Below are 230,686 nucleotides of genomic sequence, written 5' to 3' on the forward strand. Positions count from 1 at the left end.
AGCAGCGCTGCGTCGTTACTTAATTGATAGTTTTATATTCTTCGCAATGTTCGCAATCCCGCTTACAGGAATAATCATGTACTTTGAAAAGTATTACATCATGTGGGCTTTACTACCACTCGCTATCCTTATCTTTACACTTGGATACGCAACATTTAAAACAAGCGGTTATGGTGTAACCGGAGAGCAAATTACAATGGTACATCGTAGTATTGGGAAACATACAGGACTTGTAAGAAGAAGACACGTCCAATCAATTGAAAAAACACAATCATATTTCCAGCGCCGAGCGGATTTATGTACGTATACGTTTTCTAGTGCATCATCGAATTATAAACTAGAGCATACGAGAGTAGAAGATGCGGAGAGAATGCAGGATTGGTATAAGAAGAGAATAAGTGAGAATTAATTTGAAAAGGCTTGCCTAGTATGAAAGGCAGGCTTTTTTGTTATAGAAAAATGAATAGTTTGCAATTGGACTAGGTTTTCTTTAGTGTAATTCATATATTGGTGCAAATACAGCGCACATTTCTCAATACGTATCAGAAAAAAAGGTAGTACCTTCTATTTCAGGGGAATTCGTGAAATTTTCGATATAAATGGTATACTAATATAGAAATAATAGTAGGAGGTTATATATGATAAGTCAGTTGAAAAGAGAAGCACTTGATGCATTAAAAGGAAAATGGGGATTAGCGGTAGGTGCAACCCTATTACTTGGAATCCTTATTGGAGCTGTTGAACTTCTAATCACAGGTGTTTTCTCGATGTTTTGGGGTTGGAAAGAAGCAAGTGATTCGCTTACAGTAAGTATTATTGCAATGCTTGTTATCGGTCCGTTAACAATAGGCGCCTATTATCTTGTTTTAAATGCAATCCGTGGGACTAGTGTTCGCATCGGTCATATATTTAGATGGTTTAGCGATGGAAGTAAGCTTATGAAGTCGTTTTTAACATATTTATTAATGTATGTATACTTGATTCTATGGACATTACTTCTTATTATTCCGGGTATTATTAAATCATTTTCTTATTCTATGACTTATTTTATTTTGAATGATCATCCAGAATACACAGCGAATCAAGCAATTACCGAAAGTCGCCGTATGATGAATGGACATAAAATGGATTACTTTTTACTATGCTTAAGTTTCCTTGGCTGGTTCATTTTAAGTATTCTTACGTTTGGAATCGGTTTCTTATGGTTAGCACCTTATTTCTACGCGACATCGGCAGCATTTTATGAAGAGATTTCAAAAGAATATTATAAAAAAGAAGGTACTACCTTCTAATAAACCACCTAAACCACTTATCCCCTAAAGAATATAGGGAACAGATGGTTTAGGTGTTTTGATATGTGTTCTGTTTTCGGGTTCACTTCAGGACAAGGTATAGGTTTTTATATAGAAATTCTTCCCTCTATGTTTTATCATAGAGGGTTATTTTTTTATGTAAAAATGATAGAAAATAATGAATAATATATGTAAAGGAAAAAGTGAGGTGAATGAGATTGAGCAAATTTTTAATTCCGTATTCATTTTCTATATTAAGTTTATTTATTTCATTAACGGTACTTGATTTATATGATAGGATGGAAAGATTTAATGAGGAGACTTCGACCATACTTGGAAATGTAATTCAAGCTACTGCGCAAATGGGAGTCCTTACATTGTATTTCGGAGTACCTATTATTTTAGGTGGATGTCTTCTTGGAGAGTTATTATTTAGAGGTATCATTTTACGATTTAAATTAAGCTATATTATATCTTTATTATTATATCTACTTTTAGCTTTTAGTATTGTTTTTATCTTTTTGTCTGTAATGGTAGGAGTTCCAGCTGCATATGAAGAAGTTCGTACTCTTCAAATGATGTATTTCATAGGGATAACTATGATTTGCGCTGTTACATTCTTTGTGAACCGGAATATATGGGAGAAAAAACAAGTTAATAATAGAGTGACAAAATGAAAAAATACACGTGTCCATGCTGCGGATATAAAACATTAGAAGAAGAACCACCAGGCACATATGAAATTTGTAACATATGTTATTGGGAAGATGATCCTGTTCAGTTTAACGATCATGACTATGAAGGCGGAGCAAATAAGGCCTCGTTAAGGCAAGCGCAGAAAAATTTCATTGCGTTTGATGCTTGTGAGGAATGTTGTGTGGGATTAGTTAGAAAACCGACTAGTGAAGATGTGAAGGATGCTAGTTGGAGAGAAATTTGTTAAGTGGTTTATAAAAAAAATGATATAAAAAAAGCATCTAGCAAAAGTACTAGATGCAAATAAAAACACAAGGGAAGATAAATGTCTTCCCTTTTCCCGTAAGTAATTATATCAAAAAAATTATAAAAAACTAGCTTTATTTTTAATATAATGAATGTGTGAAGCTATGAAAGTAAAAAGATTACACTATTTTCGTAGTGTTTTATTAAGAAAAGGAGTTGTATAAATGATTAATTTCAAACCAGAAAATTTAAACCAACTATTAAAAGTGATGCTGATTAGTGCGAATAAGTCTTATGACGCGATTAAAGATTATGAATTTACGGGAGAAGCGGTAGCATTCCGTATAGATTTTGAGTATATAGATGTTGCTCTTATGGTTACAGATATGTTAGGAAGATCTGCTTCTAAATTTAACATTTTGCCATATGCTCGTCCTAATACGAATGAACTAGATTATATTCAGTTTCAGGTGTATTCAATTAATGAAGGGAATTTTAAAGAAATGCTCGACACGATGTAAGGAACTATAATTTTACAAAACTGTATATAACAACTAATATGTAATTAATAAATTCATATAATTGGAGTGATGAGATGCAGCCGTTAGAAAAGGAGATTCATTCTAATATGCTGAAAGTGTGGAGGATTCACGCTTTAATTGGGGCGGCGGTTATACTAGCAGTCGTAATAGCGTATTTCTTTTTTATGATTAATTTTAATTGGTGGGGCTGGTTGTTTGGATTGTTAGTGACAGGAGCAGTTATATACATACCACTTGATTATTTTGTATTTCCAAATTTACGTCAACGTTATTATAGTTACGGATTAAATGAAGAAGAGATTGAGATTCAAAAGGGAATGTTCGTTGTAAAACGCGTGCTTATTCCGATGATTCGTGTGCAGCACGTAACGATTGAGCAAGGACCGATTATGAGAAAGTATAATTTAGCAGAATTACATATTTCAACAGCGGCAATTTCTCATAGTATTCCAGGCTTAACGAAAGAAGAAGCAGAGCAGTTGAAAAGACAAATTGGAGAGCTTGCGAAAGTGAGTGATGAGGATGTATAAGAGGCAACATCCAATCACGATATTATTAGGTATTCGAATTGCGACTTTGTTGCCTTTTATTTTTCTTGTTCTATTTCGTTCAGATGGTGAAGTAGAGCCTTGGTATTTCTTACATCTTGTTCTTTTAGCTATATTATTCATTATGGCTATTTTTTCAGCTGTAAAATGGTATTTCAAAGTGTACTGGATTGAGAATAATATTTTACATATAAAACACGGTGTTTTTGTGAAGAAGGAAAGTTATTTAAATAAAGACCGTGTGCAAAACATTAGTACATCTTCTAATATCATTTATCAAATGCTTGGACTTACGAAATTAAATATAGAAGTAGCGGGCGGCGGTAGTGAGCCAGAAGTGATGTTAGCTGGTATTAGAGAAGATGAAGCGAAGGAACTGATTGCTTTATTACATAAAGAGAGCAGCGTTGTGAGTGAAGAGACGCTCGCAGAAGAAGAAAGCAAGACAGTTTATCAGTTAACAGCGAAAGAAATTTTATTCGCATCTATTACATCTGGCCGATTTGGATTAGTGTTCTCTATGTTAGTAATCCTTTACACAGAGTTTAATGAATTTCTTCCAAAATGGCTCATAAATAAAGTGGAAGCGTATGTGATGGATAACGGTGTATATGAATTAATCGTTATGGCCGCGATTTTAATGGTGGTTTCGTGGGTCGTTTCGACAGCTGGCTATGCGCTAAAATATGCGAACTTTAAAATAGAGCGAAAAGGAAATGAAATTCGCATCGTTCAAGGGTTATTTGATAAGAAAGAGTTTGTTTTAAAATTACACCGCATTCAAGCGATTACTGTGAAAGAAGGAATTCTCCGCCAGCCTTTTGGTTATTGTTCTGTCGAAGTGGAAGTCATTCAAAGTATAGAATCCGCCGGGAATGAAGTGATGTTACACCCTTTTATGAAGAAAAAAGATGTACAGCAGTTACTCGCATATTTACAGTTGCCGTATGAAGTAGAAGAGGAAATCGTTCATTTACCGAAGGCTGCATTGCGTCGTTATGTTGTAATGGGCTGGATTACAAGTGCTGTGCTCGCAATGCCGATCGCCGGTGCGAGTATATATTTTGAACAGCATACTGCGTTGTTCGTTCTTATACCGCTATTTATTGTATTTACGTTACTTGCATACGCTAGATATAAAAGTGGTGGATATATGATACGAGAAAATCAGTTAGTAATGGTGTACCGAGGCCTTGCGAAATATACAGGGATCATGCGAAGAAGGCATGTTCAAGCAGTAGGATATAATCAGTCGCATTTTCAAAAGAAAGACGAGTTATGTACAGCTGCCGTATCGGTAGCGGGACATGGTTACGAAGTGAAGCATATGCGAAAAGAAGACGCGCTTCGCATATATAATTGGTACAAAGAAAAAGGAAACACCAGTGTGTAGGAGGCTACATAAAAAGTGAAAGCTTCTTCGATTATCTTTCGCAACGAAAGAGCCTGTTTCTGTATGATTTTTAATCCAACGATCTAATGCTGAAGGCGTTAGGTCATATTCACGGGCAATATCTGCACGAGATTTTCCATTTTCATAAAGTTTCACTAATTGTAGTTTAAATTCGGGTGTAAAAGTTCGACGTTGACGTGTCATAGTAGCACGCTCTCTTAATTTGATAGTCTAAGTTTACATGCCCTTATTTTATCTGTCCAAAATCAAAAAGAATTCATCCATCAATTGTTTGGACTTGCAACATAAGATACGATTCAGTTAGGAATATATATGCTTTGTTCTCTTTTGTTTTATTTTTGCACCAGAACCTTAAATGGCACACTCTGTGTAAAATATTAAAATTCTTTTCTACAAACACATATATTGTTTAATATATGTGTTTGTAGAAATATAATAATTCATAAAAATGCAAGAAATATCTAGTGAAAAGAATGATATAGTAAATTTAGAAAAAAAGGAGAATTTATATATGAAAATAGCAAAAATAGCAACTACTGGAATTATCGCATTAGGTTCACTAACTTTTCCTTCTAGTTCATTAGCGGAAATTGGAAATACAGCTGCAACTAAAGTGGAGGTTAATCAAAATATAAAGAATGAAATACCAAAAGAATTACCTAGTAAATTAGATTTTGTAAAACAGAAACAGAAAAAGAAAGATTTGTTACAACTACAAGATTACTTAAAACAACAAGAAAAGTTATATGCAGATGAGGATAAATTAAAGGCACAGCAAAGTAAGGTAGTAGAAAATACAGTTGAAGATAAAGAACTGTCAGATAAATTTACGGATTTAAATAATAAGCAAGAAAAACTACAAAAAGAGATTCAAATATTCAAAGAGGGTATTCAGGATCCAATTGACTCTGAAAAGACAGTGGAAGTGGATAAACAAGAAGGAAATAAGGTAGAAACAGAAATAGAAAAAGATAAAGAGCAAGAAGCTATTAAAAAGCGAGAAGAAAACAAGAAAGACATGAAAATTGTAGAAGAAAAACTACAAGAATTAAAGGCAAAAGAAGAAGCTGAGTTAAAAGCAAAGACTGAGCAGGGTAAGAAAGAGTCTGAACAAAAAGCAAAAGAAGATTCAGAGTTAAAGGCAAAAGAAGAAGCTGAGTTAAAAGCAAAGACTGAGCAGGGTAAGAAAGAGTCTGAACAAAAGGCAAAAGAAGATTCAGAGTTAAAGGCTAAACAGGAAGCTGAACTGAAAGCAATTAAAGAAGTAGAAGAAGTTAAATCAAATGAAACACCTGCGTTAAGTTATGCAATAGCACAAGAAAAACGAATCCCAATTAATAGAGACTTCTATACATACAATGAACCTTCGTTATCATCAGGAATCTCATCGGGGTATTCGCCACAATACGTGACAGTTGTTGAGGAAAGACCTGACGGTTGGGTAAAGATTAAAACATACTATGGAGACAAGTGGCTTTTATTAAATGATAAAAAGCTTCCAATGAATAAGAATTTCTTTACGTATAATGAGCCCTCTCTGTCATCAGGGGTAGCAAGTTCATACTCACCACAAACCGTAACAGTAGTAGAAGAAAGACCTGACGGTTGGGTGAAAATTAAAACACATTTAGGTCATAAATGGATTCTACCAAACGAGAAAAAGATTCCAATGAACAAGAATTTCTTTACCTATAACGAGCCTTCTCTGTCATCAGGAATCTTATATGAATACTCACCTCAGTCTGTAACGGTGGTTGAAGAACGCACAGACGGTTGGGTAAGAATAAGCACACATGCAGGACATAAATGGGTTCTACCAAACGAGAAAAGAGTAGTTATAAATAAAAACTTTAAATCATACGATAGACCATCAAGAGCAGGAAACGAGTTAACGTCATATGGCGCTCAAACTGTAACAGTAGTAGAAGAAAAAGGAGCGTGGATGTTAATACGAACACATGCAGGTTTACAGTGGGTTACTACAGAAGAAGAAACAAAATGGATTCATATCCCTACTGTATTCTTTGCATATGATAACCCTAGATTCTCTTCAAACGTAGCAATGAAATTTGCATCACAAAATGTAAGAGTAATTAATGAACGAGCAGATGGTTGGGTGCAGATTGTAACAGGAGTAGGCGATAAATGGATTAACAAAAATACGCTTACAAACAGTTCTGTTATCCTAGACGTACCTTCTAAATACCAATACCCTGAGTTATACAATGGTTGTGAAGCAGTTTCTCTGCAAATGTTAGTTGAGTATCATACTGGACGTACATTTAATAAAGTAGACTTTGCACAACAAATGCCAAAAGATACAACTCCAATGGTTAAACAAGGTGGAAGATACAAAACTTGGGGAGACCCTGATGTTGGATTCGTAGGTGATGTTACAGGTAAGAAACCGGGGTATGCTATCAATCCAACCCCTTTAAAACGTCTTTTAGACCAATATGCAAAAGGAACAAACTTGACAGGTCATGGTTTCTCTGTTCTAGAAAACTATGTTAGAAATGGTAAACCAGTAGTAGTTTGGGTAACAGAAGGACTAACTACTCCAAATTCACCTGTTACATGGAAAACACCACAAGGTAAAACAATTTACGCTAAATTTAACACACATGCAGTTACACTAACAGGGGTAGACAGTAATTATGTGTACTATAATGACCCGATTACTGGTCAAAAGAATGTAAGAGCTGATAAATCATGGTTTGAAAATATTTATAATCAAATGGGTAAAAAAGCTCTTAGCATCGACTAATAAGGGGGCCCACCACATTACCATCAAGTTGAAAAACTAATTATCCCCCAAAACGCAAAAAAAGAGCTGAATTCACATAAATAACTGTATAGAGATAAAAATTTCGTTATGGGGGTACTTTAAAATCTTAGCTTGATGGGCATGTGGTAGGGCCCATCCTTCTACTTATTAAAGAGGGGATAATCGGGAATTATCAAAAAAAGCAAAAAAATAAGTCAGGATTAACCTGACTTATCGTTATATCTTATGGTTTAGCGCTAAGTGCCCATAGAAGTGGGATTAGAACCAGATAAAGAAGTACTAATGCTCCAATACCAATCACTAAAATTCTGAATGATAAAGTGCTTAAGTCTTTTCTTATTTCTAAAAAGGTTAAGAGAATAGCAAATGCAAGTGAAGTGTATTGTATTGCAAATATATTGCACCCGCACCAGGTAAAAGTTGCTGTGTAATACCGAAGAAACCTAACGTGTAGATAAAGAGTATAAACAAAGTAATGAAAGAAAAGAAGTAAAAAGGCATAAGAAAAAGGCGACTTTCCATTTAAGATTGAACGGAAAGTCGCCTTTTTCGTTTCACATATGTTTTATGGATTGAAAAACGTAAGTTTTTCAGTGCCCTCGTGTGTAATGATGTTTCCTTTTTTGTCGTTAAATCGATATCTTTAGTCGAATCGTTGATATATTTCAAGATGTGATAGATATATTGAAAAAATCGTTGATATATTCAAAGGTATGATAGATATATTCGGAAAATCATTCATATAATTTCACATACCGTGTACTCAGAACTCAGAAACCTAAACTAACACATCAAAAGTAGTCACGAACGACGGGCGAGAGAAAATGCTTTTTTGCTGTTCTGCATGTGGATGCGCCTGTGCTTGTCCTTGTCCTTGTCCTTGTCCTTGTCCTTGTCCTTGTCCTTGTCCTTGTCCTTGTCCTTCTGCTTGTGCAGGGCGTTTTTTATGAGCATTTTCGAATGAACGTGATTCTGTCCAGTCTTTAAAGTTTTGCTCTGTTTCCCACATCGTTAAAATGACATATGTATCATTACTTAATGGGCGAAGAACGCGGATTGCTTGGAAACCAGGTTCGTTTTCGATAAGACCTGCACGGTTTTTAAAACGGTTTTCAAATACAGGGCGACCTTCGTCTGTTACAGAAATGTTGTTACAAACGATGTAGCCAGGTTGTCCTTTAAATTCTCCAACAGCGTCTAATACGTCATATTGAAATGAGGATTCTACAGATTCTTCAGTATTTTCTTTATAAAACATATCTTTTTCGTTATTTTTTGCAGTGAAATGTGCTTGTTCTAGAGGTGTTTCGTATGAAATAATAGCCTTCATTTTAATGCCCCCTTTATAGTTTGTCTCTATTATATCAACTCTTGTGAAAAACTTCGAAGATTATATACATAAAGATACTTCTTTTTCAAATAATAAATGTACCATCATTTGGAAAGAAGGCCGATGTATGAAGAAAGCAAAGTGGACTTTATTAGGCGGGGTAGCAACGTTTGTAGTAGCGATTGTACTTTATAAACTTATTGTGTTAGCTGGTGGCTATATGATGGATGAAAAGCAGCTTGTTTTCCACTCTTCATCACGTATCGTTGACCAGAAAGGAAAAGAAATTACGAAGTTATATGTAGAAAATAGAGAGCTCGTGCCGATTGAAGAAATTCCAAAGTACGTGCAGCAAGCATTTATTGCTGTGGAAGATTCGCGTTTTTATGAGCATCAAGGAATTGATTACCCTTCTATATTTCGGGCGCTTTATAAAGACGCGTTAGCTGGAGAGAAGGTAGAAGGCGGTAGTACAATTACGCAGCAACTAGCTAAAAATGTCTTTTTAACTCGCGAAAAAACATTTACGCGTAAATTGAAAGAGGTCGCAATTTCTCTTCAATTAGAGCAAAAATATACGAAGCAGCAAATTCTTGAAATGTACATGAACCATATTTATTTTGGTCACGGGGCATATGGTATTCAAGCGGCGGCTAAATTGTATTTTAATAAAAATGTAGAAGATTTAACAGTGGAAGAGGGAGCTATGCTTGCAGGGCTTCCGAAAGCGCCAAATGGCTATTCACCGTACTTATCTCCTGAGAAGAGCAAGGAACGCCGTGATCTTGTTTTGTCCCTTATGCATAAACAAGGCTATTTAACAGCGGAAGATAGTGTTCGTTACCAAGGGAAAACAATCGCTCTTTATAAAAATGCAGATGAACGTGAACTCGCATATATGCCGTATATCGATATGGTTATAGATGAAGCGGCGCGTTTATATGGTTTATCGCATCAAGAAGTACTACGCGGAGGATATACGTTTGTCGTACCGATGGATGAAAAAGTTCAAAAGGTGGCATATAACCAGTTTCAAGATGCGAGAAATTTCCCTGGTAAAGAAAACGGGGCGCAAGGTGCATTTTTATTAATGGATAACCAGACAGGCGGAATTAAAGCCGCGATTGGCGGAAGAGAGTATGTTCCGAGAGGGCTTAATCGCGTTTTTGCAAAGCGGCAGCCTGGTTCTGTTTTAAAGCCACTTATCGTATATGGCCCAGCACTCGAGACGAAAAAATATAATCCATATTCTTTATTAACGAATGAAAAAAGTTCGTTTGAAGGATATGAACCTCGAAATTATAATCATGAGTACACGAAAGAGATGACGATGTACGATGCGGTATTAGAATCAGCAAACGTGCCAGCTGTATCTTTATTAAATGAATTAGGGGTAGATGAGGGAAAGCAATATTTAGAGAAAGGGAATGTTCATATTGCAGACTCAGGTTTAAGCACAGCACTTGGCGGGCTGAAAAATGGTGTTTCTCCATTTGATCTTGTCAAAATGTACCGATCTTTTTTAGCAAACGGGAATATTATCGAACCGCACGTTATTGATAAAGTGTTAAATAGACACGGGGCAGTCATTGGAGAATCATCAAAAGCTGAAACGAAAGTCTTTTCAAAGCAAACGGCATGGTATATGACAAAGATGCTTGAAGGAGTTGTGAAAGAAGGTACGGCGAAAGCTGGCGTATATAATGGAGCTTTAGCTGGAAAAACAGGCACAACTTCACTGCCGAATGACGACCATGGTGCGCGTGATATGTGGTTTGTTGGATATACACCGAATTTAGTAGGTGCAGTTTGGATTGGCTATGACCGCACCGATAAAGAGCATCAATTACAAGATGGAAATGCATCTGCAACGATGTTATTTAAAAAGATTTTAACGAAAGCAAATATACAAGATAAAGCGAGTTTTCATAGACCAAAAGGTGTTGAAACAATTGGGCTGCCAATTCGTTTAGATAAGATTAAAAACGTGGAAGCAAAACTAGCTTTTAGTCCTTTCGGTTTATTTGCAATGAAACTAAGCTGGACGCCGCTTCCTGATGAGAGAATTATGTATCGAATTTATAAAGTTGAAAAAGGAATGCATACTCACGTTGGAACGGTAAAAGGAACAGGGAAATATGAGGAAAAGTTTATTAATATATTCTCAAAATCAAGTTTTTACGTTGTGCCATATAACACACAAACGAACCGTGAAGGAGAAAAGTCAAAAGTAGCTAAACCATAGTTTTTCTCTGTGTTATAATAAGAATGTTGTGAAAATAGTAAGCGGTTTTACGAATGTTTGTGTCAATTTAATGAACAACGTACATAATGTTATGCATTTTGTTTTTACAAGCTGTATAGTAAAAAAAGATAAATATCGGAATAGAGCATATTTAAAGAAAAAGCATTGGTAAGGAAGGGAGCTAGGGTCTTGGTAAGAACTATAAATGAGACATTTTTAAAAGCATGTAGGGGGGAACGCACGGAGTATGTACCAGCATGGTATATGCGTCAAGCAGGTCGTTCGCAGCCGGAATATAGAAAGATAAAAGAAAAGTATTCTTTATTTGAAATTACACATAATCCAGAGTTATGTGCTTACGTTACAAAGTTACCAGTTGATCAATATAACGTAGATGCAGCAATTCTGTATAAAGATATTATGTCACCACTACCTGCAATTGGTGTTGATGTGGAAATTAAATCTGGCATTGGTCCAGTTATCGATAATCCAATCCGTTCTTTACAAGATGTAGAAAAATTAGGGGAAATCAATCCAGAAGATGATGTACCTTACATATTAGATACAATTCGCTTATTAACGACAGAAATGTTAGATGTACCGTTAATCGGTTTTTCAGGAGCTCCATTTACGTTAGCGAGCTATATGATTGAAGGCGGTCCTTCTCGTAACTATCATAATACGAAAGCGTTTATGTATGCAGAGCCGAAAGCTTGGTTCGCTTTAATGGATAAGCTTGCAGATATGGTTATTACATATTTAAAAGCGCAAATTAATGCAGGAGCAAAAGCGGTTCAAATTTTCGATTCTTGGGTTGGAACAGTAAATGTAGCGGATTACCGCATATTTATTAAACCAGCGATGGAACGTATTTTTGCAGAAGTTCGCACGATGGGTGTTCCAATGATTATGCACGGCGTTGGGGCTGGACACTTAGTGAATGAATGGCACGACTTACCGCTTGATGTAGTCGGTTTAGATTGGCGCTTATCAATCGAAGAAGCACGCACGCGTGGTGTTCATAAGGCGGTACAAGGAAATATGGATCCTTCATTCTTACTAGCACCTTGGCCTGTTATTGAAGAACATGTAAAAGGTATTTTAGATCAAGGGATGAAGCAGCCAGGTTACATCTTTAACTTAGGTCATGGCGTATTCCCAGAAGTAAATCCAGATACATTAAAACGCTTAACTACATTTATTCATGAGTACTCTAAAGAACAGTTAGCGAAGTAAAGGAGATTGTCTGTATGAAAAAGAAAATTGGTTTGCTTGTAATGGCATACGGAACGCCATATAAAGAAGAAGATATTGAACGTTACTATACACATATTCGCAGAGGAAGAAAGCCAAGTCCTGAAATGCTAGAAGATTTAACAGAGCGTTACCGTGCAATTGGTGGTATTTCTCCTTTAGCTACTATTACATTAGAGCAAGCTAAAAAGTTAGAGACGCGTTTAAATGAAATGCAAGATGAAGTAGAGTACCACATGTATCTTGGTTTAAAACATATTGAACCGTTCATTGAAGATGCAGTACAAGCTATGCATAAAGATGGAATAGAAGATGCAATTGCACTCGTTCTTGCCCCTCACTATTCTACTTTTAGTGTGAAGTCGTATGTAGGACGAGCGCAAGAAGAAGCAGAAAAACTTGGAAACTTAACAATTCACGGCATTGATAGCTGGTATAAAGAACCGAAATTTATTCAGTATTGGGTTGATGCAGTGAAAGGTATATATAACGGTATGTCAGAAGCAGAACGTGAAAAAGCTGTGTTAATCGTATCTGCACATAGCTTACCAGAAAAAATTATCGCACTCGGCGATCCATATCCAGATCAATTAAATGAAACAGCTGACTATATTGCACGCGGTGCTGAAGTAGCAAATTATGCAGTTGGCTGGCAAAGTGCCGGAAATACACCAGATCCTTGGATTGGTCCAGATGTACAAGATTTAACGAGAGAACTAAATGAAAAGTACGGATACAGTTCATTCGTATATGCACCAGTTGGATTTGTTGCGGAACATTTAGAAGTTTTATATGACAATGACTTTGAGTGTAAAGTTGTAACGGATGAAATTGGCGCGAAATATTATCGTCCAGAAATGCCAAACGCATCGGACGCATTTATCGACTGTTTAGCAGATGTTGTATTAAAGAAAAAAGAATCTGTAATGTAAGTAGAAAGGGGGAGCTTACTTGAGGAAAAAAGTTGTGATCATCGGCGGTGGCATCACAGGATTAACAACAATGTATAACTTACAAAAAGAAATTCGTGAAAAAAACTTGCCGATAGATGCATTGCTTATAGAAGCGTCCGGTAAACTTGGCGGGAAAATTCAAACCGTTCAAAAAGATGGATTTACAATTGAACGTGGCCCTGATTCTTTCTTAGCAAGAAAAGAGAGCGCAGCTAAATTAGTGAAAGAATTAGGACTTGATGCTGAACTTGTAAATAATGCGACCGGTCAATCGTTCGTTCTCGTAAACAATCGGTTACATAAAATGCCGAGCGGTTCAATGATGGGAATTCCAACGCAAATTACGCCGTTTCTATTTTCCGGATTGTTCTCCCCAATTGGTAAACTAAGAGCTGGTTTTGATCTGTTAATGCCTAGATCAAAGCCAGTATCTGACCAATCACTCGGGCAGTTTTTCAGGCATCGCCTTGGAAATGAAGTCGTTGAAAATTTAATTGAGCCATTATTATCTGGTATTTATGCAGGGGATATTGATGAAATGAGTTTAATGTCAACATTCCCTCAAATTTATCAAATTGAACAGGAGCATCGTAGTATTTCACTCGGTATGCGTACGCTCGCTCCAAAGCAAGAGAAGGCTGAATTGAAAAAGGGAATCTTTAAAACTGTGAAAAACGGTTTAGAATCTATAGTAGAATCTCTTGAAGCCAAGATTCCTAATGATATGATAATGAAGGGAACTCGTATTGAAAAAGTTGCAAAACTTGGTGATAGTTATACGATTACTCTTAGTAACGGAAAAGAAATGGAAGCAGACGCGATTGTAGTTACAGCACCGCATAAAATATTGCCGTCTATGTTTGCGCAGTACAAGCAGTTTCGTTTCTTCCGTAACATTCCGTCTACATCAGTTGCAAACGTGGCACTTGCTTTCCCGAAGTCTGCAATTCAGCGTGATATTGAAGGTACGGGATTTGTCGTATCAAGAAATAGTGATTACACGATTACAGCGTGTACGTGGACACATAAAAAATGGCCACATACAACGCCAGAAGGAAAGGCACTTCTTCGTTGTTACGTTGGACGACCTGGTGATGAAGCGATTGTTGAACAAACTGACGAAGAAATTGTGCAGCTTGTATTAGAGGACTTACAAAAGACAATGGATATTACAGAGGATCCAGAGTTTACAATTGTAAGCCGCTGGAAAGAAGCGATGCCTCAATATACAGTTGGCCATAAAGAGCGAATGAAAAAGCTCACAACATTTATGGAGAATGAGTTGCCAGGTGTGTATTTGGCAGGTAGTTCTTACGCTGGTTCTGGTCTTCCGGCTTGTATTGAGCAAGGTGAGTTAGCGGTGAAACGTGTGTTATCTCATTTAGACAAAGAAATGGAAACCGAATTAGTCGCACATTAAAATAGTTCAAGCAAAACGCCTTTAATTATATTGAAGGCGTTTTGTTTATTGGATAAAATACCTGTTAGTCAATAAACCTATATAAGTTATTTTGTATTATAGTTTGAAAAGTTGTAAATTAAATGAATTTTGTGTAAAAGTTGTCGAAATATAGTTCTATATAACGAATCATTTGATATGATAGAAATGTTGAGAAAATATGAAATAGGGAGAGGGAGATGGCTGTGAAGAAATTATTAAGTGTCTTTTTATCATTGATGTTATTGCTTTCATTTACTGGAACTTTAGCGCAGGCGGAAGAAACTACTTCTATGTCAGTAGAAAAAGCAATTCAAGTATTTAAGCAGCAAGGGAAAACGAAGGGGATAGTGGAAGGATATATCGTTGGGTATACGCAAAGTCCTTCTAAATACACGAAAGATCCGGCTAAGTTTGACGACACAAACGTGGCAATTGCCGATTCGCCAAACGAAACGAATCCAGACAAGATCATGCCTGTTCAGTTACCAAAAGGCGATGTGAGATCGGCTGTAAATGTGAAAGACCATCCTGAAAATATCGGGAAGAAAGTTAGCTTGACAGGGACGCTTGAATTATATTTTAGTAGCCCAGGTTTAAAATCAGTAACAGCTCATAAGTTTTACGGAGAAGAACAAAACCGCGTTAGCGATGTAGTGGCATCACCAAATGGCGGGGAAGTTGCAAAAGGGACAGCGGTAACATTAACAACGAATACAGAAGGAGCAACAATCTACTATACGTTGGATGGCTCTAATCCTACAAATAAAAGTGTTCGTTATAACGGACAAATTGTAGTGAATGAAAATAGTGTAGTGAAAGCAATCGCAGAAAAAGAAGGGCTTACTTCTTCAGCAGTTTCAACATTTTCATTTATTATCGTAAACAATGAACCAGTTCGTATTCATGATATTCAAGGGAAATCACATATTTCTCCTTACAATGGGAAGAAAGTAAACAATGTGGAAGGCGTTGTAACAGCGCTTGATAAAAATGGTTTTTATATAGAAGATAATCAGCCAGATAATGATCCAGCTACTTCAGAAGGTATTTACGTATACAAAAAAGATGCGAATGTAGCAGTAGGAGACCTTGTCCAAGTTGATGGAGAAGTAGAAGAATATGTTGGGCCTGGATATGCAGAACGATTTGAAACAGACTTAATGACGACTGAAATTAAGGCGAGCCGCGTTGCTGTAATCGCAAAAGATCAACCTTTACCAGCACCGGTTGTACTTGGAGAAAACGGTGTGAAAATCCCTGATCAAATTATCGATAATGATGCATTCGGTTTATTTGATCCAAATGAAGATGCAATCGATTTTTATGAAAGTGTAGAAGGTATGCGCGTTACGATGCCAACGCCAAAAATTATTGCTCCTCAGAAAAACGGGAATTTATATGTAACAGTAGAAAATGGTGGGGATAAAGTTATAACGAAGTATGGCACACCGCTATTAGATAAAGAGCAATTAAACCCAGAGCGTCTTTCTGTAAAAGTACCTCGTGATTATGTCGCGAAAGTAGGAGATACGTTCACTGGTAATATAACAGGCGTAGTAGGATATGACTACGGTTCGTACCGCATTTCGCCAGTAACGGAATTACCATCTGTAGTGGACGGTGGGTTTAAGCAAGTAGGGGCAAATATTCAGCCGCGTCTTGATAAGTTAACAGTTGCTACATATAATATTGAAAACTTCTCAGCGAACAAAAAAGAAACAACAGATGAAAAGGTAAAAGCGTTAGCTTATTCTATTAAATATAACTTGAAAATGCCTGATATTATCGGTGTAGAGGAAATGCAAGATAATAACGGATCGATTAATGACGGTACAACAGATGCTTCATTAAGCGCAAAACGTATCATTGATGCAGTGGTAGAAATTCGTGGTCCGAAGTATGAGTATGTAGAAATCGCTCCAAACAACAATCAAGACGGAGGAGCACCAGGAGCAAATATTCGCGTCGGTTTCTTCTATAACCCATCACGCGTGAAATTAGCAGCAGTACCGAAGTTACTTGATAAAAATGTTGTTCGTATTGGAGATGAAAATTCATTATTTGAAAGTACACGTAAACCGTTAGCGGCAGAATTTACGTTCCAAGGACAAAACGTTGTTGTCGTTGCAAATCACTTAAACTCAAAAATAGGAGATGCAACGCCATTCGGAAAAGTACAGCCGCTCGTATTAAAGAGTGAAGAAAAACGAGTTCAATTAGCACAAGAAGTGAATCATTTCGTACAAGATATTCAGAAAAAGAATACGAATGCACCAGTTGTTGTATTAGGTGATATGAATGACTTTGAATTCTCTAAACCTTTAGAAGCACTAGAGGGAACGATATTAAAAGATATGTTAAACACAGTGCCGAAAGAGAATCGTTACACGTACATTCATGAAGGTAACGCACAAGTGTTAGATCATATTTTAGTAACAAATAACATCGCACCACACACAATTATAGACCCAGTACACTTAAACTCAAACATTATGAAAGAACATGGACGTGTAAGTGACCACGATCCAGTACTTGCTCAAATTGATTTGAAGAAAGCTTCTTAAAGTAGGGGAACGCTTAGGTATCTAAGCGTTCTTTTTTGTTTTTGCATCGTCATATAATTATGAAGATAGAATTCCTTTTTTTATAATATGGTGATAAAATTAATTGAATATTTAGTTTTCGGAAGAGGGGCTAAAGATGCAAGCGCTAACAAGTGGGAAATTAATGAATCAAATCGCAATCTTTTTTAGTAGTATCGTCATGATTCAGTTTATAGCCGAGATAACAGGACTTACACAGAATTTAGATATTACGTATAACCTAATAAATACAGCAAGTTCTTATATAACATTTAGTTTGGCAGTCATTTTTACTTTAATAGGAGCAAGAAGAGAATTGAGTAAATATGCAATTATTTCATTATGTTTAGTTGTAGGTACTAAAGCAATTTATTTTGCGGCGGTTGTTATTTTATGGGGGGTGGCTGGTACGCCGTAAATGAATAAAAAACCTAATTTCCAAGATAAAATGTGGAAATTAGGTTTTTTATGCTTGAAACGCTTTTCTACACCGATCTCTTCTTTGCAGTCTTCTTCTATATTTTTTTCTATCGCGCTTTACTCCTTGTATATACATGAATAAGCTAACGAGGAGGAAGAAGGTACATTGTATTGTTAAAATATATGGTGACATGCCATGCAGCGGTTGCCTTGGATCATATAAATGAATAGGTGCCCCGCCTATTGTAGGGAATATCGTATTTAGCAGGATGTAAGGAATGGCGGTAGTTGCAAATGGAAATAGAAGCGCCATATAATCTTTTTGTGACCATGCAGATGCAGCAAGTCCTAAAAGAGCCATTAAACCTGCAAATAAAAAATTAATTCCGATATATACAGTAATGTAAGTGATGGGAGTATCGTAATATAAGTTTGCGAACATCCCGTTATCATTTATAATGCCTGAACCAGCCGTCGGTTCTCCGTCTGGAATGGTTAATTTGCAAAATAATAATGATAAGATGAATGGAAACGTATAAAGAGTTCCTCCGCAAAAAAATGTAACGATATATTTCATTACTGAATAAGGAAATATAGCAATTTCTTTACTGACAAACGGTTTAAAACCATCTGATTTATCCGAGTTGTAACTTGTACTAAAGGGAAGGCTCGCAATAACTGGCATTAATAACAAATAAACATCCATTTCATTGCCACGAAATCCAATCCATTTAATATCCGTTGATATAGGTCCATTCGCAGCATCTCCTAAATAACGAATTACAAAATAATAATGATAAATACAAATAAGAACGAATCCACTAAACATAATAATTAAAGAAACACGATTACAAAAAGCTTGCTTTATATTTAAACGAAGCGCACGCATCATGACTAAAAAAGCCTCCACTATTTTGATAAACTTGTCTATTTTCTATATTACTATTAATTGTAAGGATTTTCTTGTTTTTTTATTTGTTTATTAGAAAAAGAGTAATTTTGTTGTTGTTAGGTAAGGTTTAACTGTAGAAGAAGATTGTCAGAGTGAAAGGAAAAGAGAGGACATATTGAATTCTAGTTTAGACAAAATTACGCTTTCTACGTTGAAATAAGAAAAAGGTGTTCATAAAAATTATATCTGAAGAACATCTTTTCCTTTCCCCTTTTTTTCTGATACACTATGACAGTATTATATACATTGACTGGAATGTTTTTATACTGGGAATAACTAAAAAGAGAACTTGTATAGAATGTAAGCGTGTGGTAATATCAAATATGTACCGATTGACTATATTGTCCGATTGGTCATTTTTGGAGGTGACGATGTGGCGATAGATCGAAAACGTTCTATTATTGAAGCTGCAACAAAGTCTTTTTCAGCATTCGGTTATAAAGCAACGACGATGGATCAAGTTGCGAAGTTAGCGAATGTAGGAAAAGGAACAATTTATACTTTTTTCAAAAATAAAGAAGAACTATTTGGCGAAATTATTTCTAATTTAATTACAGAAATGAAGCAAGTCGCAAAAGACGCAATTCGTTCAGATATTTCATTTTTTGAAAATGTACATAGAGCATTATATAGCATATTAGAATTTAGAAAAGAACATCAGCTCATGATTAAACTAATTCAAGAAGAGCGTGATATGGGAACGAAAGAAGTACAAGAAGTGATGCAACAAGTAGATGTGGAAATCATTTCTGTCATCCAATCTTATTTAGAGATTGCGATTGAAAAAGGTGAGATTAGCAAATGTGATCCAGAAATTACAGCGTTTATTATGCTTCGCCTATACGTATCGCTTATTTTTGATTGGGAAAAAAATCATGAACCGTTAGAAAAAGAAAAGATATCGGAATTATTCGAACTTTATTTACTAAAAGGATTGTCAAATTAAGATAATCCTTTTAATATTATAATAAATGACTAATTGAACAAATTGGTCATTTATATGAGAAGGGTGGTTAAATAGTATAATCAAGTAGTTGAAAATGTGCATAGTATAAATTCGGGGATAAGGCATATGTATGAACAGATATAGCCTTTTTATTTGGTTAAAAATGACTAAATAGACATTTTGGTCATTTTTGAAAAGGGGGATAAATTATGAAATGGCATAAGTTGCTTAGTAAAGAATTTGCAGAGATTATAAAAAGTAAAAAAATATTAATCCCAATCATTGCGGTTTTATTTGTACCGATTTTATATGCGGGTATGTTTTTATGGGCCTTTTGGGATCCGTATGAGCAGCTAGATGACTTGCCAGTTGCGGTAGTCAATTTAGATAAAGGTGCAGAACTTGATGGGAAACCAATTGAGGTCGGGAAAGGGCTCGTTGATAACTTAAAAGATAATAAAAGTTTTAAATGGGAATTTGTAAGTGAAAAAGAAGCGAAAGAGGGAATGGAAGGCAGAAAGTATTACATGCTAGTACGTATCCCAGATGACTTCTCAAGTAACGCTACAACGTTATTACAAGACGATCCGAAACCATTAAACTTAGAATATATTCCAAATGAAAGTTTAAACTTCTTATCTTCACAAATTGGCGGAACAGCAATTGAAAAAATTAAAGGTGAAGTATCAAGCACGTTAACGAAAACATATGCAGAGAAAATGTTTGATTCCATTAAAGACGTATCAAAAGGATTAGCAGATGGAGCGGACGGAGCAAATAAGTTACATGATGGAGCTAGTGAGTTGCATGATGGATCAAGTAAAGTGACGGATGGACTCCATACACTTCAAGGGAAATCTGGGGAGATGAAAGATGGAGTTCAGAAATTAGCAGATGGATCTAATAAATTGCAAGATGGGTCCGGAAAAGTAACAGATGGTTTAAATACATTAAATAGCAAAACGGGTGAAATACAAACTGGTATAGGGAAATTACAAGATGGGTCTGGAAAAGTAACAGATGGTTTAAATGAATTAAATAGTAAAACAGGTGAGATGCAGACAGGTATAGGGAAATTACAAGATGGGTCTCAGAAAGTAACAGCAGGTTTGAATACATTAGTAAGTAAAACAGGTGAATTAAAAACAGGAACGAATGAATTATCAAATGGTATGGAACAACTTGTTGGCGGACAAAGTCAATTAGAGGGAGCCTCTCAAAAAATTGAAAAGGGTTTGCAAGAGTTAAATAGTACAGTGAAAAATTCTGTTGCAGGCTTAGAGGAAATGCAGTCGAAAGTTCCTACTATATTAAATACGGTAAATCAGAAAATAGATGGTGCTGGAGAAAATGTAAATCAGTTAAATGAATTTACTCAATCAACGGCAGGAGATGCGAAAAATGCAGCACAAGATGTAGCTAATTTGCAAAAGCAAATCGAGAGTTTACCAAAAGAATATCAAGAGCAGTTACAACCATATATAACAAATGCGGCAAAAAGTACAGCGACAGTTCAGCAAAAAGCTATTGGAGTAGCAGGTGGAACAAATAAATTAAATGAAGAAGTAAAACAATTAAAAGGTGCAATAAATCAAACAACAAGTGATGCGCAAAACAAACTACCGAATACAGAGAAATTGCAATCTTTAACGAGTGGTATTGAGGAATTAGCCAGTGCACAAAAAGGATTTGTTGAAAAATTCCACGGATTTGGTGAGAAGTTAAATACTGCTAAAGAAGGCGCAAATACATTTGAAAACGAATCTGGTCAATTAATTGCTGGGATAAATCAATTAGCAGATGGCTCGGGTCAAGTAACAGGTGGTTTAGGTACATTATCTGCAGGAGCAAATCAAATGGCAGGTGGCGTAAATCAATTAGCAGATGGTTCAAGCCAAGTGACAGGCGGCTTAGGTACATTATCTGTAGGAACAAACAAAATAATAGGTGGCGTAAATCAATTAGCAGATGGCTCGGGTCAAGTAACAACTGGCTTAGGTACTCTAAATGGTGGTCTAAATAACATGGAAACTGGCTCAACCCAGCTAATCGACGGAGTAAATAAACTAACAGACGGCTCAGGAAAAGTGACAGACGGACTCGTAAAAGTAAATGATGGGTCAGGTGAACTTGCTGAGAAACTTGGTGAAGGTGCAGAAAAGACAGGAGAAGTAAAAGGAACGGATAAAACGTATGATATGTTTGCAAGCCCAGTAAAAGTGAAGGTGGAGAAAATAGCGGAAGTTCCAAACTACGGAACAGGATTTACACCGTATTTCTTATCACTCGGTTTATTCGTTGGGGCATTACTATTATCTATCGTATACCCATTACGCGATACAGTCGGCGTTCCGAAATCAGGATTCAGCTGGTTTATTAGTAAGTTTGGTGTTTTATTATCAGTCGGTATTATTCAAGCAATAGTAGCAGATGTCATATTACTATTCGGATTAGGTGTAGAAGTACAAAGCATTCCATACTTCATACTCTTTAGCATTATTACAAGTTTAGCATTCATCGCATTAATTCAATGTTTAGTAACAGCATTCGGTGATGCGGGCCGTTTCATTGCGATTTTAACATTAATTATGCAGCTTACAACTAGCGCTGGAACATTCCCGCTAGAGTTGATTCCGAAGTATTTACAACCCTTTAATGCTTGGCTACCGATGACATACTCTGTATCAGGGTTTAAAGCAGTCGTATCAAGCGGTGATTTTAACTTTATGTGGCAAAATATAGGGATACTCATGATCTTTATCGTTGTATTATCACTTGGAACAATTGCTTCATTAACTTGGATGCATAAGCGCCAGTTTAGAAACATTGCTGAAAATCAATCATTTGAAGCGTAAATAAAAAGCACCGAAATGGTGCTTTTTTATTTATCTTATTTTAATTAGAGGTTTATCCTCCATACTTTTGCTGTAGTTCTTTATTTTTAGTGAGCACATTTTCAAATTTTTCTTCATGTCCTTTTGGGAAGAGGACGCCTAAACCGTACGAATGTGAAAATTCTAGATGAGGGTATTGTGCTTTTAAAGTATCCCATAATAGATGTACACCAAACCCATTTTCGAAGACGGCTATATCATGAAATAAAATAATACCGTTCTTTTTAAGTTTTGGTAACCATGTAACGTAATCGTGTGAGACCGCCTCAAACGTATGAAACCCATCGATATGTAATAAATCGATGCTTTCATCTTCAAATTGATTTAAAGCATCATCAAATGTAGAACGAATCGTTTTTCCGATTCCTGGATAACACGTGTCCAGCACATTTGTTACGGTTTCGAATACATTTTCTCCATAGTAACCACCGTGTGGATCTCCTTGCCAAGTATCAATTGCAGTACATTGTGTCGGGAGTTGTTCATCTTTAACAGCCTGACAAAAACTGTAGAAGGAAGATCCATAATATGTTCCTAATTCTACTAGTGTATTAGGTTTGAAAAATGTAACGAGATCGTAAGCAAACTTGTTATGCCCAGCCCATGGCGAAGAAGTTCTAACAGATGGAACGACTTGATCTACTTCAAACAAAGGATCATAATAAATCCACCGCATTCATATTCCCCCTTGACTTGTAATTCATCCATGTAAATATATGTGAAAGATCATTGGATAGAACATATCACTTTTATTTGAAAATTCCTGTAGACCTACCTAAAGGAGAGGGGAATATTAAAAAAGGGATTACAAAGATTTGAATAGAATCATATACAGAAAGAGGAGGAGCTATGAGAAAAAAATTCAACTATTATTTCATACTATATCCATGCGTCTATTTCCTCGTTTTCACCATATCACCTATTTTGTTTCGCAAAGAAGAACATACTAGCGTAAAAGATACGTTAGCATTTCTTGGATTCTACTATTTCCTTATAAGCGTAGGGTATGCACTGGACCTTTTCGGTGAAAAAGCCAAGGAAAAGGATAAATAATAAGGAGGAAAATAAAATGACCGAAAGCCAAATGAAATTTCGTGATACGACCATTCGTAATTTTTTCGATAAAGAGGATCGTTTAAAATCGATTCCAGGTCAAAAAAAGAAAAAGTTAGTATTGTTAGAGCATTTAATTAGCAAGTTAAATGCAGAGAATCAGTATACGGAAAAAGAAATTAATACATTCATAAAACAATATCACGAGGACTTTTGTACGATTAGACGCGAGTTTATCGTGCACGGATTTATGGATCGAGAGGATAATGTGTATCGTATAAATGGGAGAGAAGTATGGAAGAAGTGGGAAGAGCTATAAATGTAATGAGAAAGGGGAATTTTCTTGCAAGCTAGTAGTCTTATGCATGAAGAACTTTCGGAAAAACCATCGATTTTGGGGATATTTACTTCGCCAACACTACAATTCAAAAGGATGAAGAATCAAAGAAATATATTATTTCCACTAGCTCTTTTAATGGTACTTATTATAATTTCAAGTGCTTTAATGTCTTGGAATGCTTTAAACAATCCTGCACTTAGTATGTTTCATGATAAAACGGGATTTACTGTTCCAAAATACATAACTTTCTTTACCACATTTGGGATATCCGCAGTTAGTGGCATCGTAGCTATATTTTTTGCCCCTATATTCTACAAGAATATTATGATTTTTTTTGGAGTTGATATTAGCTATAAAGAAACATTCCCGGTAATTATTTATGCTTCGTTTGTATTAAGGGTAGGGATGATTTTAAACGGATTAATTACATTTTCTCTAAGTGGATATGAGATATCTTATACAGGTTTAGGTGCAATAGCGACAGATAATATGATTCTACATACAATCGCTCAAAGAATAGATATATTTAACATTTGGTATTACGTTTTATTAGGAATAGGTTTGAAAACGATTACGAATTTAAATAAAGATAAACTTATCCCTCTTATTATTGTACTTTTCGTGTTCACTAGTTTATTAGCGAGCATGGCTGGGTTTATGCAGGAAATATCTAAACCATAAAAAAAGCTGTTGGTAAATCGATATCCCTTGTTGAATCGTTGATATATTTGAAGTTACGATAGATATATTCGAAAAATCGTTAATATAATTTTATTTGCCATGATATTGTTCAGAAAAGGAGATCGCCTAGTTAGAAGTTGGACTGAGGGGATACTCCTTTTATAATTCTTTACACTAAAACTTTTTTATCCAATCTTTCTTTCTGACGAAGATGGTGTGCAAAATGCATAGAAATGAGCTGGAACCACTCTGCCGCATTTAAGTACCCAAGTCCAGGGTGCTCTACTTTACAATCATTAGGAATAGAAGTAAGTGTTGGCTCAATGTCTTTAACAACTGTAATTAATTCCAGAAAACGTTCTTGTACTTCTTCTTTGTTAGTTGGATTTTCGGGTGTATATCCCGGATGATCTGGCACTTTTATTTGTATGTCAGGAAAGGCCCCCATTATATATACTTTTTCACCCATATCCGTTTTTTTGTTAGTTACAGAGGGCATTTCAGTTCTACATTTTGCGATTGCATCTAACTGCATATATGTAGCCGAAAGTAAATGATTATACATTTGACCAAGAGACCATTCTTCTGTAGAAGGTTTCGTTCTAAATTGTTCGAGAGAGTATTTTTCTAATTCCTCTATGTAATACGTTGCTAAATCCTCAAATTTGTTCATATTGTTATCCCCTTTTTAAGAAAATGTATTTGTTAATACCTACAATAAAGGAGGGCTACTGACAACATTATGTCAGTAGTAAAATAAAAAATTAAAGTTTTAACATTTTTTTTACTTCATCATATATTTTCTCAGAAAGAATTTTTGGCTCTAGTACTTGCACTTGGCTACCCCAGCTTAATATCCATTGAAAGACTTCATCTATATTTCTTGATTTCAAAAAGACATGAAAACCATTATCCTGATGCTCGTATGAATCTATAAAAAAGTATCGTGATTCAATAATTTTATGTGCAATATGGGATGGAAATAATAAATGAATCGTAACAGTACGATTGTTTTCAGGTTGATAGTCTTGTAAAGAAAAGTCCTTCGGTTTTGTAAAGAATTCTTGTTCTTGCTGTAATGTATCCATACGGTCTAAACGAAAATTACGTATTTGTTTTCGCAGTAAGCAATGAGCAACGATGTACCAAATTCCTGAAATATTGACTAAACCGTAAGGATGAACGGTCCGATTTATTTTTGTAGTTTCTCTTGGTTTACGATAAGAAAAAGAGATAGCTTGTTCTTTTTGAATAGATTCTTGCAATAAGAAAAGTTGGTTTTCTAGTTGTTCTCGCTCGGGTTGCTGATGAGAAAATATAGGAGAAAGGAAACGGAAAGTTCCTCGCAGCTCTTCAACTTTCTTTTTTTGATCAGTAGAGAGGACAACCTCAAGTTTCTCTTTTGCCGATTGCGCATGTACAGAAAAAGAAGAATTGAAAGTTTTCTCAATATAATCACTGCCTAATAAAAGAGTAACAGCCTCTTCAGGCGTAAGTTGAATGGGTGGTAAGAAATAACCATCCATTAATGAATAACCGTGACCAGGCATTGCGAAAAGCGGGACGCCAGATTCACTAAGTGCATCCATATCTCGATAAATAGTGCGTATACTTGTCTCGAATTTTTCAGCTAAGCTTTGTGCTGTAACGGTTTGTTTTCTTTGTAATTCAATTAATATAGCTAATAAACGATCCGTCCGATTCATGAAATATCATCCTTTATTTTATAAATATTCTTATTGTGAAATTCTAAAAGTAGTGTGTAATTCCCTGCCATTAACAGACTTTTCCCTATGTATAATATTAATATAGTAAAATCATAAGAACCTATATTGCAGTTTCCAATAATATACTATATAATCAGGATAAGAAAACGTTTTCATGCAAAGGGGGAAAATTTCGTGTCGACTATCGAGGACGTGGCGAAATTAGCGGGGTTATCAAGGACAACGGTTTCTAGGGTGATCAATAATCATCCATATGTTTCAGATGAGAAAAAGAAAAGGGTTCAATTAGCAATGAAGCATTTAGGCTTCGTTCCTAATTCTGCGGCGAGAAGGCTTCGTAAACAAAAAACAGAAACAATTGCGGTGCTTGTTCCAAGGATTACAAATCCTTTTTTTAGTAGATTTATTGAAGCAATCGAGATTGCTGCTTCTGAACATAAATATAAACTGATTATTTGTCAAACAAGATATTTACCGGAAAAAGAGATGGAGTATTTACAATTATTATCTACGAAACAAGTAGATGGGATTATTCTATGTTCACTAGAAAATCCATGGGAGAATGTGGAGCCATACTTGCAACACGGTCCAATCGTGTTATGTAATGAATATATTGAGGAAGCAAATGTTCCAACAGTGAAATTTGATCATGCACAGGGAGCATACATAGCTGCCAATCATGTATTAGAACAGGGATATCGTAATCTTATTTTTTGCCGTGGTAACGAAACGAAAGTAGTGAGCCAACAGCGAAAAATGGGCTTTTTACGCGCTATTACTGAAAAGAGTAGAGAAGTGGAAGCAATCGATTTTCTTGAAAACGCTTTCTCTTGGGATGATGGAAAACGAATATTCCATGAAGTATTAAAGGACAAAAAAAATCCTACCGCGATTTTGGCAGGAGGCGACGAGGTTGCAGCTGGAATTATCTCAGAGGCGAAACGTCATGATTGGAGTATTCCAGAAGATCTCGCTGTTATCGGTTTTGATAATCAAATTTTAGCGCAGATTACAGAGCCAGGTATTACGACAATTGAACAGCCAATCGACGAGATGGCCCGAAAAGTTGTCGAATTAATGATGGATAAAATCCATACGAAAAATTATCGACAAAAAGAATTGTATGAGTTTGAACTAGAGCTCTTGGTGAAAGGTTCAACGATGAAGGATACGATGTTATTAGCCTAGTAGACTATGTCTGCTAGGTTTTTTTATGTTTACAAACTACTATTCTTCGTGAACGCAATCGTCACATTTGTTATGGTATGCTTCGTGTTGCTCATCAATTTCCTTCCCGCAGTGTGCACAAGTTTTCGTCGGTAAATTTCGGAAAAACTCCATTGGTTGATCAATCATGTCAATCCCTCCATTTTCATTTCTTACTATCATTGTATTAGTACAAAAAACAAAAGTCAACAACTGTTTTATAACAAAATTGAAAATTAATGAAAAAGTTTAGGAAATGGATTATAGTTAACAATGTAGGATGTAAGAAAAAAACTTTCTCAAGTACGGAGAAAAACCGCATTCCTACACGGTTTTAGAAAGGATGGATACATATGAAGATGACTGTTGTCGGCTTTTGGGGCGGCTTTCCAGAAGCGGGAGAAGCAACGTCGGGGTATTTGTTTGAACACGATGGTTTTCGTTTACTTGTAGACTGTGGTAGTGGTGTACTAGCACAGCTTCAAAAATATATAACACCATCTGATATAGATGCAGTTGTATTGTCACACTATCATCACGATCATGTTGCAGATATTGGGGTATTGCAATATGCAAGATTAATTACGAGTGTGACAAAAGGACAACTACCGGAGTTACCAATATACGGTCATTCGTTTGATGAGAATGGATTCCATTCTTTAACGCATGAACCGCATACGAAAGGAATCGCGTACAATCCAGAAGAAACACTTCAAATTGGACCGTTCTCCATTTCATTCTTAAAAACTGTTCATCCTGTTACATGCTTTGCGATGCGTATTACAGCTGGCGATGATGTTGTTGTATACAGTGCAGATTCAAGTTATATTCCTGAATTTATTCCGTTCACAAAAGATGCTGATCTTTTCATTTGTGAATGTAATATGTATGCACATCAAGAGGCTGCCAAAGCAGGGCATATGAATAGTACAGAAGTAGCAAGTATTGCGAAAACTGCGAATGTAAAAGAACTTTTATTAACGCATTTGCCGCATACAGGCAATCCATCTGATTTAGTAACGGAAGCAAAACAAATTTTCAGTGGCCATATTACGCTTGCGCATAGTGGTTACGTTTGGAATTCATGAGGTGATACGATGTTATTTATTGATAATAAAGGGATTACAGATCCTACGATAAACTTAGCGATTGAAGAATATTGTGTTAAAAATTTAGATATTAACGAAACATATTTACTGTTCTACATTAATGAGCCTTCAATTATCATTGGTAAAAACCAAAACACAGTGGAAGAAATTAATGCAGATTACGTAAAAGAAAAAGGCATTCATGTCGTTCGTCGTTTATCAGGCGGAGGCGCAGTATATCATGATTTAGGAAACTTAAACTTCAGCTTTATTACGAAAGATGATGGAGACAGTTTCAGCAACTTCAAAAAATTCACAGAACCTGTAACGAAAGCGCTTGGTAAACTAGGCGTAAATGCAGAGCTAAGTGGTCGTAACGACATTTTAGCTGAAGGTAGAAAAATTTCAGGTAACGCGCAGTTTTCAACGAAAGGTCGTATGTTTAGTCACGGTACGTTATTATTTGACTCTGAAATCGATCACGTTGTATCAGCACTAAAAGTGAAAATGGATAAGATTCAATCAAAAGGAATTAAATCAATCCGTAGCCGCGTTGCGAATATTACAGAGTTCTTAAACGAAAAAATGACGACAGAAGAGTTTAGACAACTTCTGCTAGAAACAATTTTCGAAGGAGAAACAGAAATTCCAACGTACGAATTAACAGAAGCTGATTGGAAAGAGATTTATAAAATTTCTGAAGAACGTTACCGCAATTGGGACTGGAACTACGGGAAGTCTCCGAAGTTCAACTTACAACATTCACACCGCTTCCCAGTTGGACAAGTTGATGTTCGCCTTGAAGTGAAAAAAGGAACAGTAACAGAATGTAAAATTTACGGTGATTTCTTCGGATCACTAGATGTTCATGACATTGAAGAACGTCTAACAGGCGTACAATTTGATAAAGATACATTCACTGTAGCTTTAGAAGGCGTAGATATCGCGCGCTATTTCGGTAATATTACAACAGAAGATTTCTTACATTTATTCTTCTAAACAGAGGAGGCTGTCAAATGGCAGCCTCTTTCTTTTTGCGTAGATTGTCAGGTTTTGTCGGTAAGTCGATATATTTTAAAAATCGCTGATATAAATTGGTTTACGGTCGATATATTTCAAAAATCGCTGATATATTTCGAGTTATAGTCGATATATTCGAAAAATCGCCGATATAATTTCACTTACCGTAAAACGTATATTTACAGGACATCTGCTCCTTATAAAGGAATATATATGATAAAAGGAGGCGAATCGAAATGAAACGTTTAGTAGCGTTGGTAAAACGCCAGATGTTGTCTTGTCGATAGATGAAGACAATAAGGGATTACCGACAGTATATGTTACAGTGTACGTTCATGAAAATAGAGCGGACGCTCTCAATTTGTATGGAGAGTATACGGCTTTAAATAAAGAGGAAGTTGAAAAACTTAGCGGAAAGATGAGTGCATATTATCCTACAATGATTTTAGCTACAGTTTAACTATATGTTTGTACCTGTTTCTTTCACATATAATTCTCGCATCTTACTAAAGTGTTCTGGAAGAAAGTGGTTGATGTATATTCGATTAATAGAATATCACTTGCTACTTTAATTTTCTTTTAATATAATTAATTTAGAATTTTTAAATATTCTAAATTTTATAAAGGTGGGATTTGTGTGAATCTCGTTCAATCTTTGGCTGAAACGGCAAAAAAGAAGGGGGATAAACCGGCGTACATATTTATGGATCAGTCGGTCTCGTATGACCAATTAAACAAAGTAGTCACTAGGTTTTCTAGCAATTTAGCAAAAATGGGCATTGGAAAAGGGGACAATGTCGCATTAGCTGTAGGCAATTCACCACATTTTTTAGTAGGTTTATACGGAACAATGAAAGCCGGAGCAACTGTCATTCCGATTAATCCAATTTATACAGCAGACGAAATACATTACATATTACAAAATGGAGATGTAAAAACAATCATCGTACTCGACGTCCTTCTACCTGTTATACAATCTCTTACAACAAGACTTCCTTCACTTGAAAATATCATCATATGCGAAACCTCATCAGATTTTAACCATATAGAAACCGAAAAAATGAAAACGTTTACTAGTTTTATAGGAAATGGAGATGTAACTTACGAAGGTCCTGAACTAGATGAAGAAGATGTAGCTGTTATTTTATACACTTCAGGTACAACTGGAAAGCCAAAAGGCGCTATGTTAACGCATAAAAATTTATATAGTAATGCTAGCGATGTTGCGTCATATTTACAATATACTGCGGATGATCGCGTCGTTGCGGCACTGCCGATGTTCCATGTGTTCTGTTTAACTGTTGCGGTAAATGCACCGATTGTGAACGGGGCAACAATTTTAATGTTACCGAAGTTTAGTCCGAAAGAAGTATTCCGTATTTGTCGTACGTATGAACCAACGATTTTTGCGGGTGTGCCGACAATGTACAATTACTTATATTTATTTGAAGAAGCGAGCGCAGAAGATGTGAAGACACTTCGCCTTTGTATTTCAGGTGGTGCATCGATGCCTGTTGCGCTTCTGAAAAACTTTGAAAAACGTTTTGACGTTATCGTTTCAGAAGGATACGGTTTATCAGAGGCATCACCAGTTACTTGTTTTAATCCGTTAGATCGTCCTCGTAAACCAGGTTCGATTGGTACAAATATTTGGCACGTAGAAAATAAAATTGTGAACGAACTTGGGGAAGAAGTACCTGTTGGTGCAGTTGGGGAATTAATTGTTCGCGGACCTAACGTTATGAAGGGTTACTATAATGCGCCAGAAGATACTGCGGCGACAATTAAAGATGGCTGGCTATATACAGGTGACTTAGCGAAAATGGATGAAGAAGGTTACTTCTATATCGTCGATCGTAAAAAAGATATTGTTTTAGTTGGCGGTTATAACGTATATCCTCGTGAAGTAGAGGAAGTATTATATACTCATGATTCGGTAGCTGAAGTTGTCGTAATCGGTGTTCCTGATGAAAACTTAGGAGAAGCAGTGCGAGCTTACGTCGTTCTGAAACAAACGAGCGTAACAGAAGAAGAGCTTACGCATTACTGCACGTTACATTTAGCGAAATATAAAGTGCCAATGAGTATTGAGTTTTTAACAGAATTGCCGAAGAATACAACTGGTAAATTGTTACGAAGAGCTTTGAGAGAGAAGGCATTACAAGTATAAAAATAAAGATATCCATCTCTATGACTACATGTTTAGAGATGGATATCTTTTTGTCCTGTAAAGGCTCGATTCGTGTGGATGGACAAAATCCCTACTCATTAAAGTTTCACTTTATTTTTTAGAATTGGTTAAGCTATAAGCCCATATATTTAAACCGTAATATGACTAATAAGGAGGAGATATGTATGGAGCAGAAGGAATTACGCTTACGGAAAGTGCAATATCTTATTTGTGACATTATGGATGAAATGAATATGGAGAGTGAAAAGAAGAACTTAGAAACATTGCAAAAGGTAATTGATCACCTTTCAGGGGCGATTGGGGATTTAGTTGATCCATCAAGTTCGTATTCTATCGATTATTTAGAGAGAAAGGTTCATACGGCTCATTATTTACTTTTTAAAAATGAACGGAAAGCATACTTATGTAGGAAATAAAAAAGATTGGCTTTTATTTTTCTGTTCGATTGATAATCATTATCAATAAGATAGTTATGATGGATAAATGAATATAAAAGGAAATGTCATATTGATAATGATTAAAAAAGATTTATTCATATATTTGTTGTTGATGGTGAAAGGGAATAGTTAGGGATATTTGTATAAGCCCCCGAAGCGATAAAGTGAAATTCCAAGTTGACACATATGAATTACGGAATTAAAATGAAAAGAAATCAAACAGAATACAATAGAAGCTCATCAGAGAAACTGAAGGCGCACAACGTTCACTTTTGTGAATAGATTGTGTGCCTTTTTCTATTGTACAAACTAAGGGGGCTTTATATATGAAACAGTGGGGTAAGACAGCGCTTATGAAAAGTACAGGTGTCTTATTGTCAGCATTTGTTCTTTTGTCAGGGTGTGGCTCGGCAACATCTACTAGTAATTCTGAAGGAGGCGGGGATAAGAAGACAGTTGAGCTTTTAAATGTTTCATATGACCCGACGCGTGAGTTGTATCAAGATTTCAATAAAGACTTTGCGAAGTATTGGAAAGAGAAGCATGGTCAAACAGTAAATGTAAAGCAATCACACGGGGGATCTGGAAGTCAGGCACGCTCTGTTATTGACGGTTTAGAAGCAGACGTTGTAACACTAGCGCTCGCTTATGATATTGACGCGATTAGTAAGAAGAAACAACTAGCAGAAGATTGGCAGAAGCGACTTGCGGATAATTCTACTCCGTATACATCAACGATTGTATTTCTTGTGAGAAAAGGAAACCCGAAAGGAATTAAAGACTGGGATGATTTAACGAAAAAAGGTGTGTCTGTCATTACACCGAATCCAAAAACATCTGGAGGAGCACGGTGGAACTATTTAGGGGCGTGGGGATACGCACTGAAGAAATATAACAATAGTGAAGATAAAGCGAAAGAGTTTGTCGGCCAAATTTATAAAAACGTAGAAGTGCTTGATTCTGGTGCACGCGGGGCAACGACGACTTTCGTTGAAAAAGGAATTGGTGACGTGTTAATTGCTTGGGAAAATGAAGCATTATTATCACAAAAAGAACTTGGAAAAGATAAATTTGAAATTGTAACGCCTTCGATTAGTATACTTGCAGAACCGCCAGTAGCTGTTGTAGATAAAGTCGTTGATAAAAAAGGAACGAAAAAAGTAGCAGAAGGATACCTTGAATATTTGTATTCAGAAAAAGGGCAAGAAATTGCGGCGAAAAACTTTTATCGCCCTCGTAATGAAAAAGTAGCAGAAAAGTACGCATCACAATTTCCGAAAGTTCAATTATTTACAGTAGATGAACTATTTGGAGGCTGGAAAAAAGCGCAAGAAAAGCATTTTAATGATGGCGGCGTATTCGATCAAATGTATAAAAAATAAGGGGGGATGAGGTGACGTTATATGAGGAAGAAGCGTGTCTTACCAGGGTTTGGATTATCTCTTGGATTTACAATGCTGTATATGAGTTTATTCGTACTTATACCACTTTCTATCGTATTTATTCAAACTTCGCAGCTAGGCTGGAAGAAGTTCGCACAAGTTATAACGAGTGAGCGCGTGTTGCATTCCTATCAAGTGAGTTTCACAACTTCACTTGCAGCGGCAATCGTAAATGCCATTTTCGGTTTATTAATTGCCTGGGTACTCGTTCGCTACACATTTCCAGGGAAACGGTTATTAGACGGATTAATCGATTTACCATTCGCTCTTCCGACTGCAGTAGCTGGTATTACACTTACGACGCTTTATGCGGAAAATGGATTTATTGGAAAAATATTTAGTGTGTTTCATATAAAAGTAGCTTTTACCCAGCTCGGAATTATTGTTGCACTGACGTTTATTGGCTTACCCTTTGTCGTCAGAATGGTGCAACCAGTACTACAAAGTATTGATAAAGAAGTAGAAGAAGCAGCTTCTAGCTTAGGGGCGTCGCGCTTCCAAATATTTGTGAAAATCATTTTGCCCGAAATATTTCCGGCTCTACTTGCTGGTTTTTCACTCGCCTTTGCGCGGGCATTAGGGGAATATGGATCTGTCGTGTTCATTGCTGGTAATATGCCAATGAAAACAGAAATCGCACCGCTTATGATTATGACGAAACTAGAACAATATGATTATGCAGGCGCAACAGCGGTAGCGGCTGTGATGCTTATTATTTCTCTCCTTTTCCTACTACTTATTAATATGATTCAAACTTGGAGTAGAAGGCACGAACTGAAAAGCGAATAGGAGGGGAGAAAATGGAACCAACATTATTAGAAAAGAAAATAGTAAAAAGCATGTCAGCTAAAAAAGAATCTAAGTTTGTACCAATTCTATTCATTACGATAACAATTTTATTTTTATCTCTCTTTCTATTACTGCCGCTCGTGACAATTTTTATGAAAGCATTTGAACGAGGCGCTGATGTATATATTGCCGCTGTAACAGATCAAGAAGCATTTTCAGCAATCAGGTTAACGCTTCTCGTTGCTTTAATCGTTGTGCCGCTTAATACGATATTCGGAATAGCGGCAGCTTGGCTTATTACGAAGTTTCAGTTTAAAGGAAAGCAAGTATTATTATCTCTTATTGAACTGCCGTTTGCTGTATCACCAGTTATTGCAGGATTAGTATTCGTTTTACTTTTCACACCTCGTGCGAATCTTGGCGGATGGTTATTGGAACACGGGATAAAACTCATCTTCTCTGTCCCTGGCATTATCATTGCGACGATCTTTGTTACGTTTCCATTCGTTGCACGTGAATTAATCCCGGTAATGCAGGCGCAAGGAAAGAGTGAAGAAGAAGCAGCTCTATCACTTGGCGCAAGCGGCTGGAAAATGTTTTGGCGCGTCACATTACCAAATATAAAATGGGGTCTATTATACGGCATGATTTTATGTAATGCCCGCGCCATTGGTGAGTTCGGCGCCGTTTCCGTTGTGTCTGGTCACGTGCGCGGCATGACAAATACAATGCCGCTTCATATTGAAATTTTGTACAATGAATATCAATTTTCAGCAGCGTTCGCTGTGGCGACTTTAATGTCACTTATCGCAGTTTTTACGCTCGTTATAAAAAACTGGATTGAATGGAGAATGGAAAAACGACAATAAGGGGTGAGTGCGGTGAGTATTCAAATTCAAAATGTATCAAAACAATATGGTACATTTCAAGCGCTGACAGACATTCAGTTGGATATTCCAAAAGGAGAACTTGTTGCCTTATTAGGCCCGTCAGGTTCTGGAAAAACGACGTTATTACGAATTATTGCAGGGCTAGAAGAAGCGGATGGAGGCTCGATTTCTTTTGATGGGGAAGATTTAACTGATATTCATGTGAAAAACCGGCAAGTCGGTTTCGTCTTCCAGCACTATGCACTTTTTAAACATATGAATGTATTTGAAAATGTCGCTTTCGGTTTAAAAGTAAGAAAGAAAAATGTAAGACCGTCAGCTGAAGTAATAGAAGAAAAAGTAATAGAACTATTGAAACTAGTAAAAATGGCTGGTTTTGCAAAACGATATCCAGCGCAATTATCTGGCGGACAACGACAGCGTATCGCACTAGCACGGGCACTTGCAGTCGAGCCGAAAATTTTATTGCTAGACGAACCATTTGGTGCACTTGATGCGAAAGTGCGGAAAGAATTACGAAGATGGCTCCGGAAACTACATGACGAATTTCAAATTACGAGCGTATTCGTAACGCATGACCAAGAAGAAGCGTTAGACGTTGCGGACCGCATCGTTGTAATGAATGAAGGACGCATTGAACAAATGGGAACGCCGGAAGAAGTGTATGAAAAACCGGCAAGTCCGTTCGTATATGACTTTTTAGGAAACGTAAACTTATTTCATGGCCGCGTTCATAAAGGTAAGCTAAATGTAGGATCGGTGGAACTAGAAGCACCAGAGCATAAGCACGTCTCAAATGTAGACGGAGTGGGATACGTAAGACCACATCACCTTTCAATCGCTCGTACGAAAGAAAATGTAGATGCCATTCCGGCGAAAGTAACATACTCACATGCAGTTGGCCCTGTCGTATATGTAGAATTGAAGCGCGACGGAACAGATGAGTATTTAGAAGCGGAAATTAGTAAAGAACAGTTCAGACAGCTTAACATTCAAACGGGTGAGTTTGTATACGTACATCCGAGAGAAGTGAAGGTGTTTATTCCGGAGGATTTTGTTATTTAATAGTGGAATGCCGTACCTATACGAGTATTTGTAGGTGCGGCTTTTCTTTGTTTGCGTGAATGTTATATTTTTATATATTCCTCCTCATCAACTCCCCAACCTGCGTCGCAACATACGCAATATCACTATCAATTTCTTCTAACACGTAAGATTCCAAAATCTCCATTACAGCGGTCCCTAAAAATTTTAAAACGATGTGTTTATCAATGTTTTTATTTATAGACGTATTCGTATTTAAATTTTTTTCAATTTCACCCATGATGAAAGTTAATAACTTTTTCTGAAATGATAATGTACTGTTGCTTTTAAACAATGCCGTGAAAAATGGTTTATGCTCTTTGAAGTATTCAAATCATATAACTGTACCTTCAAAATCCCCTTTGTTTTGTAGTAAATACAAGAGTTTTATTATCGTTCGTTTGAAGTGCTTAATATTTACGTTAAACGTGCATAACAAGATATAATAGAAGAAATCAATAAGGAGGCTAGCAGTGAAAAATTTTCGTTATCTCAATATATTCACTATTTTAATTGTATACACACTACTTATGTTTTACATTGGCTGGAACGGCTGGGTTTGGCTCAGTACGGTATTTGGCTGGGAATCTTGGGGATATTACGCTTTCATAGTCGGATTTATTTCATATGCGTATATTCTCGTGCAAGTGTTTAAATTCCTTCCTTTCCTGCGAACTGTCGGTTCAATTTGGTTTGCGGTTATACAATATGCGCTCATGTTATTGCCATTAGCCGATATTGCAGTCTTCTTTTTACAGTTTTCTATAGAGAAAGACACGGCAATTATTTGGACAGGGGCAGTCACTTTACTCGTATTTTTCTTTATCTTCGCATACGGGGTATTTAATGCGTATAGCCCGGTTGTAAGAAAGTATGATGTACATATACCGAAAAAAGTAGAAGGACGTAAAAGTTTACGTATTGCGATGGCTTCGGATATGCATTTCGGTAAATTGTCTGGTGTTGCTCATTTAAAGAGACTTGTCCATCATGTAAATGAAATGGAGCCCGATATTATTTTACTGCCTGGTGATATTATCGACGATCATCCAGGTGTGTTCATTCAAAAAAATATGGGACCAATCATGAAACAGATGAAAGCTCCATTAGGCGTATATGGTGTGTTAGGAAACCATGAATATTACGGCCGAGCTGTTCCTGAGTTTTTACAAGAGATGGATAAGATTGATATTCGTATTCTTTTAGATGAAGTCATTACAATTGAAGATGATTTTTATCTCGTTGGAAGAAGAGATAAAACAGAGCGTGATCGTCAAAGCTTTGAAAATCTAATGAGTACGGTAGATAAATCGCTTCCTGTTATCGCAATGGATCACCAGCCATTTGAATTAAAGCAGGCAGCGGATGCCGGCGTTGATTTACTATTATCAGGTCACACGCACCGCGGACAAATGGCGCCGAACCACATTGTAACGAGAAGAATGTACGAACTAGACTGGGGATACGTACAAAAAGGTGCATTCCACGCCATTGTTTCTTCTGGATTCGGATTCTGGGGACCACCGCTTAGACTTGGAAGTAGATCTGAGATTGTGCAGGTGGAAGTTACGTTTGGATAGGTATGTGAAATAGAGAGCTGAGTGCTCTCTATTTTTTAATTTAAAGGCACAAAATATTCGAGTGAAGTTCTTTATTTACTCTCTGAAAAAAGAGATACTATAAGAAGACTCTGCTTGAAAAGGGGGATTATAAGTGATCATATCAGATGTTATATACGGTGAGTTTAAAGTAGATAAAGTGTTAGAAGAATTAATTTTAAGTAAACATGTGCAAAGGCTGAAAGGGGTTCATCAGGCCGGAGCAAGTTACTTAATGAACGAGAAATGGAATGTAACGCGCTTTGACCATTCAGTTGGTGCTATGTTGTTAATTAAAAAACTTGGTGGTTCAGTAGAAGAACAAATTGCCGGTTTACTGCATGACGTATCGCATACTGCTTTTTCTCATGTGATTGATTACGTTTTTGATAACGAAAATGAAAGTTATCATGAAGAAATATTTAGCTCTGTTGTGAAAAACTCGGAAATCCCGGCGATTCTTTCAAAACATGGTTATAACTATGAAGATATTTTATTAGATGATTCGAAGTGGACGTTACTTGAAAGATCCGCACCAGAATTATGTGCAGACCGAGTGGATTACACATTGAGAGATATGTATACATATGGATATATTTCTTTAGAAGAAGCTCAAAATTTTTTAGATGATTTAATCGAAGTTAATGGGAGAATGGTTCTTCAAAATATTGAAATTGCAGAATGGTTTACGAAGGCGTATTACAAAGAAGTAATCGATTTCTTTATGAAACCAATTAATATTTACGGAAATGATATGTTAGCTAAAACGTTAAAGTTAGCTCTTCATAAAAAGGTTATTCATGCAGATGATTTTCTTCTTGAAGATCATGAGCTGATATCGAAATTGCAGCTATGTAAAGATCAAGAAGTAGATGCTTTATTAAGAAAAGTGCACCCAAGTATAGAAGTAAAAGAAGATAGAAATGAGTATGATCTACATCAGAAAAATAAAGTGCGTCTCATTGACCCGCCATTACTTCGTGAAGGGAAAATCGTTCAGTCGTCTGTCGTATCAGAAAAAATAAGACAGATGAGTGATATCGCTTATGAAAAAGCGGTGAGAGGGATGTATGTGAAAGTGATTTCTAATTAGTTTATTTGTAATAGGAAAAGGTGTCATCAATTATGATGACACCTTTTCGCTTTAAAGGGTTGTTCGTATGGAAATGTGTTACATTTTTACGAGACTGTTTTATTTTACTAGAAAAATACCTTTTATGGTAAAAAATATTTTTTGTAAAGTTTTCCATTAAAAATAATTTGTGAAAAAAGTACTAATTTTTAATGTGACAAAAATAATATATTTTTCAATAATCTCTTTAGAATCTTTCGTTCTTTATATATGGATTTTTCTATTATTTAAGGTAATTCAAAGGTTTTTGTCGTTTTTTGTTGTGATTTTCATATTATGATAAACCAAATGTTCGGAATCAGCCATTATAACAGAAAAAAATTTAAAAAACAGAATTGAATCGCATTGCTTATTTTAATATAATTTATTTGTTAATTAATAACATATTTGGGGTATGATTCTTTATCGCGGCGAGAATTCTTTTTAACATAGGGGGATTTACAGAATGTTTAAAACGGCGGAACCTGAAATGATGAATGATTTAAAAGAAACAGTTTACAAATTCTTTCCAAAAAATATTGCGAAAGAAGAAGAATTGTACGAGGAATCTAAAGAGCATAAACGATTTATAGAGCTAAAAGAAACATTTATAGAAAACAAAAGCTTTCAAAAGGAAGTTTTGTCCTTAATCGAGTCAACATTTTGCGATTATCACGTGTCAGACTATACAGATTTAAACCTATACAATTGTCTAGAGTATAACGTGTTATTAAATGGAAAAGAACCGATGTTAAATGATGATATTGATTGGATACGAAAATCACGAGGCGAGCGCCTTGATCTAGGGGTTTTTGTTAGCTTACTTAATAAATATTATTATTACTACGTATTAAAAACAACATATGATGAAGAGTTAAGAGAATGGACTTTTGAAACAACCGATGTAGAAATGGATACCATTTGTGAATTTGAAAAACTAATGAACACAAAAGGGTTTATAAGAGTAGAACGAGAGGTTGCTAGAACTGCAATTCCTGATATAGAAACGGAATGTTTACGTATGGGGGAAGTTAACGTGTTTCACGCTTTATTCACGGATTCTGTTAGTGAAATATAAAATTGTTACATTGTTTAGGGCATTATTAAAAGGGATGAGTAGGAAATAGTAGTTAGTTTTTTCTAATCTTTTATCATTATTAAGATTTCGAAAGTTACTGTTTTTAGTGAGTAGTAAACGAAAAAAGAAGTAGCATATCATTTTTTAATGTGCTACTTCTTTTTCAGTATCAATCAAACCAATTCCAAACCTCAATATCTCCAAGAGTCGCATAACGTATGTGAGGCGAGTTTTGTAATTTTAATAATTCTTTTGACGGGCCAGTAATGACAATGCCGTATACTTTTACGCCGTTATCTTTTACATATTTATAACGTTTATCTAAATTTAGTTCGCTTTCAGGAAGCATAGCAACTGTACTTACAGTTTTTTTATGTGTAGAAAGAATACGCATCATTTCAATTACTTTGTCTTCTTGCGTATTCTGTTTTTCTGTTTCATCATCAAGGAATCCTATATGTTCTGGAAATCCTATAAAGTCGCTTCCAGATAGTATGAAATCTTCTTCATGTATTCTTTCTTGTCCTGTGTCTAAAGCGTACCATACAGGAGTTGGAGGGAGTTCTTGTGCTTCAAATACACTATATAAAAGTGGCTCTAATTCTTGTAAAGTGTAAGCTTTGTCAAAAGAAATTGCTACTTCTGCAACTGTTCCCTCATGTACCTTTGCAAGGGTATCCCAAACCTTTTTAGATGCTTCTTTCAAATAATCACCTTGTTTTATTTTTGGATGAACAAAGTGGATGTTCGGTTGATAGTGCATATTCACCCAAGATTGATTTGTGATATTTAAAGAAGATAAGAAGCTGCTCGTTTCTATTGTACCGAGTGGCATTTCTTTTTTACCAATCGTTTTTACTAAATCAAATTGGCTGTTTGTTCGAAAGAAAGCTTCTACACTTGTTCCGCCGCCCATAACGCGGCTATTTGGGATAGTTGCTTCAAGTGCAAGAGAGGGAACATCTCTTATTTCTTCTAGCCTTTTATCATTATTAGCTTGAAAATAAAAGGCAGACAATACTCCGCCGATCATATATATAACGATACAAATTGCTAGTATAAAACCAAGCGTTTGTAAACGATGTTTCCACTTAATCCTCCAAAAAGGAACTTTAAGATCTTTTGGTGGTAACTTTTTCTTAACGGGTTCTGTTTTTATTAATAATGCATCCAAATGCACTTCACACTCTTCACATGTCTCAATATGACTTTCTAATTTTTCTTGTTCGTCATGTGTGAGTGTTCCGTCTTCATATTTCTCCCACAGTTTTTTAAACTCTGCACAGCCCATCTGCATCACTCCTTTATGATTTTTGCTTCTTTTCGTCCGCGGTGTAATTCAATTTTTACTTTTGCTAACGAGAGACCGGTCATTTCTGCTATTTCCTTATAGGGGAATCCGTAGTAATCTCGTAGTAGCAACACATTTCGTCTTTCGAGCGGAAGTGAGGATATGCTTTGTAACCAACTAGTAATCTCATGTTTTACGAAATAAGAGTGCTCTGTACTTGGCACGTTTGGTAAATGGAATTCTTCAATTTGCGTTGTTTTATACTTCTTTTCTTTTCGGTACCAATCGATAAAGGCGTTGTAGGCAATTGTAAATAACCACGGCCTAATTTCTGCTCCTTTATAATAGTCAATATGGACGAGCATTCGGTAGAAAGTTTCTTGCATGAGGTCTTCAGCACAGTGGGGATCTCCGGTCAGGGAGAGAAGATAGCGAAATAAATCATGCATATGCTCTGAGTAAATGTCTTCTAATGATTGACTTTGTTTCACTACATTTCCCTCCCTTCATACATAACAACGAAATACATATAAAAAAGTTACATTTTTTTATGGAATTATAGTAAAAAACGTCAAGAATTGGATAGGATTCTCTTTTATCATAATACATATAAGGCGGGTGAACAGAGTTGGAAAGCTATGAAACTCAAATTCAAAGGGCAATTGATTATATTGAAGAAGATGTAATGGAAAAGCAAACGCTACGTAATTTAGCTCGCATTGCATGTTTTTCTGAATCGCATTTTCATCGTGTATTTCAGGCGTTAGTAGGCGATACAGTAATGGAGTATGTTCGGAAGAGGAGGTTAGCCCGGGCAGCTTATCAAATTTCTCATACGGATGAAAAAATTATTGATGTCGCATTTGAGCATGGCTTTCAATCTCACGAGACGTTCACGAGAGCCTTTAAAAAATTATTTCAAATGACACCAAGTGAATATCGAAAACAAGAAATTGAAACACCGATGTATTATAGAGTGAATGTAAAACAAAGAAAATTAAATCCATATTTAGGGGGCATACAAATGGAATATCGTATTGTAAATAAACCAGAATTTTTAATGGCGGGTTATGAGCTGAAGACGACAAGTAAAGAGGGGAAAAATCATCAAGATATCCCGGTCTTCTGGCAGGAGTATTTACAAAAGGATCTTGGAACGACAATTCCAAATCGTAAAGATACGAGCCAATGGGTAGAGCTTGGATTATGTACAGATTTTAATTTAGAAACAGGGGACTTCACTTATATTATCGGAATGGAAGTTACAGACTTTGACAATGTACCAAATGCAATTGCAAAGCGTACATTCCCATCCGCAACGTATGCAGTATTTACAACGCCAAAAGTTCCTCATGAAGAAATGGTATCGTCTATTCACCAAACGTGGAATGCAGTATTCTCAGAATGGTTCCCGCATTCAGGATATGAACATTGCGGAGTTACAGAGTTTGAACTATACGATGAGCGTTGCCATGCAGATAAGAGTGAGTTCGCTCAAGTTGAGCTTTGGATACCGGTGAAGAAGAAATAATAGGAGGAAAAGTGAACCACTGAGTGGTTCGCTTTTTTATTTCGTAAAAGCCGGATTGTTTCGGGTTAAAATGTTGAATCGTTGTTTGTAAGGAGCATGAAACAGCCGATCTTGTAATATAGATTGTTATATTTGACGATTTTTGTCGACAAATCGATATATCTTGAAAATCGCTGATATATTTGGAGTTACGGTCGATATATTTGAAAAATCGCTGATATATTTCGAGTTGCGCCGATATATTTAGAAAATCGTCGATATAATTTCATTTATCAACAAATTAACCGGAAAAGAGAAAAAAAAGACACTCAATATAAGTTTATTCACCGAATAATTACCAAAAACAGAAAAGGCGCCATATAGCACCTTTTCTATGAACTAAACGGAAACACAAGTATAATCGTCGTTCCTTTTCCGAGTTCACTATCAATGGAAATCGTTCCGTTATGGGCATGAACGAGCTGTTTTGTAATGGCGAGGCCAAGGCCAGTTCCGATGTTGCTTTCTTCTGTATTCGTTCCTCTGTAATATCGCTCGAATAGAAGCTCTTTCGTTTTATCGTCCATACCTTTTCCGTCATCTGAAATAGATAGTGTAAATGAATTTGTATTTTGCGAAAGTTTTACGATTACGTTTGTTGTTTCATTATTATGTTTTACAGCGTTTGCTAATAAGTTTTCGATAATACGTTGGAACCATTTTTCTTCAATAAAATATTGGATTTTGCTTGAACTTGGCACGAATTCAATGTTTTGATTTTGTAGTGTAGGGTTATTAATAAATTGTAATAATACTTTTTGGACGAACTGATTAATTTCAACATTTACGTGTTGTGCAGGAAGAGTATCATTTTTTAATTGATATGTTAAGCTTAAGTCGTCAATTAATGTAGTCATATATTGAGATTTTTCTTTCATTACATGGCCAAATTGTTGAATGTCTTGATCAGTCCAATTATATTGCTTCGATTCTAGTAATAATGCATAGCCGTATATAGAGCTAAGCGGTGTTTTTAGATCATGCGTCAGGCCGGTAATCCACTCTTCACGTGTTTGTTGCAAAACTTTTCTCATTGCATCGTTCTTTTTCAAAGTAATAGAAAGGTGCTCTAGTGAGTTTGTAACATCTTTAAATATGCGGAACGACCATTTTTCTTTACCGGAGCGCCGGAACCGAACAGGTTTGCCTTTTTTACTAACAGGCTCTTCATATTTTCCACCAGCTATGTTTTTAAGCCAGCGCATCGTGTGTAATAGAGGCTTTCCAAACTTATTTCCATACCAAATTGAAAGAATGACTAAATAAACAAACACAATAAGGAGGATTAAGCTACATCCGATTAGAAGTTTCTTGGTAAATACATCATCTAATACATCATCTGGATAATAATGAGCGTTTGGGGCGGATACAACGACGAGATGACCGCTATTTGAATCGTAAAAACTAGATATAATTTCTTTATAATTCCACGGTTCTTTTTCATTAAGAGCCGTTTTTATAGCCGAAAATGTTTTTTTCTTCCCAGTTGGATAGGAAAAAACTTCTTCGCCATTGTTATTAAATATTTGCAGTGTTGCTTTTTCTTTAGAAAGTAATTGTTTTTCTTGTTCAGTTAATGTAAATTCATTTAATGATAAAGAAGGATGTCCTTGTTGTATCGTTTTTAGTAATGCATTACTTTTTAGTTTGGCACCGTAAATAACGAGCACTGGTTTCTTTTCTAATTTAATTTCCCAATAGTTAAGCTTATAAAGATTTTCGCTACTATTTTGTAAATATGTAAGTAAGGATGTCTTCGTGTAAGAAGTCGGAACATCGTTAGGTGTATTAAAGTTGTAAAGGGCCTTTCCATCTTCATCTACAATCTGAAGCCAATCACTCTTTTCTGTTATTAAATCTTTCACCTTAGAATTTAAAGTAATATTATTTCCTTCGGAAGAAATATATTCGGAGATTGTAAAGGTATCATAATCAGAAATATTAGGTTCATATAAAGTACTATTAAGAAGAAAAATTAAATAAGAAAAAGAAGCAACTACTGCGATAAGTAACGTAACTAAGACAAAAACGTGTTGTAAGATAAACTGGATTATAAGTCGTTTATTAAAATTCATATCGTTAACCTACTTTGTAACGAACTTATAGCCAAGTCCACGAACTGTTTTGATGTACAATGGATTACTTGGATTTTGTTCAATTTTTTCACGTAGTTTTCGAATGTGAACCATAACAGTATTGTCATCGCCATTATAGGCTGGTGCTCCCCAAACTTTTTCGTATATTTCTTCTTTCGAAAATACGTAGTTCGGATTCTCGCAAAAGAAGAGTAGTAGTTGAAACAGTTGAGCGGAACATTCGACAACGTTCCCATCTACTGTTAGTTCCGCAGAATGTTGATCAATTTCAAATCTCCCAAATGAAATGGAGTGTGCGTTTTGTTCGTGTGGTACTGTTTGTTTCATATGTCTCCGAAGTTGTGCTTTCATACGAGCTACGACTTCTAATGGATTAAATGGCTTCGTAATATAATCATCTGCACCGTATGAAAATCCAGATATTTTATCTAAATCAGATGCCTTCGCTGATAGGAAGAAAATCGGACAATCTGTTTGTTGGCGAATAATCGGACAAATATCAAAACCAGATTGTCCAGGAAGCATGACATCTAAAATAATTAAATCGTAATTGTTTTTTTCGGTGAGAGATAAAGCTAATTCAGCTGATGTTGCAGTTGTAATATGAGAAAAACCTTCTTTTTCAAGAATGGTAGTTAGTAGTTGTAAAATTGCTGTTTCATCATCGATGAGTAATATATTTGCTTGATACATAAGAATCCCCCTTAATTTCCTCGAATATCATATCATCTTTTTGTAACATATGGAATTTTTAAGGAAAATTTAAGGTTTTCTTTCACAAAAAATTAAGAATCAAATGATATGATAAAAGTAACATAGGGGAGGAGATGAGTGTGAATCCGTTTCAAATGATGCGAGCTAGATATTTTTTAATTGTATTTGCACTATTAATTTTAGTAGCGAGAAGTAGTGGGGAATTGTTAGAAAGTACATTTCATATACAAAATTCTTCTTTTATAAATATACTTATATTTTATATCCTTCCGATTGCATGGATTTTTTATGAGTATAGAAAGCACCGTGTTTCATTTTCATTATTTGTTAATAAAAATGAAACATTTAACTTGGTGCAAGTTTTGTACATCGCGATTATGCTTTGTATGTTTAGTTACGGCTATCTTATTTTGTACATGTACAGCTTTGCATGGATTACACCAGATTTTATTATGAATGCCTTGCACGAACCGATTATAGATAGTACCGGGGGATATGTATATCAATTTATTATGGTTGTATTTATCGCACCTATTATTGGTGAATTTGTTTTTCGAGGATTTTTACTTCAGCGTTTTGCAGCAAAATGGGGAACGAGTGTAGCGATGATTGCAGTGGCACTTTTATTTGCGATATTACATGTCGATTTTCTTGGTGCCGCCGTATTTAGTATCGTATTATCAATCGTATATATTCGTACGAAAAGCTTACTCATGCCAATTGCGATACATATGTTAAACAATACATTTGTACTCTGTGCATCTTTCCTAGTAAGTAGAGAAAAAATCATGAGTTTTGCAGATTTCTCAAACTATACGACGTTCTTTCCAGGACTTATTATTTTTATAACAGGATTAAATTTAGTACTCATCTTTTTATTTGTTAACCGCAAATACTGGAGTAAAGAAGTGCCAGTTATATATGTAGAGCAGGAAAAAATCTTTTCAGACGTAGTGGGGAGTAAATGAGATGAAGAAGACGATTGAAAAAATATTGAAAGACATTATAGATTCTACGTCTATTACAGATATGTGTGATAGAAACGTTTGCCATTGGCTTCAACCTGTAGTAGATACGAATTGTGTTTCCAGAGTATTACTTATTTTCTAGTACTCATTTAAAAGAAAATATTATTTCTCTTCTTATTGTATTAGGGGTTTTACTAATATTTGGTCTAATTGTAGAAGAAATGATGAAGCGCATCTTCAGAAAAAATGAAGAGAAGTATATGTGGGTTCATAAAATATTCGTGAAAGTAATAGTGGCTTTCCTTTTATTTTATAGTATGAAAACAATCATTTACTTTATAGCTTTGAAACATCATTAATTCGAAATTTGAAAGGGATGTATAAAATTATATGAATGAAACGATATCGTCAAATAAGTTTTTTTATTTGATTTTACTTAGCATAGTGCTAATAACGACAGTAAATGTTATTCTCCGCTGGGAGGAAGCCTACTTTTTCATGTATTTAGCGCTCCATTTATTAGGGGTTTTATGTATAAGTGGTGGCATGGTTACTGAAAAAAAGAGTGACGAAAGTGTTAACTATATGTGTGTGATCGGTCTTGTTTTACTTTTAGCTGTACAAGGTATTATGAAATATAGTTCTTTTTCTGTACAAGATTTCAGTTTGTTAATAGATGTACTGCCTTAAGGGGGGAGTATCTATGTTATCGAAGAAACAAATAGGATATATACTTGTTTTAGTAGGTTTTTTTACGATTATTATAACGACGCTATTTTTTCAAGACTATGAATATATAAAATATGTAAAAGGCGCCGGTTTAATGTGTTGGTTTGTAAGTGCTTTTCTTATTCCGGATTATGAACCGAGGAAAGTGTCTAAAAATAGGTGAAACTCTTCTTGTAATAGAAGAGTTTTTTTATGTAAATTGAACGGGCTAGAACAATTCTCACGATTAGCTTGTTCTAATTTTGAAAGTAGGAACTTACAATAATAATAGACAGGCAGCATAGAGGAGGGAATAGCGTGAGGAAAGTTATTGGGTGGTCGCTTTTTTTATACGTTGGGTTTGCGTTACTTATATATTGGTATTTATTTGGTTGGAATCATGAACTCATTCCGGATATGTATAAAGGAACGAGGGCAGATCCAGAGACTTTTATGAATGCGAGGGAGCTTGCGCTAAGCCAAGATTATTCGCGCGTGAAAAATTTACTGTATTTTTTAGCGACGCCTCTTGAATGGATTATTTTATTATTTGTACTCGTGCTCGGTATTTCAAGAAAGTTTGAGAAATGGTCGAAGGAAACGACCAAAATAAATGTCTTACAAGTTGCGATTTATTTCTTTTATTTATCACTACTAACAACAGTTCTTGCATTACCGATGCAATGGATCGGGCGTAAAGTATCCGTTGATTACGGAATATCTACGCAAAGCACACAAAGCTGGATAAAAGATCATGTCATTGGTTTTTGGGAGAGTTATGCGACTATGTTAATCGTAGTTGCGGTTCTTTTGTGGCTTATCCGTAAATTCCCGAAGAGATGGTGGTTAGCAGGATGGGCGCTCTCTGTACCATTTACAATCTTTTTAACATTCATACAGCCTGTCGTTATTGATCCGCTTTATAACGACTTCTCGACGCTGAAAAATAAAGAATTAGAAACGAAAATTTTAGCGATGGCAGACAAAGCGGACATTCCTGCTAAACACGTATATGAAGTAAATATGTCAGAAAAAACGAATGCCTTAAATGCGTACGTAACAGGAATTGGCCCTAACGCCCGTATTGTAATGTGGGATACGACGCTTCAGCAATTAAAAGATAAAGAGATTTTATTTATAATGGCTCATGAAATGGGACATTACGTAATGAAACATATATATTGGGGCGTTGCGAGCTATGTCTTGCTATCGTTTATAGGTATGTATGTAATTAGTCGTATTATAAATATGTGTATTCGAAAATGGGGAGATACACTGCAAATTCCAAAATTAGCGTGTTTCTCAATTTTACCTTTATTTTTCTTAATTTCCTCTTTATTATCTTTTGCATCACAACCAGCAACAAACTACGTTTCTCGTATAGAAGAACGAGCGGCGGATCAATACGCTTTAGATATGACGAAAGATGGGGAATCTGGTGTGAAAACTTTTCAATATTTATCAAAAACAAGTTTAAGCCAAGTGAATCCGCCTGCGTTAGTGAAATTTTTCTTATACACACATCCGCCAATTTTTGAAAGAATTCATACGTTTGAACAATATGAAAAACAAAAGAAGCAGTAGTTTACTGCTTCTTTTTATTATGGATGATTCGAGTTTTGGAAGATTATAGTGTATAATTCGTAGAATATTCAGTGAAAAGTTTAGGAGGTTAATATTTTGTTTCATTCAAAATCAATGCCGGCAATAAAAATGATACTATCGATGTCTATTTTCGGATCGATTGGATTTTTTTCAGTACAAACAGGTTTACCTTCCTTTGAATTAGTGTTTATTCGCTGTATTTGTGCGACTGTATTTTTAACATTATGTTGGTTCGTAACAGGGCAATATAAAAATGAGAAATGGAACAAAAAAGAAATGATACAAATATTAGCTTGTGGTGTATTTCTCGTTTTTAACTGGGTATTTTTATTTAAAGCGTTTGAAGTCATGTCGATTACAATTGCGATTTCTGTATATCATCTTGCACCAATCATCGTATTAATGATTGGTAGTATTGTATTTAAAGAGAGGCTTACAGTATTTTCCGTTCTATCAATCATTATTTGTTTTATCGGTACGGTTTTAATAGCTGGAGTAGACGGAAATGTATCGCTTGAGAAATTAATGTCATCTGGCATGGTGTGGGCGCTTCTTGCAGCTGTATTTTATGCATTTACAACGTTACTAGGAAAAGGAATTAAACATACGAGTGCATATGCGATGACATTTTTACAAACTTTTTCAGGTATATTTTTATTACTACCATTCATAGATTTCGGGAAATTTCAAGGATTAACAGAGATGAACTGGATGATGATCACAGCGACAGGTCTTATACATACTGGGTTTGTATATTACTTGTTTTTTGACAGTTTAAGAGATTTATCGACGAGACTTATTTCTGTATTAGTATTTTTAGATCCTGCGGTTGCAATACTATTAGATACAGTTTTTACCGGATTTAGACCGACTAGTATGCAAATAGTAGGGATTGTGCTTATATTTGTAGGAATGGCACTTACTTTCTGGAAGCCGAGGGATGAAAGAGTGAAAGTGTACTCAGAAGCATAATATTTAACGGGATTAAAAGTAGCTACGTCATTAACGTTAATAGGTGGAATGTTTTTTAGTGCAAATGGACAATATTTGCACTTTTTTTGTCTGAAAAATGAAGTTTTTATAAGCAAAGGATTTAATGAAAATCTTATAGAATATGTTAGTGTACAACATTGTAAATCCTTTGAAACTGAAGAAGGATTTACAGAGTGTACGTCATAATAATTTGTCTATGATTCGGTATACCAATTGAAATGAGGACGAATTTGCTTTCCTTTAGTAGTAATCTTCAAAATAATAGATGTTAAAAATGAATGTATTACATGAGATTTGCAAATACAGCATATGTAATATGGAAAAAGAATGTAGTCTATTATTTTCCATTTTAATGAAGTGGAAATGAAGGAGAGAGGGCAATGAAGAAAAGAATGTTGCGTATAATGACGGCAGCGACTATTATGGGTGGTTTATTATTAAATGCAAATGTTCCTAATATAAAAGCAGAAGAGTATCCAGAAATGATTGTATTTGATGATGTTCCAGTAGACTATTGGGCATATGAATATATTATAGACGTTGCATATAATAAAGTTATGCTAGGTTATGGAAATGGGAAATTTGGTGTTGGCGATAATGTAACGCGAGAACAAGTGGCGGCAGTACTGTATCGCGCACTTAATATAAAACATGAAGGACCGTTACATAATCCGTATAAAGATATTTCTGAAAGATCAACAATGTTTCCAAAGGAAATTTTAGCATTAACAGAACATGGTATTTTTAAAGGCGATGAGAAGGGGAATTTCAGACCGAGGGAAACGATAACACGTGCAGAAGTAGCACAAGTCCTTACACGAGCATTTTCATTTGAAGTGAAGAAGAAACATACATTTATAGATGTACCAAATAATTATTGGGCAAAAAATGCAATTAGTGCATTGCAATCTAATAATGTCATAATAGGAACAGGGAATGGAAAATTTGAACCAAATAAATTTGTAACACGTGAGCAATATGCAGCATTTTTATATAAGGCTATTATTAATTTTCATTTGAAAGATGAGAAGTATTAAGCGGAAATTCAAAAGTTGTTTAATAGTAAGGTGAAAATATTTTAATTATAGTAATATGTTATTTTGAAAAAAGCGCAAAAGTTTCGCGTTTTTTTTTTTTTTTTTTTTTTTTTTTATATGTAATTTATGTATATTTATTCATCTTAATACAAAACAGGAATTTACTAAATATGGAAAAATCAGGTGCGTTAAAGTGACAATTCATAAGAAAAAGACATTGTTTAGTAACTTTATTATCAACGAAGTGTAAAGGGAAGTATGTGAAAAATTGTTCGCAAATTAGACAAAACTTATATAAATAAGTATATTGATACTTTTTTATTAATTCTTTATATTAGAAAAAAGTATGTTTTTAGGGGGAAAATGCGGTGAAGAAAAAGTTTTTAAAAATAGCAACGGCTTTAACAATTATGGGTGGAGTTGTATTAAGTGCAGAAGGTACTAAAGTAAATGCTGAAGTAGTTGTGAAGCAACAACAACAAGCAAATTCTGTTGTATTTAAAGATGTACCGCAAGGTCATTGGTCTTCTGAAGCTATTCACACTCTAGCAGGCTGGGGAATCATTAATGGTTATGGAAATGGGAATTTTGGTGTTGGTGATAATGTAACACGTGAGCAAGTAGCGGCTTTAATTTATCGTACGATTGATTTTAGCGAAGTGTTTGAGGAAGGCGACGTACTTGAGAATCCATACAAAGATATTAATGAAAACTCAACAATGTTCATAGAAGAAATTTTAGTATTAACAGAAGTAGGTATCTTAAAAGGTGATGGAACTGGGAACTTTAGACCGAAGGATACGCTAACACGTGCGGAAATGGCACAGGTTCTTACGAATGCTTTTGAATTAGAAGCAAAGGGACCTCATACTTTTAATGATGTTCCAGCAGATTCATGGGCAAAAAATGCAATTAGCGCAATACAAACAAATAATATTACAAATGGAATAGGAGAAAATAAATTTGGTCCGTCTATGAGTGTAACGCGTGAACAATATGCAACATTCTTATATAGAGCAATTTTAAATGATGAGCAACAATAATTTATAAAAGGAGCTGGTGTTATACAACACCAGCTCTTTTTTTTGCTTGAAATAAATATATCTTTGGAAAAAATCTGTTAAATTTTCAAAAAAAACTTCCTTTTCCGAAGATTTGTTATATAATATAAAACATAAAATCAAATCTGTTATAAAACAGTTTAAGAAGGGGATGCTAATATGTCGACGCAAACTTCACGGGTTACACTCGTTGGAGAAATGTTACCAGCGTACAACGAAATATTGACACCTGAGGCGCTTAGTTTTTTAAAGGAACTACATGAAAATTTCAATGAACGCCGCACGGAACTTTTACAAAAGCGTGTGGAGAAACAAAAAAGAATTGATGCAGGGGAGTTACCTAAGTTTTTAGAAGAAACAAAGCATATACGTGAAGGTGATTGGACAATTGCCCAGCTTCCGAAAGATTTAGAGGACCGCCGCGTGGAGATTACTGGACCGGTGGATAGAAAGATGGTCATTAACGCTTTAAATTCAGGAGCACATCTTTTTATGGCGGACTTTGAAGATTCGAATGCACCAACTTGGAGAAATGCTGTCGAAGGTCAAATTAACTTACGAGATGCGAATAAGGGAACGATCTCACATAAAAATGAAAACGGAAAAGAATATCGTTTAAATAGTAAAACAGCTGTATTAATTGTGCGTCCGAGAGGGTGGCATTTAGAAGAAAAACATATGCAAGTTGACGGCAAGAACATGTCTGGCAGTTTAGTAGATTTTGGCTTGTACTTTTTCCATAATGCGAAGGTGCTTTTAGCAAAAGGAAGTGGCCCGTACTTTTACTTACCGAAAATGGAAAGTTACTTAGAGGCAAGATTATGGAATGACGTTTTCGTATTTGCTCAAAAATATATCGGCATTCCGAACGGAACGATTAAAGCGACTGTGTTAATAGAAACGATTCATGCTTCATTTGAAATGGATGAAATTCTGTATGAACTAAGAGATCATTCTGCTGGTTTAAACTGCGGGCGATGGGATTATATATTTAGTTTCTTAAAGAGCTTCCGTAATCATAATGGATTTTTACTTCCCGATAGAGCGCAAGTCACGATGACAACGCCGTTTATGCGCGCGTATTCTTTGAAAGTTATTCAAACGTGTCATCGTCGTAATGCGCCGGCAATCGGAGGAATGGCAGCGCAAATTCCAATTAAAAATGATCCAGAAGCAAATGAGGCGGCTTTCGAGAAAGTGCGTGCTGATAAGGAGCGCGAAGCTTTAGACGGTCATGACGGGACGTGGGTTGCCCACCCGGGACTTGTACCGGTTGCAATGGAAGTATTTAATCACATAATGAAAACGCCAAATCAAATTTTTAGAAAGCGTGAAGAAATACTTGTAACAGAAAAGGATTTATTAGAAGTACCGATGGGAACGATTACAGAAGGTGGTCTTCGCACAAATATTAATGTCGGTATTCAATATATTGCATCTTGGTTAAGCGGGAGAGGAGCAGCTCCTATTTATAACTTAATGGAAGATGCGGCAACAGCGGAAATATCAAGAGCACAAGTATGGCAGTGGATTCGTCATGAGGGCGGGAAGCTAAGTGATGGCCGTAATATCACTTTTAAATTGATGGAAGAATTGAAAGAAGAAGAACTAGCAAAAATAGAAAGTGAGATTGGTAAGGAAGCGTTTAAGAAAGGGAGATTTGAAGAAGCTACAAAACTGTTTACAAACCTTGTTCGTAATAACGAGTTCATGCCGTTTTTAACATTACCTGGTTATGAAATTTTATAAGAAACAAGAAAAGGGGATGGAACATATGAAAAACGAAAGAATTGATAAATTGCAGGAAAGCTGGGAATTAGATATGCGCTGGAAAGGAATCACACGTCCATATACAGCTGAAGATGTAATTCGTCTGCGTGGATCGATTGATATTGAACATACGTTAGCGCGCTGCGGTGCAGAGAAGCTTTGGAAATCACTTCATACCGAAGATTATATTAATGCACTTGGGGCATTAACAGGAAACCAAGCGATGCAACAAGTGAAGGCTGGATTAAAAGCAATTTATTTAAGCGGTTGGCAAGTAGCGGCAGATGCGAATCTTTCTGGACATATGTATCCTGATCAAAGCTTATACCCAGCGAACAGTGTGCCGGCTGTTGTAAAACGAATTAACCAAACACTTCAACGTGCTGATCAAATTCAGCATATGGAAGGAAGCGGTGATACAGATTATTTCGTACCGATTGTGGCAGATGCTGAAGCTGGTTTTGGTGGACAGTTAAACGTATTTGAACTAATGAAAGGGATGATTGAAGCGGGTGCATCTGGCGTGCACTTTGAAGACCAATTATCTTCAGAGAAAAAATGCGGGCATTTAGGCGGAAAAGTATTATTACCGACACAAACAGCGGTGCGTAATTTAATTTCGGCACGTCTTGCTGCTGATGTAATGGGTGTACCAACAATTATCGTCGCAAGAACAGATGCAGATGCTGCAGATTTAATTACGAGCGATATCGATCCAGTTGATCAAGAGTTTATTACAGGTGAAAGAACGCCAGAAGGGTTTTATCGTACGAAAGCAGGTCTTGATCAAGCAATTGCACGTGGTTTAGCGTATGCGCCGTATGCAGATCTCGTTTGGTGTGAAACGTCGGAGCCAAATTTAGAAGATGCAAAACGCTTTGCGGACGCAATTCATAAGAAATATCCAGGGAAGCTACTCGCTTACAACTGTTCCCCTTCATTTAATTGGAAACAAAAGTTAGATGAAAAAACGATTGCAAGCTTCCAAAAAGAAATTGCATCATACGGTTATAAATTCCAGTTCGTAACGCTTGCTGGATTCCATTCATTAAATTACGGCATGTTTGAATTAGCGCGTGGTTATAAAGAGCGCGGTATGGCAGCCTACTCTGAATTACAACAAGCAGAGTTCGCAGCAGAAAAAGATGGTTACTCTGCAACGCGCCATCAACGCGAAGTAGGAACAGGATACTTTGATGAAGTAGCACAAGTAATTACGGGCGGTACTTCATCAACGACTGCTTTAAAAGGATCTACGGAAGAAGAACAGTTTACGAAATAATGATAGAAGTAGGTGCCTGTTATAGGCATCTACTTCTATTTAAAATATCCAATCCAATATAGTGAATATACCAATAATAGCAGTAAAAAGAAGGAATGCGAATAATGCTAGACAGCCCCATGTAAATAGTTTGTCTTTCCGTGTTTCTTCATAATCATCAATTAGTTCTTCTACCACTTTTTTCTGCAATGGCTGTAAAGGATGTTCGGTGTATAGTCCTGTAATAATGTTATGATCTCCTTTGAATTTTAAAGCACGTACAATATGATAAGAGTCGTTTCCCATCGATTGTTCAAATTGTAGACATGCCGCGTGCATAACATCTGTTTTCTCTTTTTCAAGATACCAATACCGTCCAGCCATTTCTGGGTATTGTAATGTAAAGTAAATATCACCGAGCTTTTTTCTAAGTGCTAATTCATTCGGATAAGTAGCGATTAATCCGTGTAATCTATCTCTTGCTTTTCCAAGATTGTTATTTTCAATATCTTTTTCAATTCTCTTTAATGTTTTTTCAGGGATTATTTCTGTCATATACGCCTCCTTATTAGAATAGGTGTGGTTATATTGTATAAGAAATACTAAAATTTAGAAATTTTATTTTTAAAAAGGATTGTACATTCTATTTTAAGTATGCTATGATAATACCAGTTGAATAATTAAATTAAGCAATCCATATATTATCAAATGCCGAAAACAAACGGGGAAAAGTATGTGAGAACTAGTTTATGTTTCGAATTTGATAATGTGTGGATTCTTTTTTTATACATGAAGACTAAATAAAATGTATTTTCGTAGGAGGAAATAATTATGACAGTTACAGGACAAGTAAAATGGTTTAACAACGAAAAAGGCTTCGGTTTCATCGAAGTTCCAGGCGAAAACGATGTATTCGTACATTTCTCTGCAATCGAAACTGAAGGTTTCAAATCTTTAGAAGAAGGCCAAAAAGTTAGCTTCGAAATCGAAGAAGGCAACCGTGGACCTCAAGCTAAAAACGTAATCAAACTATAATTTTATAGTTTATTATAGAAAAAAGGATGGCTTATGCCATCCTTTTTTTTGTTGAATATGAAGAATAATGAACTGATAATCAGTATGTAAAAAGGCTTTCCGTAAAGGAAGGCCTTTTAGTGTTCTTTCACAGCTTTTTTCTTTTCACGTTTCTTACATTCTGGACATTTAGATTTACGAAAAGGCTTCGCGAAGAACAGTAAAATAAAAAATAAACCGAATATAATACTCGCTGAATTTTTTACGATAACAATGCTACTATTTTTCATTTGAATTGTTGGATGATCTTGCTTTTCTTCCATGAGAGACCTCCGTATATTTGATTTATCCCGCTATTTGCCGGGTAGTAAAACTCCCACCTCAAAATTCAGGTGGAGCAAAGAAGTTAGGTGGAAGCCCTGCTGCCCGTAAAAGCCCGATTGGTGAGGGCTGATTAAAGTTTCACTTTATATTTTAATTATAGCAAAATTAATCACTGTAATTATATGGAAAACATAATATGTTAAACATATTACGAATAATATAAATTCTTTTTTCGTATATAGAATCCTCTTTTTATATAATTTACTTCTTTATTATTCTTATATTATTATTAATTGATTTATAGTGTGGTTGATTTATTATAAGTATTTGTAAAGAATCGTAGAATGTAAACCATTTCCTTTTCGTAGATGCTACTATAAAAGGGAAATGAAGAAGGGAAATTAAATAGCGATCGAAAATTTTAAAAAGAGAGGTGAAAAATCTGTTACTAACAAAAGAGTGAATATAGATAAAAATATTCTTAGCGTGCAAAAACTACATATTCTAAGGATATACATTTGTCTATATTTTTAGTAGCAGATAGTAGACTATGGAAAGTAAAGTAGAACGTTATGTCGAAAACTATGTTATAAGCAAAAATACAATGGCCTTACTTCCTGTTGTTCTAGGGGAAAAGAAAGTTGTTACGCGAATTATTGAAATGGAAGATTCTTTTTTCGTATTTCAAAAGCCTCTTGATATTATAGAGAGAAGTTGCCGGAAACATGGTTCTAGTTTCTTTGGAAGAAAAGAAGGAACGAAGGAGTTAACTCGTATTACACATAAAGCTCCTATCGCAATTAGCCCGACAGATCAACTTTATTTTTTCCCTACGTATTCTTATTCTCGAAAAGAGTGTGCGTGGTTGTCTCATTTTCATATTGAAGGTAATAAAGAATTAAAAGATGGAAATCTTATTATTAGATTTATAAATGGTTTCGCTGTGAAACTAGAAATGTCAAAAAGTAGCTTTGAAAATCAGCAAAATCGTACAGCGAAATTGCGGACAGAATATGAAGATCGAAAGAAGAAACAAGGGAATCCTTGTTTTAAAGAAATTGATAAAAATGAAGAATCTAAATTAACACCAGCATATGAGAAAGTGTATTTTGTGAAGGAAGGCGAAGTGTGAGAGGAAAAGGATGGGGAGACTCATCCTTTTTTGATTTCATTATATATACCGTTACGCTGTAAGATTCATAAATAAAACGAGAAAAATTTGCGGATTTTTTGTTCTTTAATAGCTTAAGAAAGTGTAAAATTACAATATAAGGGTAATTTTACCGCATATATTTATCGTAATGTTAATATACATCATTTAATATTTGCGGCATACAGGATATTTCTTACCTTATTGTATAAACAGGAGATGATATGTTGAAAAGGACTATGTTATTTTGGGGGCAATATATTCTTGTTTTGCCTATATTATTTCTTGCCTTTATGTTTACTGGTTTCGTTGGTAGTCAGTTAATGATAGGTGCTGATAAACAACATTTTATTTTTACGCCTCAAAATGCAACAGAATATAGTCAAATTAGTGAAATTGATAAATTGCTATTTGCTTTTTCAATTCAGCCAGTTGTCACCATAGTATTTCTGCTATCGATAGTATACTTATTGACACTTATTGTCTTTCAAATTATTGAATGTAAGAAGCAAAGAAAGGTATTACATAGCGTTCAATATATGATTCTGATACCGATTTTTCTTTATTTGTGGCTAGGGATGATGCAATTTTCTGCAGTTGATTTAGCCTGGATTGATAATTGGAAAGATTACCTTATATTCACTCCTACTACTATAACGAGTGAGCAAGATATATATATGATCGATCGTTTTCTATACAAATTTCGAATTTTGCCTATTCAGAGTACAGTATTAATACTATCTTTCTTATATCTATTAATACTTATCATGATTGATAGTATACGTTTGCTAAAAAAGTTACGCGTAAGAACTGGTCATTAAAAAAGGTGAATTGTTTGAAGGTATAACAATTATTTGTCACTATTCATTTCCATACAGGTGAAATACGGATTGACACTTCTATAGTTTCTTCCTTTTCATAATCTGTGCGTGGTGTCTAAATTATTCTCAGGTCCTGTCGAATATTGATAGATTATCATAGCATAATAATGAAGGAATTCTAACGAAAGGTATGGAAACTTTAATAAATGCATCTCCATATGTCGTATCTACCATTTCCTCTTTCATTTAAGCAATGATACAGTAGAGGTAGTAATTAGAGTAAAGGGGTAAAGTGTAGAATGGATTTTCAAACGATCAAAGAATATTTTTCACCAGAAAATATGGATCATATTGTTGAAAGTTATCGTGCGTTCGGACCGCTTCTCGGTATTGGCTTACCGATGATAGAGGCGCTTATTCCGGCATTGCCACTCATTGTTTTTGTGTTGGCGAATGCTGTTGCATTTGGCTTTTGGTTCGGTTTTCTTTATTCATGGCTTGGGTCAGTAATTGGTGCAATGCTTGTATTTTTCATTATTCGCAGCTTTGGACGAAGTCGTTTCTTTTCTTTTGTAAATAAGCATGAGAGAGTGCGAAAAGCGATGGGATGGATTGAAAGAAAAGGATTCGCGCCAATCTTTGTTATATTTTGTTTTCCGTTTACACCATCTGCGCTTATAAACGTTGTAGCTGGTTTGTCTCGCGTTAGCGTAAAACAGTTTGGACTAGCATTAGCATTCGGAAAGCTTGTGATGATCTTTATTTTAACTTATATCGGTCATGATTTAGTGTCATTTATTCATAAGCCGGTGAAATCGGTTATTGTTGGCGTTGTTATTTTTATTTTATGGTATGTCGGTAAAAAAATTGAAGTAAAGTTAGAACTACATTAGGAAAAGTCTTCTTTGTAAAGGAAGCTTCATTATTAAAGGGCGAGGGGAGAAGCGAATGAAGAAAACTTTGAAAAAAGAAGGGCTAGAGTGGATAAGAACAATTTTAATTGGTGTACTATTAGCTGTATTTTTTCGAACGTTTTTCTTTTCAACGTACGTTGTAGAGGGGAAGTCAATGATGCCGACATTGCAAGATGGAAATATGCTCGTTGTGAATAAGGTGAGTTATCAAGTAGGGGACTTGAATCGATTTGATGTCGTCGTTTTTCATGCGAATAAAAAAGAGGACTATGTAAAGCGAATTATCGGTTTACCTGGGGATCATATCGAATATAAGCATGATAAACTATATATAAACGGACAATTCGTGGAGGAACCTTATTTAGAGGCGTATAAGAAAGAGATAAATGGACGGCAATTAACAGGTGATTTTAAATTAGAAGAATTAACGAAAGAAAAGTTTGTACCACCTGGTTCTATTTTTGTAGTTGGTGACAACCGCCTTGGTAGCTGGGATAGTAGGCACTTCGGTTTTGTAAAAGCTGATACAGTTGTCGGTAAAGTTGATTTACGATATTGGCCGATTCGAGAGGTACAAACGAATTTTTCAAAAGGCTGATATAATAAAATGAAGTATAAGGAAAAGACAAACAGCTCAGTTTGTCTTTTTTATTGTCCTATAATACAATTATGGTAGCAAACTAACGTTCGTTATGTAAGTGAAAGGTGGGGTTACATGTCACTTCGATTTGTGATTGGTAGAGCTGGAAGTGGAAAAAGTACACTTTGTTTACACGAAGTGCAAGAAGAGTTAAAGCAACGCCCAAGAGGGAAAACAATATTATATCTTGTGCCAGAACAGATGACATTCCAAACGCAGCAGGCGTTAATTGGGAGCGAAGATGTAAGAGGTTCTATTCGAGCACAAGTTTTTAGTTTTTCGCGATTAGCGTGGAAGGTGCTGCAAGAAGTTGGCGGAGCGAGTCGTCTTCATATTGATGAAGCTGGTGTACATATGTTGCTTCGTAAAATTGTAGAATCTCGTAAAGATGGACTATCTGTGTTTCAAAAAGCAGCGGAGCAAAACGGTTTCTTTGAACATCTTGGTAGTATGATTGCGGAGTTTAAACGTTACAATGTGACGCCGTCTAATGTATATGAAATGTGGCAACAATTAGACACGCATAGCAGTAGTGCAGAGCAAAAGCTACTAGCGAATAAAGTGTATGATTTACAGTTATTATATGATGATTTTGAACGTGCTTTAATCGGAAAATATTTAGATTCAGAAGACTACTTACAATTATTAATTGAGAAGCTTTCAGACTCTGAGTATGTAAAAGGCGCGGAAATTTATATAGATGGATTCCATTCATTTTCTCCTCAAGAGCTAGAAATTGTAAGAGGGCTAATGAGATTAGGAACTAGAGTAACAATAACATTAACGATAGATGAAAAAACGTTAGCGCAGCCAGTGAATGAACTAGATTTGTTTTATGAAACGACGTTAACGTATGAAAGAATAAAACAAGTAGCGCGTGAAGAGAAAATAGAAGTTGAAAAAACAATTCCACTTATGGGACAGCCGCGTTTTCATTCGCAAGCATTAGCGCATTTAGAAATGCATTATGAAGCGCGTCCAAATGAAAAGTTTCACGGCGAAGCGAGTGTGACAATTAGTACAGCAGCTAATTTACGAGCTGAAGTAGAAGGTGTTGCTCGTGAAATTCGAAGACTTGTGGCGACTGAAGACTATCGTTACCGAGATATCGCAGTCCTTCTTCGTAACGGAGAAAGTTATTACGATGTAATGCGAACGTTATTTACGGATTATAATATCCCGCATTTCATCGATGAAAAACGCCCGATGTCACATCACCCGCTAGTAGAATGTATTCGTTCGGCTTTAGAGATTATTAGCGGAAATTGGCGTTATGATGCAGTGTTCCGCTGTGTGAAAACAGAACTTTTATATCCACTAGACGTAAGAAAAGAAGCGATGCGCGAAGAGATGGATGAGTTCGAAAACTACTGTTTAGCGTACGGTGTACAAGGGAAGAGATGGACTTCTGAAGATCCGTGGATGTATCGTCGTTATCGTTCTCTTGATGATGCGAGCGAAATGATAACAGACAGTGAGCGTGAAATGGAAGCGAGAATAAATCGACTTCGCGACGTTGTAAGAACGCCAGTTATTCGTATGCAAAAAAGACTGAAGCGTGCTGGAACAGTTATGCAAATGTGCGAAGCGGTATATTTATTTTTAGAGGAGCTTGACGTTCCGAAAAAACTAGAAGCATTACGTATTCGTGCAGAAGAAAGCGGAGATTTCTTATTTGCGACAGACCATGAGCAAGTATGGGAAGAAGTGATGAGCCTTCTTGATACGTTCGTTGAGATGCTTGGCGAAGAGAAGATGTCCCTGTCTATGTTTACTGATGTAATGACGACAGGTCTTGAGGCGCTTCAATTTGCGAACATTCCGCCGTCACTAGATCAAGTGTTAGTTGCTAATATTGATCATTCTAGATTATCAGATGTTAAAGCGACGTTCATTATTGGCGTAAATGAAGGAGTGATTCCAGCAGCGCCTATGGATGAAGGTATGCTTTCTGATGAGGAAAGAAATGTTCTCAACGCTGCAGGTATCGAATTAGCACCAACGACGAGACAAACTTTATTAGAAGAACAGTTCGTTATGTATCAAATGGTGACGAGAGCATCTGAGAAGTTATACATTTCCTGTCCGCTTGCGGATGAAGAAGGAAAGACGTTACTTGCTTCTAGTTTTATTAAGAAAACAAAAAGAATGTTCCCTGATGTGAAAGAATCGTTTATTACGAATGATGTAAATGACTTATCGCGTTCGGAACAAATCTCATATGTAGCAACGCCAGAAGTAACTTTGTCTTACGTCATGCAGCAACTGCAGACGTGGAAGCGTTACGGATTTGAAGGCAATTTAGACTTTTGGTGGGACGTATATAACTTCTACGTTACTTCAGATGAATGGAAGCAAAAAAGTAGCCGCGTGTTATCGAGTTTATTCTACCGAAATCGTGCACAGAAACTAAGTACAGATGTAAGTAGGGATTTATATGGAGATACAATTAAGGGAAGCGTTTCTCGTATGGAACTATTTAATCGCTGTGCGTACGCTCATTTCGCTCAGCACGGTTTATCGCTAAGAGAGCGTGATATTTTCAAACTTGATGCGCCAGATATCGGTGAATTATTCCACGCGGCGCTGAAGAGAATTGCAGACAAGCTATTACGTGAAAATCGTACTTGGGCGGATTTATCCATAAAAGAGTGTGAGCACCTTTCTGCTTTAGTAATAGAAGAAATTGCACCATTATTACAAAGACAAATTTTATTAAGTTCAAACCGTCATTTCTATTTAAAACAAAAACTACAACAAATCATTTTCCGTACATCACTTATTCTTCGTGAACATGCGAAGTCGAGTGGCTTTGTACCAGTTGATTTAGAAGTACCGTTCGGTATGGGTGGTACTGGATCGCTTCCGCCAATGGAATTTGCGTTGCCAAATGGCGTGAAGATGGAAGTAGTTGGCCGTATTGACCGTGTTGATAAGGCGGAAGATGAGAGTGGTACGTTCCTTCGTATTATTGACTATAAATCAAGTTCGAAAGCGTTAGATTTAACAGAAGTGTATTACGGACTCGCACTTCAAATGTTAACGTATTTAGATGTTGTTACTTCAAATGCACATACGTGGATGAAAAAGGGCAGTACTGCATCACCGGCGGGTGTATTGTATTTCCATATTCATAACCCGATTGTTGAGATGAAAGGCGATGCATCTGAAGAAGAAATTGAGAAAGAAATTTTAAAGAAATTTAAAATGAAAGGGCTCGTACTAGGAGATGCTGATGTTGTGCGTTTAATGGATAATAAACTTTCAACAGGAAGCTCTGATATTATTTCTGCTGGTCTGAAAAAAGATGGTAGTTTTAGTGCGCGTTCTAGCATTGCAAGTGAACAAGAGTTTAACGTACTTCAAAAATATGTACACCACTCGTTTGAAAATATCGGAAAAGACATTACAGAAGGTGTTATCGATATTGCTCCTTACAAAAAGGGGAATAAAGCGGCATGTACGTTCTGTAACTTTAAATCTGTTTGTCAGTTTGATGAATCACTTGAAGATAACCAATTCCGTACGTTAAAAGATATGAAAGATAGCGAAGCAATGGAGAAAATTAGAGAGGAGGTTGGCGGAGAATGATAGAAAATTGGCCTCAGAAACCAGAAGGTAGTCAGTGGACAGATGACCAGTGGAAAGCGGTTGTAGCGAACGGACGTGATATTTTAGTCGCAGCGGCAGCTGGATCAGGGAAAACAGCGGTATTAGTTGAACGTATTATTAAAAAGATTATAAGTGAGGAAAACCCAGTCGATGTCGACCGCCTGCTCGTTGTAACATTTACGAATGCAGCGGCGCAAGAAATGAAAAATCGAATTGGGGAAGCGTTAGAAAAAGTATTAATTGATGGGCCAGGTTCACAGCATATAAGAAAACAGCTTAGCTTATTAAATAAAGCTTCCATTTCTACCATTCATTCATTTTGTTTACAAGTTATTAGAGGATATTATTACATGCTTGATGTCGATCCTCGTTTTCGTATTGCGAACCAAACAGAAAATGAGTTATTAAAAGAAGAAGTGCTAGATGACATATTAGAAGAAGAGTATGGAATCGAAGATAATAGTATTTTCTTTGAATTAGTTGATCGTTATACGAGTGACCGTAGTGACGATGACTTACAACGAATGATTTTAGCGCTTCATACAGAATCAAGAGCGCATCCAAATCCAGAGAAGTGGCTTGATAAATTAGTAGAAGCATACGACGTTGAAGGAAAGACGATTGAAGATTTAGTGTACGCCTCTTACTTATTAGAAGATGTAAAATTCCAGCTTGAAACAGCGGAAGAGCATATTCGTAAAGCGACTGAACTCGCAATGCTTCCTGATGGTCCAGCGCCTCGTGCCGAAACTTTAAAAGCGGATTTAGCTTTACTTGGAACGTTATCATCAGCAGCTCGTGGGTCGTGGACAAGCGTTTATGAAGCGATGCAAAATGTATCGTGGCAAACGCTAAAGCGTATTAAGAAAAGTGATTACAACGAAGATGTTGTAAAACAAGTAGATTCTCTTCGTAATAAAGCGAAAGATGAAGTAAAGAAATTACAAGAAGAGCTATTTAGCCGCAGACCTGAAAGTTTCTTACGAGATTTTCAAGATATGCATCCTGTATTAGAAAAACTCGTGAAGCTTGTAAAAGTATTTACAGAGCGTTTCCAAGCGATTAAGCGAGATAAAGGAATGGTCGATTTCACAGATTTAGAGCATTTCTGTTTGCAAATTTTAAGCGAGCAAAGTGAAGACGGTGAAATGAAGCCGTCAGCAGTAGCACTTCAATATCGTAATAAATTTGCTGAAGTACTAGTCGATGAATATCAAGATACGAACTTCGTACAGGAATCAATTATTAAATTCGTAACGAAAGATTCTGAGAGTGAAGGAAACTTATTCATGGTTGGTGACGTAAAACAGTCAATCTATCGTTTCCGACTAGCAGAGCCTGGTTTATTCTTAGGAAAATATAAACGTTTCACACAAGAAGGATTGGGCGGCGGAATGAAGATTGACTTAGCGAAAAACTTCCGTAGCCGTCATGAAGTGCTAGCTGGTACGAACTTTATCTTCAAACAAATTATGGGCGAAGAAGTCGGAGAAATCGATTATGATGCTGACGCTGAATTAAAGCTAGGTGCTAGCTATCCAGAAGGTGAAGATGTAGCGGCAGAACTACTATGCATTCAGCAAACTGAGGAAGAAGTGCAAGAAGGTGAAGAAGGTGCAGAAGTAGAAAAAGCGCAGCTTGAAGCTCGTCTTATGGCGCAGCGTATTAAAGCGATGGTTGATTCAGGCTATGAAGTGTATGATCGTAAAACTGATAGTATGCGCCCGGTACAATACCGTGATTTCGTTATTTTACTTCGCTCCATGCCGTGGGCGCCGCAAATTATGGAAGAGTTAAAATTACAAGGAATTCCAGTATATGCTGACCTTGCGACTGGTTACTTTGAAGCGACAGAAGTAAATATTATGATGAACGTATTCCGCGTTATTGATAATCCGATGCAAGATATTCCGCTTGCAGCTGTACTTCGTTCACCGATCGTTGGACTAAATGACGAAGAACTTGCGACGCTTCGTGCTCACGGAAAGAAAGGCTCGTTTTATGAAGTAATGAGCTCATTCTTAAAAGGAGCGCCGCTTGAAGAAGAACAAGAACTGCATGATAAATTAGAGTGGTTTTATAAATTACTGCAAGGATGGCGTGAATTTGCGCGTCAACAATCTCTTTCCGATTTAATTTGGAAAGTGTACGGTGAGACAGGCTATTACGACTTTGTCGGCGGTTTACCAGCCGGAAAGCAAAGACAGGCAAACTTACGCGTATTATATGACCGCGCAAGACAATATGAAGCAACATCGTTTAGAGGATTATTCCGATTCTTACGCTTTATTGAGCGTATTTTAGAACGCGGTGATGACATGGGAACGGCGAGAGCTCTTGGAGAACAAGAAGACGTCGTTCGCATTATGACGATTCATAAAAGTAAAGGGCTAGAGTTCCCAGTCGTATTTGTAGCTGGACTTGGTCGCCGTTTTAATACACAAGATTTAATGAAGCGTTTCTTACTTCATAAAGATTTCGGTTTCGGTTCACAATTTATCGATCCGCGTAAACGAATTAAATATACGACATTATCGCAACTAGCGATTAAGCGTAAAATGAAGATGGAATTAATTGCGGAGGAAATGCGCGTATTATACGTAGCGTTAACACGTGCGAAAGAGAAGTTAATTTTAATCGGAACAGTTAAGGATGCCAATAAAGAAATGGAAAAATGGCTCGATGCAAGAGAGCATAGTGAATGGTTATTACCAGATCATATACGTGCCGGAGCGTCATGTTATTTAGATTGGATTGCACCTTCCTTATATAGACACCGTGATAGTGAAATGCTGCTTGAATTAGGACAAGGAAATATTCCAGGCGAAATTTATGAGTATAGTGCTAGCTGGAAAGTAGAAGTTGTTGACGGCAAAACGTTACTTGCACCAGAACCAGTTCAAGAAGAGAAACAAGAGTTATTAGAAGCGCTTCGCGATAAAAAAGCTGTTCCGTTAGAAAGTGAACGGAAAGAAGAAGTGTACGACAGATTAATGTGGGAATATGGGTATGAGGACGCGACATCTCACCGTGCGAAACAGTCTGTTACAGAAATAAAGAGAAATTATCAATCTGAAGAAGGTAGCGATAACGCCTTTATTAAAAAACTTCGTGCACCAATTAAAACACGTCCGCGCTTTATGGAGAAAAAAGGGCTAACATACGCAGAGCGAGGGACAGCAGTCCATGCCGTTATGCAGCATGTAGATTTGAAGAAACCAATTACGATTGAAGTTCTTCAAGAGCAAATTGCAAGAATGGTAAATAAAGAACTATTAACATTTGAACAAGCTGAAGAAATAGCGATTGAAAAAGTAATTTCATTCTTTGACAGTGACTTAGGTAAAAGGGTATTAGCAGCAAAAAGTGTTGAACGTGAAGTACCATTTACGATGATGCTTTCAGCAGAAGAAGCGTATCAAGATTGGCAAGGGAAGAAAGGCGAATCAATACTTGTCCAAGGGGTTATCGACTGCATGATCGAAGAGGAAGATGGAATTACTTTAATCGACTTTAAAACAGATACGATTGAAGGAAAGTTCCCAGGCGGATTTGATCAAGCGAAACCAACTTTAGAAGACCGATACAAAGTGCAGCTTTCACTATATGCAAAAGCACTCGAGAAAAGCTTAAAACATCCTGTGAAAGAGAAATGTTTATACTTCTTTGATGGGAATCATGTTGTAAATATTGAGGAATAGAGCTTAGAGAGGGGTTATGGAGTATGGCGACGTTAAGAACTTGTGATCAAGGACACGAGTACTACAAAAGTAGCGATTGTCCAACTTGCCCAACCTGTGAGAAAGAGAGAAAGCCAAAAGAAGGCTTTCTTTCTCTTCTTTCAGCACCAGCAAGACGAGCGTTAGAGCACCATGGAATTCATACTTTAGAAGAACTTTCAAAGTATAGTGAAAAAGAAATTTTAAAACTGCACGGTATAGGGCCAGCATCTTTACCTAAATTGAGAATGGCTTTAGCAGATAAGGGATTATCATTTAAATAAAAAAACTAATCATTAATGGGGAGTTGCACCTTCACTAATGATTAGTTTATATAATCGGTATTAATAAGCTCGATAAAGGCGTATAACGAAATCTCATTTTGAAAATCGTAAATCGATGGACGAAACGATTTAAAGATGGATTTGTGAAGTGTAGAGAACTTGATAAAGAATATAAGCGAATTGATTCTAATATTAAGGAAGGAAGTGCAACACTATGGATTTTGAAACAGTAATGCAAGAGCTTGAAACTCTCGGTAAGGAACGAACTAAAAAAATATACATATCTAATGGTGCAAAGGATCCACTTTTTGGCGTAGCTACAGGTGCTATGAAACCAATCGCAAAGAAAATAAAAATAAATCAAAGTTTAGCTGAAGAGCTGTATGCCACAGGTAACTACGATGCAATGTACTTTGCAGGCATTATTGCAGACCCAAAAACTATGAATGAATCGGATTTTGATCGTTGGATGGATGGGGCGTACTTTTATATGCTGTCCGATTATGTGGTGGCAGTAACTTTATCAGAATCAGATTTTGCCCAAGACGTTGCTGATAAATGGATTGCAAGTGGTGACGAACTAAGAATGTCAGCGGGCTGGAGTTGCTACTGCTGGCTTTTAGGGAATCGAAAAGACAATGAATTTTCCGAAGGTAAGATTGCCAATATGCTAGAAGTTGTGAAAAATACAATTCACGATGCGCCAGAACGAACGAAATCCGCTATGAATAATTTTCTAAACACTGTGGGGATTTCATATGTGCCGCTACATGAAAAGGCAGTTGAAACCGCAAAGGAAGTAGGCATAGTAGAACTAAAACGGGACAACAAGAAAAGCAGTTTTCTAAATGCTTACGAAAGTATTCATAAAGAACTTGATAGAGGAAGACTCGGGTTCAAACGTAAATATGTAAGATGCTAAAAATTAGGATTCTGAAATTCTGTAAAATATTCAACTTTTGTATAAATACATCTATTCCTTTATTCTAGAAAAGGACGCTATTTTTTGAATAAAACTTAGATTTTCAAATGACTTTATTGCTATAAATTTAACCCCGTCCTAAATTTAGAACGGGGTTGTGCTTGTTTGAGCTTTTAAAATATAATAAATTTATTTTCATTTTATAAAGAGAGTAAATATCATAAGAGGTATATATCTGTGTGGAAATAAACAATTGAAGGGGAATGTGCATGGATCCCATTAAAGAGAAATTAGATTTATTACGTAATGAAATAAAAGATATGGGTGGTATAATCGATTTAGATTGGTGCGATAGATTGTTATACCCTTATTATAAACACTTTAATGATAGTAAATTGAGATATCGATCAGGTTCATTGTTAGCATTTTGGGGAATTCTCCTAGAGTGGGAAGATGAAAGTGGGTTTCCATTTTATACAGGCACTCAGGAGTATGATTGTCATCATTTTGATATGTATTTAAAGGGATTTCTAAAGTACGCTCCTAAGATTGAGAGGCAATTTCCGAATATTTATCTTGTTATTGTTGGATCACTGATGGAGTTGGATGAAAGAGAAAGATGGGAAAGTGAATTTCCTAACATATGTAAGGAGTTATTCGATGCTGTTAGGGAGGAACTGTTCCATACTGATGTTACACAGATAAATGATGAGACATATCAAAATGCATATAAAGAAGGAAGAATGCTATATTAAAAGAATATAAGCTTGAATTAAAATTATCTTTAATAGAAGAAACAGCCTTAGCTCTACACAATATAGAGCTAAGGCTGTTTCTTTTTTACGCTGTTCCAATCTGATCTTGGTCTGCAACGTCCGAATCAAATGTATTTGTTGCACTAACGCCGCTAAAAGTGTTAACGACAAATCCGACATTGGAAGCCCCAGATCCGTTATAAGCTTTCGTATTTTCTTTCGGAGACACGTTATAAAAATCTCCTAAGTTGAAAGAGCCGTTACTGTTTTGAACGACAAGATTTCCTACAACCGAAGGCATACCATCCACCTACTTTGCTAAGCTTTTTAATTACTATATGAATTATTTAGAGGAAGGTTCATCAGTAATAAATTGGCGGATTTGTAGCGTACGAGAATTATTAAAAACATAGTCAACATTGCCGATTTGGAAGCACGCGGAATTTAAAATTGTTCGCAAGTGAACATCATTTACTTCAATAAAAGGGCACTCATTTACAATATTCATTTTTACATCTGTTGTTCGCTTTGGAATTGTAATGTATTCATCTGTAAAGATTTCAAACGCATCAAAACGACCTTCACCTTTTATATAACAAGGGATTTCTCGGTGAACGATAAGCGCTCTATTTTTTAATTCTATTTGATTAGCATCCCCGACCTGGAAGACGGCTGCAACACCCATAGAAATGATAGAAACATTTTGTACAATTGAAGTATGACGGAGCATAATTTTTCCTCTCCTCAACCTGGAGTCGGAGGGACATCTGTTACTAATGGTACAAATGGCCCCTCTGTAACGGATTCGAATGGCGTATCAAGAATTGAAGAAAGGATGAGAAGGTTAGCATCTCCAATTAAAAATAATGCGGAAGAAGAAACCCCGTTCATTTTAATCTGTCCTACTTTTAACTCACGGTTCACAACATTTAAATTCATACATACTTACTCCTTTCGGAAATTGCCCGGTATGTGTTGAATAAAGGAAAGGAAGGCTTTGTCAATATCTTGTTTCATCGCTTGAATAATGACGTCTCGTAAATAATCGGGATCTGTGGAAATACCCTCATACGATTGAACTTGTGACAAATAATACGGAAGTCTATGTTCCATCTGTTTTTTTATGTCATCCACCATCATTTGTCGATACATCTCATCAAGCGGCGTTCTCTCTTCTTGTTCAAAATGGAGAATTCGACTATATGCTTCTTCATCTAAATAGCGATGCATTTCTTGAAGGATACCTTGATAAAAGTCTGGATTTATTTCTGTTTCAGGATTTACTTTTAGTGTTTCTGTATCTACTTGAAAATCTTCAATTTGTTGCTCTTTTGTTGAAAATGGATTCAAGCCAATATTTAAAGTGCCGTTTAAATTCTCTACTTTTAATTGATCAAATTTATATTCCACTTTTCCTATAGAAGAGGAGGGACGACTTTTTAACTCATTAAGCTCTTCTTGTAGTAGGCGAACTTGCTCTTCAAGATTTAGAATAGTTTGCTGCTGTATTTGGAGAGCTTGCTGAAGTTGGTGTAGGTAAGTGTATATATCTTGATTCATTTTGTGAAACCTCCTTTTCAATAGGGAGGGTATATTAATGCTATATATTTATGATAAGGATGGTCTAAGAAGAACTAGTTGAAGGTTTAATAGAAATAATTTGTCCTTTCGCATGTAAAGGGCGAAGAGGTTCTGTAAATCCGCCAGAATTTGAGAATTTAGAAAGAGCCTTAATACTACCTGCAGTTCCAATTTGAAAAACGGAAGAGGTCGTAATGCTATCGATTCTAATGCTGTTAATGATGATACTTTGGTTCACATAAAAATTCAATGCAATCGCCTCCTTTAGCTCGAACCGATTATTGCTTGATCAATTACATCTGAATCATTGACAGTCGTTGAGCTTTGATAATTGTAGACAGAGACGTTATCCCCAACGTTAAATGAACCGGCTCCGGCAAAAGCGCGTGAATAACTAATAGGCCTAATCGCAAATACATCTCCAATATGAAAAATACCACTTGATCCAATATTAACGATACGAATATGTCCGACCATAGCTGGCATACAAAACACCTTTCATTTTTAAAATTTTCTTTTCTACTATTGTATGGGCGTTTTCAATAAAATGTGTCCTTTTTTGAAATAAAAGAAACACATACGTTATTGCGTATGTGTTTCGAACATTTGAGTATGTGTGCAATCTGTATGTATAGGCCAAACAACATTTAAGAGCCTGTCCAGTTCTTGGCTACAATCCACTGTTTTTTGAGAAGTCATTCCGTAGCGTTCAGCAAAATAGATCATTTTTTCGCGTTTTTTTTCGATAGCTTGCTCAAACATTGAAATCGGCTCCATCTCTCAATAAATTTTATGTATATATGTAGTACATATTATACAAAAATTCCATAAAAAAGAAACACCTTCGCCAAAAAAAGTATAATTTCTACATTTTATGTCAAATGAAGGGTGAGGAACGAATGTAAGAAGGGAGGAATATTGTAAAAATTAGCGTGCGTGAGAAGGTTTTTTTCTTAAGGATGCGAATACAATTATAAGGTATGAGTTTTAGGATGGAGAGTGGGAATGTTGCGTTTTGTAACGGCGAAGAAAGAAGAAAAGGTATTTGTAGGTATTGTGGATGAAGAGGAAGAAAAAGTATTGCATTTAAGAGAAGCGCAAAGACAAAAAGGGGAAAAGGTTACTATCCCAATTACCATGTTAGAGTGTATTGAAAGAGGAAGCGAATGTCTTGAGAAAGTGAGCGACATTGTAAATTGGGCGAAGGAAAATGCGGGATCGGCGTATTATCCGTTAGCAGAGGTGAAAATATTAGCACCGATTCCAAGGCCGAGAAAAAATATTCTTTGCGTTGGAAAGAACTATCGTGAGCATGCGGTAGAAATGGGCGGAGTAGAGTCTATCCCTGAAAATATAATGATTTTTACAAAGGCGCCAACAACAGTGATCGGAATTGATGAGCAAATTAATGGTCACCCTCATGCAACGAATGAACTTGATTACGAAGGTGAACTAGCAATCGTTATCGGTAAGCGAGGGAAACAAATAAAAATAGAAAAAGCTCTTGATCATGTTTTTGGATATACAGTTATAAATGATGTAACTGCTCGGGATATTCAAAGAAAACATAAACAATTTTTCCTAGGGAAAAGTTTCGATACATTTTGTCCAATGGGACCGTATTTAATTCATAAATCGATGGTTAGAACGCCGAATGCATTACACATTGAAACAGTGGTAAATGGAGAAGTAAGGCAAACTTCAAATACGAGAGAAATGATTTTTTCAGTAGAAGAAATTATTTCAACTATAAGTAAAGGTATGACATTAGAGCCAGGAGATATCATTGCAACAGGGACACCAGCTGGTGTTGGTAAAGGTTTTACACCACCGAAGTTTTTGCATGCTGGTGATGAAGTTGTTGTTACAGTAGAGGGAATTGGTACGCTAAGAAATATAGTGAAATGAAAAAAAGAGCTATCTTGTGAAAAGATAGCTCTTTTCTATGGGCGTGGATTAACGGAGTAATCTATAATGGCGAAAATATACAATCCGATTAATGCTAAAGTGCAAATTCCAATTAGCATAACTGCAAGTGCGCTTCTCTCACGGCCAAAACCGATAATTGTAAGGAAAACAGCAGTCCAAAATGATGTTTTAAGTAGTGTGAATGTATTAGGAGTTGAATAATGACTGAGTAGAGTTGTAGATAATATGAAGCCGATGAATGTCATAGAAATAAAAATTGTAGCTAAATGGTTAATGTGTTTACCGTATTTCAAAAGCATACAGTTACCCCCTTTTTAACGAAAAACAGAATATTCAATTTTATTTTACGGTAAATTACTAAAAAAAGAAAGAGGTTGTCCTATATTTAGGACAACCTCACTATGATTAAGATAGTACAGCTTTAATTTTTTGGAATGCCCACTCTAAGTCTTCTTCAGAGATTACTAGAGGTGGTGCAATACGAATTACGTTTTCGTGTGTTTCTTTACATAATAGCCCAGCTGCTTTTAGTTGTTCACAGTAAGGACGAGCTGCCTCGTTTAATTCGATACCGATGAATAAACCTTTACCGCGAATATCAGTAATCATTGGGTTATCAATTTCTTTTAATTGCCCAACTAGTTTTTCTCCTAATTGAAGAGAACGCTCTGTTAATTTTTCTTCTTCTAATACTTCAAGAGCTGCGATAGAAACAGCACATGCAAGTGGGTTACCACCGAATGTAGAACCGTGAGAACCTGGCTCGAATACGCCTAAAATGTCGCTGTTTGCTGCAACACAAGAGATTGGGAATACGCCGCCGCCAAGTGCTTTACCAAGTATGTACATGTCAGGAGTTACATTGTCCCAGTCGCAAGCAAATACTTTACCAGTACGGCCTAAGCCTGTTTGGATTTCATCTGCTACGAATAAAACGTTTTCTTTTTTACATACTTCAAAAGCTTCTTGTAAGAAACCAGCTGGTGGAATGTTAATTCCTGCTTCACCTTGAATTGGCTCTAAAATGAATGCAGCTGTATTTGGTGTAATCGCAGCTTTTAACGCTTCTAAATCACCGTAAGGAATTACAATAATGCCAGGAAGCATTGGACCGAAGCCGCGCTTGTACTCTTCGTTTGATGACATAGAAACAGCACCCATTGTACGTCCGTGGAAGTTATCTTCACAAACGATGATTTCTGCACGGTTTGCCTCTACCTTTTTCACATCGTAAGCCCAGCGACGAGCTGTTTTAATTGCAGTTTCAACAGCCTCTGCGCCTGTATTCATAGGAAGTACCATATTTTTATTTGTTAGTTTCGCAACTTTTTCGTACCAAGGACCTAATTGATCGCTATGGAAAGCACGAGAAGTTAACGTAACTCGATTAGCTTGGTCAATTAAAGCGTTAATGATTTTTGGATGACGATGACCTTGGTTTACTGCAGAATATGCACTTAATAAGTCCATATAGCGGTTTCCTTCAGGATCTTCTACCCAAACGCCTTCTGCTTTAGAAATAACGATTGGAAGTGGATGGTAGTTATTTGCCCCGTATGTGTCTGTAAGTTCGATAATATCTTTAGTTTGAATCATGATTGTTCCCCCTTTTGTTATTACAAGAAGTTTGTAAATACTCTAAATATTATATCATTTAAATATAAAAAAGCGAAACATTTCCTGAAAATAAATGAACATGTTATCATATAGAGTGAAAAAGTGTGAAAAGAGGAGGCAGGGATACGATGGTACATATGCATATTACAGCATGGGCGTTAGGATTAATTTTATTCTTCGTTGCGTATTCACTTTATTCAGCAGGAAGAAAAGGTAAAGGTGTACATATGGGGCTTCGCCTTATGTACATTATCATTATTGTGACAGGCGTTTGGTTATACCTAGATCAAACTATAGTCGATAAGAGCTATCACATGTGGTACGGTCTAAAAATGCTAGCTGGTATATTAGTAATCGCTGGAATGGAAATGGTTCTTGTGAAAATGAGCAAGAACAAAGCAACAGGGGCATTTTGGGGATTATTTGTTATCGCGCTTGTAGCGGTATTTTATCTTGGTTTGAAATTACCGATTGGTTGGCAAGTATTTTAATTAAAAATAAAACCACCTTATAATCTCAAATATTTGGGAGATAAGGTGGTTTTTTTATTTTATGTCGCATCGAGATGCAACTCTTCTCCGTTTACTTTCGTAAATCGCAAAATATTTTTATTAGAGGAAGAGTGGCGTACGAAATGATGCTGCAATGTACAAATCATTTCGTCGTTATCGAACAAAAGAATATTTACTCCTTCGCATGCTTCATCTTTCGGTAAGAATGATAAATAATTATGACAATACATGCAATCGTATAAAGAGTAATTAAGTGATTGCAATGATTCGGTTAATAATGTAAAGACAGAGTCAGGTAACTCTTCAAGCCATTCATGATAGCTAAGAAGTAATTTTTTTCGAATTCGTATCATTTCCCCGTTTTGGAGAGAATGTTGTTCATTTGCAATTTGTAATATGTCTTGTTCATAAAAACGAGCTGGTAGCCAATTGTTGTTATATAAAATTTCAAAACCATCTTCGGCAATATCTTCTAATAGAAAAGCCTCATCATTTTCATCATCAAAGAATACCCATTCATTGTTTATATATTCGACATTACCGACTGTATGAGCGCGCGGTTGGTTATACAAAATATGTTTGCGTTGTACCATAGTTCATTTCTCCTTTTATAGAAATAGTTATTCTTGTTATGGACAGTTCGTACGTTCTTTATAACTAGACACACCTAAAGAGAGATGGGCATACAATAAAACACGCTTTACACTGTGAAACTGCTATTCCATATATGGATAGTTAGTTATCGTCAAGTTTGTTGTTTTTATGTATCCGCACTCATAGGGTGGGGATTACTGCACGTTCAGAAACAGATATTAGATTAGGAAGGATGATTTTATGTGCGGGATTACAGGATGGGTGGATTATAAACGCTCATTAGAAGGGGAAAGGGACATCGTGACGAAGATGGCGGAAACGCTAGCGAAACGCGGTCCAGATGATAATAAAGTTTGGATTAAAGGGAACGTCGCATTTGGGCATAAACGGTTAATCGTTGTAGATCCTGAAGGTGGTAAACAACCCATGACTTGTTTGAAAGATGAAACTAGTTATGCGATTTGCTATAACGGAGAGCTCTACAATACAGAAGATATTCGCAAAGAGTTATTAAGAAGAGGTTATACATTTAAAGGGCATTCCGATACAGAAGTACTATTGGCCTCTTATATTGAATGGAAAGAAGAATGTGTTGATCATTTAAACGGCATATATGCGTTTGCAGTATGGGATGAGAAAAATGAACGAGTCTTTATTGCGAGAGATAGATTAGGTGTAAAACCGCTTTTTTATAAATATGATAGCGGACGATTATTATTTGGTTCAGAATTAAAAGCGATACTAGCGCATCCAGATGTGAAGGTGGAAGTAACGTTAGAAGGATTATCGGAAATATTCGGCCTTGGCCCATCTAGAACACCTGGTCACGGTATATATGCTGGTATTCAAGAACTGCGCCCGGGTCATGCAATGACGTTCTCAAAAGACGGTTTATGCATATGGAGATATTGGAATGTGGAAAGTAAAAAACATGAAGATTCATTTGAAGAAACAGTAGAGAAAACTCGTTTTTTATTACAAGATGCGATTACGAGACAATTAGTTTCTGACGTACCACTATGCACTTTTTTATCAGGCGGTGTAGATTCAAGTGCTATAACAGCAATAGCTGCAAAAGAGTATGAAAGATCAGGAAAAGGGCAATTACACACGTATTCTGTTGACTATGAAGATAACGAAAAATACTTTAAAGCGAATGCGTTTCAGCCGAATTCAGATGCTCCATTTATTAATTTAATGACAGAGACATTTCAAACAATCCACCATCGCTGCGTCATTTCTAATGAACAACTAGCACAGTATTTAACAGAAGCAGTACTCGTTCGTGATTTGCCTGGTATGGCAGATATTGATTCGTCATTATTATGGTTTTGCCGTGAAATAAAACAAGATTTTGTCGTCGGATTATCTGGAGAATGTGCAGATGAAATATTCGGTGGTTATCCGTGGTTTTATAGAGAAGATGATTTACAATCAAGTGCATTTCCGTGGATGCGTTCTACAGAAGCGCGTGAACAACTTCTAAAGAAAGAATGGAGAAATAAATTAAATTTACAACAATATGTGCAACAACGCTATGAAGAATCCGTTCAAGAAGTTCCTATTTTAGAGGGAGAAAGCCCATTAGAAGCGAAGAGGCGACAATTATTTTATTTAAACATGGTATGGTTTATGACAACATTATTAGACAGAAAAGACCGTATGAGTATGGGGGCAAGCTTAGAAGTACGCGTTCCGTTTGCGGACCACCGACTTGTCGAATATGCGTGGAATATTCCTTGGGAAATGAAAATGTATAAAAACCGCGAAAAAGGTCTATTGCGTAAGGCGTTAGAAGGATTACTTCCAAATGATATATTGTATCGAAAGAAAAGCCCGTATCCGAAAACACATAATCCGCACTATACGAAAGCAGTCACAGTATGGCTCCAAGATTTATTAACTGATAAAGGCTCAATTTTGCATGAATTGTTCGATAAGGAGCAATTGAGCGGGTTGATTGAGTCGGGCGGAAGTGCATTCCGAACGCCATGGTTTGGTCAATTAATGACAGGGCCTCAACTTTTAGCTCATTTAGCACAAATTCATGTTTGGTTTAAAGAGTATGGGGTGAATATAAAAGAATAGGGAAAAGGGCGGCTTGCAAATTGTTGTGAGCTGCTTTTTTATTAAATAAATTGTCATATAAAATTAAAAATCATATTAGAAATAATACTTATTTAGAATTATTATTTTGACGTATTTATTATTGCTTGTTATACTTGAAAACAAATGTTCTTGAAAAAGATTCTCATTTCAAAAATTGAGGTGTTATATAGAGGGCGAAGAAGAAAATAGGTTTGTTTGTGATGGTGTATGGAACGCCAGAGTCATTAGAGGATGTAGAGGCCTATTATACTCACATTCGTCACGGTGTAAATCATCTGAAGAGGCACTCCAAAATTTAACCGGACGGTATGAAGCAATTGGAGGAATTTCACCGCTTTCGAAAATAACGAAAGCGCAGGCGCATAAATTAACAGATTCAATGAATAAAATGTTTACAGAGTATGAATTTGTTTGTTACTTAGGTTTAAAACACATTGCTCGATTTAGAAGTTTTATATGATAACGATTATGAATGTAAAGTTGTAACTGAGGAATTAAATGCCGCATATTTTAGACCGAATATGCCCAATGCACAATCTGTATTTATCGATTGTTTAACTGGAATTGTTTCCAAAAAAATGAAGGAAATAGTTGACAAGGATTTAGTTTTGAATAATAATTAGTTTATAATAATTTTAAATAAATAATAATTACCGTTAAAGAAAGAGGAGGATCCCCCTAGATGAATCCAAATAATCGCTTAACAACAAACCAAGGTGCTCCAGTTGGAGACAACCAAAATTCTCGTACAGCTGGTCGCCGTGGACCGGTATTGTTAGAAGACTATCATTTAGTAGAAAAACTTGCACACTTTGATCGTGAACGTATTCCGGAGCGTGTTGTGCATGCACGTGGTGCAGGTGCTCACGGTGTATTCGTAACGAAAAACAGCATGAAACAATATACGAAAGCAGCGTTTTTACAAAATGAAGGAACTGAAACGCCTGTATTTGTTCGTTTCTCAACGGTTATTCATGGTCAAGGTTCTCCTGAAACAGCGCGTGATCCGCGCGGGTTCGCCGTTAAATTTTATACAGAAGAAGGAAACTACGATATCGTAGGTAACCATTTACCTGTTTTCTTCATTCGTGACGCAATTAAATTCCCTGACATGGTGCATTCTTTAAAGCCAGCACCTGATACAAATGTTCAAACGCCAGATCGTTACTGGGATTTCATGACGTTAACTCCAGAATCTACACATATGATGACATGGGTATTTTCTGATTATGGTACACCGGCAAACTACCGTGAAATGGAAGGTTTCGGCGTGCATTCATTTAAATGGATTAATGCAGAAGGTAAAATTGTTTACATTAAATATCACTGGAAGCCACAGCAAGGTGTACGTAATTTAAGTGCAAAAGAAGTCGAGCAAGTGCAAGGTAAAGACTTCAATCATGCAACTCGTGACTTATTCGATGCAATCGAAAAAGGAAACTACCCAAAATGGGATTTACACGTACAAGTAATGCAACTAGATGAAACGGACTCTTTAGATTTCGATCCACTAGATCCAACGAAAGTATGGCCAGAAGATCGCTTCCCGTTAATAGAAGTAGGGACAATGACGTTAAATCGTAACCCGAAAAACTTCTTTGCGGAAGTAGAACAAGCGGCGTTTACTCCAAGTGCAACTGTAAATGGTATTGAACCATCTGAAGATAAATTATTACAAGGTCGTTTATTCTCTTACCCAGATACGCAGCGTTATCGCCTTGGTGCAAACTATTTACAAATTCCTGTAAACTGCCCGTACGCAGCTGTTCGTAACCAACAACGTGATGGTGCGATGCAAGTGGATCAAAACCCATCTACAATAAACTACGAACCGAGCCGTCATACTGAAAATCCGGTTGAAGATCCAGCTTACCGCGATTCAACTATGAAAGTAGAAGGCTACGTATCTCGTGAAAAAATTGACAAACCAAATGACTTCAAACAAGCGGGTGAGCGTTACCGTTCATTCTCTAAAGAAGAGCAAGATAACTTAATTGCAAACTTAACAAATGATCTAAAAGACGTAAATGAACGTACGAAATTATTAGCTGTTTGTAACTTCTTCCGTGCAGATCAAGAGTACGGCATGCGTTTAGCGCAGGCATTAAATGTTGATATTACGCAATATGTAGGAAATACTCCGAAATAAATAGGAAAAGACGACTAGAAGAATTTTCGGTCGTCTTTTTATTTTACTTGTAGCGTTAGGGGGTATTCTTCGCTTCTGCTATGTCGGAATTTGTTGGTAAATCGATATATCGTGTCGAACCGTCGATATATTGAAAGAATCGCTGATATATTTAAAAAATCGTCGATATATCCGAAGAATCGCTGATATATTTATATTGATACAGGCCGGGGTATACAGCCAACAAGTACGATAAAAAGAGATGCAATCTATCAGTAGTAGATTGCATCTCTTTTTTAGTTCACTCGCTCTGTATACTCATAAGCTTTCTCCCCGTGCATCGAAATATCAAGCCCCATTTGTTCTTCGTGCTCATCGACGCGAACAGGGAGGAAGAAGTTAATGGTTTTAACGATGGCGTACGTCATTATGATCGTGAATGCATATGTTGCACCGATTGCTACAAGTTGTTTGAAAAGGAGAGTGGCGTTTCCGTAAAATAATCCGTTAGCGCCATCACCGTTTACAGTAGTAGTTGCAAATAGTCCAGTTGCAATACCGCCCCAAGTTCCTCCGATGCCGTGGCATCCAAAGGCATCAAGTGTATCATCGTATCCGAATTTGTTTTTTAAGAAGAAGACAGCACCGAAACATAATATACCGCCAATTGCTCCGATAAGAAGAGCGGAGAAAGGTGTAACGAATCCACAAGCTGGCGTAATGGCGACTAAACCAGAAACAACCCCACAAGCAGCACCCATCGCAGTCGGCTTTGATTGGAAGAACCATTCAGAGAGCATCCAAGTTAGAGCTGAAGCAGCAGCGGCTATATTTGTATTAATAAATGCAGTTAAAGCTACGTCATTTAAAGATAATGCACTACCGACGTTAAAACCGAACCAGCCGAACCAGAGTAAGCCTGCGCCTAACATTGTAAATGGTAAATGGTGAGGAGAGGTACCGCTTATGTTTTTTCGTTTTCCTAGGAAAATAGCTAATACAAGACCGGCAACACCAGATGTGATATGAACGACATTACCGCCAGCGAAGTCGAGCGCCCCAAGTTCTCTCAGCCATCCACCAACGCCCCATACCCAATGAGCGACAGGATTGTAAACGATTGTTGTCCAAAGAAGGATAAAAATAAGAAAGGCAGAAAATCGCATTCTTTCAGCGAATGCACCTGAAATTAAAGCGGGAGTTAAAATAGCGAACATGAGTTGGAACATCATAAATAAATTGTGAGGAATAGTAGATGAGTAGTCTGGGTTTGGTGCGTAGGTAACTCCGTTTAAACCGAACCAATCGAGATTGCCGATAAGTCCGTGCCAATCTGGTCCGAATGATAAAGAATAACCGATAACAATCCATTGAATCGAAACGATAGCCATTGCGCTATAACTGTGCATGGTCGTGCTGAGTACGTTTTTACTGCGAACCATACCCCCGTAAAAAAGTGCTAATCCTGGTGTCATCAACATGACCATTACTGTAGTTACAAAAATAAAAACTGTATCTCCCGTATTCATTCTCTCTCCTCCTATGATGTTAGAAAAAATAACATCGACTTGTTATGTTTCATATCATATTCGAAATAAAAAGAAAAATCAACTAAAAATTCAGAAAACTTTTTAAGTCATGTTAGAAAACCTGACATTAGGTATTTTGGAGGAATAAAATCAACGTATGCGATTTGTTCTGATAATTGGTATAATATTCTTACAATTGGAAGTTTGGGGGATGCGTGTGAAAAAAATATGGACTAAGGAACTATTCATTTGTTTTTGTTTAGCTGTTATTTTGTTTGTACCAGTACATACTTTTGCGGAAGAAAAAAGGGAATGGCGAGATGAAGTTATATATTCCATTATGATTGATCGCTTCAATAACGGAGAACCGAAAAATGACAAACAGTTAGACGTTGGTAATTTAGAAGGGTATCAGGGCGGAGATATAAGAGGGATTATAAAAAGATTGGACTACATAAAAGAAATGGGATTTACTACTATTATGCTTTCACCGCTTTTTGAAAGTGAAAAGTATGATGGATTAGGCGTTCGAAACTTTCAAAAAGTAAATGAACATTTCGGAACAGAAAATGATGTGAAAGAACTTGTAAATGAGGCTCATCAAAAAGGAATGAAAGTTGTCTTTCAATTTACGTATGAAGAAAATGAACAAAGATTAATAGACTCGATGAAATGGTGGATAAAAGAAGTCGATTTAGACGGAAGTTATGTGATACATAGTGAAAAAAAGCCGCGTACTTTTTGGGATGAAGTGCAAAAGGATTTGCAGAAGGTAAAGAAAGATTTTCGCATTATGACAAAGGAAGATAATGAGTACTATAAAAAAATAGTAGAGTCATTTTCAAAAGTAGATATGTCTGTGAAACCTTTATATGATGTGAGCGGAAAAGAAGAGGAATTCGCTACGTTTTTAGATAATCAAGAAACAAAGCGGTTTGCGCGTATTGCAAAAGAAAATATGTATTACCCGCCGTCTCGTTTAAAACTAGCGATCACTTACTTATTAACATCCCCGGGGATACCGAATTTTTATTACGGAACTGAAATCGCATTAGATGGGGGAGATGCTCCAGATAATAGACGATTAATGGATTTTAAATCGGATGAAAAGTTTATGCAGCATATAACGAAGCTAGGTGAACTTAGACAAGCGAGACCATCTTTACGACGCGGTACGTTTGAACTTCTATATGATAAAGATGGAATGAGTATACTAAAAAGAAAGTATAAAGACGAAGTAACATTAGTAGCGATTAATAATACGAAAGAAACGCAAAAAGTTTCCTTACCTGTAAGTGCAATTGGTGATAAACAAGAGTTAAGAGGATTGTTAGAAGACGAAATTATAAGAGAAGAAAACGGAAAATTTTACCTTGTTTTAAAGCGCGAAGAGTCGAATGTGTATAAAGTTAGCGAAGAAACTGGTGTGAATTGGTTATTTATTTCCTTAATAGTTGGTGTGAACGTATTATTTATTACTTTTTTAATTACGGTTAAAAAGAAACGGAAATGAGTAACTCTTCTTTTGGGTAGTCTGTTTACAGTTCAAGATGAGGTGAGATATTTGAGGAGAAAGAAGTTGTTCGCTCTATGTTTTTGTCTTCTTATCGTATTCGTAAGTTTGTATTTTTGGGCCAACGGTGATGATGGGGAATTTGTTCAGTGGGGCGATAGTGTTCATTCTGTCGATACAGCGGTTCTTAAGAGAAATAATATTAAATACAAAGTTGAAAATGATAAAGTTTATATTCCAGAAAAATCATTTGATAAAGCGATAATGTGTTGCTCTTAAAAATGTGTACAACTTAAAATGTTATAACCCTTAATAAGTAAAAAACTCCTCTAATGAGAGGAGTTTTCTTTTTAGCGATAGTTAATGAACTGTACGTCGATTGGTAAGTCAACGCTGCGAACGGCTGCGATTACTGCTTGTAAGTCATCACGGCTTTTCGCTGTTACGCGTACTTGGTCATCTTGCACTTGTGTTTTCACTTTTAATTTCATTTCTTTAATGATGTTGTTGATTTTTTTCGCGTTATCTTTATCGATACCTTGTTGCAGAGTTGCACGCTGGCGAACAGTGTTACCAGATGCAGTTTCAACTTTTCCGTAGTCCAAGTTTTTAATTGGAACGTTACGTTTTACAAGTTTAGAAATTAGAACATCTTTTACTTGGTCTAATTTGAACTCGTCATCAGAAGTTAAAACAAGTACTTCTTTTTCTAATTTAATATCACTTTTACTACCTTTAAAGTCATATCGGTTTTGGATTTCCTTTAATGCGATGTTAATTGCGTTTGTTACTTCAGGTAATTCTACTTTCGAAACGATGTCAAAAGAACTCTCTTTTGCCATAGTTAGCACCTCCAAATAAATTTCTATCTTTTAATGCACCTAAATAGGCTATGTAATATACATATTAAAGTATAGCGGAAAATACATCGATTAGATAGAGTGTTGCAACTTAAGTGTTTTGACGGATCATCCGTAGGGTAATATAGTCCTATAGATAAAGTCTTTATTTAATTATAGTGAATTTTGGGCAGTTGGACAAATAAAGGAAAAATCGTGTTATAATTAACTTTTGTTTGGAATGATAAAAAAGATAACTTTATATATATAGAAGGGAATTAAAAAATATGTATTTGCAATTAGGATCGATTGAACAGGTAACTGTTTTACGCGAAACGGAAATCGGATATATGGTTGGAAACGAAGAGGAAGAAATCTTCCTACATAAAAACGAATTAGCTGGAGAAATTGCAGAAGGCGATACGATTGATGTATTCTTATACCTTGATCACCAAAATCGTATTTCAGCAACAATGAAGGAACCAATTATTACAACACATGATTGGAATTGGGTAAAGGTTGTAGAAGTTATTCCTAGTTTAGGTGTGTTTGTTGATATTGGTGTATCAAAAGATATACTAATTCCACTTGATGAGTTTCCAATTTATATGCCAGTATGGCCTCAGGAAGGCGACGAATTATATTGTACGTTAAAATTAACGAATCGTGATCGTTTAATTGCTCTTCCGGCAAGAGACAGTGATATGCAAGAAATTATCGTAGATGCAACGCCATCTATGCGTAATAAAAACGTAAATGGACGTGTGTATCGCTCACTTCAAGTTGGTTCGTTCATACTAACTGACGAGCATTTCCGTGCTTTCTTACACCATACAGAAAGAAAAGAACAAGTCCGCATCGGTGAGCGCGTAACAGGCCGTATCATTGACGTAAAAGATGACGGTACAATCAACATTTCACTTCTTCCTCGTAAAGAAGAAGGAATGGAAGATGATGCAGCAGTACTTTATGCATATATGGAAGAACGAGGCGGAGCGATGCCGTTTTGGGATAAGAGCAACCCAGAAGACATTAAAGAACGTTTCAATATGAGTAAGGCTGCATTTAAGCGTGCACTTGGTAAACTGATGAAAGAAGAAAAGATTTACCAAGAAGAAGGCTGGACTTACTTTAAAAAATAAAGTGAATGAAAAAGATCTATTTTTCTCTAGTTTGTTAGGAGGAAAATAGGTCTTTTTTTTATTTCATTTTTTTGTAAAAAAAGACAAATTAATTGAAAATTCTATATTTTCTTGATGTTATCCGAAGTGTTGGGGATTATTTTAAAAAAGGAGAAGTTTCTTCTAGCTTCAATCCTATTACAAATAGTAGTGTAGAGAATGTAACGGAACAAGGATGTATTCCTGGATGGATTCGAGGAGACGGAACAAGTTGTGATCCAAAAGATGTTTCTCATCAGGAAAGTTTTACAGGAGGTTCGTCTATTTTATTAGAGCGTAGCCAATACGGTGGTTCAAATGTAGGATATGGTCAGCATATAGACTTAAATCAGAAAAAGGCAGAAACATTAACGCTAACAGGAATGTCTAAATCTGAAAATGTAGAAAATGATGCTCCAGATAAATTATCTAGAGACTACTCTGTTTGGGCAGATGTACATTATCAAGATGGCAGCGGTGAAAATTATCAAGCGAAATTCCCAAGTGGGACAAATGATTGGAACCGTAGTGCGGTTGTCATTCCAGCTAAGAAACCAATTAAGCGTATTCAAGTGTACCTATTATTTAGAAACAATAATAAAGGAAAAGTATGGTTTGATGATGTTCGTTTATTAGAAGGAAATGCTCTTATTAAAAATGAGTACGACAACGACGGAAATGTTGTTGCTGCATATGATGAAGAGGGGCAAAAAAATACATTCACGTACGATGCATCAGGAAATAAAAAGAGCGAGACAGATGAAAAAGGAAATACAAAATTATATGATTACAATAAAGATAATCTATTAACAAAGGTTACCCTGAAAAATGGTACTTCTGTAAATTATCTTTATGATCATAATGGAAATACAACAGAGAAATCTGTCATGTTTGGTGGGAAAACACAAACACACAAATATGAATATGATGTAGATAATAAAAATACAGTGTATATCGATGCGTTAAACCGTCGTATTGAACACACATATGATGAAAATGCAAACAAAATTCAGACAAAAATGCCAAATGGTTCGATTTTAGAATCTGTATATGATTCAGCGGATCGCGTCATTGGTGAAAAGCGAAATGGAAAAGATTCAGTTACATTCGAACGTGATGAGAATGGACAAGTTACGAAAGTCAAAGACCATGTCAACGGTGTAGAACGTACGAAAACATACGATAAGGCAGACCGCGTCACAAGTGCAACGGATAGCCGGGGCGGAAAAATTGACTGGGCATATCATGACAAAGCAAACAGTAAGACAGAAAAGCTAAAAGAACAAACAGTAACGCAAGGTGGATACACAAATAAAGTATCGTATGACTACAACACGTTAGATCAAAATATTCGTGTGACAGACGGTTCTCAAACGTATCGATTTGATTACGATGATCAAGGGAATGTTCGTACGTATACAGCCGGAAATGGTTCAGGTTCTACATTCAACTATGACCATGCGAACAAAATTAAAGATTTAGTAGTAGGTACGTCAAACAGTATTCTACTTTCTGAACGATATGAATATGACCAAGCGGGTAACCGTACGAAGATTAAACATGAAGGTGCGGGCGGAAAAGTAACAGAAACAAACTTTGTATATGACCCGATCAACCAACTATTAAACGAGACATTACAAAACGGAACAAGTAAATCGTACACATATGATGGATTTGGCAACCGTACAAGTGTGAAAGTTGTAGAGAATGGAACAGAAACAAAGTCTATAGCGGCAACGTTTAATGAAGGAAATCAGCTTGTAAAATTCGGAAACGAATCGTTAACGTATGATGCGAATGGCAATCGTACATCGGATGGAAAGTACAAATATACGTGGAATGAAGATGACCAGATTGTAGCTATCACAAAACAAGGTGAGAGCGATGCATTTGCAACATATAAGTATGACGAGGATAATCGTCGTATTGAAAAGAATATAAGTGGAACAGTAACACGCTACTTCTATGATGGAGATAGTATCAATCCATTGTATGAAACAGATGGAAGTGGAAAAGTCCTTCGTCAATATGTATATTCTACAAGTGGTACACGTCTAGCAATGAAATCGCAAGGACAAACAGTATACTACCACTATAACCCTCGTGGTGATGTAGTTGCGATGACAGATCAAAATAGAGAAGTTGTTGCAACGTATGAATATGATTCGTGGGGTAACGTATTAAAGAGTGATACGAAAGGTATCGCCGCAGACAATCCATTTGGATATGCGGGATACATGTATGATAAAGAAATTAGTATGTATTACTTGATTGCGAGATACTATAATCCAGATCATGGTGTGTTCTTATCGGTGGATCCTGATCCGGGTGATGAGGATGATCCGATTACAATGAATGGGTATACGTATGGTGATAATAATCCGGTGATGATGGTGGATCCGGATGGGCATGTAGCTTGGTGGGTAACTGGTGCATTAGGTGGTGCTGCTTGGGAAGTAGGAAAGTATCTGTATAAAAACAGAAATAAAGGTTATACATGGAAGGGTGGACTTAAAGCAGCGGGATATGGAGCAGCTAAAGGTGTATTGTTTGGTGGGATAGGACGAACATTTGGATATCTTTCTCACTTTAATGTTGGAAAAAGAGTGGTTCAAAAAGGATATAAGCCAGTAGTTAGACAATTAAAATCCAATTATGAACGTTTTAAGAAGAATCCTATAAAACAGATTAAAAGGCACCCAGGTGCTAGACTTGATGGAATGAAAAGGGCAAAAAAGCAAAGGGAAAAAGCATTTAAAAATTCAACGACAGCGAAACTTATGAAGATTTCGAATGCAGTGGGAAGACGTTAATGAAGGGAGACTAAAAGTGTTTATAGAAATTTTAGAATTTGCTTCTATCTTGGCTTTAGTAGCTGTATTAACATTAACTGTTATGTTGCAAGATATATTTTTTATAAATATAAATAAACAATATACTGAAACACGTATTGGGACGATTATTTTTGGTATCCGTATGTTGTTCGGGGCATGGGTAATATTTGTTACGGAAACCACTATAATTGCTATCTCAAAGGTGATTGCAATTCAGCTAATCATTTTACTTCTTATTTGGGCATTCTCGAAGTATGTACAAAAAACTCATGAAAATTGGTTAATTACTATAATTGCTTTTGTTATTTATGGTGTTGGTACTTACATGTATATTCAGTTTGCTTTTAGAGGCTATTAATATATCACCAGAAAAATTAGTGGTTAGAAAGATTCATTTGTTAAATGTGTGTATGAATGAAGCAAATGAAGATCTATCATATGATGTAGAAGAGGATGAAGAATAAATAGAGAAATGATTTGTGGAAGGAAGAGCGAATATAGGCTCTTCTTTCTTTATATATGTCACAGTGATGTCGTTGCGATGGCAAATCAAAATAAAGAAGTTGTAGCCACGTATGAATATGATGCATGGGGCAACGTATTAAAGAGTGATACGAAAGGTATCGCAGCAGATAATCCATTTGGATATGCGGGATACATGTATGATAAAGAGATTGGTGTGTATTATCTGATTGCGCGTTATTATAATCCAGATCATGGCGTGTTCTTATCGTTGGATCCGGATCCGGGTGATGAGGATGATCCGGTTACAATGAATGGATATACGTATGCAGACAATAATCCGGTAATGAAGATCGATCCTGATGGGCATGCTCCATGGTGGGTTGCAAGTGCAGCAATGGGTGCTGGTTTTGGATTAGCTTCTTATTTATACAAAAACAGGAAGAGTGGATATAGTTGGACAGGTGCTTTAAAAGCCACAGGGACAGGTGCTTTACGTGGTTTGGCTTTCGGAGGAGTAGGGAGAGTTTTAGGTTTTATAACTCCTGTGAAAGGGGGGCAAGACTTCTGGGGGAAACTATCCAAGGAAGAGTGACTGTCCCGTTTAAACAGGTGGGTCGTAATGTATCCTGATTGGCTAAAAATCCGAAAAAACATTTTGGAAGGCTTCCAGGAGCGAGGTTAGAGAGTATAGCTAAAGCGAAGAAGAATTCTACAAAAGCAAAGTTAATGCGTATTTCTAATGCGATAGGAAAGCGTAAATAAATTTAAAGAAGGAGAATTGAAGAATTGATAGCGGTTTTGGAATTTATTGTGATTCTTGTTTTAAATATTTTAATAGCGTCTGTTATTCTTTTGCAAGATTACTATGCGGGTAGTATAAAACTATTTTATTATCAAAAAATCGCTGCTGCGGTTATAGTTATACGTTCATTTTTGAGTATATGGATTACCTATTCTATGATAGCTACACTATTGGGGACATTAAAAATCTTAGTAGTTCAATCAGTTATATTACTTTGCCTTTGGGGGCTTATGCAGTATGTAAAGAAGTGCGGGGGAAAGTGGTATATTACAATGATTGCACTTATTATTTATGGTCTTAGCTGTTATTTTCATATTATGTATGCTATGACAGTGTAGAAGAAGTTTATAAAATGTAGGAAATATTGGTGTATATAATGTTGGTTTAATTGTAGTTGTATTAGCGATTATGTTAAAAAAGGACAATGTAAAGTGGTAACGGTGTTAGTAGTGAGTCTAATATATGCTATTTTAATAAGTTTTACTTCCTATATGTCGTTCTTGGGTTACGCAATTAACACGATAATTGTAATTTTTCTGGGAGTTAGTTTCTTCTTAGCTGGTATTTTTGAAAAAGAAAAGTAAATTCAGTGTATCTCAAAATCTAAACAGGTAGTTTGATTTTGAGATACACTTTTTTGATACAAAGTAATCCGCTATACGAAACAGATGGAGAAGGAAATGTGATCGCAAGTTACGAATATGATGCTATTACTCTAAGGTATTGTTCGCAGAAGGATAAACAATGGAAGAAGGTCATATGGTGGAAAGAAGAAAAGAACTTGAGATGGTATTTTTAGGGGGCGAAAAAAAGATAACCATTGCATCATTTGGATCTTTGTATCCAAATGATGATGAGTTGTATTTACGTGATTTACAACTGAATTTCTTAGCTTTATCCTCAAATAATGTCCATTATGAGTATAAAGGGCCAATGTTTTTGATGAGTGAAATAATTGGATTTGGTAAAAAACTAGAAGCATTACTACGAAAAGAAATTAAGGAAGCTGTATTGAGTGCCGATGAAGAGGAAATGGATCTTAAAGTGAAGCTCAAAAGAAATCGATTTTTCGTATACTTTACTTTTTCTAAAAATGATTTGAAGAGTGAAAAATGGGAGTATGAAGTATCATTTGAAGCGGATGCAAAAAGTATAGAAGAGGTATGTTATAACATCAAAAAGTTATAGGATTAACTATTCTATAGTTTTTAGAAGGTAGGATAGTTTTAGCATTAAAACTAAAAATGGTGAAAAATTAGGGGAGCCAATCAAATAATCGAAATGAACCTTCATTCTTTAGGAAATATGAAGTAATGAGGCTGATAATATGCATATTTGGACGCTGAGGAATTGGAAAGAATATTATAATTTAGAAGAGAAGAGTCACCGTACTGGATTACGATTGAAATTTGATACAGATGTTGATCCTGAAGTAAGAAGAGCCATTAAGGAATTTTGTAAATGGTTGCGCCAAGAATACTTTTTCCCAATTAGAGTACCTATTTATGTGAAAACTTCATATAAAATAAAGACAATGGATGGAGAGCTAGTCTATGGTACTTTCTTTGGGCCGTTTGATCGAAATGTTGAGCCGTATATTCGTATTTCGACAGGGGATTATTATGATACGGTGCAGAAAAATGGAAAAGATAACGCTTTAGGGTACTATCTGGTTACTATTGCGCATGAGCTAACGCATTATTTCCAATGGATTAATGATATAAAACTAACGAGAATTGGATACGAGAGGCAGGCTACTGCTTATTCAGGATATATTATTGATGAATACAAAGAAACTAGAGAGCATCCGTAAAGTAGAAACTGTATAGCTAACTGGAAGTATGAGGATTCTACATTTGTAATGAATGTTTAGTAACTCTTTGAAAAGGAGATATGTATATGAAATTTTATAACGCTGGATACCTCATAATTTCCTATGATAGGGAACTTATCTATAAAGAATGCAATATTGAGGGACTATCACAAATGATTTTAACGATATGTAATGGGATACGGCCTACATTTCCGGATTATTGGTTTTTCCCTTGGTGTAATTCAAATAAAAATGATCCTATTGCTCAGATGATAAATGGAAGGTTGAAGATTAGTAAAGAGGAACATGAAAGTGGACAATCTTTTTTAGATACACTAATGGAAGAAGAAAAGTTCTCGTGGCCGAATACTTTTAAAAATTTAGAAGATGCGAGATTCTTTAAGCGAAATTATTTAAAAGGGATAGAAAATTTAGAGATTATTAGTTTGCATCTTTCAGAAGAGTATCGGACGGATTTTTTAATGAATGAGCGAGAAGAAAATGACTTTAAAGTTTCTATATATGACTTTCTCGAAAGTTCATTACCTGTTGATGTTGAAAACGATGAAATATTAGGATTTGATATATGTGGCTTTAGTAACAATAATTTTTATTCTTTTATTCATAACAATTTACAAGAGGATTTTGAAGCGTTTGGCAAGAAATTAAATGATTTATCACTTGTTGATAAGTATGAAGATGCAAAGCAGATAATCCATTTAATTGATGATGGGGAAATTGAGGCAGAAGAGGTATTGTGGTATCCGTGGTTAATTTTGAAATGTTAAAGAAAGAGGTATAAGCATCGGATTAAAAGGGAGGCATGATAGTGCAAGATAATGTACTGGAACAATTAATAAAACGTCGTTCCGTATTATCCTCCGAAAAAGAACGTGAAATATTAGCGACGGATTTAAATGATATATATGAGAGTAGTCAAAGGTTTGAAAAGTTGCTTGAGAGTATGGTGAACTTTCAGCAAAATAAAGATGACTTAATAGATATATTAATTGAAGTAGAGATAGAACTAGATCACATCAATTGGCATTATAAAAGTCTGAAGAAAAAGCTGAAAGTATTAATGAAAGAATAAAAGAAGTAGGCTGCTCAAGTAGCCTACTTCTTTATGTTGTCAATTTTGGTCGACAAATCGATATATTTTAAAAAATGCTTATATAATCTCATTTACCATCATGCATACTGTTTAAAAAGTTTGCATTCTTGTTTTTTAGTTCCCTTTCCCAAAAAGATGAGAAAATGTATCTTTCAAATCATTATCGTTTATTTTAATATTCGCCTTCTTTAATTCATCTTGTAATAATTTTTGACCGAAGGAAGGGTCGGCAATACGTTCTTCTTCTAAGTCTTTACGTATAGAGTCTTTCACTTTATCGTAAGGTTTTAAATCTTTTTTATCAGTTAGTTTAATAATGTGATAGCCGTTTGGTGATTTAACGGGATTGCTAATTTGTCCAACCTTTAATTTGTAGGCAGCTTTTTCAAATTCAGGTGTCATTTTGCCTGCCCCGAAGTATCCGAGGTCTCCGCCATTATCTTTTGATAATATATCTTGAGACTCTTGTTTCGCTAATTCTTCAAATGAAGTGCCGGTATCTAATTTCTTCTTTATTTCTTTCGCTTCATTTTCGTCACTTACTAAAATGTGACTAGCTTTAATTTCTGGTTTATAGTGGTCTTTCACATCTTTTTCTGTAACGCTTTGTTTAATCGCTTCATTTAATGAAAGTTTGAATCTAATTTGATTTTTGAAATCTTCTTCATCTTTTAAACGATTATTTTCTAGTGTTGCTTTGAATTGTTCTCCATATTGATCTTTTGCTTTTTCTACTTCTGTATCTACTGCATCATTAGATACTTTATATTTTTTAGTAATAACATCTTGTGCTACCATTTCGTATAGCATGTCTTTTCCATATCGATCTTTCAATTGTTTTTCGAAATCGCTCTTCGTAATGGTTGAGTTTGTTGTTGTAGCGATTGTGGCCGAGTCATTTTTTTGTCCGCAAGCAGATAGCATTAATATACTTATTAGTGCAGTGATAATGAATGTACTTTTTCCTTTCATGCTAACACCTCATCCGAATATGTTATCGCTATTGTAGAATATAGAAGTGAACATGAAGTGAATTTTTAATGTTTTTTCCCTGTAAAATGTAAAAAAAGTACATCAACATTAATGTTGATGTACGATGTAATCAAAGGTGATCGGTTTTCTTAGAATATGCACGTTTTCCTTGCTGAATATTTTTTTGCTCTTGTTCATTTTTTTGAGTGCGCTTTGCATTATTGTCGCGTGCTTTTTTCTCGTTATCGCTCGTATGTGGCATATGTATCAACTCCATTTCTAAACGTTGTATGTTTATCATTTCCTTTTTCGTAAAGACTATGTATAGCGGTGCATTCATGAATACTAAAGGTGGATTAGAAATGGATTTGAAGCTGAATTATACTGAACTTATTAAGAAGTTAGTCGTTGTGATTATTGCAGGTTTATTAAATGCGATTGGGATGAATTTATTTTTAACACCAGCGAAAGTATATGCGAGTGGCTTTGCTGGATTGTCTCAATTATTATCGCAAGTATTAGGTGACTTTTTATCCATTCATATATCTACGGGCGTATTGTTTAGTTTATTTAATATTCCCGTCGTTATTTTAGCGTGGAAAAAGGTTGGAAAGGCTTTTACGTTTTTTAGTTTTCTCTGTGTTATATTTATGACTTTGTTTTTAGAAATTATCCCAGTTAGAGCGGTTTCGAATGATATTATATTGAATGCGATTTTTGGTGGTATTATTTCTGCGATTGGGGTAGGAGTTGCTTTAAAGTGGGGGGCTTCTACAGGTGGCCTAGATATTATTGCCATGATTTTATCAAAGATAAAAGATAAGCCTGTCGGCACGTATTTTTTCTTCTTTAATGCAATTATCATTATCGCTGCTGGCTATGTGTATGGATGGGAAAAAGCATTATATACTTTAGTCACTTTGTATATATCAACGAGAATTATTGATGCGATTCATACCCGTCATGTGAAGATTACGGCATTAATTGTTACAAAGAACGGGGCAGATGTGCGAAAAGCGATCCACTCTCGCTTAGTGAGAGGGATTACAACTATACCGGCAACAGGTGCTTATACAAATGAAAATAAAGAAATGTTAATGATTGTTATTACTCGTTACGAGTTGTACGAATTAGAGAGGGTTATTAAACAAGTGGACCCGGGTGCATTTACAAATGTACTGCAAACGGTCGGAGTGTTTGGATTGTTTCGAAAAGAGTAAAGAGGACCAAAGCTGGTCCTCTTTTTTAATGCGAATTCGTAATGTTTTGCAATTGCTCCTGCATTTCACGTAGCTGAACTTTTTCAGCAGTTGAAGAGTTTGCATAAGCAGAGTGCAAAGAGTTTTTTGCTCTATAAACGAGTTCCTGTTGTTCAGCGCCACTTGAACAAGAAACGGCACTTGAAACAGCATCTCTAGCTTGTTGGAATAGTAAGTTTCCCATTAAACCCCTCCAAACGAAGAGTTACTTCTCGCTTTTTCTGCCTCAGCTAATGTACCTCTGTACGGGAATCTTGCATCATGCTTCATAACAGCATCGGCTCCTTGCTGGATAAAACGTTTTGATTTGTTCTTTTTACCCATTCGAAAAACCCCCTTTATTTAGCTGAAAACAATTGACGCGCTGACTTTTGCGTCTAATAATAGTATGAGCGTTTTGCGAGAAACTATAAGTAGGGAATTTTTAGATTACAATCCAAGAACCTCTTCTAAATATAGAGCGATACCATCTTCTTCATTCGTTAATGTCGTATGATTTGCGAGTGATTTTAATTCAGGAATTGCATTACCCATTGCGATTCCATGACCAGCAAATTCGATCATTTCAAAGTCGTTATCCTCATCACCAAAAGCGATAATTCGCTCTTTAGGAATATTATAATGGCCTGAAATTTTTTGTAATCCGACAGCTTTATTTAATCCGCTTTTTACAATTTCAATAATTGGCCAAGGTGCACCCCATTTTCTATGGTCGATGACTTCAGCATGCATATCTGTTAAATGTTGGCGAATTGCAGCAGAATGCTCGTCATGTGCATCGATTAATAAGCAAGTTGGATGGTCGTTTAAAGTATTTAATAAATCTCCTGTGAAAATCTTAGGAGAACCGAATTCAAAAATATGTTTTTTATCTTCATCAATTTCACGGACATACACATCATCGATGACTTCAGCATAGACATTTTTCACGCCGAAATCAAAGCAAGCTCGGACGATTTCTTGCGCTGTTGAAAGTTCAAGAGGAGAGTGATGTGTTCCCCAACTTGAATCAAGAGGGTGATGCACGTAAGCTCCATTAAAGTTTACGATTGGTGTGTTAAGGCTAAGTTCTTTATAATAATCGTAACTAGCGCGGAATGGGCGCCCTGTTGAAATAACGACAATATGTCCTTGTTCTTTTGCTTTTGCAATTGTGTTTTTCGTTCTTGGAGAAATTATTTTATTGTCTGTTAATAAAGTTCCGTCTAAGTCTAATGCGATTAAATGTTGTTTATTCATAATTTCACCTCTTATAATAATTTTTTTGTTTCTATCTGTATTTCCGTTTTTAATATGCAGAAATAAGAGGTTAGACTGGGTGAAACTACTGTAGATGAAAGTTTCACTATATATCCATCTTACGTCGCGAAGCGCTGTGGTGTCTACTATTTCTCATTGGAAATCAGGGGAAAGTCAATATCTTTTTAGAAAGTTCAAACAATGTTTCTTTCATTATGTACAAATTGTGAAAAGGGTTACATTGTTTGGATGATGCGACTTATAATGAACATGTAATCTTCTCGTATATGTTTGACTCTCCTTTGGAACTGGCCTAAACTTAGGTTGGTTTCTTTTTTTCAACAAATATACCAATAATTCCTGCTTAAGCTTGTGTAATTATATATATGTACATGGATAAACGGTAGTACTGTTTCCTAAACATGACAGAAAAGCTTTCTTTTAAAATGGATATACTAATGAGGCAAGACGTCATGGAAGGAGAATGGAAATGGGACAAAATCGCAGGTTTCGCTCAGGGCAAAAGGCGCCAAATGATGGCATTTACGTAGAAATTGGTGAAACGGGAAGTATGGTGAAAGATCCACAAATGGTGAAATTAACTGCCGGGGAAAGGTTTCCAGAGAACGCAAATCATAACCGTCAGTGGACATATAAAAGAAAACCGTAACAGAAGCCGCAATCGTTATTGCGGCTTTTTTTGATTAGGAAAATGAATGTTACTTTTTTCTTTTTCCAATAATAAGTTGGAACTACATAAGCAAAATTATTGTATAAAAAAGTCAGTTGGCGTATAATCAAATCAAAGGTCAAAGAAAGTCAAACATTTGGAGGGCTGTAAAGATGGACTTAAATCAAATGACAACGAAAACACAGGAAGCGATTATGAGTGCTCAATCTTTAGCGGTATCTCATCATCATCAAGAAGTAGATACTGTTCATCTATTGCTTACGTTATTAGAGCAGCAAGACGGATTAACAGTACGTATTTTTCAAAAAATGAATGTCGATATAGAAGCGTTAAAGCAAGGTGTAGAAAGTTTAATTAAGAAAAAGCCTTCTGTAACTGGAAGCGGGGCAGAGGCAGGGAAATTATATGTAACAGGTGCTTTGCAACAACTGCTTGTAAGAGCAGGAAAAGAAGCGGAGAAATTGCAAGATGACTATATTTCAGTCGAACATGTATTACTTGCTTTTTCTGAAGAAAAAGGCGATATAAATCAATTATTTACAAAATTTCATATTACGAAAGATAACTTATTACAGTCTTTAATGACAGTTCGGGGGAATCAAAGAGTGACTAGTCAAAATCCAGAAGTAACTTATGAAGCGTTAGAAAAATATGGCCGTGATTTAGTGGCGGAAGTAAGAGCGGGGAAAATTGATCCTGTAATTGGTAGAGATAGTGAAATTCGCCGCGTGATCCGTATTCTTTCACGTAAAACGAAAAATAACCCCGTTTTAATCGGAGAACCAGGTGTTGGTAAAACAGCAATCGTTGAAGGATTAGCACAGCGTATTGTAAAAAAAGATGTCCCAGAAGGATTAAAAGATCGAACAATTTTCGCTTTAGATATGAGTGCACTTGTGGCCGGAGCAAAATTCCGCGGTGAGTTTGAAGAGCGTCTGCAAGCTGTATTAAATGAAATTAAAAAGAGTGAAGGCCGCATTTTATTATTCATTGATGAACTTCATACAATCGTCGGCGCTGGTAAAACAGAAGGAGCGATGGATGCAGGAAATATGTTAAAACCAATGCTAGCACGTGGTGAACTGCATTGTATCGGGGCAACGACATTAGATGAATACCGTAAATATATTGAGAAAGATCCAGCATTAGAAAGACGTTTCCAACAAGTATTAGCAGAAGAGCCAACTGTTGAGGATACAATTTCCATTTTACGTGGTTTAAAAGAGCGTTTTGAAATTTATCACGGTGTAAATATTCATGACCGAGCGATTGTAGCAGCATCCGTTTTATCAGATCGATATATTTCAGATCGTTTTTTGCCCGATAAAGCAATTGATCTTGTTGATGAAGCTTGTGCAACAATTCGAACAGAAATTGATTCTATGCCAACAGAATTAGATGAAGTAACGCGCCGCATTATGCAGCTGGAAATTGAAGAAGCTGCTCTTGGGAAAGAAAAGGACTTAGGTAGTCAAGAGCGCCTAAAAACATTGCAGCGTGAATTATCGGATTTAAAAGAAGTTGCAAGTAGTATGAGAGCGAAATGGGAGAAAGAAAAAGAAGACATTCATAAAGTGCGTGACTTACGTGAACATTTAGAGCGTTTGCGCCGTGAGTTAGAAGAAGCAGAAGGAAATTACGATTTAAATAAAGCAGCTGAGCTTCGCCACGGGAAAATTCCAGCTATCGAAAAAGAGTTAAAAGAAGCGGAAGAGATGGGTGCACATAATAAACAAGAGAATCGTTTATTACGCGAGGAAGTAAGTGAAGAAGAAATTGCAGACATTGTTTCAAGGTGGACTGGTATTCCTGTCGCAAAACTCGTTGAAGGTGAACGCGAGAAATTACTACGCTTAGAGCAGATTTTATCAGAGCGTGTAATCGGCCAAGAGGAAGCAGTAAGCTTAGTATCAGACGCAGTTCTTCGTGCACGCGCTGGTATTAAAGATCCGAATCGTCCAATTGGTTCATTTATTTTCCTAGGACCTACAGGTGTTGGTAAAACTGAACTTGCAAAAACATTAGCACAAACGTTATTTGACAGTGAAGAGCAAATGATTCGTATCGATATGTCTGAGTATATGGAGAAACACGCAGTGTCACGCTTAATTGGTGCGCCTCCTGGATATGTTGGATATGAAGAAGGCGGACAATTAACAGAAGCAGTAAGACGTAAACCGTATTCTGTTATTTTGTTAGATGAAATCGAAAAAGCACATCCAGAAGTATTCAACATTTTATTACAAATGTTAGACGATGGACGCATTACAGATTCACAAGGACGTACAGTAGACTTTAAAAACACAGTTATTATTATGACTTCAAATATTGGATCGGCTCACTTATTAGAAGGGCTAGAAGAAGATGGTTCTATTAAAGAAGAGTCAAGAGAACTTGTAATGGGACAATTAAGAGGACATTTCCGACCAGAATTCTTAAACCGTGTCGATGAAATTATTTTATTTAAACCTCTTACAAGGAATGAAATTAAAGGTATTGTTGATAAGATTGTACAAGAATTACAAGGGCGTTTAGCAGATCGCCACATATCATTAGAATTGACGGAATCTGCAAAAGAATTTGTTGTAGAAGCTGGATTCGATCCGATGTATGGAGCTCGTCCGTTAAAACGATACGTACAGCGTCAAGTTGAAACGAAATTAGCGAGAGAATTAATTGCAGGAACGATTACTGATAATAGTCATGTAGTTGTTGATGTTGAGAATAATGAATTAGTCGTTCATGTAAAGTAAAAAAAGAGTTCGGATAAAATCCGGACTCTTTTTAGTGTTGTTCTACTGGCTCGTTTGGAATCGCAGCTGCAATCGCTAATACTAATACCGCAAGAACAACTGAGAAAATAGACGCTTGGTTAAAATCGTATGTACCGCCAGTCATAGAGCCGATTACGTAGCTCATCATATGTACAAGCGCGAACGACCAAATTAATGCCCAAATGAAACGCATATTTTACACCTCTATTCGTTCAATCTGTCCTTATTGTAACACAATTGAAAAAAGAATATAGAAAAATATTTGTAGATTTTTCAACGCAAATTTGCATTCTGTTCATACAGTATAAAAGAGTACTTTTATACGTTTAGAAAATAAGGCGGGGGAAAAATGAGTATTACGGAACGTTTTTTTTACTTAGAAAAAGAACCATGTGTAATTTATTTACCGGAAAAGCCAAATGGATTTTCTGTTATGCTCCTAGGAGATTATAACTATTTTATTGAGAATGGTACAAGTTTATGGACACAGCATGCAGGGAGAGCTTATTTTTTACAGGGCCTTATTGAAAAAGGTTACACAGTCTTTTCGTCTAACTTATACGGAAGGCATTGGGGGAACGACCGAGCTGTTCGTCTAGCAAAACGTTTGTATGATGTCGTTCTAAGAAAAGAGACATTGAATACGAAAATGCACATTATGGCAGATGGTATGGGAGCACTTGTAGCACTGGAGATGATGAACAAGTACCCTGAATGTATACGTTCGGTCGTTATGTTAAATCCGTGTTTAGATTTACCAGAATATGTGGAGTTTGAGAAAGAGCATAAGTTTTTTTACAAAAGATTAGTGAAGGAATTAAGTTTGGCGTATGATTCCAAAGAAGAAGAATTAGAATCAAAAATAAATAAGAAATCATTTGCGCTTCTTCCGTCTTGTGTACCTGTTAAAATTTTCGTATCAACACAAGAAAAAAGAGGAAGAAAACAATTGTTACGTAAATACGAGAAAATGAGGCAATTAAATCAATGCGATACTTCTGTTTTATTTCATCTGCAAGATGTGAAATATAAAATGGTTAGACAAACGACGGATTTCTTTAAAAAATATGAAGAAGAATTGTGAAGCTCCCATATACATAAATGAGGAGCTATTTGTTTCAAGGGGAAAGGGTTGGTGGTATGAAACGCGTGCTGATTATAGGTGCACTTACGTTTGTAGGTTATCACCTTGTAAATAAAATGATTGCAGAAGAAATAGAAGTGTATGGTCTTGATTTTGATGAATTTGATAGTATGACAAAAATTAATGAAGAGAAATTATTGTTGATTGGGCGAAATGCGTTATTTACGTACTATTCTATAAGGGATGAAGACGGATGGCGATCGGTAGAGGAAGAGAGTTTCGATACAGTTTATTTTTGTTTGTATGAGCCGAATCAGCAAAGTGGATTTCGGAATGAAAGGGTCATATTACAATATTTAAAACGAATCGTAAGGATGTGTGAAAAAAATAACGTAAAGTTAAATCTAATTTCTTCTATTGAAATAGGAAGCACTGAAGAATCCGAAAACAAACGTCTATTTTCGAAGGTGGAAGAAGGGTTGAAAAAAGGCGAATTACAATATAGTGCATATCGAGTTCCTACATTATATGGGCCGTGGCAACCGTCGTTTATGATGTATCATCAGCTTATTTTATCAGAACTTGATGAAAAAGAGTGCCGTTGTATAAATGGAGAAATAGGAAGCGATTTACTTTACGTTGAAGATGTATGTGAATATTTATGGGAACATGGAATGAATGTAAAGCACCTCGGTGTATATAATTTACTTAGCGGAAAAGAAGAGTTATGGGAAAAAGGTATGACCTTGCTGCATGCAGATGATAAAGTAAATAAAAAAAATGTGGAAGTAAGAGATGAAGCTGTAGAGGTTATTTCTATTCAAAAAAATACACCAGTAGAATTCGGTTTAAATAAACAATTGGCACATATGAAAAAATATAAAGAGTTATACGAAGGGTAGCGCGCGTGTTAAACTATTGTATGGATAATTGATTGAAAAGCTTTAATGGAGAGGAAGAGATTACATGAACGAAAAAAGTATGCAATTTTTACAAATCGCAATGAAACATTTACCAGAAGCTAAGGCAATTTTAGATTCTAATGGAATTGCGCTTGATATGGAGAAAGCACAGCCGGTGTTAGAGCTATTGATGAAAGTAATGGGCGAAGCATATGAGCTTGGGAAAGCGGATAAAGAATAAAACTGAAAAACAAAACCTTCTTTTTGGGAGGGGAGAGGGGCTCGAGCCGTGAGTAGAAGCGGTAAGGGCCTTTTTTAGTCTCGAGCGAGGTAAGAACAGAGGGATGATGAGGTTAAAGGAGAACGCCTTAGTTTTGAAGGAAAGCGGATAAAGAATAAAAAATCTTCTTTTTGATGGGAGAGAGGCTCGAACGGTGGATAGAAGCGGTTGGGGCTTTTTTTAGTCTCGAGCGGAGTAAAACCGGAGGGATGATGAGGTTAAAGGGGAAGGTTATGAGGAGAACGCCTTAGTTTTGAAGGAAAGCGGATAAAGAATAAAAAATCTTCTTTTTGATGGGAGAGAGGCTCGAACGGTGGATAGAAGCGGTAAGAGCCTCTTTTTGTTTCGAGCGGAGTAAGGGTATGGAATAATTTGTATTTTGAAAGGACAGGAATTTTTCTGTTTCTTTTAATGAAAAATAAAGTTAGTAATACGCTGTCTTTATTTTTTTAGCTGAAATATATTCTAGACAAAAGTACATTTATGTTTTAAAATTAGTACCAAGTCATAATAATTGATATAAAATGGAGGGCTGCGATGTGAACGTGGGCATTTTAGGGGTCGGAAGATATGTGCCAGAAAAAGTAGTCACAAATCACGATTTAGAGAAAATCGTAGATACATCTGATGAATGGATTCGTACGAGAACGGGAATTGCAGAAAGACGCATTGCCGATGATACAATAGATACTTCATATATGGCGGTAGAGGCTTCTAAAAAAGCACTTGAAGATGCAGGGATTAGCGGAGAGGATATCGATCTTATTTTAGTGGCAACAGTAACGCCAGATCGCGCATTCCCAGCAGTAGCTTGTGTAATCCAAGAAGCAATTGGCGCAAAACACGCAGCCGCAATGGATTTAAGTGCAGCATGTGCTGGCTTTATGTACGGAATGATTACAGCACAGCAATTTATTCAAACGGGAACTTATAAAAATGTATTAGTAGTTGGTAGTGACAAACTATCTAAAATTGTAGACTGGAACGATCGAAATACAGCAGTACTATTTGGGGACGGAGCAGGTGCTATCGTAATGGGAGCTGTTTCGGAAGGAAAAGGTGTACTTTCCTTTGAATTAGGAGCGGACGGAAGTGGCGGTAAGCATCTTTATCAAGACGAGTATGTTATGATGAACGGCAGAGAAGTCTTTAAATTTGCTGTTCGCCAACTTGGTGATTCCTGTCTTCGCGTGTTAGAAAAAGCGGGACTTACGAAAGAGGATGTGGACTTCTTAGTACCACATCAAGCGAATATTCGTATTATGGAATCTGCAAGAGAAAGATTAAATTTACCGAAAGAAAAAATGAGTATGACAATTGAAAAGTTCGGTAATACATCGGCTTCTTCAATTCCAATTGCAATGGTAGAGGAATTGCAAAATGGACGTATTCAAGATGGTGATTTAATTATACTAGTTGGTTTTGGCGGCGGGTTAACATGGGGAGCAGTAGCTCTTCGTTGGGGTAAATAAGGACTGAGAGAAAAAAAGGAGTGTATTTTGTATGGAAAAAAAGAGGGTCGTAATTACAGGGCTAGGAGCTGTTACACCGATCGGCACAGATGTTGAAACAGCTTGGGAAAACATTAAAAACGGTGTATCCGGAATCGGACGACTTACAAGAATAGATTCAGAACAAATTCCTGCAAAAGTAGCAGCAGAAATTAACGACTTTGAAGTCGAAAAATATATAGATAAAAAAGAAGCGCGCCGTATGGACCGCTTTACGCAATATGCAGTAGCAGCAGCGAAAATGGCAGTTGCAGATGCGAAGCTTGAAATTACAGAAGAAAATGCACCACGCATTGGTGTGTGGGTTGGTTCTGGTATTGGTGGTATGGAAACATACGAAGAACAATTTAAGATTTTTACTGAAAAAGGTCCGCGCCGCGTGAGCCCATTCTTCGTACCAATGATGATTCCAGATATGGCAGCAGGTCAAGTATCGATTGCTACAGGAGCGAAAGGGATTAATACTTGCTCTGTAACAGCTTGTGCATCTGGAGCAAATTCAATTGGTGATGCGTTTAAAGTAATTCAGCGCGGTGATGCTGATGCGATGATAACAGGCGGAGCAGAAGCGCCGTTAACAAGCATGGCATTCGCTGGGTTTAGTTCAGCGAAAGCATTAACATTCAATGAAGATCCAGCAACGGCTTGCCGCCCATTTGATAAAAACCGTAGTGGTTTCGTAATGGGTGAAGGATCAGGAATTCTTATTCTTGAAGAATTAGAGCACGCATTAGCACGTGGTGCTCACATTTATGCGGAAATTGCTGGTTATGGTGCAACTGGTGATGCGTTCCATATTACAATGCCTGCTCCTGGCGGTGAAGGCGGAGTTCGTGCGATGCGTCAAGCTTTAGCTGATGCAGGTCTAGAGCCAGAAGATATTGATTACATTAATGCACATGGTACAAGTACAGATGCAAATGAAAAGTATGAAACGATGGCAATTAAAGAAACTTTCGGTGAGCATGCATATAAAGTAGCGATTAGCTCAACGAAATCAATGACAGGTCATTTATTAGGAGCAGCTGGTGCTGTTGAAGCGATCTTCTCTATTAAATCAATTACAGACGGAGTAATTCCTCCGACGATTAACTATGAAACACCAGATCCAGAATGTGATTTAGATTACGTACCAAATACAGCGAGACATCAAGAAGTGCGGGCTGTATTAAGTAATTCATTAGGATTCGGTGGTCATAACGCAGTATTAGTATTTAAAGCATATAAGTAATATGTACAATAAGGTGTCTTTTCGTAAAGTACTACGAAAAGACACCTTATTTATTTTTTATCACCTTTACGTTCCTTTCTTTTTTTGCATATACATAAGAAAAGGAGGGATGAAGGGTGGGGGTTGTTGAAACGGCAGAATGGTTACATCTGTATTATGGACGCCCAGAAAAGCTTTGTGAGAAATTTACAAAGTATATTCCATTGCCAAAAGAGAGGCTGTATCGTTTTTTAATCTCTAAAGGTATGTATCGCCCAGTAATGCGGGGGGAGCAGGAAATTAAAGAGTTAGAGAAGAAAGAAATTTGGAAAGAACTTAGCATGGAGTATGAAAAATTGAAAAGTTGGCTAAAAGGTCCAGATGTCCCTATCTTTATTTTATTATCAGATTCATATAATCGAACGGTACAAGAGGAATATAACGGGAAGGCTGGTTTATCTATGCGTCACGTTATTTTCTTATTCGTATGTGGACGTAATTCAGTAGAGGAACTAAAAGCTTTATTAACGCATGAATACCACCATATATGTAGATTACATCAAATTGAGACGAAGGAAACAGAGTATACATTACTTGATACGATGATTATGGAAGGGTTAGCTGAGCAAGCTGTGTATGAAAGGTATACAGAAAAAAGATGTGCACCATGGACTACTTATATTTCAAAAGAAGATGCTATTTATTATTGGAGAGATTCAATACAAGAACGAATAGATGTAAAGAGAGGTACGAGGGAGCATGATGTTTTATTAAATGGACTGCACTCGTATCCGAAAATGCTTGGCTATGCACTTGGATTTCATATTGTGAAAGATTGTGTAGCATTTGAAGGAGAAAATACACTGTCTTTATTATCTATAGATGCGAAAGAAATATTGAATAAAGCAAATACATTTCATGTTTCATAAAAAAAACAGGAGCGTTACCTCCTGTTTTTTTTATATTATAGAAGAAAAAATAATAATTAGAATATATTTCCTTAAGTGGAATAAAGTTAAGCAAAAATGAACATAATGATTGGTACAAACAGTAGTGAAGTGAGGGGTAGTGAATGTTATATCTACATGATGTATGGGTAAATTGGTTTGAAGGTGAAGAGAATGGGTATAACGTTTGTCATTTTTACGAATGGCGGAAAGATGATACGATTGAGCTATTAGATCAAGTGCCATTATTAAAAGTAGATGCCACATTATATCATTACATCGAGAACGAATTATTAGAGCTTCCGCAAAAATTATTGGAAGACGTATATCATAAGGCTTATATTCGTAAAAATCACGAACGTTTGCAACAAGAATATTGTTTTGTAGTTACAGATGGAAAAGGAATTATTGCGATTGATTCAATCGGCTATAATGTGCCAATTAGAAAAAGTAGGCTTATACCTCGTCAAGAGCAGATGGTATATGAGATGGTAGAAAGTGTGCAAGCAGAAAAGTATGAGTTCCAAGTAGAAGAGATTGAAAAAGAACATCATATTTTATCACCATCACCGTTCATTATGAATGGCCTGACTCGTAAAGAAAGACAGCTAAAACAATTATTATTTATGGCGTTAGATCAATTACATACAACGAAAAATCCAGCTGAAATTCGCTATTGGTTCACAGAGTGGGATCCATCAGCGTATGGAATGGTCCAACATATGGAGTTTGAAGATGTTTGGGCTAAACTTTATGATGAAGCGAAAACTGGATGGTCTGAGAAGCACGAGCAATTATGTGAGCGCCTTGTAAAAGGACAGCCGTTTTTTGAAAAGTTATGGGAAATGGAAAATGAGCAGAAGGTAAATTAAAAAAACCGCCAATTGGCGGTTTTTTTTATGGAGGTGGCAAGAATGTTCGGTGGCTTCGCGCCTTCCTGCGAGGCAAAAAACGCCTCTACGTCAGGAGCTCCATCCTCCTCACATTCTGAACGAGCCGCTTCCGCTTTTTATGTTACCTACGTTTTCTGCTTAGTCCCATTGCGTTTTCTACTTTGCGTAGTTGTTTGAATGCAACGCGGTTTGCTTTTTCGGCACCTTTGTCTAGAATTTCGTCTAGTTCTGGGGAGTTGATTAGTTCGTTATATTTGTCTTGGATTGGACGAATTGCTTCTACGACTACTTGTGCTAGGTCACCTTTGAAGTCGCCGTATCCTTTTCCTTCGTACATTGCTTCTATTTCTTCTACTGTTTTTCCTGAGAATGAAGAGTAAATTGTTAATAAGTTAGAGATTCCAGGTTTGTTCTCTTTATCAAATTTAACGATGCCTTCAGAGTCAGTTACGGCACTTTTTATTTTCTTTTCGATTGTTTTTGGCTCATCAAGCATACTGATCATTGATTTTGGATTTGGATCAGATTTACTCATTTTTTTCGTAGGTTCTGTTAATGACATAACGCGAGCTCCTACTTTTGGAATACGAATTTCAGGAACTATGAACACTTCACGGAAGCGTTTGTTGAAACGCTCTGCTAGATCACGTGTTAATTCCATATGTTGCTTTTGGTCATCACCAACAGGCACGATTTCTGTGTTGTAAAGTAAAATATCAGCAGCCATTAATGGTGGATATGTAAGTAATCCAGCTGGAACTGAATCTCTTCCTGAAGCTTTGTCTTTATATTGTGTCATACGTTCTAATTCTCCAACGTAAGCAACGGATTGCATAATCCATCCTAGTTGAGCGTGTGCTGGTACTTCTGATTGTACAAATAAAGTAGCTTTTTCAGGATCGATGCCGCATGCAACGTATAGCGCAGCAAGGCTGCGGATGTTTTTGCGAAGCCCTACAGGGTCTTGAGGTACTGTAATCGCATGTTGGTTTACAATACAGAAATAACAGTCGTGTTCGTTTTGAAGCTCTGTAAATTGCTTCATAGCTCCTAAATAGTTTCCAAGTGTAATTGTTCCACTTGGCTGAATACCAGAAAAGATAACTGACATAAGTAATTCCTCCTAAAATTGAATGTGCGATGGGGAAGAGAAGGCATACAAAAAAGCCCATTCATCCCAAATTACATAGGGACGAATGGACCGCGGTACCACCCTAATTATTTCACAGCTGTGAAATCTCTCAAGATCCATAATAACGTCTGGATATAACGCCAAAGCCTACTACTTTCGGTTCGGTTTGGTGCTCAAAAGCCCATTCCATATTGTACAATTACTTGTTCACACCAGCCACAAGCTCTCTGAAATTGCCCCAATATGTACTCTTCTTTATCATCGCATACATATAAATTTATTGTTAACTGAGTCCTTTTAATATGAAAGAACTAAAGTTTTATAACAAAATGTTTTGCTGATTATTATATCATATGGAGCAGTGTTTGCAAACTACATCAAAATAGTAAAGCTAATGAGGATCGAGAACAACCCAAGTACGATACCGGTAATACAAATCGGATACGTCCATTTGAATGAATATGTTTTATAAATACGTTCTTTCTTATCGATAGGTTCCTCTGCTTCTTCAATTAAAGAGTCAATTTTTTTATTCGTACCAAATACTCTTTGGAATGCGTAAATTGTTACGTTAAAAAATCCATTTTGAAATATGAATAAAAAACCACCTATAAGAATAAAAATCAATGCAATATAGAATGAGATGTTGACAAAATTCAACAAAAACTGAGATGAAACGAGGAATGCGCCCACACTAGAAGCGATTATCGCAACCAAAAATAGTATACAAGTATGAAAAAAAACTTTATTCAAAATATTCCCCTCCGTCAAAATATTACTAGAATTATTATACTATAAAAGCTATAATAAGTAATATAAATAATTTTTTGAAAATTATACGCAATTGTGGTTCTAATTTCAAGATGATGGTAGCAATGTTAACCTATCCCTTTACGAAAAATTAAAAATATAAACATTTTATTAAAAATTTTAACAAAAAAACAAAAAACTATATTCACAATCGTCATATTATATGTATAATGAAAATTGTAGAAACTTGGAGATTATTCTTTCAATTCTGTTTTTCTACAAGTGAGGGGACAGGAAGTGCAATTAGGGGAGGCAACACTACATGAAGAAAAAGATACCGTTATTACTTGCATCAACTTTAACTGCAAGTATGTTGCTTGGCGCGTGTAGCTACCAGAAAGAGGACGCTAAAGCAAAAGGAAAAGAAAACGCTACTAGTAGTAGTAACGGAAAGCAGATTCTTAATTTAACAGAGTTATCTGAAATTCCATCAATGGATGCATCGTTAGCATCAGATTCTGCATCTTCAACAGCATTAAATAATACGATGGAAGGTTTATATCGTACTGGCAAAGATCAAAAGAGAATGCCTGGGATTGCTGAAGATGTCCAAAAGCTAGATGATGGGAAGAAATACATATTTAAATTAAGAAAAGATGCGAAATGGTCGAATGGGGAACCTGTAACAGCGAAAGACTTTGTGTATTCATGGAAAAGAGCAGTAAATCCAGATACAAAAGCGACGTATTCGTACATTATGTTCGATATTAAAAATGCAGAAAAAATTCATAAAAAAGAATTACCTGCTGACCAATTAGGTGTAAAAGCGATTGATGATTATACATTAGAAGTGGAATTAGACAATCCCGTTCCTTACTTTATTGATTTAACGGTTTATCCGGTGTTTTACCCACTAAATGAGAACTTTGTGAAATCACAAGGTGATAAGTTTGGTTTAGAGGCAAATACAACATTATATAACGGGCCATTCGTTATGAGTGATTGGAAACATGAACAAAGCTTCCAATTTAAGAAGAACCCATCATATTGGGATAACAAGACGGTTAAAATCGAAGAAATAAATTTCAATATTGTGAAAAATACATCGACTGATGTAAATTTATATGAGACAAATGCGATTGATCGTGCGGCTCTAACGTCGGAATTTGTTGATAAATTTAAAAAAACTCCAGAGTTCCAAGCACGACAAGAAGCAGGAGTTGCCTACTTAAGATTCAATCAAAATAATAAGTATTTGAGTAATAAAAACTTAAGAAAAGCAATTTCAATGTCCTTTGACCGTGATAACATTGCAAAAGTTATTTTAAACAACGGCGCAATTGGTGCTTACGGATTTGTTGGAAAAGATTTCGCTGAAGGTCCGAATAAAAAAGACTTCCGTGCTGAAAATGGAAAGCTAGTTGAAACGGATTCAAAAGAAGCGAAAAAACTTTGGGAAACAGCGAAGAAAGAGCTTGGCACTGATAAAATCGAATTAGAATTCTTAAGCTTCGATAATGAAGATGCGAAAAAAATTGGCGAATTCTTAAAAGGTGAGATGGAAAAGAACTTACCTGGTTTATCGATCAAAATTAAACAGCAGCCATTCGCACAAAAAAATAAATTAGAAGATTCTCAGCAATATGATATTGCGTTTGGTGTTTGGGGTCCAGATTTCCCAGATCCAATCTCATATTTAGATATGTTTGTTACGAATGGTTCACAAAACAAAACGGGATATTCTAATCCGAAATATGATGAACTAATTCTAAAAGCAAAAACAGATACAAAAGATTTACAGGCTCGCTGGAACAACCTTTTAGAGGTAGAGAAGATGTTAATTAAAGAGGATGCAGTTATTGCTCCAGTCTATCAAAAAGGTTCAGCGTATGTAGTAAAAGGTGCTGTAAAAGATATTATCCCGATTAACTACGGTGGTAAATTAACTTACAAATGGGCATCTGTTGAACAAAAATAATCTTTTTTCCATCGTTTACAAGGGTATATGCCTATGATGGGCATGTGCTCTTATTTTAAAAAAATAAAAGTAAGAATATTTCAAACTATCTTATTGCTTTTGAGAAAAACGGGGAGGTGCTTTACTATGGGACGTTATGTATTAAAACGTTTCGTGTACATGGCTTTGACATTATTTTTAATTACTACACTGACTTTCTTCTTGATGAAATTACTTCCGGGTTCTCCGCTTAAAAACCAGGAGAAATTATCACCGGCACAAAAAGAAATCATTCTTGAAAAATATGGTTTAAATGATCCAGTACCAGTTCAATATGCACGTTACTTAGGTAACTTAGCGCAAGGTGATTTAGGGGTATCATTCCAATATGATAACCGCCCAGTAACAGACATGATTGTGGATCGCATTGGACCATCAGCACAACTTGGTTTACAAGCGATTATATTAGGAACATTTATCGGTTTACTTTTAGGAATTGTTGCGGCACTTCGTAATAATACATGGGTCGATTATAGTGCAACAGTTATTTCGGTACTCGGGATGTCGGTACCATCGTTCGTATTCGCCGCATTACTACAATATTTCGTAGGGGTAAAACTTGGCTGGTTCCCAGTAGCGTTCTGGAAAGGACCAGAGTTTACAGTAATGCCTACAATTGCATTATCGATGGGAGTTATCGCAACAATCGCACGTTTCTCTCGTGCAGAATTAATTGAAGTTATGCAGTCTGATTATATTTTAACAGCGAAAGCAAAAGGAATTAGTCAAGGCGTTATCATTGTCAAACACGCACTTCGTAACGCGTTAATTCCAGTTGTAACAATTTTAGGACCAATGGTTGCTGCATTAATTACAGGAACACTTGTTATCGAGCAAATTTATGCTGTACCAGGACTTGGGGAACAGTTCGTTAAATCTATTACAGTGAATGACTATACAGTTATTATGGGAACTACAATTTTCTATAGTGCGATCTTCATCTTAGTTATTTTCATTGTCGATATTTTATACGGAATTATTGATCCTCGTATTCGTTTAGCGGGAGGGAAAAAATGATGAAAGATGTACAAAAATTATCTCCAGATTTATTTCAACAAGCCAATCAAAATAATGTTGATAATGAAGTCATTGCCCGTCCAAGCTTAACGTTTTGGCAAGATGTACGAAGACGCTTGTTCCAACATAAAGGCGCGATGTTGGGTTTAGTATTATTGAGCATTATTGTACTACTAGCAATTTTTGGACCGATGGTAAGTAAACATTCTTATAAAGAGCAGGATTTAGGTCGTGCGAAAATGCCACCGAAAATTCCAGTGATTGAAAATATTCATTGGTTACCATTTGACGGCACAGATCAATATGGTGTTGACCAATATGAAAAACGTGATATTAAAGAGTACTTCTGGTTTGGTACAGATGATCTTGGCCGTGACTTATGGACAAGAACATGGGAAGGTACACGCGTATCATTATATATCGCTCTTTTAGCAGCAGCAATTGACCTAGTAATTGGGGTTGCATACGGGGGTATTTCAGCATTCTACGGCGGTAGAGTAGATAATATTATGCAACGTATTATGGAGATTATTAATGGTATTCCATACTTAATCATCGTTATTTTAATGGTAATCATTATGGGATCTGGTATTTGGTCAATCACACTCGCAATGGCGATTACAGGTTGGATAGGGATGTCGCGGATTGTTCGTGGACAAATCTTAAAGTTAAAAAACCAAGAGTATGTATTAGCGTCTCGTACATTAGGTGCAACAAATACACAATTAATTGTGAAACACTTAATTCCAAACGTTATGGGACCAATTATCGTAATGACAATGTTTACAATTCCATCAGCGGTGTTTGGTGAGGCATTCTTAAGCTTCATCGGTTTAGGAATTCAGCCACCATTCGCATCACTTGGTTCTCTTGTAAATGATGGATATAAATCAATTCAAACGTATCCACACATGATGTTCATCCCTGCGGTTGTCATCAGTATGTTAATTCTAGCATTCAACTTAATGGCAGATGGATTACGCGATGCGTTAGATCCAAAAATGCGTAAGTAAACGAGGAGGGAGAAGTAAAAATGAAAACATTGTTAGAGGTAAAAGATTTACAAGTCTCCTTTGATACACATGCAGGTGAAGTACAAGCAGTGCGCGGAGTTACTTTTGATTTGAAAAAAGGGGAAACATTAGCGATTGTAGGAGAGTCTGGTTCTGGGAAATCAGTTACTTCTAAAGCGCTAATGGGATTAATCCCGAATCCTCCAGGCCGTATTAAAAATGGAGAGATTGTATTTGACGGTCGTGATTTAACGAAATTAACGGAAAAAGAAATGCAGCAAGTACGCGGTAAAGATATTGCGATGATTTTCCAAGATCCAATGACATCGTTAAATCCAACGATGACAATTGGTAATCAGATTATGGAAGGTCTTATTAAACACCAAGGGATGAGTAAAGCGGATGCACGTAAAGTCGCTTTAGAATTAATTGACCTTGTAGGTATTCCAAATCCAGAAGCTCGTTTAAAACAATATCCTCACCAATTCTCAGGTGGTATGAGACAGCGTGTAGTTATTGCTATGGCGTTAGCTTGTAATCCGAAATTATTAATTGCCGATGAGCCGACAACGGCTCTAGACGTTACAATTCAGGCGCAAATTTTAGAGCTTATGAAGGACATTCAGCAAAAAACAGAAGCAGCAATCATTTTCATTACGCATGACTTAGGTGTAGTGGCAAACGTTGCAGACCGAGTTGCGGTTATGTACGCTGGTAAAGTTGTTGAAATTGGAACTGTTGATGAAATTTTCTACAATCCACAACATCCATACACATGGGGCTTAATCGCATCTATGCCAAGCTTAGATGGTTCAGAGGACGAGCTATATGCGATTCCAGGAACGCCTCCAGACTTATTAAAACCGCCAAAGGGTGATGCTTTTGCACCACGTAACCCACAGGCACTGAAAATTGATTTTGAAATGGAACCACCTTTATTTAAAGTAAGTGATACACATTATGCGGCAACTTGGTTACTTCATGAGCAAGCGCCAGAAGTAAAACCACCAGCAGTTGTTGAAAAACGTATTCTTCAAATGAAAGCAGGTGAACAACATGACTAAACAACGTGAGAAATTAATTGAAGTAAAAAATGTGAAACAACACTTTGATGTGAGTGGTGGTGTTGTTAAAGCAGTTAATGATATTTCATTTGATATTTACCGCGGTGAAACATTTGGACTTGTAGGAGAATCTGGTTGTGGTAAGTCAACAACTGGAAGAACGATCATTCGTTTATACGATGCAACTGCCGGTGAAGTGTTGTTCGATGGTGAAAATGTACATGGGAAAAAATCACGCGCAGAACTTAAGAAGTTCAACCGTAAAATGCAAATGATTTTCCAAGATCCATATGCATCATTAAATCCTCGTATGACAGTAGGGGATATTATCGCAGAAGGTATTGATATTCACGGACTAGCAAAAGGTAAAAAAGAGCGTATGGACCGTGTTCACGAGCTGTTAAATACAGTTGGTTTAAATAAAGAGCACGCGAATCGTTTCCCGCATGAATTCTCAGGCGGACAACGTCAACGTATCGGTATCGCTCGTGCGCTAGCTGTAGAACCTGAATTTATCATTGCTGATGAACCAATCTCAGCACTTGACGTATCGATTCAGGCGCAAGTTGTAAACTTACTGAAACAGTTACAAAGAGAAAAAGGTTTAACATACTTATTCATCGCCCATGATTTATCGATGGTAAAATACATTAGTGATCGCATTGGTGTAATGTACCGTGGTCAAATCGTTGAGCTGACAACAAGTGAAGAGTTATATGCGAATCCAATGCATCCATATACAAAATCACTACTATCAGCAATTCCACTTCCAGATCCAGATTATGAGCGCAATCGTAAACGTATCGTATACGACCCATCGCAGCATGATTATGGTAGTGAAGTGCCAACAATGCGCGAAATTCGCCCAGGACATTTCGTATTATGTTCTGAAGCAGAGTATAAGAAATATAAAGAAATCTATCAATAAAAAAGTAGAGCCATTCTTCTATTACAGAAGGATGGCTCTATTTTTTATACTAGTTAAACTTAAGTTAGTATAAAGCGATTTTATCCAAGTTCTTTTTCTGTTTAAAGACAGCGAAGTAAGAGTTTCCGAGAATGAAGAAAAGGCGACTGAAATCAGCCGCCTTTTCTTCATTTAGAAACACTTTTATTTTATTGCGCTTGAACAGAAACACTCTCATCTTGCTCATCAGGTTTAACAAGTGCATAACTTTCCCACGATCTACTTCTCCATCGGAAGAACATAATAATCGCCCGCGTCCATTCATCGATAGCAATCGCTAGCCAAATACCAACGAGACCCATATCTAAATGGAAGGTGAAAAAGTAACCGAGTGGTAAGCTCATTAACACCATGGAGAATGCTCCGATTAAAACAGGATATTTGGCATCGCCAGCCGCACGAAGTGAATTAATGATGACGATGTTCATCGTCCGTCCTGTTTCCAGTAGTACACTTAGTAAAAGAACGCTTGCTCCTAGAGAGATAATATGAGGATTATCCGTAAATAGTCCCATTAATTGTGTTCGGAATGTAACAACGAGAATGACCATAAATAGAGTTACACCAATCGCCCATTGTACACTTTTCCATACACGTGTGTACGCTTCATCTTTTTCATTTCCGCCAACTAGGCGTCCAACGATAATAGCTGTTCCCATACCGATAGCAATGGCGAATAAATAAGTGAACATGGAAATGTTAGTAGCGTATTGTCTTGCTGCTAATGATTCCGTACCTAAGTATGTTGCGTAATATAAGAAGACAATTTGACAAGCTTGATACATGACTTGCTCGAATGCCGATGGAATGCCGATCTTTAAAATTTTGCCAACGTATTCTTTTGATAAAGTGAAGTAATATTGTAATTTCACACGGTATTCCATAACGCGATACAGTAACCAGAAGAAAACGATAAGTGCGATTAACCGGCTGACAGCAGAAGAAATAGCAGCCCCTTGCACACCAAGTTCAGGGAAACCGAATTTCCCGAAAATAAGTACGTAGTTTCCGGCGATATGAATAATATTCATTCCAAGCGAAACAAACATCGCTTGCTTTGTAAAGCCGTGAACGCGGATAATTGCGGCTAATGAGTTAATAATAGCTTGAAGGAAAATAGCTCCTCCGACGATGGATAGATAGCTTTGTGCATACGTTAATACATCGCCTTGTAAGTTCATTGCCATCATCATATGTTTTGAGAATAAAAGAAAACCGGCGCTTATAACGAGCCCGACTCCTAAATTTAATGTTACTGCTAATGCTGATATTTTTGATGCTTCCATAAAGCGTTTAGAACCGAGGTATTGGGATACAACGATAGCTGCACCATTCCCGATGACTTCTAGTACTAAAATCGCGATATGAAGGTATTGATTCGCTGCACCAACCCCAGATACAGCATCGTCTGATAATGCACTTAACATGAAAGTATCAGCGATCCCCATCAGCATAAAAAGAAAAACTTCTAGAAAAATAGGCCATGTTAATAAGAATAAACTTAATTTCTCTGTTGGCCCGTTTTTTGAGCGAATTGCTGTCATGTCCGTCCCCTCTTTACCGATATCTATTTTTAGCAAAGTGTATCGTAACACACTTTCATATCCTTTGCACTTATTTTAGCCTACATATTTTCAATATGAATAAACCTTCATTTTATGACAAAAAAGGAAGAATAATTATACGTAAGATATTATAGGATATAAAATTTGTTTTTCTCTGATAATTTAGAAAAGTATAAAACTTGATATTTTTAACACTTTAGTTCAATAAATACGCAGTATGAAACGTTTACAAATATACTGAACGTTAACAGAAAATTTTAATAAAATAGAAATATAAATATACAAAGAATATATTTGTGTGTATAATATGAATTATTAGAACATATATATATTTCTTTCTGTTTGAAAATGAAAGGGCTAACATTTTTTTGGAGGGGTGGAAGTATGAAAAAAAAGATACCAGTTTTTGTAGCATCAACAGTAGCAATGAGCATGATTTTAGGGGCATGTGGCTACCAAAAAGATGAACCGCAAGCGAACGCAAAAGGGGATAGCGGGAAAAGCGGTGCGAAGCAAGTTATTAACTTAATTGAAACACAAGAAATTCCAACGATGGACCCAGCGTTATCAGCTGATGCAGTTTCTTCAAAAGTAATGAACAATACGATGGAAGGTCTATACCGCCTTGGGAAAGATGATAAATTAGTTCCAGGTGTAGCGAAAGAATTCCAAAAGTCAGAAGACGGTAAAAAGTATACATTTAAATTACGTGAAGATGCAAAATGGTCAAATGGTGACCCTGTAACGGCGAAAGATTTCGTGTATGCATGGCAAAGAGCGATTAATCCAGATACAGCTGCGAAATCGGCGTACATTATGTACGATATAAAAAATGCTGAGAAAATTAATAAAAAAGAGATGAGTCCAGATCAATTAGGCGTGAAAGCGATTGATGATCATACATTAGAAGTAGAATTGGATAATTCTATTCCATATCTTGTTGATTTAATGGTCTATCCGATCTTCTATCCTGTTAATGAAAAGTATGTGAAAGAGCAAGGTGTGAAGTTTGGTTTAGAAGCAAATACAACACTTTATAACGGACCATTTACATTAAGTGATTGGCAACATGAACGTAGCTTCAAAATGACAAAGAGCCCATCATATTGGGACAATAAAGAAGTGAAGCTTGAGGAAGTAAACTTTAATATTGTAAAAGATACATCTACGCCAATTAATTTATATGAAACAAACGCAGTCGATCGAGCGACGTTATTAGCAGAGTTCATCGATAAATATAAAGGAAAACCAGATTTCAAAACGGTAGAAGATACTTCTGTATTCTTCCTTCGCTTAAATCAAAAAGACCCAGCTTTAGCAAATAAAAATATTCGTAAAGCAATTTCTCTTGGTTTTGACCGTAAACCATTCGTTGATACATTATTAAATAACGGTTCTAAGCCAGCGACGGGATTAATTCCTGACAATTTCATTAAAGGACCGGATAAACAAGATTTCCGTGCTGAAAATGGAGATATTGTAAAACCAAATGTAAAAGAAGCGAAAAAGTATTGGGAAGCTGGTAAAAAAGAGCTTGGTAAAAACGAAATTGAATTAGAGTTATTAAATGAAGATGTTGAATTATCGAAGAAAACTGGTGAATATTTAAAAGGTGAGTTAGAAAAGAATTTACCAGGATTAACAGTGAAAATTAAACAACAACCATTCGCGCAAAAACTAAAATTAGAAGATGCTGGCGATTATGTAATGTCATTCTCTGGATGGAGTGCAGACTTCCCGGATCCAGTTACATATCTTGATATGTTTGTAACTGATGGAGCGCAAAACAAAATGAAGTATTCTAATCCGAAGTACGATGAGATTATTATGAAAGCGAAAAAAGACGGAAGCGATGTAAATGCTCGCTGGAAAAACTTATTAGAAGCAGAAAAAATGTTACTTGATGATGCTGCGATTGTTCCAGTATATCAACGTGGTAGAGCATATTTACAAAGAGAAACAATTAAAGATATGTACAACCATAAGTATGGTGGCGAAGTAAGCTTCAAATGGGCATCAGTAGAGAAATAACAAAAAAAGCAGGTGATTACCTGCTTTTTTTAGTACGTACGTTTTTTATAAATGCCTTTTCCGCCAACTTGGTTCCAGCCAGATTGTACATCTAAACTTTTGTTAACAAACTTCATTTTTTCTTTCCCACCAAAGAGTTTTTCACCGATGCTATTTGTAATGACACCAATCAATGCTGTTATTCCGATGATGAGGGTAGCAACAATGATAAAATCAGTAAAAAAAGCGATCATATGCACATTCCCCCTTTGCCTGTCTTTATTTTTATTGTATGAGATAAATGGTAAAAAAGAAAGAAATGTCAGAAAAATATTCGATTTACTTTAGAAAGCATATAGACATGAGCGGGGAGATTTGTTAAAATGAGAACAAGTGTTCTTTTCGTTTCTAATCTTTAGAGTCTTACATTTCTCAATTGTTTTGTCGGGAAAAGGTAAGAAAACGTTCTCTTTTTAATGGGGAAGATTATGAAACTGTAATTGTATATCAAGTGAAAATTATTGTAGAAAGCAAGTATCAAAAGGGTTGAAGGCCGTTGTTAAAGGACAGTTTTAATGAGTGTAATCATGTTACATAGCAGTGGAGTACACGGAGAATTTTTCTCAACTAGCAGTAAATTCACTGTATATTTCTTGCAAAAACTATTGTATAATGATTATAGAAGTTACTTATTAAAAGTAATTGTTGTTGCTTACATGAATTGCGATTTTTTACTTTGCTATAAGACAAGTTATCGCGAAAAATTGCGGAAGTTAGAAATTTAAACTGTAATTAGTACAGAATTTGTACTCTTTAAGGAGAGTGAGCTTTGTATGGTAACATTATATAGTTCTCCAAGCTGTACGTCTTGTAGAAAGGCGAAATTATGGCTAGAGGAAAATCATATTCCTTATACAGAACGTAATATTTTCTCAGATCCATTAACGATTGATGAGATTAAAGAGATTTTACGTATGACAGAAAGCGGAACGGATGAGATTATTTCTACTCGTTCAAAAGTTTTCCAAGAATTGAATGTGAACTTAGAGTCTTTACCACTTCAAGATTTATATAAGATGATTCGTGACTATCCAGGTATTTTACGTCGTCCAATTATGATTGACGAAAAACGCCTTCAAGTAGGTTACAACGAAGACGAAATCCGTCGTTTCTTACCACGTACAGTAAGAACGTTCCAATTACGTGAAGCACAGCGTCTTGTAAATTAATTATAATAATATGAAAACCTTCTACCTATTATAGAGTAGAAGGTTTTTTTTTACTGTTTAACATTACGTAATCGCACTTGTTGAACGATAAAGCCTATGCATAAAATCGTGAAAATGAACAAATAAGGGATACTTGCGGTAAAACTAGGATTATGATGAAAAAACGTTGCAAGTCTGTCTTCATGTGTAATCATTTTTCCTGCTGTATAGGCGAGAACTGCTGCTCCGCAATAAATGAGAAATGGAAAGCGTTCCATGAGTATTAAAATAAGTTTGCTTCCCCAAATGATAATCGGGATAGAAATGAATAAACCGATAATTACGAGTGAAAGTCTTCCGTGAGCTGCTCCTGCAATGGCAATAACATTGTCAAACCCCATAACGAGATCCGCGAATACAATTGTACGCACAGCTTGAAATAAAGTTGTTTTTCCTTTGATAGAAGAAAGATCGTTGTTATTATCAGTGAGTAAATTTACCGCAATTAATGTGAGTAAGATTCCGCCGATGAGTTGTAAAAATGGGATATCAAGTAAATAGACAGCTAGTATTGTGAGGAGAATTCGTAGCACAATTGCTAAAATAGTACCAATCAAAATGGCTTTATTTCGTTTTGCTTCAGGTAAATTTCGGCTAGCTAGTGCGATGACAATTGCGTTATCGCCACCTAGTACAACATCGATACCGACAATCATTAGTACAGATGTTAAAAACTCTAAGTCCATTCGTCTGCCTCCATTTATGATGTTTTAATAAGCGAAATATATGTATGTGGTGAAGAAAGTTTGTCTAGTTTTGATCCCGCGCCCCCCGGGTACAAAATAATCACCTATAATAGAAGTTTCACTTTATTACAGTGTACGGGGGAATATGGGAATGTATGTCCAAATTTTTTGTGAACAGTGAATTGGTATAATGGTATATTTATCCCGATTAGTGCGAGCTAATAATCAGTGGAGGATGAAAAAAATACTGATTAATGTTTCACTTTATGTAAACGGTCGAATACAGATAGGTATATAACTATTTTTGTAAAATAAATCGATTTTATTTCCATTCTGGAGAATCTTATCATAAAATGAGAGTACAAGAATCTATTGTTTTGTCATATGAGTGGGGAATCCCTTCATAATAATTCTGAGCAGGAAGGGAGAGTTGTATTTTGGATATTGAAAGAATTAATGACCATACGATGAAATTTTTTATTACGTACATTGATATAGAGGACAGAGGGTTTAACCGTGAAGAAATTTGGTATGATCGCGAACGAAGTGAAGAGCTCTTTTGGGAGATGATGGACGAAGCTCGTGATCATGATGATTTCTTTGTCGATGGACCGTTATGGATTCAAGTGCAAGCAGTCGATAAGGGGATTGAAGTACTTGTAACGAAAGCGGAGCTTTCAAAGGATGGACAAAAGCTGGAACTACCAATAGGTGTGGATAAAATTATAGACATTCCTCTAGATGAAGGCATCGAATCATTATTCCAGCAAGAATTAGTGGAAGAGGTAGAAGAACAAGTAGGAACAAACTTTAATGAAGATGGTACGTTTGGCTTTTTAATTAAGTTTAATGATTTTGAAGATGTCATTTCATTAAGTCATCGTCTTATCTTTGAAGATATAAAAGATGAATTGCATTCATTTGAGGACCGCTATTATGTATATGTGGAATTTGATGAAGTGCTACATGATGAAGAAGAGATTGATCGTATTTTAAGTATTGTTTTAGAATATGGAGAAGAATCTACTTTAACGATTCACCGTGTAAGTGAGTATGGGAAACAGGTTGTGAAAGAGCGTGCGCTTGAGACAATTCGCAACAATTTCCCTCCTAAAATGTAGGCCGATTTCTATAGTATGAAATCGGCTTTTTTTATGAAGAATAGGAAGGCTTTCTTATTTAGGGGGTAAGAGATGAAAAATACACTAAAACTACTTTTCTTTTTTCTACTACTGTTCGCATTATTTGTTTCATTACGCATGTTTATTGATGTAGCATTTTATTCGGATGTCATGGGGATAAAGGATGTTTCGATTTTAGGTATTATTAGTATTTTATTTACGGTTTCCGCATTTTTAATTGGATGTGTTATTTTCTTAGAAAACCGCCATCCGTCAAAAACACTTACGTGGTTAATCGTACTAGGTATTTTTCCAGTGTTCGGTTTCTTTGCTTATCTTTTATTTGGACAAAACTTTCGCAGAAAAAGAATGTTCCAAAAGAAGGCATTACTCGATGAACAGGCGTTTTTACAATATAAGGGACACGAAGATTACGAAGAACGGATTTTACGAAATCATAAGCATCAAGAATTGTTATTTCGTTTAGCAGATAGATTGGGTGCTTTAAATATTTCATTTCAAACTGAAACGAGGACATTAACAAATGGAGACGAAACGTTTCAGGCAATTTTAGATGGGTTAAATCGAGCGAAACACCACATTCATATGGAGTATTACATTGTGCGTGATGACAAGCTCGGTAAAGAAATTAAAGATATTTTAATAAAAAAATCAAAAGAAGGCGTTGTCGTTCGTTTTTTATACGACGCGGTTGGAAGCTTTAAATTATCAAATTCGTATATTGAAGAATTGAATGATGCAGGAGTAGAAATGATTCCATTTTTCCCTGTGCGTTTTCCGATTTTAAACGATAAAATTAATTATCGAAACCACCGAAAAATCGTTATTATAGATGGAAATGAAGGGTTTGTAGGTGGATTAAATATTGGTGATGAGTATTTAGGGAAGGATAAATATTTCGGTTTTTGGCGAGACACGCATTTATATTTACGCGGTGAAGCAGTTCAAAGTTTACAGCTGATTTTCCTTCAAGACTGGTTTTATATGACTGGTGAGGCGGTATTAGCACCTGAATATTTACAAGCGGAAGCAGTTGAGGGTGATCATTGGGGCGGCGTCCAACTTGTTGGAGGTGGACCAGATAATAAATGGGAAACAATTAAACATTTATATTTTGCAATGATTGCTTCAGCTAGGAAATCGATTTGGATTGCAACACCATACTTTATTCCAGATGATGATATTTTATCTGCATTAAAAGTAGCTGCACTTGCTGGTATTGATGTTCGTTTGTTAATGCCAAGTAAGCCGGATAAGCGCACTGTCTTTTATGCATCAAGATCGTACTTTCCGGAGTTATTAGATGCAGGAGTAAAAATATATGAATATGAAAAAGGTTTTCTTCATAGTAAAGTCGTTATCGTGGATTCTGATCTCGCATCAATTGGGACAGCTAATATGGATATGAGAAGTTTTCATTTAAACTTTGAAGTAAATGCCTTTTTGTATGATACAGATAGCATTCGAAAGCTCGTTCAAGATTTTAAAGACGATTTAGAAGAATCCAGTGAAATTCATGTTGACCGATTTCATAAGAGACGTCTTCATAGGCGGATTGTTGAATCGACGTATCGGTTATTATCACCTTTATTATAGAAAGAGATGTCCTAATTTAGGACATCTCTTTTTTTGAAAGGAATTTGTAGTAAATTGTAGAATACAAGGAGTTGAAAGGGTGTGATTGTGATGTTTATTGCAAGGAGAGAAAACGGAGAAAAAATTCATCTATTATATAACCGGGATGAAGAGCTTTTACGCGAAATGCGTAAACGAGAAAAATTCTTTTGTACAGCTTGCGGAAAAGAAGTGCAAATGAAATTAGGAAAACAGAAGAGCTGGCATTTTGCTCATAAGAAAGTGGATTCATGTCTTACCTTTTATGAAGCAGAATCTATGTATCATATGCACGGTAAAGAATTGTTATATAGCTGGTTAAAACGTCAAGATTTTCATGTAGATATAGAACATTATCTACCAGTAATCAAGCAACGGCCAGATATTTACGTAGAGAGAGCGGATAGAAAAATTGCGATTGAATATCAATGTGCAAATCTCTCCGTAGAGCAGCTTTATAAGCGAACATATTCGTATTGGCAAGCTAGTATACAAGTCATCTGGATAATCGGTGGAAATCAGTTGAAAAAGCAATCCGCCTATTGGATGACATTCTCCTCCCTTATGGCGTTCTCCTTACAACCTTATCCTCAGCCATTTCTTATTTTCTTTTGTCCGAAACAAAAATCGTTTATGAAATGCGCGTTTATCACTCCGTTTTCTACAAATGTTTCTTTCTCACATACTATTTATTTACCAACCGATACGACTACTGTTGACATGCTCTTTTCTCCCGTTCCTTTCCGGAAAGAGTTATTAGGACAAGAATGGAAGAGAAAAAAGAACCATTTTCGGCAAAACGCTCTATCTATCTGGAATTATAATCATAAGTCACTACTCCGCCTCTTATATCAATATAAATGTACTCCAGCGAGTTTTCCTTCTGAAATCGGTGTTCCGCTCCCATCCTCATTTGCTTTTCAAACAAATCCATTTATATGGCAAGCTTCTCTTTATATGAAGTGTATAGGTATGCTTAAGGTAGGGGAGTATATTTCTCTGCAAAACGTATGTAACTATGTGGCGAAGTATACGAAGAGGCGTCTACTTCCGTATTTTGCACAACATATATGGAAGGTAGCAGTTGCAGAGTATATGACATTTTTATGTTATGTAGGTGTATTAATAAAAGTAGGTATTAATAAGTATCGAAAAATAAGAGATATTATGTTGGTAAAAACAGAGGAAGAAATTATGAAATATGATGAAATTTGCTTAGCGCATGCACTATCTCTATTTGAGACAAAGTACAACATGAGAGAGGGAAAAGGGGATATAATAAAGACTGATCGTGAAGGAATTACATAAGAAAAATCGAATTGTACTTAAGTAGAGATATTATAAGGAGGGCTTAAAGAATGGCTGAAAAAAATACAGTAAAATCATTACCAAATCGCAATGAGATTGAAGAAGCAAACACATGGCGATTAGAAGATATTTTCCAAACAGATGCAGAATGGGAAAAAGAATTCCAAGCTATTAAAGAGCTATTGCCAAAGTTAACTGAATTTAAAGGGAAGCTTGGCGACTCTGCAGACAATTTGCTTGAGGCATTGCAATATGAAGATGAAATTTCAATGCGATTAGGTAAGCTATATACATATGCACATATGCGTTACGATCAAGATACAACAAACTCTGTGTATCAAGCATTAAATGATCGCGCAACAAATTTATACTCACAAGTATCTAGTAGCACAGCTTATATCGTACCTGAAATTTTATCTATTTCAGAAGATACGCTACAAACTTTCTTACAAGAAAATCGAGAACTAAGTGTATATGAGCATGCATTAGAAGAAATTACACGTCAACGTCCGCACGTATTATCTGAGGCAGAAGAAGCGTTATTAGCAGAAGCATCTGAAGTGATGAGTGCATCAAGTAATACATTCGGTATGTTGAATAATGCGGATTTGAAATTCCCATCTATTAAAGGTGAGGATGGAGAAGAGGTAGAAATAACACATGGTCGTTACATTCAGTTTTTAGAAAGTGATGATCGTCGTGTGCGTGAAGATGCATTCAAAGCTGTATATGAAACATACGGAACATATAAGAACACATTTGCAAGTACGCTAAGCGGGGCTGTGAAACGTAATAATTTCAATGCACGCGTTCGTAAATACGATTCTGCACGTCAAGCTGCATTAAGTAATAATAATATTCCTGAGGCGGTGTATGATCAACTTATTGAATCGGTAAATGATAATTTACACTTACTACATCGATACATTGATATTCGTAAGCGTGCCCTAGGTCTTGATGAGCTTCATATGTACGATTTATATACACCACTTGTACCAGAAGTGAAAATGACTGTGAAGTATGAAGAAGCGCAAGAAATGTTATTGAAATCTTTAAATGTACTTGGTGATGAATATGTTGAAATTTTAAAAGAAGCATATGAAAATCGCTGGGTAGATGTATACGAGAATAAAGGAAAACGAAGCGGAGCATATTCATCTGGTGCATACGGAACAAATCCATATATTTTAATGAACTGGCATGATAATGTAAATAATTTATTTACACTTGCTCATGAGTTTGGTCATTCAGTGCATAGTTACTATACAAGGAAGACACAACCGCACGTATATGGTGATTATTCAATCTTCGTTGCAGAAGTAGCTTCAACTTGTAATGAAGCGCTTCTAAATGATTACTTATTGAAGACGACAGAAGATAAGAAAGAGCGTCTATATTTATTAAATCACTATTTAGAAGGATTCCGTGGTACTGTATTCCGTCAAACAATGTTTGCAGAGTTCGAGCATATCATTCATAAAAAAGTACAAGAAGGACATGCTGTTACGCCAGATATGTTAACGGAGATTTACTACGATTTAAATAAGAAATATTTCGGGGACGCTTTAGTAATTGATAAAGAAATCGGTTTAGAATGGTCTCGTATTCCGCACTTCTATTACAACTATTACGTATATCAATACGCAACAGGATTTAGTGCAGCGACAGCTTTGTCAAAACAAATTTTAGAAGAGGGACAACCAGCAGTAGAACGTTACATTAACGAATTCTTAAAAGCTGGAAGCTCTGATTACCCAATTGAGGTGTTGAAAAAAGCAGGAGTAGATATGGCATCGCCAGAACCTGTAAAAGAAGCATTACAAGTATTTGAAGAGAAGTTAAATGAATTAGAAGCACTATTGTTTGAAGAGAAATAATGAGAAAAGACGAGGGATTTTATCCTCGTCTTTTTTGTTTGGAACATTTTCTCAAAAGCACACCATGTCGATATTTGTCGAATAATTAAGGTGATTTTCTTTACTTTTTCTACATTAGAAGGAATTTTTACGACTTATTTTTGTAGTTAAAATCCTTTAAATCGTTTTCTATAGTTGAAATAAGAGACAGCGATGACGATAACTCCGAATAAAAGAGGGAAGGCAATAATTTTAGGAAAAGCTTGTAATAGAGAGAGGATATACAAGAAAAAAGAAACAATAACACATAGAAAGATAAGAAATATATGAGACTTTTTCATAAGGAAACCTCCTAAATTGCTTTTTTTATAGCTTATTCAAGAATGAAAACGTTTAGAATGTGACAAAAGTGTGAAATTCGACAAAAGGGGTTGTCATCTGACGTCGAATCTTGTAATATAATAAGCGTGAACGAATTCACATACAAACATATACCCCTTTGTTTGAACGTGAAAATTTCTCCCATCCCCTTTAATATTTTTATAAGCCGTAAAGAAGAAGACCTGGTGTTTACACCAGGTCTTTTTCTTTTGCTATCCATTTCCAATAACGCTCGCACTTCACTTCAATCATTTGTACTTTTCGTTTTAGTTGTAATTTCTTTAGTTCACGCTCTATTTCTTGTTGAGGACAGTCATATATAAATGAGATTTCCTTTGAAGAAATAAATTGTGTTGCTTCTAGTAATACTTCTAAAGGAGGTAATGGCTCTGGCTCAATCTCGCATTTTACAAGTTCTTTTAATAGCTGTACGTATACATCATAGGAATAAATTCCCGCGATTTTAATACCTTCCTCATCTGAATTTGCATGAAAAAATAGGAGGGAAGGTATTTCTGTAATATGCATCTCATTTGTGAATTTTAGGTCGCATTGGAAAGCTTTTTTTGCGCTAACTGAGTGTAGGTCTTTTTTAAATTCCTCTACATCAATGCCACTATCTTTAGCGCATGTCAGCAATAATTCACAGTCAGGGTTTGATACATTTTCAAGAAGAATGTATTCTTGGAGTTTTCGCAAAAATTTCGAACCTGCTTTTCGGCCTTGCAACTCCGCCGCCTTAATTGCCATCGAAACTAAATATGGTGTTGACGATGCCTCTTGCATATGTACTTTTCCATCACATGAAAACCCTTGTAAACTTGTTGTTTTTTCCCACACAAATCGAATATTAGCAGGTTTATTCCATTTGTGTGAGGAAGCGTTTGCTCCGTCCACTTTTCCTGTTACGATATGACGAATAGAGAAGTATTTCCCATACTCAAGCCATAGTTTAATAATAAATGGCTCGATATCCCAGCAATCTTTACAAAGTGGATCAATAAATAAATATGCTTCTACAGATTTATGCTCGCATGTGGAAGGAGAAGGCATATTTATATGCTTTGCTTCCTGCTTATCCATTACACTTCACCTGTTTCATTTGGAGTATTGACCATATGTTGAGCAGTTAATGCTAAACGTTCAAAAACAAACTCTCTTATATGACCGTGCACTCCTGTATCATCCATTGCTTGCTCCATACATGATAGCCAAGCTTCTGCGCGTTTTGGAGTAATCTCAAACGGAAGATGGCGTGCTCTTAGCATAGGATGACCATGTTCTTCAGTGTATAAATTAGGACCACCTAAATATTGTGTTAAAAATTGTTTCTGCTTCCTAGCAGTTTCTGTTAAATCATCCGGGAAGATCGGAGATAAGTCAGGGTGTTCACTGACATAGGAATAAAATGTATCCACTAATGTTGCAATGCATTGTTCACCGCCAATTGCTTCAAATGGTGTCATCGGTTGATTGCTCATCCTTTATAAACTCCTTTTTCCATGAAATGTATATCTATTGTAGCAATGGAATGTTATGAAGGGCAACTAAACAGCCTTCATAACATTCTTTGCTTATTCTATATGTTGCTAATAAATCTGCACTTTCCAAAAAGGTGAAACATAGCCACCAGTAAATCACTTCTGCACTGATGGAAATTTTACTTTAGCGCTCTTCGTTTTGTTTGGCAAGGAAAAAGCGTTTTACTTTGTTGTTTGTATGACGAACTGGTACGTTATGTTGCTTTAATAACCTTATAAATGCTGCTTTACCGGTCTTTTCATCTTGCACTTCGTATTCAATTTCATAATCATCGTGATTGTAATAGAAACTATGATCAAAGACAAGCGTTCCGCCTTCAAATAATGTTTCAGCTCTTTCTGTTGTTAAACTACCCATATAAGTTAAAGAGGAAACGGGAATTTGTAATTTGTGTAGCTGATCCATTACAGTTCCTTGAATGAGTGCGTTTGTTTCCATCATAAGTTTTGCTTCTTTTTCTGTTACAGACTGATGAGTTTCTAATAAACCAATTTCAGCAGGTTGTTTTAATGTTAATGTATAAGTTCCATCTTTATGACGAATACGAAGTGCAGAGCCTGCATCTTTTAAAGAGAAGTGAGGTGTTTCAAAATAGTGATTCACTTGTTTTGTAAATGCTTCAATAGAAAAAGATTTGCATAATGTTTGGAATTCTTCCTCTGTAACCATATTTTTAAATTCAATTTCAATTTCTTGTGTCATTTTATGCGCTCCTTTTGAAAAATAATTCTTTCCACATTATCGCTTTTTCGCAAATTTGGTTCAATGTTTTATTTGTTTGCGTCCATGTTATGATACAATAATACTGTTAAGTAAGACAGGAAGTTGAGATGGAGGAGTTTGAGCATGCAAAATAAAATTCAAGTTAAGAGCGTAGAAATGAGAGAGAATGCGCTTATTTTTTGTGCGGAAAATACTGAAATAGAGGTAAAGGAGTTAAGTGCGCGTAATCACGTACTTGTAGACTCAGACAATTTATCATTTTTATATATCTTAGAAAATGAATCATCTTTCATTTATGTAAGTATTCCGCATACATGCTGGGAAGCAATGCATGAAGCGATGAATAAAGATACAGCGATGTTTATTCGCGTGAATGATGTTGAAATAGAATTAGAAGGATTAAAAGAAGAAGTAGAATATTTAGTTGAAAATATTGAAGGTAATGCAAATTACGGAGAAGAACTAGTAACTGCTGTAGAAAAAGTGTTTCTATAAGCAAATGGATTGATTTTGGTGGTGGTTGAAATGAATCGTAATTGGGAAGAATTTTTAGCGCCTTATCACCAAGCGGTGGCGGAGCTGAAAGTGAAACTAAAAGGAATGCGTACTCAATTTGCAATGTTAACGGAGCATTCTCCAATTGAGTTTGTAACAGGAAGGGTAAAGTCGGTTGCAAGTATTATTGATAAAGCGGAGAAGAGAAATGTACCGCTAGACCGAATTAGAGAAGATATGCAGGACATCGCGGGCCTTCGAATGATGTGTCAATTTGTTGATGAGATTAAGCCTGTTGTAGAATATCTTCGAAAACGAAATGATTTTGAAATTGTGGAAGAACGTGATTATGTAACGCAAAAGAAAGATAGCGGCTATCGCTCTTACCACGTTGTCATTAGTTATCCTGTTCAAACGATACAGGGAGAAAAAAAAGTGTTAGTGGAAATTCAAATTCGCACGTTAGCAATGAATTTTTGGGCAACGATTGAGCATTCTTTAAATTACAAATATAGTGGACGTTTTCCTGAAGATATTAAAATACGCTTACAACGTGCAGCGGAAGCGGCGTTTTTATTAGATGAAGAAATGTCTTCCATTCGTCTTGAAATTCAAGAAGCGCAAAAGGTCTTTTCACGAAAGCAGGAAACGAAAGATTCTGAATCATAAACTAAAGGGTGTTGGGCGATGAAATTTACAATTATGTCAAAGGGAGATCAATCATCAGATACACTAGCAAGTACGATGAAAGAATACTTGCTAGATTTTGGGTTTACAATGGATGAAAAGGAACCTGATATTGTAATTTCTGTTGGCGGAGATGGAACGCTTTTATATGCATTCCATCGTTACTATAATCGATTAGATGAAACCGCATTTGTTGGTGTACATACAGGACATTTAGGTTTCTATGCAGATTGGTTACCGACGGAAGTAGAGAAGTTGGTGATTGCAATCGCTAAAACACCGTTCCAAGTGGTTGAATATCCACTTTTAGAAGTGATTATTCGCTATGTGAATGGTAGTAAAGAGTCGCAGTATTTGGCGATGAATGAAGCGACTGTAAAAAGTGCAGAAGGTACATTAGTAACAGAAGTGGAAATACGCGGAGAGTATTTCGAAACGTTTCGCGGAGATGGTCTTTGTATTTCTACTCCTTCAGGAAGTACCGCATATAATAAGGCGCTTGGTGGAGCAATTATTCACCCTTCTATTGAAGCGATTCAAATTGCAGAAATGGCATCTATCAACAATCGTGTATTTCGTACGGTAGGTTCGCCGCTCGTGCTGCCGAAGCATCATACATGCGTTTTAAAGCCGGCTGCAGGAATGAACTTGCAAATTACGGTGGATCATTTGACGATGGTTCATCAAGATGTGAAATCAATTCAGTATCGCGTTGCAAACGAGAAAGTACGATTTGTTCGTTTCCGTCCGTTCCCATTCTGGAAACGTGTTCGTGACTCGTTTGTTGCAGATAAATAGAGAGGGTTTATATATTTGAACAGATTTACATTGAAATGGGATATAGGGCTGGCTGAAGAAGGAACTTTAGTTAGAGAATTTTTGAAAACAAAAGGGATTTCGAAAGCTGCTTTAACGGATATAAAGTTCCGTGGCGGAGCAATTGAAGTAAACGGTCAACACACGAGTGTTCGTCACAAGTTACAAGCTGGTGAAGAGTTACAAGTCTTTTTTCCAGTGGAGGAAAGAAGTGAAGGGATGGAAGTGGAAGAGATCCCTTTATGTATCGTATATGAAGATGACGCGGTTCTTGTTATAAATAAAGAAGCAAATATGTCGACAATTCCGTCTAGGGAGCACCCGTCAGGAAGTGTTGCGAACGCTATTTTACATCATTATGATAAACAAAATCTTGCAAGTACGGTGCACATTGTGACGAGGTTAGACCGTGATACTTCAGGGCTTATGTTAATTGCGAAAAATAGATTCGTTCACCACCTTTTATCGAAGCAGCATCAACAAAAAGGGGTGAAACGAACGTATGAGGCAATCGTTCATGGGACTATTTTAGAAGAAGTAGGAACGATTGACGCGCCAATCGGACGAAAAGCGGATAGTATTATCGAGCGAACTGTCTGTGAAGATGGTCAAAGAGCTGTTACTCATTTTAGAGTGATGGAGAGTTATTCAGATAAGACGCATGTAGCGCTTGAGCTCGAGACGGGAAGAACACATCAAATTCGTGTACATATGGCATATATAGGACATCCGCTACTTGGGGATGATTTATACGACGGCCGAAGAGATGTGATAAAACGCCAAGCGCTTCATAGTACGTCTTTGACGTTTTATCACCCTATTTTAGAAAAGGAAATGACTTTTACCGTAAGTATCCCAGATGACATGCAATCCGCTTTACATAACAATTAAAAGGGAACAAAATTCTTATTGAACGAAGAATTTTGTTCCCTTTTTTTAGCGGAATAATATTAAAATTTGATTTTCACCAGTACGTTTTATAACGAAAAAGCCACTTTCAGCTTTTGTAGCAATGCCGTCATCATTTGGACGACAATATCCGTGTGTTTCGCAAGTACCGTCATCACGTACTAACATTTGTCCAATTAATCCGACAGGAAGCCACTCAGTACGGTCTCTTCTTGATAGATACTTACAAGCTGGATTCCATTCTGTATTTAAAAGAGGTTGTATTTCTTGCGTATCCGTACGCGTATATTGACGTTTTCCGAAGCGGTCTGTTTTATAGCGTTTTTGCCAACTTAAAGCACCGCTATTTCCTATGAGAGCAGGAGTAGCGCTAGATATGCCTAATATGAATGTATCATTTGAAGTAGCTTTTCGAATTTTTTCTTCGTTACTAAATGTAATGAAATAACCGACATCAATAGGGCTATGATCTGCTGCCTCAAACATTTGTGCAAAATCAGTACCACCTGCATTGTAAGAAGCACCATCGATATACATTTCTCCGTTATGGGCAAGCCATTTGGCACCTATATTATAATCAGTGTCATTTGTCCCATTTGCAATAAACCAGGAATAAGCTTCTTCTGCTGTACCAAATTTCCCCATAATATGGCTGCCTGCAAAATTAGCTGTTGATGTATGATTTCCTTCCGCATGAGATGAGAATCCGTTAGCGATAGTTGCGGTTCCTTCTGCATGTGCTGCTTCGCCGAAAGTAATTGTATGATTTCCTTCCGCGTGAGAATAAGGACCGCCTGCTGTCGTTTCACTTCCTTCACTATGCGAACTATGTCCAGTTGCCTTTGTTTTTGAACCTTCTGCATGAGAAAAGGCACCCTCTGTATGAGTAAGAAATCCTTCTGCATGTGAGGCTATCCCGTCAGCCGTAGAGTGAAGACCCTCCTTATATGCGTATCTGGCTACTTTTTCATTCTCAGCAGGAGTAGGTGAAAGTATAGGGGGCTGAGTGATAGTAGAATCCTCTTTTTTTATTTCATTGGTTAAAGTTAATCCCTCTTTTATTTTTGTTACTTGCTGTATAATATTGGTGGGAATTACAGCCTGTGCTTTTTCTTTAATTGCTTTAGGAATTTCAGCTTGGGCTTTTTCTTTAATTGCTTTAGGAATTTCAGCTTGGGCTTTTTCTTTAATTGCTTTAGGAATTTCAGCTTGGGCTTTTTCTTTAATTGCTTTAGGAATTACAGCCTGTGCTTTTTCTTTAATTGCTTTAGGAATTTCAGCTTGGGCTTTTTCTTTAGTTGTTTTAGGAATTTCTTTGTTTATATTCTCCTGTAAATTCTTTGACTCAAGTATAGGCTCATTGTTATGAGAAAAGCGTTTCTTTTTTTGTAGTGCCTTTATTTTTCTGTTATCTATAATTCGTTTCATAACAGCATGTTCTAAAGAAATATATGTTCCTCTCGTTTTCCCTGTTTTTGTTTCCACATGTTCTTCTATCTCTTCAATAGCCGCAGCTCGTATGCTACACCAGTTGTTAATTCCATATATGGGATGATATAAAGGAGAGAAATTTCTTTTTTGTTTAGATCGTTTTTTCTTCATTCCGTCACCTCCTGCGACAGTATATGCCGCATAGTAAAAAAAAGATGCACTTCATAGCATCTTTTTTTACTGTATGACCGATTTTTAACGAGGAATTCGCCTAGAAATCATTCTTTATACGTACTCGGAATGAATTGTACAAAGGTAAATGTAATTATGAAATTGGGCGGAACTTCTCAGTGACAAAAGGTAGGGAAGAAGGAACGGAAATGGCCTCCATTTCAGGATAACGAAGTCCAGTTAGTTTGCCGCCAAATACAGCGCCGGTATCAATATTGATTGTATGATTCACAAAGCGAGGCTCGTTGACAGGTGTATGTCCATATATAATCCATGTTTCCCCCTTATACTCTTTCGCCCAATCTCGGCGTACAGGTGAGCCGTCAGGATGCTTTTCTCCTGTAATATCACCATATAATACAAATGTTTGCACTTTTTTATCATTTCTTTCTATGTAATCCTGACGAATGCCAGCATGGCATACGATTAATTTCTTGTTATCCAGTATGTGATACAGGGGGGACTGCTCGTAAAGCGTAATGAACTTTTCTTTTATGATTTGTTGTTTATTAGAAGGTAATGCTTCATATTCGGCAACAGTTGTTTCGAGTCCATGAGCGATTGAAACATTACGCCCAAGGAAAAAACGATACAGTTTATTACAGTGATTCCCAGGCGCATAATAAGCTTCTTTTCTATTTATTACGAGCTCCCATACGATTTCAATCATACGTAATGAATGAGGGCCTCGGTCTGTAATATCACCAACGAACGCCAGCTTTCGTTTGGCGTTATGTATAGGGAGACCACTAGCCCAGCTGTATCCTAGTTTCGTTGTTAAATCTTGAAACTCTTGGAAGCATCCGTGAATATCACCTATAATGTCATACTTCATATGTAAACCTCCAGTTCATCTTTTCATTAGTATATCTAAAATGAATATAGAAAAAAACATACCGGTTTTCCGATATGGTTCATTTAAACATAAAGATTTGTGTTCTTGAACGTACGTTTAAAATAAATCCAATAGCAATCATATATGTGAGTAGTGAACTCCCGCCATAGCTCATAAGAGGTAATGTTATTCCTGTAATAGGGAGTAAACCGATTGTCATCCCAATATTTTGGAATACTTGGAAGGTGAACATTCCGATTGTACCAGCGCAAATATAACTACCGAAAGGTTCATTGCTTTCTAAAGCGATATGGATCATTCGGTAAATGAGTAAGAAAAAAAGTGAAATAATAACATTTGCTCCTAAAAAACCGAATTGTTCAGCGACATTTGTGAAAATAAAATCTGTATGTGGCTCTGGAAAATATACTTGTCCATTTTCCCATCCTTTTCCTTGCATTTCTCCTGATCCGGTAGCTAAAAATGCCTGTCTTAATTGGTATCCTTGTGAGTCATATTCGTAAGGGGATAGCCAGCCATAGAAGCGGTTTAATTGATATTCTTTTAGAATATGCTCTTTAAAGAACTCTGTATGAGTGAAATAAATATATATTAAGGTCGAGCCTATGACGAAAATGACGGAGGTTAATCCGAGAATAAGGCGCCAACGTATACCAGAAACTAAAATCATTGCTGCAAGCATCGCTGATATTACCATAGTGTTTCCTAAATCAGGTTCTTTTGCGATTAAAAGTAGTGGAGGTAAACTAGCTGCGAATATTTTTCCAAGTAAAATAAAATCTTCACGGGTTGTCCGGAAAAAGTACTTTTCATTATGATTTGCTATAATTCGTCCAATGATGATAATTAAAAATAATTTCATAATTTCAGAAGGTTGAAAGTTTCCGATGCCTGGGAGTCTATACCATGCGGTAGCCCCTTTAATCGTAACGGCACCCGGAACTTGAAGTTCTAGACCAATAAGAAGTATGAGGGCAAAGCTATACAAATACCAAGCAATTTGTTTATATCGATCGAAATCAATAATCATAATAACACCAATGGCCACAAATCCAATGACATACCATTGGATTTGTTTTAATGCAAAATTTATGTTTTGTAAAAATGGTGGTAAAGAAGCTTGTGCACTTGCAATAGCAAAGCAGCTAACAGTCCCAATGGCAAATAAAATAAAGATTAGTAAGTAGTCTATTTGATATTGAGAGTTCGTATCTTTCACGGTATGTATTCCTTTCTATCGCCTAGTAAGTGTGATGATGACGTGATTGCAAAAAAATAATATGCAAGTAGACTGTTCATACATTTATTCCACTATTTATGGAAAGTCATACATAATAGGAAGGAATATCTCTTTTGTAATTATATTCAAGTTATAGGGAAGATGTACATCCGCATTTAGAATGAGGTTGGGATGTTATCTATAAAATTGCGAAAGCAGTAAAACTGATACCAGTTTTACTGCTAAGGAAACAATTATGCAATTTTTTCAATAATAATTGATGCCCCTGTACCAACAGCTAGTGATAATATCGCCTCTATACCAATTACTTCAACTGATACTGGAGCTGTTGTAATTTGTATAATCGCTTGGATAACGATAGGTGTTCCAAGTGAAACTAAGTTTCTTGCAGCACCTGGTACTGCTAGGCCATTTACTTGAATTTCAATGCCACCGAGTAAACCTGATGTTGCAGTATATGCGATAACAGTAATTTTATATAATCCATTTTGGTGTATGGTGAAAGTATCGCTATCTAATTGAGTAATCGCTGTACCGAGCTGTGACCCAGCGGTATTAAATGGTACAGGCGTGTTAATCCCAACGTTGATGCTACTCGCAGCGGAGTTAAATGCGTACAATCCTGCTGGAAGTCCTAATCTAGATGGTCCAGTAGCACCAGTAGGTCCGGTAGTACCAGATGGTCCAGTAGCACCAGTAGGTCCGGTAGTACCAGATGGTCCAGTAGCACCAGTAGGTCCGGTAGTGCCAGATGGTCCAGTGTTGCCAGTCGGCCCAGTAGCACCAGTCGGTCCGATAGCGCCAGATGGTCCAGTGTTGCCAGTCGGCCCAGTATCGCGGATCGGTCCAGTGTTACCGATTGGTCCAGTAGCACCAGTCGGCCCAGTGTTGCCAGTCTGTCCAGTGGCACCAATCGGTCCGGTAGTACCAGATGGCCCAGTCGGTCCAGCTGTCAAAGAAAATTGTGGAAATGCAGGGTCAGATGTGCTGGAAGATAAAGAGTCAACTGGATTTAAGCTGTTTGAATCATTATGATTGGACATAAATTCACCTCCGTAAATCTCTCGTTATATAATAGGTGAAAATTAATGAGAAAATGACATAGATATTTGTATGCTTGAAAAGAAACTTTAATTATATGGAACAATATAAAAAAATGGAAAGTTTTGTGTGCATATAACATATGATTGAGATGGAACAGAGTAAGTATATGGAACATTATAAAGATGTACTATCTCCATCATAAGGGAGAGATGCATAATGAAAGGGATTATTTTAGCGGGCGGAACTGGATCGAGACTATATCCAATAACGAAAGTAACGAATAAACATCTACTTCCCGTTGGGCGGTATCCGATGATTTATCATGCAGTATATAAACTGAAACAATGTGAGATTACAGATATTATGATTATTACAGGTAAAGAGCATATGGGAGATGTTGTTAGCTTTTTAGGAAGTGGTCACGAATTTGGTGTGTCCTTTACGTATCGTGTGCAAGATAAGGCAGGCGGAATTGCGCAAGCGTTAGGGCTTTGTGAGGATTTCATCGGGAATAATCGTATGGTAGTTATATTAGGAGATAATATCTTTTCAGATGATATTCGTCCATATGTTGAAGAATTCACAAATCAAAAAGAAGGTGCTAAAGTGCTGCTTCAATCTGTAGAAGATCCTGAAAGATTTGGTGTGGCACATATTCAGGACCGAAAAATAATTGAAATTGAAGAAAAGCCGAAGAAACCGAAAAGTTCTTATGCTGTTACAGGAATTTATTTGTATGATTCGAAAGTCTTTTCTTATATAAAAGAATTAAAACCTTCCGCAAGGGGAGAACTTGAAATTACGGATATAAATAATTGGTATTTAAAACGAGGGGTACTTACTTATAATGAAATGAGCGGCTGGTGGACGGATGCAGGAACTCATGCTTCTCTTCAAAGGGCGAATACGTTAGCGCGGGATATAAACTTTGGGAAACAGTTTAATGGAGAATAGGTGAGAATATGAAAGTTGTAGACACAAATTTTACCGATGCGAAATTGTTAGAACCGAAGTTATTTGAAGACGATCGAGGTTTCTTTATAGAAAGTTATAATAAGAGGGTGCTAGAAACATTAGGAATTACGGATTCATTTGTACAGGATAACGTATCTTATTCAGCTAAAGCGGGAACGATTCGAGGACTACACTTCCAGAAAAAACCGAAAGCACAAACGAAACTCATTCAAGTTGTTCAAGGGGCAATTTATGATGTTATCGTAGATTTAAGAAAAGATTCGCCAACCTTTAAACAATGGAAAGGGTATATTTTAAGCGCGGATAATCACCGGCAATTATTAGTGCCAAAAGGATTTGCTCATGGTTTTTGTACGCTTGTACCTCATACAATTGTTATGTATAAAGTAGATGAGTATTATAGTGCTGAGCATGATTCAGGTTTGCTTTGGGAAGATAAAGAACTAGCAATTCCATGGCCGGTAACAAACCCTATTTTGTCGGATAAGGACCGCATATTACCATTACTTCAGGGATATGAAGATAGTTTTTAAGTAGGAGAGTTGTTTATGAATATACTAGTAACAGGTGGAGCAGGATTTATTGGAAGTAATTTCATTCACTATATGTTAAAAAACTATGAAACATATAGAATTATTAATTACGATGCATTAACATATAGCGGGAATTTAAATAATGTAAAGTCAATTCAAGACAATCCTAACTATTCATTCATAAAGGGGAAGATCCAAAATGGAGAGCTGCTGGAGCATATTATTAATGAACGTGACGTGCAAATAATTGTAAATTTTGCAGCGGAATCACATGTGGATCGTAGCATTGAAAATCCTATTCCTTTTTATGATACGAATGTAATCGGGACAGTCACCTTATTAGAGTTAGTGAAAAAATATCCACGTATTAAACTCGTGCAAGTATCAACAGATGAAGTGTACGGGTCTTTAGGGAAAACAGGGAAGTTTACCGAGGAAACCAAGTTAGCTCCAAATAGTCCATACTCTTCCAGTAAGGCGAGCGCGGACATGATAGCTTTATCTTATTATAAAACATATCAATTACCAGTCATAGTGACGCGTTGTTCCAATAACTATGGGCCGTATCAATATCCTGAGAAGTTAATTCCGTTAATGGTTACGAATGCGCTGGAAGGGAAAAAACTACCGTTATATGGTGATGGATTAAATGTAAGAGATTGGTTACATGTAACGGATCATTGTAGCGCGATTGATGTTGTTTTGCATCAGGGGCATTTAGGAGAAGTATATAATATAGGCGGAAATAATGAAAAAACAAATGTAGATGTTGTGGAACAAATTATTAATCTATTGGGAAAAACGAAAAAAGATATTGAATTTGTTACAGACCGTTTAGGTCACGATCGTCGTTATGCGATTGATGCACAAAAGATGAAGAATGAGTTTGATTGGGAACCGAAGTATACGTTTGAACAAGGGTTAAAAGAAACGGTGGAATGGTATGAAAACAATACGGAATGGTGGAGACGACTAAAAGAAAAGTAAGGGGCATGTAAATGAAAGAGCGGGTTATCATAACAGGAGCAAATGGTCAATTGGGAAAACAACTACAAGAAGAGTTGAATCCTGAAGAATATGATATATATCCATTTGATAAAAAATTACTAGATGTAACAAATATATCCCGAATTCAGCAAGTGGTACAAGAAATAAGGCCACATATAATCATTCATTGTGCAGCGTATACGAAGGTTGATCATGCTGAGAAAGAACAAGATCTTGCTTATTTAATAAATGCGATAGGAGCTCGAAATGTAGCGGTTGCTTCACAATTAGTAGGGGCTAAGTTAGTTTATATTAGTACCGATTATGTATTTCAAGGGGACAGACCGGATGGATATGATGAATTTCATAATCCAGCGCCGATAAATATATACGGGGCCTCTAAGTTTGCGGGGGAGCAGTTCGTTAAAGAGCTACATAATAAATATTTTATCGTTCGTACATCGTGGCTATATGGTAAGTATGGAAATAATTTTGTGAAAACGATGATGCGATTAGGAAAAGAAAGAGAAGAAATATCTGTTGTAGCGGATCAAATCGGCTCTCCTACGTATGTGGCGGATTTAAATATGATTATTAATAAGCTCATTCATACTTCTTTATACGGTACGTATCACGTATCAAATAGAGGCTCGTGTTCTTGGTTTGAATTTGCTCAAAAAATATTTTCATATGCAAATATGAAAGTGAATGTATTACCTGTTTCAACCGAAGAATTCGGATCGGCGGCAGCGAGACCGAAATATTCTATCTTTCAACATAACATGCTACGATTAAATGGTTTTTTAGAAATGCCTTCTTGGGAAGAAGGATTAGAGCGGTTTTTTATAGAAACAAAAAGTCATTAACGAATTTAAGTTAATGACTTTTTTGTTTGCCTTTAAGAGGTTTTATGGTACTATTATTATAGTATCAGGTACTAATAACAAGTATAAGTATTTCTGGGAGGATATATCATGGAACTATTACAAGGGAAAACATTTGTTGTTATGGGCGTTGCGAACCAAAGAAGTATTGCATGGGGAATTGCTCGCTCTTTGCATAATGCAGGTGCAAAATTAATATTCACATTTGCAGGAGAACGTTTAGAAAGAAACGTTCGTGAATTAGCGGATACATTAGAAGGGCAAGAATCACTTGTATTACCTTGTGACGTAACGAATGATGAAGAACTTACAGCTTGCTTTGAAACGATTAAGCAAGAAGTTGGTACAATTCATGGTGTAGCACATTGTATTGCTTTTGCAAATCGTGACGATTTAAAAGGCGAATTTGTAGATACTTCTCGCGATGGATTTTTACTTGCACAAAATATTAGTGCATTCTCTTTAACAGCTGTAGCAAGAGAAGCGAAGAAAGTAATGACAGAAGGCGGAAATATTTTAACGTTAACATACCTTGGCGGCGAGCGTGTTGTGAAAAACTATAACGTTATGGGTGTTGCGAAAGCTTCATTAGAAGCTAGCGTGAAATATTTAGCGAATGATTTAGGACAACATGGCATTCGCGTTAACGCTATTTCTGCAGGACCAATTCGTACGTTATCTGCGAAAGGTGTAGGCGATTTTAACTCAATCTTAAGAGAAATCGAGGAGCGCGCACCACTTCGCCGCACAACAACTCCAGAAGAAGTTGGGGATACAGCAGTATTCTTATTCAGTGATTTAGCACGCGGAGTAACAGGTGAGAATATTCATGTTGATTCAGGATATCATATTTTAGGATAAATATGATATCGATTATAACTTTTTAAGGGCAGTCTCTAAATATTGAGGCTGTCCTTTTTAATTGTTCTCGGAAAGAACGATTTTTAACGAAAGTTCTTGCATCGTTATGAATATAACTATAATAGTACACGATTTATCCAGCTATGTATGGAAGTGGGAGGGACGAGTGTGAAGAATAAAAGCTCAACAGTTGGAAAACCGTTGTTATATATTGCGCAAGTAAATTTAGAACTTGCTACACCGAAAATAAAAAGAATTATCCTTACAAACTTTGAAAATGAGGATAGAAAAGAGAAAAGTGATAGAAATGAAAATAGTGTAAGTAGTGAGGTGGAAGAGACAGTAGAAAAAGAAAAGCTTGAGAAAGAGGAGCAGCAAGTGAAGGAAGAAGTAGAAGAGGAACAAGAAGAGCAAGAAGAGCAAGAAGAGCAAGAAGAGCAAGAAGAGCAAGAAGAGCAAGAAGAGCAAGAAGAGCAAGAACAGGTGAGAACGGTCCCGCACAATAAATCATTTAAGGATATGAACAATGAAGAAAAAATTCATTTCTTATTAAACCGCCCTCATTACATTCCGAAAGTAAGATGTAGAATAAAAACAGCGACAGTCTCATATGTAGGATCTATTATTTCATATCGAAATGGTGTTGTATCAATTATGCCGCCAAATAGTATGAGAGATATTCGAGTATCTATAGAAGAGATAAAATCAATTGATATGGCTGTTTTTTAAATTATGTAAAGGTGGTAGATCAATTCTACCACCCCAATAGTTTTTTAGTTTACTTATTAGATAGTAACGTCTCGTAAGCACTGAATAGCACAGAAATAGCTTAAATCAACAGTAATGCAAGTATTTGTACCGCGTAAAGTTGCATTTGGTAAATTTAAAAACGTACTAATTGGATCATCGCCAGGTGTTACTGGATCTCCGCCGACAGTTACAGTTAATACACGTAATACAGCACCGCTATCGTCATCTACGCTCTCGATGCGGAAAAATGGTGACCTAGAAGATTCTGTAAGGCTTCCAGATGGCGCAAATGCCTCAAAAGGTATTCCAGCTTTTGTGTATAAAATAAAAGGACGTGTATTTGCTACTGATGAACTGCTGTGTGCTCCTAAAAATGGAACTTCACAACCAGATCCGCATGTTGTAGTAGAACAATCTTGTAATTCATTGATGAATTTTACAACATCAACTACGCAATGAGAAGAGCTACTGTATTTATTTTCGTTACAACTCATTAATGTCACTCCTTATCTTCTTGTTAGTATTTACATTAATAAGATATTGGAGCGGAGGGGAATCGGTCACACTCTAAAGAGCTTTTTTTTTAAATAGGCTAAAGAAGGTAAGGGACGGTGAAGTTATGTTATTTACAAGCTGGCTTCTATTTTTTATTTTTGCTCTAGCTGCTTTTAGGTTAACTCGTCTTATTGTTTATGATAAAATTACAGCCTTTTTGCGAAGACCGTTTATTGATGAGTTAGAGATGATAGAGCCAGATGGAAGTATATCGACTTTTACAAAAGTGAAAGGTAAAGGATTAAGAAAGTGGATTGGAGAATTATTAAGTTGCTATTGGTGTACAGGTGTATGGGTTAGTGCTTTTTTATTAGTCTTATATAATTGGATTCCTATCGCCGCGGAGCCGCTACTTGCATTATTAGCTATTGCAGGAGCAGCGGCGATTATTGAAACAATTACTGGATATTTTATGGGAGAATAATAAATTTCTATGTTAGAAAAAGCGGAGTTTAAAGAATGAGGGAACAAAAATAAGGAGTTGTTCATATAGTAAATAGACAGAATTGACAGTAGAGGAGATGTTTGCTGTGAGCAATAATCCAAGACCAAATTCATATGATCTGCAGCAGTGGTATAACATACAGCAACAGCAACAAACGCAGCAACAGGCATATCAAGAGCAATTACAGCAACAAGGATTTGTGAAGAAAAAGGGATGTAATTGCGGAAAGAAGAATATAATAAAACAATATGAAGAATGAAACACTCATGTTACTGTGAGTGTTTTTCATTTAATAATTAAACGTGGTACTTCAATTAAGAAATACCACGTTTGGTTAACTAATTTGTGCGACTGTTAATGCTGCAGCCCGAATATCTATACTACCCTCTAATTCAACCGGTACGATTTGAATGGAATTTCCAGAGTTCAAGTTAATGAGAACAATACCACTGGAAACATCTACTTCACCAGCACCGATAACGTTAGAGCGTACTGCTGTACCAGATCCAGGAATAACATTCTGGGGTGTATTTAATGATAAGAAAAAACGAGCCGCTGAAGGTATAACATTAGGATCATTAAAATTTATTGATAATGTATAGCTGATTTGATAAATACCAGTTCTTTGTATTTTAATACCAGTTCCTACACTTACTGTATCATTTATTACTGGAATAGTGATATCTGGGTTTGAACTTGTACTAGGTAATAATAGTGGTGTGAATAATGAAGCAAATTGAGGGGCGAGAGCGTTGAATGCAAAGCCGAAAGCTGGCAATGTACTAACGGATTTTGCGTTGCAATCAATTTTATTAAATTTATATTTATCAGAAGAGAGCATGTTTTTCACTCCTTTATTTCTTCTACTTTTAGTCAATGAAAGGGATAAGTTTTTTGCTCTAGACAAGTTCCTAATTTTATAAAAAATACATTAGTACCTTTTAAGCATGGATTGGGTGACAGAAATTTCTGCCACCCAATCCATGCTTAAATCATTATTCAGTTTTAAATCGTAACATCACGTAAGCATTGAATAGCGCAGAAACAGCTTAAATCAACAGTAAGGCAAGTGTTTGTTGCTCGTAAATTCGCATTTTGAGCATTTAAAAACGTGCAAATTGGATCATCGCCATGTGCGACAGGATCTCCACCAATTGTTACGGTTAGGACGCGTAGTACAGCGCATCCGTCATCATCTATGCTCTCCACGCGGAAAATCGGAGACGTACAGTGCTTAAGACTTCCTGAAGGCGCAAATGCTTCAAAAAGTGTTCCAGCTTTTGTGTATAAAATAAAAGGACGTGTATTCGCTACTGATGCGCTGTTATGTGCTCCTAAAAATGGAACTTCGCAACCCGATCCACATGTTGTGGTTGCACATTCTTGTAGTTCATGTATAAAACGAACGACATTAGATACACAGTTGAAATCACAATCATGGTGATGATGATCTTCATTACAATTGCAGCTCATTATGTTCACTCCTTATCGTGAGTTCTGACATACACTATTACAATATGAACGGGATATGGTTGATATTACGTTAATTCTCAGGATAGAAACAGGGAATTTATATAGAGGGGATGTACATATCGTGATATGGAAAAAAGACATCCTTATTTAGCGGATGTCTTTTCAGGTAAATCTTTTCGCGTAGTATATAAAAAACGAGATATATCTAGTTTCTTTCCTCTGAAAAATTGCGGGGAGGAAATGTAAAGTTCTTCTTTAGCACGCGTAATTGCGACATAGAGTAATCGTCGTTCTTCTTCTAATGCTTCAGAAGTCTCCGTCACACGGTCATTGGCATCTTTTAAAGAAGAAGTATGCGGCAGTATGCCATCGCTTGCACCGAGTAAGAAGACGCATGGAAACTCAAGGCCTTTCGCGTTATGAATTGACATAAGCGATACGGCATCTTTTTGCGGCATTGTTTTTAATGCTTCCATTTCTTTTTGACCTTGAATGGCCTCATTAATAAATTGTAAGTAAGCTGAAATATCCGTAAAGCGAGTTGCTGATTCCATTAATTCTTCTAACATCTCTTCTTGTATGTCCTTATGCATCGTAAAGGAAGAACGATCATTACTTTGTAAGTACTCTAAATACTTTCCTTTACCATGAATAATTTCTTTCAATGCTTTTTTCGGTTCAAGTTCTTTTATAAACTTAATAAAATCGATTCGCTCATTTACTTTTTTAACTTGAAAAGGTTTCAAGCTTGGGTTTAGTAATAGAAAATGAAGAAGAGAAGGGAAACGGCCCTCACCATATTTCCATTGTTCACGTTCAATAAATGAAATGCACTCATCACGGCCAATATACATTGTTGGTAATATATTTGAAAGTGATTCGAGGCGGAACGGTTCAAGCACGAGTCGTAAGTGATCTAATACGGGCCTAATTAAAGAATGTTCGTAGAACGATTGGCTCGCTCCATGTTTAATAAATGGAATCTTATGAATTGTAAGCTGATCAAGTAAAGAACGGCTTACAGAATGTGTACGATATAATAAACAAAAATCTTTATAATTTCGTTCACCACTATCTACTTTTTCCTGAATGAGTTGCAAAATTTGATTTGCTTCATCAAGAGTTGTCGCAGGTCGTGCATAAAACGGCTGCATGCCATCGTTACGAACAGAATATAGCTCTTTATCAAAACGTTCTTGATTGAGCTTAATAACTTCATTTCCAAGTCCGACGATAAATGGATTAGATCGATAATTCGTATTAAGTGCGATAATCGTTGTATTATCAAATTCCTTTGGAAAAGATAAAATAATTTGGTGACTTGCCCCTCGCCAGCCGTAAATCGCTTGATCGTCATCACCTGCGATAAATAAATTATTTCTTGGCGTGGCTAACAATTTTACAATTTCATATTGTGCATACGACGTATCTTGAAACTCATCTACTTCAATGTAATGAAAACGCTCTTGTAATTGAGTAAGCAGGGGAGCGTTATTTTCTAAAAGATAATACATTTCTAATAAGATGTCGTCAAAATCGATATAATTGTACCGTTGTTTTACCTCTTCGAAACGTTCGTATACTTCTTTGAACTCTTGTTCAACCGGTGTTTTCGCTTTTACATCTTTCGGACGATTCAATTTGTTTTTCTCAAGTGAAATCATAGCGAGTATCGTTTCGGCATCATAAGCGTCTTTTAAGCGTAATTCTTTCAAAATTTTCTTTATCATAATTTGTTTATGTTTTTCATTTGCTAAAATTTGCTGATTATATCCTTGACTACGAAGCAATTTTAAAAAGACAGAGTGGAATGTACCAGCAACGACATAGCTACTTGCGGCATGATTCATACCAGGTAAATTCGCTACACGGCTTCGAATTTCTTCAGCTGCTTTTTGTGTAAACGTCAGCAGCAAAATATTTCGTGGATGAACATGTTTTACATTAACTAAATAACCAACGCGAGTTGTTAAAACAGATGTTTTACCACTTCCAGCACCAGCTAGTGTAAGGACAGGTCCTTCTGTCGTTTGCACTGCTTCTAACTGTTTTTCATTTAAATAAACACCTTGCTGTTCTAAAGCGCGGAAATACGCCGCATCTGCATCTTCTTCCATAATTAAATGGGTAGATGTTTTCGGAATATGATACGTCGCTTGCGGAATACCAGCGTGTGTTAACGGTTTTTGTGAAAATTTTTCTTGTGTCATATATTCACCTTCAAAACTATAGCATCAACATTTAACTTTAGCGGAAGAAAAAGAAAATAGCAATGTAAAAAACAGGAGGGGCTACCTCCTGCTACAAAATTACAATTCTTTTATCATTACGACGTGCGGGATATTTGCTTCCATAAATACATCAGAAGCCGTCACGTATCCTAGCTTTTTATAGAAAACTTCAGCATGTGTTTGAGCATGGAGTTTTAATTTTGGTAGAGACTCTTCTTTAGCATGCGCTTCAAGTGCATCCATAATGATTTTGCCAATACCTTTTTGGCGATGGGAGGCCAGTACGCAAATGCGTTCCATTTTTCCAACTCCATCAACAATGCGAAAGCGGCCCGCACCGACTGGAATGTCATTGTCATATACAACAACGTGCACCGAAGTATCTTCAAATTCATCATATTCTTCTTCAGAAGAAACACGTTGTTCTTCTACAAAAACCTGTTTACGTACAGAGAATGCATCACTTAGCTGCTCGTCTGTTTGTACGATTTGTGCGTGCAAATTAGTTGCTCCCCTTTCCAAGGTGGAATGTTTCATGTACAGTCCATGTTCCGTTTTCTAATTGATATAGAAGGTGGAAACGATCGATTGGTTGCTCATAATAGAAATCTTTCATACGTAATCGACCTAATACATCAGCGTGCTCTGCATCTGACAGGCTTTGACCGATTGTTAAATGAGGTACGAAAGAGTACTCGCGCTCTTGTGTAAAGAATCCATTATGCATTTCTTCATTTAAGAAAGTAAGTTCAGGTGTTTTTTCTACTTTAAAATAAAGAACATTATTAACAGGTGCGAATGAACCAACTTTTCCAACATGAAGGGTGAAAGGGTTCGTTTTGTTTGCGATTGTATGTAACTCATTCACAATCGATTCTAATTGTTCATCTTGCGTTTCAAAGGGTGTTTTCAATGTAATATGTGGCGGAACTAATGCGTAATGTGGATCATAACGTTTACGCAATCCGTTTGCTTTATCTTGAATCATTTTTGATGGGAAAATTACAATTCCTAATTTCATGTTCCAATTCCTCCCTTTGCAAGTCTAGTTAGATTTTGAGAATAAATCTCTTTATCTATTATATCAAATTATTCTGAATATCGCTCTCTATTATTTCATTGATAGAATATGAGAAAATGCTTTCGGTAAATCTGCTTGCCAATATTTCCATGTGTGATTCCCTTCAAACTCTTCATAATGCGTGATGAAATTTCTATCTGTAAGAAGAGTATTTAGCTCACGGTTCGGTTCTACGAAATCAGATACTTGTCCATCTGTGCGCTTGACAGCTGTTTCTTCTGTCCCAATGACATGATAAAGTTCTAACGCCCCTGGATTTTTAAAGTCTCTTGCTAAGTTCATCACTGTTTCATCAACAAATGGTGACTGCATAACGACTTTACCGAATGTATGCGGATACATAAGTGCAGTCATAAAGGAAACTGTACCGCCAAGAGAATCTCCAATTAAAACGCGTCCTTTACCCATTTGATACGTTGGATAATTTTCATCAATATATGGAGCAAGCTCATGAGCAAGGAAACGAATGTAAGCAGCATTCTTTACATCGCTCGGGAAATATTTTTCCTTACGATCGTGTACATTTTTATATGGAATGCCGACAATAATTGTACGGTCGATTTCTTCAGTTTCACGAAGACGCTCAATTACACGGTGCGCTTTACCAAGCTGAAAATAATCTCTACCATCTTGTGCAATAACAACTGTATGCTTATGGAGAGGTGTGTAATTTACTGGTAAATAAACAAGAAGTGTAAGTTCCTCTTGAAGTGATGTACTAAAAAATGAAATTTCTTCAATTCTCCCTATTGTTTGATTCATGTAGATCCCCCTAAATAAAAATTTACTGTAATGATTGTAAGAGCGACGCTTGTAGTGAAAAGGAAAGAAATAATCACTAATAGGTGCCTTAATTTCTATTTTACCATAATGGTACGAAGAATCTAAAAAATTAGTATTTAAGTTATGAAAGAAAACGGATATAATGAAGTGGGATTTTTTACAGGTGAGAGGGGAGACAGGATTTGAAACAAGAAAGATCAATCGCACTACCATTAGCAATTTCCATTATAGCCATTTCATTCGCAGCTGTTTTTGTAAAGATGTCCTCAGCACCATCTTCAATTTTAAGTATGTATCGATTATGGATTATCGTACTTATTATGCTGCCTATCGTTTGGAAAAAACGGGAAGAGTTTAGTAAGATTCAAATAAAGGATTGGGGATTTTTAATTGGATCTGGTTTCTTTTTAGCACTTCATTTTCTTTTATGGTTTGAATCCTTAAAGCATACGACAGTAGCAAGTTCGACGATTATTTTAGCGCTGCAACCTATCGTATCTTTAGTTGGAGGTTTTTTTCTATTTAAAGAAAGAACAACCTATTCAGCAATTGCGACGATGGGAATTGCGATACTAGGCGTAATGTGTATTGGCTGGGGAGATTTAGGGCTAAGTGAGCAAGCAATTTATGGGGATATATTATCCTTTTTAAGTGTAATAGCAGTTGTCGGTTATTTATTTATCGGACAAACGACAGTAAAGAAAGTATCGCATTGGATTTATAGTTTCACTGTATTTGCCTTCGCTGGTATATTTATAGCGATTTATAACGTTATACTTCAAGTGCCATTTACAGGCTATACGAAGTGGGATTGGAGTATTTTTCTTTTACTTGCGATTGTACCGACAGTGTCACACGTCATTAATAATTGGTTATTAAACTACGTAAATGCAACAACAATTTCAATGAGTATTCTAGGGGAACCAGTTGGGGCATCTATACTAGCGTTCTTCTTACTTGGAGAAAAATTAAACGCAATGCAAATTATCGGTAGCATGCTCGTGTTGTTTGGTGTATCTGTTTTCTTACTACAGCAACAAAAGCGAACAGCAAAAAATGTGGTGAACAAACCGGTGTATACACAGGAATTATAATGTTAGGGGAGAAAAGAGAAGTTGTGATACTTCTCTTTTTGTTTTATAGAAATTTAAGTGAAGAAGGGGGAGAGAAATGGAAGAGATATTAAAGAAGTATATGAAGAGTTTTACAACATTAAGTGAAGAAGAGCAGCAACTGATCCTCAGTGAATTACAAATTGAAGAATATAAAAAAGGAACAGTGCTCCTAAGACAAGGAGATGTTCCGTCTAAATGTTATTTTGTATTAAAAGGATGCGTGAGGCAGCACTGTATAGATGAAGCAGGGAGAGAGGTTACATCAAATTTTTATACAGAAGAACAAGCAATCGCAAATTTCAATCATCATAAACAAGATAAATCATCCCCGCATACGTTAACGTGTTTAGAAGACTGTATAGTAGTAGTTGGCGATCTGTATAGTGAAAAGGACATGTATAAGAAATATTCACAGTTAGAAGAAATGACGCGCCAAATGATTGAATACAATTTTGGTGAAGTACAAGAAGAACTTACATTATTTATTGCATCGACACCAGAAGAGCGCTACAAATCATTATTACAAAAACGCCCGCATTTAATTCATCGTGTTCCTCAATATCAATTGGCAAGTTATCTAGGTATTACGCCAGAATCATTAAGCAGAATTAAGAAACGACTCAAACAGTAGAGTTTTTTCCACCTCTAAGCAATAGCCATATACTAAATCCTAGTTCACCTGCGATCATCGGTAGTTGAAAGACAACGTTAAGAATGGAAATAATCGTATCATATTGTGAAAACATTGTATTCATGACGTGAATTACGATATAACCGATAGCAGCGATGAATAGTAGTACACTAATAAATTTCGGTATTTGTTTAGATAGAAAAGTTACATATCCTAAAACGAGAAGATGTAAGCCGAAAATGACTAATCCTACAGACCAAATGTATTCAAAAGCTTCTAGAAATAACATTGTATATGCTTCTGAATTAGCAACTGTACTTTTTGAAAGAAGTAATACAAATGTTAAATTGAATATAGCAATCCCAAGTATAGCTGTATACATAAGACGAAGACAGGCGGCTAGTAATGAGAGGCTAGCATGGATAGGTTTTAGAAAGAAATAAAGAGCCCACGAGGCGATAATATCCGTAATGAAAATGATAATCCATCCGAAAAGTTCTGCTTGGAAAAGTGAACTTGAAGTTTGAATATTATGGAGTGTCGTGCTCGCATCTCCTTGTACAACTAGATTTTCGTGAACAAAACCGTAAGAAAAAAATGCAGCGAATGCCATAATGAGAAGAGAAGTACCAGCAAATAAGGCAAACTTTCGTTCATTCATATGTCGTCCTCCTATTTCAATATTACTTTTATTTTAATAAGAGAAGGAGGGGAATTCATTAACTTAAATCAAGAGAGGAGGGAGCGTAATGGAATTTCCATCAAAAAAAGATGCATGGTTATATCTGGTCTTTATAATCGTTATAGGTGCCTGTTTTGCTCCAATATTTGCAGGGAGAGAATACTTTCTCTTATTTTTTACAATTCCATTAGCCATACTGTTTAGTTGGAGTTGGTTTTCAACAAAATATATTGTAGGGGAAGAAGAGATTACTATTAGATCTGGTTTCGTTAAAAAACGTATTCTTATAAGGGATATAAAGCGAATTTCAGATACGAAAAATCCAATCGCAGCTCATGCACTATCATTCGATCGATTTGAAATTCTATACGGATCATATGAAACAGAACTTATTTCTCCAAGAAATAAAGAAGAATTTATTTTGTTGTTAAAAAGAAAAAATCCTGGAATTGAAATAAATTAAGAGAGTGGATTCATATCCACTCTCTTTATGTCACTTTGGATTTGTCATATAAGGTTGTACGTGAACGACACATAAGTCGCGGAATTTTCCTTCAGCAGTTGTGACAATTACGACTGCTCTTCCTGCACTTTTTCCAGTAATCGTTACCGTATCACCTTTTGGATAGATTGTGATGACATCAGAATTCATATTTGTCCAAATAAGCTCTTGGTTCGTCGCTTGCATTGGCAAAACGGAAGCTGATAACTCAGTACTTTGCCCAGTTTTTATTTTTAACTTATTTTTTCCCATATGAACACCGATAACTGAAATAACAGAAGGAGCAATTGAAATTTTGGGCGGATTAGGTTGAATGTTTAAACAAGAAGCAGAAGTATTTGTGATAGGTGAAAATTTTCTTATATGTTTTTGCTGGAAAGCTGCTAACATTGGTGGAGTCCCCTTTCTGTATAGGTGTCGATACTAATAATATAAAGGAAGAATGTTATAGTAAATTTAACGAAACATAAAGAAATTGTTAAATTTGAGAAGAATATTGTCGAAATGCGGTAAAAAGAAAGCTCTGCTGTTATCGTAACAGCAGAGCTTTCTTTTTATAGATTATGAATATGTTGTTTTTCAAAATTCTCAAATTGCTCTTCAACTTCTTTTGAAGGTTTAGTTATTAAACTAACAATTATGATCACTATTAAACTAATAGCGAAACCAGGAATCATTTCATATAAGAAATCTTTTAGGAATTTGAATTGAGTCCAAATAATTACTGTGGCTGCACCTGAAATCATACCAGCAAGCGCGCCCCATTTCGTCATACGTTTCCAATATAAGCTTAATAAAATAGCAGGTCCAAATGAAGAACCAAATCCAGCCCAAGCATATCCAACAAGAGCTAAAATCGTATCATTTTGTTTAAGCGCTAATGCACACCCGATTAAAGCAATACCAAGAACAGCCATACGACCGACAAATACAAGTTCTTTATCAGAAGCATCGCGCTTAAAGAATGTTCTATATAAGTCTTCTGTTACTGCACTTGAAGTAACGAGAAGTTGAGAAGAGATTGTACTCATAATAGCTGCTAAAATAGCCGCTAATAAAAATCCAGTAATAAGCGGATGGAATAAAATACTGCCAAGTTCAACGAAAATCGTTTCTGGGTCAGAAAGTTTTAAACCCGCTTTTGAATAGTATGCGATACCGATAAGACCAGTAAACATAGCTCCGACAACAGAGAAAATCATCCAGCTCATACCGATTCGGCGTGCGCTTTTAATTTCTTTTACAGAAGAAATTGCCATAAAGCGTACGATAATATGAGGTTGTCCAACATAACCAAGGCCCCATGCGAATAGTGAAATAATGCCTAATACAGAAGTGCCTTTAAAAATATCTAATAATGTTGGATCGATAGATCTAATAGTGTCAAATGCTGGACCAAGTCCGTTTACATGCATAATTGTTACGATTGGAACAAGAATAAGAGCGACTACCATAATGATTCCTTGTACGAAGTCTGTCCAACTTACAGCTAAAAATCCACCAAATAATGTGTAAGCTACGACAACACTTCCGACGATAAGAAGGCCAACATGGTAATTGAGTCCAAATGAATTTTCGAATAATACAGCGCCGGAAACAAATCCTGAAGCTACATAAAATGTGAAAAAGATCATAATAACAAGTCCAGATACGAGGCGTAGCATATGAGATTTGTCGTGGAAACGGTGTTCTAAAAATTCTGGAATAGTAATAGAGTTGTTTGCAATTTCTGAGTAGGTACGTAAGCGAGGAGCGACATAGATCCAGTTTGCGTATGCGCCAAGTGTTAGGCCAATCGCAATCCAGCTACTACTTAATCCAACGCTAAACATTGCACCGGGTAAGCCCATTAAAAGCCAACCGCTCATATCAGCTGCTCCAGCACTTAATGCTGTTACTGCGGGGCCTAGTGTACGCCCGCCAAGCATATAATCTGTTAAGTTGGACGTTCGTTTGTAGGCGAAATAGCCGATTACTAACATCCCGAGCATGTAAATAGAGATAGAAGTTAAAGTTAACATCTGCGTACTCATGTAGTTCCCCTTCCTTTTGTCATGTCTTTTGATGCATTTTGCATATTTATAATCTATCATGATTATTCAGAAAAATCCATGTGCAAATAAGAATTTTCTGAAATTTAAGCGTTTTTTGACATCTCTTTACTTTTGGGATATATAACTTTCTGGCAAAAAACCTTAATTTTAATAGAGTATTTATTATTTTTACATAAAAACAGGTTGTTTTGTCAATATAATATCGAACGAAGAAATAATATTTTTTTCGGAAAAAGTATTGACTTATTAGAAACATGAGGAATATAATGAGTGCAACTTAAAAAAATGCAAGCGTTGATGAAGAAGAGTACACATGATGAACATGTCAGAGAGCTGATGGTTGGTGCGAATCAGTATGGGATTGATGTGGAATGGGCTTCGGAGCTTCCAAACCGAAACGAAAGAAGTAGGCTTTGGCGACATGATCTCATCGATACAAGAGACACGTATTATTTTTTGATACGGCAAAGTGCGTTACATTCGTAACGAATTAAGGTGGCACCACGGGAGTACCCGTCCTTTCTATAGGATGAGTACTCCCTTTTTGTGTACAAAAAATTGTTGAACGCCCTATAAAAATTAAATAAGTTAAATCGTTTAAGTAAGAAGAGTACGTATACTTGGAGACGTTACAGAGAGCCGGGGGCAGGTGGGAGCCCGGTACGGTGCCATATACGGAATGGGCTTACGAGAGGTATGCTGAACAATTTCTATTCAGTAGGCAACCCGGGTTCCGCCGTTACAAGGATAAGGTATATATTTTGTACCTGAATAAAGCGGGATGCTTTTGCATCCAACCTGAGGTGGTACCACGGTAAATTTATCGTCCTCTACATATTTCGATATGTAGGGGACTTTTTTATTTTTCAGAGTGAGGTGAAAGGCATGATGACGAAAGAAGAATTTATGAAGCAAAAAGAACAAGGAAAAACATTTTTAGTAATCGCTGAAGAAGAAGGAGATAGCATTACGCCAATTTCTTTATATAGACGTATGAAAGGGAAGAAGAAGTTTTTACTAGAAAGCTCACAGCTTCATCAAGATAAAGGACGCTATTCTTGCTTAGGATGTAATCCGTATGGTGAAGTGAAAAGTGTTGGTACGGAAGTGGAACGAACGATTTACAGCCAAACAGAAAAGCTGCAAGGTAACGTACTGCAAGTGTTAGAAGAGGTAATCGCACCATCGCTAGTAGAAAGTCCATTCCCATTTTGCGGAGGAGCAGTTGGTTATATCGGCTATGACGTAATTCGGCAGTATGAAAATATAGGAGTAGACTTACATGATCCATTAAATATTCCAGAAGTACACCTTTTACTGTATAGCGAGTTTATCGTTTACGATCATTTACGCCAAAAACTATCGTTTGTATATGTATGCAAGGAAGATGAATCAGCTTCTTATGAGGAAGTATACGAGAGATTGCAACGATACAAAGAAGAAGTGCTAAACGGAGAAGAAGAGAAGGTGAGTGAAGTAATATCATCTTTATCATTCACTTCTTCAGTAACTGAAAAAGAATTTTGTGAAATGGTAGAAACAGCGAAAGAATACATTCGGGCCGGAGATATTTTTCAAGTTGTATTATCCCAGCGTTTGCAAAGTGAATGTAAAGGAGATCCATTTGCATTATACCGGAAACTTCGAATTGCAAACCCGTCGCCATATATGTTTTATATCGACTTTCAAGATTACGTTGTACTCGGTTCTTCGCCGGAAAGTTTGTTATCAGTTAGAGAGGATAAAGTGATGACGAACCCAATTGCGGGTACGAGACCGAGAGGGAAAACGGAGCAGGAAGATGAGGAAATCGAAAAAGAACTGTTAGGAAATGAGAAAGAGCGGGCGGAGCATATGATGCTTGTGGATCTAGGCCGAAATGATATTGGCAGAGTAAGTGAAATTGGCTCTGTGACAATAGATAAATATATGAAAGTAGAGAAATACTCTCACGTTATGCACATTGTATCTGAAGTTTACGGAACATTGCGAAAACGAATGAGTGGATTTGATGCATTAGCGTATTGTTTACCAGCCGGCACAGTATCAGGCGCTCCGAAAATAAGGGCGATGGAAATTATTAATACGTTAGAGCATGAAAAAAGAAATGTATACGCCGGAGCAGTTGGATATATTTCATTCTCAGGAAATCTTGATATGGCGCTAGCAATTCGAACGATGGTTGTAAAAGATGAGAAAGCGTACGTTCAGGCAGGAGCGGGTATCGTCTACGATTCAGACCCTGTAGCTGAATATGAAGAAACATTAAATAAAGCGAGAGCGCTTTTGGAGGTTATGAAATGATTGTACTGATCGATAATTATGATTCATTCACATATAACTTGTATCAACTATTAGGCGAGTACGAGGAAGAAATTGTTGTAGTAAGAAATGATCAAATAACAATTGAACAATTAGAGGAGATGAAGCCGAAAGGAATTGTGCTATCACCAGGACCTGGAAAACCAGAAGATGCTGGAATTTGTATCGATGTTATTCGTCACTTTTATAAGAACGTTCCCATCTTAGGAATTTGCCTTGGCCATCAAGCAATCATATCCGCATTTGGAGGAGAAATTGTTAGAGCAGAGCACATTAAACACGGAAAAACATCGCGTGTGAAACATAACGGAACGTCAATCTTTTCGTACGTTACGCAGCCGCTAACAGCGATGCGTTACCATTCACTCGTCGCAGCGCAAAATGGTTTGCCACAGTGTTTTGACATACTCGCGACAGCGATGGATGACGGAGAAATCATGGCAGTTCGTCACAACTATTATCCGCTCTTCGGATTACAGTTTCACCCAGAATCAATTGCAACAGAAGAAGGCGGAAAGTTAATACGTGCCTTTTTAGCAGAAGTGAAAGAGGAGGAGAGAGTATGAACAGTTATCTTCGAAAGTTAGTAGAGGGACAACATTTAACAGAAGAGGAAATGTATGAAGCGGGACTTCTTTTATTAAGTGACAACATATTGGAAAGTGAAGTTGCAGCTTTCTTAGTATTGCTGAAAGCGAAAGGCGAAACAGCAGAAGAAATATACGGTCTCGTTCGTGCTCTTCGCGAAAAGGCATTACCGTTTTCAAATCATATAAAAGGCGCGATGGACAATTGCGGAACGGGTGGTGACGGTGCGCAAACATTCAATATTAGTACAACATCGGCATTTGTACTTGCCGGAGCTGGTGTAAAGGTTGCGAAACATGGAAACCGCGCTGTTTCTAGTAAAACAGGAAGTGCTGATTTATTAGAAGAACTCGGTGTAAACATTAGTTGTACGCCAGGTGAGATTGACTACTTATTAGAAAATGTAGGGATTGCCTTCTTATTTGCACCAGCGATGCATCCAGCATTAAGACGCATTATGAAAATAAGAAAAGAATTAAACGTTCCGACGATCTTTAACTTAATTGGACCGCTGACGAATCCGGTTAATTTAGAAACACAATTTGTCGGTATTTATAAACGAGATATGTTATTGCCAGTAGCGGAAGTATTGCAGAAACTAGGCAGAAAACAAGCGCTCGTCGTAAACGGAAGTGGATTTTTAGATGAAGCATCATTACAAGGAGAAAACTGCGTCGCTATTTTAAAAGACAATGAAATAATTGAAATGAGTATTGCACCAGAAAACTACGGTTTTTCAAGAGTGAAAAATGAGGAAATTAGAGGCGGAAATTCAAAAGAAAACGCAAAAATTACGCTCGGAGTATTGAGCGGAGAAAAAAGTGTATACCGCGATACCGTTTTACTAAATGCAGGGCTTGCTCTTTTCGCAAACGGAAAAGCGGAAACGATTGAAGAAGGAATTAAACTAGCCGCACATAGCATTGACTCCGGAAAAGCATTAGAAAAATTAAACTTATTAATTACAGCAAGCCATGAAAAATTAGAAAGGGTGAATTAAAGTGGGGACGATTTTAGACAAAATTGTAGAGCAGAAGAAAGTAGAAGTTGCGGAGTTATATGAAACATATTCACCAGTGAAAGAAAAAAGGAAAACACACTCACTTGTAAAAGCTTTAGAGCAATTTACTGTAATCGCAGAGGTAAAGCGAGCGTCTCCATCAAAAGGCGATATAAACTTACACGTTGATGTACCAAAACAAGTAAAAACATATGAAGAATGCGGCGCTGGAGCGGTTTCTGTTTTAACAGACGGTCAATTTTTTAAAGGATCGTTTCACGACTTACAAACTGCAAGAGCAGAAAGTAACATTCCGCTTTTATGTAAAGATTTTATAATTGATAAGATTCAAATTGATAGAGCTTATGAAGCTGGTGCAGATCTTATTTTATTAATCGTTGCAGCATTGTCAAAAGAGAAATTAAAAGAGCTTTATAACTACGTACTAGAAATGGGATTAGAAGCGATTGTTGAAGTTCATGATGAACAGGAATTAGAAATTGCAACCCGATTAAATCCGCACGTTATCGGAATTAATAACCGTAATTTAAAAACGTTTGAAGTAGATTTAAGCCAAACTGAAAAACTCGGAAAACGACTGAATGAGGAAAATCTGCTTTGGATTAGTGAAAGTGGTATTCATTCAAAAGAAGATATCATCAGAGTCAAACGAGCTGGTGCCAAAGGCGTATTAGTCGGAGAAGCGCTTATGACATCATCTTCTATCAGTACCTTTTTTGAAGACTGTAAGGTGAGCATATGAAAGTGAAGATTTGCGGCATCACTGATATGGAAACAGCAAAAAGAGCGTGTGAATACGGAGCAGATGCAATCGGATTCGTTTTTGCAGAAAGTAAACGCCAAATCACTCCAGGGCAAGCGAAAGAAATTATTGGGGAAATTCCAGCCCACGTTTTCAAGGTCGGTGTTTTCGTAAATGAATCGGTAGAAGTGATCCAGAAAATTGCAGAGGAGTGCGGGTTAACGCATGTGCAACTACATGGGGATGAAGACAACCATCAAATCAGAAGATTGAAGATTCCGTCTATAAAAGCGTTAGGAGTAGCTTTAGAGAAAGATATTGAACATGCGAAAAAATACGAAACAGATTATCTGTTATTTGATAGCCCGAAAGAAAAGTTTTACGGAGGGAATGGTAAGACATTTTCATGGGAGTTACTCGCACATATGCCAAACGAGTTGCGAGAGAAAACGATATTAGCTGGCGGATTAAACGTCATTAATATAGAAGAAGCCATTCAAACCGTTCAGCCATATATGGTCGATGTGAGTAGCGGGGTAGAGACAGAAGGAAAGAAAGATTTGGAGAAAATAAAACAATTTATTAAAAAAGCGAAGGAGTGTTCCAAATGAACTACGCATATCCAGATGAAAAAGGTCATTACGGTATATACGGAGGACGATACGTTCCAGAAACGTTAATGCAATCCGTACTAGAGCTAGAAGAAGCGTATAAAGAAGCGATGCAAGACGAAGCGTTTCAAAAGGAATTAAACCATTATTTACAAACGTACGTTGGAAGAGAAACACCGCTTTATTTCGCTGAAAATATGACGAAGTATTGCGGCGGAGCAAAAATCTATTTGAAACGTGAAGATTTGAACCATACGGGAGCTCATAAAATTAACAATACAATCGGTCAGGCACTTCTTGCGGTAAGAATGGGTAAGAAAAAAGTTGTCGCTGAAACAGGAGCAGGACAACACGGAGTTGCAACAGCTACTGTATGTGCCCTTCTCGGTTTAGAATGCGTCATCTTCATGGGAGAAGAAGATGTGAGACGACAAAAATTAAACGTGTTCCGAATGGAATTACTCGGAGCAAAAGTAGAAAGCGTAGCGGCAGGTAGCGGCACGTTAAAAGATGCGGTGAATGAGGCGCTTCGTTACTGGGTTTCACATGTACACGATACGCACTACATTATGGGATCGGTTCTCGGACCACATCCATTTCCGCAAATTGTTCGTGATTTCCAAAGTGTAATTGGGAAAGAAACGAAAAAGCAATACGAAGCGTTAGAAGGAAAATTACCAGAAGCAGTCGTTGCTTGTATTGGTGGTGGTAGTAATGCAATGGGAATGTTTTATCCGTTCGTACACGATGAAGAAGTTGCCCTTTACGGCGTAGAAGCAGCTGGAAAAGGTGTTCATACAGAAAAGCACGCAGCTACTTTAACGAAAGGAAGCGTCGGTGTTTTACACGGATCGATGATGTATCTTCTGCAAAATGAAGAAGGACAAATTCAAGAAGCGCATTCTATTTCGGCAGGACTGGATTACCCAGGTGTTGGACCAGAACATAGTTTACTAAAAGATATTGGACGCGTTTCTTATCATTCAATCACAGATGACGAAGCGTTAGACGCGTTTCAATTATTAACGAAAAAAGAAGGGATTATCCCGGCGTTAGAAAGCTCACATGCTGTCGCATACGCTTTAAAATTAGCGCCGAAAATGAAGAAAGACGAAGGTCTTGTCATTTGCTTATCTGGCCGCGGTGATAAAGATGTAGAGAGTATAAAACGTTATATGGGAGAGGTGTAAAAAATGGGAGTAGAAAAAATTAAAGCAGCGTTTGAAAATGGCAAGCAAGCATTTGTTCCGTACGTAATGGGCGGAGATGGTGGACTTGAAAAGTTAAAAGAAAGAATCCGCTTCTTAGATGAAGCAGGAGCAAGCATCGTTGAAATCGGTATTCCGTTTTCAGATCCAGTCGCAGACGGTCCAACTATTCAAAGAGCAGGAAAACGTGCGCTAGATAGCGGTGTAACATTAAAAGGGATTTTTCATGCATTAGCAGAAGTGAGGCAAGAAGTTCAAATTCCATTTGTACTCATGACATATTTAAATCCAGTACTAGCATTCGGAAAAGAACGTTTCATCGAGAGCTGTCTTGAAGCAGGTGTGGATGGCATTATCGTTCCAGACTTACCGTATGAAGAACAACATATTATTGCGCCGCTTCTACGTGAGGCGAAAATAGCTTTAATTCCACTCGTAACTGTAACGAGCCCAATTGAACGAATCAAGAAAATTACGAGTGAATCACAAGGATTCGTTTACGCCGTTACAGTAGCGGGCGTAACGGGAGTACGTCAAAACTTTAAGGACGAGATTCATAGTTACTTGGAAAAAGTAAAATCACACGTTCACTTACCAGTTGTTGCAGGGTTCGGTATTTCAACACGAGAGCAAATAGAAGAAATGATTACAATATGTGACGGTGTTGTCGTTGGAAGTAAAGTTATTGAGCTATTAGAAAATGAAAAGCACGAAGAAATATGTGAGTTAATACATGCAGTAAAAGAAACAGAAGAGGCATAAGTCTCTTCTGTTTCTTTTATGTGAAAAGTGTTAAAATATACAGAAAACACTTATAAATTAGAGGTGAGAAGGCATGCTAAGACGGAAACTATTATATCTTCTTTTAACCGTACCACTATACGCTTGGCTAATTAGCATGACGAAAATAGAATTACTAGCTCTGTTTCTAGGGTACTTATTCATCTTCTCTAACCTAAATCGGATTCAAGAGCAATCTATTTTCGAAGTATGTATATTTTCGGTTAGTATAGAACTATTTAGTATCGTTTCGATTGTATTATTAAATGAATTATTCCAATGGATCCATTCATTTGAATTAATAAAACTTGGGAATATTGTATTGCAAGTAATATGTGCTTATATTGTGTTTGTTGTGTTAGACAAAATAATCGGACAGCAGACGGTTTTTCAGGATAAAAGAAAATGGGATTGATTCAAAAAAAGAGCTGTTTGGCTCTTTTTTTAATCTGTTATAAAATTAATTGAAAATTACAATATCTGTTATATAATAGTTAAAAATTGCATTTTTTACGAAAAGAGATGATAGCATGTCCATATTGTTGGCACTTATCCCGATTATGATGATTTTTATTTGTTTATTTTTGTTTAAACAAACGTCATTAAGAGCCTCATTAATCTCTTATGCCGTTTCTGTCGGAATTGTTTTACTCTCGCCAACATTTCGGTTAGGGATAAGTGAAACTGTACACGCAACGATTAAAGGTTGGTTAATTTGTTTTATTGTTGGATACGTTTTGTTTTTTGGTATTTTTTTATTTCACCTCATGAACAAAATGGGATACATCGATCAAGTAGCGAGATTTCTAGAACAAGTCACGCGCGATCGATTATTACAAATGCTTCTTATGTGTTTTGGAATTTGTCCACTTATTGAATCAGTAAGTGGGTTCGGAATTGGTTTTATGGTCGCAGCACCTATTTTTCTTTCTCTCGGTTACAAACCTTTTCAAGCTGTACTACTTTCGTTTATCGGTTTACTTGCAAGTTCATGGGGCGCGATGGCAACGGGTACGATTATCGGTTCTCAGCTTATCAACATGCCGCTCACAATTCTTGGTACAAATACAGCATTATTAAGCATACCGATTTTCGCATACTTTATCATCCTTTCTTTATACGTTGTCGGTGGCTTTCAGGCAGTTATAGAAAAGTGGAAGGAAGGGATAGGATTCTTTCTATTATTTTCTCTCGGAATCTATCTTTCTAACGCATACGTAAGTGTTGAACTAGCAGGAATATTAAGTTCTATCGTTACAATTTCATTTGGCTTTTTAATCATTAAATTAAAAGGAAAAGGTGAGCAAAACCTTTTAACAGAACATGCGGCGGCTACGGAGAGAGAAGTATCGATTATAAAAATTATTAGCCCTTATATTTTTTTAACGGTTTGTATTTTACTTTCTCGCCTCGTTCCAGCATTACATGATTTGCTCAGGTCATATGCAGTTCTCGATTTAAAATCATATTCTTACAAACTAGAGCTACTATATTCGCCAGGGTTTTGGCTCGCCATGACTTGTTTATTTACAATCATTTTCTTCCGCATTCCATCTAATGTTATTAAACAATCACTCTCGCAAACGATAAAACAATGGATTCCATTCGCAATTACAACGACAATGTTTATTGCGATTTCAGAGCTAATGGGGGCATCTGGTATGCATTCATTGCTCGCAAAGACAGCTGGTGAAACATTTGGCACCTTTTTCGTTTTCGTTGCTCCATTCATTGGCGGAATTGGCGGCTTTTTAACAGGTAGTAATGCAGGATCAAATGCGATGTTTATTAAACTCCAAATGCAAACAGCACAAAACGTAGCGCTCCCGTGGCAATACGTCACAACACTTCAAAACACCGCATCATCAGTAGCGACAATCGCTTGCCCATCACGGATTACACTTGGTGCTTATTTATGTAATATTCCGTATCGTGAAAACGAACTACTAAAGAAGACGACGTTAATGATTTTTGGTGCGGTGTTGCTTGTAGTAGTGGAAGTTTTCTTTTGGTATATATTGAGAAATTAAAAATCCTCCTAACATAGGAGGATTTTCTTTATGACTGGATAATGTTTTAAATATGAAAAGCTTCTACTAAATGAATAGGAGATGAAAGGTATGCCCTTAAAAAACTACGGTGTATTAAAAGGTACAGTTATACAATCTAAGATTGGAAAAGGCAAAACACCTCATTATCAAGTTCATTTACAAGGTGAAGCAGGAATAGATTATCGCATTGCAATTAACGTGAAATCGCAAAGTTATCCATCAGAAGTTTTATATTTTGCGAGCGACGATATTCGATCAGAGGCGATTCATATTTTACCGACATTACCGTTTGGTTTTACAGAAGTAAAAAACAATGAGCCGAAAGTAGCTTTAGACTACGTAAGAGGTAAGTTATTTGATTCGAAACAAATGATTCCTTTACCTGCTGAAAAAGCAGGAGTTGACAATGATTTAAATGAAAAAATAGAACGTTATATAAAACGAGCAATAGAAGAAAAAGCGACTATTTATGCGTTTGGTGAAAGGTGGGGACCAGAAGAAGAGGTTCCGGATTCGTATTTCCACTTTACACCTGGAAATGGTATACATGATATTCATATGAACCAAGGGAATGTAGAGAAATGGCAAGGTGATGATGGCAAATGGCAAGACGGTGGGATATTGATTCACTTTGAGAAGAAGGAAGAGTGGATTGGTATTTTTCTTGCCTTTCAGTCACAGTCATGGTGTACCGATGAAGAAGGGCATGCTCGTGTGCCGGTTGAGCATTGTGATTATAAGAGAAATAACTGATGAGAAGAGCTAGTTCAAAATGGACTAGCTCTTCTCATTGTATACAAGATATATAGTGATGAAATTATGTTTGTAATATTAAAAAATGGTGATAGGGTTATTGATTTTTATTCGTATTAGAAAGTAGGTACCCAATTAGCAGGACAAGGAGGTCTACCTTTGAAGATAACGGAAGAAAATGTTGTGCAACAAATTAAAAAGCGTAATGAGAAAAGCGTTACGTTTATTATTCAAACATACGGCGGTTTACTAAGCGTGATTATTAAAAGATATGTACAGAGTAATCAGCAAGATTATGAAGAATGCTTAGATGATGTATTATTAGCCATTTGGTTTCATATCGATTCATTTGATTCAAGTAAAAATACGTTTAAACAATGGATAGCAGCCATTGCTAAATATCGGGCAATTGATTATCAGCGGAAAAATGCGAGAAATCAGCAACAAACTGTCTGTACAGAGATTAATGATCGTCTGTATCAAGAACAAAGAAAACAAAATGACTTCTTAGACGTACAGGAATTGCTTAGTGAGTTGTCAGCAACAGAGCGTAACATTTTTGAAAAGTATTATTTAGAAGGTGTACCGTCTCGTGAAATTGCATCCCACCTTAATGTGAAAGAGTCATGGATTCATAACAAACTGTCACGCGGACGAAAAAAGCTCAAACAGATTTTTATTTTTAAAAATGGAGTGTGAGGGCATGTCTATTTATAAAGAGTTAAATGATATTCAGTTGGACATCACAGAGTTTGAGGAGACTCCCCTAACCAAAATAGAGGAAAAGCAGTGGGAAAAACGTGTGAAAAATAAGCTACGCAAAAATAAAAAAACAAAAAAATGGTTCGGAGTCGCAGCAGCTTGCATGTTAATTGTCAGTATTACAGTGCCACTTGGAAAAACATCTTTAGCAAATATGCCATTTATTGCGGGATTGATTGAAAAATATATTGATAAACAGCAACCACTTGACTATTCTCCCTATAAAACGGCTATTGGGAAAACTGCTGAAAATAAATACGGTAAACTGACGTTAAATGAGGTATTAGTGGATGACAATAAATTATTCATCAGTTCAACATTTGAGCCAGCGAAGGGTGTGAAATTTGATTATCAAACATATTTAATTCCACAGGTACGAATAAATGGGCGTGACTTTTCTAATACAAAGGATGCACAATCAATTGAAGTAAATGATTCTATGTTTACAATTTACGGTGGTATCGAGTTAAGTGAAATGCCACAAACTGATGAACTTCAAATCGAAATTACTTATGATACATTCAACAGGGATACTGTAATTGAGCAACCATGGATATTTGCTATTGAAGTATCACAAGCTCAGTTGATGAAAGAGAAGCGGACGTTTGATTTAAATGAAACAATTGCTTTATACGATGGCAATAAAGTAACTGTTAACAAAGTAGTTTCTACGCCGATTTCCACAACGATTTATTATGATGTGACACAAAGTACAAATGAAGATATTTATTTTAAAATCGAATCAGAATCTGGGGAAGCACATACATTTAAAGAGGTGGTTATATCGAATGAAGATGGCGGTATTTCTTTTAGTAGATTTGATGGAATAAATGTAGCGGTGGGAAAATATTCACTTGTACCGTATTCGGGGAAAGAAAACAAAAAAATTGGACCATCTATTCCGATTCAATAACTTATTAAAGCTGATAAATAATTATTTAAGGAGAGAAGAGGACGTTCACAACGAACGTCCTCCTCTTATTTTATAAAACCCAAAACTCACAAGTGTAGAAATACAAGAGAAAAGAAGCGCCACACTAGAAAACGCGATGAGATACATATTATACTTCATCATTTTTCCGATGAGTTGGTTACTGTCGTACTGAAACAGTCCTGCAATTATATTGAATAAAAATAACATGATAAACATGACGATAACACCGTCTATTGATCCTTTAATGTCTGGTTTACTTAAAGCAATATGTGCGGAAATACAAATAGCTATAAATAAAAATAACCAAAAAGAAGGGGTTAATAAATTGCTCATTGTAAACAAGCTCTTTAATAAAAAGAATGTTGATAAAAACATGTTTTGGATCATGTCTAAGTTAATAGAAGTCGATGCAATTGTTGTTTCAAGAGTCGTATTAAATAAAGAATATGACTCTGGTACGAAATAGCGCATTAAAAGGATTAAGGCAGTAATACCAGAAATAATAGGGCCGATGCCGATAAAGAAATTACCGATTCGTTGATATATGCTTTTTTGATTGTATTGATGTTGTACGTAACCTAAAGCTCCCTGACTTGTATCTGTTGGGAAGAACTGCGTTGCTACAATTTTATGACGAAATAATAGACACATAATTGCATGTCCAAGCTCATGAATAGGGACACCGATCCATGCAGTCAAAAGAAAGCCTTTCCTTCCGAAAGCTCTCGACCAATACGTTCGTGTGAGAGATTCTAAATAACCTAATATAAATCCAATTACAATGATGACACCAATTAAAGAAAATAATTGGATCACGCTTGTAAGGAGTGTTTGAAAAATCGAGTTTACAAATTCCACTGTCTTCATCCAATCTGTTAAAAATGTTAGTTGCTCTGTTTCATAATAACATTATTTTTCTATATTACTAGCACGCATAGTTTCGTTTAAAAGAAGGATTTCATATTCTTTTTCTTGTAGTCATGTTTTATGTACAAAGTCATATATTGAATTTGTAACACCCTATAAGGTATATGCTTAAGGAGGGATGAGAGAATGAAATGTACGGCGTGTCAAACAGAAAATGCAGCGGAAGCAAAGTTTTGCGGGAATTGTGGACATTCGTTATCGGAAGAAGTAGTAGTAAGTGGTGTGCAGGAAGAAGGGCAACTATCGAGCGCGGCACAAGTAAAGGAAACTCGTCCAAATGAAACGGTAGAGCAGGCGAAACAATTTGCAAGTGGCTATTTTCAGTTCTTTAAAAATGCTTTTAAATCACCATCGGCCATTATGGAAAGTGGAAATATTGAAGTGCGAAATGGAATTGTAAGTCTTGTGCTTATTTGCTTTTTAGGAGCATGTATTTTTTATAGAATGATGAGCACAGCGGCGACTGTTACGAGGACATTAGTGCCAGATGTATCTACTCCTACTTTCTTTGGAGAATCTGTAATGGTCTTTTTCTTTTTATTAATTTTAACTTTATTTGTCGGATTTATTATTTTTGTAAGTGGTAAGATGATGAAATCATCTTTTTCTTTTCTTGAAGCATTCGGCATATGGGGGACGATAGCGACGCCAGCTATTGCTATACTAGTTCTTTCTTTTCTTTTTAGTTTCTTATTAATCTTTTTCTTACCAATATTACTATGGATAGCTACAACGTATATGGTAATTAGTATAATTGTAGCTATATTAAAACTAGACAACGGCGGATTAGATCCTGTTTACACACTTATTATCGCAAATGTTTTAATCGGAATTGCAACGTTTATTGTGTTTTGGTCTTACATTAACACGATAATTCAAACCTTTACTGGGGGATTAACTGGCTTCTAACGAAAAGGTGGTTGAACGGATGAATGTATGCACAAAGTGCGGGACTCATTTTGAAGACGGTGTGCAATTTTGTCAAAATTGCGGGACGAAGAGGGGAAATCCTGTAGTAAAGAAGCAGAAAATGAGCAAAGGGACAATAATTGGAATTACACTTTTAACATTTTTTATTATAGTATTGGGCGGATTATATGCGTATGGATCTTCATATTACTCACAGTCATCACAAGTAGAGAGAATTATTACTGTTTTACAAGAGCGGGACGGGGAGAAATTAGCTGAGGTCATCACGGCAGATGATCCATCGGTTATTGTAACGAGAGAGAGTGTAACGCCTCTATTTTCATATATAAAAGAAAATCCATCTTACGTGAATGAATTGAAAGAATATTTGAGGCAAGGTGAAAAACAAGGGGATGGAATAGAAAGAGCAGATTTTTCTTTAACGAAAGACGGGAAGTATTTCGTTTTATTTGATCGGTATAAATTGAAAGCGAAGACGTATTATACGACTCTGCTTACAAATGAAAAAGGTACATCTTTAAAATTGAACGGAAAAGAAATTGATAAAACAAATGATAAAAAGTTTGACAAGCAATATGGACCGTTTCTTCCAGGAACTCAAGTATTTCAAGCAGAATATAAAAATGACTATGTAAAACTATTACGTGAGGAAAAGGTTGTACTTATGAAACAAAGTCAAAATAATGTAACGATAGACTTAACGTTACAAGGGCAATATATTACAGTTCAAACGAATGCGCCTGGTGCGACATTATACGTGAATCAAAAGCCAGTTACAGCGTTGACCGGAGAAGAAATTACGTGGGGACCGATAGCGACTGATGGAAGTGCGGCGATTTATTTAGAACGAAATGGAGAAAGCGGAAGGGAAACGACGAAAGTAGAAACGGTAACAGCACTTTCGGCTTATAATCTTCCGTTTCAAAAGAAAAGTGTAGAAAAAACAGTTGTTTACAATGTTACTCCGCCGCCTACGACGGGGTATGTATATAATGGTTTCATCTTCCCTGATAGTGATATTCGAAAATTAACGAGTGCGGACTTAACATATTTAACGAAAGAACAGTTGAAAATTGCTAGAAATGAAATATACGCAAGGCATGGACATATTTTTCAAACGAAAGATATGCAAGCGTATTTTTCAAAACAGTCTTGGTATAGAGAAAATCCGCATTTTACGGGAGCGTTAACGAGTGTGGAATCTTATAATGTTGAACTGATCCAATCAAGAGAATAGGGTGCATGATAAAAGGTACAGTGCATAACTGTACCCTTTTATGATTATTTAGCTGGACCAGGATCCCTTGAGAAAAAGATGTGAAAGAGGAATGTGACTTTACTTGCTCCTCCTGATGTACTAGCTTGCACATCAGATAAAGAACTGGACGTTAAAACACCTTCAGAATGAGGCGGTACGACTATTTTGAGGGCATCATCTGATTCTGATGATGCAGTAACTGTTATTGTATCATCAGATAAGTTTACAATTTTAACAGTACCAATTGGTAAGATGGACTTGCCAGCGTGTGATGCTGAAGCGAAGCGAGAGCCTTTCCAAATAGTTTGTGCGAAAGTCTCATCATTAGATAACCAAGCACGAGCACTATAAAGTGTTGCGTTAATGGAAAATTCTTGGTCAAGTGGCAAGGCGGCTTTCGGTTCTTTCGGTTCTTCTGGAAGCTGGGCGAGAAGGCCGGCGCACATGTATATTTCACCTACTTTCAATAGTAACTGTTATAGCATATTAAACATCTTGTTTATAAGACACGACGGATACCTATTCATGCATAGGTTTGTGCATCAAATTTGTAGATGGAATTCTCTTTCTTTACAATGGAAGTAGGTGTTATTTCTATAAAATATGGAAATCGTAAAGAGTATGTAAAAAAGAAGGAGTGGTAAAGTGAACTATGTCATTATTGGCGGAGATGCAGCAGGTATGAGTGCAGCAATGCAAATTGTTAGAAACGATGAAACTGCAAATGTTGTAACGTTAGAAAAAGGTGAAATCTATTCATACGCTCAGTGCGGATTACCGTATGTGATTAGTGGTGTTATCGCCTCTACTGAAAAGTTAATTGCACGCGATGTAAAAACGTTTCGTGATAAATATGGAATTGATGCGAAAGTGCGTCATGAAGTAACGAAAGTAGATACAGAAAAGAAAATTGTATATGCAGTACATACGAAGACGAAAGATGTATTTGAATTTTCATATGACCGTTTATTAATTGCGACTGGTGTACGCCCTGTTATGCCGGATTGGGAAGGTAAAGATTTACAAGGTGTTCATCTTTTAAAAACAATTCCGGATGCTGAGCGTATAGTAGACACATTACAAACAAATAGCGTTGAGCACGTAACGATTATTGGCGGTGGTGCGATTGGTCTAGAGATGGCAGAAACATTCGTCGAACTTGGTAAGAAAGTAAGAATGATTGAGCGAAACGATCACATTGGCACAATTTATGATGCCGATATGGCGGAATACATACATAAAGAAGCAGATAAACATAGTATTGAAATTTTAACAAATGAAAATGTAAAAGCTTTTAAAGGAAAAGAAAGAGTCGAACAAATTGAAACAGATAAAGGTACGTATAAAACAGATCTCGTTTTAGTATCTGTCGGTGTACAGTCAAATACTGATTTTCTTGAAGGGACAAATATACGTAAAAATCCTAAAGGTGCAATTGAAGTAAATGCTTATATGCAAACGAATGTACAAGACGTATATGCAGCAGGGGATTGTGCAACGCATTACCATGTAATAAAGGAAATGCATGACCATATCCCGCTTGGAACGACCGCAAATAAACAAGGGCGACTTGCTGGACTCAATATGGTTGATAAACGAAGAGCGTTTAAAGGTACGTTAGGTACAGGCATTATTAAATTTATGAATCTGACGCTTGCAAGAACAGGCTTAAATGAAAAAGAAGCGAAAGGGCTAAACATCCCGTATAAGACGGTCAAAGTAGATTCAACAAATATGGCGGGCTATTACCCGAGTGCTTCGCCACTTCACTTGAAATTACTATATCACGCCGATACGAAACAATTATTAGGCGGACAAGTAATTGGAGAAGAAGGTGTAGATAAACGTATTGATGTTATCGCAATGGCACTTTTCAATAAAATGAGCATTCACGATTTAGAAGATGTTGATTTAAGTTACGCACCACCATATAACAGCGTTTGGGATCCAATTCAACAAGCAGCAAGGCGAGCGGAATAGCACTTTTTAAGTGCTATTTTTTTCGTTAAAGGGGAATCATAATTTTTGTCGAATAAAAGGGCTGGGGAATAGTTACATATAGGGGAGGGGATTATTTTAAATGGTTGTAGCACTTCAAAGAGTTCAAGAATCAGAAAAAGAAATATTACGTAATTTATATGCATTATATCTTCATGACCTTTCTAAATTTACTGTTAACATAAAGATTGGAGCGGACGGGTTTTTTGAATATGAAGATTTGCACATGCTTTGGAAAAATGATGGAATCACACCGTGTTTTATAAAAATGGATCATAGTATTGTAGGGTTCTTATTACTACTGGAACGTCCATTTTTGAAGAAAGAAAACGACTTTGGCATTAATGATATTTTCATATTGAATCAATACAAGGGAAAAGGAATCGGCAAACAAGTTATTGAGAATTTACTAGAAGAGAAACGAGGACAGTATTTCGTTATCGAACTTATAAAAAACGTACCAGCTGTTACGTTTTGGAAGAAAGTATATAGAGAGCTAAACATTGAATTTGATGAACGAAAACAGCTAATTGATGGTGAAGAATGCCTCGTTCAGACGTTTAAAATATAATGAAATAGGTGCCCCTGATATATTACTTTGAAATTTAACTTTATTTCGAATATACCGTTCACCCTTGAAAACATAGTACGTATCGCTTATATTGTCATATAGTATTTATTTTTTAATAAAGCAATGAACGAACCAGGGGGCACAGTATGGCAATTAACATGAATACAATCGAAGAATGGATTGCTGAATCAAATGCAAGAAACGAAGAAGACTTAGGAAACGTTGTTGAAGAGATGAAAGAAGTCTGTGTCGGACTTGATAACGCGACATTAATTTATACGAAAAACGTATTTTGTTTCGGTAAGAAAGTAGAAGTATTGTTCTTCTTCCAAGATCACGTCGTTATCGGAGAAGAGAAGGAAGAGTATATTGAGATTGGAAAATTAAAGTATGATGATATTACAAATAGTAACTTAAAAACAAATGATAAAAATACAACGTTAGAATTAAAGTTTGCTAACGGAAAATCTATCAGTTTAGATAGTCTGAATGATAACTACGGCACGAAAAATTGGTTATTTGCAAGACAAATTAAGAGTATTTTTAAATTAATCTAGTAAAAAGCAGACCCCTAATGGTCTGCTTTTTTACTTATTTCCTATTACGCAAAGGCACCCTCTTTCTTCGTAACATTTCACGCTTGTAAATCCCGTCTTATAAAAAAGGTTTACTAATTCTTCGGTCGTCTTAAATTTATCCATATGATATTGAATTTTGAAAGTTTCAGCGACTAGTAAAAAGGATCCGTTCGGTTTTAAGACGCGAAATACTTCTTTCATATCATTCCCAACATCAGGCCAAAAGTAGTGGGTTTGAAAAGCGGTAATGAGATCAAAGAAGTCCGGATGATATGGAATAGAGGAGATGCTTGCTTGATGAATAATTACTTTCGCTGCTTTGACATCCTTCATATTTGCTTTCTTTGAGTTTTCAACAGCTTGATTGGAGTAGTCGATCCCGTATATTTTCCCAAGCGGAGTTCGTTTTGAAAGAGTCTGTATGGTTTTACCACCCCCACAACCAATATCTAAAATAACTGCATCTTCACGTATATGTATTTTTTGTAAAGCCCAATTTGTTAGTCTCGTATGCGCAGCATTCATAATGCAAAGCATAGAGGAACCAATTGTCCCGCGAGGATTTTTCGCTTGTTTGATTAAACGTTGTAAAATGCCCAATTTAAACGCTCCTTTTATGTAAGAATATATACTTATTTCGCTTTTAATAATTTAACACCTCTAAAAAAAGCACGCCGTCTACCGGCGTGCTTCTAATTATGCAAGGACCCTTTTAGCCAATTCCGCGCTCGATACGCCCCAACCGGAATTTGGATGAGTGAAGTTTCATTTCCGGCATCAATCCCGTACAATTGATCGCATGAATTTGTATCAAAACTTAGTAACGGATGCCCGCCCATCCCCATAGCGGTCGCAGCTAAAACGAGTTTATGAACGAGCATGCCAGCTTCCATTTGATGAATGCGATATCCTCTATAGCCTAATTTATTTTTATAGTAATCTTTATTTCCGATTACATGTAGACAAAGTGGTACTTGAAAAAGATTCACGTTATCCATCGTCATACTAGATTGAAGCGGATAACGAAGGTCTCCGTACCGAATTGGCTGTATGGAATGTGTCCTACTGTTATAAGCGTAAGCGCCGTTTTCTATGTCTTTTACGTTATAAAAACATCCATATAATGAGACTCGTGCGCTTTCATTTAAAGAATTTCCATCAAGATCGTTGTAATAAGGGAAGGAGAGGCTCGCTGCTTGGAGTAGAGTAGCGAGCTCGGCTGCATCCCATTTCGTTAAAATAAAGTCAGAATCAGGTGAATATCGTTTTTTACAAAGTTGTAAAAAATCATATGATAAACGTTCCACTTTAGGTAGCTTTACAGCATGTGGACTATATTGTTGTCGTTCTTCACAGGTAAATGTTTGGAAGTGTTCTGTCGATTCAATCATAGATGCCGCGTTTATTTTTTTTATCATCGGATAGTCATCTACATGTTTTGAGCGAACGAAATGCTCATGTGTTAACGGCGGGATTTGCTGCAGTAAGTTATGAGAAGTAACTGTTTTATTTTCACGATGATCGTTGTGAAACCAATCTGTATTCGGTTCTGTACTTAAAGGAATAACAGCATACACACTTTCTTCACCTTCAGACAGTCCAAGTAAATGATTCATTGCCCGGTCTAGAAACTGAAAATATACACCATTTGTATAACCGAATTGTTTTGCACATTCAAGTAATTGACCGATGAGCACACCGCTATCTAATCCTTGCAGACGATACGAAAAGTTATTGTATTTAAAGAAGTTTTTCCAAAACATAGTGGATACGAATGCAGCACCAAAACAAGAATGTATGTTGCAACGATTGCCGAGTGCTTCTGTAAGATAAGAATCGAAATTTCCTTCGCGAAGTAAGATGAGACGATGATGAGCGGCGTCGTAATGGTAAATGCCGTCTGGATAATGATCAATTTTTAAATACATATATAATTCATTTGGATATAAAGCGCCTCCAGAAGGGATGAATCTTCGAAATAGAGTCGTTGTTTTATTATTTTCTAGGTTAGTAGTAGGCTGACAGAATTGTGTTAAACCAAATGAGTACCAAAGATAATGACCGATTTCCTCTAAGTTAGGTTTAGTAGAAGAACTCCGCAAAGTTAATGGGATTTCTAAAGAGAGAGGGATGACTGGTAAATTTCGATATAATTTATAAGGAAGTGGTGCGTCTTCCCAATCAATCTCTTTATCAGACGACATAATTTCATTAATAGAAAAATGGAGATGATGTAAAAAAGTATCCAGTTGCATCAAATTTCCCCCTCGCTATGAATTATGGAAACGGATGCGGGTGTGGATTTAACTTTTCATTCGTTAAAGGCTCAGCTCTATATCCAAGTGTCATCGGTACGGTATAGACTCTATCCAGTCCTGTAACCCGAGTGAGATGGTGACCGAACGTCATCGGTAACATGCCTGGAATAATGACTTTTACACAATGTAAGCCGTTCTTTTCTATAAGGCGGACCGTTTGATCTACAACGATTACTTCAAGTCTAGATTGATGTAGCCGGTTTAAAAGTTGATGAAGATCAGATGTTAAATCCATATCAAATGATTGTAATACATTCATTTCTTGGAACGTTTGCACCGGAGCATCTTCACGTAAAAGGAAGTGAAGACGTTCTTCCGCTTCTTTCAATCCGTACAGCATACTATGATCTTCCATTTTATTAACGAGGTAGGGATCTTGTAAGCAGTTTTCGTAATACTCTCTTTTTTGATCGAGCTCTTCGTCTGCTATAAGTAACATGCCTGCTATTTCGTGAATTGCACTCTTTAGAGCGCGGATTGGGTCTAAATGAGAGCCTCCTGCACAAACAACGTTCATTCCATTTTCACGCGTATTTTTTGCAATGACCCATAGGCTCGGGATACCGTGTTCCATCGTTGCATTAAAAGCATGTAATTCATACCCGGTAATCGTGTGTAACCGCTGGATCATTAATTGTAATTCTGTATCATTTGCTGAACTGAGATCAAGGCGGGGAAGAGGTAATTCGGCATACCAAGTGAGTAAGAAGGCATCACGTTCTACAATTTCTAAAATGCCATGAAAAATTGCCTCTTCTAAACTACCGCCAATGGCACATCCATTTGATGTTTCATATACGAAAGCATCTCTATGACCAAGGCTATAATAAGCGATTGATTCTGGAACTAGAAGTGGTCGGTTTTGTAATAAAGAATATCCCCATACCCAGTTTTGCTCATAATCAGGATCAAACGGTTTAAACGGAAAGGTATCACGATTATAGTGTCCATTTGTATGTACACCAAGTGTGAGGGGATTCAGTGCAATATCTTCTAGCTCACGAAAACTGCCATGTACATTTGTTTTTTTTCCACGAGGCGACATACCGCAATAGCGTTCTAATCCTTCTAAAATAGCGGTTGCTTCACTAAGTGCGAATGACTGAGTCCGGCCCGCGACACCTTCATTTCCAAACAGTAACGGCATGTTTATAATAACATCAGCAAACGGTAATAAAGAATGTTGCATTTTTCCGTTTAAAATACCAGTCCGGTAATCTAAATAGTCTCTCGTTAAAAATGTGTTTAGCTCATGAATCGAACGGCAGCGATACGCTTCGTTGCTCGTTTTTAAACTCGGTTGTAAAGAAAGTTCTGCTGCATCCGCTGTATCATCAGACAAATTGCTACATACCGGACAGAGAGGGTCTGGAAGAAACGAATGCCGGGTACATTGTAACGTTTGTAAGTCCAGTAAAATGAGTTCATTGTTTATAGAAGAATGTTTGTTAGTTAATATCTTTTCTGTTTCAGCATGAATGAGCTGGCACATTTGTAACATTCCATTTTGGGTGGCGCGTACATCACGCCTCGTCACGTTATCTGCTTTTAACGCATATTTCCGTTGTAGTTCCCACATTTCTTTTTGATCAAATCCAGCTATAAACCGGCGTCCATCAGCGCAGTGGGAACATCCAGTTGTAAGAGGCTTCACGTAAGGACCGATAATACCTTCACCAAACGAAGTAAATGCGCGAAGCCATGGAATATGATTTGAGCGAAAGATAAGCTCAGCATCATGGTGTACGGAAGAAGGAGACCCGTCATGTAAGACGAGAGCAAGATGAATGTTTTCAGGAAGAGCTTCTGTAATTGTATGCTGGCGGATGAGTGAATATTGCTTACACAATTGCTCATGTACATAGTCTGTGAGTAGGCCATCTCCTATAAGTAATATGTTTTGAGTCATTGGTCATCCTCCTTTGCAATTAATACCCCATATACACCGTCTAAGTTATCTCTTAAAAATGACTCAATAGCTAAATCAAAAACGAATGGATAAAAATTGTTTTCCGCTAAATTTTGCAAGGCAACTTGTAAAGACTGTACGCCTGGAATTTCTTCCTCTTCTTGTATTGCTACTCTAACAGAATCCGTACTATATAAAACAATGGATGATTCCGGTAACATATTAGCTTTATAAGGAATCTCTTCATTTTGAATATGAAGGAGTGCTTGTTGCAGGGCATTTCTTAACGCGAGTGTTATATTAATATTTGCCGCACCATACCATCTATCATTAATACCGATCCAAACGACAGGAAAACCAAGTAATTCCTCACTCATTCCTACTTTAGGTATTTCATGAATTGCAGAGAGAGCATCGTAATAAAACCTACAATGTTTATCATGAATTTCGGTTAAATCAAGCTCTGTAATCTCTTCTAGCATATGTGATTGGCGTTCACATAACTTATTATTTAAATGTTTTTGTAGTGCTCGGTATACACCTTCTGTCATCGTTTCCCCAGCACCAATACCGATATCAGTATGTTCGGGGATAAGACGATGAATCATTTCAGCTACATATGTTTCAACTCCTGTTAAACCAGCTTCGCGGCGTGCTTCATTATGAGTTAATCCACCGCAAGTTATAGTAGGAAGGGGAGAGGTAGGTCCATCTGATAATGGGTTTGCAACTTGAATATAGCACTGTGATAAAGGCAATTGGTGTAAATCTTGTTCATCCCACATGTGGAATATGCCAGCTTCTTTAGAAGTTAACGTATCAAAAAAACGAAAAAGTTCAGTTGAAGTATATTGTCCGGAACGATGGGCAAGGTTTTCTTGAAGATTTTGCACTGTGTCAATTGTAAAAATTTCATCGGTTGCGAGAAGATGTTTTACGAAAGGGTGCCACTTCCCTTCAAGTGTTTCCAAGTTTAATAAAAAGAATTGAGGATTATGCTGCCTGTGTGAACCTTCAGCGACATGTTTAAATAACTCAAAAACGATAACATTTGCTAACATTGCAGATGCAATTGGTGAGAAAGGTTCAGGTGGATTTTCACTTTGTAAAGTAGTTTCGTGTAGACGATGCCAAGCTGATTCCCAGCATTCTTCACGGTCTGCGGTTACGACGGGTCCAGCTAAACCAATTCTTGATAAGCAAATAGCTGGTATGAAATTTTTCCTAAACTCTCTACAAATAGTATGGATTGCTCTTAAACTTTCAATATCTCCATTTTGGGAAACGTATAAAATCCAGTCGAAAGGCTCGAATACTTCATGCAAAGGGCGATCAATTGCAATATCTATTTCTTGAATAAGTACATTGTCATCATTTGCATATGCACGTTCGCTTAGTTCATGAATTCGATCGTAGTTTGTTTCAGCGCGATCTGTAACAAGATAATGAAATGTAGGTAAACCAGATTCTAATAAAGAAGAAACTAGGGAAGTAAGCATATCGCCAGAACCAATTATAAGCACATTTGCTGCGCGGTACGTTTCGAATTTTAAAGCGCCTGAATGGGAATCAGCTTCTAAAAACTCAATTTGCGAAGCGTATCTGTCGAGTAATGCACTGTTTAATTCGTGGGGAGCATCTTGGCTTACATCACGAACGAAACCATTTTCATATAAAATCTCTCCAATTTCAAATACTCGATTTTGATAGGGGAGAGGGAGACCATCGGTTATTTCTGTCAAAGAATGATTACCGTTAAACATAGGCATTAATTTCTCAATCCAGTCATAAATTCCATCACCATCCATACGGAATGAACTGGAGTTATTTCGAAAGTAAACACCCCCGTTTGAATCGGGGAGGAAGAAAGTATCCTTATTTGCTTTAAGCTTTGCATGAGCTGGAAGGTTATTCATTTTTATCCCCCTTACGCTTTAGGCATACATTATTAGTCTATGTGGTGTGATTTGTCCCGTATGAATACAATAAAAAAAGGCTGTAGAATGTTTCATTCTACAGCCTTTAATAGATTAATAATCTATCAACCTTCTAATAATAATGATTTTGGATCTTCAAGCATATCTTTAACAGCAACAAGGAAGCTAACTGCTTCTTTACCATCAACAATACGGTGATCGTAAGATAGTGCAAGGTACATCATCGGACGGTTTTCCATACGCTCGTTATCGATCGCAACTGGACGTACTTGGATTTTATGCATTCCTAGAATACCTACTTGTGGGCTATTTAGGATTGGTGTAGACATTAGAGAACCGAATACACCACCGTTTGTAATCGTAAATGTACCACCTTGTAGCTCTTTTAATGAAAGTTTATTATCGCGTGCTTTCAGACCTAAATTACGAATCTCGCTTTCAATTTCAGCGAAGTTCAATTGGTTAGCATCGCGTACAACTGGAACAACTAATCCATCTGGAGCTGCTACTGCAATACCGATATCATAGAATTTTTTAATGATAAGCTCGTCGCCTTGAATTTCAGCATTTAATAATGGGAATTGTTTTAATGCTGCAACAACTGCTTTTGTGAAGAATGACATAAAGCCAAGACGTACATCATGTTTTTTCTCGAAAGCATCTTTGCGTTCTTTACGTAATTCCATGATTGCACTCATATCAACTTCGTTAAATGTAGTTAACATTGCAGATGTTTGTTGAACTTCTACAAGACGTTTTGCAATTGTTTGACGGCGGCGGGACATTTTCACACGCTCAACTGGTTTTTCGAATTCAGTTTTTGCAACTGGAGCCGGACTTTGTTTTGGAGCAGCTGGTGTTTCTTTTGGAGCTGCAGCGTGAGCTTGTACATCATGTGGTCTCACACGTCCAAGTAGATCTGTACTACGTACGTCGTTTAAGTCGATTCCTAATTCACGAGCCATTTTGCGAGCAGCTGGTGATGCGATAGGACGATTTGTATTTGGTAAACCTTGCAATGCTTTATTTTGTTCAGCACTTGTAGCTGCTGCTTTCGGTGCTTCAGTAGTTTCTTGTTTTGGTTGCTCATTAGCTGGAGCAGGTGTACTTACTGCAACTGCTGCGCCGTTTGCGTCTAAAATTGCGATAGTAGCGCCAACTTCAACTGTATCTCCAGGTTCGCCTAGTAACTTCGATACAATACCTGAATCTTCTGCAATGATTTCTACATTGACTTTGTCAGTCTCAAGCTCAACAACGCTGCCACCTTTCTCAACTTTGTCGCCTACGTTGATAAGCCATTGTGAAATAGTTCCTTCTGAAATAGATTCTGCAAGCTCAGGTACTTTAATTTCGATCATTTTAAATGTCCTCCCCTTATTTGCCTAACGGTGTGTTTTGTCTTCTTTAATCTTCGGTAATCTCCATTTGTTAGCCCGGCTGTGGCAGACTATCTGCCACAGCCGAGCCTGAAAAAATCATTGTTACTTTCAGTTGCTAAAAACTTCAATTTCTTGTTTATCTTGACGGAAGTTGTACTTCACATCTAAAGCGTGTGCAACGATTAATTCTTGCTCAGCTTTGTGAGCGAATGGATCGCCACCAGATGGGCTAGAACGATCCGGGCGTCCAATGTAACCTGTTTTCACTTTATCCCCAGCTAGTTCAAACAGAATTGGAGCCATGTAATGCCAAGCGCCCATATTACGAGGTTCTTCTTGAACCCAAATGATTTCTTCTAAGTTTTTAAAGCGTTTAATAATAGATTGAACTTTTTCAGCAGGGAATGGGTACAACTGCTCGATACGAACCATATGAACTTCATCTAAGTTGTACTCATGCTTACCACTTTCGATTTCTGCTGCTAAGTCAATTGCCATTTTACCTGTACTTAAAACAAGGCGTTTTACTTTGTTTGGTTTTGCACCAAGGTTTCCTTGTTCTAAAGCAGGTTGGAAACGTCCTTCACTTAACTCACTACCTGTAGAAAGTGTAAGTGGGTGACGTAATAAGCTTTTCGGCGTCATAATTACTAATGGTCGAACAGCCTCTGTTCCTAAGATAGATGCTTGACGGCGCAAGATATGGAAGTATTGTGCCGCGCTCGTTAAGTTTGCAACTGTCCAGTTGTTCTCCGCAGCTAATTGTAAGAAACGTTCTGGACGTGCACTAGAATGCTCCGGTCCTTGACCTTCATAACCGTGTGGTAATAGAAGAACTAGACCTGATTTTTGACCCCATTTCGCTCTTCCTGCTGAAACATATTGATCAAATAATGCTTGCGCAGTATTTGAGAAGTCACCATATTGCGCTTCCCACATCACAAGAGTTTCTGGAGCGAATACGTTGTAACCATATTCGTAACCAACAACAGCAGCTTCTGATAACGGACTGTTATGAACAGAGAATGATGCGTTAATGTTCGGTAAGCGATGTAATGGTGAATATGTTTCGTTTGTATCAGTATCGTGTAATACGATATGACGATGCGCAAATGTACCACGCTGTGAATCTTGACCAGTTAAACGAATTGGCGTACCTTCTTGTAAAATAGAAGCGAATGCTAACGATTCAGCAAGTGCCCATTCAATTTTACCGTTTTCTTCAAGAGCATCTTTACGGCGCTCAAGAATTTTCTTCACTTTTGGATATACGTTAAAGCCTTCAGGCCAAGATAATAGTCCTTCATTAATTGCACGAAGTGAGTCAATTGAAACACCAGTGTCAATCGGTTGAATTCCTTTTGCAACAACTTCTGGAACTTTAACGTGAATTGTTGCAGCACTCGTATCAGCTGGTGGCACTTGTGCGTATTCAGCCTTTAATTCCTCTTGTATAAACTGAGTAATTGTTTCAACCTCATCTGCATTCAGAACGCCAGCAGATTGTAATTGATCTGCATAAATTGCTCTTACAGTTGGGTGGTTTTTAATTTTTTTGTACACTTGTGGTTGCGTAACTGCTGGATCATCCATTTCGTTATGACCATATCGGCGGTAACCGATTAAATCGATTAAGAAGTCCTTTTTGAACAGCGTACGATATTGGATCGCAAGGTTTGCAGCAGCAAGACAAGCTTCCGGATCATCAGCATTCACGTGAACAATCGGAATATCGAAACCTTTTGCAAGGTCGCTTGAATATTTAGTAGAACGAGAATCATAGCTATCAGTCGTAAAGCCGACTGCATTATTTGCGATAACATGAATAGTTCCGCCAGTTTGGTATGCATTCAATCTACTTAAGTTCAATGTTTCAGACACAACACCTTGACCAGGGAATGCAGCATCACCATGAACTAAAATTACGAATGATTTTGTAGTATCTTGTTCTGGAAGACCAGATTTTTTACGATTCTCTTGAGCTGCGCGTGCGAAACCTTCAACAACAGGGTTAACGAACTCAAGATGACTCGGATTATTTGCTAATGTAACACGGGTGCTAACTTCTTCATTACCAACGACTTGTTCTCTACCTAAATGGTATTTTACGTCGCCAGTCCAGCCAGCATTTGTCTTTACACCTTCTATTTTTGCATGTTTGAACTCAGCAAACATGTGACCATATGGCTTTTCTAATACGTGAGCGAGTACGCTTAGACGACCACGGTGAGCCATACCAATCATGACATCTTCAACGCCGCCTTTAGCACCTTCTGAAACAATTTCATCTAGTACAGGTACAAGCATATCAACGCCCTCTATTGAGAAACGTTTTTGACCAACGAATGTTTTATGCAAGAATTGCTCGAAACCTTCAACAGCAGTTAAACGTTTTAAAAGAGCAGTTCGTTTTTTATTTGATAATGGTTGACGCAATGAATTTGATTCCACCATTTGATGCAACCACGCGCGTTCTTCACTATCTTGTATATGTGAGAATTCATAAGCTAAAGATTTTGTATAAACGTCTTTTAATCTATGAATTACATCAAGTGCAGTGTGAATACCCTCTGGTGCATCTTGCCATACTGTTTTTGCTGGAATCGCTTTCAAATCAGCATCGCTCAGTTCGTTCATTGCTTTTTCGATAAGAGATTGTCCGTTTGCAGCATCTTCCATGGGGTTGATGTGAGCCAACGTATGCCCGAAAGAACGAATTTGTTCAACAAGTTGAACGACTTTAAGAATTTTTTCAATGTTACCTGTGTTTTGAGGAGAAAAATGTGTTGCTGTGTTGTCCCCTGTTACGACATCATCTTGAAACGAAGGAGCTCCAAAAATTTCAAAAAGCTCTTGTAATTCCGGATCAACAGAACCTGCTCCAGTTACGTAAAGATCATACTGTTCAATAACATAACCAAGGTTCGGACCATGGAACTTGGCCCAAGGGTTTGTCGTTGTATTCTTCCTCGTCATTTGTTTAAACCTCCCAATGCATATAATCCTTTTCCTATACAAAAGGTGCATTTTGCTCTTTTTCAATAATTGATGAACTAATAATTAATGTAAATGTTATCTTTACTCTTATGTTATTACAATAATTTACATAATACCAAACACTATTACTTATCTGTTTTGTAAAAAAACATTCACAATTACTTATCACCCAAGTTAATCTTTCATGTTATAAAGTAATTTTACAGAAAAATGGGGTGGATATATTTGGTATACCTACATTAATAACTATAATTGTTGAATTTAAATATAAGTATAACTATCAGAATGTTTCGATAAAATTTAGTTCGAATTATGTATATTGAAATAATAAGCGCTTTCATTGATATTATACAACAATACAACGGAATATAGTATAAAAAATAAAAAATTATGAATTTACCATAAACTTTATATCGATAGTGTTAAATATTGAAAGGAAAATGAAGGATTTCTACAAAAAAAGTGGCTATACATAAAAAATGCTTCATAAACCGTTAGTTTCTATAAATATGGCGAAAAACAACGTAAAAACAATAGCGCACATCACCCAATAAGGAGAAGAATGAAATATTTTAAAAGAAAAAAACAAATATGGAGATATTAAATTCTCACAAAAACGGGGAGGAGATATAGTAACGGCTATATACATTGTTCCATGTTTCATTTCAAAATAGACGTGCTGAATTTGAAAAAGTTTCTTCTATATAAATAGAGTGAAAAATAATTACAATGAATGTAAAGGGACCTTGACGTAAAGTTTCCTTTACATATATACTCGGTATAAGGAAGGAGGGAAAAATTTCCTTGGAAAATAAAATGGTCGAATATCGAAAAAAATTTGGACTATCTCAAGAAAAATTGGCTGAGAAACTTGGGGTTTCCAGACAAACCATCATTTCAATTGAAAAAGGGAAATATGATCCATCACTTCCGTTAGCATTTGAAATTGCAAAAGCATTTCAGACAACGGTAGAACATGTATTTATTTATGAGGGAAAAGAAGAGGAGGAATAGAGATGAATTATTCACAAAAGTACTTTGTAATTATGGGAATTATCTTTTTAATTATGAGTGGAACTATGATATTAGCAGGTATAATGACGCATTCCGCACCACCAACTCCAACGTATACAGTACTTGCAATGATGATCATGTGCTTCTGCCTAAGCTACTTGCACCCGCAATTTAAAGAAAAAGATGAGCGAATGAAACTCATTCGTTACAAAGGAATGTTCTTCAGTTTTTTTGCGCTAACAGCATACTATCTTCTTTTCTCGATTGGCTTAAACTTAAAAGTAATTACACTATCTGCGGTTGAACTATTGAACATATTAATGGCACTTACGATGAGTACAGTCTTTATATCGTTTGTTGTTTTATCGAAAAGATATTAAGATGTAAGAGAGAAAGGAAGATTAACATATGCAAATGATGTACGCTTTTGGTATGGGGCTTGTTTTATTTTTAGCGGTGTTCCTATTTATTCGTAAAGACGTTCAAGGTGGGACGTTAACGAAAAGAGGATTTTATAAAATGATCGGCTGTTTAGTTGTTATGTTTATAGCGATTATCGTAATGATCGTTTTAATTAATAAAACATTATAGAATTTAAAAACGGAACCTTACTTTACAGTAAGGTTTTTCTATTTGAAATTAATACTAAAAATCACCATAAAAACCATTTACTAACTATATTTCCTATTATATAATCCAATAAAATGATAGAAAGGAGAATAGTATATGAACAAAAAAGCTATCTTCTTTTTATTAACATGTCTACTACTTATAGCTAGTATTACTTATATAATATGTAACAAACGAGAACATGTACCACCTATATTAGTATGGGAGGGCCAGGAATACTACATTACGAATGAACCTGCCAAAGCAGAAGAAGTCGGACAAAAACTTGGCGAAGTAACAAAGAAAATTGAAACAAGCAAACAGCCTACTAAAGATAGTGAATCCAACATATTACAAGAAAAAACAGAAGTATTTGAAATAATTTTAGAAGAAGAGGATGAAAGGCCGCCTTTAGTTGTAAAAGAACCTAATAGTGAAGAATATAGAGTAGCAAGGCCGATGTTAAAACAAGTACTATAATGAAAAGGAGATTCATATGCAGACAGTAACCTCATATCCATGGTCGTTAAGAAAAACATTTGTCTTTTTCCTTTACTTTATTCTGCCTCCTATCGGTGCCATTTACATATTGAGGAATAGAGAGGCATTACAAAAAAGAGATATCATTTCATACCTATTATTTGCGGCTACTAATATATCACTTTGGTTATCGCTTATGATTTTTGATCGAAGTATGTGGATGGTAGCGGGACATGATGTACTTGGAGTAATTGTTATTGTTTTTTCAAATATGAATAAGAGATAAACCGGCAAACTTTGCTGTTTATTATTTTATAAAGAAAGCCTTGTATATATACTACAAGGCTTTTTCGTTTTCATGGACAGAATAGAAAACAAATCATATAAATGCTATACTAAAAAATGTTTGTAATGTAAGTTTCAGACTATTGTATAGTGATGACTTACTAGAAAAGATAAGAGGAGAATGAACGTGAAAAAGGTAAAGAAATTATTGCTGCTAATGATGGTAATAGGATTAACAGTTGGTGTTCTATCAGGATGTGCAAACCCGAAAGATACTGCTGAAGAATTTTTAACAGCGATACAAAAAGGTGACCTAGAAAAGGCTCGCACATTTGTTGAAAGTGATAAAGAGTTTAGTAAACTAAATGAAAAAACAGACGATGCTGACGGAAAAGCAATGCTGAGCGCAATTACGAAAAGCTTTAAATTTGAAAAGCTAGAAGAAGTATCAAAAAAGGATGACAAAGCAGAAGTGAAAGTGAAAGTTACATCTGTTGATCTATCTATTGCCGTAACAAAAGCAATGGGAGAAGTTATGCCAATGGCTTTCGCTAGTGCCTTTAGCGAAGACAAAGAGCAATCTGAAAAAACAATAGAAAAAACAATGACATCAACTATCATCAAAAACTTATCGGATAAAGAGGCAGCAATGGCAACTCGCGAAGTTACATTGAACTTAAAGAAAGACAAAGATGGCGACTACAAAATCGTTGCTGATGACAACCTGCAAGAATTGTTATTTGCTAATGCGAAGTCTTTGGAGAAGATGTTTGGTGGGAAGTAATTGACCTAGATAAAGAAGAGACACCATATCAAGTAGTAGGTTGATATGGTGTCTCTTTTTTATGACCCCGGAGAGGTTCGAACTCACGACCTCCACCCTGTCAAGGTGGCGCTCTCCCTGCTGAGCTACGGGATCTTCAATAAATGCTTATGTAACAGCATCTTTAATAATTACGCTAAAGCAATTATATATAATTAACTGAAATTTTACAATATTTTCGTAGTAATCTTTTAAAGGTAAAGTATTTGGAATCACGCTAGTAGTGTATTAAGGAATATATAAGAAGAGCATTGAATTGAAAGTGGATCTTGAATAAACCGGTTATATTATGATTTCCGATACCAATCCAAAGGACTGTTATCACTCAAATCAACTAGAAAAGGAAATAAGAAGTGTAAAGGTAAGCTTATAAATTCTGGCATAGCGCTCAATGTTTTCTTTGATAGATATTGCCGTCCGAAGCAATACGGACAATCTTTTTCAAATGTTATGAGAAGCGACCATACATCTTTTATTTTCCACTTCGTTTTACAATACGTACAACGCGCCATGGAGTTCCTCCTCATTTTAAGGTGATTTCTAATATATTCCATTTGATCGTGCTAAAGTCAAGTGTATTTGGTGTGATAGAATGTAAGTTGGTTGGTTTTTTATATGGATGTATTCCGTAATTTATGACTAAATGAATGTAGTGTGAGGATTATATAGTAAGAGATTTTCATTTTTAATATGCAAATTGGCCAATATATCCTTTTTACAATTTTCAAGAAATCATGTATAAAAGAAGTACAAGATATTTATAAATATTCAGGAGTAGAGGGAGAATAATTGTAATGGTAAGAAAAACGTTCAAGATGCGTGTGTCTAGAAATAGAACGATTTCGATTGATGGTTCGATTCTTGATGTGGATGTGACGCATGATGAGTTTTTGCAAGAGTTCGTTGAGTGGGTCGATTCTAAAGGTTGGTCGTTTATGGGTATGACGGATGAGATTACGCCTGAGGAAGCTAGTCAAAAGTTAATAGATTCGTTGATTGATGAGAAGGATAAGAAAGAGTAATTCCTTCTTATTTTTTATTGTATATTTATGTTCCTCATCGTAAAAGTGTGATATAGTAAAAAATAGTGAATATTCTTCCAATTTAATACAAATTACATATAGATTGGTAGAGTTATTTTATAGAATGTGAAAGTAAAGTGAAAAGGGAGAGTCATATGGTAAATTTTAAGAAAATTTCGGCTTTTGTTATGGTTATTTGTTTATTTTTTTTGACACCTATGACGTTATATGCTGAGACGAATGTTGGAGTAAATCCGGAGCAAGTGGCACCTCCACCTGCGGAAGGGCCGAATGTTTTTAGTCAGTTTGCGACTACGATTGATGCGAAAACAGGAGATATGTTGTACGACAAAAATGCACATCATCGTGCGTTCCCTGCTAGTATGACGAAAGTGTTAACGGCGATTTTACTGATGGAGCATACGAAGCCAGAGGATCAATTTACGTTTTCACAATTAGCATTGGATCAAGAGAAGAGTAATTATCAAATTGAGTTTCAACCTGGTGAGACTATTAATAGAAATACCGCACTTATGATTTTAATGGTGCTGAGTGCGAATGATGTGTCGTATGCGATTGCGGAGCGTATTGGAGGAAGTGTTGAAAATTTCGCTAATATGATGAATGAAAAGGCGAAGCAATTAGGGGCTAAAGATAGCCATTTTGTAACGCCAAATGGATTGCATGATCCAAATCATTATACGACGCCATATGATATGGCCATGATTACGAGAGGTGTGCAAAAGTATCCTGAAATTTTACAAGCGATGAATACGAAAAGAACGACGGTTACGACATCTACGCAAACAGTTTCTATTTTTAATAAGTCTACTTATTTTGAAAATCCATATAGCATTGGTGGTAAGACAGGATTTACGAATGAAGCGCGCAATACGCTCGTTTTATTAAATGAGAAGGATGGAAATCGCATTATAAATGTAGTAATGGCTTCTCAAAGACCTGAAATTTATGAAGATTTGAAGCAGATGGCGGAATATTCTTTTGGGCAATTTACGAAGCAAACGGTACTAGATAAACATAGTTGGCATCAAAAGACAACGTATTTAAATAAAGATGTTGATTCTGAATTGGAAAAAAGTGCTGAGCTTATGCTAAAGAAGGATGAAGGGAAAAATGTGAAAACTACTTTCCGAGCGGCTCCATTAGATAAAGAATCTTTGTATCATAAAGGAATCCATCGTGGTGAGATAGTTGGTGCAGTTGATATTACGAAAAACAATCAAACAATTGCAACTATTAATGTTCTTTCAAAAGAAGATGTTACGTTTGCGATGCCTAAAAAAGATACAGTTGCACCTGAAGTAAAGGAATCCAATGTGAAAGTGATAAGTGTTGGGATAGGTGCGATTGTATTATTTGGAGCCATTTTATATGTAGTGCTGCGTCGAAATAAACAAGGAATGAAATCAGAAGAAAAATAAATTGCTAGTATGGAGACTGTGATGAGGTTTTGTCACGGTCTTTTTGTATGCATTTTAAAAGTGATTTAACTAATAATTGTAAATTTTCTTATTGCATTTCTGCGTTGTTCGTTATATTATTTACTTGTGTTCTTGTTAAAGAACTAAAGTGGATATTACATATTTCAAATAATATAAAACAACGGAGAGGGAGAGAGACGATGAAATTAGTTTGGAAGATTATTAGCAACGTTATCTCATTTGTTTTATTTGCATTGATGGTTTTTTTAGCTTTTGTAGTTATTTCGTCAAAAGCGAGTGGCGGGGATCCAACTGTGATGGGATATCAATTTAAATCAGTGTTATCAGGATCGATGGAACCGACATTTTTAACAGGATCAATCATTGCAATAGAGCCAACTAAAGATGGCTCTAAATATAAAAAAGGCGATGTTATTACGTTTAAAGAGAAAAATGACAAAATTATCACTCACCGTATTATCGGTGTGAAAGATACAAATGGAAAAGTAATGTATGAAACAAAAGGGGATAACAACAACGGACCAGATTTAGCACCAGTACTTGCAGAGAATGTAATCGGAAAGTATGCAGATATTACAGTTCCATACGTTGGTTATGGACTGAATTATGCGAGTTCAAAAGCGGGAGCAGCATTACTTCTTATTATTCCAGGAGTCTTTTTACTTGGTTATTCCGCGATTTCTATTTTTGGCGCTATTCGTAGCATCGACGGAGAAAAGAAAGATAAAAAAGTAGAACAATCCGTATAGTTAGTTTGGTTATATCTTCCTATTAGGAAGTTAACAAATATATATTATGGGGGATTTGGACATGACTTTAAAGAAAAAATTAGGAATGGGTATCGCATCAGCAGTACTAGGAGCAGCATTAGTTGGTGGAGGAACATTTGCATTCTTTAGCGACAAAGAAGTGTCAAACAATACATTTGCGGCTGGTACACTTGATTTAGCGGCAAACCCATCGACAGTTGTTGATGTATCGAATTTAAAGCCTGGCGATACAATTAAAAGAGATTTTAAACTAGAGAATAAAGGCTCTTTAGACATTAAAAAAGTTTTACTAAAAACAGATTACAAAGTAATCGATGCGAAGGGCGACAATAAAGATGATTTTGGTAAACATATTAAAGTAACATTCTTAAAGAATGTAGATAAGCATGAAACAATTGTAAAAGAAACAACGCTAGATAAATTGAAGGGTGACACACTTACAGCGGTAGACAATGATTTATCTGCTTGGTTCTGGGATGAAAAAGGTATTTCTGCAGGTAAGTCTGATAAATTCGCAGTGAAATTTGAGTTTGTTGATAATAAAAAAGACCAAAATGAATTCCAAGGCGATAAACTAAATTTAACTTGGACGTTTGATGCACAACAAACAGAAGGTGAAGCAAGATAATAATAAAAAAGGGCTATCACATGGATAGCCCTTTTTCTATTTTTCTAGCATATGGCTATCATTTTGTATAGTTCTTTATTATAATAAAGATAATGTTCTGTATAAAGAACGCATTGTTCGATGGGAGAGATTAAGATGCTGAAAAGACCGCGTAATTTAAAAAAGATGCTTATATTGCCGTGTGTGTGCTCTATTACGTTTTATTTAGGATCTCAAGTCATGACGCATACAGAAGCGGCATTTATTCATGAAACGAAAGTAGAAGCGACGCTTTCTACAGCAATTATATTTCCGAAAACAGTTAATACGTTAAAAGAGCAAGCTGAGCAACATAAACAGTTTATTGAGCATGAGTATGGAACAATGAAGTGGAAATTGAAAGCAACTTCTATTGAAGAAATAGAACAGGCAATTGTAGTATGGCAGCAAGGACGTGAGAAAATTACTTCTGAGAAGGAAGCTTTACAAAATGTATATACTGCAATAGAAATTCCTTATAATCAAATACAAGAAGAATTAAAGGGAAATAAAGATGAGTCGATTCAGCAAGTAGCTTTATATGTGAATGAAGGCTTTCGCAGTATAAAAGAGAAGCGCGATTATATTGAGAAAGAAGTTAGCTTGCAAGCTATTGATGAACAGATCCAGGCTCTCCAGCAACAATTAAATGTTGCAATTGAAGCGGAAGGGCAAAAGAAAGTAGAAGAACAGAAGAAAGTAGAAGAACAGAAGAAAGTAGAAGAACAGAAGAAAGTAGAAGAACAGAAGAAAGTAGAAGAACAGAAGAAAGTAGAAGAACAGAAGAAGATAGAAGAACAGAAGAAAGTAGAAGAACAGAAGAAGATAGAAGAACAGAAGAAAGCAGAAGAACAGAAGAAGATAGAAGAACAGAAGAAAGTAGAAGAACAGAAGAAAGTAGAAGAACAAAAGAAAGTAGAAGAACAGAAGAAGATAGAAGAACAAAAGAAAGCAGAAGAGAAAAAGAAGGTAGAAGAACAGAAACAAACAGAAACAGCTAAGTAGCCTGAGCAAGTGATTTAATGAGAATGCTACTTCAACTAAGCAATAATATTGTGGCTAGCACGACTTAGAGATCGTCATGAAAGAGAATAATGTATATAAGTGTGAGGGAGTATTTATCCTCGCACTTATTGTCTTGCTCTCGTGTGCTTCTAATAGAAAATGTGTTGGAACGAGCTAAAAAGACTGAAAAATCAAAACAATATTGAGAAATAAAAATAATTGAAAATACTAAAAAAATATGGTTGTATTTATATAGGTTTGTTCGTTATAATGAACTTAAGGTTTTTAGAAAAGAACAAATATTAGCTAAGCTAATATAGTTTTAGTTACACCTCTTATTTTGAAATAAGAGATAAAAATACAAAAAACAGCTAGGGGGAATTGATTGTGAGTCTGAAAAAGAAATTAGGTATGGGAGTTGCATCAGCAGCATTGGGGTTATCTTTAATTGGTGGAGGAACATTTGCATTCTTTAGTGATAAAGAAGTATCGAACAATACATTTGCAGCTGGGACGTTAGATCTTACATTAAACCCTAAAACGCTTGTAGATATTAAAGATTTAAAACCAGGGGATTCTGTTAAGAAAGAGTTCTTATTAAAGAACGACGGTACGTTAGCGATTAAAGACGTTAAATTAGCGACAAAGTATACTGTTAAAGATGCAAAAGGTGATAATGCTGGTGAAGATTTTGGTAAGCACATTAAAGTGAAATTCCTTTGGAACTGGGATAAACAAAGTGAGCCTGTATATGAAACAACTTTAGCAGATTTACAAAATGTGGATCCAGATGTTTTAGCTAAAGACATCTTTGCTCCAGAGTGGGCAGAGAACGGTGGTCTAGCACCAAATTCAGAAGACTATCTATGGGTACAATTTGTATTCGAAGATGATGGTAAAGATCAAAACAAATTCCAAGGCGATTCATTGAACTTAGAATGGACATTCAATGCTAACCAAACAGATGGCGAAGAAAAATAATAAAGCAAAAAGCGGGGATTCCCCCGCTTTTTTTTATAAAGAAAAAAAGAAGTGCCCGTTTTAAGCACTCTTTCATATGTATTATTGTTGATTTTTCTTCCATTGTGTAAATTCAAGAAATTCACGAAACTGTTCTTTTGAGACACCGGAGCTCATCGCATCTTTAACGAGTTGTGTCCATTCGGAGTCTAGATGACTTTCTGTTGTTGTTTCATCGTGAAGTAACGTATCAACTGGAATTTGTAGAACAGCTGAAATTTTTTCGAGAAACTGAATGGAAGGGTTTTTTTGTAAATTTCGTTCTATAGAACTAATGTAAGATTTAGCTACACCAGCTTTTTCGGCGAGTTCTGTTAGTGAAATGCCCTTTTGTAAACGAAGGCGTTTTATACGTTCTCCTATCATATTTGCGCACCTTTCTATCAATATGTAGTCGTCTTATGATGTGATTATTATAACATAAACTTCGTTAAAAAGAACGAGGCTATTGAGCCTGGCTCGTATGCTTCATACGTTGGAAAAAGTGTTCAATATCTTGCAGGGCAATGCCAGCATCTAGAGCTTCAAGTATTAAATCAATCCATTCTTGATCTAGTGAGTCAGCCTTATCTTTGTACAAATGTAATTCCTCCCTAATTATTGGTCATAATTGCTGCTACATAGTAGACGATAATTAATCGAATTTTATATTTTATGTATCAAATTATCGAATATTGTGTAGATGAAACAAAGATAAAATCCCCATTAAATTCTCTCTATGGAAATTATAAGGTTTCTGCCAAAAATTTTCAATATTTTCTGAAAACATTGTTGAATTGTGATATATTCGTATACTAACTATGAAATTTTTACAAATATATTAAAAAAATTACATAATATAACTAAATATTGAAAATATATTGAATTTTTAATAATATAGAGTATGTAATACATATTTTATATTAGGGGAGGCAATAAGGGATGAACAAGAAACCATTTAAAGTGTTATCATCAATTGCTTTGACAGCTGTTCTAGGCTTGTCGTTTGGTGCTGGAAGCCAGTCTGTATATGCTGAAACGCCGGAGAACAAGACAGCTACAAGCCCAGTTGATGATCACTTAATCCCAGAAGAGAGATTAGCAAATGCGCTAAAAGAACGTGGGGTAATTGATTCGTCGGCTTCAGAGACAGAAACAAAGAAAGCTGTCGAAAAGTATGTAGAGAAGAAAAAGGGTGAAAATCCTGGAAAAGAAGCGACAAATGGGGACCAACTTACGAAAGATGCATCTGACTTTTTAAAGAAAGTGAAAGATGCGAAAGCAGAAACGAAAGAAAAATCAGAGCAACCAGCAAACGGGACTGCAGCAGGAACAGGTCCAGTTAAAGGGGGCTTAAATGGTAAAGTACCAACTTCACCAGCAAAACAAAAAGGATATAACGGTGAAGTTCGTAAAGACAAAGTACTCGTTTTACTTGTAGAGTATGCTGATTTCAAACATAACAATATTGATAAAGAGCCTGGCTATATGTATTCGAACGATTTTAATAAAGAGCATTATGAAAAAATGTTATTCGGTAACGAGCCGTTTACGTTAGATGATGGAAGTAAAATTGAAACGTTTAAACAATATTATGAAGAGCAATCAGGTGGTAGTTACACAGTGGACGGAACAGTCACAAAATGGTTAACAGTTCCAGGTAAAGCTGCTGATTACGGTGCAGATGCTGGTACAGGTCATGATAATAAAGGACCAAAAGGACCACGTGATCTAGTAAAAGATGCATTAAAAGCGGCTGTAGATAGCGGACTTGATTTATCACAGTTTGATCAGTTCGATCAATATGATGTAAATGGTGATGGGAATCAAAATCAACCGGACGGTTTAATCGATCACTTAATGATTATTCATGCGGGTGTTGGACAAGAAGCTGGCGGTGGTAAATTAGGTGATGATGCAATTTGGTCACATCGCTGGACAGTTGGACCAAAACCATTCGCAATTGAAGGTACAAAAGCGAAAGTTCCATATTGGGGCGGAAATATGGCAGCATTCGACTACACAATTGAACCAGAAGATGGCGCGGTTGGTGTATTCGCACATGAATATGGCCATGATTTAGGTCTTCCAGATGAGTATGATACACAGTATAGCGGTCAGGGTGAACCGGTTGAAGCTTGGTCTATTATGAGTGGCGGAAGCTGGGCTGGTAAAATCGCAGGAACAACGCCAACGAGTTTATCACCACAAAATAAAGAGTTTTTCCAAAAAACAATCGGTGGTAACTGGGCGAACATCGTAGAAGTAGATTACGAGAAATTAAATAAAGGTATCGGTCTTGCAACATACTTAGACCAAAGTGTTACGAAGTCAGATCGTCCAGGTCTGATTCGTGTTAACTTACCAGATAAAGATGTAAAAGGAATTCAGCCTGCATTTGGTAAACAGTATTACTACAGCACAAAAGGTGATGACCTTCATACAACGATGGAAACGCCACTATTCGATTTAACGAAAGCAACGACTGCAAAATTCGATTATAAGTCATTGTATGAAATCGAAGCAGAGTACGATTTCCTTGAAGTACACGCTGTAACAGAAGATGGACAAAAAACGTTGATTGAAAGAATTGGTGAGAAAGCAAATAGTGGAAATGCAGCTACGACAAATGGAAAATGGGTTGATAAATCATATGATTTAAGTCAATTCAAAGGTAAGAAAGTGAAACTAGTATTTGAATATATTACAGACGGTGGATTGGCGTTAAATGGATTTACACTTGATAATGCGTCACTAACTGTAGATGGAAATGTTGCATTCTCTGATGATGCAGAAGGTACACCACAATTCAAATTGGACGGTTTCGTTGCATCTAACGGAATGGATAAGAAAAAGCATAACTACTATGTAGAGTGGAGAAACTATGCGGGTTCAGATAACGCATTGAAATTTGCTCGCGGTCCAGTATATAACACTGGTATGGTTGTATGGTATGCGGATTCAGCTTACACAGATAACTGGGTTGGCATACATCCAGGACATGGTTTCCTTGGTGTAGTTGACTCTCATCCAGAAGCAATTGCAGGAACTTTAAATGGCAAACCAACATTTAAAAGCAGTACGCGATTCCAAATTGCTGATTCGGCGTTCTCATTCGACAAAACGCCAGCTTGGAAAGTGGTATCTCCAACGCGTGGAACATTCGTATACGATGGATTACCAGGAGTACCGAAGTTTGATGACTCTAAAAAGTATATTAATGAGCAAATTCCAGATGCAGGACGTATTTTACCGAAGCTTGGTCTGAAGTTTGAAGTAGTAGGACAAGCTGATGATAACTCTGCAGGTGCTGTTCGTTTATATCGTTAATACAGTAAAACTACCGGGAGATTTTCTTTCGGTAGTTTTTTTGTGAGCAATGAATTTTATATAAAGGGAAAAGTTATATATAATGTAACTTTAAGAATAGAAATTTGTTACATATGAAGTCTATATAAATAATGAAAGAATTGGATAAAAATAGTGGGAGAAGGTGAGTGCATGAGTATTTCCTCTATTGTAAATAAACAAAAGGAATATTTTTACAAAGGACATACGAGAAGTGTAGAGACGAGAAAGAATAATTTGAAGAAGCTTTATGATGGAATTCAGCGTTTTGAGGATGAGATTTTTCAAGCGTTGAAATTAGATTTGAATAAATCAGTTCACGAATCATTTACAACAGAAATTGGATATGTACTAAAAGAGATTTCTTTTCAAATGAAGCATATTTCATCTTGGAGTAAACCAAAGCGTGTTCGCACAGCTCTTACTCATTTTGGATCGAAGGGGAAAGTAGTGCCAGAACCGTATGGTGTGACGCTTATTATCGCACCGTGGAACTATCCGTTTCAATTAGCAATTGCCCCACTCGTAGGAGCATTGGCAGCCGGAAATACAGTCGTTTTAAAGCCGTCAGAGTTAACGCCAAACGTTTCAAAAGTGCTTACGAGAATGCTAGAAGAATTATTCCCAGAAGAGCTTGTATCGGTAGTAGAAGGCGGTGTTGAGGAAAGCACTGCACTTTTAAAGGAACCGTTTGACTATATTTTCTTTACAGGTAGTGTTGGTGTTGGAAAAGTTGTGATGGAAGCAGCGGCGAAAAAATTAACGCCTCTTACGTTAGAGCTTGGCGGGAAAAGCCCATGTATTGTACATAAAGATGCAAAGCTAGATGTAACCGCAAGACGTATCGTTTGGGGCAAGTTTTTGAATGCTGGGCAGACGTGTGTAGCGCCTGATTATATGTACGTTCATTCTTCAGTGAAAGAGCAGTTAATCGAGGCATTACGACATGAAATCGCAGAGCAATATGGAAAAGATGCTTTGCAAAATGATAATTATGTGCGAATTGTGAGTGAGCGTCATTTTGAACGTCTATGTACATTTTTGCAAGACGGTAAACCTGTGATTGGCGGGAATTATACGAAAGAAACATTACACATAGAGCCTACAGTGTTAACGAATGTTACATGGCAAAGTGCTGTTATGGAAGATGAAATTTTTGGACCTATTTTACCAATTATAGAATACGACAAAATAGAAGAGGTAATTGAAACGATTCAGCACCATCCAAAGCCGTTAGCACTATATGTATTTTCTGAAGATAGAAAAGTGCAAGAGAAAGTGACGAGTAATATTTCATATGGCGGAGGATGTATAAATGATGTCGTATATCATCTTGCAACGCCATATTTACCTTTTGGGGGCGTTGGAAGTAGTGGGTTAGGCAGCTATCACGGTGAACAAAGTTTTCGGACTTTTTCACATTATAAAAGCATTTTGTCCCAATCTACAGCATTTGACATGAAAATTCGTTACTCTTCTACAAAAAGTGCTTTAAAATTCATACGAAAGTTGTTAAAATGATGATGGTGTTTATCAGTAGGCGTAGCCGTATGATAAAAACCCCTTCGCAACTGAAGGGGTTTTTCTGTTCGACATATGTATCATGCGAAAATGAATCAAACATACTACATAAAGAATAGAAGAGAACGCTGCTAAACAACCATTTTTGTTTGGATCGAAACAAAAAATAGTCTATAGAACATAAATATTTATTCATGAATATAAAAATTAAAATTTAAGGTAGATAGGACGGGAAAATGAAAAAGATTATTAAAGTTGAAGCAGTAGAAAAACATTTTGGAAATCAAGTGATTATCCCCCCTCTTTCTTTAGATATTAAAGAAGGAGAATTTTTAACAATTTTAGGACCGAGTGGTTGCGGGAAAACGACTTTACTTCGTATGATCGCAGGATTTGAAACGCCAACTAAAGGGAATCTTTTATTAGATGATGAAAAGATTAACGATTTGCCGCCATACAAGCGTCATATGAATTTAGTGTTCCAACATTACGCACTATTCCCACATATGAATGTTGAAAAAAATATTTGTTTCGGTATGAAAATGCAAAAAGTATCAGCAACAGAACAGAAAGAACGTGCGGAAGAGGCAATGCGTTTAACGCAGTTACTTGAGTTCCGTAATCGTAAACCGTCGAAGCTTTCTGGTGGACAGCAACAGCGTGTAGCAATTGCAAGAGCAATTGTAAACAACCCACGTGTATTACTATTAGATGAGCCACTTGGAGCGCTTGACTTTAAGTTAAGAAAAGATTTGCAACGTGAATTGAAAAACTTACAACGTAATTTAGGAATTACGTTCATATATGTAACGCACGATCAAGAAGAAGCAATGAGTATGAGTGATCGTATTGTCGTTATGAATAAAGGGCATATCGAACAAGTCGGCACGCCTAAAGAAATTTACAATCAACCGAAAACATTGTTTGTTGCAACGTTCATCGGTGAAAATAATATCGTGAAAAATGGGGAAAACTACGTAGCAGTTCGCCCTGAAAATGTAAAAGTTCGCTCGGTTGAAGAGCCAATTTTAAAAGAATACCACCTTGGGCATATTGAAGATATTGAATTTGTTGGAAATATGGAAAAGCTATATGTACGTGAGGAGAAAACATCGGAATTACTAATGGCATATCAAACTGCTGAAGAAGCAACGCAGTGGAGCATTGGAGATAATGTATATGTAGGCTGGGAGCAAGAGGACGAGGTGACCTTAAATTGAAGAAAGGGAAATTACTCGCATTACCTACAGTCGTATGGCTGTTACTCTTCTTCCTAATTCCACTTCTGTTCGTATTAGCATTTGCCTTCATGCAGCGCGGAGCATACGGGACAGTGGAAATGAAATTTACATTAGATAACATAGCGCGTGTGTTTGATCCATTATATATGGGGACGTTATGGGAAACAGTGAAAATTGCGGTTATTACGACAGTACTATGTTTATTAATCGGTTATCCATTTGCCTATACAATTACAATTGTTGATCGTAAATATCGTTCTATCCTTTTATTATTGGCAACGATCCCGTTCTGGATTAACTTCCTTGTTCGTTCATACGCATGGATTGTTATTTTACGTTCACAAGGTCTTGTAAACACATTGCTATTGAAACTAGGTATTATTAGTGAACCTTTAAATCTGTTATACAATACACCTTCTGTAATACTCGGAATGGTATATTCTTTATTACCATTTATGATTTTACCAGTGTATGCAGCAATTGAGCAGCTTGATAAGCGTAAGCTAGAGGCAGCTTATGATTTAGGAGCAACACCAGTAAAGGCATTTTGGAATGTAACAGTACCGATGACGATGTCAGGGATTACTACTGGTTCTATTTTAGTATTCGTTTCCTCTATCGGAATGTTTGTTGTATCAGACGTTATGGGTGGATCGAAAGTAGCATTAATCGGAAACGTAATTCAAAACCAATTCTTAGGTTCACGTGACTGGCCGTTTGGTTCCGCGTTATCTATGATTGTTGTTCTATTCTCTGTTCTGTTAATTTACTTATATTATCGTGCAACGAAAGTATATAAATATGATGGAAACGGAGGGGAATAGGCAAAAATGAAGAAGTTTTTAGTTTCTTATTCTTGGTTAATCTTATTGTTTTTGTATTTTCCAATGATGGTTTTAATGGTATATTCCTTCAACGATTCTCGCATTAATGCGGAATGGGAGGGCTTTACACTCCATTGGTATACAGATTTATTTCAAAAACAAGATGTTATTGATGCGTTTGTAAATAGTATTACGATTGCTCTTATAACGACAATTGTGACGACAGTTCTTGGTGTGATTTTTGCTATTGCATTACACCGTTACAAATATCGTTTTGAAGGGGCCATTAACGGTCTTGTATATTTACCAATTTTAATTCCTGATATTTTAATGGGATTATCTTTACTTATCCTATTTAGTCAATTAGGTATGGAACTTGGAAAAACAACAATTATTATTGCACACATTACATTCAGTATTTCATTTGTTGTTGTTATTTTAGCGGCACGTCTTTCTGGTATGGGACGTGATTTAGAAGAGGCTGCAAACGATTTAGGAGCAACGCCGTGGCAAACGTTTCGTTATGTAACGTTTCCAGCAATTGCACCAGGAGTTATTTCAGCCGCATTATTAACATTCACATTATCGATTGATGATTTTGTAATTAGTTTCTTCGTATCAGGACCAGGATCAACAACATTGCCATTATACATTTATAGTATGGTTAAGCGCGGAGTATCACCTGAAATTAATGCTCTTTCTACAATATTAATTGTTGTAATTGTAGGATTAATGGTGCTATCGGAAATTTTCCGTAATAAAGGTGCAGACGGTGAAGAAAACTCTGGAGGACACCTTCCTTTATAATACGAATGATATAGAAAGAACGAGGAGGTAAAAAATCAATGAAATTGACGAAGACATTAGCTGGCGCAGCTATTAGCTTCGGCCTTGTTGCAGGTGTACTTGCGGGCTGTGGTGAGAAGAAAGAAGAATTGAATATTTATAGCTGGGCTGACAACTTTGATGAGCAAGTTTTAAAAGATTTTGAAAAGAAATATAACGTGAAAATTAACTATGATAAATATGCAAGTAATGAAGAAATGCTTGCGAAATTACAAGCTGGTGGCGCGACATATGATTTAATTCAGCCATCTGATTACATGGTGAAAACGATGGCGAAGATGGACTTATTAGCGCCTTTAGATAAGAAGAACATCCCGAACATCGAGAACCTTGTTTCTAACTTTAAAACACCTGCATTTGATCCAGAGAATAAGTATTCTCTAGTATATACTTGGGGTGTAACAGGCATTGCATATAATAAAAAGTATGTGAAAGAAACACCTACAAGCTGGAATGATTTATGGAACGAGAAATATAAAGGACATGTTACTTTATTAAACGATTCTCGTGAAGTATTAGGAATGGGACTTAAGAAAAATGGTTTCTCTAATAGCACGAAAGAGGATGCACAGTTAAAGACAGCGTCTAATGATTTACAGAAGCTACTTCCAAACTTATTAGCATTTGATACAGATAATATTAAACAAAAATTCATTACAGAAGATGCGTGGATCGGGACAGTTTGGTCTGGAGACGCAGCATTTATTGCGAAAGATAACAAAGATGTAGGATACGTTGTACCAAAAGAAGGAGGCACAATTTGGGCTGACACGTTAGCGATTCCAAAAGGTGCGAAACATAAAGAACTTGCAGAGAAGTTTATGAACTACTTATTAGATGAAAAAGTAAGTGTGAAAAACTACGAGTCAATTGGTTACAGTAATCCAAATGAAAAAGCTCATCCTCTTCATAGTAAAGAATATCGTGATAATCACATGATCTTCTTAACAAAAGAAGAATTAGATCGTACAGAGTGGCTTGTTGATGTAGACGATAAGTTAAAAGACTACGATCGCTACTGGACAGAGCTGAAAACAAAAGGTAAATAAGTAAGAAAATGCGGTTTCTAAAGTAGAAATCGCATTTTTTCATAGTAGGAGGAAATCGATTGAAGAAAAAGTTACATCAGTATGAATTAATGTGTATCATTTTGTTGTTTGTTCTATTTAGCATCATCGCTTGGAGGGTACATGTAGGTGGTGTTACAATGATGGATACATACGTACGTGATATGGTGAAAGGATTACAAACGGAAAGCTCACTTACATTCTTCACATACTTTACAAAGTTAGGATCTGCAATTGGAGTTATAACGACACTAATTATAAGCTTGTTCGTTTTTTGGAAAAAGCGTTATTATGCTGCTATGATTGTGTATCCAATGGCTATATTAACGACACATCTTGTTAATAAAGGGATAAAAGAAATTGCAAAAAGAGACCGCCCATCATTAAATGAGGCACTTGACGCACTTGGGTATAGCTTCCCAAGTGGACATGCAATGCTATCTATCATAACATTCGGTTTTCTTGCCTATATCATTGCTGCGAATGTGAAAAGTATAGCTGGAAAATGTGGTATTACGATTTCGATGGGCATATTAATTATATTGATTGGATTAAGTAGAGTCATTTTAAATGTACATTATCCAACCGATATTTTAGCAGGTTACTGCGCAGGTGGCATTTTGTTAATCATCGCAATTTATTGTCATCGTTTACTTACCGAGAGATTGGGACTTAATAACGAGAGATAGAAAAACGTCTAGAAAAACTAGTATTATAGTTTTCCTAGACGTTTTTTGTTTATGGGGAGATGTGATACAGTATAAATGATAAGTGAATTATATAAAGTAGGTGAAAATGTGTGAAGACAAATGTACATAAAATTGATAAGTGGGGGAAGATAGGAACTTTTTTGTATCAATTTCGTTATACAGTAATCGTAGCATTACTATTACTTGCGATAGTGCTCGGTACTTTTGCTCCAAAACTTCCAGGAGTATTGGGCGGTGATGGTTTCCAAACAGAAGGAGATTATCAAAAGACGAAAGAAATTTTAGATAAAGATTTTAAGCAGTCTCAAGATACACTTTTACTCGTTTTTGAAAAGGAAAAAAATACTTCGCATGAGGATTTCCAAAAGCGTATAGAGGGGATAATAAATCAAATTCAAGAGAAGGAAACATACGAATCTTTCCATCATCCCATGCAAAATAAAGAGATGTTACAAGATGATATCGGTTATGCGACGATTTTATTTTCCGGGAAAACAAATAAAGAACGAATGGAAAAGACATTACAATTCGCCGAAAAAATCGAGAAGGAAAGTAATAGCGTATTAAAAGTAACACCGACAGGATATCCGAAAATTAATCAAGAGATTAATGAAAGAACGCAAAATGATTTAAAAGTAGCAGAGATGATTGGATTACCTATTGCTTTTCTCGTACTATTATTCTCATTTGGTAGTCTGATTGCGTCTATTTTACCGATTGTAAATGGTGCGCTTAGTGTCATTAGTACGATGGGGATTTTATATTTTATAGGTAGTGATAAAGAGCTATCTATTTTCGTGTTAAATGTTGCGCCGATGATTGGGCTCGCATTATCAATTGATTTCGCACTGTTATTTGTAAATCGTTTCCGAGAGGAAGTTGCGAAGAGAACAGTGAAAGAAGCGATAGCGATTACGTATCAAACGGCAGGACGCGCTATCGTATTTTCAGGGTTATGTGTATTCGTCGGTTTATCAGGCTTATTTTTCTTTAAGATAGATTATATTCAGTCTGTTGCTATTAGCGGGATGATTGTCGTTATTATGAGTATTTTGTTTTCGCTCACACTTCTTCCAGCACTATTATCTTTAATTGGTAAAAGGATATTAAAAAAGAATCAGGCGGCGCCTACGCCATCAAAGGTCTGGCGTAAATTTGCACAGTTTGTAATGAAACATCCAATCGTCATGATTATTGTTGTTATAACATTTATTGTTATTTGTTTATTACCGCTACGTACAGCTAACTTGCAGTTTCCTGGTGTTGAAGCGTTACCTGAAAAGAGTGATACGAGAATTGCATTTGAGAAGTATGAAGAAGCCTTTAATAAGACTGTCAAAACACACGCCGATGTTACTTTAGTAGTAGAGACGAAGGATGATATAACAGAAAAAGAAAGCTTACAAAAGGTAGAAGATGTCGTTCAAAAGTTAAAAGATGACAAGCAAGTATATAAGGTGACAAGTGTATATGACGGGCTAAATGGAATGAAAGCAGATCAAGTTGCGGGAATGTTACAATCACCAGAAGCGGCGAAAATAGCTCCTGTATTTGAAGCGTATACGAAAGGAAATAAAACAACAATGGAAGTCTTTTTGGATACGAAGCCAAGTACAGAAACTGCAAAACAATGGGTTCGTGATTTCAAAAAGAATTATAAAGAAAACGATGTTACTTATTATTTAGGCGGGATGACAACGTTCCAACAAGAGTTGGAAGATGAAATTAAAGATAAAGTTGCAATTGGTATGTCTGTTATATTTGGGTCAACCTTTGTTATTTTATTATTCGCATTCCGCTCGATACTCATTCCAATAAAGGCGATTATTATGAATGTACTTAGTTTAAGTGCAACAATTGGAATTGTTATTTGGTTATTTGAAGGTGGTCATTTCGGATTAGATGAGAGTTCAGTTTTATTTGTATTACCAATCTTTATTTTCGGCCTCGTATTTGGGCTTAGCATGGATTATGAAGTATTTCTTATTTCACGAATCCATGAGTTATATGAGGAAACTGGAGATAACGATCAAGCAACGCTAGAAGGGCTTGTCTCGACAAGCCGCATCATTACATCCGCTGCTTTAATTATGATTGTTGTTACCGGTGCGTTCGCCTTTACTGATATTTTGCCAGTAAAGCAGATGGGTATTGGAGTCGCATTAGCGATATTTCTTGATGCAACAATTATTCGACTTATGCTTGTACCAAGTTTAATGAAATTGTTTGGAGATTGGAACTGGTGGTTACCATTTCGAAAGAAAAGAGAAAAATCATCGTAAAAAATGCTCATCTATAAGATGAGTATTTTTTTATGAATAGCGAGGCCTATATTTTGCAAATAGTATGTGATAAGAACAATACATACAAGTAGGTGAAGGCAATGTTTCGTTATTTTAAGTTTAAGCTAAATGATACAGTACAGTTTGCAGAAAAAGATGGGCATTTGTATCGCATTGTCGGTTATCGGTTAGAAAAAGGGTTTTATCCAAAAGATGAATGGACTCATATCATATATGAGTTACTTAGAGACTTTGACGGGTATACGATGGATGCGGAAGAAGAGGAACTTGTAAAAGTCATTCAAGTAGAGGATGAGTATTATAAAATACAAGAAGTATCGGGATATCGTTATCCAGTAAAAATGAAGCAAAAGCAGCAAGTTATGAAAGGAGAGAAAATAGACGACTTATTAGATACGTACAACGACTATAAACGATTGGCGGATTTCTTTAAAGATTTATTGTATGAACAAAAAGCTGAAGAAGTGTTGCAGGAGATGAAAAGGCTTAGAGCGTGAGGGGACAGTCGATTATAAGACTGTCCTCTATTTTTGACGGTGCATCAAAGTATGTTTTCCGTTACAATGAGAGAATCAATAGAAATAAGGTGATTATAGTATGGAAACAAAGAAAAAGGGCGAATGGTGTGAAATTACGGTTCCAGCAACGTGGAATGGTATAAGTATTGAGTCGTTGTTAAAAGTAGAATGGGAAGTACCAAAAAAGTTATTACATCAGCTTCGTATGGAAAAAGGTGTTACGGTTAACGGAGAACAGAGGAGATGGAATGAACTTTTAAAAGAAGGAGATAAGTTACAAGTTCATATGTTTATGGAGGAGGAGTACGGCGTAGAGCCGGAATATGGTGAATTAAATGTAGTGTTTGAAGACGATCACGTACTCATTGTAAATAAGCCTGAGCAAATGGATACACATCCTTCTGAAAAAAATGGGACGGGAACACTTGCCAATCTTGTTGCTTTTCATTTTCAAATGCAAGGTTTAGAGACGAAGGTTCGTCATATCCATAGGTTAGATAAAGATACGACAGGTGGTGTTGTATTCGCAAAACATAGAATTGCGGGTGCAATTATGGATCGTTTATTAATGGAACGGAAAATTAAAAGAACGTATACGGCACTTGTTGAAGGAAGAGTAAAAAAGAAGCAGGGGACAATTGACGCGGCCATCGGAAGAGATCGACATCATGCTACAAGACGCCGTGTTTCTCCAAAGGGAGACCAAGCTATAACGTATTATAAAGTAGAGAAATATTTTAAAAAACAAAATGCTACGCTCGTAACGTTACAGTTAGAAACCGGTAGAACGCATCAAATTCGCGTTCATATGAGCTATAATGGAAATCCATTAGTTGGGGATGTATTATATGGTGGGCAAACAAAATATATGTCCGGGCAAGCGTTACATGCGATGAAGATTAATTTTTTGCATCCGATTACGAAAGAAGAGATCGTGGTTGACGTACCTTTCCCTACAAATTTAAACGACACAATGAAAAAATTTGAAAGAGAAAATGGGTAAAGTGTAAGCTTAAAGTTGAAAAAGGTAGATTTTTGCAGGGATTTCTCTAAAAGAGGCGAAGCCGTTAAGAGAAAAGAGAGGTGAGAATTACTTGATCAAATATAAATATATGCTAGGGATATTTTTCGCTTGTCTTTTACTTACTCTATGTATTTATCCATATTTACCAACTCGTATGGCAGTGCATTGGAACGAGAATGGTGGAGCGAACGAGTTTATGAGTAAACAAGTTGTCGTATTATGTATTCCTGTCCTTATTACTATTTTACATGGATTAATATATATTATTTCACATAATGTATATAAGTTTAATGAAGGAGAGCATTTCATTATAAGTGGATTTATAAAGAGTATTACTTTATTTATGATGTTTGTCCATATACTAATTCTCTTTATTAATTTGGGAAGTATTATATCCTTTCAGACAGGACTAACGATTGGAATTAGTATGTTTCTTTTTATTTTTAGTAAAGTGTTTAAAAAGGTGAAGGATAGAGAGAAAGAACCGATCAAATTACAAAAGATCCGTTTAGTTAGTAGGCGAATCTTTCAAGTGATGGCATGCAGCGTATTATTTTCATTGCTTTTGAGCCTGAAGTGGGGATTTTATTTGTTAATTAGTGTAATAAGCTGCGGGTCTATTTTGTTTATGTTCTACATTTTATACGCATACATATTAGAAAGCTATGAAACATAAAAAAGAGTCTTCTCATCATGAGAAGACTCTTTTAATCTATTTACTTCGTAATAAATTGTTGTGTCCAGTAGTTGCCGCTTTCTACATAACCAACACCGATATGAGTGAAGCCGCTATTTAAAATGTTTGCACGGTGTCCAGCACTGTTCATCCAAGCTTGTACAACTTCTTCTGGTGTACGTTGGCCTTGTGCGATGTTTTCACCTGCAGATGTATAAGAAATACCAAATTTCTTCATCATGTCGAACGGAGACCCGTATGTAGGGCTGTTATGATCAAAGTAGTTATTCTTTTGCATATCTTCAGATTTAGCACGTGCAACTTTGCTTAATTCAGTATCAATTTGTAATGCTGGTAAGCCTTGTTTTGTACGCTCAGCGTTTGTTAATTCAACAACGCGTTGTTCGAATTCGCTTAAAGATTTTGCTTCTTCAGCAGGCTTTTGCTCAGCAGGTTTTTGTGTTTCATTTTGAGTATTGTTGTTTTCAACTGGTTTTTGAGCTTCTGGTTTAGCAACTTCTTCAGCAGGCTTTTGTTCCGCTGGTTTTTGAGTTTCCTCAGCAGGCTTTTGAGCTTCGGGCTTAGCTGTTGGTTGTTCAGTTACAACATTTTCAGTAGGCTGTTGACCAGGAATGAAGCAATCTTGTTGGAATTGACCTTGATTCCATTGTGCTAATGACTCAACTCCCATAGATTGTAAGAATGCTTGTAATTCTTGTTGGCTCATTTGTTGCATCATTACTTTTGAATGCTGAATATTTTGAACCTTTATGTTAGATGGTTGTACTGTTGCAGCTTGTGCATCTAAAGATGATACTCCTAAAGTAAGAGCTGTTGCAGCAGCTACAGATAATAAAACACGCTTTTTCATGATGTGTGTCCCCCTATATAAAGTTTTAATTTGTTTTCACACGATTTGTTTTTGACAGCCTGTCTGACTGACAAATCCATCGTAGCATACAATTTACAAGAAAAAAGATGGAAAAAAATTCATAGACTTTGAAATTACCTAATTTATCCTAAGAGAAGAAAAGGGAAGAAATAAGAGAAACATAGAGTATAAAAGGAATTTTTAGCATTTTTATACTTGGTTTTAAGAGAGGGTTTTTGGATAGATTTACCTAAATGGAAAATAAAGAATCCTATTGTATCAATGGTTTGAACATTTTTTTGAGGAATATACTGGATTGATTTTTACAAAACTGTAATGTTTCTGTTGTTCTTTTTTATAATAAAGTAACATATTTTTAATGTTGTAGCAGACAAAAAAGCGGCTATCTCTTTACATAGACGAAGGAGATAGCCGTTTTCCTATTATTACGTATGTTACGAGTTATTACGAGTTGGTTTCAATTGCTTCTAATAATAAATCTACAATGTGAATTCCTCTCATTTTATGAGAAAGATCTTCTCGTTCAATACCTAGTTTCATTTGTAATAGACAACCTGGATTTGCAGTAACAATTGTCGCCGCGTCTGTTTCATGCACACGGTCCATTTTATAATCTAGAAATTCCATTGATAACTCTGAATGAACAATATTGTAAATACCAGCAGAACCACAGCAACGGTCCGCATCTTTCATTTCGCGATATGTTGCACCTTGGATGGCTTCTAGTAACATACGAGGTTCAGAAGATGTTCGCATAACATTGCGTAAATGACAAGAGTCTTGATACGTAATGATTTGCGGCGTGAGTCGTAAGTCATTACGTTTATGGAAATCTAGTTCTACTAGTATAGCAGTAATATCTTTAATTTTAGAAACAAATTGCTTTGCGCGCTCAGCCCATTCTGGATCATCCTTTAAAAGGTAATCATAGTCTACGAGGTAAGCTCCGCAACCACCTGCATTCGTAATAATATAATCGATGTTTAAATCTTCGAATGCTTTTATATTTCGTTTTGCTAATTCTTTTGCTCCACTCTTTTCACCAGCATGCCCATGTAATGCCCCGCAGCAACTTTGTGTTTTCGGAATAACGATATCACAACCAGCTAACTGAAGAAGTTTCATGGTTGCGTTATTTGTTTCTAAAAACATCGTATCCATTAAACAACCTGTGAAGAATGCAACTTGTTTCTTCTTTGCCACCTCAGCAGGTAAAAATTCAGGACGATCTTTCATTGCTTTCATTTTAGGGACTTTTGGCAAAACGAGATCTATCGTTGCAAGTGTTTCAGGGAATAACTTCATAATACCAGTTTTATGTGTTAGCGTTTGTAAACCAGAACGCTGGTAAAATCCGATTAGCCCTGTTAATGTTCTCATTCGATTTTGATGCGGGAATAGTCCTTCAAAAACGACTTTACGAACAGCTCTCACGGGCACTGAGAATTTTTTATTTTGATTAATAATATCACGAGCTTCTTCTAATAAATGTCCATAATTCACACCAGACGGACAAACAGGTTCACAAGCACGACAGCCTAGGCAAACATTTAATGTATTTTCAACATCTTCATCTGGCTCAATTAAACCATCAGCGACGGCTTTCATTAAGGCGATACGCCCGCGCGGCGAATGTGATTCTTTATATCCAGATTGAATGTAAGTAGGACAAGTCGGTAAACAAAAACCGCATCGCATACAATTTAATAGTTCATCTTCACTTAATCGTTCTTTAAATCCCTTTTGAATGTTTTCTTTATTTAATGTGGTCATCGCTCAACCACCACTCTTTTACGAGAGTCTTTCGCGAACATCTTTCCAGGATTCATAATGTTGTTTGGGTCGAAGGCTTGTTTAATCCCTTGCATAGCAGCGATACCTTCTTTACCTAATTTCATTTCTAAATACGGAGCTTTCATCGCGCCAACACCATGTTCACCAGTAATCGTACCACCAAGCTCAATCGCTTTTGCAAATATTTCAGCAAAAGCTTGTTCAGCACGGTGCATTTCTTCTTCATTACGGGCATCTGTCATACAAGTTGGGTGCAAATTACCATCACCAGCATGACCAAAAGTACAAATAGGAATATTATATTTCTTTGCAATTGCATTAATTGCTTCAACCATTGGAGCGATTTGTGAACGTGGTACAGTTGCATCCTCTAATATTGTTGTCGGTTTTAGTCTTGCAAGTGCTGATAGTGCACTACGGCGTGCTGTACGAAGCGCATCTGCTTCGGCTTCATCTTTTGCAACGCGAACATCGACCGCATTCATAGCACGGCAAACGTTAGCCATTTTTTCGATATCTCGATTGACAACCTCAGGTGGACCGTCTTGTTCAATTAATAAAATTGCTTTAACGTCAGTTGGTAAACCGATTTGTGCAAACTCTTCTACAACTTCAATTGTTGGTTGGTCTAAAAACTCAAGTGTCGCTGGAATAATTTTATTTGCAATAATAGCAGAAACAGCTCGAGCAGCTTCGTTAATATCTTCATATAGCGCAAGCATCGTTTTCTTCGTTTCAGGCATAGGGACAAGTTTTAATATAGCTTCCGTAACAACACCAAGTGTTCCTTCAGAACCAATAAATAAACGAGTTAAATCATAACCAGCTACATCTTTTGCTAATTTACCGCCAGTGCGAATGATATCGCCGTTCGGTAAGACAATTTCAAGCCCCATTACATAATCACGTGTTACGCCATATTTGAAACCACGTAATCCGCCGGAGTTTTCATTAATGTTACCGCCGATTGTAGAAATTTTCATAGAGCTTGGATCTGGTGGATAAAATAAACCTTTTTCTTCTACTGCTTTAATAATATCAAGTGTAATAACACCAGCTTGTACAGTAATTGTTAAATTCTCTTCGTCAATTTCTAAAATATTGTTCATATGGCGGAAAATAAGGACGATACCACCTTCAAGTGGACACGTACCAGCGCAAAGATTTGTTCCAGACCCGCGAACATATACCGGGATTTTATGAGTGTTACACACTTTTAACACGTCTGCTACTTCATTTGTATTACGAGGAGCAATAACTGCATCAGGCATCGCTTGGAAGTTTGGAGTGGCATCATAACTATAAGTTAAACGCCCCATATTGGATGTATCTACATTATCTTCGCCAACAATAGATACGAATGAATCAATAATTTGCTTTTCTAACATTGGAAATCCCCCTCAAACTGTTAACGTATTTAGTAATAATAAAAAACGTTGTAACAGTGCTTTCATTATAATGATAAAAAAGTAGGGGGATTCTTTCTATATACAATCATCTAAAGATTAATCTATTTTATCGTTATTTTTTGTATGATTATCTAATAAGAGGAGTGCGAAGTATAAAACATTTAAATCTTTGAATTGTTTCGGGTCAAGTCCTGTATGTTCTTCAATCTTTTTTAGCCTGTAATGCAGTGTGTTAATGTGTATATGTAATTGCTCAGCTGTTTGCTTATAAGATTGGTTATAATCGATAAATAAACGTAGAGTGTGCATAAGCTCAGGAGATGATACTAAGTTTTCAATAGTACGCTCTAGAAACTGTTCCCGGGTTTCAGTAGAAATATCTTGTAAGCACATTTCTAAACGTAAATCTTCATTAAATACAATTTTTTTCGTTTCAAGTGATACTGAAAGGGCGCGTAGTGCTTGTTCGTACGATAAGTTCATATTGCTTGGCGTAACTGTTTGTCCAATCCCGATATATAAAGTAATAGAAAATAAAGTTTCACAGTCTTGTTTTAAACGTTTTAAAAATTGAAAGGTTTGCTCTTTGGAGTGCATTGTTGTAAACAAAATAAACCGATCATTTCCCCAGCGAACAAATAAATTTTCTTTTGCTAAAATGTTGCGCAGATGTTGCCAAATTTTACGCTGGAGCATCGTATTATCTTGGGCGATTGATAATAAAATAAGTTGTTTCTTCTTATATAAATCAATGCCAAGCGTTTTTGCACGATCGAGAAAACTTGGAGACCAGTCTGTATTTTGAAGCCAATCAAAGACAAATGCTTCATAAGAACGGTGCTCAAGTTCTAGTTGTTCTAAAAAGTAGTTTTCATGAATTAATAATTCGGTCATCTTACGTAATATTTCTCCGTATTGTGAAATATTTTCAGGTTCTCCTGTAATTCCAATCACGCCGATTACTTCGTCATGGAATAGTAAAGGAAGATTCATCCCAGCTTTTACACCTTGCAGTCGTCGTTCATCATCTTTTGTAATAATGACAGTATTCTTTTGTTTCGCACAGCGGAGTGCCCCTTCATGAAATTGACCGATTCTTTCCGCATCTGTACTTGCGATAATAATGCCTTGTATATTAATAATAATAATGTTTTCAGTAATTAATCTGCGTACTTCACGTACAATTTTATTCGCTAAATCAGGAAAAAGCATAATTTGCACACCTCAAATTCTATTTGTTGTACATTATATATGTAAGTTTATTAATAAAGGAAGATTTCACATTTTCCACACATTTATTTGTTACTTTACAATTATAACGAAATCATCCGAAGATGGAGGGAATCTTTTGAGAAAGTATGTTTTTCTTCTCTGTTTTTTATTTCTATTAGTAGGGTGTCAAGGAAGTTCGTATACACCGATTGCTAAAGATAAAAGTGTTATTATAACAACGAATATAAAGGAAGGTAGTATTAGTTTTATTGATAAAAAAACAAAGAAGCTATTAACAACATGGGAATTAAATGAGCCGATTGCGGGGGTTACGCTACTTCCAAATGGCGAGGAAATACTCGTTTATGGTAAGCAATTAGAATATATGTATGTATATTCACTAGCAGAAGGAAGACAAGTGGACAAATATAAGACTGGAAAAGGAATTGCTAATGTTATCGCATCAGATGATGGAAAACAATTATTTGCTGCCGATCAAAATGAACAAAAGGTAAGGTTCTTTACGATAAAAGGAAAAGAGACAGGGAGTGTTTCAACAGGAAAAGGGCCGATAACGATGGTAGAGCATCATAACCAGTTATCTGTACTCAACTTTTATGATACGAAACTAACGACCATTGATACAAAGAAAAAAGAAGTGATACAGTCCTTTATGATTCCGCCAGCATCAACAGGAGCGACGGTTAGCGCTGATGGAAAAGAAATATGGATTGGTGGACATGGTGATGGAAGTCAAGTGAATGAGAAAGTATTAGTGTATTCTTTACAGAGCGGAGAGATGATACGTTCTTTACATGCTCCGTTTATGCCTGTGAATATAACAAAGGATGATAAGTATGTATATGCGCTAAGTCACGGTTCAAATACGCTTAGAAAGTTTGATGCAAGTACGTATCAAGAGGTAGGATTTGCAGAAGTAGGATCTAATCCATTTGCATTTTTGAAAAGCGGTGCAGAAGGATATGTAGCTAGTTATGATAGCGATGAAGTATGCGTAATGGATATGAAGAATATGAAAATAAAACAAACAATTAAAGTCGGTAAAGGACCGTTTCAACTCATAGAGAGAGAAGGGGAAGGGCAATGAGTAAATATAAAGTGCTAGTCGTAGATGACGAAAGTGATATGAGGCAACTTGTCGGAATGTACTTAGATAACTTCGGATACGAGTGGGGAGAAGCTGAAAATGGAAGAGAGGCACTTCGAAAATTAGAGACGGATCATTACGATTTCGTTGTACTAGACATTATGATGCCTGAGATGGATGGGCTTTCAGTTTGTAAAGAGATTCGAAAAACGTCGGATGTACCTATTATATTTTTAACAGCAAAAGGTGAAGAGTGGAATAGGGTGAACGGCTTACGTATGGGAGCAGATGATTATATTGTAAAGCCATTTAGTCCTGGGGAACTAATTGCTCGTATGGAAGCTGTTTTAAGACGATATACAAAGCAAGAACAGCAAGAAGAGATTCAATTTGGACCGATTCTTATTAATGAAAAAAGTAGGAGGGTCGAGACGAATGGTGAGACGATTCCTCTTACGGTAAAAGAGTTCGATTTACTATATTTTCTTTGCCAACATAATGGACAAGTATTTAGCCGGGAACAATTGCTTGAAAAGGTGTGGGGATATGATTATGCAGGAAGTACAAGAACGGTAGATACGCATGTGAAAACGATGCGTCTAAAGCTAGGAGAAAGTGGAAACTACATTCAAACCGTTTGGGGTGTAGGTTATAAATTTGAGGTGTAACGTATGTTTACGATGGTACAAAAGCTTTGGCTTACAGTAGTATGTGCAGTATGTGTAACAGTTTCCTTTCTTTATTTTGTATCTTTATACTCATATGAAAAGTTATACGTTGATAATTTAAAAGATTCATTAGTAATGGAAGGGAAACGTCTTGCCACGCAATATGATAAACGTGAAGGAGTATCCACTTTTGAAGAGAAAGTAAGGGCATATGATCAAATATCTAGTTCAGATGTCCTTTTCGTATACAATCCGCGTGATTTAAGCGCATGTTTGCCTTTTGATGTTCACCATCATTCTCTTATAAGTGAAGGGGATAGACAGGCGCTATTAGATGGGAAAACTGTGACAAAGATAGGGTATGAAGAACATTTTGATCGTAATATTATGGGTGTTGTCATCCCTGTTTTAGATAATAAAAAATTAGTTGGTATTGTATACTCTTATATTCCTTTAAAAAGTATAAAAGACTTAATATTTGATATGGGTCTTATTTTAGCGCCGTTAGCACTTGCAATGATTTTAATTACAATATGGATTGGTAGAAAAATTATTATCGCTATTACGAGACCGCTTTCGCAAATGGAACGAGTTGCAAATCATTTGGCTACTGGAGATTTCTCAGAGCGGATTACAATTTCTTCAGAAGATGAAATTGGACGATTGGGAAAAGCTTTTAATAAAATGGCAAATTCTTTAGAAACAGAAGATGTAAAGCGTAAGGAATTTTTAGCTAATGTTTCGCATGAACTTAGAACACCGCTTAGTTATATTAAAGGATATAGTGAAGCTATTTTAGACGGTGTAGCGAAGGGGCCGCAGCAGGAAAAAGTAACGCAACTTATTCATAAAGAGGCAGGTCGCATGCAGCGCCTCGTTCATGATTTATTAGATCTAGCGCAGCTAGAAGGTGAACACTTTCCCCTAAAGAAACAACCTATCGTTTTTTCACAGCTTATTGAAGATGTACTAGATACGTACGAGTTACAGTTTATAGAAAAAACCCTTCGTATTTCAACGAATTTAAATCCTGAAATTATCGTAATGATTGATGAGGATCGTATGCAACAAGTACTTCATAATGTGTTAGATAATGCGATACGTTATACAAATCAAAACGGGGATATCATAATAACATTAAAGCAAATCGATGATTATTGTGAATTGCACATAAAAGATACAGGAATAGGTATTGATAGAGAGCATTTAGAAAATCTCGGGGAACGCTTTTACCGAGTAGATAAAGCGAGAAGTCGTCAACACGGTGGAACAGGTTTAGGTCTTGCAATTGTAAGGCAAATTGTTCATATACATGATGGTGAGTGGAGAATAGAAAGTGAAAAAGGTAAGGGAACGACAGTTATTATTAAATTAAAAGCACAAGATGAGGAGAGCATATTCTAACTTTTGGAATATGCTCTTCATATTGAAGGTAAATAGTTACGCGTAAATGTATTAATTAATATCAAACAAATATCAAAAAATTGACTATTTTATGAACAAAACATTTGTACTTCTTACTAATTCGTTCTAAAATAGTTATGGATGCTAAGTTCTTATAAAACGTTACAATTGTTGTTTGGAAGATACTGAGGTGATTTAACTGGAGTACAAATCTATTAAACCGAAAAAAATTTACGAAGAAGTATCTGAAGCTATTTTAACAATGATTAAAAATGGTACGTTAAAACCTGGTGACAAACTACTTCCTGTTCATCAATTAGCTGAGCAGTTTCAAGTTGGCAGATCTGCTGTTCGTGAAGCGCTAAGTGCGCTAAGAGCAATGGGCTTAATTGAAATGAAACAAGGAGAAGGTACATATGTAAGGAATTTCGATCCTTCTTCATTAACAAAATCACTAAATAACAAGTTATTAATGAAGAAAGAGGATATTTTGAATTTATTAGAAGTACGGAAGGTGCTCGAAGTGGGGGCAGTTCGAGCGGCAGCGGCAAAACGTACGGAAGCTAATTTGCAAAATATGAAGCATTGGTTAGATGAAATGGCAAAGAGCATTGGAGATGAAAAGGCTGGCGAAAAAGCAGACTTTCAGTTCCATATGGGAATTGCAGAGTCTTCGCATAATAACATCTTACTTGAGCTCATGAATCATGTTTCAGAGATGATTGCTGAAACGATTGGTGAATCAAGACGCATTATTTTATATGGTGAACAAACAACATCAGAACGACTTTTAGAAGAGCATCAATCTATATATAATGCGGTGTTAAAGCAAGATGTGGAATTAGCGCAGCAAGCAATGCTAAATCATTTAACAAATGTAGAACATATTGTCACAGGTAAAAGCGATATAAATTCGTAATTTAATCTTTTATTTTTCTAATTTTCTGATAAAATAGAGAGAGATTAAGTAAACGTTTTCTTTAGAAGAGGGAGAGGATAGGCCATGGTTGAGCCTACTTCTTCTAATCTTAGTCATCTGATGACCATATGATTGTTGGCGAAGTTGTAATGAGGGGGAATTATAGTTATGAAAGTCACTTTATTTGTTACTTGTATAGTCGATATGTTTGAAACAAACGTCGGCAAAGCAACAGTTGAAGTATTGGAGCGTTTAGGTTGTGAAATTGAATTTCCAGAAGCACAAGTTTGTTGTGGTCAGCCTGCTTATAATAGCGGCCATGTAGAAGCAGCAAAAGAAGCGATGAAACATATGATTGAAACTTTCGAAGATGCAGAATATATCGTTACGCCATCTGGCTCTTGTGCGACAATGTTTCATGAGTATCCGCATGTTTTTAAAGATGATCCGAAGTGGGCTAAACGTGCACAAAAGGTTGCTGATAAAACATATGAATTCACACAATTTATTGTAGATGTTTTAAAAGTTACAGATGTTGGTGCAAGTTTACCAGGAATAGCTACTATTCATAAATCTTGTCATATGACACGCCTGCTTGGAGTAAAAGAGGCACCAGGAATTTTATTATCAAACGTAAAAGGATTAACTGTGAGAGAACTGCCAAACGTGCAAAATTGTTGTGGGTTTGGGGGAACGTTTTCAGTTAAGATGACTCCAATTTCTGAGCAAATGGTAGATGAAAAAGTAGATAGTGTAATGGAAACAGGTGCTGATTATTTAATCGGTGCAGATTGTGGGTGTTTGTTAAACATTGGCGGACGTATTGAGCGTTTAGGAAAAGAAGTAAAAGTAATGCATATTGCTGAGGTCTTGAATAGTCGCTCATGAAGGGGGAACATAAGCTATGTCTATGAAAATCAGTGAGAAAAAATTTAATGATCGCGTTGGCGATGGAATTCAAGATTCGTTTATGCGCGGAGCAGTATCTTCTGCACAAACGCGTTTATATACAAATCGATTGAAAGCAGCTGAAGAGTTAGGAAACTGGGAAGAGTGGCGTGAACTAGGTGAACAAATTCGTCAACATACGTTAGAAAATCTTGATTATTACTTAATGCAGTTAAGTGAAAATGTATCAAAAAGAGGCGGTCACGTTTACTTTGCGAAAACGAAAGAGGATGCAGCAAAGTACATTCAAGACGTTGCAAAAAAGAAACAAGCGAAGAAAGTTGTAAAATCAAAATCAATGGTAACTGAAGAAATTAGTATGAATCATGCCCTTGAAGAGATTGGTTGTGAAGTGTTAGAGAGTGACTTAGGAGAGTATATCTTACAAGTAGATAACGATCCACCATCACATATTATTGCGCCTGCACTTCATAAAAACAGAACGCAAATTCGTGATGTATTTAAAGAAAAACTTGGATATGAAAATTCTGATGATCCATACGAAATGACAAAGTTTGTTCGTAAACAACTTCGTGAGAAATTTATGGATGCAGAAATTGGTGTGACAGGTTGTAACTTCGCTGTTGCAAATACGGGCTCTCTTTGTTTAGTAACGAACGAAGGTAATGCCGATCTTGTTATGTCGATTCCGAAAACACAAATTGCAGTAATGGGTATGGAACGTATGGTTCCGACAATGGAAGAATTAGATGTTTTAGTTGGTTTACTATGTCGTAGTGCAGTAGGTCAAAAGTTAACAAGTTATGTAACAGTAGCAGGACCAATTCAAGAGGAAGAGGTAGATGGACCAGAAGAGTTTCATTTAGTCGTTGTTGATAATGGCCGCTCTCAAATCCTTGGATCGGAATTCCGTTCAGTATTGCAATGTATTCGTTGTGCTGCTTGTGTCAATGTATGTCCTGTGTATCGTCACGTTGGTGGACATTCATATGGTTCTATTTATTCAGGACCAATTGGTGCAGTGTTAACACCACTTTTAGGTGGATATGATGATTATAAAGAACTTCCTTATGCATCTAGTTTATGCGGAGCGTGTACGGAAGCTTGTCCAGTAAAGATTCCGTTACATGATTTATTATTAAAACATCGTCAAGTTATCGTTGAGCAAGAAGGACGTGCCCCACTTGCAGAGAAATTAGCAATGAAAATGTTTAGTATGGGCGCATCTTCAGCAGCTTTATATAAAATGGGATCAAAAATAGCACCGGCAGCAATGAGTCCATTTACATCTGGCAATCGTGTATCAAAAGGTGTTGGTCCACTTAAAAACTGGACGGATATTCGTGAATTCCCGGCTCCAAGTAAAGAACGATTCCGTGATTGGTATAAAGATCATAAGAAAGGCGGGGACAAATAATGACAGGATTAATTCAAAACCGTGAGCCCTTTCTAGATAATATCGCAAAAGAACTTGGGCGCGCGCGTAAAACAGAAGGCGTAGAACGTCCAGCATGGAAAAGTAATGTGAATGAAGAAACGTTAAAAGATTATTCACAAGAAGAATTGTTAGAAGTATTTAAAAATCAATGTACAAACATTCATACAACTGTTGTGGAAACGACAAACGACCGTTTACGTGAAGATATTCAAAAAGTAATCGTTGAAAACGGCGGAGGACCTATTATATTATCAGCAGATGAACGTTTTGATTCCTATGGATTGACTTCTTTATTTAAAGAAGAGCTTCCAAAGCAAAATGTTGAGGTAAATGTATGGGATCCTGAGAAAAAAGAAGAGAATATGCGTATAGCGGAAAAAGCGAATATCGGTATTGCATTTAGTGATTATACATTAGCTGAATCTGGTACGATTGTTGTACAAAGTCATAAAGGACAAGGGCGTTCTTTACACTTTTTACCGACTGTATACTTTGCTATTATTCCACGTGAAACACTTGTACCTCGCATTACACAAGCAGTTCAACATATGAACTCTCGTGTGGAAAAAGGTGAAGCAGTCGCATCTTGTATTAACTTTATTACAGGACCAAGTAACTCTGCGGATATTGAAATGAATCTTGTTGTCGGAGTACACGGACCATTAAAAGCAGTATATTTCATCGTATAAAATAGGGGAAAGCAGGCCGGAAAACGGCCTGCTTTTTTAATAGAATAAAGATAATATGAAGTAGAAGTTCTCTCCTTTTTTTGTTATGTTCTTTTGGAAAGGAGAGGAAGGGATGTTCACTTATTTATATGCATTGTTAATGGGTATGGTGTTTGGTTCTTTTTTTATGGTGATTGCGATGAGAGTTCCAGTAGGGGAATCTATTATTACACCGCGTTCGTACTGTTATTACTGCAAGTATACGTTAAAGCCGAAAGAACTGATTCCAATCATTTCATTTTGTATACAAAAAGGGCGTTGTACGAATTGTAAGAGGAAAATCTCAAGTTTGTACATAGTATTTGAATTTGTTACAGGTAGTTTATTTTTTCTTACTGTATATGTAATTGGAATAGAACGAGAGCTCATCATCACTTTATCGCTCTTTTCTTTACTTCTTATTATTTCAGTTACAGATTTAGTATATATGCTAATACCTAATCGTATTTTAATTTGGTTTGCGCTTTTGCTTATTTTAGAATGTATTTTTGTACCGTTAGTTACTTGGATAGATAGTTTAGCTGGTAGTGGAACTATATTCATTTTGTTATATTGCATGCAAAGGATTTATCCAGATGGTCTTGGCGGAGGTGATGTAAAATTACTTTCGTTACTCGGATTTATAGTGGGAGTGAAAGGGGTTTTTATAACTTTATTTTTAGCATCTTGCTTTAGTCTTTGTTTTTTCGGAATAGGTATAGCGTTAAAACGTATAAAAATAAGAACCCCAATTCCGTTTGGACCTTTTATTAGCCTTGGAGCAATATGTTATGTGTTGGTCACATATGCAAAATAGAGAGGAGATAGAAAATGAATGTATATATGGATGATCAAAGAAGTTGCCCGTACGGATATGTTTTGGCAACTACAGTAGAATCTGCATTACAATTTGTTCGGAGTAATAAGGTAAACATCCTCTCTCTTGATTTTAACATGGGATGGAGGCAAAAGAATGGGTTAGATTTTGTAGAAGTCTTTTGTACAGAAGGTCTATATGTTAATGAAATTCACCTTCATACAAATGATGTCATCGGTATGCATCAGATGAAACAGAGAATAGAGAGAGGGAAGGAAGAAGGGGAAATTAATCCTTGTATTGCCTTGAAATATGTAGGGAGCTAAAACCTCCAAAGTGAAACTTAAACAGACTATAATAAGAAGAGGATAATATGTCCAATATGAGGACGTATTATCCTCTTTTTTCTTGCATTGTATATTATATAAACAGAGATTAAACATAGTTTATATAATATACAATGAATTTTAAAAGAGCCGAAAATAAAAAGAATCACTTTCTGTTAGAGAGTGGCTTTGTATAAGTACGATTACTACATCTTATAGAGCGCGTATGTAAGTAATTACTTAAATGCATATCGTCTTATTTACTGGAAGAATAACCCATGTTATATTACTTTCTAATCAGTCTCGTTAAAGCCATCCCAAGAAATCCAGCACCCATTCCTATTAGCCATCCAGTTTGGGTATTTCCTAACATAGATCCCACTCCTCCACCAAGAAACATGCAGCCAACGAATACTAATCCTCCAATTCCCCAGTTCGGCCGATCCATAATTCAATCACACCCTTTCAATAAAACATATGCTATTAGCTACCTAAACTTTCTTGCATAGAATATGTTAATTATTTTGCTAGAGATGGTGTAGTTATTCGGCTTAAATTTAGCAACTTTCAGGGAATTCAAAAGACGTGGAGATTGACCGATTTGAAGGAATTGCAGGAGGAGAATTTTATTTTTTTGTATTATAATAACTTAAGGGTTGTGGAACAAATTCTTCTTCAACTAACTAGCTAATAAAGTTCTGGTGATTTTCGACAATCGGGCGCTTTAATGGAATAAAAGGAGAGCATATATTAGTCATGTATAATATGTGCTTTCCTTTATTTTTAGAGATTTTTATAATTTAAGTCTTGATAAGTGATACTTTGGGGTTTTTAGTGTTTCATATGTGCTTGTAAAGGAATAATTTCCTCTGTTTGAGCTGCTACTAATTCAGTTTCTTCTTGTTTAGCAACAGGTGCTTTCTTTGTTAAGTAATGATATACCATACCGACAAATACCGATCCGCCAATAATGTTACCGATTGTAACTGGAATTAAGTTATGAATAGCCCCAGCGAAAGTAATTGTATCAGGATGTGGTGAAACTAAAGATAAGGCAAACAATGATAAGTTTGCAATGCTATGCTCATAGCCAGATAAGAAGAATGTGAAAACGAGCATCATTATCATCAATATTTTTGCTGTATCACCTTTTACTTGAGAAGGTAAGAAGCAGGCAAGACATACGAGCCAGTTGCATAAAATCGCTTTAAAGAATAATTGCATTGTAGGTGTGTTCATTTTTCCTTCAACGACTGTATTCATTAAATGACCGTGATCGATTGCTCCGAAAATGCCAGTTGCGTAAAATAGTAAGGCAAAGAATAAAGCGCCAGCTAAGTTACCTGCATAACAAGCAACCCAGTTGCGAAGTGTATCAGAAATAGTTGTTTCTTTTCTTAAAGTTGCCACTGTGAAGTACATTGTATTGCCAGTAAATAATTCAGCACCGCCATATATAATAAGTATCAGAGCAATTCCGAAAAACATGGAGGAAGCTAAATATGTTGCTGGTGAATCAACAACATGAAAAAAGTTACCTAATTTAAAACATAGTACAATAATAAAACCGATATAAATGCCAGCAAGTGCAGCGCGAATGAAATATTGCATTGGATTTGTATCTAGCATTTGCTTTTTGCTCTTAGCCAGTTTTACAACGTAATCTAATCCTTGTTCTAGCATGAGTAATACGCTCCTTTAGTACATCGTCTATAAATACTCCTTATATGAATAAAGTACATGGATTTGTTCTCATTTTCAATAAGTTTGTTCAATGTTTCACAAAAAGGACATACATCTGGAAAGGAAGCGTTTACAAAAGGTAGTATAATGGAATTTTTTCTAAAAATAGAGAGGGATTGAAACGAGGGAAAAAGAAAAAGCGCTGTAATTACAGCGCTTTTTCGTCTAAATTCTTTTCTACTTTTACTTCTACTTCTTTCGAGAAGAACCAACCGCCAACTGCGATTCCAATTAATACAATCCAGAATGTAAGCTTCCACGGAGTAGATTCTGGGAATGAATGCGGAAGGACACCTAAAGCAGGGTGTGCTAGCGTATAAATCGCTAATTTCACACCAACCCAACCTACAATTAAGAATGCTGCAGTTTCAAGTCCTGGTTTACGTTTTAATATTTGTACGAAAGCAGTTGCTGCAAATCGCATTATAACTAATCCGATAAGTCCACCTGTAAAGATAACGATAAATTGACCTGTATCAAGACTACCAATCGTACCTAATCCTGTTTTCGGTAAAGTCACTGCTAATGCAACAGCAGCTAAAATTGAATCAACAGCGAAGGCGATATCAGCAACTTCGACTTTAAATACAGTCCACCAAAAGTTCTCTTGTTTTTTCTTTGCTTCTTTTTCTTCTGTTTCTTCATGTGAATTCTTTTTAACATACGTTTTAAATAAGTGATTCCCCGCGATAAACATAAGATAAATCGCACCAATTGCTTGCACTTGCCATACATCTACTAGGAACGAAATCATAAATAGTGATCCGAAGCGGAAAACGAACGCTCCTGCTAATCCATAAAATAGTGCTTTCTTTCGTTTTTCTTCTGGTAAATGTTTTACCATGATTGCGAGAACGAGAGCGTTATCAGCCGCTAAAATCCCCTCTAGTGCAATTAGGATGAGTAATACCCAACCATACTCCAATAATAATGATACATCCATGTACATTCTCCTCTCATTTCTATAAAGACTAAACAAGTGAAGAAGTTCCCCACTGTTTAGTTTCCCCATACTCCTGCGTATCAACGGTGGAAGGAATTTGAAAACAAAAAAGACCTCTGCCGTTGATAGGCAAAGGTCTTGCTAGACATATGTAATGAAAATGCCAACAAAGCCGGAAGAACTAAGTTCTACGTAATGACGACTTTGTTTCCAAGAAATAGTTCTTGGACGCTACTCCCCTTTGGAGATATGCTATTGTATTCTCATTATATGGATAATTTATACGGTTGTCAACCTGTTAAAATATCTTCGTTGGGATATTTTATTTTTCTTTGTTTTTTACGTGCAAATGAAAAGGCTAATGTTAAAGGCCCCATCTTTCCAAAAAACATCATAAAGATAATAATTGTTTTGCCGATGATTGTTAAGTGTGGCGTCAAATTCATGCTAAGGCCGACAGTTCCAAATGCTGAAAATACTTCAAAAGCACTCATTAATAAAGGAACTTTCTCAGTGATGCTTAAAATTAAAATAGAAAGAAAAATAAACGAAATTGAAATAATAGTAATCGTTAATGATTTGACAATGAGCGCATCTTTAATGGATTTTTTAAACACGACAATATCATCTTGTTCTTGCAAAAATTTAAATACGCCGAAAAACATAATTAAAAAAGTTGTTAACTTAATCCCGCCACCAGTAGAAGCACTGCCAGCACCAATAAACATAAGAAGCATCATTAATAAAAGAGAAGGTTTTGATAATGCAGAGATATCAACAGTATTAAACCCGGCAGTACGCGTTGAAATCGCTTGAAAATAAGCAGCCATACCTTCTTCAAATGGTGTAAAACCTCTCATGGAAATTGAATTATGAAACTCGAATATAAAAATGAAAACTGTAGCAATAATATTGACGATAAGAGTAGAAGAGAGCATAAGCTTTGAGTGCAAAGTAAGGTTTTTAAAGTTTTTCTTTCTTTTTACATCTACGATAACTGTAAAACCAATCCCACCTAAAATAATGAGGGAAGTAATAACGAGATTGACGAGAATGCTATGGGAGTGTGACATTAAATTATCGCTCCACACAGAAAACCCAGCATTGTTAAAGGCTGAGATAGAATGAAAAAAGCTGTAATATATCCCTTTGGCAATCCCGTATTTTGGTACCCATTCAAAGGAGAGAAATAAAGTAGCGATACATTCTACAGTAAAAGAAAATAAAAATAATGCTTTTGCAAGACGAATGATTCCGCCGACATTTGTTTGGTTTAATGCTTGTTGTAATAAAATCCGGTTTTGAAGGCCGATTTTTCTGCCGAGCATAATTGCGATTAAAACAGCAAAGCTCATAATGCCAAGCCCGCCAACTTGTATAAGTGTTAAAATGACACATTGGCCAAATAAGGTAAATACTTTACCAGTGTCCACAACACCAAGCCCTGTAACCGTACAAGCAGAAACCGTTGTAAATAAGGCATCGAGCCATGAAATAGACGTTGTTGTAGCAATTGGCAATTTCAATAGGCATGTACCGATAATCGATAGCATAATAAAAGATACAGTAAGAACACGGGGAGGACTCATGCTAATGTTAATCCGTTTCATTTCACATATCGTTCCTTTCGATTTGCTCTTACTAGTATGTGAAGAAGCACTATTATGTATGTTAAAAAAGAAAGAGGCAGAGAATATCTGCCTCTAAGCCATAGGTTATATAGTTATCCGCGTAATTGTTGTTGAGCTAAAGCAACAAGACGTTTCGTTACTTCACCGCCAACTGATCCGTTAGAACGAGAAGCTGTATTAGATCCTAAGCTTACACCGAATTCTTGTGCGATTTCATATTTGAATTGTTCAAGTGCTTGCTCTGCACCCGGAACTAGTAATTTGTTTGTTTTCACCATGTTGATACACATCCTTAAAGAGTAATCCAGTTTAGCTAAGTGCTATCTGGTAATGTTATTTTATGTGTAAACGACGTACTCATACACGGAAGTAAACGGTGTGATTAGAAGTTCTTGGATAGAAAAAAGAGTAGCAAATTTGCTACTCTTTTTTCAGTATTGTCGCTGTACCTTCTACGACAATATCATCAGATTGATTATATATGTTTGTTTGCAATGTGATGATTTTTTTATCGTCCCGCTTTTTAATAACTTCTGCCACAACGCGAAGTGTATCACCGATTTTGACAGGAGCACGGAATGAAACGTTTTGTGATAAATAAATCGTATTTTTGCCAGGGAGTTTCGTTCCAAGAATGGTAGAAATAAAACTTGAAACGAGCATGCCATGGGCAATACGTTCTTTGAACATTGTCGTTTTTGCAAAAGAGTCTAGAATGTGAATAGGATTTACATCTCCAGTCAATTTTGCAAAATTGATAACGTCCTCATCCGTAATTTTTTTTGTAAGTGATGCTTGATCACCGACTTGAATCTCATCGTAACGAAGCTCTGGAACAGTTTGTGCTTCTTGAAATGGATTCATTTTGTCCTCCTTCTTTTCCATATCGAAAAATGTAAGCCATCTTGATGTAGTAGGAGGAAGAAAGAGTTTTGTTTGTGCTGCAGTTAGTTGCCACATTTTTCTTACTTGATGGAAGTAAATAGATTTTTTGAGTTTTCCTCGAACTGCTTTGCGAGTTCTAGTTGTTTGGACTTGAACTCTCCCAAAAAAACTTCTAACTGTTTTTGAACCTCTTCACGCTGCGACTGTTGTTGTTCGATAAAGTGTTTTGTTGTTTCTTCAAATTGGCCGCTAGTTTGAGTAAGAATAGACAAAGATGTTTTCGTAGGCGAAACAGTAAGTTGGTGCATTTGATTAGAAAGCTCATTCCACTTTTCTTGCCACTCGTTAATTTGATCATTTAAGGAGTTTCCAGTTAATTGCTTCACATAGTCTGTATATTGGTTATTGAACTGAGCAGTGAATTGGTGTAGTTCTTTTTCTAGTTCATTTACTCCTGATGTTAATTTATGCAAAGCGTCTTGTTGTTGTTTTAACGTTTCTAAAGTAAGTTGCTCTAATTGTTTCCCAGCTGAAGAGAAGAGGGAAAGAGATTGAGACCAGTTTTTCCAAAATGCATCGACTAATTCGTATGGCTTAGTTTCCATTGTGTGACCTCCAAATGTTTTTTTGAATATTATGAACGCAGATTACTCTGCTGTACCACCAGGTGAAGATGAAGAATCCTTTTCATCCTTTTCTGGAGAAGTAGAAAATGGAAAGAATGCATTGGTGTATAACGTGAAAAACGTCCGCAACATATTTTGATAATGTTCAAAAGAAGTCGCACATGTTGTTAAATATTGCTCTCCATATTCTGTTAAAGAATAAATTCGTTTCGCTGGCCCGCCTTCGCTTGTATCCCAAGTAGAAGAAATAAGATTTTCTTTTTCTAATTTGCGTAGTGTCCTATACACATTACCTTGGTCAACAGAAGAAAAGCCGATGTCCATTAGCATTTGAATAAGTTTGTAACCATGAAGACTCCAGTCTTTTAGACAGAGAAGTAAGAAAGGAACTAAGAAGTTTTTTGGCATGGAGTTTGGTTGTTTCGCTTGGTTTTTTTCCAAACTTTCTGGGTGTTCTGGTTCATTATGTAGCATGATTGTGCATCACCTCATGAATCAGTTAGATGGAATTTTTTGCTTATAAGTGCAATTTACACCTATCTGTTTTTAATGTCAATACATTTGTTGGAAAATAAAGAAAAATAAAATATATACTTGAATTTCTATTCAGAATATTAGAAAATAGTGAATAGGTTGAATTGTTTCAAAAACGAAAAAGGGAGTGTAGTCGAAGTGATTGATCAAAAATTCGATCCATTGCAAGCATGGAAAAATGCTTATGAACAAACCGAAACATTTTGGGGAAAAGCGCTCAATGAAACAATTAAAACAGAAGAATATTCTGCTTGGATGGGCAGCGTTCTAGATTTGAATTTGTTTTATCAAAAAGCATTAAATGATACGACAAAAAATTATTTAGAACAGGTGAATGTGCCGACGAGAGAGGATATCGCTAGAGTAGCTACGCTTGTTATTAACTTAGAAAATAAAGTTGATAACATCGAGGAAATTCTAGAAGAGAAAGTGGATTCATTAGGACAAGCTCCTACATTAAAGCGTGATGTTACGAAAGTAAAACAAGATATGCGCACGTTGGAAACGAAAGTTGATCAAATTTTAGAATTGCTAGAAAAGCAAAATGCAGTACTAGCTAAACTACAAGTACCTGTAAAAGAAGAAGTAAAGCCTGTAAATAAGCCAGAAAATAAAAAATGATAATCACGTTTGTTTATAACGTGTAAAAGAGAGAGGGAGAATCTCTTTTCATGTATAAACAACGAAACATAATTAATATATGGACTCAATTAGTATGAGTACCAAAATGATTCATAACAATCATTCACAAATTCATTTAAGGGGGAAAAGAAATGGTTCAATTAAATGGCAAAGTAGCAATCGTAACAGGTGGGGCAAAAGGAATTGGAAAAGCAATTACAGTAGCATTAGCAGAAGAGGGAGCAAAAGTAGTTATTAACTATAACAGCAGTAAAGAAGCAGCTGAAAACTTAGTAAATGAATTAGGAAAAGAAGGACATGATGTTTATGCAGTTCAAGCGGATGTTTCTAAAGTAGAAGATGCAAACAGACTTGTAGAAGAAGCTGTGAATCATTTTGGTAAAGTTGATATCCTTGTTAATAATGCTGGTATTACAAGAGATCGTACATTCAAAAAGTTAAATCGTGAAGATTGGGAGCGCGTAATTGACGTGAACTTAAGCAGTGTATTTAATACGACAAGCGCTGTACTTCCATACATATCGGAAGCAGAAGAAGGTAGAATCATTAGTATTTCGTCTATTATTGGCCAAGCAGGTGGATTTGGACAAACAAACTACTCAGCAGCAAAAGCAGGTATGTTAGGATTTACAAAATCATTAGCGTTAGAACTTGCAAGAACAAATGTAACTGTAAACGCAATTTGCCCAGGATTTATTGATACTGAAATGGTAGCAGAAGTACCAGAAGAAGTGCGTCAAAAAATCGTTGCGAAAATCCCGAAAAAACGTTTTGGTCAAGCTGATGAAATTGCAAAAGGTGTAGTATATCTATGCCGTGACGGTGCGTATATCACAGGTCAGCAATTAAACATTAACGGCGGATTATACATGTAATGAAGTAAGAAAAAAAGTGCATATCCATAGCAGGAATGCACTTCTTTTTTTAGAAAGAAATTGACCAAAAAGGAGATAGAAAAAATGACTACATTCGTAACGGAATGGGAAAAGCAATTGGAGTTGTACCCAGAAGAATATCGTAAAGCATATCGCCGTGTGAAAAGAGCGAGCGAAGTTTTATTACGCGAACCAGAACCACAAGTTGGTTTAACGCCGAAAGAGGTTATTTGGACGAAGAATAAAACGAAGCTTTATCGTTACATTCCAAAACAAGAAAAAACACAGAGAGTTCCAATCTTATTAATATACGCTCTTATTAATAAACCGTATATTATGGATTTAACTCCAGGTAATAGTTTAGTGGAATATTTAGTAGATCGTGGTTTTGATGTGTATATGCTTGATTGGGGCACATTTGGTTTAGAAGATAGTCATTTGAAATTTGATGATTTCGTGTTCGATTATATTGCAAAAGCAGTGAAAAAGGTAATGAGAACTGCAAAATCGGACGAGATTTCTTTACTTGGTTATTGCATGGGTGGAACGTTAACATCTATTTATGCAGCGCTTCATCCGGACATGCCAATTCGTAACTTGATTTTTATGACAAGTCCTTTTGATTTCTCTGAAACAGGATTATACGGTCCTTTATTAGATGAGAAATATTTCAATTTAGATAAAGCGGTCGATACATTCGGAAATATTCCGCCAGAAATGATTGATTTCGGAAATAAGATGTTAAAACCAATTACAAACTTTGTCGGCCCATATGTTGCTTTAGTCGATCGTTCAGAAAATGAGCGCTTCGTCGAAAGTTGGAAATTAGTTCAAAAGTGGGTAGGCGATGGTATTCCGTTCCCAGGTGAATCTTATAGACAATGGATTCGTGATTTTTATCAAAATAATAAATTAGTGAAGGGTGAACTCGTTATTCGCGGACAAAAGGTAGACCTTGCAAATATTAAGGCGAATGTCTTAAATATTTCTGCGAAACGTGATCACATTGCTCTGCCATGTCAAGTAGAAGCTTTACTTGATCATATTTCTAGCACAGATAAAGAGTATGTATGTTTGCCGACAGGACATATGTCTATCGTGTATGGTGGAACGGCTGTAAAGCAAACATATCCGACGGTTGGGAATTGGCTTGAAGAGCGTTCTAATTAAAGAGAAGAAATCCAACTAGCGTATGTTAGTTGGATTTTTTTATGGGAAATGACGAAACATAGGAAGGAGAAAAATACATTGTAGGAGTATAATTATGAAGCTTATGACTGGTAAGTTGTTTTGGAGTGCTGGAGTTTCTGTACCTTGTTATCCAACATTAGAAAATGATATGATATGTGATGTGCTAGTAATTGGAAGTGGAGAAGCAGGTGCTCATATAGCGTATTCATTAGCTAAAATTGGAATGCGTGTTATGCTCATTGAAAAAAGAGCAATTGCATGTGGTAGCACAGCTGCAAATACAGGATTATTACAATATGTTAATGATAAATCGTTAACCTCTCTTATTCATACATTTGGTGAAGAGAAAGGGGTACGAGCATATAGACTTTGTTATGAAGCGCTGCAAACAATGGAGAAGGTTGTGCGAACTCTCGATATTGATCCCCATTTTATTCCGCGAAATAGTTTGTATTATGCAAGTAGAGATGAGGATATTTCATTTTTACAAGAAGAATATAATACGTTACGCCATTATGGATTTCCGGTTGAATATTTTACAGAGTCTGATATTAAGAAACGTTATTCATTTGCAAAACAAGCAGCGTTATATACAAGCGGTGATGCAGAAGTGAATCCGTATTTATTAGCGCATAGTCTTTTGCATAAAGCGAAACAAATGGGCGCTACTATATATGAACATACAGAGGCATTACATATTAAACAAATCCAAAATGATTTAATTTGTTACACGAATACAGGAAATAAAATCGTAGCAAAGAATGTTATTATGGCGACAGGTTATGAAGCAATTTTTGGAAAGAAAGAAAAAAATACAACAGTAGAAACGTCTTATGCCGTTGTGACAAATAAGATAGATCATTTTGAAGGCTGGCATGAGCAATCATTAATTTGGGAAACAGCACGTCCGTATTTGTATTGTCGAACGTATCAAAACCGCATTATTGTAGGCGGATTAGATGAGGCGCTGAAAATTCAAAAAATCGGCGATACGAAATTATTGCATAAGCGTAATCTCCTTATTAACATTGTAAAAGAAATGTTCCCGCAGTATAAAAATATACAGGCAGAGTACTATTGGGCAGCAGCATTTGGTGGCAGTCATGACGGTCTTCCTATTTTAAAAGAAGATAAAAACATACATAATTTATATTACGCACTGCCGTATGGGGGAAATGGAACTGTATATGGAATGGTATTTGCGAAATTATTTCAGCAGTTATTTACAAATGAAGAAAGTGATGATTTTTCTTTATTTAATCGATAGAAAAAAGGTAGCGAAGTGATGGAATGAGAGATATAAAAAAGTTTTTACAAAAGTTACGTCCCGTGCAACTTATCGTTGTATTTTATTTACTAGCGGTAGTTGTATCAGTAATTTTACTTAGTTTACCATTTGTTACGAAGCCTGGCGTGAAATGGACATTTATAGATGCGCTGTTTACATCTGTTAGTGCTGTAAGCGTTACAGGACTGTCTGTTGTGACTATTTCAGATACGTTTACAACAGCAGGAATTATTGTTTTAGCCCTGATTTTACAATTAGGCGGATTAGGAATTATGGCACTTGGTACATTCGTTTGGATTATAACGGGTAAAAAGATTGGTTTGCAGCGAAGAAGGTTAATTATGGCAGATCATAACCAAGGAAATTTATCGGGCCTTGTAGAATTGATGCGTTCTATTTTAATTGTAATTATTTCGATAGAACTCATTGGAGCAATACTATTAGGTACAAGATTTTTACTATATTTCCCGACTTGGCAAGAAGCTTATTTTCACGGTTTCTTTGCCGCTGTGAGTGCAACAACGAACGGAGGATTTGATTTAACAGGACAATCACTTATTCCGTACAAAAAAGATTATATTGTTCAAATGATTCATATGTTGCTTATTATTTTAGGGGCTATCGGTTTCCCAGTGCTAATGGAAGTAAAGCAATTCCTTAGTAAAAGGCGACAACAACTATTTCGCTTTTCATTATTTACAAAATTGACGACAATGACATTTTTTGCACTCGTTATTGTCGGAACAATTATGATTTTTCTATTAGAACGAAATCATTTTTTAGTAGGAAAGTCATGGCATGAAACTGTATTTTATACACTATTCCAATCTGTGACGACGCGAAGTGGTGGACTCGCTACAATGGATATACGTGAATTATCACAACCAACACTGTTATTTATGAGTATATTAATGTTCATTGGAGCATCTCCAAGTTCAGTTGGGGGCGGGATACGTACAACAACATTTGCTGTTAGTATATTATCGCTATATACATTTGCAAGGGGTGGGAGAACAGTCCGAGTTTTCAAACGTCAGCTACATGAAGAGGATGTGTTGAAAGCATCTGTCGTTATGACAATGGGGATTTTATTATGTGCCTCGGCGCTATTTATTTTATCCATTACGGAAAATGTACCACTTATGAGTTTGATAGTTGAAGTTTGTTCTGCTTTCGGGACGACTGGACTATCAACAGGTATTACTCCAGAGTTAACAACTGTTGGTAAACTTGTACTCATTGTACTTATGTTTATCGGACGCGTCGGTATTTTAACATTTATATTAGCTAGTGGTGGAAGAGAACAACCACCTCGCTATAAATATCCGAAAGAGAGAATTATTATTGGATAGTATGAAACCATTCTACCTACGTTAGGTAGAATGGTTTTTTTAATCGTTAATTCCAAATTGAGGGTGCATAAAAGCATCATTTTTGTTGTCAACTTCGTTTTTTAGTAGTTCTTGATTTTCTTCTGAAATCCACCCAATATCATTTGTAGGATGGATCCATTCTTCTCCAGCCATAATGGCAGGGTCTACCTCATCACTCCAGTTATTAAGAGGACTGTTAGTGGAATTGTATTTACTGTCTCCAATTACAACATCGTATTGATTAATAAAAGGTTGTTGCATTGGTTTTCCTGTTCCTTTAAAAGAGGGAAAGTTCATTTGATGAGGGAGCGTCTCGTCTAAAATTGGCGATTGGATCGTTTCTTTCTCCTTCAAAGTCATCGCTCCTTTTTATAATGGCTTGTTCGTATGTAGTATTTCCATATATAAGCTCTTATGTACTTGTTAACACTTCCCAGTAATAATTACTGTAAGTTGTTTCAAACTAGAATAGAAAGTTATTTAGTGAGAGCAGGTGAGTATGGTGGTAAAAAGAAAAGTAAAACAAAATGCAGCAATTAATAATAATAAAACTCCGAAAGAAAGCTTACCAGATGCAGAATTTGCATTAGAGTATGAAGGAGAAAATAGTGCGAAGTACGCAAATCGTAATTCAAAAAAAGGTAAACAAAAATGAGGCGTTTTTTACAAACGCCTCATTTTTTTGTGGGATTATAAAGGTTTTTTTAATTATTTGTAAATTTCACGTTGGATATTAGCAGAAAAATGCGAAAAAACATAGAAGTAGCAACGTATTACACAAAAACAAACAACAAACAAAAGATTAATGTTGGTTTAATACTGCTTTTACACTAGTTGTTTATATTTGAGTTGTACATAAGATTTGTAAAAGGAGAGAGAGACAGTGAAAAAAACAATCTTTAAAGCTGTAGCAACTGGAATGGTATTTTCGTTATTAATGGGGTGTGGTGCAAAGAAAGAAGAAAGTGCTGGAGCAAAAGTGAAAGATGATAAATTATCTGGATCATTAACTATTTACACAGCGATTGAAGAAGAGCTTGTACCGATTTATCTTGATTCTTTTAAACAGAAGTACCCAGACGTGAAGTTGAACATTGTTCGTGATTCAACTGGAGTTATTACAGCGAAATTGCTAGCTGAAGGAAAAAATACACAAGCAGATGTTGTATGGGGAACTGCAGCGTCTAGTCTATTAGCTTTAGATAAAAAAGATATGTTAAAAGGATACTCTCCAAAAGGAGCAGATCGTGTTCTTCCGCAATTTAAAGATGATAAGCAACCAGAAAAATGGGTAGGTAATACGGCATTTATGACGGGGATTGCTGTAAATAAAGAAGAATTAAAGAAGAAAAATTTACCGATGCCAGAATCATATGAAGATTTAACGAAACCAGAATATAAAGGAACGCTAGTTATGCCGCATCCAGCTTCTTCTGGAACAGGATTTTTAACAGTTTCTGCATGGCTA

At 36.2% G+C, this 230,686-nt stretch carries 234 protein-coding genes, 1 tRNA gene, 10 pseudogenes, 1 riboswitch and 3 other annotated features (2 of these 249 only partly in view); of the genes and pseudogenes, 164 read left to right on the forward strand and 81 right to left on the reverse strand.

Annotated features, from left to right (window positions below; all coding sequences use genetic code 11):
- The 7 genes from NSQ47_RS00295 to NSQ47_RS00325 all read left to right on the forward strand — a co-directional run.
- On the forward strand, nucleotides 1-409 hold the end of the coding sequence (locus NSQ47_RS00295; RefSeq protein WP_341035786.1) for a PH domain-containing protein. It extends 1,031 nt beyond the left edge of the window; only the last 409 of its 1,440 coding nucleotides appear in the window; the start codon falls outside the window, past its left edge; its stop codon occupies nucleotides 407-409.
- Nucleotides 410-638: 229 nt separating this feature from the next.
- Complete coding sequence (locus NSQ47_RS00300) at nucleotides 639-1,292, forward strand: DUF975 family protein (protein ID WP_078174786.1); 654 nt, start codon at nucleotides 639-641, stop codon at nucleotides 1,290-1,292.
- Nucleotides 1,293-1,510: 218 nt separating this feature from the next.
- Nucleotides 1,511-1,969, forward strand: coding sequence for a hypothetical protein (locus NSQ47_RS00305; RefSeq protein WP_341035787.1), 459 nt, complete (start codon nucleotides 1,511-1,513; stop codon nucleotides 1,967-1,969).
- On the forward strand, nucleotides 1,966-2,235 hold the full coding sequence (locus tag NSQ47_RS00310) for a CPCC family cysteine-rich protein (protein WP_341035788.1): 270 nt from the start codon (nucleotides 1,966-1,968) through the stop codon (nucleotides 2,233-2,235). The genes NSQ47_RS00305 and NSQ47_RS00310 overlap by 4 nt, the downstream gene beginning before the upstream one ends.
- A gap of 223 nt (nucleotides 2,236-2,458) precedes the next feature.
- Nucleotides 2,459-2,755 (forward strand): protoporphyrinogen oxidase, encoded by a 297-nt coding sequence (locus tag NSQ47_RS00315; RefSeq protein WP_215572509.1) that lies wholly within the window; start codon nucleotides 2,459-2,461, stop codon nucleotides 2,753-2,755.
- A 74-nt stretch (nucleotides 2,756-2,829) separates the two neighbouring features.
- A complete protein-coding gene (locus NSQ47_RS00320) occupies nucleotides 2,830-3,306 on the forward strand; it encodes a PH domain-containing protein (protein WP_078179713.1) in 477 nt (158 codons plus the stop codon).
- Nucleotides 3,299-4,717 carry a PH domain-containing protein gene (locus NSQ47_RS00325; protein ID WP_341035789.1) on the forward strand — a complete coding sequence of 473 codons (1,419 nt, stop codon included), beginning with the start codon at nucleotides 3,299-3,301 and terminating at the stop codon, nucleotides 4,715-4,717. The genes NSQ47_RS00320 and NSQ47_RS00325 overlap by 8 nt, the downstream gene beginning before the upstream one ends.
- 30 nt (nucleotides 4,718-4,747) lie before the next feature.
- Here NSQ47_RS00325 and NSQ47_RS00330 read toward each other — a convergent pair.
- Nucleotides 4,748-4,921 (reverse strand): annotated as a pseudogene (locus NSQ47_RS00330) (transposase); the annotation flags it as partial.
- A 328-nt stretch (nucleotides 4,922-5,249) separates the two neighbouring features.
- On the opposite strand from NSQ47_RS00330, the gene NSQ47_RS00335 reads away from it, so the two are divergent.
- Nucleotides 5,250-7,505 carry a C39 family peptidase gene (locus NSQ47_RS00335; RefSeq protein ID WP_341035790.1) on the forward strand — a complete coding sequence of 752 codons (2,256 nt, stop codon included), beginning with the start codon at nucleotides 5,250-5,252 and terminating at the stop codon, nucleotides 7,503-7,505.
- Nucleotides 7,506-8,304: 799 nt separating this feature from the next.
- Here NSQ47_RS00335 and NSQ47_RS00340 read toward each other — a convergent pair.
- On the reverse strand, nucleotides 8,305-8,856 hold the full coding sequence (locus tag NSQ47_RS00340) for an antibiotic biosynthesis monooxygenase family protein (protein ID WP_341035791.1): 552 nt from the start codon (nucleotides 8,854-8,856) through the stop codon (nucleotides 8,305-8,307).
- Between the two features lie 127 nt (nucleotides 8,857-8,983).
- Here NSQ47_RS00340 and NSQ47_RS00345 point away from each other — a divergent pair, with 127 nt between their 5' ends.
- The 6 genes from NSQ47_RS00345 to NSQ47_RS00370 all read left to right on the forward strand — a co-directional run bounded on the left by NSQ47_RS00345 (nucleotide 8,984) and on the right by NSQ47_RS00370 (nucleotide 17,749).
- On the forward strand, nucleotides 8,984-11,101 hold the full coding sequence (locus tag NSQ47_RS00345; RefSeq protein ID WP_341035792.1) for a transglycosylase domain-containing protein: 2,118 nt from the start codon (nucleotides 8,984-8,986) through the stop codon (nucleotides 11,099-11,101).
- A gap of 189 nt (nucleotides 11,102-11,290) precedes the next feature.
- Nucleotides 11,291-12,337 (forward strand): uroporphyrinogen decarboxylase, encoded by a 1,047-nt coding sequence (gene hemE / locus NSQ47_RS00350; protein ID WP_340822373.1) that lies wholly within the window; start codon nucleotides 11,291-11,293, stop codon nucleotides 12,335-12,337.
- Between the two features lie 14 nt (nucleotides 12,338-12,351).
- A complete protein-coding gene (gene hemH / locus NSQ47_RS00355; protein ID WP_002158974.1) occupies nucleotides 12,352-13,287 on the forward strand; it encodes a ferrochelatase in 936 nt (311 codons plus the stop codon).
- Nucleotides 13,288-13,306: 19 nt separating this feature from the next.
- Entirely contained in the window at nucleotides 13,307-14,728 is a 1,422-nt protein-coding gene (hemY, locus tag NSQ47_RS00360) for a protoporphyrinogen oxidase (RefSeq protein ID WP_341035793.1), read from the forward strand.
- Between the two features lie 218 nt (nucleotides 14,729-14,946).
- Nucleotides 14,947-17,313, forward strand: coding sequence for a DUF6359 domain-containing protein (locus tag NSQ47_RS00365; protein WP_341035795.1), 2,367 nt, complete (start codon nucleotides 14,947-14,949; stop codon nucleotides 17,311-17,313).
- 136 nt (nucleotides 17,314-17,449) lie between these two features.
- Nucleotides 17,450-17,749, forward strand: coding sequence for a hypothetical protein (locus tag NSQ47_RS00370; RefSeq protein WP_341035796.1), 300 nt, complete (start codon nucleotides 17,450-17,452; stop codon nucleotides 17,747-17,749).
- Between the two features lie 48 nt (nucleotides 17,750-17,797).
- On the opposite strand, the gene NSQ47_RS00375 is transcribed toward NSQ47_RS00370, so the two are convergent.
- Entirely contained in the window at nucleotides 17,798-18,643 is an 846-nt protein-coding gene (locus NSQ47_RS00375; protein ID WP_199710054.1) for a hypothetical protein, read from the reverse strand.
- A 433-nt stretch (nucleotides 18,644-19,076) separates the two neighbouring features.
- Here NSQ47_RS00375 and NSQ47_RS00380 point away from each other — a divergent pair, with 433 nt between their 5' ends.
- Both NSQ47_RS00380 and NSQ47_RS00385 read left to right on the forward strand, forming a co-directional pair.
- Nucleotides 19,077-19,649, forward strand: a complete 573-nt coding sequence (locus NSQ47_RS00380; RefSeq protein ID WP_002116844.1) for a TetR/AcrR family transcriptional regulator — start codon at nucleotides 19,077-19,079, stop codon at nucleotides 19,647-19,649.
- A gap of 209 nt (nucleotides 19,650-19,858) precedes the next feature.
- A complete protein-coding gene (locus NSQ47_RS00385) occupies nucleotides 19,859-22,504 on the forward strand; it encodes a YhgE/Pip domain-containing protein (protein ID WP_341035797.1) in 2,646 nt (881 codons plus the stop codon).
- Between the two features lie 52 nt (nucleotides 22,505-22,556).
- Here NSQ47_RS00385 and NSQ47_RS00390 read toward each other — a convergent pair whose 3' ends face one another.
- Nucleotides 22,557-23,219 carry a class I SAM-dependent methyltransferase gene (locus NSQ47_RS00390; RefSeq protein ID WP_002158968.1) on the reverse strand — a complete coding sequence of 221 codons (663 nt, stop codon included), beginning with the start codon at nucleotides 23,217-23,219 and terminating at the stop codon, nucleotides 22,557-22,559.
- A 173-nt stretch (nucleotides 23,220-23,392) separates the two neighbouring features.
- Here NSQ47_RS00390 and NSQ47_RS00395 point away from each other — a divergent pair, with 173 nt between their 5' ends.
- Genes NSQ47_RS00395 through NSQ47_RS00405 form a run of 3 tightly spaced genes read left to right on the forward strand, consistent with a single transcriptional unit; the run spans nucleotide 23,393 to nucleotide 24,617 of the window.
- Nucleotides 23,393-23,596 carry a hypothetical protein gene (locus NSQ47_RS00395; RefSeq protein WP_078179704.1) on the forward strand — a complete coding sequence of 68 codons (204 nt, stop codon included), beginning with the start codon at nucleotides 23,393-23,395 and terminating at the stop codon, nucleotides 23,594-23,596.
- Nucleotides 23,597-23,612: 16 nt separating this feature from the next.
- Complete coding sequence (locus NSQ47_RS00400) at nucleotides 23,613-23,915, forward strand: DUF2087 domain-containing protein (RefSeq protein WP_341035800.1); 303 nt, start codon at nucleotides 23,613-23,615, stop codon at nucleotides 23,913-23,915.
- Nucleotides 23,916-23,939: 24 nt separating this feature from the next.
- A complete protein-coding gene (locus NSQ47_RS00405; RefSeq protein ID WP_340822394.1) occupies nucleotides 23,940-24,617 on the forward strand; it encodes a Yip1 family protein in 678 nt (225 codons plus the stop codon).
- A gap of 169 nt (nucleotides 24,618-24,786) precedes the next feature.
- Here the strand turns inward: NSQ47_RS00405 and NSQ47_RS00410 are convergent, their stop codons facing one another.
- Together NSQ47_RS00410 and NSQ47_RS00415 are read right to left on the reverse strand one after the other, a co-directional pair.
- A complete protein-coding gene (locus NSQ47_RS00410) occupies nucleotides 24,787-25,290 on the reverse strand; it encodes a DinB family protein (RefSeq protein WP_341035802.1) in 504 nt (167 codons plus the stop codon).
- Between the two features lie 91 nt (nucleotides 25,291-25,381).
- Nucleotides 25,382-26,323: a helix-turn-helix transcriptional regulator gene (locus tag NSQ47_RS00415; protein WP_341035803.1), complete on the reverse strand. Its 942-nt coding sequence runs from the start codon at nucleotides 26,321-26,323 to the stop codon at nucleotides 25,382-25,384.
- A 195-nt stretch (nucleotides 26,324-26,518) separates the two neighbouring features.
- On the opposite strand from NSQ47_RS00415, the gene NSQ47_RS00420 reads away from it, so the two are divergent.
- The gene (locus NSQ47_RS00420) at nucleotides 26,519-27,532 is read left to right on the forward strand and encodes a LacI family DNA-binding transcriptional regulator (RefSeq protein ID WP_002158960.1); all 1,014 of its coding nucleotides are present in this window, start codon (nucleotides 26,519-26,521) and stop codon (nucleotides 27,530-27,532) included.
- 39 nt (nucleotides 27,533-27,571) lie between these two features.
- On the opposite strand, the gene yhfH is transcribed toward NSQ47_RS00420, so the two are convergent.
- A complete protein-coding gene (gene yhfH / locus NSQ47_RS00425) occupies nucleotides 27,572-27,700 on the reverse strand; it encodes a protein YhfH (RefSeq protein WP_000567010.1) in 129 nt (42 codons plus the stop codon).
- A 203-nt stretch (nucleotides 27,701-27,903) separates the two neighbouring features.
- Between yhfH and NSQ47_RS00430 the strand changes: the two genes are divergently transcribed.
- The 9 genes and pseudogenes from NSQ47_RS00430 (at nucleotide 27,904) to NSQ47_RS00470 (ending at nucleotide 36,472) form a co-directional block, all read left to right on the forward strand.
- Nucleotides 27,904-28,638: an MBL fold metallo-hydrolase gene (locus NSQ47_RS00430; RefSeq protein WP_215555503.1), complete on the forward strand. Its 735-nt coding sequence runs from the start codon at nucleotides 27,904-27,906 to the stop codon at nucleotides 28,636-28,638.
- A 9-nt stretch (nucleotides 28,639-28,647) separates the two neighbouring features.
- Nucleotides 28,648-29,637, forward strand: a complete 990-nt coding sequence (locus tag NSQ47_RS00435) for a lipoate--protein ligase (protein ID WP_002158958.1) — start codon at nucleotides 28,648-28,650, stop codon at nucleotides 29,635-29,637.
- 241 nt (nucleotides 29,638-29,878) lie between these two features.
- A pseudogene (locus NSQ47_RS00440) lies at nucleotides 29,879-30,118 on the forward strand (hypothetical protein); the annotation flags it as partial.
- Between the two features lie 177 nt (nucleotides 30,119-30,295).
- On the forward strand, nucleotides 30,296-31,828 hold the full coding sequence (locus NSQ47_RS00445) for a fatty acid--CoA ligase family protein (RefSeq protein ID WP_002158957.1): 1,533 nt from the start codon (nucleotides 30,296-30,298) through the stop codon (nucleotides 31,826-31,828).
- A 185-nt stretch (nucleotides 31,829-32,013) separates the two neighbouring features.
- Nucleotides 32,014-32,265, forward strand: coding sequence for a hypothetical protein (locus NSQ47_RS00450; RefSeq protein WP_000435464.1), 252 nt, complete (start codon nucleotides 32,014-32,016; stop codon nucleotides 32,263-32,265).
- 347 nt (nucleotides 32,266-32,612) lie between these two features.
- The gene (locus NSQ47_RS00455; RefSeq protein WP_002158956.1) at nucleotides 32,613-33,668 is read left to right on the forward strand and encodes a sulfate ABC transporter substrate-binding protein; all 1,056 of its coding nucleotides are present in this window, start codon (nucleotides 32,613-32,615) and stop codon (nucleotides 33,666-33,668) included.
- A gap of 21 nt (nucleotides 33,669-33,689) precedes the next feature.
- On the forward strand, nucleotides 33,690-34,517 hold the full coding sequence (gene cysT / locus NSQ47_RS00460) for a sulfate ABC transporter permease subunit CysT (RefSeq protein WP_002149992.1): 828 nt from the start codon (nucleotides 33,690-33,692) through the stop codon (nucleotides 34,515-34,517).
- Nucleotides 34,518-34,528: 11 nt separating this feature from the next.
- A complete protein-coding gene (gene cysW / locus NSQ47_RS00465) occupies nucleotides 34,529-35,386 on the forward strand; it encodes a sulfate ABC transporter permease subunit CysW (RefSeq protein WP_341035804.1) in 858 nt (285 codons plus the stop codon).
- Nucleotides 35,387-35,398: 12 nt separating this feature from the next.
- On the forward strand, nucleotides 35,399-36,472 hold the full coding sequence (locus NSQ47_RS00470; protein ID WP_341035805.1) for a sulfate/molybdate ABC transporter ATP-binding protein: 1,074 nt from the start codon (nucleotides 35,399-35,401) through the stop codon (nucleotides 36,470-36,472).
- 70 nt (nucleotides 36,473-36,542) lie between these two features.
- Here the strand turns inward: NSQ47_RS00470 and NSQ47_RS00475 are convergent.
- Nucleotides 36,543-36,869 (reverse strand): annotated as a pseudogene (locus NSQ47_RS00475) (TetR-like C-terminal domain-containing protein); the annotation flags it as partial.
- A gap of 94 nt (nucleotides 36,870-36,963) precedes the next feature.
- Here NSQ47_RS00475 and NSQ47_RS00480 point away from each other — a divergent pair.
- The 3 genes from NSQ47_RS00480 to NSQ47_RS00490 all read left to right on the forward strand — a co-directional run bounded on the left by NSQ47_RS00480 (nucleotide 36,964) and on the right by NSQ47_RS00490 (nucleotide 40,277).
- On the forward strand, nucleotides 36,964-38,070 hold the full coding sequence (locus NSQ47_RS00480) for a metallophosphoesterase (RefSeq protein WP_341035807.1): 1,107 nt from the start codon (nucleotides 36,964-36,966) through the stop codon (nucleotides 38,068-38,070).
- A gap of 133 nt (nucleotides 38,071-38,203) precedes the next feature.
- Nucleotides 38,204-39,181 (forward strand): HD domain-containing protein, encoded by a 978-nt coding sequence (locus NSQ47_RS00485; protein WP_341035809.1) that lies wholly within the window; start codon nucleotides 38,204-38,206, stop codon nucleotides 39,179-39,181.
- Between the two features lie 484 nt (nucleotides 39,182-39,665).
- Nucleotides 39,666-40,277, forward strand: a complete 612-nt coding sequence (locus tag NSQ47_RS00490) for a hypothetical protein (protein WP_002202834.1) — start codon at nucleotides 39,666-39,668, stop codon at nucleotides 40,275-40,277.
- A 169-nt stretch (nucleotides 40,278-40,446) separates the two neighbouring features.
- On the opposite strand, the gene NSQ47_RS00495 is transcribed toward NSQ47_RS00490, so the two are convergent.
- Nucleotides 40,447-41,568 (reverse strand): anti-sigma factor, encoded by a 1,122-nt coding sequence (locus NSQ47_RS00495; RefSeq protein WP_341035810.1) that lies wholly within the window; start codon nucleotides 41,566-41,568, stop codon nucleotides 40,447-40,449.
- Between the two features lie 5 nt (nucleotides 41,569-41,573).
- Nucleotides 41,574-42,059 carry an RNA polymerase sigma factor gene (locus tag NSQ47_RS00500; protein ID WP_078179685.1) on the reverse strand — a complete coding sequence of 162 codons (486 nt, stop codon included), beginning with the start codon at nucleotides 42,057-42,059 and terminating at the stop codon, nucleotides 41,574-41,576.
- A 137-nt stretch (nucleotides 42,060-42,196) separates the two neighbouring features.
- On the opposite strand from NSQ47_RS00500, the gene NSQ47_RS00505 reads away from it, so the two are divergent.
- Complete coding sequence (locus NSQ47_RS00505) at nucleotides 42,197-43,099, forward strand: AraC family transcriptional regulator (RefSeq protein ID WP_341035811.1); 903 nt, start codon at nucleotides 42,197-42,199, stop codon at nucleotides 43,097-43,099.
- Between the two features lie 371 nt (nucleotides 43,100-43,470).
- Here the strand turns inward: NSQ47_RS00505 and NSQ47_RS00510 are convergent, their stop codons facing one another.
- Nucleotides 43,471-45,213, reverse strand: coding sequence for a sensor histidine kinase (locus tag NSQ47_RS00510; RefSeq protein WP_341035812.1), 1,743 nt, complete (start codon nucleotides 45,211-45,213; stop codon nucleotides 43,471-43,473).
- Between the two features lie 9 nt (nucleotides 45,214-45,222).
- Nucleotides 45,223-45,927, reverse strand: a complete 705-nt coding sequence (locus NSQ47_RS00515) for a response regulator transcription factor (protein ID WP_002158935.1) — start codon at nucleotides 45,925-45,927, stop codon at nucleotides 45,223-45,225.
- A 140-nt stretch (nucleotides 45,928-46,067) separates the two neighbouring features.
- On the opposite strand from NSQ47_RS00515, the gene NSQ47_RS00520 reads away from it, so the two are divergent.
- The 10 genes and pseudogenes from NSQ47_RS00520 (at nucleotide 46,068) to aceA (ending at nucleotide 55,372) form a co-directional block, all read left to right on the forward strand.
- On the forward strand, nucleotides 46,068-46,916 hold the full coding sequence (locus NSQ47_RS00520) for a CPBP family intramembrane glutamic endopeptidase (protein ID WP_341035813.1): 849 nt from the start codon (nucleotides 46,068-46,070) through the stop codon (nucleotides 46,914-46,916).
- Between the two features lies 1 nt (nucleotide 46,917).
- A pseudogene (locus tag NSQ47_RS00525) lies at nucleotides 46,918-47,275 on the forward strand (hypothetical protein).
- A 31-nt stretch (nucleotides 47,276-47,306) separates the two neighbouring features.
- Complete coding sequence (locus tag NSQ47_RS00530) at nucleotides 47,307-47,606, forward strand: DUF2101 family protein (RefSeq protein ID WP_002201425.1); 300 nt, start codon at nucleotides 47,307-47,309, stop codon at nucleotides 47,604-47,606.
- Between the two features lie 13 nt (nucleotides 47,607-47,619).
- Nucleotides 47,620-47,808, forward strand: coding sequence for a hypothetical protein (locus NSQ47_RS00535; RefSeq protein ID WP_002201424.1), 189 nt, complete (start codon nucleotides 47,620-47,622; stop codon nucleotides 47,806-47,808).
- Nucleotides 47,809-47,942: 134 nt separating this feature from the next.
- Complete coding sequence (locus tag NSQ47_RS00540) at nucleotides 47,943-49,208, forward strand: M48 family metallopeptidase (protein WP_341035814.1); 1,266 nt, start codon at nucleotides 47,943-47,945, stop codon at nucleotides 49,206-49,208.
- A 96-nt stretch (nucleotides 49,209-49,304) separates the two neighbouring features.
- Nucleotides 49,305-50,201: a DMT family transporter gene (locus NSQ47_RS00545; protein WP_341035815.1), complete on the forward strand. Its 897-nt coding sequence runs from the start codon at nucleotides 49,305-49,307 to the stop codon at nucleotides 50,199-50,201.
- Nucleotides 50,202-50,602: 401 nt separating this feature from the next.
- Nucleotides 50,603-51,259 (forward strand): S-layer homology domain-containing protein, encoded by a 657-nt coding sequence (locus tag NSQ47_RS00550; protein WP_002201421.1) that lies wholly within the window; start codon nucleotides 50,603-50,605, stop codon nucleotides 51,257-51,259.
- Between the two features lie 368 nt (nucleotides 51,260-51,627).
- Nucleotides 51,628-52,302, forward strand: a complete 675-nt coding sequence (locus NSQ47_RS00555) for an S-layer homology domain-containing protein (RefSeq protein ID WP_341035816.1) — start codon at nucleotides 51,628-51,630, stop codon at nucleotides 52,300-52,302.
- Between the two features lie 177 nt (nucleotides 52,303-52,479).
- Nucleotides 52,480-54,069: a malate synthase A gene (aceB, locus tag NSQ47_RS00560; protein ID WP_341035817.1), complete on the forward strand. Its 1,590-nt coding sequence runs from the start codon at nucleotides 52,480-52,482 to the stop codon at nucleotides 54,067-54,069.
- A gap of 25 nt (nucleotides 54,070-54,094) precedes the next feature.
- The gene (gene aceA / locus NSQ47_RS00565) at nucleotides 54,095-55,372 is read left to right on the forward strand and encodes an isocitrate lyase (protein ID WP_341035819.1); all 1,278 of its coding nucleotides are present in this window, start codon (nucleotides 54,095-54,097) and stop codon (nucleotides 55,370-55,372) included.
- A 39-nt stretch (nucleotides 55,373-55,411) separates the two neighbouring features.
- On the opposite strand, the gene NSQ47_RS00570 is transcribed toward aceA, so the two are convergent.
- Entirely contained in the window at nucleotides 55,412-55,906 is a 495-nt protein-coding gene (locus NSQ47_RS00570; RefSeq protein WP_341035820.1) for a DUF6584 family protein, read from the reverse strand.
- Between the two features lie 276 nt (nucleotides 55,907-56,182).
- Between NSQ47_RS00570 and cspA the strand changes: the two genes are divergently transcribed.
- The gene (gene cspA / locus NSQ47_RS00575; protein WP_000218989.1) at nucleotides 56,183-56,386 is read left to right on the forward strand and encodes an RNA chaperone/antiterminator CspA; all 204 of its coding nucleotides are present in this window, start codon (nucleotides 56,183-56,185) and stop codon (nucleotides 56,384-56,386) included.
- Between the two features lie 116 nt (nucleotides 56,387-56,502).
- On the opposite strand, the gene NSQ47_RS00580 is transcribed toward cspA, so the two are convergent.
- The gene (locus NSQ47_RS00580; protein WP_002011281.1) at nucleotides 56,503-56,688 is read right to left on the reverse strand and encodes a hypothetical protein; all 186 of its coding nucleotides are present in this window, start codon (nucleotides 56,686-56,688) and stop codon (nucleotides 56,503-56,505) included.
- Between the two features lie 415 nt (nucleotides 56,689-57,103).
- Here NSQ47_RS00580 and NSQ47_RS00585 point away from each other — a divergent pair.
- The 11 genes and pseudogenes from NSQ47_RS00585 to NSQ47_RS00635 form a co-directional block, all read left to right on the forward strand.
- Nucleotides 57,104-57,190: pseudogene (locus NSQ47_RS00585) on the forward strand (RNA-guided endonuclease TnpB family protein); the annotation flags it as partial.
- Nucleotides 57,191-57,239: 49 nt separating this feature from the next.
- A complete protein-coding gene (locus NSQ47_RS00590; RefSeq protein ID WP_002158927.1) occupies nucleotides 57,240-57,821 on the forward strand; it encodes a competence protein ComK in 582 nt (193 codons plus the stop codon).
- A gap of 242 nt (nucleotides 57,822-58,063) precedes the next feature.
- Nucleotides 58,064-58,660, forward strand: coding sequence for a DUF4306 domain-containing protein (locus tag NSQ47_RS00595; RefSeq protein ID WP_341035822.1), 597 nt, complete (start codon nucleotides 58,064-58,066; stop codon nucleotides 58,658-58,660).
- Between the two features lie 299 nt (nucleotides 58,661-58,959).
- Nucleotides 58,960-59,553, forward strand: a complete 594-nt coding sequence (locus NSQ47_RS00600) for a TVP38/TMEM64 family protein (protein ID WP_002158925.1) — start codon at nucleotides 58,960-58,962, stop codon at nucleotides 59,551-59,553.
- Between the two features lie 55 nt (nucleotides 59,554-59,608).
- Nucleotides 59,609-60,172 (forward strand): signal peptidase I, encoded by a 564-nt coding sequence (gene lepB / locus NSQ47_RS00605; protein ID WP_002158924.1) that lies wholly within the window; start codon nucleotides 59,609-59,611, stop codon nucleotides 60,170-60,172.
- A 117-nt stretch (nucleotides 60,173-60,289) separates the two neighbouring features.
- Nucleotides 60,290-63,805, forward strand: coding sequence for a helicase-exonuclease AddAB subunit AddB (addB, locus tag NSQ47_RS00610; RefSeq protein ID WP_341035824.1), 3,516 nt, complete (start codon nucleotides 60,290-60,292; stop codon nucleotides 63,803-63,805).
- On the forward strand, nucleotides 63,802-67,527 hold the full coding sequence (gene addA, locus NSQ47_RS00615) for a helicase-exonuclease AddAB subunit AddA (RefSeq protein ID WP_341035825.1): 3,726 nt from the start codon (nucleotides 63,802-63,804) through the stop codon (nucleotides 67,525-67,527). Before addB ends, addA begins: the two co-directional genes overlap by 4 nt.
- Before the next feature lie 23 nt (nucleotides 67,528-67,550).
- A complete protein-coding gene (locus NSQ47_RS00620; RefSeq protein WP_078180000.1) occupies nucleotides 67,551-67,829 on the forward strand; it encodes an RNA polymerase alpha subunit C-terminal domain-containing protein in 279 nt (92 codons plus the stop codon).
- A gap of 98 nt (nucleotides 67,830-67,927) precedes the next feature.
- The gene (locus NSQ47_RS00625) at nucleotides 67,928-68,062 is read left to right on the forward strand and encodes a hypothetical protein (protein ID WP_265340967.1); all 135 of its coding nucleotides are present in this window, start codon (nucleotides 67,928-67,930) and stop codon (nucleotides 68,060-68,062) included.
- Nucleotides 68,044-68,751 carry a DNA alkylation repair protein gene (locus NSQ47_RS00630; protein ID WP_002158916.1) on the forward strand — a complete coding sequence of 236 codons (708 nt, stop codon included), beginning with the start codon at nucleotides 68,044-68,046 and terminating at the stop codon, nucleotides 68,749-68,751. The genes NSQ47_RS00625 and NSQ47_RS00630 overlap by 19 nt, the downstream gene beginning before the upstream one ends.
- A gap of 269 nt (nucleotides 68,752-69,020) precedes the next feature.
- On the forward strand, nucleotides 69,021-69,506 hold the full coding sequence (locus NSQ47_RS00635; RefSeq protein WP_002116956.1) for a hypothetical protein: 486 nt from the start codon (nucleotides 69,021-69,023) through the stop codon (nucleotides 69,504-69,506).
- Nucleotides 69,507-69,591: 85 nt separating this feature from the next.
- Here the strand turns inward: NSQ47_RS00635 and gerPF are convergent, their stop codons facing one another.
- The 7 genes from gerPF to NSQ47_RS00670 all read right to left on the reverse strand — a co-directional run bounded on the left by gerPF (nucleotide 69,592) and on the right by NSQ47_RS00670 (nucleotide 71,849).
- Complete coding sequence (gene gerPF / locus NSQ47_RS00640) at nucleotides 69,592-69,807, reverse strand: spore germination protein GerPF (protein WP_001141570.1); 216 nt, start codon at nucleotides 69,805-69,807, stop codon at nucleotides 69,592-69,594.
- Nucleotides 69,808-69,849: 42 nt separating this feature from the next.
- Entirely contained in the window at nucleotides 69,850-70,236 is a 387-nt protein-coding gene (locus tag NSQ47_RS00645; RefSeq protein ID WP_070128094.1) for a spore germination protein GerPE, read from the reverse strand.
- 14 nt (nucleotides 70,237-70,250) lie between these two features.
- Complete coding sequence (gene gerPD, locus NSQ47_RS00650) at nucleotides 70,251-70,445, reverse strand: spore germination protein GerPD (protein ID WP_001052805.1); 195 nt, start codon at nucleotides 70,443-70,445, stop codon at nucleotides 70,251-70,253.
- 6 nt (nucleotides 70,446-70,451) lie between these two features.
- On the reverse strand, nucleotides 70,452-71,066 hold the full coding sequence (locus tag NSQ47_RS00655; RefSeq protein ID WP_002158914.1) for a spore germination protein GerPC: 615 nt from the start codon (nucleotides 71,064-71,066) through the stop codon (nucleotides 70,452-70,454).
- A gap of 64 nt (nucleotides 71,067-71,130) precedes the next feature.
- A complete protein-coding gene (gene gerPB, locus NSQ47_RS00660) occupies nucleotides 71,131-71,337 on the reverse strand; it encodes a spore germination protein GerPB (protein WP_002158913.1) in 207 nt (68 codons plus the stop codon).
- A 14-nt stretch (nucleotides 71,338-71,351) separates the two neighbouring features.
- A complete protein-coding gene (gene gerPA / locus NSQ47_RS00665) occupies nucleotides 71,352-71,573 on the reverse strand; it encodes a spore germination protein GerPA (protein ID WP_002158912.1) in 222 nt (73 codons plus the stop codon).
- A gap of 96 nt (nucleotides 71,574-71,669) precedes the next feature.
- The gene (locus NSQ47_RS00670; RefSeq protein WP_002087032.1) at nucleotides 71,670-71,849 is read right to left on the reverse strand and encodes an aspartyl-phosphate phosphatase Spo0E family protein; all 180 of its coding nucleotides are present in this window, start codon (nucleotides 71,847-71,849) and stop codon (nucleotides 71,670-71,672) included.
- Between the two features lie 243 nt (nucleotides 71,850-72,092).
- On the opposite strand from NSQ47_RS00670, the gene NSQ47_RS00675 reads away from it, so the two are divergent.
- On the forward strand, nucleotides 72,093-72,995 hold the full coding sequence (locus NSQ47_RS00675; protein ID WP_341035829.1) for a fumarylacetoacetate hydrolase family protein: 903 nt from the start codon (nucleotides 72,093-72,095) through the stop codon (nucleotides 72,993-72,995).
- Between the two features lie 35 nt (nucleotides 72,996-73,030).
- On the opposite strand, the gene NSQ47_RS00680 is transcribed toward NSQ47_RS00675, so the two are convergent.
- Nucleotides 73,031-73,315, reverse strand: coding sequence for a hypothetical protein (locus NSQ47_RS00680; RefSeq protein ID WP_002158909.1), 285 nt, complete (start codon nucleotides 73,313-73,315; stop codon nucleotides 73,031-73,033).
- 106 nt (nucleotides 73,316-73,421) lie between these two features.
- On the reverse strand, nucleotides 73,422-74,612 hold the full coding sequence (gene rocD / locus NSQ47_RS00685) for an ornithine aminotransferase (RefSeq protein WP_002149886.1): 1,191 nt from the start codon (nucleotides 74,610-74,612) through the stop codon (nucleotides 73,422-73,424).
- Between the two features lie 149 nt (nucleotides 74,613-74,761).
- On the opposite strand from rocD, the gene NSQ47_RS00690 reads away from it, so the two are divergent.
- Nucleotides 74,762-75,124: a YisL family protein gene (locus NSQ47_RS00690; RefSeq protein ID WP_071744613.1), complete on the forward strand. Its 363-nt coding sequence runs from the start codon at nucleotides 74,762-74,764 to the stop codon at nucleotides 75,122-75,124.
- Between the two features lie 59 nt (nucleotides 75,125-75,183).
- Here NSQ47_RS00690 and NSQ47_RS00695 read toward each other — a convergent pair whose 3' ends face one another.
- Entirely contained in the window at nucleotides 75,184-75,738 is a 555-nt protein-coding gene (locus tag NSQ47_RS00695; RefSeq protein WP_002202804.1) for a DUF2777 domain-containing protein, read from the reverse strand.
- 241 nt (nucleotides 75,739-75,979) lie between these two features.
- On the opposite strand from NSQ47_RS00695, the gene asnB reads away from it, so the two are divergent.
- The 3 genes and pseudogenes from asnB to katB all read left to right on the forward strand — a co-directional run bounded on the left by asnB (nucleotide 75,980) and on the right by katB (nucleotide 79,997).
- Complete coding sequence (gene asnB / locus NSQ47_RS00700; RefSeq protein WP_341035830.1) at nucleotides 75,980-77,827, forward strand: asparagine synthase (glutamine-hydrolyzing); 1,848 nt, start codon at nucleotides 75,980-75,982, stop codon at nucleotides 77,825-77,827.
- Nucleotides 77,828-78,048: 221 nt separating this feature from the next.
- A pseudogene (locus NSQ47_RS00705) lies at nucleotides 78,049-78,471 on the forward strand (ferrochelatase).
- A gap of 59 nt (nucleotides 78,472-78,530) precedes the next feature.
- Nucleotides 78,531-79,997, forward strand: coding sequence for a catalase KatB (gene katB / locus NSQ47_RS00710; protein ID WP_341035831.1), 1,467 nt, complete (start codon nucleotides 78,531-78,533; stop codon nucleotides 79,995-79,997).
- 275 nt (nucleotides 79,998-80,272) lie between these two features.
- Here katB and NSQ47_RS00715 read toward each other — a convergent pair whose 3' ends face one another.
- Nucleotides 80,273-81,505 carry an ammonium transporter gene (locus tag NSQ47_RS00715; protein WP_341035832.1) on the reverse strand — a complete coding sequence of 411 codons (1,233 nt, stop codon included), beginning with the start codon at nucleotides 81,503-81,505 and terminating at the stop codon, nucleotides 80,273-80,275.
- Nucleotides 81,506-81,662: 157 nt separating this feature from the next.
- Between NSQ47_RS00715 and NSQ47_RS00720 the strand changes: the two genes are divergently transcribed.
- Both NSQ47_RS00720 and NSQ47_RS00725 read left to right on the forward strand, forming a co-directional pair.
- Complete coding sequence (locus NSQ47_RS00720; RefSeq protein WP_341035833.1) at nucleotides 81,663-83,018, forward strand: alpha-amylase family glycosyl hydrolase; 1,356 nt, start codon at nucleotides 81,663-81,665, stop codon at nucleotides 83,016-83,018.
- Nucleotides 83,019-83,069: 51 nt separating this feature from the next.
- Complete coding sequence (locus NSQ47_RS00725) at nucleotides 83,070-83,297, forward strand: hypothetical protein (protein ID WP_341035835.1); 228 nt, start codon at nucleotides 83,070-83,072, stop codon at nucleotides 83,295-83,297.
- Nucleotides 83,298-83,368: 71 nt separating this feature from the next.
- Here the strand turns inward: NSQ47_RS00725 and NSQ47_RS00730 are convergent, their stop codons facing one another.
- Nucleotides 83,369-83,860 carry a YajQ family cyclic di-GMP-binding protein gene (locus NSQ47_RS00730; RefSeq protein ID WP_002030284.1) on the reverse strand — a complete coding sequence of 164 codons (492 nt, stop codon included), beginning with the start codon at nucleotides 83,858-83,860 and terminating at the stop codon, nucleotides 83,369-83,371.
- Nucleotides 83,861-84,144: 284 nt separating this feature from the next.
- Between NSQ47_RS00730 and NSQ47_RS00735 the strand changes: the two genes are divergently transcribed.
- The 9 genes and pseudogenes from NSQ47_RS00735 to NSQ47_RS00775 all read left to right on the forward strand — a co-directional run bounded on the left by NSQ47_RS00735 (nucleotide 84,145) and on the right by NSQ47_RS00775 (nucleotide 92,024).
- A complete protein-coding gene (locus NSQ47_RS00735; RefSeq protein ID WP_002011240.1) occupies nucleotides 84,145-84,999 on the forward strand; it encodes a CvfB family protein in 855 nt (284 codons plus the stop codon).
- A 143-nt stretch (nucleotides 85,000-85,142) separates the two neighbouring features.
- Nucleotides 85,143-87,830 (forward strand): annotated as a pseudogene (locus tag NSQ47_RS00740) (RHS repeat domain-containing protein); the annotation flags it as partial.
- Between the two features lie 16 nt (nucleotides 87,831-87,846).
- The gene (locus tag NSQ47_RS00745; protein WP_070128100.1) at nucleotides 87,847-88,209 is read left to right on the forward strand and encodes a hypothetical protein; all 363 of its coding nucleotides are present in this window, start codon (nucleotides 87,847-87,849) and stop codon (nucleotides 88,207-88,209) included.
- A gap of 183 nt (nucleotides 88,210-88,392) precedes the next feature.
- Complete coding sequence (locus tag NSQ47_RS00750; protein WP_341035836.1) at nucleotides 88,393-88,908, forward strand: RHS repeat-associated core domain-containing protein; 516 nt, start codon at nucleotides 88,393-88,395, stop codon at nucleotides 88,906-88,908.
- A 194-nt stretch (nucleotides 88,909-89,102) separates the two neighbouring features.
- Complete coding sequence (locus tag NSQ47_RS00755; protein WP_078184084.1) at nucleotides 89,103-89,456, forward strand: hypothetical protein; 354 nt, start codon at nucleotides 89,103-89,105, stop codon at nucleotides 89,454-89,456.
- Nucleotides 89,457-89,862: 406 nt separating this feature from the next.
- Entirely contained in the window at nucleotides 89,863-90,306 is a 444-nt protein-coding gene (locus tag NSQ47_RS00760; protein WP_341035837.1) for a hypothetical protein, read from the forward strand.
- 139 nt (nucleotides 90,307-90,445) lie between these two features.
- Entirely contained in the window at nucleotides 90,446-90,931 is a 486-nt protein-coding gene (locus NSQ47_RS00765; RefSeq protein WP_341035838.1) for a hypothetical protein, read from the forward strand.
- Nucleotides 90,932-91,017: 86 nt separating this feature from the next.
- A complete protein-coding gene (locus tag NSQ47_RS00770; protein WP_341035839.1) occupies nucleotides 91,018-91,719 on the forward strand; it encodes a hypothetical protein in 702 nt (233 codons plus the stop codon).
- 41 nt (nucleotides 91,720-91,760) lie between these two features.
- Nucleotides 91,761-92,024, forward strand: coding sequence for a hypothetical protein (locus tag NSQ47_RS00775; RefSeq protein WP_078180006.1), 264 nt, complete (start codon nucleotides 91,761-91,763; stop codon nucleotides 92,022-92,024).
- 135 nt (nucleotides 92,025-92,159) lie between these two features.
- Here the strand turns inward: NSQ47_RS00775 and prsA are convergent, their stop codons facing one another.
- Together prsA and NSQ47_RS00785 are read right to left on the reverse strand one after the other, a co-directional pair.
- Nucleotides 92,160-93,017, reverse strand: coding sequence for a peptidylprolyl isomerase PrsA (prsA, locus tag NSQ47_RS00780; RefSeq protein WP_002158900.1), 858 nt, complete (start codon nucleotides 93,015-93,017; stop codon nucleotides 92,160-92,162).
- A 130-nt stretch (nucleotides 93,018-93,147) separates the two neighbouring features.
- Nucleotides 93,148-93,279, reverse strand: a complete 132-nt coding sequence (locus NSQ47_RS00785; RefSeq protein ID WP_002202782.1) for a DUF3941 domain-containing protein — start codon at nucleotides 93,277-93,279, stop codon at nucleotides 93,148-93,150.
- A 100-nt stretch (nucleotides 93,280-93,379) separates the two neighbouring features.
- On the opposite strand from NSQ47_RS00785, the gene NSQ47_RS00790 reads away from it, so the two are divergent.
- Entirely contained in the window at nucleotides 93,380-94,237 is an 858-nt protein-coding gene (locus NSQ47_RS00790) for a YitT family protein (RefSeq protein ID WP_002202781.1), read from the forward strand.
- 25 nt (nucleotides 94,238-94,262) lie between these two features.
- Here the strand turns inward: NSQ47_RS00790 and NSQ47_RS00795 are convergent, their stop codons facing one another.
- From NSQ47_RS00795 to NSQ47_RS00805, 3 genes are all read right to left on the reverse strand, one after another.
- The gene (locus NSQ47_RS00795) at nucleotides 94,263-94,460 is read right to left on the reverse strand and encodes a DUF3813 domain-containing protein (protein ID WP_002011309.1); all 198 of its coding nucleotides are present in this window, start codon (nucleotides 94,458-94,460) and stop codon (nucleotides 94,263-94,265) included.
- Nucleotides 94,460-94,600: a hypothetical protein gene (locus NSQ47_RS00800; protein ID WP_000516816.1), complete on the reverse strand. Its 141-nt coding sequence runs from the start codon at nucleotides 94,598-94,600 to the stop codon at nucleotides 94,460-94,462. Before NSQ47_RS00800 ends, NSQ47_RS00795 begins: the two co-directional genes overlap by 1 nt.
- A gap of 105 nt (nucleotides 94,601-94,705) precedes the next feature.
- Complete coding sequence (locus NSQ47_RS00805; RefSeq protein WP_002201383.1) at nucleotides 94,706-95,515, reverse strand: Cof-type HAD-IIB family hydrolase; 810 nt, start codon at nucleotides 95,513-95,515, stop codon at nucleotides 94,706-94,708.
- A 490-nt stretch (nucleotides 95,516-96,005) separates the two neighbouring features.
- Between NSQ47_RS00805 and NSQ47_RS00810 the strand changes: the two genes are divergently transcribed.
- Together NSQ47_RS00810 and clpB are read left to right on the forward strand one after the other, a co-directional pair.
- Nucleotides 96,006-96,185 carry a YjzC family protein gene (locus NSQ47_RS00810; RefSeq protein WP_002117000.1) on the forward strand — a complete coding sequence of 60 codons (180 nt, stop codon included), beginning with the start codon at nucleotides 96,006-96,008 and terminating at the stop codon, nucleotides 96,183-96,185.
- A gap of 173 nt (nucleotides 96,186-96,358) precedes the next feature.
- A complete protein-coding gene (gene clpB / locus NSQ47_RS00815; protein WP_078180010.1) occupies nucleotides 96,359-98,959 on the forward strand; it encodes an ATP-dependent chaperone ClpB in 2,601 nt (866 codons plus the stop codon).
- A 31-nt stretch (nucleotides 98,960-98,990) separates the two neighbouring features.
- Here clpB and NSQ47_RS00820 read toward each other — a convergent pair whose 3' ends face one another.
- The gene (locus NSQ47_RS00820) at nucleotides 98,991-99,173 is read right to left on the reverse strand and encodes a YjzD family protein (protein ID WP_001211111.1); all 183 of its coding nucleotides are present in this window, start codon (nucleotides 99,171-99,173) and stop codon (nucleotides 98,991-98,993) included.
- 156 nt (nucleotides 99,174-99,329) lie between these two features.
- Between NSQ47_RS00820 and NSQ47_RS00825 the strand changes: the two genes are divergently transcribed.
- The 7 genes from NSQ47_RS00825 (at nucleotide 99,330) to NSQ47_RS00855 (ending at nucleotide 105,786) form a co-directional block, all read left to right on the forward strand.
- Entirely contained in the window at nucleotides 99,330-100,064 is a 735-nt protein-coding gene (locus NSQ47_RS00825; RefSeq protein ID WP_002149846.1) for a hypothetical protein, read from the forward strand.
- A 29-nt stretch (nucleotides 100,065-100,093) separates the two neighbouring features.
- Nucleotides 100,094-100,966 (forward strand): NAD-dependent epimerase/dehydratase family protein, encoded by an 873-nt coding sequence (locus NSQ47_RS00830; protein WP_070146318.1) that lies wholly within the window; start codon nucleotides 100,094-100,096, stop codon nucleotides 100,964-100,966.
- 64 nt (nucleotides 100,967-101,030) lie between these two features.
- Complete coding sequence (locus tag NSQ47_RS00835) at nucleotides 101,031-101,207, forward strand: ComZ family protein (RefSeq protein ID WP_002011319.1); 177 nt, start codon at nucleotides 101,031-101,033, stop codon at nucleotides 101,205-101,207.
- 578 nt (nucleotides 101,208-101,785) lie between these two features.
- Nucleotides 101,786-102,718 carry a beta-ketoacyl-ACP synthase III gene (gene fabH / locus NSQ47_RS00840; RefSeq protein WP_002149840.1) on the forward strand — a complete coding sequence of 311 codons (933 nt, stop codon included), beginning with the start codon at nucleotides 101,786-101,788 and terminating at the stop codon, nucleotides 102,716-102,718.
- Between the two features lie 31 nt (nucleotides 102,719-102,749).
- On the forward strand, nucleotides 102,750-103,988 hold the full coding sequence (gene fabF / locus NSQ47_RS00845) for a beta-ketoacyl-ACP synthase II (protein WP_002011323.1): 1,239 nt from the start codon (nucleotides 102,750-102,752) through the stop codon (nucleotides 103,986-103,988).
- Between the two features lie 116 nt (nucleotides 103,989-104,104).
- On the forward strand, nucleotides 104,105-104,896 hold the full coding sequence (locus NSQ47_RS00850; protein WP_341035842.1) for a DUF2268 domain-containing protein: 792 nt from the start codon (nucleotides 104,105-104,107) through the stop codon (nucleotides 104,894-104,896).
- 143 nt (nucleotides 104,897-105,039) lie between these two features.
- The gene (locus tag NSQ47_RS00855) at nucleotides 105,040-105,786 is read left to right on the forward strand and encodes a YjbA family protein (RefSeq protein ID WP_002011326.1); all 747 of its coding nucleotides are present in this window, start codon (nucleotides 105,040-105,042) and stop codon (nucleotides 105,784-105,786) included.
- 142 nt (nucleotides 105,787-105,928) lie between these two features.
- Here the strand turns inward: NSQ47_RS00855 and trpS are convergent, their stop codons facing one another.
- Together trpS and NSQ47_RS00865 are read right to left on the reverse strand one after the other, a co-directional pair.
- Complete coding sequence (gene trpS, locus NSQ47_RS00860) at nucleotides 105,929-106,918, reverse strand: tryptophan--tRNA ligase (protein WP_002158892.1); 990 nt, start codon at nucleotides 106,916-106,918, stop codon at nucleotides 105,929-105,931.
- Nucleotides 106,919-106,992: 74 nt separating this feature from the next.
- Nucleotides 106,993-107,210: a binding site (T-box leader), on the reverse strand.
- Nucleotides 107,211-107,311: 101 nt separating this feature from the next.
- On the reverse strand, nucleotides 107,312-107,692 hold the full coding sequence (locus NSQ47_RS00865; protein ID WP_002158891.1) for a DUF3899 domain-containing protein: 381 nt from the start codon (nucleotides 107,690-107,692) through the stop codon (nucleotides 107,312-107,314).
- Between the two features lie 110 nt (nucleotides 107,693-107,802).
- Between NSQ47_RS00865 and NSQ47_RS00870 the strand changes: the two are divergent.
- The 6 genes and pseudogenes from NSQ47_RS00870 (at nucleotide 107,803) to NSQ47_RS00895 (ending at nucleotide 113,728) form a co-directional block, all read left to right on the forward strand.
- Nucleotides 107,803-108,015: pseudogene (locus NSQ47_RS00870) on the forward strand (hypothetical protein).
- A complete protein-coding gene (locus tag NSQ47_RS00875) occupies nucleotides 108,012-109,667 on the forward strand; it encodes a peptide ABC transporter substrate-binding protein (protein ID WP_088044782.1) in 1,656 nt (551 codons plus the stop codon). The pseudogene NSQ47_RS00870 and the gene NSQ47_RS00875 overlap by 4 nt, the downstream one beginning before the upstream one ends.
- Before the next feature lie 126 nt (nucleotides 109,668-109,793).
- Complete coding sequence (gene opp3b / locus NSQ47_RS00880; protein ID WP_000534171.1) at nucleotides 109,794-110,723, forward strand: oligopeptide ABC transporter permease; 930 nt, start codon at nucleotides 109,794-109,796, stop codon at nucleotides 110,721-110,723.
- On the forward strand, nucleotides 110,720-111,736 hold the full coding sequence (gene opp3C / locus NSQ47_RS00885) for an oligopeptide ABC transporter permease (RefSeq protein ID WP_002202773.1): 1,017 nt from the start codon (nucleotides 110,720-110,722) through the stop codon (nucleotides 111,734-111,736). The genes opp3b and opp3C overlap by 4 nt, the downstream gene beginning before the upstream one ends.
- A gap of 20 nt (nucleotides 111,737-111,756) precedes the next feature.
- Nucleotides 111,757-112,800 (forward strand): ABC transporter ATP-binding protein, encoded by a 1,044-nt coding sequence (locus tag NSQ47_RS00890; protein WP_002125928.1) that lies wholly within the window; start codon nucleotides 111,757-111,759, stop codon nucleotides 112,798-112,800.
- A complete protein-coding gene (locus tag NSQ47_RS00895; protein WP_002125930.1) occupies nucleotides 112,793-113,728 on the forward strand; it encodes an ABC transporter ATP-binding protein in 936 nt (311 codons plus the stop codon). Before NSQ47_RS00890 ends, NSQ47_RS00895 begins: the two co-directional genes overlap by 8 nt.
- Nucleotides 113,729-113,916: 188 nt before the next feature.
- Here the strand turns inward: NSQ47_RS00895 and NSQ47_RS00900 are convergent, their stop codons facing one another.
- Nucleotides 113,917-115,362 carry an MATE family efflux transporter gene (locus tag NSQ47_RS00900; RefSeq protein ID WP_070138921.1) on the reverse strand — a complete coding sequence of 482 codons (1,446 nt, stop codon included), beginning with the start codon at nucleotides 115,360-115,362 and terminating at the stop codon, nucleotides 113,917-113,919.
- 354 nt (nucleotides 115,363-115,716) lie between these two features.
- On the opposite strand from NSQ47_RS00900, the gene NSQ47_RS00905 reads away from it, so the two are divergent.
- Nucleotides 115,717-117,363: a peptide ABC transporter substrate-binding protein gene (locus NSQ47_RS00905; protein ID WP_002158887.1), complete on the forward strand. Its 1,647-nt coding sequence runs from the start codon at nucleotides 115,717-115,719 to the stop codon at nucleotides 117,361-117,363.
- Nucleotides 117,364-117,392: 29 nt separating this feature from the next.
- On the opposite strand, the gene NSQ47_RS00910 is transcribed toward NSQ47_RS00905, so the two are convergent.
- Nucleotides 117,393-117,596: a hypothetical protein gene (locus tag NSQ47_RS00910; RefSeq protein ID WP_000559981.1), complete on the reverse strand. Its 204-nt coding sequence runs from the start codon at nucleotides 117,594-117,596 to the stop codon at nucleotides 117,393-117,395.
- 579 nt (nucleotides 117,597-118,175) lie between these two features.
- On the opposite strand from NSQ47_RS00910, the gene spx reads away from it, so the two are divergent.
- Complete coding sequence (gene spx, locus NSQ47_RS00915) at nucleotides 118,176-118,571, forward strand: transcriptional regulator Spx (protein WP_002011348.1); 396 nt, start codon at nucleotides 118,176-118,178, stop codon at nucleotides 118,569-118,571.
- A gap of 50 nt (nucleotides 118,572-118,621) precedes the next feature.
- On the opposite strand, the gene NSQ47_RS00920 is transcribed toward spx, so the two are convergent.
- On the reverse strand, nucleotides 118,622-119,296 hold the full coding sequence (locus tag NSQ47_RS00920; protein WP_002158886.1) for a TerC family protein: 675 nt from the start codon (nucleotides 119,294-119,296) through the stop codon (nucleotides 118,622-118,624).
- A 437-nt stretch (nucleotides 119,297-119,733) separates the two neighbouring features.
- On the opposite strand from NSQ47_RS00920, the gene mecA reads away from it, so the two are divergent.
- The 4 genes from mecA (at nucleotide 119,734) to pepF (ending at nucleotide 125,237) form a co-directional block, all read left to right on the forward strand.
- Nucleotides 119,734-120,417, forward strand: coding sequence for an adaptor protein MecA (mecA, locus tag NSQ47_RS00925; RefSeq protein WP_002201376.1), 684 nt, complete (start codon nucleotides 119,734-119,736; stop codon nucleotides 120,415-120,417).
- A 72-nt stretch (nucleotides 120,418-120,489) separates the two neighbouring features.
- Nucleotides 120,490-122,034: a cardiolipin synthase gene (locus NSQ47_RS00930; protein ID WP_131229706.1), complete on the forward strand. Its 1,545-nt coding sequence runs from the start codon at nucleotides 120,490-120,492 to the stop codon at nucleotides 122,032-122,034.
- A 90-nt stretch (nucleotides 122,035-122,124) separates the two neighbouring features.
- A complete protein-coding gene (locus NSQ47_RS00935; protein ID WP_341038195.1) occupies nucleotides 122,125-123,360 on the forward strand; it encodes a competence protein CoiA in 1,236 nt (411 codons plus the stop codon).
- A gap of 50 nt (nucleotides 123,361-123,410) precedes the next feature.
- Nucleotides 123,411-125,237, forward strand: coding sequence for an oligoendopeptidase F (pepF, locus tag NSQ47_RS00940; RefSeq protein WP_131229707.1), 1,827 nt, complete (start codon nucleotides 123,411-123,413; stop codon nucleotides 125,235-125,237).
- Between the two features lie 146 nt (nucleotides 125,238-125,383).
- On the opposite strand, the gene NSQ47_RS00945 is transcribed toward pepF, so the two are convergent.
- The 4 genes from NSQ47_RS00945 to NSQ47_RS00960 all read right to left on the reverse strand — a co-directional run bounded on the left by NSQ47_RS00945 (nucleotide 125,384) and on the right by NSQ47_RS00960 (nucleotide 127,841).
- Nucleotides 125,384-125,557, reverse strand: coding sequence for a hypothetical protein (locus tag NSQ47_RS00945; RefSeq protein ID WP_000748141.1), 174 nt, complete (start codon nucleotides 125,555-125,557; stop codon nucleotides 125,384-125,386).
- Between the two features lie 229 nt (nucleotides 125,558-125,786).
- Nucleotides 125,787-126,680, reverse strand: coding sequence for a ClpXP adapter SpxH family protein (locus NSQ47_RS00950; RefSeq protein WP_002158882.1), 894 nt, complete (start codon nucleotides 126,678-126,680; stop codon nucleotides 125,787-125,789).
- On the reverse strand, nucleotides 126,680-127,078 hold the full coding sequence (locus tag NSQ47_RS00955; protein WP_016104183.1) for a globin domain-containing protein: 399 nt from the start codon (nucleotides 127,076-127,078) through the stop codon (nucleotides 126,680-126,682). The genes NSQ47_RS00950 and NSQ47_RS00955 overlap by 1 nt, the downstream gene beginning before the upstream one ends.
- Before the next feature lie 184 nt (nucleotides 127,079-127,262).
- Nucleotides 127,263-127,841 carry a CYTH domain-containing protein gene (locus tag NSQ47_RS00960; protein WP_002158881.1) on the reverse strand — a complete coding sequence of 193 codons (579 nt, stop codon included), beginning with the start codon at nucleotides 127,839-127,841 and terminating at the stop codon, nucleotides 127,263-127,265.
- 144 nt (nucleotides 127,842-127,985) lie between these two features.
- Here NSQ47_RS00960 and NSQ47_RS00965 point away from each other — a divergent pair, with 144 nt between their 5' ends.
- From NSQ47_RS00965 to NSQ47_RS00980, 4 genes are read left to right on the forward strand one after another with little or no spacing between them, the layout of a single operon-like run.
- Nucleotides 127,986-128,357: a UPF0738 family protein gene (locus NSQ47_RS00965; RefSeq protein WP_002149812.1), complete on the forward strand. Its 372-nt coding sequence runs from the start codon at nucleotides 127,986-127,988 to the stop codon at nucleotides 128,355-128,357.
- A 30-nt stretch (nucleotides 128,358-128,387) separates the two neighbouring features.
- Nucleotides 128,388-129,026: a GTP pyrophosphokinase gene (locus tag NSQ47_RS00970; protein WP_002201371.1), complete on the forward strand. Its 639-nt coding sequence runs from the start codon at nucleotides 128,388-128,390 to the stop codon at nucleotides 129,024-129,026.
- An 18-nt stretch (nucleotides 129,027-129,044) separates the two neighbouring features.
- Nucleotides 129,045-129,842, forward strand: a complete 798-nt coding sequence (locus NSQ47_RS00975; protein ID WP_000673196.1) for an NAD kinase — start codon at nucleotides 129,045-129,047, stop codon at nucleotides 129,840-129,842.
- A 15-nt stretch (nucleotides 129,843-129,857) separates the two neighbouring features.
- A complete protein-coding gene (locus NSQ47_RS00980) occupies nucleotides 129,858-130,751 on the forward strand; it encodes an RluA family pseudouridine synthase (protein ID WP_341035844.1) in 894 nt (297 codons plus the stop codon).
- Between the two features lie 45 nt (nucleotides 130,752-130,796).
- Here NSQ47_RS00980 and NSQ47_RS00985 read toward each other — a convergent pair.
- The 5 genes and pseudogenes from NSQ47_RS00985 to NSQ47_RS01000 all read right to left on the reverse strand — a co-directional run.
- Nucleotides 130,797-131,909: pseudogene (locus NSQ47_RS00985) on the reverse strand (peptidase G2 autoproteolytic cleavage domain-containing protein); the annotation flags it as partial.
- Between the two features lie 180 nt (nucleotides 131,910-132,089).
- Nucleotides 132,090-132,371, reverse strand: a pseudogene (locus tag NSQ47_RS28150) (peptidase G2 autoproteolytic cleavage domain-containing protein); the annotation flags it as partial.
- A 154-nt stretch (nucleotides 132,372-132,525) separates the two neighbouring features.
- A complete protein-coding gene (gene prpE / locus NSQ47_RS00990) occupies nucleotides 132,526-133,266 on the reverse strand; it encodes a bis(5'-nucleosyl)-tetraphosphatase PrpE (RefSeq protein WP_002158876.1) in 741 nt (246 codons plus the stop codon).
- Between the two features lie 79 nt (nucleotides 133,267-133,345).
- Nucleotides 133,346-134,506: an FtsW/RodA/SpoVE family cell cycle protein gene (locus NSQ47_RS00995; RefSeq protein WP_341035847.1), complete on the reverse strand. Its 1,161-nt coding sequence runs from the start codon at nucleotides 134,504-134,506 to the stop codon at nucleotides 133,346-133,348.
- Nucleotides 134,507-134,760: 254 nt separating this feature from the next.
- Nucleotides 134,761-135,570 carry a BclA C-terminal domain-containing protein gene (locus NSQ47_RS01000; RefSeq protein WP_341035849.1) on the reverse strand — a complete coding sequence of 270 codons (810 nt, stop codon included), beginning with the start codon at nucleotides 135,568-135,570 and terminating at the stop codon, nucleotides 134,761-134,763.
- 217 nt (nucleotides 135,571-135,787) lie between these two features.
- Here NSQ47_RS01000 and NSQ47_RS01005 point away from each other — a divergent pair, with 217 nt between their 5' ends.
- The 6 genes from NSQ47_RS01005 to NSQ47_RS01030 all read left to right on the forward strand — a co-directional run bounded on the left by NSQ47_RS01005 (nucleotide 135,788) and on the right by NSQ47_RS01030 (nucleotide 140,540).
- Complete coding sequence (locus tag NSQ47_RS01005) at nucleotides 135,788-136,525, forward strand: sugar phosphate nucleotidyltransferase (RefSeq protein ID WP_002158873.1); 738 nt, start codon at nucleotides 135,788-135,790, stop codon at nucleotides 136,523-136,525.
- Nucleotides 136,526-136,533: 8 nt separating this feature from the next.
- Nucleotides 136,534-137,079 carry a dTDP-4-dehydrorhamnose 3,5-epimerase gene (gene rfbC / locus NSQ47_RS01010; RefSeq protein ID WP_002202762.1) on the forward strand — a complete coding sequence of 182 codons (546 nt, stop codon included), beginning with the start codon at nucleotides 136,534-136,536 and terminating at the stop codon, nucleotides 137,077-137,079.
- Between the two features lie 15 nt (nucleotides 137,080-137,094).
- The gene (gene rfbB, locus NSQ47_RS01015) at nucleotides 137,095-138,066 is read left to right on the forward strand and encodes a dTDP-glucose 4,6-dehydratase (RefSeq protein ID WP_341035850.1); all 972 of its coding nucleotides are present in this window, start codon (nucleotides 137,095-137,097) and stop codon (nucleotides 138,064-138,066) included.
- An 11-nt stretch (nucleotides 138,067-138,077) separates the two neighbouring features.
- Nucleotides 138,078-138,932, forward strand: coding sequence for a dTDP-4-dehydrorhamnose reductase (rfbD, locus tag NSQ47_RS01020; protein ID WP_215597310.1), 855 nt, complete (start codon nucleotides 138,078-138,080; stop codon nucleotides 138,930-138,932).
- Nucleotides 138,933-139,040: 108 nt separating this feature from the next.
- Nucleotides 139,041-139,811, forward strand: coding sequence for an enoyl-ACP reductase FabI (gene fabI / locus NSQ47_RS01025; RefSeq protein WP_002158869.1), 771 nt, complete (start codon nucleotides 139,041-139,043; stop codon nucleotides 139,809-139,811).
- A 147-nt stretch (nucleotides 139,812-139,958) separates the two neighbouring features.
- Entirely contained in the window at nucleotides 139,959-140,540 is a 582-nt protein-coding gene (locus NSQ47_RS01030) for a CotO family spore coat protein (protein WP_341038196.1), read from the forward strand.
- 56 nt (nucleotides 140,541-140,596) lie between these two features.
- Here the strand turns inward: NSQ47_RS01030 and NSQ47_RS01035 are convergent, their stop codons facing one another.
- On the reverse strand, nucleotides 140,597-141,055 hold the full coding sequence (locus NSQ47_RS01035) for a CotY/CotZ family spore coat protein (protein ID WP_341035852.1): 459 nt from the start codon (nucleotides 141,053-141,055) through the stop codon (nucleotides 140,597-140,599).
- 125 nt (nucleotides 141,056-141,180) lie between these two features.
- On the opposite strand from NSQ47_RS01035, the gene NSQ47_RS01040 reads away from it, so the two are divergent.
- Together NSQ47_RS01040 and NSQ47_RS01045 are read left to right on the forward strand one after the other, a co-directional pair.
- On the forward strand, nucleotides 141,181-141,540 hold the full coding sequence (locus NSQ47_RS01040; RefSeq protein ID WP_341035854.1) for a DUF1360 domain-containing protein: 360 nt from the start codon (nucleotides 141,181-141,183) through the stop codon (nucleotides 141,538-141,540).
- Nucleotides 141,541-141,637: 97 nt separating this feature from the next.
- Nucleotides 141,638-141,820, forward strand: coding sequence for a cytochrome C oxidase subunit III (locus NSQ47_RS01045; RefSeq protein WP_215582004.1), 183 nt, complete (start codon nucleotides 141,638-141,640; stop codon nucleotides 141,818-141,820).
- Nucleotides 141,821-141,895: 75 nt separating this feature from the next.
- Here the strand turns inward: NSQ47_RS01045 and exsF are convergent, their stop codons facing one another.
- The 6 genes from exsF to NSQ47_RS01075 all read right to left on the reverse strand — a co-directional run bounded on the left by exsF (nucleotide 141,896) and on the right by NSQ47_RS01075 (nucleotide 147,108).
- The gene (gene exsF / locus NSQ47_RS01050) at nucleotides 141,896-142,402 is read right to left on the reverse strand and encodes an exosporium protein ExsF (protein WP_215582006.1); all 507 of its coding nucleotides are present in this window, start codon (nucleotides 142,400-142,402) and stop codon (nucleotides 141,896-141,898) included.
- Nucleotides 142,403-142,566: 164 nt separating this feature from the next.
- Nucleotides 142,567-143,034: a CotY/CotZ family spore coat protein gene (locus tag NSQ47_RS01055; RefSeq protein ID WP_215580942.1), complete on the reverse strand. Its 468-nt coding sequence runs from the start codon at nucleotides 143,032-143,034 to the stop codon at nucleotides 142,567-142,569.
- Nucleotides 143,035-143,177: 143 nt separating this feature from the next.
- Nucleotides 143,178-145,244 (reverse strand): ATP-dependent helicase, encoded by a 2,067-nt coding sequence (locus NSQ47_RS01060; RefSeq protein ID WP_002201354.1) that lies wholly within the window; start codon nucleotides 145,242-145,244, stop codon nucleotides 143,178-143,180.
- Nucleotides 145,245-145,343: 99 nt separating this feature from the next.
- A complete protein-coding gene (locus NSQ47_RS01065; RefSeq protein WP_002158861.1) occupies nucleotides 145,344-145,766 on the reverse strand; it encodes a GNAT family N-acetyltransferase in 423 nt (140 codons plus the stop codon).
- A 1-nt stretch (nucleotide 145,767) separates the two neighbouring features.
- On the reverse strand, nucleotides 145,768-146,286 hold the full coding sequence (locus NSQ47_RS01070) for a YjcG family protein (protein ID WP_002201352.1): 519 nt from the start codon (nucleotides 146,284-146,286) through the stop codon (nucleotides 145,768-145,770).
- Nucleotides 146,287-146,376: 90 nt separating this feature from the next.
- Complete coding sequence (locus tag NSQ47_RS01075) at nucleotides 146,377-147,108, reverse strand: alpha/beta hydrolase (RefSeq protein ID WP_002158859.1); 732 nt, start codon at nucleotides 147,106-147,108, stop codon at nucleotides 146,377-146,379.
- A gap of 203 nt (nucleotides 147,109-147,311) precedes the next feature.
- Between NSQ47_RS01075 and NSQ47_RS01080 the strand changes: the two genes are divergently transcribed.
- Nucleotides 147,312-148,223 (forward strand): DMT family transporter, encoded by a 912-nt coding sequence (locus tag NSQ47_RS01080; protein WP_002158858.1) that lies wholly within the window; start codon nucleotides 147,312-147,314, stop codon nucleotides 148,221-148,223.
- 76 nt (nucleotides 148,224-148,299) lie between these two features.
- Complete coding sequence (locus NSQ47_RS01085) at nucleotides 148,300-148,875, forward strand: Crp/Fnr family transcriptional regulator (RefSeq protein WP_002158855.1); 576 nt, start codon at nucleotides 148,300-148,302, stop codon at nucleotides 148,873-148,875.
- Here NSQ47_RS01085 and NSQ47_RS01090 read toward each other — a convergent pair.
- Nucleotides 148,865-149,536: a DUF4386 domain-containing protein gene (locus NSQ47_RS01090; RefSeq protein WP_341035856.1), complete on the reverse strand. Its 672-nt coding sequence runs from the start codon at nucleotides 149,534-149,536 to the stop codon at nucleotides 148,865-148,867. The two genes, NSQ47_RS01085 and NSQ47_RS01090, sit on opposite strands and share 11 nt — an antisense overlap.
- An 88-nt stretch (nucleotides 149,537-149,624) precedes the next feature.
- Here NSQ47_RS01090 and NSQ47_RS01095 point away from each other — a divergent pair, with 88 nt between their 5' ends.
- The gene (locus NSQ47_RS01095; protein WP_199659814.1) at nucleotides 149,625-150,020 is read left to right on the forward strand and encodes a PH domain-containing protein; all 396 of its coding nucleotides are present in this window, start codon (nucleotides 149,625-149,627) and stop codon (nucleotides 150,018-150,020) included.
- 30 nt (nucleotides 150,021-150,050) lie between these two features.
- Here the strand turns inward: NSQ47_RS01095 and NSQ47_RS01100 are convergent, their stop codons facing one another.
- Nucleotides 150,051-150,449, reverse strand: coding sequence for an Ig-like domain-containing protein (locus NSQ47_RS01100; protein ID WP_002202749.1), 399 nt, complete (start codon nucleotides 150,447-150,449; stop codon nucleotides 150,051-150,053).
- A gap of 164 nt (nucleotides 150,450-150,613) precedes the next feature.
- Nucleotides 150,614-152,092 (reverse strand): sodium/proline symporter PutP, encoded by a 1,479-nt coding sequence (putP, locus tag NSQ47_RS01105; RefSeq protein ID WP_341035859.1) that lies wholly within the window; start codon nucleotides 152,090-152,092, stop codon nucleotides 150,614-150,616.
- Between the two features lie 306 nt (nucleotides 152,093-152,398).
- Nucleotides 152,399-152,637, forward strand: a binding site (T-box leader).
- Between the two features lie 63 nt (nucleotides 152,638-152,700).
- Nucleotides 152,701-152,947: a binding site (T-box leader), on the forward strand.
- A gap of 51 nt (nucleotides 152,948-152,998) precedes the next feature.
- On the opposite strand from putP, the gene trpE reads away from it, so the two are divergent.
- From trpE to NSQ47_RS01165, 12 genes are all read left to right on the forward strand, one after another.
- The gene (gene trpE, locus NSQ47_RS01110) at nucleotides 152,999-154,417 is read left to right on the forward strand and encodes an anthranilate synthase component I (RefSeq protein WP_341035862.1); all 1,419 of its coding nucleotides are present in this window, start codon (nucleotides 152,999-153,001) and stop codon (nucleotides 154,415-154,417) included.
- Nucleotides 154,414-155,001, forward strand: a complete 588-nt coding sequence (locus tag NSQ47_RS01115; protein WP_002201346.1) for an aminodeoxychorismate/anthranilate synthase component II — start codon at nucleotides 154,414-154,416, stop codon at nucleotides 154,999-155,001. The genes trpE and NSQ47_RS01115 overlap by 4 nt, the downstream gene beginning before the upstream one ends.
- On the forward strand, nucleotides 154,998-156,023 hold the full coding sequence (gene trpD, locus NSQ47_RS01120) for an anthranilate phosphoribosyltransferase (protein ID WP_016104197.1): 1,026 nt from the start codon (nucleotides 154,998-155,000) through the stop codon (nucleotides 156,021-156,023). The genes NSQ47_RS01115 and trpD overlap by 4 nt, the downstream gene beginning before the upstream one ends.
- A gap of 1 nt (nucleotide 156,024) precedes the next feature.
- Nucleotides 156,025-156,786 (forward strand): indole-3-glycerol phosphate synthase TrpC, encoded by a 762-nt coding sequence (gene trpC, locus NSQ47_RS01125; RefSeq protein WP_002158846.1) that lies wholly within the window; start codon nucleotides 156,025-156,027, stop codon nucleotides 156,784-156,786.
- Nucleotides 156,783-157,397: a phosphoribosylanthranilate isomerase gene (locus NSQ47_RS01130; protein WP_341035865.1), complete on the forward strand. Its 615-nt coding sequence runs from the start codon at nucleotides 156,783-156,785 to the stop codon at nucleotides 157,395-157,397. The genes trpC and NSQ47_RS01130 overlap by 4 nt, the downstream gene beginning before the upstream one ends.
- Entirely contained in the window at nucleotides 157,394-158,587 is a 1,194-nt protein-coding gene (gene trpB, locus NSQ47_RS01135) for a tryptophan synthase subunit beta (protein ID WP_002158844.1), read from the forward strand. The genes NSQ47_RS01130 and trpB overlap by 4 nt, the downstream gene beginning before the upstream one ends.
- Nucleotides 158,588-158,590: 3 nt before the next feature.
- Complete coding sequence (gene trpA, locus NSQ47_RS01140) at nucleotides 158,591-159,367, forward strand: tryptophan synthase subunit alpha (protein WP_341035866.1); 777 nt, start codon at nucleotides 158,591-158,593, stop codon at nucleotides 159,365-159,367.
- Nucleotides 159,368-159,440: 73 nt separating this feature from the next.
- Nucleotides 159,441-159,800, forward strand: a complete 360-nt coding sequence (locus tag NSQ47_RS01145; RefSeq protein WP_078173297.1) for a DUF4029 domain-containing protein — start codon at nucleotides 159,441-159,443, stop codon at nucleotides 159,798-159,800.
- A 115-nt stretch (nucleotides 159,801-159,915) separates the two neighbouring features.
- Nucleotides 159,916-161,415 carry an L-lactate permease gene (locus tag NSQ47_RS01150; RefSeq protein ID WP_341035869.1) on the forward strand — a complete coding sequence of 500 codons (1,500 nt, stop codon included), beginning with the start codon at nucleotides 159,916-159,918 and terminating at the stop codon, nucleotides 161,413-161,415.
- Between the two features lie 90 nt (nucleotides 161,416-161,505).
- On the forward strand, nucleotides 161,506-162,189 hold the full coding sequence (locus NSQ47_RS01155) for a YukJ family protein (protein ID WP_341035870.1): 684 nt from the start codon (nucleotides 161,506-161,508) through the stop codon (nucleotides 162,187-162,189).
- A gap of 159 nt (nucleotides 162,190-162,348) precedes the next feature.
- The gene (locus NSQ47_RS01160; RefSeq protein WP_002202739.1) at nucleotides 162,349-162,888 is read left to right on the forward strand and encodes a sigma-70 family RNA polymerase sigma factor; all 540 of its coding nucleotides are present in this window, start codon (nucleotides 162,349-162,351) and stop codon (nucleotides 162,886-162,888) included.
- Nucleotides 162,889-162,892: 4 nt separating this feature from the next.
- Entirely contained in the window at nucleotides 162,893-163,864 is a 972-nt protein-coding gene (locus NSQ47_RS01165; RefSeq protein ID WP_341035872.1) for a DUF4179 domain-containing protein, read from the forward strand.
- Between the two features lie 45 nt (nucleotides 163,865-163,909).
- Here the strand turns inward: NSQ47_RS01165 and NSQ47_RS01170 are convergent, their stop codons facing one another.
- Nucleotides 163,910-164,743, reverse strand: coding sequence for a hypothetical protein (locus tag NSQ47_RS01170; RefSeq protein WP_002158837.1), 834 nt, complete (start codon nucleotides 164,741-164,743; stop codon nucleotides 163,910-163,912).
- A 195-nt stretch (nucleotides 164,744-164,938) separates the two neighbouring features.
- Between NSQ47_RS01170 and NSQ47_RS01175 the strand changes: the two genes are divergently transcribed.
- Together NSQ47_RS01175 and NSQ47_RS01180 are read left to right on the forward strand one after the other, a co-directional pair.
- Complete coding sequence (locus tag NSQ47_RS01175) at nucleotides 164,939-165,721, forward strand: zinc ribbon domain-containing protein (RefSeq protein WP_341035874.1); 783 nt, start codon at nucleotides 164,939-164,941, stop codon at nucleotides 165,719-165,721.
- 19 nt (nucleotides 165,722-165,740) lie between these two features.
- On the forward strand, nucleotides 165,741-166,979 hold the full coding sequence (locus tag NSQ47_RS01180; protein WP_341035875.1) for a TcaA 3rd/4th domain-containing protein: 1,239 nt from the start codon (nucleotides 165,741-165,743) through the stop codon (nucleotides 166,977-166,979).
- Between the two features lie 44 nt (nucleotides 166,980-167,023).
- On the opposite strand, the gene NSQ47_RS01185 is transcribed toward NSQ47_RS01180, so the two are convergent.
- Complete coding sequence (locus tag NSQ47_RS01185; RefSeq protein ID WP_341035878.1) at nucleotides 167,024-167,446, reverse strand: hypothetical protein; 423 nt, start codon at nucleotides 167,444-167,446, stop codon at nucleotides 167,024-167,026.
- A gap of 199 nt (nucleotides 167,447-167,645) precedes the next feature.
- On the opposite strand from NSQ47_RS01185, the gene NSQ47_RS01190 reads away from it, so the two are divergent.
- The 3 genes from NSQ47_RS01190 (at nucleotide 167,646) to NSQ47_RS01200 (ending at nucleotide 170,126) form a co-directional block, all read left to right on the forward strand.
- On the forward strand, nucleotides 167,646-168,980 hold the full coding sequence (locus tag NSQ47_RS01190) for an FAD-dependent oxidoreductase (RefSeq protein ID WP_215572554.1): 1,335 nt from the start codon (nucleotides 167,646-167,648) through the stop codon (nucleotides 168,978-168,980).
- A 100-nt stretch (nucleotides 168,981-169,080) separates the two neighbouring features.
- Nucleotides 169,081-169,569 carry a GNAT family N-acetyltransferase gene (locus NSQ47_RS01195; RefSeq protein WP_002158831.1) on the forward strand — a complete coding sequence of 163 codons (489 nt, stop codon included), beginning with the start codon at nucleotides 169,081-169,083 and terminating at the stop codon, nucleotides 169,567-169,569.
- A 146-nt stretch (nucleotides 169,570-169,715) separates the two neighbouring features.
- Nucleotides 169,716-170,126: a DUF3908 family protein gene (locus NSQ47_RS01200; RefSeq protein ID WP_128282197.1), complete on the forward strand. Its 411-nt coding sequence runs from the start codon at nucleotides 169,716-169,718 to the stop codon at nucleotides 170,124-170,126.
- Nucleotides 170,127-170,156: 30 nt separating this feature from the next.
- Here NSQ47_RS01200 and NSQ47_RS01205 read toward each other — a convergent pair whose 3' ends face one another.
- The 6 genes from NSQ47_RS01205 to odhA form a co-directional block, all read right to left on the reverse strand.
- Nucleotides 170,157-170,747, reverse strand: a complete 591-nt coding sequence (locus tag NSQ47_RS01205; protein WP_341035883.1) for a class I SAM-dependent methyltransferase — start codon at nucleotides 170,745-170,747, stop codon at nucleotides 170,157-170,159.
- Between the two features lie 92 nt (nucleotides 170,748-170,839).
- Nucleotides 170,840-172,402: a SagB family peptide dehydrogenase gene (locus NSQ47_RS01210; protein WP_341035885.1), complete on the reverse strand. Its 1,563-nt coding sequence runs from the start codon at nucleotides 172,400-172,402 to the stop codon at nucleotides 170,840-170,842.
- Nucleotides 172,403-172,424: 22 nt separating this feature from the next.
- Nucleotides 172,425-174,374: a TOMM precursor leader peptide-binding protein gene (locus NSQ47_RS01215; RefSeq protein WP_341035887.1), complete on the reverse strand. Its 1,950-nt coding sequence runs from the start codon at nucleotides 174,372-174,374 to the stop codon at nucleotides 172,425-172,427.
- The gene (locus NSQ47_RS01220) at nucleotides 174,371-176,290 is read right to left on the reverse strand and encodes a putative thiazole-containing bacteriocin maturation protein (RefSeq protein WP_341035889.1); all 1,920 of its coding nucleotides are present in this window, start codon (nucleotides 176,288-176,290) and stop codon (nucleotides 174,371-174,373) included. The genes NSQ47_RS01215 and NSQ47_RS01220 overlap by 4 nt, the downstream gene beginning before the upstream one ends.
- Nucleotides 176,291-176,415: 125 nt before the next feature.
- The gene (gene odhB / locus NSQ47_RS01225) at nucleotides 176,416-177,672 is read right to left on the reverse strand and encodes a 2-oxoglutarate dehydrogenase complex dihydrolipoyllysine-residue succinyltransferase (RefSeq protein ID WP_341035890.1); all 1,257 of its coding nucleotides are present in this window, start codon (nucleotides 177,670-177,672) and stop codon (nucleotides 176,416-176,418) included.
- 129 nt (nucleotides 177,673-177,801) lie between these two features.
- On the reverse strand, nucleotides 177,802-180,669 hold the full coding sequence (gene odhA / locus NSQ47_RS01230; protein WP_341035892.1) for a 2-oxoglutarate dehydrogenase E1 component: 2,868 nt from the start codon (nucleotides 180,667-180,669) through the stop codon (nucleotides 177,802-177,804).
- Nucleotides 180,670-181,494: 825 nt separating this feature from the next.
- Here odhA and NSQ47_RS01235 point away from each other — a divergent pair.
- The 6 genes from NSQ47_RS01235 (at nucleotide 181,495) to NSQ47_RS01260 (ending at nucleotide 183,862) form a co-directional block, all read left to right on the forward strand.
- Nucleotides 181,495-181,704 carry a helix-turn-helix transcriptional regulator gene (locus NSQ47_RS01235; protein ID WP_341035893.1) on the forward strand — a complete coding sequence of 70 codons (210 nt, stop codon included), beginning with the start codon at nucleotides 181,495-181,497 and terminating at the stop codon, nucleotides 181,702-181,704.
- A gap of 2 nt (nucleotides 181,705-181,706) precedes the next feature.
- On the forward strand, nucleotides 181,707-182,084 hold the full coding sequence (locus tag NSQ47_RS01240; protein ID WP_341035894.1) for a permease: 378 nt from the start codon (nucleotides 181,707-181,709) through the stop codon (nucleotides 182,082-182,084).
- A 28-nt stretch (nucleotides 182,085-182,112) separates the two neighbouring features.
- Nucleotides 182,113-182,295, forward strand: a complete 183-nt coding sequence (locus NSQ47_RS01245; protein WP_002011459.1) for a DUF3976 domain-containing protein — start codon at nucleotides 182,113-182,115, stop codon at nucleotides 182,293-182,295.
- A 135-nt stretch (nucleotides 182,296-182,430) separates the two neighbouring features.
- Nucleotides 182,431-182,793 (forward strand): hypothetical protein, encoded by a 363-nt coding sequence (locus NSQ47_RS01250; protein ID WP_341035896.1) that lies wholly within the window; start codon nucleotides 182,431-182,433, stop codon nucleotides 182,791-182,793.
- 16 nt (nucleotides 182,794-182,809) lie between these two features.
- Nucleotides 182,810-183,079, forward strand: a complete 270-nt coding sequence (locus tag NSQ47_RS01255; protein WP_341035898.1) for a hypothetical protein — start codon at nucleotides 182,810-182,812, stop codon at nucleotides 183,077-183,079.
- 186 nt (nucleotides 183,080-183,265) lie between these two features.
- Entirely contained in the window at nucleotides 183,266-183,862 is a 597-nt protein-coding gene (locus tag NSQ47_RS01260) for a hypothetical protein (RefSeq protein ID WP_341035900.1), read from the forward strand.
- 62 nt (nucleotides 183,863-183,924) lie between these two features.
- Here the strand turns inward: NSQ47_RS01260 and NSQ47_RS01265 are convergent.
- A tRNA-Val gene (locus NSQ47_RS01265) sits at nucleotides 183,925-183,997 on the reverse strand.
- Between the two features lie 191 nt (nucleotides 183,998-184,188).
- Nucleotides 184,189-184,413 carry a hypothetical protein gene (locus NSQ47_RS01270; RefSeq protein WP_088078048.1) on the reverse strand — a complete coding sequence of 75 codons (225 nt, stop codon included), beginning with the start codon at nucleotides 184,411-184,413 and terminating at the stop codon, nucleotides 184,189-184,191.
- A 282-nt stretch (nucleotides 184,414-184,695) separates the two neighbouring features.
- On the opposite strand from NSQ47_RS01270, the gene NSQ47_RS01275 reads away from it, so the two are divergent.
- The 6 genes from NSQ47_RS01275 (at nucleotide 184,696) to calY (ending at nucleotide 189,788) form a co-directional block, all read left to right on the forward strand.
- Entirely contained in the window at nucleotides 184,696-184,923 is a 228-nt protein-coding gene (locus tag NSQ47_RS01275) for a hypothetical protein (RefSeq protein ID WP_002201289.1), read from the forward strand.
- A gap of 155 nt (nucleotides 184,924-185,078) precedes the next feature.
- Nucleotides 185,079-186,365 carry a D-alanyl-D-alanine carboxypeptidase family protein gene (locus tag NSQ47_RS01280; RefSeq protein WP_341035904.1) on the forward strand — a complete coding sequence of 429 codons (1,287 nt, stop codon included), beginning with the start codon at nucleotides 185,079-185,081 and terminating at the stop codon, nucleotides 186,363-186,365.
- Between the two features lie 200 nt (nucleotides 186,366-186,565).
- On the forward strand, nucleotides 186,566-187,135 hold the full coding sequence (gene sipW / locus NSQ47_RS01285) for a signal peptidase I SipW (RefSeq protein ID WP_341035906.1): 570 nt from the start codon (nucleotides 186,566-186,568) through the stop codon (nucleotides 187,133-187,135).
- 61 nt (nucleotides 187,136-187,196) lie between these two features.
- Nucleotides 187,197-187,784, forward strand: a complete 588-nt coding sequence (locus NSQ47_RS01290; RefSeq protein ID WP_078173280.1) for a CalY family protein — start codon at nucleotides 187,197-187,199, stop codon at nucleotides 187,782-187,784.
- 135 nt (nucleotides 187,785-187,919) lie between these two features.
- A complete protein-coding gene (locus NSQ47_RS01295; RefSeq protein ID WP_341035907.1) occupies nucleotides 187,920-188,807 on the forward strand; it encodes a DUF4047 domain-containing protein in 888 nt (295 codons plus the stop codon).
- 387 nt (nucleotides 188,808-189,194) lie between these two features.
- Nucleotides 189,195-189,788 carry a biofilm matrix protein CalY gene (gene calY, locus NSQ47_RS01300; protein ID WP_088078056.1) on the forward strand — a complete coding sequence of 198 codons (594 nt, stop codon included), beginning with the start codon at nucleotides 189,195-189,197 and terminating at the stop codon, nucleotides 189,786-189,788.
- Nucleotides 189,789-189,869: 81 nt separating this feature from the next.
- Here the strand turns inward: calY and NSQ47_RS01305 are convergent, their stop codons facing one another.
- Together NSQ47_RS01305 and NSQ47_RS01310 are read right to left on the reverse strand one after the other, a co-directional pair.
- Complete coding sequence (locus NSQ47_RS01305) at nucleotides 189,870-190,193, reverse strand: helix-turn-helix domain-containing protein (RefSeq protein WP_002064339.1); 324 nt, start codon at nucleotides 190,191-190,193, stop codon at nucleotides 189,870-189,872.
- Between the two features lie 79 nt (nucleotides 190,194-190,272).
- A complete protein-coding gene (locus tag NSQ47_RS01310) occupies nucleotides 190,273-190,407 on the reverse strand; it encodes an anti-repressor SinI family protein (RefSeq protein ID WP_002011474.1) in 135 nt (44 codons plus the stop codon).
- Nucleotides 190,408-190,748: 341 nt separating this feature from the next.
- On the opposite strand from NSQ47_RS01310, the gene inhA1 reads away from it, so the two are divergent.
- From inhA1 to NSQ47_RS01365, 11 genes are all read left to right on the forward strand, one after another.
- Nucleotides 190,749-193,136, forward strand: a complete 2,388-nt coding sequence (gene inhA1, locus NSQ47_RS01315) for a M6 family metalloprotease immune inhibitor InhA1 (RefSeq protein ID WP_002158773.1) — start codon at nucleotides 190,749-190,751, stop codon at nucleotides 193,134-193,136.
- A gap of 171 nt (nucleotides 193,137-193,307) precedes the next feature.
- The gene (locus NSQ47_RS01320; protein WP_016104227.1) at nucleotides 193,308-194,675 is read left to right on the forward strand and encodes an aldehyde dehydrogenase; all 1,368 of its coding nucleotides are present in this window, start codon (nucleotides 193,308-193,310) and stop codon (nucleotides 194,673-194,675) included.
- Between the two features lie 236 nt (nucleotides 194,676-194,911).
- Entirely contained in the window at nucleotides 194,912-195,895 is a 984-nt protein-coding gene (gene potA / locus NSQ47_RS01325) for a spermidine/putrescine ABC transporter ATP-binding protein PotA (RefSeq protein WP_002011479.1), read from the forward strand.
- Nucleotides 195,892-196,740 (forward strand): spermidine/putrescine ABC transporter permease PotB, encoded by an 849-nt coding sequence (gene potB, locus NSQ47_RS01330; RefSeq protein ID WP_002126118.1) that lies wholly within the window; start codon nucleotides 195,892-195,894, stop codon nucleotides 196,738-196,740. The genes potA and potB overlap by 4 nt, the downstream gene beginning before the upstream one ends.
- A 6-nt stretch (nucleotides 196,741-196,746) precedes the next feature.
- Nucleotides 196,747-197,547, forward strand: coding sequence for a spermidine/putrescine ABC transporter permease PotC (gene potC, locus NSQ47_RS01335; protein WP_002149696.1), 801 nt, complete (start codon nucleotides 196,747-196,749; stop codon nucleotides 197,545-197,547).
- A 38-nt stretch (nucleotides 197,548-197,585) separates the two neighbouring features.
- On the forward strand, nucleotides 197,586-198,635 hold the full coding sequence (gene potD, locus NSQ47_RS01340; protein WP_341035911.1) for a spermidine/putrescine ABC transporter substrate-binding protein PotD: 1,050 nt from the start codon (nucleotides 197,586-197,588) through the stop codon (nucleotides 198,633-198,635).
- A 59-nt stretch (nucleotides 198,636-198,694) separates the two neighbouring features.
- Nucleotides 198,695-199,342 (forward strand): phosphatase PAP2 family protein, encoded by a 648-nt coding sequence (locus NSQ47_RS01345; RefSeq protein ID WP_002158770.1) that lies wholly within the window; start codon nucleotides 198,695-198,697, stop codon nucleotides 199,340-199,342.
- Between the two features lie 110 nt (nucleotides 199,343-199,452).
- Nucleotides 199,453-201,645 carry an MMPL family transporter gene (locus NSQ47_RS01350; RefSeq protein ID WP_002158769.1) on the forward strand — a complete coding sequence of 731 codons (2,193 nt, stop codon included), beginning with the start codon at nucleotides 199,453-199,455 and terminating at the stop codon, nucleotides 201,643-201,645.
- Nucleotides 201,646-201,746: 101 nt separating this feature from the next.
- A complete protein-coding gene (locus NSQ47_RS01355; protein WP_002158768.1) occupies nucleotides 201,747-202,163 on the forward strand; it encodes a hypothetical protein in 417 nt (138 codons plus the stop codon).
- 100 nt (nucleotides 202,164-202,263) lie between these two features.
- Nucleotides 202,264-203,187: an RluA family pseudouridine synthase gene (locus tag NSQ47_RS01360; protein WP_002158767.1), complete on the forward strand. Its 924-nt coding sequence runs from the start codon at nucleotides 202,264-202,266 to the stop codon at nucleotides 203,185-203,187.
- 91 nt (nucleotides 203,188-203,278) lie between these two features.
- On the forward strand, nucleotides 203,279-203,884 hold the full coding sequence (locus NSQ47_RS01365; RefSeq protein WP_131229817.1) for a DUF1648 domain-containing protein: 606 nt from the start codon (nucleotides 203,279-203,281) through the stop codon (nucleotides 203,882-203,884).
- A 40-nt stretch (nucleotides 203,885-203,924) separates the two neighbouring features.
- Here the strand turns inward: NSQ47_RS01365 and NSQ47_RS01370 are convergent, their stop codons facing one another.
- The 4 genes from NSQ47_RS01370 to NSQ47_RS01385 all read right to left on the reverse strand — a co-directional run bounded on the left by NSQ47_RS01370 (nucleotide 203,925) and on the right by NSQ47_RS01385 (nucleotide 209,191).
- The gene (locus tag NSQ47_RS01370; RefSeq protein WP_002158765.1) at nucleotides 203,925-204,755 is read right to left on the reverse strand and encodes a CAP domain-containing protein; all 831 of its coding nucleotides are present in this window, start codon (nucleotides 204,753-204,755) and stop codon (nucleotides 203,925-203,927) included.
- A 465-nt stretch (nucleotides 204,756-205,220) separates the two neighbouring features.
- Entirely contained in the window at nucleotides 205,221-206,549 is a 1,329-nt protein-coding gene (locus tag NSQ47_RS01375; RefSeq protein ID WP_341035913.1) for a (Fe-S)-binding protein, read from the reverse strand.
- Nucleotides 206,546-207,958 (reverse strand): glycolate oxidase subunit GlcD, encoded by a 1,413-nt coding sequence (glcD, locus tag NSQ47_RS01380; RefSeq protein WP_341035914.1) that lies wholly within the window; start codon nucleotides 207,956-207,958, stop codon nucleotides 206,546-206,548. Before glcD ends, NSQ47_RS01375 begins: the two co-directional genes overlap by 4 nt.
- Before the next feature lie 117 nt (nucleotides 207,959-208,075).
- Nucleotides 208,076-209,191 carry a CdaR family transcriptional regulator gene (locus NSQ47_RS01385; protein WP_002158762.1) on the reverse strand — a complete coding sequence of 372 codons (1,116 nt, stop codon included), beginning with the start codon at nucleotides 209,189-209,191 and terminating at the stop codon, nucleotides 208,076-208,078.
- Nucleotides 209,192-209,327: 136 nt separating this feature from the next.
- On the opposite strand from NSQ47_RS01385, the gene NSQ47_RS01390 reads away from it, so the two are divergent.
- From NSQ47_RS01390 to NSQ47_RS01430, 9 genes are all read left to right on the forward strand, one after another.
- Entirely contained in the window at nucleotides 209,328-210,299 is a 972-nt protein-coding gene (locus NSQ47_RS01390) for a hypothetical protein (RefSeq protein WP_002201269.1), read from the forward strand.
- Nucleotides 210,296-210,967 (forward strand): response regulator transcription factor, encoded by a 672-nt coding sequence (locus NSQ47_RS01395; RefSeq protein WP_341035915.1) that lies wholly within the window; start codon nucleotides 210,296-210,298, stop codon nucleotides 210,965-210,967. Before NSQ47_RS01390 ends, NSQ47_RS01395 begins: the two co-directional genes overlap by 4 nt.
- Before the next feature lie 3 nt (nucleotides 210,968-210,970).
- On the forward strand, nucleotides 210,971-212,371 hold the full coding sequence (locus tag NSQ47_RS01400; RefSeq protein ID WP_002158759.1) for a sensor histidine kinase: 1,401 nt from the start codon (nucleotides 210,971-210,973) through the stop codon (nucleotides 212,369-212,371).
- A gap of 229 nt (nucleotides 212,372-212,600) precedes the next feature.
- Complete coding sequence (locus tag NSQ47_RS01405) at nucleotides 212,601-213,290, forward strand: FadR/GntR family transcriptional regulator (RefSeq protein WP_256416076.1); 690 nt, start codon at nucleotides 212,601-212,603, stop codon at nucleotides 213,288-213,290.
- 168 nt (nucleotides 213,291-213,458) lie between these two features.
- Entirely contained in the window at nucleotides 213,459-214,178 is a 720-nt protein-coding gene (locus NSQ47_RS01410; protein ID WP_002149679.1) for a (Fe-S)-binding protein, read from the forward strand.
- Between the two features lie 16 nt (nucleotides 214,179-214,194).
- Entirely contained in the window at nucleotides 214,195-215,616 is a 1,422-nt protein-coding gene (locus tag NSQ47_RS01415; RefSeq protein WP_002149674.1) for a LutB/LldF family L-lactate oxidation iron-sulfur protein, read from the forward strand.
- A complete protein-coding gene (locus NSQ47_RS01420; protein ID WP_341035916.1) occupies nucleotides 215,616-216,326 on the forward strand; it encodes a LutC/YkgG family protein in 711 nt (236 codons plus the stop codon). Before NSQ47_RS01415 ends, NSQ47_RS01420 begins: the two co-directional genes overlap by 1 nt.
- A 112-nt stretch (nucleotides 216,327-216,438) precedes the next feature.
- Nucleotides 216,439-217,161 carry a prepilin peptidase gene (locus NSQ47_RS01425; protein WP_002158755.1) on the forward strand — a complete coding sequence of 241 codons (723 nt, stop codon included), beginning with the start codon at nucleotides 216,439-216,441 and terminating at the stop codon, nucleotides 217,159-217,161.
- A gap of 14 nt (nucleotides 217,162-217,175) precedes the next feature.
- A complete protein-coding gene (locus NSQ47_RS01430; RefSeq protein ID WP_002158754.1) occupies nucleotides 217,176-217,487 on the forward strand; it encodes a cyclic-phosphate processing receiver domain-containing protein in 312 nt (103 codons plus the stop codon).
- A gap of 286 nt (nucleotides 217,488-217,773) precedes the next feature.
- On the opposite strand, the gene NSQ47_RS01435 is transcribed toward NSQ47_RS01430, so the two are convergent.
- The 8 genes from NSQ47_RS01435 to phaQ form a co-directional block, all read right to left on the reverse strand.
- Nucleotides 217,774-217,935, reverse strand: a complete 162-nt coding sequence (locus NSQ47_RS01435) for a hypothetical protein (protein ID WP_016100337.1) — start codon at nucleotides 217,933-217,935, stop codon at nucleotides 217,774-217,776.
- A 383-nt stretch (nucleotides 217,936-218,318) separates the two neighbouring features.
- Nucleotides 218,319-219,170, reverse strand: a complete 852-nt coding sequence (locus NSQ47_RS01440) for a formate/nitrite transporter family protein (RefSeq protein ID WP_002158753.1) — start codon at nucleotides 219,168-219,170, stop codon at nucleotides 218,319-218,321.
- Between the two features lie 208 nt (nucleotides 219,171-219,378).
- The gene (locus NSQ47_RS01445) at nucleotides 219,379-220,173 is read right to left on the reverse strand and encodes a TerC family protein (RefSeq protein WP_002158752.1); all 795 of its coding nucleotides are present in this window, start codon (nucleotides 220,171-220,173) and stop codon (nucleotides 219,379-219,381) included.
- Nucleotides 220,174-220,252: 79 nt separating this feature from the next.
- Nucleotides 220,253-220,425: riboswitch (yybP-ykoY riboswitch) on the reverse strand.
- Nucleotides 220,426-220,463: 38 nt separating this feature from the next.
- Nucleotides 220,464-221,783, reverse strand: a complete 1,320-nt coding sequence (locus NSQ47_RS01450; RefSeq protein ID WP_341035918.1) for a TrkH family potassium uptake protein — start codon at nucleotides 221,781-221,783, stop codon at nucleotides 220,464-220,466.
- A gap of 113 nt (nucleotides 221,784-221,896) precedes the next feature.
- The gene (locus tag NSQ47_RS01455) at nucleotides 221,897-222,082 is read right to left on the reverse strand and encodes an alpha/beta-type small acid-soluble spore protein (RefSeq protein WP_000241212.1); all 186 of its coding nucleotides are present in this window, start codon (nucleotides 222,080-222,082) and stop codon (nucleotides 221,897-221,899) included.
- A gap of 142 nt (nucleotides 222,083-222,224) precedes the next feature.
- Nucleotides 222,225-222,668: a MaoC family dehydratase gene (locus NSQ47_RS01460; RefSeq protein ID WP_001067911.1), complete on the reverse strand. Its 444-nt coding sequence runs from the start codon at nucleotides 222,666-222,668 to the stop codon at nucleotides 222,225-222,227.
- Nucleotides 222,669-222,769: 101 nt separating this feature from the next.
- Complete coding sequence (phaP, locus tag NSQ47_RS01465) at nucleotides 222,770-223,294, reverse strand: polyhydroxyalkanoic acid inclusion protein PhaP (protein ID WP_002158750.1); 525 nt, start codon at nucleotides 223,292-223,294, stop codon at nucleotides 222,770-222,772.
- Between the two features lie 42 nt (nucleotides 223,295-223,336).
- Nucleotides 223,337-223,789 carry a poly-beta-hydroxybutyrate-responsive repressor gene (gene phaQ, locus NSQ47_RS01470; RefSeq protein WP_000903018.1) on the reverse strand — a complete coding sequence of 151 codons (453 nt, stop codon included), beginning with the start codon at nucleotides 223,787-223,789 and terminating at the stop codon, nucleotides 223,337-223,339.
- Between the two features lie 198 nt (nucleotides 223,790-223,987).
- On the opposite strand from phaQ, the gene phaR reads away from it, so the two are divergent.
- From phaR to NSQ47_RS01495, 5 genes are all read left to right on the forward strand, one after another.
- Nucleotides 223,988-224,470, forward strand: a complete 483-nt coding sequence (gene phaR, locus NSQ47_RS01475) for a polyhydroxyalkanoic acid synthase subunit PhaR (protein WP_000566956.1) — start codon at nucleotides 223,988-223,990, stop codon at nucleotides 224,468-224,470.
- Between the two features lie 152 nt (nucleotides 224,471-224,622).
- A complete protein-coding gene (locus NSQ47_RS01480) occupies nucleotides 224,623-225,366 on the forward strand; it encodes an acetoacetyl-CoA reductase (protein WP_000250406.1) in 744 nt (247 codons plus the stop codon).
- An 84-nt stretch (nucleotides 225,367-225,450) separates the two neighbouring features.
- Entirely contained in the window at nucleotides 225,451-226,536 is a 1,086-nt protein-coding gene (gene phaC / locus NSQ47_RS01485) for a class III poly(R)-hydroxyalkanoic acid synthase subunit PhaC (RefSeq protein WP_002011573.1), read from the forward strand.
- Nucleotides 226,537-226,630: 94 nt separating this feature from the next.
- Nucleotides 226,631-227,824 carry an NAD(P)/FAD-dependent oxidoreductase gene (locus tag NSQ47_RS01490; RefSeq protein WP_341035919.1) on the forward strand — a complete coding sequence of 398 codons (1,194 nt, stop codon included), beginning with the start codon at nucleotides 226,631-226,633 and terminating at the stop codon, nucleotides 227,822-227,824.
- A gap of 23 nt (nucleotides 227,825-227,847) precedes the next feature.
- Nucleotides 227,848-229,197: a TrkH family potassium uptake protein gene (locus tag NSQ47_RS01495; RefSeq protein ID WP_002158746.1), complete on the forward strand. Its 1,350-nt coding sequence runs from the start codon at nucleotides 227,848-227,850 to the stop codon at nucleotides 229,195-229,197.
- 39 nt (nucleotides 229,198-229,236) lie between these two features.
- Here NSQ47_RS01495 and NSQ47_RS01500 read toward each other — a convergent pair whose 3' ends face one another.
- Nucleotides 229,237-229,572 carry a DUF3905 domain-containing protein gene (locus tag NSQ47_RS01500; protein ID WP_002201254.1) on the reverse strand — a complete coding sequence of 112 codons (336 nt, stop codon included), beginning with the start codon at nucleotides 229,570-229,572 and terminating at the stop codon, nucleotides 229,237-229,239.
- 145 nt (nucleotides 229,573-229,717) lie between these two features.
- Between NSQ47_RS01500 and NSQ47_RS01505 the strand changes: the two genes are divergently transcribed.
- Both NSQ47_RS01505 and NSQ47_RS01510 read left to right on the forward strand, forming a co-directional pair.
- Nucleotides 229,718-229,873: a hypothetical protein gene (locus NSQ47_RS01505; RefSeq protein WP_002158744.1), complete on the forward strand. Its 156-nt coding sequence runs from the start codon at nucleotides 229,718-229,720 to the stop codon at nucleotides 229,871-229,873.
- A 228-nt stretch (nucleotides 229,874-230,101) separates the two neighbouring features.
- Nucleotides 230,102-230,686, forward strand: partial view of a putative 2-aminoethylphosphonate ABC transporter substrate-binding protein gene (locus NSQ47_RS01510; protein ID WP_002201253.1) — the 5' portion only. Its footprint extends 492 nt past the window's final position; 585 of the gene's 1,077 nt are visible here — the first part of the coding sequence; it begins with the start codon at nucleotides 230,102-230,104; its stop codon lies off the right edge, out of view.

It is taken from the genome of Bacillus sp. FSL R10-2780, assembly GCF_038006125.1.
Lineage (GTDB): Bacteria > Bacillota > Bacilli > Bacillales > Bacillaceae_G > Bacillus_A > Bacillus_A cereus_U.

What these genes read in the sequence shown, in the direction of transcription:
- NSQ47_RS00300 (WP_078174786.1), top strand. Translation starts at nt 639, where the DNA reads ATGATAAGTCAGTTGAAAAGAGAAGCACTTGATGCATTAAAAGGAAAA.
- NSQ47_RS00310 (WP_341035788.1), top strand. Translation starts at nt 1,966, where the DNA reads ATGAAAAAATACACGTGTCCATGCTGCGGATATAAAACATTAGAAGAA.
- NSQ47_RS00315 (WP_215572509.1), top strand. Translation starts at nt 2,459, where the DNA reads ATGATTAATTTCAAACCAGAAAATTTAAACCAACTATTAAAAGTGATG.
- NSQ47_RS00320 (WP_078179713.1), top strand. Translation starts at nt 2,830, where the DNA reads ATGCAGCCGTTAGAAAAGGAGATTCATTCTAATATGCTGAAAGTGTGG.
- NSQ47_RS00325 (WP_341035789.1), top strand. Translation starts at nt 3,299, where the DNA reads ATGTATAAGAGGCAACATCCAATCACGATATTATTAGGTATTCGAATT.
- NSQ47_RS00335 (WP_341035790.1), top strand. Translation starts at nt 5,250, where the DNA reads ATGAAAATAGCAAAAATAGCAACTACTGGAATTATCGCATTAGGTTCA.
- NSQ47_RS00340 (WP_341035791.1), bottom strand. Translation starts at nt 8,856, where the DNA reads ATGAAGGCTATTATTTCATACGAAACACCTCTAGAACAAGCACATTTC.
- NSQ47_RS00345 (WP_341035792.1), top strand. Translation starts at nt 8,984, where the DNA reads ATGAAGAAAGCAAAGTGGACTTTATTAGGCGGGGTAGCAACGTTTGTA.
- hemH (WP_002158974.1), top strand. Translation starts at nt 12,352, where the DNA reads ATGAAAAAGAAAATTGGTTTGCTTGTAATGGCATACGGAACGCCATAT.
- NSQ47_RS00365 (WP_341035795.1), top strand. Translation starts at nt 14,947, where the DNA reads ATGGCTGTGAAGAAATTATTAAGTGTCTTTTTATCATTGATGTTATTG.
- NSQ47_RS00370 (WP_341035796.1), top strand. Translation starts at nt 17,450, where the DNA reads ATGCAAGCGCTAACAAGTGGGAAATTAATGAATCAAATCGCAATCTTT.
- NSQ47_RS00375 (WP_199710054.1), bottom strand. Translation starts at nt 18,643, where the DNA reads ATGATGCGTGCGCTTCGTTTAAATATAAAGCAAGCTTTTTGTAATCGT.
- NSQ47_RS00385 (WP_341035797.1), top strand. Translation starts at nt 19,859, where the DNA reads ATGAAATGGCATAAGTTGCTTAGTAAAGAATTTGCAGAGATTATAAAA.
- NSQ47_RS00390 (WP_002158968.1), bottom strand. Translation starts at nt 23,219, where the DNA reads ATGCGGTGGATTTATTATGATCCTTTGTTTGAAGTAGATCAAGTCGTT.
- NSQ47_RS00395 (WP_078179704.1), top strand. Translation starts at nt 23,393, where the DNA reads ATGAGAAAAAAATTCAACTATTATTTCATACTATATCCATGCGTCTAT.
- NSQ47_RS00400 (WP_341035800.1), top strand. Translation starts at nt 23,613, where the DNA reads ATGACCGAAAGCCAAATGAAATTTCGTGATACGACCATTCGTAATTTT.
- NSQ47_RS00410 (WP_341035802.1), bottom strand. Translation starts at nt 25,290, where the DNA reads ATGAACAAATTTGAGGATTTAGCAACGTATTACATAGAGGAATTAGAA.
- NSQ47_RS00415 (WP_341035803.1), bottom strand. Translation starts at nt 26,323, where the DNA reads ATGAATCGGACGGATCGTTTATTAGCTATATTAATTGAATTACAAAGA.
- yhfH (WP_000567010.1), bottom strand. Translation starts at nt 27,700, where the DNA reads ATGATTGATCAACCAATGGAGTTTTTCCGAAATTTACCGACGAAAACT.
- NSQ47_RS00430 (WP_215555503.1), top strand. Translation starts at nt 27,904, where the DNA reads ATGAAGATGACTGTTGTCGGCTTTTGGGGCGGCTTTCCAGAAGCGGGA.
- NSQ47_RS00435 (WP_002158958.1), top strand. Translation starts at nt 28,648, where the DNA reads ATGTTATTTATTGATAATAAAGGGATTACAGATCCTACGATAAACTTA.
- NSQ47_RS00450 (WP_000435464.1), top strand. Translation starts at nt 32,014, where the DNA reads ATGGAGCAGAAGGAATTACGCTTACGGAAAGTGCAATATCTTATTTGT.
- NSQ47_RS00455 (WP_002158956.1), top strand. Translation starts at nt 32,613, where the DNA reads ATGAAACAGTGGGGTAAGACAGCGCTTATGAAAAGTACAGGTGTCTTA.
- cysT (WP_002149992.1), top strand. Translation starts at nt 33,690, where the DNA reads ATGAGGAAGAAGCGTGTCTTACCAGGGTTTGGATTATCTCTTGGATTT.
- cysW (WP_341035804.1), top strand. Translation starts at nt 34,529, where the DNA reads ATGGAACCAACATTATTAGAAAAGAAAATAGTAAAAAGCATGTCAGCT.
- NSQ47_RS00490 (WP_002202834.1), top strand. Translation starts at nt 39,666, where the DNA reads ATGTTTAAAACGGCGGAACCTGAAATGATGAATGATTTAAAAGAAACA.
- NSQ47_RS00495 (WP_341035810.1), bottom strand. Translation starts at nt 41,568, where the DNA reads ATGGGCTGTGCAGAGTTTAAAAAACTGTGGGAGAAATATGAAGACGGA.
- NSQ47_RS00510 (WP_341035812.1), bottom strand. Translation starts at nt 45,213, where the DNA reads ATGAATTTTAATAAACGACTTATAATCCAGTTTATCTTACAACACGTT.
- NSQ47_RS00515 (WP_002158935.1), bottom strand. Translation starts at nt 45,927, where the DNA reads ATGTATCAAGCAAATATATTACTCATCGATGATGAAACAGCAATTTTA.
- NSQ47_RS00530 (WP_002201425.1), top strand. Translation starts at nt 47,307, where the DNA reads ATGAATGAAACGATATCGTCAAATAAGTTTTTTTATTTGATTTTACTT.
- NSQ47_RS00535 (WP_002201424.1), top strand. Translation starts at nt 47,620, where the DNA reads ATGTTATCGAAGAAACAAATAGGATATATACTTGTTTTAGTAGGTTTT.
- NSQ47_RS00550 (WP_002201421.1), top strand. Translation starts at nt 50,603, where the DNA reads ATGAAGAAAAGAATGTTGCGTATAATGACGGCAGCGACTATTATGGGT.
- aceB (WP_341035817.1), top strand. Translation starts at nt 52,480, where the DNA reads ATGTCGACGCAAACTTCACGGGTTACACTCGTTGGAGAAATGTTACCA.
- aceA (WP_341035819.1), top strand. Translation starts at nt 54,095, where the DNA reads ATGAAAAACGAAAGAATTGATAAATTGCAGGAAAGCTGGGAATTAGAT.
- NSQ47_RS00570 (WP_341035820.1), bottom strand. Translation starts at nt 55,906, where the DNA reads ATGACAGAAATAATCCCTGAAAAAACATTAAAGAGAATTGAAAAAGAT.
- cspA (WP_000218989.1), top strand. Translation starts at nt 56,183, where the DNA reads ATGACAGTTACAGGACAAGTAAAATGGTTTAACAACGAAAAAGGCTTC.
- NSQ47_RS00580 (WP_002011281.1), bottom strand. Translation starts at nt 56,688, where the DNA reads ATGGAAGAAAAGCAAGATCATCCAACAATTCAAATGAAAAATAGTAGC.
- NSQ47_RS00590 (WP_002158927.1), top strand. Translation starts at nt 57,240, where the DNA reads ATGGAAAGTAAAGTAGAACGTTATGTCGAAAACTATGTTATAAGCAAA.
- NSQ47_RS00595 (WP_341035822.1), top strand. Translation starts at nt 58,064, where the DNA reads ATGTTGAAAAGGACTATGTTATTTTGGGGGCAATATATTCTTGTTTTG.
- NSQ47_RS00600 (WP_002158925.1), top strand. Translation starts at nt 58,960, where the DNA reads ATGGATTTTCAAACGATCAAAGAATATTTTTCACCAGAAAATATGGAT.
- lepB (WP_002158924.1), top strand. Translation starts at nt 59,609, where the DNA reads ATGAAGAAAACTTTGAAAAAAGAAGGGCTAGAGTGGATAAGAACAATT.
- addB (WP_341035824.1), top strand. Translation starts at nt 60,290, where the DNA reads ATGTCACTTCGATTTGTGATTGGTAGAGCTGGAAGTGGAAAAAGTACA.
- addA (WP_341035825.1), top strand. Translation starts at nt 63,802, where the DNA reads ATGATAGAAAATTGGCCTCAGAAACCAGAAGGTAGTCAGTGGACAGAT.
- NSQ47_RS00620 (WP_078180000.1), top strand. Translation starts at nt 67,551, where the DNA reads ATGGCGACGTTAAGAACTTGTGATCAAGGACACGAGTACTACAAAAGT.
- NSQ47_RS00630 (WP_002158916.1), top strand. Translation starts at nt 68,044, where the DNA reads ATGGATTTTGAAACAGTAATGCAAGAGCTTGAAACTCTCGGTAAGGAA.
- NSQ47_RS00635 (WP_002116956.1), top strand. Translation starts at nt 69,021, where the DNA reads ATGGATCCCATTAAAGAGAAATTAGATTTATTACGTAATGAAATAAAA.
- gerPF (WP_001141570.1), bottom strand. Translation starts at nt 69,807, where the DNA reads ATGCCTTCGGTTGTAGGAAATCTTGTCGTTCAAAACAGTAACGGCTCT.
- NSQ47_RS00645 (WP_070128094.1), bottom strand. Translation starts at nt 70,236, where the DNA reads ATGCTCCGTCATACTTCAATTGTACAAAATGTTTCTATCATTTCTATG.
- gerPD (WP_001052805.1), bottom strand. Translation starts at nt 70,445, where the DNA reads ATGAATTTAAATGTTGTGAACCGTGAGTTAAAAGTAGGACAGATTAAA.
- NSQ47_RS00655 (WP_002158914.1), bottom strand. Translation starts at nt 71,066, where the DNA reads ATGAATCAAGATATATACACTTACCTACACCAACTTCAGCAAGCTCTC.
- gerPA (WP_002158912.1), bottom strand. Translation starts at nt 71,573, where the DNA reads ATGCCAGCTATGGTCGGACATATTCGTATCGTTAATATTGGATCAAGT.
- NSQ47_RS00670 (WP_002087032.1), bottom strand. Translation starts at nt 71,849, where the DNA reads ATGTTTGAGCAAGCTATCGAAAAAAAACGCGAAAAAATGATCTATTTT.
- NSQ47_RS00675 (WP_341035829.1), top strand. Translation starts at nt 72,093, where the DNA reads ATGTTGCGTTTTGTAACGGCGAAGAAAGAAGAAAAGGTATTTGTAGGT.
- NSQ47_RS00680 (WP_002158909.1), bottom strand. Translation starts at nt 73,315, where the DNA reads ATGCTTTTGAAATACGGTAAACACATTAACCATTTAGCTACAATTTTT.
- rocD (WP_002149886.1), bottom strand. Translation starts at nt 74,612, where the DNA reads ATGATTCAAACTAAAGATATTATCGAACTTACAGACACATACGGGGCA.
- NSQ47_RS00690 (WP_071744613.1), top strand. Translation starts at nt 74,762, where the DNA reads ATGGTACATATGCATATTACAGCATGGGCGTTAGGATTAATTTTATTC.
- NSQ47_RS00695 (WP_002202804.1), bottom strand. Translation starts at nt 75,738, where the DNA reads ATGGTACAACGCAAACATATTTTGTATAACCAACCGCGCGCTCATACA.
- asnB (WP_341035830.1), top strand. Translation starts at nt 75,980, where the DNA reads ATGTGCGGGATTACAGGATGGGTGGATTATAAACGCTCATTAGAAGGG.
- katB (WP_341035831.1), top strand. Translation starts at nt 78,531, where the DNA reads ATGAATCCAAATAATCGCTTAACAACAAACCAAGGTGCTCCAGTTGGA.
- NSQ47_RS00715 (WP_341035832.1), bottom strand. Translation starts at nt 81,505, where the DNA reads ATGAATACGGGAGATACAGTTTTTATTTTTGTAACTACAGTAATGGTC.
- NSQ47_RS00720 (WP_341035833.1), top strand. Translation starts at nt 81,663, where the DNA reads ATGCGATTTGTTCTGATAATTGGTATAATATTCTTACAATTGGAAGTT.
- NSQ47_RS00730 (WP_002030284.1), bottom strand. Translation starts at nt 83,860, where the DNA reads ATGGCAAAAGAGAGTTCTTTTGACATCGTTTCGAAAGTAGAATTACCT.
- NSQ47_RS00735 (WP_002011240.1), top strand. Translation starts at nt 84,145, where the DNA reads ATGTATTTGCAATTAGGATCGATTGAACAGGTAACTGTTTTACGCGAA.
- NSQ47_RS00750 (WP_341035836.1), top strand. Translation starts at nt 88,393, where the DNA reads ATGGCAAATCAAAATAAAGAAGTTGTAGCCACGTATGAATATGATGCA.
- NSQ47_RS00760 (WP_341035837.1), top strand. Translation starts at nt 89,863, where the DNA reads ATGGAAGAAGGTCATATGGTGGAAAGAAGAAAAGAACTTGAGATGGTA.
- NSQ47_RS00765 (WP_341035838.1), top strand. Translation starts at nt 90,446, where the DNA reads ATGCATATTTGGACGCTGAGGAATTGGAAAGAATATTATAATTTAGAA.
- NSQ47_RS00770 (WP_341035839.1), top strand. Translation starts at nt 91,018, where the DNA reads ATGAAATTTTATAACGCTGGATACCTCATAATTTCCTATGATAGGGAA.
- prsA (WP_002158900.1), bottom strand. Translation starts at nt 93,017, where the DNA reads ATGAAAGGAAAAAGTACATTCATTATCACTGCACTAATAAGTATATTA.
- NSQ47_RS00785 (WP_002202782.1), bottom strand. Translation starts at nt 93,279, where the DNA reads ATGCCACATACGAGCGATAACGAGAAAAAAGCACGCGACAATAATGCA.
- NSQ47_RS00790 (WP_002202781.1), top strand. Translation starts at nt 93,380, where the DNA reads ATGGATTTGAAGCTGAATTATACTGAACTTATTAAGAAGTTAGTCGTT.
- NSQ47_RS00795 (WP_002011309.1), bottom strand. Translation starts at nt 94,460, where the DNA reads ATGGGAAACTTACTATTCCAACAAGCTAGAGATGCTGTTTCAAGTGCC.
- NSQ47_RS00800 (WP_000516816.1), bottom strand. Translation starts at nt 94,600, where the DNA reads ATGGGTAAAAAGAACAAATCAAAACGTTTTATCCAGCAAGGAGCCGAT.
- NSQ47_RS00805 (WP_002201383.1), bottom strand. Translation starts at nt 95,515, where the DNA reads ATGAATAAACAACATTTAATCGCATTAGACTTAGACGGAACTTTATTA.
- NSQ47_RS00810 (WP_002117000.1), top strand. Translation starts at nt 96,006, where the DNA reads ATGGGACAAAATCGCAGGTTTCGCTCAGGGCAAAAGGCGCCAAATGAT.
- clpB (WP_078180010.1), top strand. Translation starts at nt 96,359, where the DNA reads ATGGACTTAAATCAAATGACAACGAAAACACAGGAAGCGATTATGAGT.
- NSQ47_RS00820 (WP_001211111.1), bottom strand. Translation starts at nt 99,173, where the DNA reads ATGCGTTTCATTTGGGCATTAATTTGGTCGTTCGCGCTTGTACATATG.
- NSQ47_RS00825 (WP_002149846.1), top strand. Translation starts at nt 99,330, where the DNA reads ATGAGTATTACGGAACGTTTTTTTTACTTAGAAAAAGAACCATGTGTA.
- NSQ47_RS00835 (WP_002011319.1), top strand. Translation starts at nt 101,031, where the DNA reads ATGAACGAAAAAAGTATGCAATTTTTACAAATCGCAATGAAACATTTA.
- fabF (WP_002011323.1), top strand. Translation starts at nt 102,750, where the DNA reads ATGGAAAAAAAGAGGGTCGTAATTACAGGGCTAGGAGCTGTTACACCG.
- NSQ47_RS00855 (WP_002011326.1), top strand. Translation starts at nt 105,040, where the DNA reads ATGTTATATCTACATGATGTATGGGTAAATTGGTTTGAAGGTGAAGAG.
- trpS (WP_002158892.1), bottom strand. Translation starts at nt 106,918, where the DNA reads ATGTCAGTTATCTTTTCTGGTATTCAGCCAAGTGGAACAATTACACTT.
- NSQ47_RS00875 (WP_088044782.1), top strand. Translation starts at nt 108,012, where the DNA reads ATGAAGAAAAAGATACCGTTATTACTTGCATCAACTTTAACTGCAAGT.
- opp3b (WP_000534171.1), top strand. Translation starts at nt 109,794, where the DNA reads ATGGGACGTTATGTATTAAAACGTTTCGTGTACATGGCTTTGACATTA.
- opp3C (WP_002202773.1), top strand. Translation starts at nt 110,720, where the DNA reads ATGATGAAAGATGTACAAAAATTATCTCCAGATTTATTTCAACAAGCC.
- NSQ47_RS00890 (WP_002125928.1), top strand. Translation starts at nt 111,757, where the DNA reads ATGAAAACATTGTTAGAGGTAAAAGATTTACAAGTCTCCTTTGATACA.
- NSQ47_RS00895 (WP_002125930.1), top strand. Translation starts at nt 112,793, where the DNA reads ATGACTAAACAACGTGAGAAATTAATTGAAGTAAAAAATGTGAAACAA.
- NSQ47_RS00905 (WP_002158887.1), top strand. Translation starts at nt 115,717, where the DNA reads ATGAAAAAAAAGATACCAGTTTTTGTAGCATCAACAGTAGCAATGAGC.
- NSQ47_RS00910 (WP_000559981.1), bottom strand. Translation starts at nt 117,596, where the DNA reads ATGATCGCTTTTTTTACTGATTTTATCATTGTTGCTACCCTCATCATC.
- spx (WP_002011348.1), top strand. Translation starts at nt 118,176, where the DNA reads ATGGTAACATTATATAGTTCTCCAAGCTGTACGTCTTGTAGAAAGGCG.
- NSQ47_RS00920 (WP_002158886.1), bottom strand. Translation starts at nt 119,296, where the DNA reads ATGGACTTAGAGTTTTTAACATCTGTACTAATGATTGTCGGTATCGAT.
- NSQ47_RS00930 (WP_131229706.1), top strand. Translation starts at nt 120,490, where the DNA reads ATGAAAAATACACTAAAACTACTTTTCTTTTTTCTACTACTGTTCGCA.
- NSQ47_RS00935 (WP_341038195.1), top strand. Translation starts at nt 122,125, where the DNA reads ATGTTTATTGCAAGGAGAGAAAACGGAGAAAAAATTCATCTATTATAT.
- pepF (WP_131229707.1), top strand. Translation starts at nt 123,411, where the DNA reads ATGGCTGAAAAAAATACAGTAAAATCATTACCAAATCGCAATGAGATT.
- NSQ47_RS00945 (WP_000748141.1), bottom strand. Translation starts at nt 125,557, where the DNA reads ATGAAAAAGTCTCATATATTTCTTATCTTTCTATGTGTTATTGTTTCT.
- NSQ47_RS00950 (WP_002158882.1), bottom strand. Translation starts at nt 126,680, where the DNA reads ATGGATAAGCAGGAAGCAAAGCATATAAATATGCCTTCTCCTTCCACA.
- NSQ47_RS00955 (WP_016104183.1), bottom strand. Translation starts at nt 127,078, where the DNA reads ATGAGCAATCAACCGATGACACCATTTGAAGCAATTGGCGGTGAACAA.
- NSQ47_RS00960 (WP_002158881.1), bottom strand. Translation starts at nt 127,841, where the DNA reads ATGACACAAGAAATTGAAATTGAATTTAAAAATATGGTTACAGAGGAA.
- NSQ47_RS00965 (WP_002149812.1), top strand. Translation starts at nt 127,986, where the DNA reads ATGCAAAATAAAATTCAAGTTAAGAGCGTAGAAATGAGAGAGAATGCG.
- NSQ47_RS00970 (WP_002201371.1), top strand. Translation starts at nt 128,388, where the DNA reads ATGAATCGTAATTGGGAAGAATTTTTAGCGCCTTATCACCAAGCGGTG.
- NSQ47_RS00975 (WP_000673196.1), top strand. Translation starts at nt 129,045, where the DNA reads ATGAAATTTACAATTATGTCAAAGGGAGATCAATCATCAGATACACTA.
- prpE (WP_002158876.1), bottom strand. Translation starts at nt 133,266, where the DNA reads ATGAAGTATGACATTATAGGTGATATTCACGGATGCTTCCAAGAGTTT.
- NSQ47_RS01000 (WP_341035849.1), bottom strand. Translation starts at nt 135,570, where the DNA reads ATGTCCAATCATAATGATTCAAACAGCTTAAATCCAGTTGACTCTTTA.
- NSQ47_RS01005 (WP_002158873.1), top strand. Translation starts at nt 135,788, where the DNA reads ATGAAAGGGATTATTTTAGCGGGCGGAACTGGATCGAGACTATATCCA.
- rfbC (WP_002202762.1), top strand. Translation starts at nt 136,534, where the DNA reads ATGAAAGTTGTAGACACAAATTTTACCGATGCGAAATTGTTAGAACCG.
- rfbB (WP_341035850.1), top strand. Translation starts at nt 137,095, where the DNA reads ATGAATATACTAGTAACAGGTGGAGCAGGATTTATTGGAAGTAATTTC.
- rfbD (WP_215597310.1), top strand. Translation starts at nt 138,078, where the DNA reads ATGAAAGAGCGGGTTATCATAACAGGAGCAAATGGTCAATTGGGAAAA.
- fabI (WP_002158869.1), top strand. Translation starts at nt 139,041, where the DNA reads ATGGAACTATTACAAGGGAAAACATTTGTTGTTATGGGCGTTGCGAAC.
- NSQ47_RS01030 (WP_341038196.1), top strand. Translation starts at nt 139,959, where the DNA reads ATGGAAGTGGGAGGGACGAGTGTGAAGAATAAAAGCTCAACAGTTGGA.
- NSQ47_RS01035 (WP_341035852.1), bottom strand. Translation starts at nt 141,055, where the DNA reads ATGAGTTGTAACGAAAATAAATACAGTAGCTCTTCTCATTGCGTAGTT.
- NSQ47_RS01040 (WP_341035854.1), top strand. Translation starts at nt 141,181, where the DNA reads ATGTTATTTACAAGCTGGCTTCTATTTTTTATTTTTGCTCTAGCTGCT.
- NSQ47_RS01045 (WP_215582004.1), top strand. Translation starts at nt 141,638, where the DNA reads ATGTTTGCTGTGAGCAATAATCCAAGACCAAATTCATATGATCTGCAG.
- exsF (WP_215582006.1), bottom strand. Translation starts at nt 142,402, where the DNA reads ATGCTCTCTTCTGATAAATATAAATTTAATAAAATTGATTGCAACGCA.
- NSQ47_RS01055 (WP_215580942.1), bottom strand. Translation starts at nt 143,034, where the DNA reads ATGAGCTGCAATTGTAATGAAGATCATCATCACCATGATTGTGATTTC.
- NSQ47_RS01060 (WP_002201354.1), bottom strand. Translation starts at nt 145,244, where the DNA reads ATGACACAAGAAAAATTTTCACAAAAACCGTTAACACACGCTGGTATT.
- NSQ47_RS01070 (WP_002201352.1), bottom strand. Translation starts at nt 146,286, where the DNA reads ATGAAATTAGGAATTGTAATTTTCCCATCAAAAATGATTCAAGATAAA.
- NSQ47_RS01075 (WP_002158859.1), bottom strand. Translation starts at nt 147,108, where the DNA reads ATGAATCAAACAATAGGGAGAATTGAAGAAATTTCATTTTTTAGTACA.
- NSQ47_RS01085 (WP_002158855.1), top strand. Translation starts at nt 148,300, where the DNA reads ATGGAAGAGATATTAAAGAAGTATATGAAGAGTTTTACAACATTAAGT.
- NSQ47_RS01090 (WP_341035856.1), bottom strand. Translation starts at nt 149,536, where the DNA reads ATGAATGAACGAAAGTTTGCCTTATTTGCTGGTACTTCTCTTCTCATT.
- NSQ47_RS01095 (WP_199659814.1), top strand. Translation starts at nt 149,625, where the DNA reads ATGGAATTTCCATCAAAAAAAGATGCATGGTTATATCTGGTCTTTATA.
- NSQ47_RS01100 (WP_002202749.1), bottom strand. Translation starts at nt 150,449, where the DNA reads ATGTTAGCAGCTTTCCAGCAAAAACATATAAGAAAATTTTCACCTATC.
- putP (WP_341035859.1), bottom strand. Translation starts at nt 152,092, where the DNA reads ATGAGTACGCAGATGTTAACTTTAACTTCTATCTCTATTTACATGCTC.
- trpE (WP_341035862.1), top strand. Translation starts at nt 152,999, where the DNA reads ATGATGACGAAAGAAGAATTTATGAAGCAAAAAGAACAAGGAAAAACA.
- NSQ47_RS01115 (WP_002201346.1), top strand. Translation starts at nt 154,414, where the DNA reads ATGATTGTACTGATCGATAATTATGATTCATTCACATATAACTTGTAT.
- trpD (WP_016104197.1), top strand. Translation starts at nt 154,998, where the DNA reads ATGAACAGTTATCTTCGAAAGTTAGTAGAGGGACAACATTTAACAGAA.
- NSQ47_RS01130 (WP_341035865.1), top strand. Translation starts at nt 156,783, where the DNA reads ATGAAAGTGAAGATTTGCGGCATCACTGATATGGAAACAGCAAAAAGA.
- trpB (WP_002158844.1), top strand. Translation starts at nt 157,394, where the DNA reads ATGAACTACGCATATCCAGATGAAAAAGGTCATTACGGTATATACGGA.
- trpA (WP_341035866.1), top strand. Translation starts at nt 158,591, where the DNA reads ATGGGAGTAGAAAAAATTAAAGCAGCGTTTGAAAATGGCAAGCAAGCA.
- NSQ47_RS01145 (WP_078173297.1), top strand. Translation starts at nt 159,441, where the DNA reads ATGCTAAGACGGAAACTATTATATCTTCTTTTAACCGTACCACTATAC.
- NSQ47_RS01150 (WP_341035869.1), top strand. Translation starts at nt 159,916, where the DNA reads ATGTCCATATTGTTGGCACTTATCCCGATTATGATGATTTTTATTTGT.
- NSQ47_RS01155 (WP_341035870.1), top strand. Translation starts at nt 161,506, where the DNA reads ATGCCCTTAAAAAACTACGGTGTATTAAAAGGTACAGTTATACAATCT.
- NSQ47_RS01165 (WP_341035872.1), top strand. Translation starts at nt 162,893, where the DNA reads ATGTCTATTTATAAAGAGTTAAATGATATTCAGTTGGACATCACAGAG.
- NSQ47_RS01175 (WP_341035874.1), top strand. Translation starts at nt 164,939, where the DNA reads ATGAAATGTACGGCGTGTCAAACAGAAAATGCAGCGGAAGCAAAGTTT.
- NSQ47_RS01180 (WP_341035875.1), top strand. Translation starts at nt 165,741, where the DNA reads ATGAATGTATGCACAAAGTGCGGGACTCATTTTGAAGACGGTGTGCAA.
- NSQ47_RS01185 (WP_341035878.1), bottom strand. Translation starts at nt 167,446, where the DNA reads ATGTGCGCCGGCCTTCTCGCCCAGCTTCCAGAAGAACCGAAAGAACCG.
- NSQ47_RS01195 (WP_002158831.1), top strand. Translation starts at nt 169,081, where the DNA reads ATGGTTGTAGCACTTCAAAGAGTTCAAGAATCAGAAAAAGAAATATTA.
- NSQ47_RS01200 (WP_128282197.1), top strand. Translation starts at nt 169,716, where the DNA reads ATGGCAATTAACATGAATACAATCGAAGAATGGATTGCTGAATCAAAT.
- NSQ47_RS01210 (WP_341035885.1), bottom strand. Translation starts at nt 172,402, where the DNA reads ATGCAACTGGATACTTTTTTACATCATCTCCATTTTTCTATTAATGAA.
- NSQ47_RS01215 (WP_341035887.1), bottom strand. Translation starts at nt 174,374, where the DNA reads ATGACTCAAAACATATTACTTATAGGAGATGGCCTACTCACAGACTAT.
- NSQ47_RS01220 (WP_341035889.1), bottom strand. Translation starts at nt 176,290, where the DNA reads ATGAATAACCTTCCAGCTCATGCAAAGCTTAAAGCAAATAAGGATACT.
- odhB (WP_341035890.1), bottom strand. Translation starts at nt 177,672, where the DNA reads ATGATCGAAATTAAAGTACCTGAGCTTGCAGAATCTATTTCAGAAGGA.
- odhA (WP_341035892.1), bottom strand. Translation starts at nt 180,669, where the DNA reads ATGACGAGGAAGAATACAACGACAAACCCTTGGGCCAAGTTCCATGGT.
- NSQ47_RS01240 (WP_341035894.1), top strand. Translation starts at nt 181,707, where the DNA reads ATGAATTATTCACAAAAGTACTTTGTAATTATGGGAATTATCTTTTTA.
- NSQ47_RS01245 (WP_002011459.1), top strand. Translation starts at nt 182,113, where the DNA reads ATGCAAATGATGTACGCTTTTGGTATGGGGCTTGTTTTATTTTTAGCG.
- NSQ47_RS01250 (WP_341035896.1), top strand. Translation starts at nt 182,431, where the DNA reads ATGAACAAAAAAGCTATCTTCTTTTTATTAACATGTCTACTACTTATA.
- NSQ47_RS01255 (WP_341035898.1), top strand. Translation starts at nt 182,810, where the DNA reads ATGCAGACAGTAACCTCATATCCATGGTCGTTAAGAAAAACATTTGTC.
- NSQ47_RS01270 (WP_088078048.1), bottom strand. Translation starts at nt 184,413, where the DNA reads ATGGCGCGTTGTACGTATTGTAAAACGAAGTGGAAAATAAAAGATGTA.
- NSQ47_RS01275 (WP_002201289.1), top strand. Translation starts at nt 184,696, where the DNA reads ATGGTAAGAAAAACGTTCAAGATGCGTGTGTCTAGAAATAGAACGATT.
- NSQ47_RS01280 (WP_341035904.1), top strand. Translation starts at nt 185,079, where the DNA reads ATGGTAAATTTTAAGAAAATTTCGGCTTTTGTTATGGTTATTTGTTTA.
- sipW (WP_341035906.1), top strand. Translation starts at nt 186,566, where the DNA reads ATGAAATTAGTTTGGAAGATTATTAGCAACGTTATCTCATTTGTTTTA.
- NSQ47_RS01290 (WP_078173280.1), top strand. Translation starts at nt 187,197, where the DNA reads ATGACTTTAAAGAAAAAATTAGGAATGGGTATCGCATCAGCAGTACTA.
- NSQ47_RS01295 (WP_341035907.1), top strand. Translation starts at nt 187,920, where the DNA reads ATGCTGAAAAGACCGCGTAATTTAAAAAAGATGCTTATATTGCCGTGT.
- NSQ47_RS01305 (WP_002064339.1), bottom strand. Translation starts at nt 190,193, where the DNA reads ATGATAGGAGAACGTATAAAACGCCTTCGTTTACAAAAGGGCATTTCA.
- inhA1 (WP_002158773.1), top strand. Translation starts at nt 190,749, where the DNA reads ATGAACAAGAAACCATTTAAAGTGTTATCATCAATTGCTTTGACAGCT.
- NSQ47_RS01320 (WP_016104227.1), top strand. Translation starts at nt 193,308, where the DNA reads ATGAGTATTTCCTCTATTGTAAATAAACAAAAGGAATATTTTTACAAA.
- potA (WP_002011479.1), top strand. Translation starts at nt 194,912, where the DNA reads ATGAAAAAGATTATTAAAGTTGAAGCAGTAGAAAAACATTTTGGAAAT.
- potC (WP_002149696.1), top strand. Translation starts at nt 196,747, where the DNA reads ATGAAGAAGTTTTTAGTTTCTTATTCTTGGTTAATCTTATTGTTTTTG.
- potD (WP_341035911.1), top strand. Translation starts at nt 197,586, where the DNA reads ATGAAATTGACGAAGACATTAGCTGGCGCAGCTATTAGCTTCGGCCTT.
- NSQ47_RS01355 (WP_002158768.1), top strand. Translation starts at nt 201,747, where the DNA reads ATGTTTCGTTATTTTAAGTTTAAGCTAAATGATACAGTACAGTTTGCA.
- NSQ47_RS01360 (WP_002158767.1), top strand. Translation starts at nt 202,264, where the DNA reads ATGGAAACAAAGAAAAAGGGCGAATGGTGTGAAATTACGGTTCCAGCA.
- NSQ47_RS01370 (WP_002158765.1), bottom strand. Translation starts at nt 204,755, where the DNA reads ATGAAAAAGCGTGTTTTATTATCTGTAGCTGCTGCAACAGCTCTTACT.
- NSQ47_RS01375 (WP_341035913.1), bottom strand. Translation starts at nt 206,549, where the DNA reads ATGACCACATTAAATAAAGAAAACATTCAAAAGGGATTTAAAGAACGA.
- glcD (WP_341035914.1), bottom strand. Translation starts at nt 207,958, where the DNA reads ATGTTAGAAAAGCAAATTATTGATTCATTCGTATCTATTGTTGGCGAA.
- NSQ47_RS01385 (WP_002158762.1), bottom strand. Translation starts at nt 209,191, where the DNA reads ATGCTTTTTCCTGATTTAGCGAATAAAATTGTACGTGAAGTACGCAGA.
- NSQ47_RS01395 (WP_341035915.1), top strand. Translation starts at nt 210,296, where the DNA reads ATGAGTAAATATAAAGTGCTAGTCGTAGATGACGAAAGTGATATGAGG.
- NSQ47_RS01400 (WP_002158759.1), top strand. Translation starts at nt 210,971, where the DNA reads ATGTTTACGATGGTACAAAAGCTTTGGCTTACAGTAGTATGTGCAGTA.
- NSQ47_RS01410 (WP_002149679.1), top strand. Translation starts at nt 213,459, where the DNA reads ATGAAAGTCACTTTATTTGTTACTTGTATAGTCGATATGTTTGAAACA.
- NSQ47_RS01415 (WP_002149674.1), top strand. Translation starts at nt 214,195, where the DNA reads ATGTCTATGAAAATCAGTGAGAAAAAATTTAATGATCGCGTTGGCGAT.
- NSQ47_RS01420 (WP_341035916.1), top strand. Translation starts at nt 215,616, where the DNA reads ATGACAGGATTAATTCAAAACCGTGAGCCCTTTCTAGATAATATCGCA.
- NSQ47_RS01425 (WP_002158755.1), top strand. Translation starts at nt 216,439, where the DNA reads ATGTTCACTTATTTATATGCATTGTTAATGGGTATGGTGTTTGGTTCT.
- NSQ47_RS01430 (WP_002158754.1), top strand. Translation starts at nt 217,176, where the DNA reads ATGAATGTATATATGGATGATCAAAGAAGTTGCCCGTACGGATATGTT.
- NSQ47_RS01435 (WP_016100337.1), bottom strand. Translation starts at nt 217,935, where the DNA reads ATGGATCGGCCGAACTGGGGAATTGGAGGATTAGTATTCGTTGGCTGC.
- NSQ47_RS01440 (WP_002158753.1), bottom strand. Translation starts at nt 219,170, where the DNA reads ATGCTAGAACAAGGATTAGATTACGTTGTAAAACTGGCTAAGAGCAAA.
- NSQ47_RS01445 (WP_002158752.1), bottom strand. Translation starts at nt 220,173, where the DNA reads ATGGATGTATCATTATTATTGGAGTATGGTTGGGTATTACTCATCCTA.
- NSQ47_RS01450 (WP_341035918.1), bottom strand. Translation starts at nt 221,783, where the DNA reads ATGAAACGGATTAACATTAGCATGAGTCCTCCCCGTGTTCTTACTGTA.
- NSQ47_RS01455 (WP_000241212.1), bottom strand. Translation starts at nt 222,082, where the DNA reads ATGGTGAAAACAAACAAATTACTAGTTCCGGGTGCAGAGCAAGCACTT.
- NSQ47_RS01460 (WP_001067911.1), bottom strand. Translation starts at nt 222,668, where the DNA reads ATGAATCCATTTCAAGAAGCACAAACTGTTCCAGAGCTTCGTTACGAT.
- phaP (WP_002158750.1), bottom strand. Translation starts at nt 223,294, where the DNA reads ATGGAAACTAAGCCATACGAATTAGTCGATGCATTTTGGAAAAACTGG.
- phaQ (WP_000903018.1), bottom strand. Translation starts at nt 223,789, where the DNA reads ATGCTACATAATGAACCAGAACACCCAGAAAGTTTGGAAAAAAACCAA.
- NSQ47_RS01480 (WP_000250406.1), top strand. Translation starts at nt 224,623, where the DNA reads ATGGTTCAATTAAATGGCAAAGTAGCAATCGTAACAGGTGGGGCAAAA.
- phaC (WP_002011573.1), top strand. Translation starts at nt 225,451, where the DNA reads ATGACTACATTCGTAACGGAATGGGAAAAGCAATTGGAGTTGTACCCA.
- NSQ47_RS01490 (WP_341035919.1), top strand. Translation starts at nt 226,631, where the DNA reads ATGAAGCTTATGACTGGTAAGTTGTTTTGGAGTGCTGGAGTTTCTGTA.
- NSQ47_RS01495 (WP_002158746.1), top strand. Translation starts at nt 227,848, where the DNA reads ATGAGAGATATAAAAAAGTTTTTACAAAAGTTACGTCCCGTGCAACTT.
- NSQ47_RS01505 (WP_002158744.1), top strand. Translation starts at nt 229,718, where the DNA reads ATGGTGGTAAAAAGAAAAGTAAAACAAAATGCAGCAATTAATAATAAT.